General features: G+C 57.3%; 184 protein-coding genes, 3 tRNA genes, 2 other RNA genes and 2 pseudogenes (1 of these 191 only partly in view). 74 read left to right on the plus strand and 117 right to left on the minus strand.

Going from position 1 to position 215,423, the window contains the following annotated elements; all coding sequences use genetic code 11:
• The 3 genes from panC to E8M78_RS21975 form a co-directional block, all read right to left on the minus strand.
• A protein-coding gene (panC, locus tag E8M78_RS21965) for a pantoate--beta-alanine ligase (protein WP_137137067.1) crosses the window boundary here: on the minus strand, positions 1-818 show its 5' portion. It extends 58 nt beyond the left edge of the window; only the first 818 of its 876 coding nucleotides appear in the window; it begins with the start codon at positions 816-818; its stop codon lies off the left edge, out of view.
• Between the two features lie 113 nt (positions 819-931).
• Positions 932-2,293 (minus strand): extensin family protein, encoded by a 1,362-nt coding sequence (locus E8M78_RS21970; RefSeq protein WP_137137068.1) that lies wholly within the window; start codon positions 2,291-2,293, stop codon positions 932-934.
• A 276-nt stretch (positions 2,294-2,569) separates the two neighbouring features.
• Positions 2,570-4,381 (minus strand): methyl-accepting chemotaxis protein, encoded by a 1,812-nt coding sequence (locus E8M78_RS21975; RefSeq protein ID WP_137137069.1) that lies wholly within the window; start codon positions 4,379-4,381, stop codon positions 2,570-2,572.
• Between the two features lie 287 nt (positions 4,382-4,668).
• Between E8M78_RS21975 and E8M78_RS21980 the strand changes: the two genes are divergently transcribed.
• A complete protein-coding gene (locus tag E8M78_RS21980; RefSeq protein WP_246658451.1) occupies positions 4,669-5,001 on the plus strand; it encodes an acyl-CoA thioesterase in 333 nt (110 codons plus the stop codon).
• Positions 5,002-5,013: 12 nt separating this feature from the next.
• On the opposite strand, the gene E8M78_RS21985 is transcribed toward E8M78_RS21980, so the two are convergent.
• A complete protein-coding gene (locus tag E8M78_RS21985; protein WP_246658437.1) occupies positions 5,014-6,195 on the minus strand; it encodes a DUF1501 domain-containing protein in 1,182 nt (393 codons plus the stop codon).
• Positions 6,196-6,197: 2 nt separating this feature from the next.
• Positions 6,198-7,646 carry a DUF1800 domain-containing protein gene (locus E8M78_RS21990; RefSeq protein ID WP_137137072.1) on the minus strand — a complete coding sequence of 483 codons (1,449 nt, stop codon included), beginning with the start codon at positions 7,644-7,646 and terminating at the stop codon, positions 6,198-6,200.
• 276 nt (positions 7,647-7,922) lie between these two features.
• Here E8M78_RS21990 and E8M78_RS21995 point away from each other — a divergent pair, with 276 nt between their 5' ends.
• The gene (locus tag E8M78_RS21995) at positions 7,923-9,929 is read left to right on the plus strand and encodes an EAL domain-containing protein (protein ID WP_137137073.1); all 2,007 of its coding nucleotides are present in this window, start codon (positions 7,923-7,925) and stop codon (positions 9,927-9,929) included.
• Between the two features lie 13 nt (positions 9,930-9,942).
• On the opposite strand, the gene E8M78_RS22000 is transcribed toward E8M78_RS21995, so the two are convergent.
• On the minus strand, positions 9,943-10,548 hold the full coding sequence (locus E8M78_RS22000; RefSeq protein WP_137137074.1) for a class I SAM-dependent methyltransferase: 606 nt from the start codon (positions 10,546-10,548) through the stop codon (positions 9,943-9,945).
• A 197-nt stretch (positions 10,549-10,745) separates the two neighbouring features.
• On the opposite strand from E8M78_RS22000, the gene uvrB reads away from it, so the two are divergent.
• From uvrB to E8M78_RS22020, 4 genes are all read left to right on the plus strand, one after another.
• Positions 10,746-13,844 carry an excinuclease ABC subunit UvrB gene (gene uvrB, locus E8M78_RS22005; protein WP_137137075.1) on the plus strand — a complete coding sequence of 1,033 codons (3,099 nt, stop codon included), beginning with the start codon at positions 10,746-10,748 and terminating at the stop codon, positions 13,842-13,844.
• 119 nt (positions 13,845-13,963) lie between these two features.
• A complete protein-coding gene (locus E8M78_RS22010; RefSeq protein ID WP_137137076.1) occupies positions 13,964-14,476 on the plus strand; it encodes a hypothetical protein in 513 nt (170 codons plus the stop codon).
• On the plus strand, positions 14,473-14,955 hold the full coding sequence (locus tag E8M78_RS22015) for an ImmA/IrrE family metallo-endopeptidase (protein WP_137137077.1): 483 nt from the start codon (positions 14,473-14,475) through the stop codon (positions 14,953-14,955). The genes E8M78_RS22010 and E8M78_RS22015 overlap by 4 nt, the downstream gene beginning before the upstream one ends.
• Before the next feature lie 30 nt (positions 14,956-14,985).
• Entirely contained in the window at positions 14,986-16,035 is a 1,050-nt protein-coding gene (locus E8M78_RS22020) for a hypothetical protein (protein WP_281405092.1), read from the plus strand.
• Between the two features lie 189 nt (positions 16,036-16,224).
• On the opposite strand, the gene E8M78_RS22025 is transcribed toward E8M78_RS22020, so the two are convergent.
• Positions 16,225-16,515, minus strand: a complete 291-nt coding sequence (locus E8M78_RS22025; protein WP_137137079.1) for a hypothetical protein — start codon at positions 16,513-16,515, stop codon at positions 16,225-16,227.
• A 702-nt stretch (positions 16,516-17,217) separates the two neighbouring features.
• On the opposite strand from E8M78_RS22025, the gene E8M78_RS22030 reads away from it, so the two are divergent.
• On the plus strand, positions 17,218-17,421 hold the full coding sequence (locus tag E8M78_RS22030; protein ID WP_246658438.1) for a hypothetical protein: 204 nt from the start codon (positions 17,218-17,220) through the stop codon (positions 17,419-17,421).
• 5 nt (positions 17,422-17,426) lie between these two features.
• Here the strand turns inward: E8M78_RS22030 and dusA are convergent, their stop codons facing one another.
• Complete coding sequence (dusA, locus tag E8M78_RS22035) at positions 17,427-18,461, minus strand: tRNA dihydrouridine(20/20a) synthase DusA (RefSeq protein ID WP_137137081.1); 1,035 nt, start codon at positions 18,459-18,461, stop codon at positions 17,427-17,429.
• A 382-nt stretch (positions 18,462-18,843) separates the two neighbouring features.
• On the opposite strand from dusA, the gene E8M78_RS22040 reads away from it, so the two are divergent.
• Positions 18,844-20,628 (plus strand): PAS domain-containing methyl-accepting chemotaxis protein, encoded by a 1,785-nt coding sequence (locus E8M78_RS22040; RefSeq protein WP_137137082.1) that lies wholly within the window; start codon positions 18,844-18,846, stop codon positions 20,626-20,628.
• Between the two features lie 129 nt (positions 20,629-20,757).
• Here E8M78_RS22040 and E8M78_RS22045 read toward each other — a convergent pair whose 3' ends face one another.
• Positions 20,758-21,324 (minus strand): XRE family transcriptional regulator, encoded by a 567-nt coding sequence (locus tag E8M78_RS22045; RefSeq protein WP_205910286.1) that lies wholly within the window; start codon positions 21,322-21,324, stop codon positions 20,758-20,760.
• Positions 21,325-21,463: 139 nt separating this feature from the next.
• Here E8M78_RS22045 and E8M78_RS22050 point away from each other — a divergent pair, with 139 nt between their 5' ends.
• The 5 genes from E8M78_RS22050 to E8M78_RS22070 all read left to right on the plus strand — a co-directional run bounded on the left by E8M78_RS22050 (position 21,464) and on the right by E8M78_RS22070 (position 26,435).
• Entirely contained in the window at positions 21,464-22,666 is a 1,203-nt protein-coding gene (locus tag E8M78_RS22050; RefSeq protein WP_137137083.1) for a glycine C-acetyltransferase, read from the plus strand.
• A 21-nt stretch (positions 22,667-22,687) separates the two neighbouring features.
• On the plus strand, positions 22,688-23,716 hold the full coding sequence (gene tdh, locus E8M78_RS22055) for an L-threonine 3-dehydrogenase (protein WP_137137084.1): 1,029 nt from the start codon (positions 22,688-22,690) through the stop codon (positions 23,714-23,716).
• A gap of 172 nt (positions 23,717-23,888) precedes the next feature.
• Positions 23,889-24,584 (plus strand): fumarylacetoacetate hydrolase family protein, encoded by a 696-nt coding sequence (locus E8M78_RS22060; protein WP_137137085.1) that lies wholly within the window; start codon positions 23,889-23,891, stop codon positions 24,582-24,584.
• A 24-nt stretch (positions 24,585-24,608) separates the two neighbouring features.
• Positions 24,609-25,136, plus strand: a complete 528-nt coding sequence (locus E8M78_RS22065; RefSeq protein ID WP_137137086.1) for a gamma carbonic anhydrase family protein — start codon at positions 24,609-24,611, stop codon at positions 25,134-25,136.
• 99 nt (positions 25,137-25,235) lie between these two features.
• Entirely contained in the window at positions 25,236-26,435 is a 1,200-nt protein-coding gene (locus E8M78_RS22070; protein WP_137137087.1) for a sensor domain-containing diguanylate cyclase, read from the plus strand.
• Here E8M78_RS22070 and E8M78_RS22075 read toward each other — a convergent pair whose 3' ends face one another.
• Genes E8M78_RS22075 through E8M78_RS22085 form a run of 3 tightly spaced genes read right to left on the minus strand, consistent with a single transcriptional unit; the run spans position 26,436 to position 28,553 of the window.
• Positions 26,436-26,834, minus strand: coding sequence for a Fur family transcriptional regulator (locus E8M78_RS22075; RefSeq protein WP_137137088.1), 399 nt, complete (start codon positions 26,832-26,834; stop codon positions 26,436-26,438). It abuts the gene before it with no gap.
• Positions 26,831-27,655: an iron chelate uptake ABC transporter family permease subunit gene (locus E8M78_RS22080; RefSeq protein ID WP_137137089.1), complete on the minus strand. Its 825-nt coding sequence runs from the start codon at positions 27,653-27,655 to the stop codon at positions 26,831-26,833. The genes E8M78_RS22075 and E8M78_RS22080 overlap by 4 nt, the downstream gene beginning before the upstream one ends.
• Positions 27,648-28,553 carry a metal ABC transporter ATP-binding protein gene (locus E8M78_RS22085; RefSeq protein ID WP_246658439.1) on the minus strand — a complete coding sequence of 302 codons (906 nt, stop codon included), beginning with the start codon at positions 28,551-28,553 and terminating at the stop codon, positions 27,648-27,650. Before E8M78_RS22085 ends, E8M78_RS22080 begins: the two co-directional genes overlap by 8 nt.
• A gap of 98 nt (positions 28,554-28,651) precedes the next feature.
• Here E8M78_RS22085 and znuA point away from each other — a divergent pair, with 98 nt between their 5' ends.
• A complete protein-coding gene (gene znuA / locus E8M78_RS22090) occupies positions 28,652-29,653 on the plus strand; it encodes a zinc ABC transporter substrate-binding protein ZnuA (protein ID WP_137137091.1) in 1,002 nt (333 codons plus the stop codon).
• Positions 29,654-29,741: 88 nt separating this feature from the next.
• Complete coding sequence (gene zigA / locus E8M78_RS22095) at positions 29,742-30,947, plus strand: zinc metallochaperone GTPase ZigA (RefSeq protein WP_137137092.1); 1,206 nt, start codon at positions 29,742-29,744, stop codon at positions 30,945-30,947.
• 56 nt (positions 30,948-31,003) lie between these two features.
• Here zigA and mgrA read toward each other — a convergent pair whose 3' ends face one another.
• On the minus strand, positions 31,004-32,047 hold the full coding sequence (gene mgrA / locus E8M78_RS22100) for an L-glyceraldehyde 3-phosphate reductase (protein ID WP_137137093.1): 1,044 nt from the start codon (positions 32,045-32,047) through the stop codon (positions 31,004-31,006).
• A 109-nt stretch (positions 32,048-32,156) separates the two neighbouring features.
• Positions 32,157-33,587, minus strand: a complete 1,431-nt coding sequence (gene gndA, locus E8M78_RS22105; protein WP_137137094.1) for an NADP-dependent phosphogluconate dehydrogenase — start codon at positions 33,585-33,587, stop codon at positions 32,157-32,159.
• A gap of 194 nt (positions 33,588-33,781) precedes the next feature.
• On the opposite strand from gndA, the gene E8M78_RS22110 reads away from it, so the two are divergent.
• A complete protein-coding gene (locus E8M78_RS22110; protein WP_137137095.1) occupies positions 33,782-34,195 on the plus strand; it encodes an SRPBCC family protein in 414 nt (137 codons plus the stop codon).
• On the opposite strand, the gene E8M78_RS22115 is transcribed toward E8M78_RS22110, so the two are convergent.
• From E8M78_RS22115 to E8M78_RS22145, 7 genes are all read right to left on the minus strand, one after another.
• Positions 34,185-35,120, minus strand: coding sequence for a lipid A biosynthesis lauroyl acyltransferase (locus E8M78_RS22115; RefSeq protein WP_137137096.1), 936 nt, complete (start codon positions 35,118-35,120; stop codon positions 34,185-34,187). The genes E8M78_RS22110 and E8M78_RS22115 overlap by 11 nt on opposite strands.
• Before the next feature lie 4 nt (positions 35,121-35,124).
• The gene (locus E8M78_RS22120; protein ID WP_137137097.1) at positions 35,125-36,153 is read right to left on the minus strand and encodes a zinc-binding dehydrogenase; all 1,029 of its coding nucleotides are present in this window, start codon (positions 36,151-36,153) and stop codon (positions 35,125-35,127) included.
• A gap of 65 nt (positions 36,154-36,218) precedes the next feature.
• Entirely contained in the window at positions 36,219-37,508 is a 1,290-nt protein-coding gene (locus E8M78_RS22125; RefSeq protein WP_137137098.1) for a beta-ketoacyl-ACP synthase, read from the minus strand.
• Positions 37,509-37,518: 10 nt separating this feature from the next.
• Positions 37,519-38,724, minus strand: coding sequence for a beta-ketoacyl-ACP synthase (locus E8M78_RS22130; protein WP_137137099.1), 1,206 nt, complete (start codon positions 38,722-38,724; stop codon positions 37,519-37,521).
• A gap of 31 nt (positions 38,725-38,755) precedes the next feature.
• A complete protein-coding gene (locus tag E8M78_RS22135) occupies positions 38,756-39,226 on the minus strand; it encodes a 3-hydroxyacyl-ACP dehydratase FabZ family protein (protein ID WP_137137100.1) in 471 nt (156 codons plus the stop codon).
• Positions 39,227-39,248: 22 nt separating this feature from the next.
• The gene (locus E8M78_RS22140) at positions 39,249-39,533 is read right to left on the minus strand and encodes an acyl carrier protein (protein ID WP_137137101.1); all 285 of its coding nucleotides are present in this window, start codon (positions 39,531-39,533) and stop codon (positions 39,249-39,251) included.
• A gap of 137 nt (positions 39,534-39,670) precedes the next feature.
• Positions 39,671-40,630, minus strand: a complete 960-nt coding sequence (locus E8M78_RS22145; RefSeq protein ID WP_137137102.1) for a nucleoside hydrolase — start codon at positions 40,628-40,630, stop codon at positions 39,671-39,673.
• A 189-nt stretch (positions 40,631-40,819) separates the two neighbouring features.
• On the opposite strand from E8M78_RS22145, the gene E8M78_RS22150 reads away from it, so the two are divergent.
• On the plus strand, positions 40,820-41,605 hold the full coding sequence (locus E8M78_RS22150; protein ID WP_137137103.1) for a TSUP family transporter: 786 nt from the start codon (positions 40,820-40,822) through the stop codon (positions 41,603-41,605).
• Here E8M78_RS22150 and cobU read toward each other — a convergent pair.
• A complete protein-coding gene (gene cobU / locus E8M78_RS22155) occupies positions 41,602-42,129 on the minus strand; it encodes a bifunctional adenosylcobinamide kinase/adenosylcobinamide-phosphate guanylyltransferase (protein WP_137137104.1) in 528 nt (175 codons plus the stop codon). The two genes, E8M78_RS22150 and cobU, sit on opposite strands and share 4 nt — an antisense overlap.
• Before the next feature lie 503 nt (positions 42,130-42,632).
• On the opposite strand from cobU, the gene E8M78_RS22160 reads away from it, so the two are divergent.
• Positions 42,633-43,628 carry a glycine betaine ABC transporter substrate-binding protein gene (locus E8M78_RS22160; RefSeq protein WP_137137105.1) on the plus strand — a complete coding sequence of 332 codons (996 nt, stop codon included), beginning with the start codon at positions 42,633-42,635 and terminating at the stop codon, positions 43,626-43,628.
• 81 nt (positions 43,629-43,709) lie between these two features.
• A complete protein-coding gene (locus E8M78_RS22165) occupies positions 43,710-44,060 on the plus strand; it encodes a hypothetical protein (protein WP_137137106.1) in 351 nt (116 codons plus the stop codon).
• A gap of 55 nt (positions 44,061-44,115) precedes the next feature.
• Here E8M78_RS22165 and E8M78_RS22170 read toward each other — a convergent pair whose 3' ends face one another.
• Positions 44,116-44,238, minus strand: a complete 123-nt coding sequence (locus tag E8M78_RS22170) for an entericidin (RefSeq protein ID WP_137137243.1) — start codon at positions 44,236-44,238, stop codon at positions 44,116-44,118.
• A 252-nt stretch (positions 44,239-44,490) separates the two neighbouring features.
• Here E8M78_RS22170 and E8M78_RS22175 point away from each other — a divergent pair, with 252 nt between their 5' ends.
• Positions 44,491-45,267, plus strand: a complete 777-nt coding sequence (locus E8M78_RS22175; RefSeq protein ID WP_137137107.1) for a formyl transferase — start codon at positions 44,491-44,493, stop codon at positions 45,265-45,267.
• A gap of 386 nt (positions 45,268-45,653) precedes the next feature.
• Here the strand turns inward: E8M78_RS22175 and E8M78_RS22180 are convergent, their stop codons facing one another.
• The gene (locus E8M78_RS22180) at positions 45,654-46,541 is read right to left on the minus strand and encodes a LysR family transcriptional regulator (RefSeq protein WP_137137108.1); all 888 of its coding nucleotides are present in this window, start codon (positions 46,539-46,541) and stop codon (positions 45,654-45,656) included.
• A gap of 181 nt (positions 46,542-46,722) precedes the next feature.
• Here E8M78_RS22180 and E8M78_RS22185 point away from each other — a divergent pair, with 181 nt between their 5' ends.
• Both E8M78_RS22185 and E8M78_RS22190 read left to right on the plus strand, forming a co-directional pair.
• A complete protein-coding gene (locus E8M78_RS22185; RefSeq protein WP_137137109.1) occupies positions 46,723-46,914 on the plus strand; it encodes a hypothetical protein in 192 nt (63 codons plus the stop codon).
• A 162-nt stretch (positions 46,915-47,076) separates the two neighbouring features.
• On the plus strand, positions 47,077-48,099 hold the full coding sequence (locus tag E8M78_RS22190) for a GlxA family transcriptional regulator (protein WP_062554211.1): 1,023 nt from the start codon (positions 47,077-47,079) through the stop codon (positions 48,097-48,099).
• Positions 48,100-48,162: 63 nt separating this feature from the next.
• Here the strand turns inward: E8M78_RS22190 and E8M78_RS22195 are convergent, their stop codons facing one another.
• The 3 genes from E8M78_RS22195 to E8M78_RS22205 form a co-directional block, all read right to left on the minus strand.
• On the minus strand, positions 48,163-48,999 hold the full coding sequence (locus E8M78_RS22195; protein ID WP_137137110.1) for a response regulator: 837 nt from the start codon (positions 48,997-48,999) through the stop codon (positions 48,163-48,165).
• Between the two features lie 146 nt (positions 49,000-49,145).
• Complete coding sequence (locus E8M78_RS22200; protein ID WP_137137111.1) at positions 49,146-51,659, minus strand: FAD-dependent oxidoreductase; 2,514 nt, start codon at positions 51,657-51,659, stop codon at positions 49,146-49,148.
• 147 nt (positions 51,660-51,806) lie between these two features.
• Positions 51,807-54,254: a mechanosensitive ion channel family protein gene (locus E8M78_RS22205; RefSeq protein ID WP_137137112.1), complete on the minus strand. Its 2,448-nt coding sequence runs from the start codon at positions 54,252-54,254 to the stop codon at positions 51,807-51,809.
• Positions 54,255-54,513: 259 nt separating this feature from the next.
• Here E8M78_RS22205 and E8M78_RS22210 point away from each other — a divergent pair, with 259 nt between their 5' ends.
• On the plus strand, positions 54,514-54,765 hold the full coding sequence (locus tag E8M78_RS22210; protein WP_137137113.1) for a GlsB/YeaQ/YmgE family stress response membrane protein: 252 nt from the start codon (positions 54,514-54,516) through the stop codon (positions 54,763-54,765).
• A gap of 62 nt (positions 54,766-54,827) precedes the next feature.
• Here E8M78_RS22210 and E8M78_RS22215 read toward each other — a convergent pair whose 3' ends face one another.
• On the minus strand, positions 54,828-55,319 hold the full coding sequence (locus tag E8M78_RS22215) for a heme-degrading domain-containing protein (protein WP_137137244.1): 492 nt from the start codon (positions 55,317-55,319) through the stop codon (positions 54,828-54,830).
• Positions 55,320-55,558: 239 nt separating this feature from the next.
• Between E8M78_RS22215 and E8M78_RS22220 the strand changes: the two genes are divergently transcribed.
• Positions 55,559-55,634 (plus strand) — tRNA-Lys (locus E8M78_RS22220).
• A gap of 130 nt (positions 55,635-55,764) precedes the next feature.
• Here E8M78_RS22220 and E8M78_RS22225 read toward each other — a convergent pair.
• The 4 genes from E8M78_RS22225 to E8M78_RS22240 form a co-directional block, all read right to left on the minus strand.
• Positions 55,765-55,962, minus strand: a complete 198-nt coding sequence (locus E8M78_RS22225; RefSeq protein WP_137137114.1) for a hypothetical protein — start codon at positions 55,960-55,962, stop codon at positions 55,765-55,767.
• Between the two features lie 110 nt (positions 55,963-56,072).
• Entirely contained in the window at positions 56,073-56,771 is a 699-nt protein-coding gene (locus E8M78_RS22230; protein WP_137137115.1) for a LuxR family transcriptional regulator, read from the minus strand.
• A gap of 198 nt (positions 56,772-56,969) precedes the next feature.
• Complete coding sequence (locus E8M78_RS22235; protein ID WP_137137116.1) at positions 56,970-57,233, minus strand: DUF6074 family protein; 264 nt, start codon at positions 57,231-57,233, stop codon at positions 56,970-56,972.
• A gap of 150 nt (positions 57,234-57,383) precedes the next feature.
• Positions 57,384-58,043, minus strand: a complete 660-nt coding sequence (locus E8M78_RS22240) for a thermonuclease family protein (protein ID WP_137137117.1) — start codon at positions 58,041-58,043, stop codon at positions 57,384-57,386.
• A 297-nt stretch (positions 58,044-58,340) separates the two neighbouring features.
• Here E8M78_RS22240 and E8M78_RS22245 point away from each other — a divergent pair, with 297 nt between their 5' ends.
• The 3 genes from E8M78_RS22245 to glgB are packed head-to-tail and all read left to right on the plus strand — an operon-like array spanning position 58,341 to position 67,134.
• Entirely contained in the window at positions 58,341-61,601 is a 3,261-nt protein-coding gene (locus E8M78_RS22245; RefSeq protein ID WP_137137118.1) for an alpha-1,4-glucan--maltose-1-phosphate maltosyltransferase, read from the plus strand.
• A 26-nt stretch (positions 61,602-61,627) separates the two neighbouring features.
• Positions 61,628-64,912, plus strand: coding sequence for a maltose alpha-D-glucosyltransferase (gene treS / locus E8M78_RS22250; RefSeq protein ID WP_137137245.1), 3,285 nt, complete (start codon positions 61,628-61,630; stop codon positions 64,910-64,912).
• Positions 64,909-67,134, plus strand: a complete 2,226-nt coding sequence (gene glgB, locus E8M78_RS22255) for a 1,4-alpha-glucan branching protein GlgB (protein ID WP_137137119.1) — start codon at positions 64,909-64,911, stop codon at positions 67,132-67,134. The genes treS and glgB overlap by 4 nt, the downstream gene beginning before the upstream one ends.
• Before the next feature lie 849 nt (positions 67,135-67,983).
• On the opposite strand, the gene tig is transcribed toward glgB, so the two are convergent.
• Positions 67,984-69,471 carry a trigger factor gene (gene tig, locus E8M78_RS22260; RefSeq protein ID WP_137137246.1) on the minus strand — a complete coding sequence of 496 codons (1,488 nt, stop codon included), beginning with the start codon at positions 69,469-69,471 and terminating at the stop codon, positions 67,984-67,986.
• A gap of 159 nt (positions 69,472-69,630) precedes the next feature.
• A tRNA-Leu gene (locus E8M78_RS22265) sits at positions 69,631-69,715 on the minus strand.
• Positions 69,716-70,321: 606 nt separating this feature from the next.
• Here E8M78_RS22265 and E8M78_RS22270 point away from each other — a divergent pair.
• Positions 70,322-70,468, plus strand: a complete 147-nt coding sequence (locus E8M78_RS22270; RefSeq protein WP_082547150.1) for a DUF1127 domain-containing protein — start codon at positions 70,322-70,324, stop codon at positions 70,466-70,468.
• A 271-nt stretch (positions 70,469-70,739) separates the two neighbouring features.
• Complete coding sequence (locus tag E8M78_RS22275; RefSeq protein ID WP_082547149.1) at positions 70,740-70,883, plus strand: DUF1127 domain-containing protein; 144 nt, start codon at positions 70,740-70,742, stop codon at positions 70,881-70,883.
• Positions 70,884-71,025: 142 nt separating this feature from the next.
• On the opposite strand, the gene E8M78_RS22280 is transcribed toward E8M78_RS22275, so the two are convergent.
• The 7 genes from E8M78_RS22280 to E8M78_RS22310 all read right to left on the minus strand — a co-directional run bounded on the left by E8M78_RS22280 (position 71,026) and on the right by E8M78_RS22310 (position 76,810).
• A complete protein-coding gene (locus tag E8M78_RS22280; protein ID WP_137137120.1) occupies positions 71,026-71,253 on the minus strand; it encodes a hypothetical protein in 228 nt (75 codons plus the stop codon).
• A gap of 283 nt (positions 71,254-71,536) precedes the next feature.
• Complete coding sequence (locus E8M78_RS22285) at positions 71,537-72,481, minus strand: nitronate monooxygenase family protein (protein WP_137137121.1); 945 nt, start codon at positions 72,479-72,481, stop codon at positions 71,537-71,539.
• Between the two features lie 118 nt (positions 72,482-72,599).
• Entirely contained in the window at positions 72,600-72,965 is a 366-nt protein-coding gene (locus E8M78_RS22290) for a nuclear transport factor 2 family protein (protein ID WP_137137122.1), read from the minus strand.
• Positions 72,966-73,158: 193 nt separating this feature from the next.
• Positions 73,159-73,377, minus strand: a complete 219-nt coding sequence (locus E8M78_RS23675; RefSeq protein WP_137137123.1) for a hypothetical protein — start codon at positions 73,375-73,377, stop codon at positions 73,159-73,161.
• 373 nt (positions 73,378-73,750) lie between these two features.
• Positions 73,751-74,668 carry a PhzF family phenazine biosynthesis protein gene (locus tag E8M78_RS22300; RefSeq protein ID WP_137137124.1) on the minus strand — a complete coding sequence of 306 codons (918 nt, stop codon included), beginning with the start codon at positions 74,666-74,668 and terminating at the stop codon, positions 73,751-73,753.
• Positions 74,669-74,764: 96 nt separating this feature from the next.
• The gene (locus E8M78_RS22305; RefSeq protein WP_137137125.1) at positions 74,765-75,508 is read right to left on the minus strand and encodes a hypothetical protein; all 744 of its coding nucleotides are present in this window, start codon (positions 75,506-75,508) and stop codon (positions 74,765-74,767) included.
• 75 nt (positions 75,509-75,583) lie between these two features.
• Positions 75,584-76,810 carry a PLP-dependent aminotransferase family protein gene (locus E8M78_RS22310; protein ID WP_137137126.1) on the minus strand — a complete coding sequence of 409 codons (1,227 nt, stop codon included), beginning with the start codon at positions 76,808-76,810 and terminating at the stop codon, positions 75,584-75,586.
• Positions 76,811-77,093: 283 nt separating this feature from the next.
• Between E8M78_RS22310 and E8M78_RS22315 the strand changes: the two genes are divergently transcribed.
• Positions 77,094-78,323: a GGDEF domain-containing protein gene (locus E8M78_RS22315; protein WP_137137127.1), complete on the plus strand. Its 1,230-nt coding sequence runs from the start codon at positions 77,094-77,096 to the stop codon at positions 78,321-78,323.
• Between the two features lie 466 nt (positions 78,324-78,789).
• Here the strand turns inward: E8M78_RS22315 and ilvC are convergent.
• Positions 78,790-79,833, minus strand: a pseudogene (ilvC, locus tag E8M78_RS22320) (ketol-acid reductoisomerase); the annotation flags it as partial.
• Positions 79,834-79,850: 17 nt separating this feature from the next.
• The gene (locus tag E8M78_RS22325) at positions 79,851-80,489 is read right to left on the minus strand and encodes a TetR/AcrR family transcriptional regulator C-terminal domain-containing protein (RefSeq protein WP_137137247.1); all 639 of its coding nucleotides are present in this window, start codon (positions 80,487-80,489) and stop codon (positions 79,851-79,853) included.
• Between the two features lie 243 nt (positions 80,490-80,732).
• On the opposite strand from E8M78_RS22325, the gene E8M78_RS22330 reads away from it, so the two are divergent.
• Positions 80,733-81,101 carry a DUF4087 domain-containing protein gene (locus tag E8M78_RS22330; protein ID WP_137137129.1) on the plus strand — a complete coding sequence of 123 codons (369 nt, stop codon included), beginning with the start codon at positions 80,733-80,735 and terminating at the stop codon, positions 81,099-81,101.
• Here the strand turns inward: E8M78_RS22330 and E8M78_RS22335 are convergent, their stop codons facing one another.
• Entirely contained in the window at positions 81,102-81,497 is a 396-nt protein-coding gene (locus E8M78_RS22335) for a helix-turn-helix domain-containing protein (RefSeq protein WP_246658453.1), read from the minus strand.
• 151 nt (positions 81,498-81,648) lie between these two features.
• On the opposite strand from E8M78_RS22335, the gene E8M78_RS22340 reads away from it, so the two are divergent.
• Positions 81,649-82,530 (plus strand): SDR family oxidoreductase, encoded by an 882-nt coding sequence (locus E8M78_RS22340; RefSeq protein WP_137137130.1) that lies wholly within the window; start codon positions 81,649-81,651, stop codon positions 82,528-82,530.
• Between the two features lie 83 nt (positions 82,531-82,613).
• Here E8M78_RS22340 and E8M78_RS22345 read toward each other — a convergent pair whose 3' ends face one another.
• Positions 82,614-83,366 (minus strand): pyridoxine 5'-phosphate synthase, encoded by a 753-nt coding sequence (locus tag E8M78_RS22345; protein ID WP_137137131.1) that lies wholly within the window; start codon positions 83,364-83,366, stop codon positions 82,614-82,616.
• A gap of 247 nt (positions 83,367-83,613) precedes the next feature.
• Here E8M78_RS22345 and E8M78_RS22350 point away from each other — a divergent pair, with 247 nt between their 5' ends.
• On the plus strand, positions 83,614-84,294 hold the full coding sequence (locus E8M78_RS22350) for a MerR family transcriptional regulator (protein WP_137137132.1): 681 nt from the start codon (positions 83,614-83,616) through the stop codon (positions 84,292-84,294).
• A 110-nt stretch (positions 84,295-84,404) separates the two neighbouring features.
• Positions 84,405-84,911, plus strand: a complete 507-nt coding sequence (locus E8M78_RS22355; protein WP_137137133.1) for a DUF4405 domain-containing protein — start codon at positions 84,405-84,407, stop codon at positions 84,909-84,911.
• A gap of 35 nt (positions 84,912-84,946) precedes the next feature.
• Here the strand turns inward: E8M78_RS22355 and E8M78_RS22360 are convergent, their stop codons facing one another.
• From E8M78_RS22360 to nthA, 4 genes are read right to left on the minus strand one after another with little or no spacing between them, the layout of a single operon-like run.
• A complete protein-coding gene (locus E8M78_RS22360) occupies positions 84,947-86,071 on the minus strand; it encodes an ATP-dependent RecD-like DNA helicase (RefSeq protein ID WP_137137134.1) in 1,125 nt (374 codons plus the stop codon).
• Positions 86,072-86,115: 44 nt separating this feature from the next.
• Positions 86,116-86,505, minus strand: a complete 390-nt coding sequence (locus tag E8M78_RS22365; protein WP_137137135.1) for a nitrile hydratase accessory protein — start codon at positions 86,503-86,505, stop codon at positions 86,116-86,118.
• Positions 86,492-87,151, minus strand: a complete 660-nt coding sequence (nthB, locus tag E8M78_RS22370; RefSeq protein ID WP_137137136.1) for a nitrile hydratase subunit beta — start codon at positions 87,149-87,151, stop codon at positions 86,492-86,494. The genes E8M78_RS22365 and nthB overlap by 14 nt, the downstream gene beginning before the upstream one ends.
• Complete coding sequence (gene nthA / locus E8M78_RS22375; RefSeq protein ID WP_137137249.1) at positions 87,148-87,846, minus strand: nitrile hydratase subunit alpha; 699 nt, start codon at positions 87,844-87,846, stop codon at positions 87,148-87,150. Before nthA ends, nthB begins: the two co-directional genes overlap by 4 nt.
• 162 nt (positions 87,847-88,008) lie before the next feature.
• Between nthA and E8M78_RS22380 the strand changes: the two genes are divergently transcribed.
• The gene (locus E8M78_RS22380) at positions 88,009-88,854 is read left to right on the plus strand and encodes an aldo/keto reductase (protein WP_137137137.1); all 846 of its coding nucleotides are present in this window, start codon (positions 88,009-88,011) and stop codon (positions 88,852-88,854) included.
• Between the two features lie 59 nt (positions 88,855-88,913).
• On the opposite strand, the pseudogene E8M78_RS22385 reads toward E8M78_RS22380, so the two are convergent.
• The 3 genes and pseudogenes from E8M78_RS22385 to E8M78_RS22395 form a co-directional block, all read right to left on the minus strand.
• Positions 88,914-90,488: pseudogene (locus E8M78_RS22385) on the minus strand (methyl-accepting chemotaxis protein); the annotation flags it as partial.
• A 341-nt stretch (positions 90,489-90,829) separates the two neighbouring features.
• Complete coding sequence (ilvN, locus tag E8M78_RS22390) at positions 90,830-91,402, minus strand: acetolactate synthase small subunit (RefSeq protein ID WP_137137138.1); 573 nt, start codon at positions 91,400-91,402, stop codon at positions 90,830-90,832.
• Positions 91,403-91,435: 33 nt separating this feature from the next.
• A complete protein-coding gene (locus E8M78_RS22395; RefSeq protein ID WP_137137139.1) occupies positions 91,436-93,214 on the minus strand; it encodes an acetolactate synthase 3 large subunit in 1,779 nt (592 codons plus the stop codon).
• Between the two features lie 470 nt (positions 93,215-93,684).
• Between E8M78_RS22395 and E8M78_RS22400 the strand changes: the two genes are divergently transcribed.
• A complete protein-coding gene (locus E8M78_RS22400; RefSeq protein ID WP_137137140.1) occupies positions 93,685-95,787 on the plus strand; it encodes an ATP-binding protein in 2,103 nt (700 codons plus the stop codon).
• On the opposite strand, the gene miaA is transcribed toward E8M78_RS22400, so the two are convergent.
• On the minus strand, positions 95,772-96,692 hold the full coding sequence (miaA, locus tag E8M78_RS22405; RefSeq protein WP_170973521.1) for a tRNA (adenosine(37)-N6)-dimethylallyltransferase MiaA: 921 nt from the start codon (positions 96,690-96,692) through the stop codon (positions 95,772-95,774). The two genes, E8M78_RS22400 and miaA, sit on opposite strands and share 16 nt — an antisense overlap.
• Here miaA and serB point away from each other — a divergent pair.
• Both serB and E8M78_RS22415 read left to right on the plus strand, forming a co-directional pair.
• Positions 96,691-97,581: a phosphoserine phosphatase SerB gene (serB, locus tag E8M78_RS22410; protein ID WP_137137142.1), complete on the plus strand. Its 891-nt coding sequence runs from the start codon at positions 96,691-96,693 to the stop codon at positions 97,579-97,581. The two genes, miaA and serB, sit on opposite strands and share 2 nt — an antisense overlap.
• The gene (locus tag E8M78_RS22415) at positions 97,578-98,165 is read left to right on the plus strand and encodes a GNAT family N-acetyltransferase (RefSeq protein ID WP_137137143.1); all 588 of its coding nucleotides are present in this window, start codon (positions 97,578-97,580) and stop codon (positions 98,163-98,165) included. Before serB ends, E8M78_RS22415 begins: the two co-directional genes overlap by 4 nt.
• Positions 98,166-98,174: 9 nt before the next feature.
• On the opposite strand, the gene E8M78_RS22420 is transcribed toward E8M78_RS22415, so the two are convergent.
• The 5 genes from E8M78_RS22420 to E8M78_RS22440 form a co-directional block, all read right to left on the minus strand.
• Positions 98,175-99,638, minus strand: coding sequence for a DegQ family serine endoprotease (locus tag E8M78_RS22420; protein ID WP_137137250.1), 1,464 nt, complete (start codon positions 99,636-99,638; stop codon positions 98,175-98,177).
• Positions 99,639-99,894: 256 nt separating this feature from the next.
• A complete protein-coding gene (locus E8M78_RS22425; protein ID WP_137137144.1) occupies positions 99,895-100,827 on the minus strand; it encodes a protease modulator HflC in 933 nt (310 codons plus the stop codon).
• Positions 100,824-101,942 carry an FtsH protease activity modulator HflK gene (gene hflK, locus E8M78_RS22430; protein ID WP_137137145.1) on the minus strand — a complete coding sequence of 373 codons (1,119 nt, stop codon included), beginning with the start codon at positions 101,940-101,942 and terminating at the stop codon, positions 100,824-100,826. The genes E8M78_RS22425 and hflK overlap by 4 nt, the downstream gene beginning before the upstream one ends.
• Before the next feature lie 145 nt (positions 101,943-102,087).
• Positions 102,088-102,627 (minus strand): dihydrofolate reductase, encoded by a 540-nt coding sequence (locus E8M78_RS22435; RefSeq protein WP_137137146.1) that lies wholly within the window; start codon positions 102,625-102,627, stop codon positions 102,088-102,090.
• Positions 102,627-103,421, minus strand: coding sequence for a thymidylate synthase (locus E8M78_RS22440; protein WP_137137147.1), 795 nt, complete (start codon positions 103,419-103,421; stop codon positions 102,627-102,629). Before E8M78_RS22440 ends, E8M78_RS22435 begins: the two co-directional genes overlap by 1 nt.
• A 115-nt stretch (positions 103,422-103,536) precedes the next feature.
• Between E8M78_RS22440 and ssrA the strand changes: the two genes are divergently transcribed.
• The 4 genes from ssrA to E8M78_RS22460 all read left to right on the plus strand — a co-directional run bounded on the left by ssrA (position 103,537) and on the right by E8M78_RS22460 (position 105,046).
• Positions 103,537-103,914, plus strand: a transfer-messenger RNA (tmRNA) gene (gene ssrA / locus E8M78_RS22445).
• A gap of 132 nt (positions 103,915-104,046) precedes the next feature.
• Positions 104,047-104,559, plus strand: coding sequence for an SspB family protein (locus tag E8M78_RS22450; RefSeq protein WP_137137148.1), 513 nt, complete (start codon positions 104,047-104,049; stop codon positions 104,557-104,559).
• A gap of 19 nt (positions 104,560-104,578) precedes the next feature.
• Positions 104,579-104,773, plus strand: a complete 195-nt coding sequence (locus E8M78_RS22455; RefSeq protein ID WP_137137149.1) for a DUF4169 family protein — start codon at positions 104,579-104,581, stop codon at positions 104,771-104,773.
• 57 nt (positions 104,774-104,830) lie between these two features.
• A complete protein-coding gene (locus E8M78_RS22460; RefSeq protein WP_137137150.1) occupies positions 104,831-105,046 on the plus strand; it encodes a ribbon-helix-helix domain-containing protein in 216 nt (71 codons plus the stop codon).
• A 21-nt stretch (positions 105,047-105,067) separates the two neighbouring features.
• On the opposite strand, the gene E8M78_RS22465 is transcribed toward E8M78_RS22460, so the two are convergent.
• The 4 genes from E8M78_RS22465 to E8M78_RS22480 all read right to left on the minus strand — a co-directional run bounded on the left by E8M78_RS22465 (position 105,068) and on the right by E8M78_RS22480 (position 114,734).
• Positions 105,068-108,760: an AsmA-like C-terminal region-containing protein gene (locus tag E8M78_RS22465; protein WP_137137151.1), complete on the minus strand. Its 3,693-nt coding sequence runs from the start codon at positions 108,758-108,760 to the stop codon at positions 105,068-105,070.
• A gap of 73 nt (positions 108,761-108,833) precedes the next feature.
• On the minus strand, positions 108,834-110,249 hold the full coding sequence (locus E8M78_RS22470) for an FAD-linked oxidase C-terminal domain-containing protein (RefSeq protein WP_137137152.1): 1,416 nt from the start codon (positions 110,247-110,249) through the stop codon (positions 108,834-108,836).
• A gap of 118 nt (positions 110,250-110,367) precedes the next feature.
• Positions 110,368-113,529 (minus strand): efflux RND transporter permease subunit, encoded by a 3,162-nt coding sequence (locus E8M78_RS22475; protein ID WP_246658440.1) that lies wholly within the window; start codon positions 113,527-113,529, stop codon positions 110,368-110,370.
• A complete protein-coding gene (locus tag E8M78_RS22480) occupies positions 113,526-114,734 on the minus strand; it encodes an efflux RND transporter periplasmic adaptor subunit (protein ID WP_137137153.1) in 1,209 nt (402 codons plus the stop codon). The genes E8M78_RS22475 and E8M78_RS22480 overlap by 4 nt, the downstream gene beginning before the upstream one ends.
• A 237-nt stretch (positions 114,735-114,971) precedes the next feature.
• Between E8M78_RS22480 and E8M78_RS22485 the strand changes: the two genes are divergently transcribed.
• Together E8M78_RS22485 and E8M78_RS22490 are read left to right on the plus strand one after the other, a co-directional pair.
• The gene (locus E8M78_RS22485; protein ID WP_137137154.1) at positions 114,972-117,455 is read left to right on the plus strand and encodes a UvrD-helicase domain-containing protein; all 2,484 of its coding nucleotides are present in this window, start codon (positions 114,972-114,974) and stop codon (positions 117,453-117,455) included.
• Position 117,456: 1 nt separating this feature from the next.
• On the plus strand, positions 117,457-118,602 hold the full coding sequence (locus E8M78_RS22490) for an amidohydrolase (RefSeq protein ID WP_137137155.1): 1,146 nt from the start codon (positions 117,457-117,459) through the stop codon (positions 118,600-118,602).
• Positions 118,603-118,646: 44 nt separating this feature from the next.
• Here the strand turns inward: E8M78_RS22490 and E8M78_RS22495 are convergent, their stop codons facing one another.
• Positions 118,647-120,032 (minus strand): DUF2778 domain-containing protein, encoded by a 1,386-nt coding sequence (locus E8M78_RS22495; protein ID WP_246658441.1) that lies wholly within the window; start codon positions 120,030-120,032, stop codon positions 118,647-118,649.
• 472 nt (positions 120,033-120,504) lie between these two features.
• Here E8M78_RS22495 and E8M78_RS22500 point away from each other — a divergent pair, with 472 nt between their 5' ends.
• The 4 genes from E8M78_RS22500 to E8M78_RS22515 all read left to right on the plus strand — a co-directional run bounded on the left by E8M78_RS22500 (position 120,505) and on the right by E8M78_RS22515 (position 122,795).
• Positions 120,505-121,002 carry a hypothetical protein gene (locus tag E8M78_RS22500; protein ID WP_137137156.1) on the plus strand — a complete coding sequence of 166 codons (498 nt, stop codon included), beginning with the start codon at positions 120,505-120,507 and terminating at the stop codon, positions 121,000-121,002.
• A gap of 77 nt (positions 121,003-121,079) precedes the next feature.
• Positions 121,080-121,706, plus strand: coding sequence for a bifunctional nicotinamidase/pyrazinamidase (pncA, locus tag E8M78_RS22505; protein WP_137137157.1), 627 nt, complete (start codon positions 121,080-121,082; stop codon positions 121,704-121,706).
• 73 nt (positions 121,707-121,779) lie between these two features.
• A complete protein-coding gene (locus E8M78_RS22510; RefSeq protein WP_137137158.1) occupies positions 121,780-122,490 on the plus strand; it encodes an AzlC family ABC transporter permease in 711 nt (236 codons plus the stop codon).
• Entirely contained in the window at positions 122,487-122,795 is a 309-nt protein-coding gene (locus tag E8M78_RS22515; protein ID WP_137137159.1) for an AzlD family protein, read from the plus strand. The genes E8M78_RS22510 and E8M78_RS22515 overlap by 4 nt, the downstream gene beginning before the upstream one ends.
• Positions 122,796-122,801: 6 nt before the next feature.
• Here the strand turns inward: E8M78_RS22515 and E8M78_RS22520 are convergent, their stop codons facing one another.
• On the minus strand, positions 122,802-124,631 hold the full coding sequence (locus tag E8M78_RS22520) for an aminopeptidase P family protein (RefSeq protein ID WP_137137253.1): 1,830 nt from the start codon (positions 124,629-124,631) through the stop codon (positions 122,802-122,804).
• 252 nt (positions 124,632-124,883) lie between these two features.
• Here E8M78_RS22520 and E8M78_RS23495 point away from each other — a divergent pair, with 252 nt between their 5' ends.
• Positions 124,884-125,057, plus strand: coding sequence for a hypothetical protein (locus E8M78_RS23495; RefSeq protein ID WP_170973517.1), 174 nt, complete (start codon positions 124,884-124,886; stop codon positions 125,055-125,057).
• A gap of 21 nt (positions 125,058-125,078) precedes the next feature.
• Here E8M78_RS23495 and E8M78_RS22525 read toward each other — a convergent pair whose 3' ends face one another.
• Entirely contained in the window at positions 125,079-125,966 is an 888-nt protein-coding gene (locus E8M78_RS22525; RefSeq protein WP_137137160.1) for a 50S ribosomal protein L11 methyltransferase, read from the minus strand.
• A 95-nt stretch (positions 125,967-126,061) separates the two neighbouring features.
• Positions 126,062-126,661 carry an SCO family protein gene (locus E8M78_RS22530; RefSeq protein WP_137137161.1) on the minus strand — a complete coding sequence of 200 codons (600 nt, stop codon included), beginning with the start codon at positions 126,659-126,661 and terminating at the stop codon, positions 126,062-126,064.
• A 492-nt stretch (positions 126,662-127,153) separates the two neighbouring features.
• On the opposite strand from E8M78_RS22530, the gene E8M78_RS22535 reads away from it, so the two are divergent.
• Positions 127,154-129,097, plus strand: a complete 1,944-nt coding sequence (locus E8M78_RS22535; protein WP_246658442.1) for a methyl-accepting chemotaxis protein — start codon at positions 127,154-127,156, stop codon at positions 129,095-129,097.
• A gap of 3 nt (positions 129,098-129,100) precedes the next feature.
• Positions 129,101-129,565 carry a chemotaxis protein CheW gene (locus E8M78_RS22540; RefSeq protein ID WP_062554154.1) on the plus strand — a complete coding sequence of 155 codons (465 nt, stop codon included), beginning with the start codon at positions 129,101-129,103 and terminating at the stop codon, positions 129,563-129,565.
• A gap of 77 nt (positions 129,566-129,642) precedes the next feature.
• On the opposite strand, the gene E8M78_RS22545 is transcribed toward E8M78_RS22540, so the two are convergent.
• Positions 129,643-130,158 (minus strand): CreA family protein, encoded by a 516-nt coding sequence (locus E8M78_RS22545; RefSeq protein WP_137137163.1) that lies wholly within the window; start codon positions 130,156-130,158, stop codon positions 129,643-129,645.
• 291 nt (positions 130,159-130,449) lie between these two features.
• On the opposite strand from E8M78_RS22545, the gene E8M78_RS22550 reads away from it, so the two are divergent.
• The gene (locus E8M78_RS22550) at positions 130,450-130,986 is read left to right on the plus strand and encodes a GNAT family N-acetyltransferase (RefSeq protein ID WP_137137164.1); all 537 of its coding nucleotides are present in this window, start codon (positions 130,450-130,452) and stop codon (positions 130,984-130,986) included.
• A 50-nt stretch (positions 130,987-131,036) separates the two neighbouring features.
• On the opposite strand, the gene ligA is transcribed toward E8M78_RS22550, so the two are convergent.
• Positions 131,037-133,193, minus strand: coding sequence for an NAD-dependent DNA ligase LigA (gene ligA / locus E8M78_RS22555; RefSeq protein ID WP_137137165.1), 2,157 nt, complete (start codon positions 133,191-133,193; stop codon positions 131,037-131,039).
• A gap of 198 nt (positions 133,194-133,391) precedes the next feature.
• On the opposite strand from ligA, the gene E8M78_RS22560 reads away from it, so the two are divergent.
• The gene (locus E8M78_RS22560) at positions 133,392-133,955 is read left to right on the plus strand and encodes a cytochrome b (RefSeq protein ID WP_137137166.1); all 564 of its coding nucleotides are present in this window, start codon (positions 133,392-133,394) and stop codon (positions 133,953-133,955) included.
• Between the two features lie 9 nt (positions 133,956-133,964).
• Here the strand turns inward: E8M78_RS22560 and recN are convergent, their stop codons facing one another.
• The 23 genes from recN to E8M78_RS22675 form a co-directional block, all read right to left on the minus strand.
• The gene (recN, locus tag E8M78_RS22565; RefSeq protein ID WP_137137167.1) at positions 133,965-135,632 is read right to left on the minus strand and encodes a DNA repair protein RecN; all 1,668 of its coding nucleotides are present in this window, start codon (positions 135,630-135,632) and stop codon (positions 133,965-133,967) included.
• Positions 135,633-135,672: 40 nt separating this feature from the next.
• A complete protein-coding gene (locus E8M78_RS22570; RefSeq protein WP_137137168.1) occupies positions 135,673-136,539 on the minus strand; it encodes an outer membrane protein assembly factor BamD in 867 nt (288 codons plus the stop codon).
• A gap of 182 nt (positions 136,540-136,721) precedes the next feature.
• Entirely contained in the window at positions 136,722-137,675 is a 954-nt protein-coding gene (gene lpxC / locus E8M78_RS22575) for a UDP-3-O-acyl-N-acetylglucosamine deacetylase (protein ID WP_137137169.1), read from the minus strand.
• A 256-nt stretch (positions 137,676-137,931) separates the two neighbouring features.
• Positions 137,932-139,761 (minus strand): cell division protein FtsZ, encoded by a 1,830-nt coding sequence (gene ftsZ, locus E8M78_RS22580; protein ID WP_137137170.1) that lies wholly within the window; start codon positions 139,759-139,761, stop codon positions 137,932-137,934.
• 86 nt (positions 139,762-139,847) lie between these two features.
• Positions 139,848-141,179, minus strand: a complete 1,332-nt coding sequence (ftsA, locus tag E8M78_RS22585; protein WP_137137171.1) for a cell division protein FtsA — start codon at positions 141,177-141,179, stop codon at positions 139,848-139,850.
• Complete coding sequence (locus tag E8M78_RS22590) at positions 141,176-142,096, minus strand: cell division protein FtsQ/DivIB (protein WP_281405093.1); 921 nt, start codon at positions 142,094-142,096, stop codon at positions 141,176-141,178. The genes ftsA and E8M78_RS22590 overlap by 4 nt, the downstream gene beginning before the upstream one ends.
• The gene (locus E8M78_RS22595; RefSeq protein ID WP_137137173.1) at positions 142,093-143,019 is read right to left on the minus strand and encodes a D-alanine--D-alanine ligase; all 927 of its coding nucleotides are present in this window, start codon (positions 143,017-143,019) and stop codon (positions 142,093-142,095) included. Before E8M78_RS22595 ends, E8M78_RS22590 begins: the two co-directional genes overlap by 4 nt.
• A 366-nt stretch (positions 143,020-143,385) precedes the next feature.
• Positions 143,386-144,360 carry a UDP-N-acetylmuramate dehydrogenase gene (gene murB, locus E8M78_RS22600; protein ID WP_137137174.1) on the minus strand — a complete coding sequence of 325 codons (975 nt, stop codon included), beginning with the start codon at positions 144,358-144,360 and terminating at the stop codon, positions 143,386-143,388.
• A complete protein-coding gene (gene murC, locus E8M78_RS22605) occupies positions 144,360-145,772 on the minus strand; it encodes a UDP-N-acetylmuramate--L-alanine ligase (protein ID WP_137137175.1) in 1,413 nt (470 codons plus the stop codon). Before murC ends, murB begins: the two co-directional genes overlap by 1 nt.
• Complete coding sequence (gene murG, locus E8M78_RS22610) at positions 145,769-146,893, minus strand: undecaprenyldiphospho-muramoylpentapeptide beta-N-acetylglucosaminyltransferase (RefSeq protein ID WP_137137176.1); 1,125 nt, start codon at positions 146,891-146,893, stop codon at positions 145,769-145,771. The genes murC and murG overlap by 4 nt, the downstream gene beginning before the upstream one ends.
• Before the next feature lie 5 nt (positions 146,894-146,898).
• On the minus strand, positions 146,899-148,053 hold the full coding sequence (gene ftsW, locus E8M78_RS22615; protein WP_137137177.1) for a putative lipid II flippase FtsW: 1,155 nt from the start codon (positions 148,051-148,053) through the stop codon (positions 146,899-146,901).
• Position 148,054: 1 nt separating this feature from the next.
• Complete coding sequence (gene murD, locus E8M78_RS22620) at positions 148,055-149,461, minus strand: UDP-N-acetylmuramoyl-L-alanine--D-glutamate ligase (protein WP_137137178.1); 1,407 nt, start codon at positions 149,459-149,461, stop codon at positions 148,055-148,057.
• A gap of 5 nt (positions 149,462-149,466) precedes the next feature.
• Positions 149,467-150,567 carry a phospho-N-acetylmuramoyl-pentapeptide-transferase gene (mraY, locus tag E8M78_RS22625; RefSeq protein ID WP_062554138.1) on the minus strand — a complete coding sequence of 367 codons (1,101 nt, stop codon included), beginning with the start codon at positions 150,565-150,567 and terminating at the stop codon, positions 149,467-149,469.
• A 27-nt stretch (positions 150,568-150,594) separates the two neighbouring features.
• Positions 150,595-152,022 carry a UDP-N-acetylmuramoylalanyl-D-glutamyl-2,6-diaminopimelate--D-alanyl-D-alanine ligase gene (locus tag E8M78_RS22630; RefSeq protein WP_137137179.1) on the minus strand — a complete coding sequence of 476 codons (1,428 nt, stop codon included), beginning with the start codon at positions 152,020-152,022 and terminating at the stop codon, positions 150,595-150,597.
• On the minus strand, positions 152,019-153,473 hold the full coding sequence (locus E8M78_RS22635; RefSeq protein ID WP_246658443.1) for a UDP-N-acetylmuramoyl-L-alanyl-D-glutamate--2,6-diaminopimelate ligase: 1,455 nt from the start codon (positions 153,471-153,473) through the stop codon (positions 152,019-152,021). Before E8M78_RS22635 ends, E8M78_RS22630 begins: the two co-directional genes overlap by 4 nt.
• Positions 153,474-153,537: 64 nt before the next feature.
• Entirely contained in the window at positions 153,538-155,277 is a 1,740-nt protein-coding gene (locus E8M78_RS22640; protein ID WP_137137181.1) for a penicillin-binding protein 2, read from the minus strand.
• On the minus strand, positions 155,277-155,750 hold the full coding sequence (locus E8M78_RS22645) for a hypothetical protein (RefSeq protein ID WP_137137182.1): 474 nt from the start codon (positions 155,748-155,750) through the stop codon (positions 155,277-155,279). The genes E8M78_RS22640 and E8M78_RS22645 overlap by 1 nt, the downstream gene beginning before the upstream one ends.
• A gap of 2 nt (positions 155,751-155,752) precedes the next feature.
• Positions 155,753-156,778, minus strand: coding sequence for a 16S rRNA (cytosine(1402)-N(4))-methyltransferase RsmH (gene rsmH / locus E8M78_RS22650; RefSeq protein ID WP_137137183.1), 1,026 nt, complete (start codon positions 156,776-156,778; stop codon positions 155,753-155,755).
• 14 nt (positions 156,779-156,792) lie between these two features.
• Positions 156,793-157,233, minus strand: a complete 441-nt coding sequence (gene mraZ / locus E8M78_RS22655; RefSeq protein ID WP_246658444.1) for a division/cell wall cluster transcriptional repressor MraZ — start codon at positions 157,231-157,233, stop codon at positions 156,793-156,795.
• Between the two features lie 495 nt (positions 157,234-157,728).
• An RNA gene (rnpB, locus tag E8M78_RS22660) (RNase P RNA component class A) lies at positions 157,729-158,155 on the minus strand.
• A gap of 43 nt (positions 158,156-158,198) precedes the next feature.
• Positions 158,199-159,389: an FAD-dependent oxidoreductase gene (locus E8M78_RS22665; protein ID WP_137137185.1), complete on the minus strand. Its 1,191-nt coding sequence runs from the start codon at positions 159,387-159,389 to the stop codon at positions 158,199-158,201.
• Between the two features lie 17 nt (positions 159,390-159,406).
• The gene (locus tag E8M78_RS22670; RefSeq protein WP_137137186.1) at positions 159,407-160,180 is read right to left on the minus strand and encodes an N-acetylmuramoyl-L-alanine amidase; all 774 of its coding nucleotides are present in this window, start codon (positions 160,178-160,180) and stop codon (positions 159,407-159,409) included.
• A complete protein-coding gene (locus tag E8M78_RS22675; protein ID WP_170973519.1) occupies positions 160,177-160,917 on the minus strand; it encodes a DnaJ family molecular chaperone in 741 nt (246 codons plus the stop codon). The genes E8M78_RS22670 and E8M78_RS22675 overlap by 4 nt, the downstream gene beginning before the upstream one ends.
• Before the next feature lie 339 nt (positions 160,918-161,256).
• On the opposite strand from E8M78_RS22675, the gene E8M78_RS22680 reads away from it, so the two are divergent.
• From E8M78_RS22680 to E8M78_RS22690, 3 genes are all read left to right on the plus strand, one after another.
• Complete coding sequence (locus E8M78_RS22680; protein WP_137137187.1) at positions 161,257-162,468, plus strand: pyrophosphate--fructose-6-phosphate 1-phosphotransferase; 1,212 nt, start codon at positions 161,257-161,259, stop codon at positions 162,466-162,468.
• 66 nt (positions 162,469-162,534) lie between these two features.
• A complete protein-coding gene (locus E8M78_RS22685; RefSeq protein WP_137137188.1) occupies positions 162,535-163,164 on the plus strand; it encodes a hypothetical protein in 630 nt (209 codons plus the stop codon).
• Positions 163,165-163,341: 177 nt separating this feature from the next.
• Positions 163,342-164,394, plus strand: coding sequence for a transglycosylase SLT domain-containing protein (locus tag E8M78_RS22690; RefSeq protein ID WP_246658445.1), 1,053 nt, complete (start codon positions 163,342-163,344; stop codon positions 164,392-164,394).
• A 77-nt stretch (positions 164,395-164,471) separates the two neighbouring features.
• On the opposite strand, the gene E8M78_RS22695 is transcribed toward E8M78_RS22690, so the two are convergent.
• The gene (locus E8M78_RS22695; protein ID WP_246658446.1) at positions 164,472-165,785 is read right to left on the minus strand and encodes a serine hydrolase; all 1,314 of its coding nucleotides are present in this window, start codon (positions 165,783-165,785) and stop codon (positions 164,472-164,474) included.
• Positions 165,786-165,924: 139 nt separating this feature from the next.
• On the opposite strand from E8M78_RS22695, the gene E8M78_RS22700 reads away from it, so the two are divergent.
• The 4 genes from E8M78_RS22700 (at position 165,925) to E8M78_RS22715 (ending at position 170,071) form a co-directional block, all read left to right on the plus strand.
• Positions 165,925-167,172, plus strand: coding sequence for a DUF3419 family protein (locus E8M78_RS22700; RefSeq protein ID WP_137137190.1), 1,248 nt, complete (start codon positions 165,925-165,927; stop codon positions 167,170-167,172).
• Positions 167,173-167,177: 5 nt separating this feature from the next.
• Positions 167,178-167,855, plus strand: coding sequence for a class I SAM-dependent methyltransferase (locus tag E8M78_RS22705; protein ID WP_137137256.1), 678 nt, complete (start codon positions 167,178-167,180; stop codon positions 167,853-167,855).
• Between the two features lie 113 nt (positions 167,856-167,968).
• Positions 167,969-168,751, plus strand: a complete 783-nt coding sequence (locus tag E8M78_RS22710; protein ID WP_137137191.1) for a GH25 family lysozyme — start codon at positions 167,969-167,971, stop codon at positions 168,749-168,751.
• Positions 168,752-168,916: 165 nt separating this feature from the next.
• Positions 168,917-170,071 carry a lytic murein transglycosylase gene (locus tag E8M78_RS22715; protein WP_246658455.1) on the plus strand — a complete coding sequence of 385 codons (1,155 nt, stop codon included), beginning with the start codon at positions 168,917-168,919 and terminating at the stop codon, positions 170,069-170,071.
• Positions 170,072-170,588: 517 nt separating this feature from the next.
• On the opposite strand, the gene metF is transcribed toward E8M78_RS22715, so the two are convergent.
• From metF to E8M78_RS22735, 4 genes are all read right to left on the minus strand, one after another.
• Positions 170,589-171,488 (minus strand): methylenetetrahydrofolate reductase [NAD(P)H], encoded by a 900-nt coding sequence (metF, locus tag E8M78_RS22720; RefSeq protein WP_137137193.1) that lies wholly within the window; start codon positions 171,486-171,488, stop codon positions 170,589-170,591.
• The gene (locus E8M78_RS22725; RefSeq protein WP_137137194.1) at positions 171,485-172,504 is read right to left on the minus strand and encodes a metalloregulator ArsR/SmtB family transcription factor; all 1,020 of its coding nucleotides are present in this window, start codon (positions 172,502-172,504) and stop codon (positions 171,485-171,487) included. The genes metF and E8M78_RS22725 overlap by 4 nt, the downstream gene beginning before the upstream one ends.
• Before the next feature lie 175 nt (positions 172,505-172,679).
• Entirely contained in the window at positions 172,680-174,329 is a 1,650-nt protein-coding gene (gene ettA, locus E8M78_RS22730; protein ID WP_062554122.1) for an energy-dependent translational throttle protein EttA, read from the minus strand.
• 109 nt (positions 174,330-174,438) lie between these two features.
• Positions 174,439-176,016 carry a hypothetical protein gene (locus tag E8M78_RS22735; protein WP_137137195.1) on the minus strand — a complete coding sequence of 526 codons (1,578 nt, stop codon included), beginning with the start codon at positions 176,014-176,016 and terminating at the stop codon, positions 174,439-174,441.
• 357 nt (positions 176,017-176,373) lie between these two features.
• On the opposite strand from E8M78_RS22735, the gene E8M78_RS22740 reads away from it, so the two are divergent.
• From E8M78_RS22740 to E8M78_RS22750, 3 genes are all read left to right on the plus strand, one after another.
• Positions 176,374-177,348 carry an alpha/beta hydrolase gene (locus E8M78_RS22740; protein WP_137137196.1) on the plus strand — a complete coding sequence of 325 codons (975 nt, stop codon included), beginning with the start codon at positions 176,374-176,376 and terminating at the stop codon, positions 177,346-177,348.
• Between the two features lie 80 nt (positions 177,349-177,428).
• Positions 177,429-178,634: a CaiB/BaiF CoA-transferase family protein gene (locus E8M78_RS22745; RefSeq protein ID WP_137137197.1), complete on the plus strand. Its 1,206-nt coding sequence runs from the start codon at positions 177,429-177,431 to the stop codon at positions 178,632-178,634.
• Complete coding sequence (locus E8M78_RS22750) at positions 178,631-180,280, plus strand: thiamine pyrophosphate-binding protein (protein WP_137137198.1); 1,650 nt, start codon at positions 178,631-178,633, stop codon at positions 180,278-180,280. Before E8M78_RS22745 ends, E8M78_RS22750 begins: the two co-directional genes overlap by 4 nt.
• A 63-nt stretch (positions 180,281-180,343) precedes the next feature.
• On the opposite strand, the gene E8M78_RS22755 is transcribed toward E8M78_RS22750, so the two are convergent.
• The 3 genes from E8M78_RS22755 to E8M78_RS22765 form a co-directional block, all read right to left on the minus strand.
• On the minus strand, positions 180,344-180,685 hold the full coding sequence (locus tag E8M78_RS22755) for a RidA family protein (protein WP_062554116.1): 342 nt from the start codon (positions 180,683-180,685) through the stop codon (positions 180,344-180,346).
• Positions 180,686-180,731: 46 nt separating this feature from the next.
• On the minus strand, positions 180,732-181,070 hold the full coding sequence (locus E8M78_RS22760; protein ID WP_137137199.1) for a TIGR01244 family sulfur transferase: 339 nt from the start codon (positions 181,068-181,070) through the stop codon (positions 180,732-180,734).
• Between the two features lie 91 nt (positions 181,071-181,161).
• Positions 181,162-182,001: a DUF4432 family protein gene (locus tag E8M78_RS22765; RefSeq protein WP_137137200.1), complete on the minus strand. Its 840-nt coding sequence runs from the start codon at positions 181,999-182,001 to the stop codon at positions 181,162-181,164.
• A gap of 236 nt (positions 182,002-182,237) precedes the next feature.
• Here E8M78_RS22765 and E8M78_RS22770 point away from each other — a divergent pair, with 236 nt between their 5' ends.
• Positions 182,238-183,602: a L,D-transpeptidase gene (locus E8M78_RS22770; RefSeq protein ID WP_246658456.1), complete on the plus strand. Its 1,365-nt coding sequence runs from the start codon at positions 182,238-182,240 to the stop codon at positions 183,600-183,602.
• A gap of 43 nt (positions 183,603-183,645) precedes the next feature.
• Here E8M78_RS22770 and E8M78_RS22775 read toward each other — a convergent pair whose 3' ends face one another.
• The 7 genes from E8M78_RS22775 to E8M78_RS22805 form a co-directional block, all read right to left on the minus strand.
• Positions 183,646-184,248 carry a GNAT family N-acetyltransferase gene (locus E8M78_RS22775; RefSeq protein WP_137137201.1) on the minus strand — a complete coding sequence of 201 codons (603 nt, stop codon included), beginning with the start codon at positions 184,246-184,248 and terminating at the stop codon, positions 183,646-183,648.
• A gap of 138 nt (positions 184,249-184,386) precedes the next feature.
• Positions 184,387-185,103: a ParA family protein gene (locus tag E8M78_RS22780; RefSeq protein WP_137137202.1), complete on the minus strand. Its 717-nt coding sequence runs from the start codon at positions 185,101-185,103 to the stop codon at positions 184,387-184,389.
• A gap of 217 nt (positions 185,104-185,320) precedes the next feature.
• Positions 185,321-186,466: an iron-containing alcohol dehydrogenase gene (locus tag E8M78_RS22785; protein WP_137137203.1), complete on the minus strand. Its 1,146-nt coding sequence runs from the start codon at positions 186,464-186,466 to the stop codon at positions 185,321-185,323.
• Positions 186,467-186,472: 6 nt separating this feature from the next.
• Entirely contained in the window at positions 186,473-187,852 is a 1,380-nt protein-coding gene (locus E8M78_RS22790) for an aldehyde dehydrogenase family protein (protein WP_137137204.1), read from the minus strand.
• A 92-nt stretch (positions 187,853-187,944) separates the two neighbouring features.
• Positions 187,945-189,315 (minus strand): glutamine synthetase family protein, encoded by a 1,371-nt coding sequence (locus tag E8M78_RS22795; protein WP_137137205.1) that lies wholly within the window; start codon positions 189,313-189,315, stop codon positions 187,945-187,947.
• A gap of 68 nt (positions 189,316-189,383) precedes the next feature.
• Positions 189,384-190,958, minus strand: coding sequence for an amino acid permease (locus E8M78_RS22800; protein WP_137137206.1), 1,575 nt, complete (start codon positions 190,956-190,958; stop codon positions 189,384-189,386).
• A 101-nt stretch (positions 190,959-191,059) separates the two neighbouring features.
• Positions 191,060-191,833, minus strand: coding sequence for an N-formylglutamate amidohydrolase (locus E8M78_RS22805; RefSeq protein ID WP_137137207.1), 774 nt, complete (start codon positions 191,831-191,833; stop codon positions 191,060-191,062).
• A gap of 173 nt (positions 191,834-192,006) precedes the next feature.
• Here E8M78_RS22805 and E8M78_RS22810 point away from each other — a divergent pair, with 173 nt between their 5' ends.
• The 6 genes from E8M78_RS22810 (at position 192,007) to E8M78_RS22835 (ending at position 198,143) form a co-directional block, all read left to right on the plus strand.
• Positions 192,007-192,894 (plus strand): MurR/RpiR family transcriptional regulator, encoded by an 888-nt coding sequence (locus E8M78_RS22810; RefSeq protein ID WP_137137208.1) that lies wholly within the window; start codon positions 192,007-192,009, stop codon positions 192,892-192,894.
• Between the two features lie 135 nt (positions 192,895-193,029).
• Positions 193,030-194,136, plus strand: a complete 1,107-nt coding sequence (locus tag E8M78_RS22815; RefSeq protein ID WP_137137209.1) for an ABC transporter substrate-binding protein — start codon at positions 193,030-193,032, stop codon at positions 194,134-194,136.
• Between the two features lie 114 nt (positions 194,137-194,250).
• A complete protein-coding gene (locus tag E8M78_RS22820) occupies positions 194,251-195,141 on the plus strand; it encodes an ABC transporter permease subunit (RefSeq protein WP_137137210.1) in 891 nt (296 codons plus the stop codon).
• Positions 195,138-195,920: an ABC transporter permease gene (locus E8M78_RS22825; RefSeq protein WP_137137211.1), complete on the plus strand. Its 783-nt coding sequence runs from the start codon at positions 195,138-195,140 to the stop codon at positions 195,918-195,920. The genes E8M78_RS22820 and E8M78_RS22825 overlap by 4 nt, the downstream gene beginning before the upstream one ends.
• Before the next feature lie 13 nt (positions 195,921-195,933).
• A complete protein-coding gene (locus E8M78_RS22830; protein WP_137137212.1) occupies positions 195,934-196,992 on the plus strand; it encodes an ABC transporter ATP-binding protein in 1,059 nt (352 codons plus the stop codon).
• Positions 196,993-197,375: 383 nt separating this feature from the next.
• A complete protein-coding gene (locus tag E8M78_RS22835) occupies positions 197,376-198,143 on the plus strand; it encodes a hypothetical protein (protein WP_137137213.1) in 768 nt (255 codons plus the stop codon).
• 709 nt (positions 198,144-198,852) lie between these two features.
• Here the strand turns inward: E8M78_RS22835 and metH are convergent.
• On the minus strand, positions 198,853-202,620 hold the full coding sequence (gene metH, locus E8M78_RS22840) for a methionine synthase (RefSeq protein WP_137137214.1): 3,768 nt from the start codon (positions 202,618-202,620) through the stop codon (positions 198,853-198,855).
• Between the two features lie 159 nt (positions 202,621-202,779).
• Between metH and E8M78_RS22845 the strand changes: the two genes are divergently transcribed.
• Positions 202,780-204,027, plus strand: a complete 1,248-nt coding sequence (locus E8M78_RS22845) for an AGE family epimerase/isomerase (RefSeq protein WP_137137215.1) — start codon at positions 202,780-202,782, stop codon at positions 204,025-204,027.
• 45 nt (positions 204,028-204,072) lie between these two features.
• On the opposite strand, the gene E8M78_RS22850 is transcribed toward E8M78_RS22845, so the two are convergent.
• The 3 genes from E8M78_RS22850 to E8M78_RS22860 all read right to left on the minus strand — a co-directional run bounded on the left by E8M78_RS22850 (position 204,073) and on the right by E8M78_RS22860 (position 208,092).
• The gene (locus E8M78_RS22850) at positions 204,073-204,696 is read right to left on the minus strand and encodes a DUF2799 domain-containing protein (RefSeq protein WP_137137216.1); all 624 of its coding nucleotides are present in this window, start codon (positions 204,694-204,696) and stop codon (positions 204,073-204,075) included.
• Positions 204,697-204,829: 133 nt separating this feature from the next.
• Complete coding sequence (locus E8M78_RS22855) at positions 204,830-207,718, minus strand: response regulator (RefSeq protein WP_137137217.1); 2,889 nt, start codon at positions 207,716-207,718, stop codon at positions 204,830-204,832.
• Between the two features lie 161 nt (positions 207,719-207,879).
• Positions 207,880-208,092: a hypothetical protein gene (locus tag E8M78_RS22860; RefSeq protein ID WP_137137218.1), complete on the minus strand. Its 213-nt coding sequence runs from the start codon at positions 208,090-208,092 to the stop codon at positions 207,880-207,882.
• 415 nt (positions 208,093-208,507) lie between these two features.
• Between E8M78_RS22860 and E8M78_RS22865 the strand changes: the two genes are divergently transcribed.
• The gene (locus E8M78_RS22865) at positions 208,508-208,738 is read left to right on the plus strand and encodes a hypothetical protein (protein ID WP_137137219.1); all 231 of its coding nucleotides are present in this window, start codon (positions 208,508-208,510) and stop codon (positions 208,736-208,738) included.
• Between the two features lie 119 nt (positions 208,739-208,857).
• On the opposite strand, the gene E8M78_RS22870 is transcribed toward E8M78_RS22865, so the two are convergent.
• The gene (locus E8M78_RS22870; protein WP_137137220.1) at positions 208,858-209,652 is read right to left on the minus strand and encodes a polysaccharide deacetylase family protein; all 795 of its coding nucleotides are present in this window, start codon (positions 209,650-209,652) and stop codon (positions 208,858-208,860) included.
• Positions 209,653-210,010: 358 nt separating this feature from the next.
• On the opposite strand from E8M78_RS22870, the gene E8M78_RS22875 reads away from it, so the two are divergent.
• A complete protein-coding gene (locus E8M78_RS22875; protein ID WP_137137221.1) occupies positions 210,011-210,214 on the plus strand; it encodes a hypothetical protein in 204 nt (67 codons plus the stop codon).
• 112 nt (positions 210,215-210,326) lie between these two features.
• Here E8M78_RS22875 and E8M78_RS22880 read toward each other — a convergent pair whose 3' ends face one another.
• Entirely contained in the window at positions 210,327-211,082 is a 756-nt protein-coding gene (locus E8M78_RS22880; RefSeq protein ID WP_137137222.1) for an SIMPL domain-containing protein, read from the minus strand.
• A gap of 255 nt (positions 211,083-211,337) precedes the next feature.
• Between E8M78_RS22880 and E8M78_RS22890 the strand changes: the two genes are divergently transcribed.
• A tRNA-Ile gene (locus E8M78_RS22890) sits at positions 211,338-211,413 on the plus strand.
• Between the two features lie 180 nt (positions 211,414-211,593).
• Here E8M78_RS22890 and E8M78_RS22895 read toward each other — a convergent pair.
• The 5 genes from E8M78_RS22895 to E8M78_RS23680 all read right to left on the minus strand — a co-directional run.
• Positions 211,594-212,094, minus strand: coding sequence for a hypothetical protein (locus E8M78_RS22895; RefSeq protein WP_137137224.1), 501 nt, complete (start codon positions 212,092-212,094; stop codon positions 211,594-211,596).
• Positions 212,095-212,125: 31 nt separating this feature from the next.
• A complete protein-coding gene (gene tcmP, locus E8M78_RS22900; protein WP_137137225.1) occupies positions 212,126-212,998 on the minus strand; it encodes a three-Cys-motif partner protein TcmP in 873 nt (290 codons plus the stop codon).
• 39 nt (positions 212,999-213,037) lie between these two features.
• The gene (locus E8M78_RS22905) at positions 213,038-213,871 is read right to left on the minus strand and encodes a DUF5131 family protein (protein WP_137137226.1); all 834 of its coding nucleotides are present in this window, start codon (positions 213,869-213,871) and stop codon (positions 213,038-213,040) included.
• A gap of 311 nt (positions 213,872-214,182) precedes the next feature.
• Entirely contained in the window at positions 214,183-214,866 is a 684-nt protein-coding gene (locus E8M78_RS22910) for a hypothetical protein (RefSeq protein WP_137137227.1), read from the minus strand.
• Positions 214,867-214,995: 129 nt separating this feature from the next.
• The coding region (locus E8M78_RS23680) for a hypothetical protein (protein ID WP_205910287.1) at positions 214,996-215,423 on the minus strand (428 nt) is incomplete at its 5' end.

The raw sequence follows: 215,423 nt of genomic DNA on the forward strand, positions 1-215,423 counted from the left end.
CGCGTTGTACCGAAGCGAACGAACAGAGCAACGACCACCGCCTCATCGCTAAGATTGGCGACACGCTGGAGTGTGCTTGCGTGGCGCACGGCCACCACATCCGGTTCCGCCAACGGTTCGCGCTTCAGGAATGCCGTCAACTCCGCCTCCAGTGCGACCGGATCGTTCAGACCCTCACACACCAACCGCTCGGCAAGATCCAGCGCGCGCGGCACAATCACCGCAGCCTTCCGTTCATCGTCGCTGAGATAAACATTACGCGACGAGCAGGCCAGACCGTCAGCCTCGCGAACGGTGGCGACCGCAACCACCCGAACAGGCTGGGCCAGATCCTCGACCATGCGCCGAATGATCTGCACCTGCTGATAATCCTTCTCCCCGAAATAGGCGGCATCCGGCTGAACGAGATTGAACAGCTTCGTCACGACGGTCGCCACGCCTGCGAAATGACCTGGGCGAACCTCACCCTCCAGCTGACTGCCAATGGTCGGCACATCCACCACGGTCAACATCGGCTTCGGGTACATCTCGCTGACGTCCGGAGCGAAAAGCACCTCGACGCCAGCCTCTTCAAGCATCGCGCTATCGCGTGCCAGATCGCGCGGATACTTGTCCAGATCCTCGTTCTTGCCGAATTGCAGCGGGTTCACGAAAATGGAAACGACGGTGACATCGTTCTCAGCCTGCGAGCGTTGCACAAGCGCCATGTGACCTACATGCAGATACCCCATGGTCGGAACAAAGCCGATGCTTCTGCCGTCGGCACGCAGGGATCGGACAGCCGCCCGCAATTCCTCACGAGTCTTGATGATCTGCAAACTCCACTCCCGTCCTCACCCGTTGGCGGCCGGAACATGGCCGTCCGCCTTTGTTGCAGCGCATTTATCGCAGGTGCAGCCGGAGTGAAAGATATATCAGCCAGGAATTCAGATCAGTCGCAGTATCGATTGCCGGAAGCGCGGCTGCGCAAATCGAAATGAAAGTGGTTCCAGTGCTCGGCATTACTGCCTGGGCCAAGGACTGTGTTGAAGTATTTGCAGCTATCGTCACGAACGGCCTTGAGCAGGGCTCCTTCGCGGAAGGAGAACAGGCCCTTCTTGCGAACGTCAATTTCATGTCCGTTCTTCAACACGAACTTGCCGACATCGATGGCATTGCCACGCGCATGCTCAGACATCGGGTTGTAGCGTTGGCGGCTATTGTTCATCCGTCGGCAGGAATAGCCACCCATGGGTTCAATCTTGCCGATACCGCTCCAGTAGCGAATACGGGAGGAAGGTACGAGTTCGTTCTTCACCCATTGCGCAAAGGCAAGCGTCGTCTGGCAATTAAGCGTTACGGCCGGTTTGACCTGCACGCCTCCGGAGAGGCCATAGAGTTCAACCGGATAATCGATGCCGCAACTCGGACCATCAGAAATCTGCGGCTTGTCGCGGTACAGCACGCCCATCCGCTTCAGTTGGGCACGGCAACTTGCTTCGGATGCGGGCATGGGAGAGGCGTCGGTGCGGGAGGATTGCGATGCGATTGTCGGATTGCGTGGCATCAACATCGCCACCTGCTGCGGTTCCGGCTCAATCCTGCTTGGGGCTACGACAGGACGTGAATCGCTCCAGCGCGGTGGGGTTGCGGCGAGATCGCCGCGCACCGGCTGCTGGTTCCGCTTCGCCAGCGCCAAATTCTGCTGCGGCTGGTTTTGCAAATAGAGGTCTTGCGCAGGCTGCACCGGCGCGCTTGTCGCATAGGGCTGCGCGCTTCGCTGGGTCGGCCTGTTCCGCTGGACAGGCGCATCGGTGCCGATGCCGTCCACGACAGGCTGCGAGGCATTGCCTTCCGCGATGTCGTTGTTCTGCTCCTCTGCCAGGCCAACCACATGGGGCGCAGGCTGTTCTCCGCCCACGCCAAGCGCTGCATCCATGTTTACGCCATTGGCGTCATAGGTCAGCGTTCCAAGGGTCTTCGGAGGCTCACCCATCTGGCGGGGCTGTGTCATCGCCTCGTCACTGTCGATCATGGGAAGGCGCGCTTGGCGCGCCGTTGCTGCGGGTGGCATGGGCTGCCCGGCGGATTCGTAAGGGATGCCCACCTGCCCCATCGGCTGCTGGGCTGGGGCGGCGTGAGCGTCCATCGAGGATGCCTGCTGAACGGGAATCCGACCCGGTGGAATGGCGCTGACCCGCGTGCCACGATCAATCGGTGCAGGCGGCACCAGGCCGTCCGCGGTGCAACCCACCAGCATCGTGGAGATCAGAAGGAAGGCCACGGCCCTTCGGGTGTTCAACGCATACGCCATACAAGCTGCTCACATTGGGGAACCGGGCCGTCGTCCTGAACAGAAAACAATCATCCAGGGCTATCGAGTGTCACCCTTGCCGGAATGCCACACCCGAAAATTCTAGGCACACAGGGTAAACAAAGACTTTCAACATCGGGGTCTTTTCAGGGCAATATTGTAGCAACGACTGATGGAATCGCCTCAGACCTGAACGATCGTGTTTGAAAATCGCTCAGATGCAAAACGCCCGCTGCGGTCTCGCAACGGGCGTTCGTATGATCTTCGTGTGGGCTATCAGGCGGCGCGATGCATGCGCATGTCCTGTTGGCCAAGACGGAACCCGGACAGCAGGCTCTGCAACTGACGGCTCTGCTCTTCCAGCGTCTGGCTGGAGGCAGTGGTTTCTTCCACCATGGCGGCGTTCTGCTGGGTCATCTGGTCCATGTGGCTGACGGAGGTATTGATTTCCTGCAGACCCGTGGCCTGCTCGCGGGAAGCTGTCGCAATTCCCTCCACCTGGGCATTCACCTGCTCCACCAGCTTGACGATCTCGACGAGAGCATCGCCCGTGGTGCGAACCAGCGAGACGCCCGCCTCAACCTCATGGGCCGAATTCTGGATCAACTGCTTGATCTCCTTGGCAGCATTGGCAGAACGCTGGGCGAGTTCACGCACTTCCTGCGCCACGACGGCAAAGCCGCGCCCTGCCTCACCCGCACGGGCCGCCTCCACACCGGCATTAAGCGCCAGAAGGTTAGTCTGGAAAGCAATCTCGTCGATCACCCCGATGATCTGGCCGATACGATTTGACGAGTCCTCGATACGCCCCATGGCTGTGATCGCCTCGCTGACGATCTCGCCGGAGCGACCGGCGCTCTTCTTCGTCTCCGCGACCATCGCACGGGCTTCCAAGGCGCGCTCCGAGGCAGTCTTTACTGTCGAGGTAATCTCTTCGAGAGCTGCCGCCGTCTGTTCCAGCGCAGCAGCCTGCTGTTCGGTGCGTCGGGAAAGATTATTGGTCGCATCGGAGATATCGGCGGAACTGCTGTGCACCACATGTCCCGTTTCGGAAATCTGCTCGATGGTCGAGCGTAAGGAACTAACAGCAAGGTTGAAGTCGTTCCGCAGCTTGGTGTAATCGGCGCCGAGATCATCGAGCGCGATGGAAAGGTCACCACGCGCAAGGGCTTCAAGTGCGTATCCCAGCGCACCCATGGCCCGCTGCTGGCTTTCTGAAGCCGCTCGGATTTCGCGGGCGGACTGTTCGCGGTCCAGCGCGATGGCGCGCTGCTGTTCGGCATCGCGGGCCTGCAGTTCGGTGCGCTCATTGACTGCCGCGCGGAGAACTTCGATGGAATTCGCCATCTCGTTCAGTTCGCGAGAAGCGGTGCCAATCTCGACCGCCACATTGGCCTCACCCTGCGCCATACGACCGAGAACCTGACGCATCGCGTTGATGGGCTTTGTAATGCCGCGGACAATCAGATAGGCGGCACAGGCAAGAATCAGCATTCCAATCCCGCAGACAATGCTGAACCGGATCGCCTTTTGCGCAAACAGGGCCTGCAAATCGTCGATATAAACACCCGTGCCGACGATCCAGCCCCAGGGCTCGAAGCCGACCACATGCGAATACTTGCCCACCGGCTGGTCCGCTCCAGGCTTCGGCCAGTCGTAATCGACAAAGCCCTGGCCGCCCGCCTTGACTACCTTGACCATTTCCACGAACAGGAACTTGCCGTTCGGGTCCTTGTTCTGGGTCAGATCCGTGCCGTCGAGACTGGGCTTGATCGGATGCATGACCATGCGCGGCTGCATGTCGTTGATCCAGAAATATCCGCTGCCATTGTCATAGCGCATCGCGCCGATAACCCGCTTGGCCTCGGCCTGCGCCTGTTCGCGGGTCAGCTTGCCGCTCTTCTCCTGATCATAGGCGGCCTTAAGCAAGCTGATCGCATTCGCATTCATGGCGGCAAGGGCCGATTTGCGTTCGGCCTCGACTGCTGAGTAACTTTGCAGCAAACTGATGACCATAACAGCCACCAAGATGATCGCTGCAAGGCCCACCAGCAGGAACAACCGCGCCTGGAGACCAAAAGCCTTCATTCAAATACCCCAATCTAAAAAATCTTCCATGAAGATATGGCGGGAACATTACGGATCGGTAAATTCTAACTAAATATCTTGCCTTGCGTCATTTTCGTAAAGCTAAACCCCTAGAGAATATCAAGTCTTTCGAAATGTATATTGCGGCGCACAATGATCTGGTTGATATTAAGTCCATGCGCGACATTCAATTACAATACTATTCGTTATGCAGAGGGAGCCGCTACGTGAGTGACAGGATCGAAACGCTGAAACCGGATGGCGAACTGACCTTGCGCACGCTTGCAATGCCCGGAGACGCCAACCCGGCGGGTGATATTTTCGGTGGCTGGGTCATGGCACAGATGGACCTGGCAGCCGGCATCCGCGCCGGTGAGCGCGCCCGCGGCAGGGTTGTGACCGCTGCGGTGAAGGAGATGGCCTTCCAGCGACCAGTCAAGATCGGCGACACGCTGAGCATCTATACGTCGATTGAACGGATCGGACGAACGTCAATCACGCTGCATGTGGAAGCCTGGGCTATTCGATCACGGCACGGCATCACTGAAAAGGTGACGGAAGCAACCTTCATCATGGTCGCGATCGATGACGCTGGGCAACCGGTTGCCGTTCCCGCCTGACAGGCGACATTTTCAATTCGTCTTGACGAAAAGGCTGCTTGGCTCGAAGCCAAGACCAGGGAATACTTTCGCATTCAGGTTGGCAGCTGTAATCTCGAACTGCTGGAAAAGGAGTGCCGCCAGCAGTTCGCGAATGTCACGCGTCGGCGCCAGATCCCGCCCCTCGAACAATTGTCCTTCGGCCAGTCCTGGCCAATTACCAAGAATGCGTCCGCCGGCAATCGCGCCTCCTGCCAGAAGCGCAGCGCTCGCGGTGCCGTGATCGGTGCCGCCGGTTGAATTTAAACGCAGCGAGCGACCGAACTCGGTTATGGCTACCACTGCGGTTTGCTGCCAGGCAGCCTCACCCATACCGGCCTGAAGATTGAGAACCGCCTCGGAGAGGAGACGAGCGGATTCGGCCAGATCCCGTTTCTGTTCTTGATGTGTATCCCAGCCTGCAAGCGAAAAGCTGGCGACACGATAATCCTCCGCCAGAAGTGAGCCGGCCAGTCTGGCCAGGTCTGCAATGCCTGCAATGCGCGCCTGCGGGTTCACGATTGGCGGCAGCGGATCAAGATCGGACATGCCCGCACCAGCCTTGCCAAAAACGGGGTCGGTTTGAAACAGTGCCTGCAAACTGTGGATTTCGTCCTGAGCCATGGGGAAATCGCTTTGCGTCGCCCAGACGTCTGTCCTGTTGCCGCCGGTCATGATCAGTTCGACGCTGGTGGTTATGTCGACCGCTGCGCGCGAAGCCGTGCGAGGAAACAACGCAAGTGCCCGGTTCAACCAGCCGGTCCGCGATCCACTTCCAAGGGGATTTCCCGTTTCGAGCACATCTTGCGCCTCAAAATGGCTGAGGCGACCACGGTAAGGACTGGCAATGGCATGCGCGAAGGATAAATGGCCCGCCCTCCACAGCGGCATCAAACCAGAAGCTGCGGGGTGCAGACCGAAAAAGCCATCGAGATCGATCAATCCGCTCTCCGGCGTGAGGGTAAGTTCGGGGCGGAGGACGGCAAGGTTGGGATCGCCATAGGGCTGAACGAGGTCGATCCCATCCATGCCTCCTCGCAACAGTATGACGACCAGTCGACGGTCACCCGATGTCGCGGCAAGGCTGACATTCGGCAACACGGATAAAGCCGCAGCGGCACCGAGCGACGCAAGAAAGCCGCGGCGTTTGAGCCGGAATTGGATATGGGCGGCCATCGTCATCTCCGATTGAACTGCGGTGACGCCAGCACCATGGTCAGCCCGTGCACTTTGCTGGGGGCTGCTGAAATAAGTTCCCGCGTTTGCGCGTGGGCGAGATCGGCAAGCACCATGTCGAGAAGCGCCAGAGGCGTCACATCGGATGCCAGAAGTCGCACCGCTATACGTGCCCATGCAACGCGTTCAGCAAGATGCCCCGGCATCAGCCAGCTTGCGGCATCGTCGGGAAATCCCGCGGGACTCGGCGGCTCCCAGACGGGTTGTCCCATGCGACGCAGCGACTGAAGTGTCAGTAGTCTTGCCACGCCCGGTTTCCGCCGTGGCGGAACTTTGCCATCCGGCGGTGGCACATCGTCCCCGTCTCGATCATCATCGGCATTCACGAGTGCATCGAACTCTCCACCCTTCACATCGAACGCCCGCAGGGCCGAGACGACGAATTCGAAAGGCGCTATCACCTTGCTGGCCTCCGGCGCGAAAGCTGCCGGATGTTCGAGCATCGCGCGGTAGACCTCGGTCAAATTGCCGCCACTCGCCTGCCAACGTTGGATCATCCCGTTCAGCATGTCCGGATTGACCTCTTCGCTAATGAAGTGGCGAACGAGCTTGTTACAGATGTTGCGGGCAGTTGCCGGATGGTTGGCAAGGTCCGTCAGCATCTCCAGGTGATCAGAGCCGTTGCGTGCACGGTCACTGTAGGATTTGCCGAGCAGGACATGGGCACCGGGCTCCGCCCGGCCAGGACGGTTGCTGACTTCAAGGCTCCGGAGATCGAGGGACAGACCGGTCAGGATCAGCGCGGCGCCATTGACATCGGCGACCGTAACCTCCGCCTGATCTCCCAGCGAGTGTACTTCCAGAATCTCCTGCGCCAGGCTCTGGTTCAATGTGCCCCCGCTTCTCTCGGCGACCGGAGACTGCGGGCCGACAGAGGATGCCTGATCAAGATAGATAAGCATGGCCGGATGCAGCACCGCCGCCTTCAGCAGATTTCCAAAGTTGCCAGCCAGGTTGGGCCGTATTGCCTCCGCCTCGAACAGTGGCGCAAGAAGCCGCATCTCGTAGGTCTTCGTGGCATTGATGGCAAAATGGTTGACCCAGAAACTGGCCAGCCGTTCGAAGAACCCGTTTTCCGAATAAACCGCCTGTGCGACACGCGACAGGGCATCCCGGCGTAGCAGGCGTTCTGCCTCCCGCTGCGTCTCCTGCCTCAGACCCGGATTGGGTCTGCCATCCTGCGCGGCGCGCGCCTCCACCGTTCGCACGGATACAAGCCGCCCCAGCGTTTCCCGCCGCCCGAGGACGCCCTCCCGTGGAAAACGCGGTACCGCCTTGGGACCCTTCTGGAGCTGGAGCATCAGCGTATCGATGTCAGATGGAGGCGTCTCTCGCGGTTTCAGTCCATAGCAGAACCGTCTCGCGGCGATGGTCGTAAAAGAGGCGGCCATCCATAATCCTTGTGAAATATGTGATCCTGAATCAACTTGCACAATTCAACATGTAACGGTGTTTGGAGTTGGGCAATACGACCATTTTCGGACACTTCGAGCATTTGGATACCGTTCCGGTAAGGTTCGATTAGCTCTTATTCGAACTTGTACCGAAATCAGACATCCAAAATGGGCCACAGCCTCAGTCTGGCAAGGGTTTGCCGCCTGCTTTTAAGGATATCTTATTGAGCATCTTTTAGAAAACACGGTGATGTGAATATTCGGGTGTAGACGATGCCACGAAAGTCAGCAATCGAACAGAAGCCGTCCGACAGCCTGAATGCCGATGTGCGTCAGCTACAGGCGCAAACTGTGTGGGCCCGCAGTGTGTCGACCGTGCTGACGAATGCGGGTATTTCCGCGTCGGCTTATGCGCTCATCTTCTTTCGACAGGATACAGGGTCGGAAGGCATTTACTGGCTGGTCCTGATCTATCTCTCCCTGCTATTTCGGTTCGGGATCTCGCGCTACATCAAACGCTTCGATCTGAACCGGAAAAATCCGCAAGCAAGCCTCTCATTGATCACCCTAGGGTCTTGCTCGTCGGGGTTCGCCTGGGGCTCCCTCCCGTTTATTCTTCCCAATTTCAACGCCTTCAGTCTGGATGCGGGCCTGTATCTGATGATGCTCGGCATCTCGATCGGCTCCGTTCTGCTCGGCGTCGGCTATCGTTGGGTGTCCGTTGCCTTCTCCACACCGATCCACCTTGCTGTCATCGTGTCGGTGGTCTCCACCGGCGGCATTTCCGGCATCATCGTTGCCCTGAACGTCGTCGCTCTGACAATCATCCTGCACAGAAGCTGCCAGAACAGCGAAAGATCGTTTCTCGAAAGCATCACCAGGAAGTTGGAAGCGACCGCACTTGCGACATCGTTGACGGCAGCCCATTCTGAAATGCTGCAGGCAAATGCGCGACTAGAACTGCTCGCCAGCTGCGATCCGTTGACTGGACTTGCCAATCGCAGTGCCTTCAACTCGACGTTGGCAAACGCGATTCAGGAAGCCCGCGATACCGACGGCAAGATCGGATTGCTCGTCGTCGATCTTGACCGCTTCAAGCACGTCAACGATACGATGGGCCACAAGGCCGGAGATAGCTTGCTGACGGAATTCGCCCAGCGCCTGCGCAATTCGCTGCCGCCGGGCAACACATTCATTGCGCGGCTTGGCGGCGACGAATTCGCTGTGATCGTCACCGGCAACGATGCCGTTCTGGAAGCGACCCGCTCCGCAGACATCATTCTGCGACAGGTTCGCAAACCTTTCTTCCTCAGCGGTCAGAACTGCTCCGTCGGGACCTCTGTTGGCTTGGCGATCTATCCAGATCACGCGACGCAGGCGGACGAATTGTTCGTATCTGCGGATATGGCGCTCTACCGCTCCAAAGAGCAGGGGCGCGGACGCTGGCGCAAGTTTGATCCGAAGCTGCGCATCGCAGCGGAGCGGCAGCGGCAGATCGAAGCCGATATCCTGGAGGCAATCGAGCAGCACAAGATCGAAGCATGGTTCCAGCCGCAGGTCTGTCTGCAACGGGACATCATTCTCGGGTTTGAGGCGCTCGTGCGCTGGCATCACCCCACCCTCGGTTTCATTGCGCCACCGGAAATCGTGCAGGCAGCCTATTCGATACAGGTATCCGACCGACTTACCGGGGCCATTGCCGATGCGGCTTGCACCATGCTCAAGCGTCTGCCAGAGATCGGCCTGCCCGAAGCGACCGTTGCAATCAACGTTTCGCCGCGCGAATTCGCACTTTATTCTGTATCCGAGATGCTGGATGCCAAGGTCAAGCAGCACGGCATCAAGCCTAGCCTGCTCGAGATCGAAATTACCGAGGAGGCGCTGCTCGACACCGTTATCGCTGGAGAGCAGTTGAAGCAGTTGGAGCGATCCGGCTTTGCACTGGCGGTCGATGATTTCGGCGCCGGACATTCCTCGTTGACACGTCTCATCGACCTGAAGGTTGATCGCCTCAAGATCGATCGCGGCATCACCACCGGCATTGCCGCTTCACCGCGCAACCAAGCCATCATCTCGGCCCTGATCCGGCTTGGCGAGGCCCTGTCAATGACCATTCTTGCCGAGGGCGTGGAGACGGAAGAGGAATCGAGAACCCTTCGCTCGCTCGGCTGCCAGATCGGCCAGGGTTACCTCTTCTCGCGTCCGATGAACGCACGGGCGCTTGAGGATTGGCTGCGCCATCCACGCGCACGCAGCCTTTCCAAAGCAGCCGTCGCCTAAAAGAAACAGCGCTCTACAGCCGTTTCAGACAGTAGGAAAAATGTGCGTCCGGCTCGACGGTCAGATATTCAAACTGCCAGCCATAGTCGACGCAGAACTTGTTGACCGCCTGCACGACCCCATAGACCACCGGCTTGATGACATTGCCCGTGCAGAAATCATGGCCGCAGATCCGCCCGTCGCGCTTCACCTTGGCATCGCAGAGCACCAGCTCGTTCCAGGTGTTCGCGTAGGAATGGTCCGTATCGATATAGACCCAGTCAAAGACATGATCCGCAAAGGTCGGCAGCATGTCCGTTGATCCGCCCAGATGCAGAAGCACCTGCTGCTTCCTGATTTCACTTGCGAACATGCTGCTCACCCGCTCATAGCCCTCGTTATAGCGGGTCAAGTCCCATGGATCGACGAGATGAAGCTGGGCGGGCCGGTTGAACTCCATGATCTCTCGCGAGAAGTCGCCGAATGCCACGCCAATTTCAGCAACGATGCCGCCAGGAGGCAGGCGGTGAAGCAATTCCGTTCGATCTGGCAAGAGCCGGCAATTTTCGGTATGGTGTAGCGAGAGCATGGTGCGCGGCGTGCTGTTCTTCAGCTCGATGCGCTTTTCAAGGGAAAGCATGAGGTACTGGTACTCCGGGACGTCTGAGGTGCATAATCAGGTTATTCGCAACAAATAAACTTACCGGCGCGCACTTAGGGCAAAGCACCTGAAGATCAATGTCTGCAGCCTTGCTGCGGAGAACCATGCCGCGTTGTTCCTAATTTGTTTCGCCGCTACCCTTCCAATTTGGCGGGACTCTCGCCATATTCGCGGGCATGTCGAAAGCTCCGAAAAACACCTCATCCAAAAACGCCAACACCGGTTTCGAGGAAGCGCCGCAGGCTGCGTTTGAAGGCGCGCCGCTCAGCGGTTCGGTCTCGGATTGGGTGAAGCAGCTGGAGGCGGAGGCGGAAGCCTCCTCCATCGAGACGCAGCGCGAAATCGCCTCCAAGGCGGGCAAACACCGCAAGAAGATCGAGATTGCCGCGCGTGAGCAGGCCATCCGCGAGGCGAAGGAAGAAGAAGCCGCGAAGGCGAAGCCGGAAAAGTCGAAGACCGCCAAAAACACCACCGCGTCCAAAACCTCCCGTGGCGTCTCCATCGGCGCATCCTCCGATCCGAAAACGCGCGCGGCGGCGGGCCTCAATCCGGTCGCGGGCATGGATGTCAGCCTCGAGGAGGCACAGTCGCTCGCCCCCGGAGCCGTCACGGCCACGGTGGATGCGCTGGCGAAGCTGATCGAGAGCGGCAACCCTCTGTTCAAGGATGGCAAGCTGTGGACGCCGCACCGCCCCCACCGGCCGGAAAAGTCCGAAGGCGGCATCGCCATCCGCATGGCCTCCGAATACCAGCCGGCGGGCGATCAGCCCACGGCGATTGCCGATCTGGTAGATGGCTTGAACAATGGCGAGCGCAGTCAGGTCCTGCTCGGCGTTACCGGTTCGGGCAAGACCTTCACCATGGCGAAGGTCATCGAGGCCACGCAGCGCCCCGCCGTCATCCTCGCGCCGAACAAGACGCTGGCGGCGCAGCTTTATTCGGAGTTCAAGAACTTCTTCCCCGATAACGCGGTGGAGTATTTCGTTTCCTACTACGATTACTACCAGCCGGAAGCCTATGTGCCGCGCTCGGATACCTATATCGAGAAGGAAAGCTCCATCAACGAGCAGATCGACCGCATGCGCCACGCCGCCACGCGCGCAATTCTGGAACGTGATGATTGCATCATCGTCGCCTCGGTCTCCTGCATTTACGGTATCGGCTCGGTGGAAACCTACACCGCCATGACCTTCCAAATGCAGGTGGGCGACCGTATCGACCAGCGGCAGTTGCTGGCCGACCTCGTGGCACAGCAATACAAGCGGCAGGATATCAACTTCGTGCGCGGCTCCTTCCGGGTCCGCGGCGATACGATCGAGCTCTTCCCCGCCCACTTGGAAGATGCCGCATGGCGCATCTCGCTGTTCGGCGACGAGATCGATAGCATCACCGAATTCGATCCGCTGACGGGCCAAAAGACCGGCGACCTGAAGTCGGTGAAAATCTACGCCAATTCGCACTATGTCACGCCGCGCCCCACGTTGAATGGCGCGATCAAGTCGATCAAGGATGAGCTGAAGCACCGTCTCGCAGAACTGGAAAAGGCGGGCCGCCTGTTGGAAGCGCAGCGACTGGAGCAGCGCACGCGATACGATATCGAGATGATGGAAGCCACCGGCTCCTGCAACGGCATCGAAAACTATTCGCGCTATCTCACGGGCCGTAGACCGGGCGAGCCGCCGCCGACGCTGTTCGAGTATATTCCGGATAACGCCCTGATTTTCATCGACGAAAGCCACGTCACCATTCCGCAGATCGGCGGCATGTATCGCGGCGACTTCCGCCGCAAGGCAACGCTGGCGGAATATGGCTTCCGCCTGCCCTCCTGCATGGATAACCGCCCGCTTCGCTTCGAGGAATGGGATGCCATGCGCCCGCAAACGGTGGCCGTGTCGGCCACGCCGGGCAATTGGGAAATGGAAGCCGCAGGCGGTGTGTTTGCCGAACAGGTCATCCGTCCGACAGGCCTCATCGATCCGCCGGTCGAGGTGCGCAGCGCCCGCACACAGGTGGATGATGTGCTGGGCGAGATCAAGGAAACCTCGCTCAAAGGTTATCGCACCCTGGTTACGGTGCTGACCAAGCGCATGGCGGAAGATCTCACCGAATATCTGCACGAACAGGGCGTACGCGTGCGCTACATGCACTCGGATATCGATACGCTGGAACGCATCGAGATCATCCGCGATCTGCGCCTCGGTGCCTTTGATGTGCTGGTGGGCATCAACCTGCTGCGCGAGGGTCTGGATATTCCCGAATGCGGCTTTGTGGCGATCCTCGATGCGGATAAGGAAGGCTTCCTCCGTTCGGAAACTTCGCTGATCCAGACGATTGGCCGCGCCGCCCGTAACGTGGATGGCAAGGTCATCCTCTATGCGGATAACGTGACAGGCTCCATGAAGCGCGCGATGGAAGAAACCAGCCGCCGCCGCGAAAAGCAGATGGCCTATAACACCGAGCACGGCATCACGCCGGAATCGGTCAAGGCCCGCATTTCGGATATCCTCGATAGCGTCTACGAGCGCGATCACGTGCGGGCCGATATCTCCGGTGCCGCTGGCAAGGGCTTTGCCGATGGCGGGCATCTGGTGGGCAACAATCTGCAGGCTCACCTCAACGCGCTGGAAAAGAGCATGCGCGATGCCGCCGCAGACCTCGATTTCGAAAAGGCCGCCCGCCTGCGCGACGAAATCAAGCGCCTCAAGGCCGTCGAACTCGCCAGCATGGATGACCCTATCGCAAAGGACGAGGCCAAGGCTCAAGAGGCAGCAGGCAAGAGCAAGAAGAGTGGATCGAGCGCCAACCACGAGTCGATCTCCCCCCTTGAGGGGGAGATGCCTGGCAAGGCAGAGGGGGGTGCATCTACCCCTCAATCCGGCAGGACTGGAGGTTCCTCCTACTTCACCAAACCCACCCTCGACGACATGGGGCCGGGTACAGATACGGCCAAACCGCTGTTCCGCAAGAACACTCTGGACGAAATGACGGTTGGACGAACCGAAAAGCCTCTGCCCGGCAAGCTGCCGGAAAAGCCGAGGCACGACAGAAACCACGATTCGATCTCCCCCCTTGAGGCGGGGTCCGAAGGACGGGCAGAGACACGCGGCTCTGCCCAACAATCCGGCAAGGCAGAGGGGGGTGTTTCTCGTTCAAATTCCAACGACGACCCTCGCCCCCTCGTGCGCGGCAAAGTCGGCGTCGGCTCCTACGAAGATCCGGCAGAACAAAAGCGCAAGAGCCGCACCAAGGGCAAAACAGGCAGGCCGGGGCGGTGAGTTTCGGTCCCACCCTAGCCACACTGAGCCAGTGATATTCTTCGGCAAAAACAACAGTTGACATTTGCAATCAAAGCGTGCTGAAAAATCTAAATCTTTCAGTTTATTTGGGCATGTAAATGGCTCGTCCTTATTGGTTAATAATATCTATTGGCATAGCCCTCTCAGGAGTTGTGATTGGCGCAGTAATTGCTTGCCTTTTTCTTACAACAAATGGGAACTTGAAGCAGCTAGACGTCAATGCATTCTCAAGCTTGTTGCTCTCTGCTATTTCAGTAATATTCACATTCTTTGGTGTATTCGTAGCTGTCCTCGCTTTCTTTGGCTTCAACATCATAAAGGACGGTGTCGAAAACACTTCAAAAGCTGAGATCGAAAAGTCGGTTCAGGACGGCCTTCTTAAAGGTCACATGCATGAAATTGCCAAACAGGAAACGCGCACAGCGCTCCAGCCAGGTGGGTCGCTGCATGAGTTAGCGATTGACACTCTAAACAAAACATACAAGCTACAAACTCAACCAGGGGGAGATCTTTACAACTTAGCTGAACGGCTGTACCGAGAATCAGTCTTTCGAGGTATTGGAATAGATGAATCATCCGGGATCCTTGACCCCAAAGAGGAAGATCTATGACAATCCACCACAAAATCGATACTAAGACCGCCGAACTTATCGATGAGGCGATTGCCGAACTTCCGGTTAAGCTCGGTAACCTCGCAGCAAAACTGGGCGTGCAGGTCTTCCGAGCCACGCTTCCGGCAGGTATTTCGGGCGAAATAAAGAAGATTGGCGAAGACCAGTATACGATCCGGATAAATCGTCACGAAACGGTCGAGCGCCAACGATTTACGCTGGCCCATGAACTCGGGCACTTTTTGCTCCATCGTGATTTGATAGGTGACGGGCTTTCAGACGACGCTCTTTACAGATCAAAGCTTTCTAACTCTGTTGAATATGAGGCAAACAGATTTGCGGCTGATCTTTTGATGCCACGCAAAGAAGTTGAAAGGCTTCTGAAGATGATCTGGAACTCAGAAGACGAACTTATCGAGTATGCAAGTAAACATTTTGGCGTCTCCGCTCAGGCTGCGCAGATAAGACTAGGGATATAAATGCTCAAATCTATCTTCGAATGCACATATATGCCATCTCTCTGCGTTAGGCCGTCGGAGATGCGCGCATTAGAAGAATTACCGGAAAAAGATAAGGACGTAATTTTCCCTTACATTATGCTTTCTCCTTGGGTGGGGAGCTCAAACCTATTCGCTAGCATAAAACGAATTGAAAAATCATACGGATCTCGAACCTTTATCCTTGGGATTGATCGTTACTACCCGACAGATAAGGCAAAAAGTGATGCTCAGCGTGATTTTGCGCGAATTTCTGGCGGAGAAAACCATTATCGTGATTACTTGGATTTCGCAAAATCAGTAGAACAAGCCATTCCGTGTGCTTTTCTCGTTGGCGCAAACTATGAAAGCCTTCGTCATCAAATCGATGCCGCATTAAAATTGGGCAAGGGAGTAGTGGTAAGCGTTGACAGATACCGTTCTTATGTGACGGAAGAATTAGGATTTGCACTAGAGGGATTAGCTGCTGATCAGTTCGGCGTTCACGTTTGCGGAGGATGGTCTGAAAATCCGCTTTTTGACGAATTATGGTTCACTGACTGTTGCAAGTTTATATTTTCAGCCGTTGAAAAGGCACCGATAGTATTATCGACAACCAGCTTTCCGAAGCTGTTTGATCATATCAGCGGTGTAGAAGAAGTTCCCATAGGATCGAGAGATCTGTTTAGAGCCGTTTCTCAGCGTTTTAACAATGAGCGGCTAATCTATGGTGATTGGGGCAGCGCAAAACCGCGAAGCGATGAGACAGCTTCTGCACCTAAGCCGCGAATCGATTATGCACTTGGTGATAAATGGGTGATCGCGAGACGCTGGAAGAAGAATCAGGAAAATAACTGGGACTATGCAGATGCTGCTGCCAATCTCATGGCCAGCGCCTATTGGCCCCGGGAAATTTCAGTCTGGGGGGAAATGCGCATACAACAGACAGCGCACGGACTAGCGTTTCCAATTGATAGCGCGCCCTCAAATGTGGCGGCACGTATAAATATTCACTTGCACCAACAAGCGAATTTTGGCGTGACAATCAAAGATACAGACGATCCTTGGGATGATGATTTTTGACCTCAGCCAATAAGTTACCGCACATTATAAACAGTAAAATGCAATGCGTAAAATTCAGACATTGAATTGGAGGCAACGGCAAAATCTCACTCATCAGCAGTTGTACGCATAGAGCAAATAGATCTTTTGAATTAGCTATTGCTAACGAATTGGATTGTTTTCGGTTTGACATTACCCCCCTCTCCCCCCTCACTCCTCCCGTACCTCCCTCACCGCCAGCGTCACCACGTCCACCCGCTCGGCTCGAGCGTCCTCGATCACCCCACCTCGTCCCCCGTCAGCGGGCCAGATCCGACTCGTGCCATCGGGGCCGCGTCCGGCCACGCACCAAGGCCTTGTGCGTCTCTCGCGCCATCGAAGCCCCAGGTGCAGCAGGCCCAGCACGAAGCCGGGCGGCACGAGCAGCCATAGCGCCTTGATGACATCCGGCGAGGCGCGGAAGGTGGCGAGCAGGTCGGCAGCGAGATTGTAATTGTCCATGGCTCAGACGCCTCCCGGTCTACGCGTCGCTGATGTGCGGCAACAGATGCGCGAAACACGGGCAGCAAGGTGAGCGAACAAAAGCCCGCCCACCCGCACGCCGCATCATGTGACTCGCATCATTTCAAACGGGGGAAGGCGCGCCAAAGACCAGTTTGCACAGGAGTGCCTCGCCTTGCCGGATCGCAGATCAGACAGCGCGAAACACCAAACCGGCTGCATCCAACCCTCAATCGTTTCCGATTGGGGGCTGATGGAGCCGTGGCCTCTGGCGGCCGGGGAGTTAGAAAATCGCACACGTACGACCGCCCTGACCTTTGGGTGCAAGCACCTTGAACATGCGTCAGGGCCTCCCCAGCCATAGAAGGTGGAGAGCTTTATAGGGCAAGCTCAATCACTCAGCCACCAACCAGTGACTGAGAGGACATCTCGTTTAGCGGATGCCAGCCGAACGTGTGTGGGGTTTCTACGCCCCGGAACCGGCCCGTTACTTCCGGTTCCGCGGCCAGCCTATGCCCTCAAAGTTGTATCCGCAATTGCAAGATGTGGGGGATTTATTCCGTGGTTGCGCATGCAATCAAGCGCTTCTCGAGGGCCATTGGCCGGTTCGGGCATCGATCAGGAATTGCTGACCGTTAAACGGGCATCAACCGGTTTTGCGATACATCTTCCTAAGACAGCAGATACGCAGAAGGACTGAGAATGATCGGCTTCATCAACACGCATAACCAGCCCGTTTTCATCAATCCGGCGCAGGTGCTCTACGTGACCGTTTATGAAGCCGATGTGTCGATCATCGCTCTTGCCATGGCAGGTCAAAGCGGCAAACCGCTTTCGCTTTACGTTCGCGGCAGCGCCGATCATGTTCAGCGCCGCATTGCCGGACAATTTCACGAAGATGTCTGACCGGCTCAAGCGGTCAGACGCTCTCCCTCTGCCGTTGACCCTTTCGGTCCAGCGGAGAGATCGACAGCCGCAAAAGCAGTTGCGAGAAGCTCCGGATCAGCACCCGGCTTCGTCGCCTCCGAGGACAGGATCTGGCGGAAGCGTCGGACTCCTGCAAAGCCCTGGAATAGGCCCACCATATGCCGCGTGACATGGTGCAGACGCCCACCGGTGGCAATTACCTCGTCCGCATACGCCATCATGGTATCGCGCAGCGCCAGCCAGTCGAACTCCCGCTCCGGTTCGCCATAGATTGCCGCATCGACACCCGTCAGCAGTCCGGCATTCTGGTAGGCGGCCCGCCCCAGCATCACGCCATCCACGTGTTTAAGATGCTCGCCTGCCTGATTCAAATCCTGAATTCCGCCGTTTATGCCAATGAAAACATTCGGGTTTTCACGCATCATGGCATAAACGAGATCATAATCCAGCGGCGGGATCTCCCGGTTTTCCTTCGGGCTCAGGCCCTGCAGCCAGGCCTTGCGGGCGTGGATCCAGACGGCATCACTGCCCGCCGCAATCACCTTGGTGAGAAAATCCGGCAGCACTGCTTCCGGCTCCTGATCGTCAACCCCGATGCGGCATTTCACCGTCACCGGCAGGCTCGTCACCGCCTTCATCGCCGCCACGCAATCGGCCACGAGGTCCGGCGTCTTCATCAGGCAGGCGCCAAAGGTGCCACTCTGCACCCGGTCGGACGGACAGCCGACATTGAGATTGATCTCGTCGTAGGCAAAATCCGCCGCAATCTCCACCGCCTTCGCCAGCTTCGCCGGATCCGAACCGCCCAGTTGCAGCGTCACCGGGTGCTCCGCCACATGGTGCGACAGCAGCCGTTCCCGCGGCCCGTGAATGATCGCATCCGCGACCACCATCTCGGTAAACAACACCGCATGGCTCGACAATTGCCGGTGCAGATAACGGCAGTGCCGATCCGTCCAGTCGATCATCGGTGCAACGGCGAACAGCCTGTCGCGGTTCAGATACTTGTCTTTCAACATGGGAGAATTTTGGTTCCAGGTCTCTTGGGCGCGCTATCCTCTACCACAGGATGACGAGGGAATGAACCAGCTATTTCCGACACAATGTCACAGCAAAACAGAAGAGAATATTTGATAAGAATCAGTTTCATTTCGTCGTTACGTTGCATTAAATTCTGATACACTTGTAATAAAGCGGCTTTTCTACGCTCATTCGAAGTAACCGGATCACCCCATTGGCGTAAAAAAATGAGAGAAGCACGCGGGCCACCCTTATTTCAGCGATAATTCATACATTATTAAAATCTCTATCCGAGAATTGGCTCACTTGAGGGGGAATTGCTCACGTTTGGTCGGGGGACCGGAGTCACCTTCTTGGGACGAGCGAACACGGAGAAGGGTAATGTTCAATCTATATGGCACGGATGCAAAATCCGTCCTTGAAGCAGTTGGCAAATCGCAGGCAATCATCGAGTTCAAACTCGATGGCACAATCCTCACGGCAAACGAGAACTTCCTCAAAACCCTAGGCTATAACCTGAGTGAAATTGTTGGCCAGCATCACAGGATGTTTGTTGATCCGGCTGAAGTCAACACGCAAGAATACCGCGACTTCTGGGCGAAACTTGCACGAGGAGAATATGACCGCAGACAATACAAGCGGATAACCAAAAGCGGGCAGGAGATATGGATCGAAGCCTCCTACAACCCCGTCTTTCGCGGCGGCAAACCCTACAAAGTGGTCAAGTTCGCCACGGATATTACCGCTCAGAAGCTCAAGGTTGCCGAAGATTCCGGTAAGCTAGACGCAATTTCTCGCGCGCAGGCGGTTATTGAGTTTACTCCGACAGGCGAGATACTGACAGCCAACGAGAATTTCCTGAAGACACTTGGATACCAATCCTCCGAGCTGAACGGTCGCCATCACTCGATGTTTTGCGATCCCGGCTACACGCAAAGCGCTGAATACCAGCAGTTCTGGAAGAGGCTGGCGGGGGGTGAGTTCATAGCTGACGAATTCATGCGGCTTGGAAAGGGCGGAAAGAAGGTCTACATCCAAGCCTCCTACAACCCCATCTTCGATATGAATGGCAAGGTCTTCAAGGTGGTGAAGTTTGCCACGGACGTGACCGAGCGTGTCAATAACGTCGATCAACTGGCTGGCGCACTGCAGTCGCTCTCAGAAGGTGATCTGACGCGCACGATCGACAAACCCTTTCTGCAAGCTTTGGAACGTCTGCGGTCTGACTATAACGCGACCGCTTCGAAGCTTCGCCTTACTATGCAAACCATTCTGCAGAACGCAGGAGCCATCGCGGCCGCATCTCAGGAGATACAGACTGCTTCCAACGATCTGGCCAAGCGTACCGAACAGCAAGCCGCATCTGTCGAAGAGACCGCCGCGGCGCTGGAAGAGATCACCACAACGGTTGCGGATTCTAGTCATCGGGCTCAGGACGCCGGTCAACTCGTGCGGCGGACAAAGGAGAATGCAGAGTATTCCGGCAAGGTGGTCGGGCAAGCCGTCGAGGCTATGGGCAAAATTGAACAGTCCGCGGGCGAGATAGGCAACATCATCGGCGTGATTGACGAAATTGCCTTCCAGACCAATCTTCTCGCGTTGAACGCTGGCGTCGAGGCAGCAAGGGCCGGGGAAGCCGGCAAAGGTTTTGCCGTCGTGGCACAGGAAGTGCGCGAACTGGCACAACGCTCCGCAAAGGCTGCCAAGGAAATCAAGGCGCTCATCAACACGTCGAACGAACATGTCAAGAGCGGCGTTTCTCTCGTCGGCCATACTGGCAAGGCATTGCAGGAAATCGTCGGCCAGGTCGTCCAGGTCGATGATAATGTCGGCGCCATTGTCGAGGCCTCGCGCGAGCAGTCGACTGGCCTGAAGGAAATCAACATTGCTGTGAATACGATGGATCAGGGCACGCAGCAGAACGCGGCCATGGTGGAACAGACCTCTGCCGCCGCTCACAGCCTTGCACGGGAATCAGAACGCTTGTTTGAGCTGATTGGTCAGTTCAACATTGGAACGAGCGTGCCCGGCCAGCGGGCACAGGCACCGTCAAGCGGCTCCGTCGTCCGACCCATTGCTCCGGCGCCCCGGCAGGCCAGCGCAAGACCTAGTCCTGCGTTCCACGGCAATGCTGCCCTCAAGAACGATAGCTGGGAAGAATTCTGAGTGTATGAGTAACCTCGTTCATGGCGCCTTCATCAAAGTGGGCGCCATGAATTTTCGTTTTGCGGCCTCCCGACCTGAAGCATACAATCAGGCACCAACCACCGGCGCCAATGTTTTAGTCTGCATTGGTCATTTATACAGAACGACCAGCAGTCCGCGCACTGTTTCCGTACCTGCATTGGCGATGGCGTGCGCAACATCAGCTGGGTAGTGTGCGGTTTCGCCCGCCTTGATGACCACACTGACCTCGCCGCTTTGCACCTGGAAATCGCCATCCAGAGACGTGAAGTGCTCAAAGGTGCCAAGCGTATGCGGATCGCTTTCCAGCCTGCCTCCCGGCTGAATTTCCACTTCATACCATTCGGTCTGGCCCGCAAGTCTCGGTGGACCGAGTATCTTGAGCTGACAAAGCCCGTCAGCGCTTTGTATGCGCGGCGTGAGGGTTCCGGTGGTAATCTCAATTTGCACGGTTGATCGCTGAGAGGATGTCCCGCCGATCAGTTCGGCGACATCGATCTCCAGCGCCTGCGTGAGGCTCCAGACGACGGCGAAGGTGGGATTTGCCTCGCCCCGCTCTATCTGGCTGAGCATGGATTTAGAAACGCCCGAGCGCAGCGCGAGCTGCTCCAGCGTCAGCCCCTTTCGCTTGCGCTCCTTCTGTACGGCTGGGCCAATCTTGGGCGTTCGTTTCGACAAGGGCAATCCTCGCATATCTTGAACCAGAATTCCTTTATAACGGAATTCGTTCACGATCAAAAGCCTCGATGCACGTGGATAACTCTTGACGAACGATCCAATATAGTGAATTTTTCCGACATAACGGAATGGAGGATCCATGTCGCTCAAACTGGAAGATCACATCAGTCAGGTTCTCACGCAGATTGAAGCGGACGGCCTCTACAAGCGCGAACGCAACATCACCAGTCCGCAGAGCGGCTCAATCACCATTTCGGGCGCTGGTGGCGACCGTCGCGTGGTCAATCTCTGCGCCAACAACTATCTCGGGCTGGCTGACCACCCGGAAATCATTGCTGCGGCAAAGCAGGGGCTGGATGCATTCGGCTTTGGCATGGCGTCCGTCCGGTTCATCTGCGGCACGCAGACGCTCCACCGTGAGCTTGAGCAAACCATCGCCCGCTATCTGGGCAAGGACGATGCAATCCTGTTTGCCGCCTGTTTCGATGCCAATGGCGGTGTCTTCGAGCCGCTGCTCGAAGCCGAGGACGCGATCATTTCCGATAGCCTCAACCACGCCTCGATTATCGATGGCGTGCGTCTGTGCAAGGCCAAGCGCTTTCGCTTTACCAATGGCGACATGAACGAGCTGGAAGATCGCCTGAAAGAGGCGGATCTGGCAGGTTCACGTTTCAAGCTGATTGTCACCGACGGCGTGTTTTCCATGGATGGCTATATCGCCAACCTGCCCGCCATCTGCGAGCTTGCAGAACGCTACAACGCGCTTGTGATGGTGGATGATTGCCATGCCACCGGCCATCTGGGCGAAGCAGGACGTGGAACGCCTACCCTCACCGGCGTTGGTCAGAAAGTGGATATTCTGACCGGCACACTTGGCAAGAGCCTCGGCGGCGCCATGGGCGGCTATGTTGCCGCATCGCAACCTATCATCGATCTCTTGCGTCAGCGGGCCCGGCCCTATCTCTTCTCCAACAGCCTTGCGCCTGCCGTTGCCGCAGGTTCCATCAAGGCGATCGAGATTGCAGAGAAGGCCGATGATCGGCGGACAACGCTGGCAGCCCACACGAAGCGATTTCGCGAAGGGATGCAGGCCGCGGGCTTCGAGCTATTGCAGGGCGAAACCCCTATCATTCCCGTCATGCTGCATGAGGCACGACTGGCGCAGGACATGGCAAGGGCACTCGATGAACGGGGCGTCTTCGTGGCTGGCTTCTTCTTTCCCGTGGTGCCGAAAGGCAAGGCACGCATCCGCACGCAGATGTCTGCCGCTCTGACGACGGAAGACATCGATTTCGCCATCGCGGCCTTTAGCGATGCCGGCAAGACACTCGGCGTGATCTGACATTATCCGGGGAGATAGAACGTGAAAGCTCTTGTGAAAGCACAAGCTCAGCCAGGCCTCTGGATGGAAGACCGGCCGGTGCCAGAGATTGGACCTGACGATGTTCTGGTCAAGATCCGCAAGACCGGCATCTGCGGCACCGACATCCACATCTATGCTTGGGACGAGTGGGCACAGAGAACAGTGCCGGTGCCCATGGTGGTTGGACATGAATATGCCGGCGAGATTGCCGCGGTTGGCGCAAATGTCCGCAACCTCCAGATCGGGCAGCGCGTTTCGGGCGAAGGCCATGTCATCGGCATGAAAAGCCGTGCAGCACGCGGTGGACGTTATCACCTCGACCCGGAAACCAAGGGCATCGGCGTCAATATTCCCGGCGCTTTTGCCGAATATCTGGCACTGCCCGCCTTCAACGTCGTGCCGTTGCCCGACAGTGTGGATGATGAACTGGGTGCGATTCTCGATCCGCTCGGCAACGCCGTCCACACCGCCCTCTCCTTCGATCTCGTTGGCGAAGATGTGCTGATCACCGGCGCCGGACCGATCGGCATCATGGCCGCCGCCATTGCCCGCCATGTCGGCGCTCGCCACGTGGTAATCACCGATATCAACCCCACGCGCCTGGCACTCGCGGGTGAGGTGGCGGATGTGGTTCCGGTCGATGTGAGCAAGGAAGATCTGCACGACGTGAAAGCCCGCCTTGGCATGAAGGAAGGCTTTGATATCGGGCTGGAAATGAGCGGCGCTCCGCCCGCCTTCGCGCAGATGGTCGATCATCTCGTCATGGGTGGCAAGATTGCCATGCTGGGCATTCCGGCACGCCCTGCCCCCGTCGACTGGACCAACGTCGTCTTCAAGATGCTCACCATCAAGGGCATCTATGGCCGCGAAATGTTCGAAACCTGGCACAAGATGCTTGCAATGCTGGAAAGCGGGCTGGATGTACGCAAGGTCATCACGCACCGGATGTCTGCGAGCGAGTTCAAGACCGGCTTCGACATCATGCAGGGTGGAAACAGCGGCAAGATCGTTCTGGACTGGACGACCTGACGGCGAACCATCTCCTCTTTACTGATTGGTCGCGAAAGGTCAAACGCGTTCGCGACCGCATCCGGAGTTCGCCGGCGCAGGATTCTGCATGGATGCATGTAGAATCAATTTCAGATCTCTGAAAAATGTCCTAAGCAAAACAGCACTGTAAAAGGCATCGAGGAGAGAGACCATGACCAACGCGACCACAACCGTCATTCCGGCACCGCCGCTGACACTGCTACCGGTCAAGGGCTCCTCTGCCACCTTCCCAGTCCGCCGCGTTTATTGCGTTGGCCGCAACTATGCGGACCATGCTATCGAGATGGGCCACGATCCGTCCCGTGAGCCACCCTTCTTCTTCCAGAAGAACCCGCAAAACCTCGTGACGGACGGACATTTTCCCTATCCGTCCCTGTCGGAAGATGTTCACTTCGAAGTGGAACTCGTCATGGCGCTGAAGGCGGGCGGTGACAATATCGCGCTGTCGGACGCACTGGACTGCGTCTGGGGTTATGGAGTGGGAATCGACTTCACCCGTCGCGACCTGCAGGCTGCCATCAAGAAGGCGGGCCGCCCCTGGGAAGCGGCAAAGGCATTTGAAGCATCGGCTCCGGTGTCGGCGCTCGTTTCGGTCGAAACGACTGGTCACCCGCATACAGGTGCGATCTGGCTCGATGTGAATGGAGAGCGCAAACAGACCGGCGACATTGCACAGATGATCTGGAAGCTGCCGGAAATCATCGTTGAACTATCAAAGCTCTTTACGCTTGCACCCGGCGATATCATCATGACAGGAACCCCTGCAGGCGTCGGTCCGATCGTCAGGGGCGACCGCATCACCTGTGCCGCGGAAGGTGTGGCGGAACTTTCTCTGACCGTAATCTGATCGAAGTCTGGGAGGACGTTTGTCATGTCGATATATGCGCTGGGCGAATTCGAACCGAAGCTGCCTGTATCCGATCGTTACTGGATCGCTCCCGGCGCCCATGTCATGGGCAAAGTCAACCTCGCCGAAGATGTCGGCATCTGGTTCGGTGCCGTCCTGCGGGGCGATAATGAATGGATCACCATTGGCGCGCGCACCAACATTCAGGAAAACACCGTCATCCACACCGATTGGGGCTTTCCCACCACCATTGGTGATGACTGCACGATTGGGCATTCCGCCATCATCCACGGCTGCATCATCGGCAACAACTCGCTGGTCGGCATGGGTGCGACAATTCTGAACGGAGCGAAGATCGGCAACAATTGCCTGGTTGGTGCCAATGCCCTTGTGACCGAAGGCAAGGAATTTCCTGACAACTCGCTGATCGTCGGTTCACCGGCAAAAGCAATCCGCACTCTGGACGAGACTGCGGTTGAGAAGCTCAAACAATCTGCACTCAATTACAGTGAGAACTGGAAGCGTTTCGCAACCGAACTCAAGCAGATTTGAGCTGCCTATACCTTTAAATCATAAGAGAAAAATTTACTTTTCCCACGTAGTTTCGCAGCGAGCATAGGACCGCCGCTTGACGCGGACAGGTGGGAATCGATGATCGATACACGCTTTTTATCGGACGACAAACGTCCACTCAGAACGCTGGTGGATGAGGCCTTGGCCCATGCCCCGCGGAAAATGCTTTTTCCCAAAGAGCTCTCCGATTCCTACGGTGCCTATTCCGCTGAAATAAAGACGCGCAAGGCGCTTCCGGCCGCGGCGATATGCCTTGCGCTGTTCAATTTCGGGCTCATTCTGGACTACAAGTTTGCGCCTCACCTGATCTGGCAGTTCCTTGGGATACGCTTTCTGGCGAGCACGCTTCCCATTCTCTTCGTGGTCTGGATCAGCGGCCGCTTCCTCAGCCATACCGTGCGGGACTGGGTCATTGCAGCGGGCCTTGTTTGGGGCGCTGTCATGTTGAACGCGCTCGTTGCAATGCGCGGCGCAACGGCTGCCCATCTGGCCTTCAGCGTTGGTCTATATCTCATCGTCATCAACATCGTGTTCCATCTTGCGCCACGTGTGGCAACAACCCTGTCCTGCATTGTCTGCCTGACCACCGTTCTGTTGGCATGGAACCGGTTGGTGGTGATGGACGATCAGACCATTCTCGCCCTCACATTCCTGATCGCAGCGGCGATCATCACGCTGGTCGCCAACTTTCGCCATGACGCGACCATGCGTCACCTCTATCTGCTGATCCTGCGAGAGCAGATCCGGACACAGGATATGGAGCAAGCAAACCAGGAACTGAGTGCCATTTCCTACACGGATGCGCTGACCGGCGTTTCCAACCGTCGCCGCTTCGATATCGAGTTTGAACTTGCCTGCCAGAATGCGCGTGAACAGAAAGGCGTGCTGGGACTGCTGCTAATCGATGTGGACCACTTCAAACGCTACAACGACACCCATGGCCACCCGGCAGGAGACGCGTGCCTGAAGCAGGTGGCCGCCCGAATTTCAGATCAGATCCGCCGCGAACAGGATGTGATCGCCCGCATCGGCGGCGAGGAATTCGCAATTATCCTGCGGGAGACGAGTGTAGCGGGTGCGGATCGCGTGGCCTCGCGCATTCACACCGCACTGCGCGCCGAATGGCCACAAGGTCTGCCGCCGGTTACCGTCAGCATAGGTCTGGCCATCATGACCGGATCGTCCACCAGCACCATCATGCAAGCGGCGGACACCGCACTGTATGAGGCCAAGGAGCGCGGACGAAACCGGACGATAACCACCGCGCTTGCCGCCTGATCAACTGTTGCAGGCAGCGCAAAGCCCGCGGATTTCAATCGTGGTCTTCGAGGGCTTGAACCCCTTGCCGCGCGTCCAGGCGTTTAGCTGATCATCAACAACGTGATCATGGAACTCACTCACCTGTCCGCAACTCTCGCAGATCGCGAAGGCAACAGTCCCGTGTGAACAGCAGCTATGCTCCCGATGGGCGCAGGCCACGAAGGAGTTCAGGCTCTCAAGCCGATGTACCAGACCGAACTCCAGCAGCTTTTCCAGCGCACGGTACACCTGCAGCGGCGCCCGAAACCCATGATCCCGCAGCTTGTCGAGGATCGTATAGGCGCTGAGTGGTGCTTCTGATTTCGTGAGCACGTCCAGCACCAAAGTCTGGTTCTTGGTAAGATTGACCGCACTCATCGGCTTCCTCCGGAAATTGGATCACGAGATGTAGGCTGACCGGGACGCGGCAGCAGACTGACAACGAACAGGCACAGAGCTGCAACGACAATGGATGGCCCGGACGGCGTATCCTGATAAAGCGAACCGAACAGCCCAAGCACCACGGACACGGCACCAAAGAGCGACGCCAGAACAGCCATCCGCTCAGGGCTTCCCGCAAACTGGCGCGCTGTTGCAGCCGGTATGATCAGGAGCGCCGTGATCAGCATGATCCCGACGATCTTCATCGCAATTGCGATCACCAGAGCCATCAGAAGCATAAAACAAAGGCGCGCGCGTTCAGGCTTCAGCCCCTCCGCCTCAGCCAGTTCATGGCTCACGGTGGATGCAATCAAGGGCCGCCACAGAAAGACAAGGCTGAGGAGAACAAATATCCCGCCGCCCCATATCAAACCGATATCCAGCCAGCTGACGGCCAGAATATCGCCGAACAGGTAGCCCATCAGATCGATCCGCACCCAGCTCATGAAGGCGACAAGCACGAGGCCAATGGCGAGAGTCGAGTGTGATAGGATGCCAAGCAAAGAATCCGCTGAAAGCGCATGCACCCTCTGCAACAAAAGTAGCAGAAGAGAGACAGCAACAGCAACGGCGAATACGCTGATCAGTAGATTGGCTTCCAGCAACAGCGAGAGTGCCACGCCGAGAAGCGCCGAATGCGCCATCGTATCGCCGAAATATGCCATGCGCCGCCACACGACGAGGCACCCCAGAGGTCCAGTCGTCAGCGCGAGGCCCACTCCCGCAAGAAGCGCGCGAATGAAGAAATCATCAAGCATGGCGCTCCCCCGTCAGACCGGGCAGATGGACGTGATCGTGGTCGTGGCTATGGCTGCGTCTATGCTCATGACTGTGATGATGATCATGGCCATCGTGATGATGTCCATCCTCGGGATGGCAGTGGTCGGTGATGCTACCATCCCGGTGTTGTACGCGCCCATCGGGCAGATGTGTATGGTCATGTTGGTGATTATAGAATGCAATCCCAGGGCGCGACGCGCCAAACAGTCGACGATAGTCCTCGCTCTGGCTGACGGCAGCAGGCGTTCCGCGACAACAAACATGTCCATTCAAGCATACGACCGTATCCGTGGCTGCCATCACCACATGCAGATCATGCGAAATCATGAGGATACCGCAGCCGGTCTTGTCTCTTATCTCGCCAATCAGCTGGTAAAGTGCCGTCTCGCCGGCGAAATCCACACCCTGGACGGGCTCATCCAGAACCAGCAAGTCAGGATCTCGAGCAATCGCACGTGCAAGAAGCGCACGCTGGAATTCGCCGCCGGACAGGTGCTGCACTTCTGCCTTCATAAGATGCGGGATAGAAACCGCTTCAAGCGATGCCGCAAGCTTTTGGGCATCAAGGGGCCCCGTCAGGTTCATCAGTCGCTCGACGGTCAGAGGCATCGTTCGGTCAACAGCAAGTTTTTGCGGTACATAACCGACACGCAGTGCCGCACCGCGGGTCACCTGCCCTTCATCCGGCTTCAGCACGCCAATCGCCAGCTTGGCGGTCGTGGATTTGCCCGCTCCGTTGGGGCCGATCAATGTGACGATCTCGCCTATACGAAGCGTGAGATCGATGCCACGCACGAGCCACCGCCCTTGTCGGCGGATGCCCGCATTCGACATGGTCACAAGAATTCGATCAGCGGTGCCCGGCTCAGCCAGCATGAAAAATCCTGTTCTGGAGTTGCCCTCTGCTATCGCACACGTTATAGGGTAACACAATTCATGTAATAACATTACGTGATGTATTCAAGGAGCCCGACATGAAGACTTCCCACGCCGCCCTCTTCGCAACCGCTTCGGTGTTCGCAGCAGGTAGCGCTACAGCGGCACCGGAGGTCGTGGTTTCCGTCAAGCCAATCCATTCACTCGTCGCGGCGGTGATGGAGGGCGTGGCAGTGCCTAAACTGATCGTCGAAGGCGCAGCCTCTCCGCACACATTCACCATGAAGCCATCCCATGCGCGTTCGCTTGAAAAGGCGGACGTTATTTTCTGGGTCGGAGAAAATCTCGAAACCTTCCTGGAGAAACCGCTGGATGCACTCGGCAAGAAGGCAACGGTCGTCGCGCTGTCGGAAGCTCCAGGCATCGAAGCGTTGAAGCTACGCGAGGGCGGTACATTCGAAAGCCATGATCATTCAGACGAAGGTCACGATGATCATGCCGGTCATGATCACGCCAAGCACGACCATGGCAAACACGATCATGCGCAACAGGCCGGGCATGACGACCACGATCATGAAGGCTTCGACATGCATCTCTGGCTCGATCCCTCGAATGCGAAGGCTATGGTGAAAGAGATTCAAGCGCGCTTGATCAAGGCCGATCCCGAACATGTGGCCATTTACAATCGCAACGCTTCCGACCTTCAGAAAAAGATCGATGCGATGGACCAGGAGATTGCGTCCGCGCTTGCTCCTGTGAAATCCAGGCCGCTCGTCGTCTTCCACGACGCATATCAATATTTCGAGCACCACTACGGCATCAATGTCGTCGGCTCGATCACTGTCAGCCCCGAAACCGCACCTGGCGCGGAACGGCTGAGCGAGATTCATAAGAAACTCGCTTCATTGAATGCCGTGTGCGTGTTTGCCGAACCGCAGTTTCAGCCAAAGCTCATTGATGTTGTGACTGCCGGTACGAAGGCAAAGAGCGGTACGCTGGACCCCGAAGGCGCAACGCTGAAGGAAGGGCCGGAGCTCTATTTCACGCTGATGCGCAGCATCTCAAAATCCTTGACCGATTGCCTGGGTAAGGACGCCTGATCCAGCAATTGGCACATGTAGAGGGCGCAGGCAGATGCGCCCTTTCTTAGCTCTTTGTGTGTAATGTTATAACAAATGGGTGCCTGACATGGACCAGAGACTTCCTGTTACAGTGCTTTCCGGCTTTCTGGGCGCGGGCAAGACGACGCTGCTCAATCATATTCTTGCCAATCGAGATGGCCTGCGCGTTGCGCTGATCGTCAACGATATGAGCGAGGTCAATATCGACGCCAGTCTTGTGCGCGAAGGAGAAGCAAACCTTTCGCGTACAGAGGAACAACTGGTGGAAATGACCAATGGCTGCATCTGTTGCACGCTCCGCGACGACCTTCTGACGGAGGTGCGTCAGCTGGCTGAACAAAAGCGTTTTGACTACCTGCTGATTGAATCGACCGGTATTGCCGAGCCGCTTCCGGTCGCCGCCACATTTGAGTTCCGCGATGAAGAGGGCAACAGCCTTTCGGATGTCGCACGGCTGGACACCATGGTGACAGTGGTCGACGCGGCAAATCTGCTTAAAGATTATGGCTCATCAGATTTTCTCGCAGACCGCGGTGAAACGGCGGGCGATGGCGACAACCGCACGCTGGTGGACCTGCTGGTAGAGCAGATCGAGTTTGCCGATGTGGTGATCCTCAACAAGGTTTCGGCCGCGACGCCGGACGAGGTGGATGCAGCCCGCAAGATCATCAGCGGGCTAAACCCTGTTGCAAAAATCATCGAAACCGACTTCGGCAAGGTCGAGCCAAAGCAGATACTGGGGACGGGTCTGTTCGAATTCGGTAAGGCCGAGACCCATCCGCTCTGGTTCAAGGAGCTGCACGGTTTCAAGGATCATGTGCCGGAAACGGAAGAATATGGCATCCGCTCATTCGTCTACCGCCAGCGCCGCCCTTTTGATCCGGAAAAGCTGCACCGCTTCATCAGCAAGTCGTGGCCGGGGGTTATTCGCGCCAAGGGCTTCTTCTGGCTGGCGACAAGGCCTTACCATGTGGGTGAGCTTTCGCAGGCAGGTGCGATTATCAGAACGCAGAAACTTGGCCTGTGGTGGGATGCAGTGCCGCGGGAGCAATGGCCGCAGGACAATGGTTTCCGCGATGGCCTCGCCCGTTACCTCGATCCGGTCTGGGGTGATCGCCGGCAGGAACTGGTGTTCATTGGTGCCGACCCCATGGACGAAGCCTGGATCCGCGCCGAACTGGACGCCTGCCTGCTGAAGGACAAGAGCTTCCAGCCAGACCGCTGGCGTGATCTGCCAGACCCCTTTGCAAGCTGGTCTCCCAAAGCGGCCTGAAAACGAGCGAGCCCGGCAAAATAGCCGGGCTCGCTGCATGATACGATAGGTGAAACCTACCGCGACGGGCCTTCCCGTTCAGCGGAAGCTGCCCAGAGATTAATATCCGCATCCTTGGCGAAGACTTCGATTTCCTTCAGCTCCGCCTCGGTAAAATCAGCTTTTTCCAGCGCATTTACGCAATCTTCCACCTGCTCCGGTCGGCTGGCACCGATGAGCGCGGATGTTACCCTGCCCCCACGCAGCACCCATGCAATCGCCATCTGCGCCAGCGTCTGGCCGCGCTTTTCGGCAATGGCGTTCAATCCGCGCAGGTTGTCGATGTTGCGCTCATTGAGGAAGGCAGGGCGCAGAGACTTGCCCTGAGCGGCGCGGCTGTCTTCTGGAATGCCGCCGAGATATTTCGAGGTCAGCATGCCCTGCGCCAGCGGTGAGAAGACGATAGAACCTATGCCCAGATCGTCGAGCGTATCCAGCAGTCCGTCCTCTTCCACCCAGCGGTTGATGATGGAATAGCTCGGCTGATGAATGAGGCAAGGCGTGCCGAGATCCTTGAGGATTGCCGCCGCTTCCCGCGTGCGCTTGGAATTGTAGGACGAAATTCCAACGTAAAGCGCACGGCCAGAGCGAACGATATGATCCAGAGCGCCGCAGGTTTCCTCCAGCGGCGTATCCGGGTCGAAGCGATGCGAGTAGAAAATATCGACATAATCGAGACCCATGCGCTTCAGCGACCGGTCGCAGGAGGCGATGAGATATTTACGGCTGCCCCACTCGCCATAGGGCCCCGGCCACATGTTGTAGCCAGCCTTGGACGAGATGATGAGTTCATCGCGGTAGCCCGCAAAATCCGTGCGCAGGATCTCGCCAAAGGCGGTCTCGGCGCTACCGGGCAGAGGACCATAATTATTGGCGAGATCGAAATGCGTGATGCCGAGATCAAACGCCTTGCGGCAGATATCCCGCTTGCGTTGATGGGGCGTATCGTCTCCGAAATTATGCCAGAGACCAAGCGAAAGCGCCGGAAGCTTGAGGCCCGATCGGCCACAGCGATTGTACTTCATACGGGAATAGCGATCTTCAGCCGGTTGCCAGGCCATGGTGTTTCCTCCGAATTGCGGTTGGAATTGCCCGTGAAAGGCAGTTGGCGTTAACGCCAGAAAGGAAAAAGGCAGGGCGCATCCTCTCCGCACCCTGCCGTTCGTAAGCTCAGGAGTTAAGGCCGCTGCCCCAAGGGCCGTGATGCTTGTCCACGCCGTCGACACGGTCGAAGCCGTGGGCGCCGAAGAAATCACGCTGCGCCTGAATGAGGTTTGCCGTGCCGCGACCGCGACGGTAGCTATCGAAATAGGCGAGAGCCGAAGACAACGCCGGAACCGGAAGGCCGGACATTACCGCTGTCGAAACGACGCGGCGAAGAGCACCATCGGTTTCCTGCACCAGCTTGGAGAAGGCAGGTGTTACGATGAGATTTGCCGTGTCCGGATCCTTCGTGAAGGCGGAGGTGATTTCATCGAGGAACTGCGAGCGAATAATGCAGCCCGCGCGCCAGATGCGGGCAATGGTTGGCATCGGCAGGTTCCAGCCATATTCCTTGGAGGCTGCTGCCATCACCGCGAAGCCCTGCGCATAGGCACCGATTTTGGCGGCCAGCAAAGCGTTTTCAAGATCATCCAGGAACGAAAGACCATCCGTGCCTGGCATTGGAACGGTCTGCGGCAGACCCAGGATCTTTTCCGCTGCTTCACGCTCAGCCTTCTGGCTGGAAAGAATACGGCCAGCGACGGCAGCCTCGATGCCCGTTGCCGCAACGCCCAGATTTTGCGCCTCGATCACGGACCACTTGCCCGTGCCCTTCTGGCCCGCCGCATCGAGGATCATATCGACCATCGGCTTGCCCGTAACCGGATCACTCGCGGCCAGAACCTTTTCTGTGATCTCGATCAGATAGGAGTTCAGGCGGCCTTCATTCCAGCGTCCAAAGACCTGACCGATTTCGCTGGCAGAAAGCTTCAGGCCATCACGCAGGATACCGTAGATTTCGGCAATCATCTGCATGTCGGCATATTCGATACCGTTATGGATCGTTTTGACGAAATGCCCTGCCCCGTCATTGCCAAGCCATGCCACGCATGGATCGCCGTTGAACTTGGCGGAGATGGAGGTCAGCACCTTTTCAACGCGCTTCCAGCTTTCTTCGGTGCCGCCCACCATAATGGAAGGACCGTGGCGGGCACCCTCTTCACCACCGGAAACGCCCATGCCGATGAAGGTGAGCGGGCTATCCTTTAGCGAATCGAAGCGGCGAATCGTATCCCGGAAATTGGCATTGCCAGCGTCAATCATGATGTCGCCGGCATCAAGATAGGGCTTCAGAAGCTCCATCTGCTGGTCAACCGGCTCGCCAGCCTTGATCATGATGATGATCGGGCGCGGCGGGCGGATGGCAGCAACGAATTCTTCCAATGTCTCGCAAGGAATGATCTGCCCCTGCAGGGCGCCGGCCTCGGCAAAGAACTTCTTCGTGGCTTCTGGCGACCGGTTGAAAACGGCAATTTTGTTGCCCTTCTCTGCGATGTTCAAAGCCAGGTTTGAACCCATGACGCCAAGACCAATGAGGCCGATTTCTGCCTGTTCCACGGACGTACCTCCATAAAGATTGGATGGTTGTTGTGGCACTCAGTTAGGGTCTCGGCAAGGCAAAAGCCATGGCAAATCGATTAAATTTTCAGATGCGAATAGACCAGTTTAAAATCGTCTTTGGTGATGCAGCCGCCCTCTTGCCTTCATAAGTGGCGGCTACATAAATCATCCCAGAGGAAGGAGAGTTCACCATGCCGGTGCTGGAAACGAAGGTTGTCAACGCATCCATTCAGCGGGACTGGAGGCAGGTCTATGCCTTTGCATCACAGCCGGAGAAGATGGCGCAATGGGCTTCCGGTCTGGGAAATGGTCTCGAAGATGCTGGTGATCATTGGCTGGTCGATGGTGGGCCGCTGGGCAAGGTGAAGGTGCGCTTTTCGCCTCAGAACGATCATGGAATCGTTGACCACTGGGTGGAGATGCCTTCCGGCATGACCGTCTACAATGCCTTCCGCATCGTAAAGAACGGCGACGGGGCCGAAGCTCTCTTTCTCGTGACACGACTTCCCGGCATGTCGGAAGAACAGTTCGAACAGGATGCCCGCCACGTTGCGACGGATCTCGACAATCTGAAGCGGATCATGGAATCAGAGATCAGCGTTTGATGCTGTGCTTGATGTTCCAGCGATCATGATACCAAAGCCACTGTTCGGGATGCTGGCGAACCCAGCTTTCCACCTTGTCGTTCAGCAACTGGCCGGTGGCCTGTACATCAATTGCACCTGTTGACGTGCGCGGAATGTCGATCCGCGGCTCGATTTCCAGACGGTAGCGATTGTTCGGCAGACGGATGCAGCGGGCGGGATAAACCTCGCAATCGAACTGGCGAACGAGCTTCGCCAACAGCGGATTGGTCTGGACCGGATTACCGAAGAAGTTCGTCATCAGCCCCTTCTGGAACTTCTGATCGACCAGAACACCAATGCCCTTGCCCGCTTCAAGCTGACGCGCCAGGGCGAAAGACGAACCGGCATGCGACGGCACGAGCTTGCCCATGCGTGCGGAGCGGAAGTTAAACACTTTCTCCGCAATATAGGGATTGTTCGGCGGACGGAACATGACCGTGACGTTCAGCCCGAAGGCCGAGCCCGCGACCGGCAGCAGTTCGAAATTGCCGGTATGTGCCGTAAAAACGATGAAGGGACGCGGATTGTCGCGCAGATCAAGGAAGATCGGGATGCCTGAGACTTCGATGCGTCCAGCCGTCTTTGCCTCGGGATCGAAGTCGAACAGGCGATCGAGAAACACATATTCAGCGGCCAAGCGCCCCATATGCCCCCAGCTCGCCAGCGCGATATCAAGACGCTCTTCCTCGGTTTTCTCCGGGAATGCATTGGCGAGGTTCACCAGCATGAGCTTGTGCCGACCGGTAATCGGACCAATCTTGCGAACAAGCCAATCGGCAAAGCGAATGGCCGGGTCCGCAGGCAGAAGCTTCAACAGATTGAGAAAGCCGAACGTGATCTGCGCCAGAAACCACTGACGAAACTTGCGCGCGGCCAGCACAATCCGGGTGATGAACATCTTCACCGGATCAGTCCATCCTCAGAACGATTTTGCCGAAGATCTGGCGGCCTTCCATGCGTTCCAGTGCTTTGTCGATCTCGTCGAAGGTCACTTCAGTATCGATCACCGGATGCACGATACCGCGCGCCATCTTCTGCATGGCATTCGCCATGTTTTCCATGCGGCAACCGAAGGAGCCGAGCAGCTTCAACTGCTGCTGGAACAGCATCATGAGGTTGATGTCTGTCGAGACGCCCGAGGTCGAACCACAGGTCACGAGACGACCGCCGCGCTTCAGGCACAGCATGGAACCGGCCCAGGTATCCTTGCCCACATGCTCGAACACCACATCGACGCCCTTCTTCTTGGTGAGCTTGCGCACCACACCTTCGAAGCGATCCGTGCGGTAGTTGATGACGTGATCCGCACCGAGCGCCTTGGCCTTCTCGATCTTGTCGTCAGAGCCGACAGTGGTGATGACCGTGCAGCCCATTTTCTTCGCGAGCTGAATGGCGGCACTGCCGATACCAGACCCACCGGCGTGAACAAGAATGGTTTCACCGGGCTCCAGCTTGGCATTGTCGAACAGCATATGTTCAACGGTTCCGAACGTCACGGGCGCCAGCGCTGCAGCAACAGCATCAACACCCGGAGGCGCAGGTACGAGCTGGCGAGCCGGAATGTTGATCTTCTCTTGGGCGAAGCCATCCAGATGGAAACCGTGAACGCCCTGAACATGCTCGCAAAGATTATCGCGGCCTTCGCGACATGGCTTGCAGAGCCCGCAGGTGCGCGCACCATAAACCGAAACCAGCTGGCCAGGCAGCACGTTGGAGACGCCCGGACCGATGGCCTCGACCACGCCAGAGGCTTCCGCGCCGATGGTCAGCGGCATCTTACGCTTGGCAAAGGCCATGCCGCGCCAGCCCCATACGTCGATGTGATTCAGCGCGACGGCCTTTACCCGAAGTGTCACCTCGCCCGGTGCCGGAGCTTCCGGTTCGGGAATATCGGTGGCTTCAAGACGGCGATCATCGATCAGTTGCAAAGCGCGCATGAGTGCTTCCTTCGCCAGAAGGCGTCAAAAAGATTAGGGCAAAATAGCCAGAGTTGAACCGGCTTTTAGGCTGGCTCCGCCGTCATGACAAGACTTGCATTCTGGCCACCGAATCCGAACGAATTGGAGAGCACAGCAGAAACCTGCTGATCGCGCTTCGTGTTCGGCACCACATCCAGCACAATCGCCGGGTCAGGATTGACGTGGTTGATGGTCGGCGGCAGCGTTCCCGTCAGCATGGTCTGGATCGAGAACACGGCTTCCACTGCACCGGCTGCCGTCAGCGTATGGCCGATCATCGACTTGTTGGACGAGCACGGAATGCCATCCTTCAGGCGATCACCGAACACGGCCAGCATCGCGCCATATTCCATCTTGTCGTTTTCCGGCGTCGACGTACCGTGCGCATTGATATAGCCAATGCCGCTTTCATCCATGCCCGCATCTTCCAGCGCCGCGCGGATTGTCGCAATAGCAGGGCCGCCATCCGGCGAGGAGCGCGTGCGGTGGAAATGATCGGCCTTTTCGCCACAGCCCTTCAGGATACCAAGAACCTTCGCGCCACGTGCGACAGCTGATTCCAGCGACTCCAGCACCAGAGTTGCAGCACCTTCCGCGATGACGAAACCATCACGATCCTTGCTGAACGGCTTGGATGCCTTTTCCGGCGGATCGTTCTGCGTGGACAAGGCAGAGAGCAGCGAAAAGCGAATGAGAGCTTCGGCGCTCACCGAACCATCGGTCGCAACCGTCAGCGCACGATCCGTGCGGCCCTGACGAATGGCTTCGACGCCGAGCTGGATAGCTGTTGCGCCCGAGGCGCAAGCCGTCGAAAGCGTTACCGGCAGGCCACGCGTACCGAACATATCGGACAGGCGCTCTGAGATCGAACCGAACTGCACGGCCTCCAGGAAAGCCGGATCAGGCCGCTCGCGCATGGCAGCAAGGAAACGATCATAGGCATCGGCTTCCGCCTGCGGCGGCGGCGCACGATCGGCAAGCTCGAAACGCGCATTCCATTCCGGCTCGACGGGGGGCGCTGCCAGAAACAGCGGGCCGTTGAAATCGCCGGACAGACCGGCCTGCGCCAGGGCCTCACGCGTTGTTTCACGCGCGAAGGCGAAGGACCGCTCCACAGCGTTTTCGCGCGGGATCTGGATGAAATCCACCGTACCGCTGATGCGCGTAGAGAGCCCCTCCGTCGGGAATCGCTCGATCTTGTGGATGCCGGATTTACCGGAAGTCAGTGCCGCCCAGTTATCCTGCAGTCCCTGCCCCAACGACGTAATGACGCCCATGCCGGTGACGGCGATGATAGGACGACCCAGGTGATCCTTGAATGCGTTCGTGCTCATCATCGATTCCTCAACCGTTCGCCGAAAGGACGGCAAGTCCTTCGCCACGGATATAACCGACCGTGGTCACCACAGCCTTTGCAGCAGCGCTCTGCATCTTTGCTTCGTGATCCGGATCGAAGGCCGGAACGGTCGCCTTGCCATCCAGCGTCAGCGCCGCAAGCGCCAGACCGAGCGGGAACTGCGCTTCCATGGCATGACCGGTTACGCCACCGAAGCCACGAATGACCGCACCCTTGAAAGCGGATTCCAGAACCGACCTTTCACGCTGGGCAAGATCGCTCATACCAGTTGAACCGGAGAAAACGACTACGTCATCGCCGAGCTTAGGCGCGAGCTGCGCCGCAAGCCGTTGCAGCCGCTTCTCGAGACGACCATCGTCTCGCGATCCGCGATCGGCTTCAATCGCATCGACAACCGCATAGATATGCGCGCCACGCGCCTCAGCATACTGGCGGGATTCCAGCACGAGGAAGGCACCAACAGAGCCCATGATCATGCCGCCGCCTTCGCTGCCGTCACGGGTCCAGAGGGGCTTCCAATCACCCGTCTGATGGGCGCGAATGCCCTCGACAAGCAGAATGATGTCCGCCCGCTCGGCCACAAAAGCACCGCCCACCAGCGAGTGGGTGGACTGGCCGGACTTGATGCGGTGGTAGGCCGTTTCGACGGCGGAAATACCAGCAGCCTCCTCACCCATGAAGGTGCGCGACGAGCCGGTTACCTTATGGACGATGGAAATATTGCCTGCGAGAAGGTTGGAGAGCTGCGCCAGAAACAGCGTCGGGCGAAGTTCGGTCGTCAGCTTCTCGTTCAGAAGACGTTCGCGGTCGTTGCGTTTCAACGCCTCGTCCACGATCAGGCTGTCCACCTTGATGTCACGCTCGCCACCGCCAGCGGCGACGATCATGTCCATGGTACCGCAGGCTTCCGCATTGTCCTTCAGACCTGCATCTTCAAGCGCAAGACCTGCTGCGAAGACGCCGAGACGCTGCCAGTTTTCCATCTGACGCTGATCGCCGCGCTTGGGGATCTGCTGCGACCAGTCGATTTCCGGCATCGGGTGAACAGGATAAGGCTTGAAGCGCTCGCTATCCACCCGAGGCGGAAGAATTTCCGCACCGGTCAAGAGGGCCACATGCGGCTCCTTGCCGACACCACGGCAGGTGACGATACCGACGCCGGTAATCACAACGTCATTGGCTGACTTGCTCATCTCAGGTTCAACCTTTCAGATGCGCATGCCCTTAATGGGCGGCAAGCGCACTCAACAGCCCAACTTCAGCGGCGCGCTTACGCACGATGTCCGCAAGAGGCACTTCCTCGAATGGCATGGTGCGCAGCTTCAGCTGCGCATCGCAGACCTTCTTGCCAGCAGACGAAATCTTCGCCTTGGTCACGGCATAGCCAGACCCTTCATGCTCAAGAAACGCCTCGATATCCAGAATCGCTTCCGGCTCCACGAAGGTGCGCATCTTCGCACCGTCAACGGACATCAGAAACGGCATCGCGGCAAAATTGGAAGCAGCAAGAATCATGAAGCCGCTGGCCTGCGCCATGGTTTCAATCAGAAGAACGCCGGGCACAAGCGGCATTCCGGGAAAATGCCCCTCGAATACGGGGCTCTTTGCCGGAACGACGGACCGTGCCTTCAGCATTTTGGATGACAAATCGACCGCTTCGATGCGGTCGATCATCTGGAAATATTCAAGAAGCATACGCTCCCTCAGCCAGGGCTTTTCAGCCCTTCGCTGCCCTCAGTTCGTCAATCTTGGCGCAGAGGTTCTTCAGCACGAAATACTCTTCCGTGGAAACCTTGCCTTCGTTGACTTCCTGCGTCCACTGCTCAAGCGGGATCTTGATGCCGAATTCCTTATCGATCGCAAAAACGATATCAAGGAAGTCGAGACTGTCGATGCCCAGATCGTCGATCGTGTGGCTCTCCGGCGTAATGGTCTCGCGGTCGATCTCGCTGGTTTCAGCGATGATGTCAGCGACTTTATCGAATGTAGCGGTCACGCTCATATCCTCTGAATTCTGTCAGTCAGGGTTCCACATAGGGAAATCCAACTGCAATGCCAATGGCCTGCTGAGTGCGGAGCAATATTTTGCACCGCCACTGTTGCCTAAACATCAAATTGCACGGGCAATGAGGCCGCACCTCAGCCCGCAATACCTTCCACCAAAGCCGCGCGAATGACCTCCAGCACGGAATCCGGCTTGATACCTGTCGCAACTGTCTGGCTCGGCAGGTTATCCCACGCACTCGGCGGAAAACCGCGGCCATCCGGCTTCTGGATCGTCTGGCCGTCGGCGATTCCACCGCAGACGACACGAATCGCACCGGTGCGTGTTTCGAACAGATCGGGGCGAACGAGGTAGACCGCGGCGCAGCTGTCATGCACCACCATGCCGTCGCCAACGCGCTGCTTGTAGAATTCGATATAGAGCTGAGAAATATCCGACAAAAGCTTGACGTCGGACCGGCCGCTTTCCACCATGTTTGCTAGGAAAGCACTGGTCATCACGGTTTTCATCGTTACGTCGAGCCCGATAACAACCACTGGCCACGCAGCGGTCATCACCACATCTGCCGCTTCCGGATCGCCATGAATATTGGCTTCCGCGGCCGGCGAAACATTGCCGTTCACGTCAAACGCGCCGCCCATGATGATGACCTGTTTGACCAGCCCAGCAATGTCCGGGTCGGCTTTCAAGGCCAAAGCCAGATTGGTCATGCGTCCAACGGCAATGAGAGTGACCTCGTTTGGATTGGCGCGGACCGTATCGATGATGAACTGATAGGCAGGGCGCGGATCGGCCTGGCGCGCAACGGCTTGCGGGACCGCAACGTCGCCGATTCCGTTATGCCCGTGAATGGCCGTCGGCCAATAACTGCCGCCGCGTGCTGGATCGAATGTCTCGCCAGCCCCTCTGGCAACCGGGGCCGGAATATCCCAGGCTTCTGTCAGATAGAGCGCGTTACGTGTCGTCAGTTCGATCGGCGCATTGCCAAAAACGGTCGTGACGCCAATCAGATCGATCTGCGGATGACGCGCCAGAAAAAGCAGCGCCATCGCATCGTCAATACCGGGATCCGTGTCGAAGATGACCTTGTTCATGTGATAATTCCTGAATTCGAATTTGCCAGCACAATAGCGTCGGCTGGTATCGGCGCAAGCATGTCATCTTGCAGACCCTCTCCTTTTGCCGGCACTGTCCTGCGCAATTCCGTGAATGGACGATCTTGCGCCGTTGCTGATTGAATGACAGAAAGCGGCAACGCCTGCCTCCATCACCGAGCCATCCCCGTGCACGACATCGCCACTCACCTGCTGCTGTTCCTGTTTCTCGCCGCCATCGTTGCAGGATTCGTTGATTCTATTGCAGGGGGCGGCGGGCTGATTACCGTTCCCTGCCTGCTTCTTGCGGGGCTCCCGCCATTGGAAGCACTGGCAACGAACAAGGTACAAGGTCCATTCGGTGCGGCATCAGCTACGATTGCTTATGCACGAAAGGGACATGTGAAGCTTTCAACACAGTTGCCGATGGCGCTGATTGCCTTTGCGGCCGGCGGTACCGGTGCATTGATCGCCTCGCATGTGCCGGGCAGGTTTCTCGGCGCAGCCATTCCGTTTCTTCTCGTCGGGATCGCGCTGTTCTTCGCATTCAAGCCAAATCTCTCCGATCAGGATAGCACCCGCCGCATCTCACCTGCTGTGTTCGCAGTCACGGCGGTGCCGGTCGTCGCACTGTATGACGGCGTATTCGGCCCCGGCGCCGGTTCTTTTTACATGTTGGGCTTTGTGTTGCTGGCAGGTTTCGGCATGCTGAAGGCGACCGCACATACGAAGCTGCTGAACCTGGGTTCTAACCTTGGCTCTCTCGCCGTCTTTGCCGTCAATGGTGCGATTCTCTGGAAGGTAGGATTGCTGATGGGCGTCGGGCAATTGATCGGAGCACAGATCGGTTCCAGTCTGGCGATGCGAAGCGGCGCAAAAATCATCAAGCCGCTGCTCGTCATCTCCTGCGTCGCACTCGCTACCAAACTGCTGGCAGATCCAGCCCATCCGATCCGTATCTGGCTGGGCATTTAACCCTTCATTTTCAGTGGCAATCCGGCAGCAATGAAGAAAACATCATCGGCCTTGGCAGCCAGCGTTTGATGCAGGCGACCGGCATGATCACGAAATTGTCGCGCCATGCGGTTGTCCGGTACAATGCCAAGACCCACCTCGTTCGAGACGAAAACGAAATGGCCTGCTCCAGCCGCGAGACTATCGATCAGGCGCGCACTTTCGAGTGAAACATCACGCTCGGCCATCATCAGATTAGTCACCCATAGCGTCAGGCAATCAACGAGAATCACTCGATCCGCAGACTGTATGCCAGCGAGCGTTTCGACGAGGGCCATCGGCTCTTCATGCGTCGTCCAGTGCGCGCCCCGTTGCTCGCGATGCAGCGCCACTCTCTCGCGCATTTCATCATCGAAGATCTGCGACGTTGCCAGATAGTGCCGCTCGAGGCCCGTTTGAAATGCAAGTCCTTCAGCAAACCGCGATTTGCCAGAACGCGCCCCGCCGAGAACAAAGGTCACGTACGGTCGGGGTGAATCGCTCATTTTCCTGACACCTGAAACAAAAACACCTGCGAAGGCTTACGAAAGCGGCACATTCGTAGCGAAAGAGGTTGCCGCCGGGCTCATCGTAGCCGAATTCGCAGGTGCATATCTTTATGATGCAAAACCATCACCGATGTCCTGATTGTATCAGGACAATCGGGCGTTTCAAGAGGATACCCTGTCTCGAAGGGTGAAACTGATTGGCCCCGGTACGCACTACCTGCCGGAGCCATGGCGTTGTTCGCCGTGCGAGATGGATAACGCAAAAATCCTTACCGGCTGGTTAGCGGATCGTCTGATTTCATGTTCATGCATAGGTCAGCCTGGTTTGTGAAGAGCGACCAATGTCATGGCGACCGGTCATCACTTCAGAGTGACATTTCGCTTTAATCTGTTGGGTTATTTCATGAATCGGGTCATTTTGTACGGAGTGACCTAATTCCTTTACAAACCTGTACCTATAACCGAAGCAATAAGTTGGATGGCAGTGGGAGGCTGGGACGATGAAACTTCTGGCGATGACTGGATTAGCGGCATTTGCCTGCCTCGGCAGCTTCGACTTTGCGAAGGCAAATGAGTGCGGAGACGTCACGATCGCCAGGATGAACTGGAACTCGGCAGCAATCGCAGCCAATGTCGACAAAATTATTCTGGAGGCCGGTTATGGCTGCAGGGTCACACTGGTAGAAGGGGACGCGATCTCGACCGTCACCTCGATGATTGAGACTGGTACGCCGGATGTTGCGCCAGAATATTGGGTGAACGATCACAGTGAAGGCCTTACCGCAGCTTATGCTTCGGGTAAAATTGTTCAAGGCGCAGAGATCTTGGCTGATGGCGCGGTCGAAGGCTGGTGGATGCCAAAATATCTCGCAGATGCTCATCCCGAGATGAGGACCGTTGCCGATGCATTAAAGAAGCCGGAGCTATTTGCGGACGCAGAAAGCGGTGAACCTATCGTTCACAGCTGTCCTGCCGACTGGAACTGCAGCGTTTCAACCGGCCATCTTTTCAAAGCTATCGGAGCAGCGGCCAAGGGCTTCAAGCTGCAACCAGCCAGGTCTGCGGCCGATCTGGACGCTGGCCTGTCAAAGGCTCTCAAGGAGAAGAAGGGCTGGATTGGATATTATTGGGCGCCCACGACAATTCTTGCCCAACACCCTATGGTGAAACTCTCCTTCGATGTGCCCTTTGATCAAACCGAGTGGGATACCTGCACTTCAAAAGCTGATTGTGCCAACCCCAAGATAAACTCCTATCCAATATCACAGACCTTCACGATCATGACCAGTTCCTTCGCAGGGCGCGATCCAGCTGTGACCGAATACCTGAAGCAACGGAAATGGGGCAACGCAACGATAAGCTCGCTCATGGCGTGGCAAGCTGAGAACAAGGCCAGCGATGAGGAAGCGGCAAAGTATTTTCTGCAAAATAACCTTGATGTCTGGACCCGCTGGCTTCCAGTTTTCGTTGCCGACAAGATCAAGCCTGTTTTGTAGTAGACTGACGTGGTTGAGCCGCAACAACTCTGCGCCTATCCTGCAGCGCGATTCGACAATCGATGCGAGCGGAATAGGATAATGAGTACTGTGGCACCAATTGGTAATCGCGAAAGCGTGGCAGATGCACTGGCATCCATGTCACCTGAAAATGAAAGCTGGCTCAAGTTGATGATGGATAACCCGTCCTCGGACGACGTGCTACTCGACGGCTTGCATCTCTATCTGGACCGAGCGGCTGCCGGGCGTTTTCTCAACACTCTCAAGCTTCAGAAAGTAGGGGAATGGATTGGAAGTGCAGCTCCGGCGCGGATCCAGATCCGGTTGAGCGAGGCGGCCAAGTCCAGTCAACATCCGGCCTTCATCGCCTTCCGCGAGGGCTATAACAGGTCCGGCGGGCTGCAACGCGCCTATCCGGCAGCAAAGATCTGATCTCCGGAAGACTATGCGCGGGAGAAGTTTTTCTGCCTCTCCCGCAGCTAAATTTTTAGCGAGCAGCGCGCTCTACCTTGCGACCGGCGTCCTGCGTAGCGTTCACGGTATTGGCGGCATCCTGGCCAACGCCGCGGATCGTGTTGCCGCAGGATGCGAGCGAAGCGGCGGTTGCCATGAGAGCAGCGATAACCGTAACTGTCTTGAGCGTCATTTTGAAAGTCTCCGAATTGAACGACACAGAACCGGAAATTATGTTTTCCGGCGCAGTAACGCGCGGGATGTGAAAAGGTTCACAGTGAAGTGACACAGTTTTTGAGACGCCGTCCGGTTTTCGGGAAACCATGCTTGCAGCGTTAACGATATGTTTTTCGGATAACACCATCGTCGATCACACATGCCTTCAACATTCATATGAGCGGAAAATCCGATGACGGCGCCGAACCCTGCAAGACTCGTTGTGTTGACTGCGGGCGGCCTTAATCCGCAGGTCATGATCAACGCTCTCCAAGCCCATTTTCCCAACCTGACAGTAATTCAGGAGAACTACGAGAGCAAAACCGATGTACTGAAGCGCCGTGCGCGACGGCTGGGCTGGCTGCAAGCGGTTGGGCAAATGGGCACCATGATCGTATCCCGCCTCGGCAAGCGCATCACGCAGCAACGGTCAGAAGAAATCATTACACAGTACGGGCTGATATCGCAGCCGCTACCGACCGTGCCTGTGACGCGTGTCGCATCCCTCAACGACCCGGATGCGCACGCAGCTATCCTGCTGGCAAAGCCTGATATCCTCTTTTCGATCTCTTGTCGGATCCTGTCTCGCAGCACACTGGCGATCATTCCCTGCCCAATCGTCAATTTCCACGCCGGGATAAATCCGAACTATCGAGGGCAAATGGGAGGTTACTGGGCACGCGTGGAGGATGACGAAGACAATTTCGGAGCGACCCTCCACTATGTGGATGCCGGCACGGATACCGGCGATACACTCGCCGAGGTTAGGGTGAAGCCGACAACGAGTGATACGATCTCGACCTATCCCTTGCTGCTCACCGCAGCCAGCGTCGATCCTACGGTTCAAACATTGACCTCAGTCCTTCATGGCACCGCGAAGCCTTATACACCATCCGGGCCCTCCCGCCTGCGCTTTCCGCCGCCCCTGTGGACATATCTTTTCAATGGCGTGACCAAATCAATCTGGTAAGACTCTCCAACTCGCAAAATTTTGCAGCCGGTTGTCAAACTTGATCCAGGTCAGTCTCACGCAGGTTGCAGAGAGTATAGGGATAGTTAGGCAGAACGCCTATCCACGCTGTCGAAAACCGCATGATGTGGGGTGACGACATATATTTGAGGCTTTTAGAAATGCATTATGACTGGACTGGAAATGACCATCGTCGGCGTGTGCTGTTTCGCCTCGGCTGGGCCTTCGTATCCGTAACCGCCGTACTTTCCCTGGCGATTTTTCACTACACGTGACGGACAGGTCCGGAGCATAGTCAAGCTCACGTAATTGAATACCGACGTCCGGAGCATTTTCAGTCGCTCAAGTCGAGAATGCTCCGAAATGTCATGCGCATTCAGAGAGCGTCAGGCGTTCAGTTGGGCATAGGACTCGCGGATTGAATCTGCCACCGCTTTAGCGGGAATGGAGAGGTCCGGCGCAACGACCATTCTGACATCAAAGGACATCAATTCTGGAAGCCCCTCCTTTGGTCCCAGGATAGCCATCTCATCCGAGACATAGGACCGAGCCATCGGAGCAATCGCAAGATCAGATACGATGGCAGCACGTTGCGCCATAGTATTCGCACTGAGATAGGCAATCCGGTAGGGACGCCTCATATCTTCCAGTCTGTTCAGCGCCTCCTGCCGCCACAAGCAGCCATCTTCCCAGATCGATAGCGGCAACGGGTCACGCATGTGTGCCGTTCCGCACTTTGCCCCGACCCAGACAAGCTTGTCCTCGAAAACCACTTCACCTTCCGTCGGTAGCGGACGCCAGACGCTATTCATCAAAACGAGATCGAAGCGCTGCTCTTCCATCTGGCGACGCAGTCGCACGCTCCCATCGACCGTGACATCGACCATGATACCAGGAAATTTTGAGGCAAAGTTCTTCAAAATGCCCGGTAGTAAACGCTCCGCAATGTCATCCGGCGCGCCAAGTCTGACCACGCCGGAAAGCTCTGGCATGATGAAGCGAGATACGGCCTCATTCGAAAGAGCGATCAGCCGTCGTGCATAGGTCAACAAGACCTCGCCCTGAGGCGTCAGCGCAACAGACCGCGCATCCCTGAGAAAAAGCGTGGTCCCCAATTGGTCTTCCAGCTTCTTGATCTGCATTGAGACTGCGGAAGGCGTTCGTAGGACAACTTCAGCGGCAGTCGAAAAATTGCCGGTATCCGCAATCGCGACAAACGTTCTCATCACGTCGTTATCGAGAAGCGGCAGGGTTGCGCGGAACGGCCCGTTCATTATGATAACTTTCAGAAATTCTGATATTTATAATGATATCATTTCAAGCGGCTTATAGTCAATTCAGACATTCCTCAAGAAAACATCACGAAAAATGATGACTTAGATGAAAACAATCAAATTGTAGAAAGCGTTCAATGAGCGCATCCTTCCATGGCATAAGCCGGAAAGGAGCATGATCATGGCTTTCGCAGGTTCACACTCAGCATCATCATTGATAACCGCAAGCCGCGTAAGGGACAGTTTTTTGTCGGCTATCATCGGTAAGGCTTCAGAATTGATTTCGGCCCACAGAAAGCGCAAGGCGCTTGCCATTCTTGAAGCGCTTCCAATGGAAGTCCGCAAGGATATCGGCTGGCAAACGGGCAACTGAAACAGAGTTTAATCGGAATGCCTTTCAAATACGCAGGAGGATGAGGCTGCCTATCTTGCGACATCTTGCATGTCGCAAATGAATGTATCAATGTCGGATTGAGCACATTCAAGGCAGCCTCTTTCACGCGAGGAATAGACGCCTTGCCACGGAGCCCCTGCAATGACCATAAAGCCACCGGTCAAAAAACGTACGCTGGTTTTTTTCCTGATCCCGGAGTTTACACTTCTTCCTTTTTCAGCGGCTGTCGAAACTCTTCGTATTGCCAACAGAATGTTGGGATACAAGGCCTATGACTGGCGACTGACCTCCGCCGATGGGCAAAAGGTCTACTCCTCGAGCGGAATCGCATTGGAAGTCGATTCCTCGCTGGCCGACGAGCGACGCAACCTGAGCGGCGAGCAGCGACCGAGCATGGTGCTCATCTGTTCCGGCATCAATGTCGAGAGCTTTAACAACAAGTCCGTTTTTGCTTTCCTGCGAGAAACCTACAATCGGGGCGTTTCCGTTGGTAGCCTCTGTACGGGCGCGCATGTGCTAGCGCAGGCCGGCCTGCTGAACGGCAAGCGCTGTGCCATCCATTGGGAAAATCTGCCCGGCTTTGCCGAAGCCTTTCCACAGGCCGAGGTCTATGCCGATCTCTACGAGGTCGATGGCAATCTCTACACCTGCGCGGGCGGAACGGCCTCGCTGGATATGATGCTGAACCTGATCGGTCAGGACTTCGGCGAGACGCTGGTCAACCGGGTCTGCGAACAACAACTGACGGATCGCGTCAGAAACCCGCATGACCGTCAGCGGCTTCCTTTGCGCGCGCGATTGGGTGTGCAAAACAACAAAGTTCTGCAAATCATTGAACTGATGGAGAGCAATCTCTCGGAACCGCTGTCGCTCATTGATATTGCCGACAGCGTTGACCTTTCACGCCGCCAGATCGAGCGCCTGTTCAGCCAGGAAATGGGGCGATCCCCTGCCCGCTACTATCTGGAAATCCGTCTCGACCGCGCAAGGCATCTTCTGGTTCAATCTTCGATGCCAATCGTAGAAGTGGCCGTGGCCTGCGGTTTCGTGTCGGCATCGCATTTTTCGAAATGTTACCGGGAAGTCTATAACCGTTCACCGCAGCAGGAACGCGCTGAACGCAAACTGGTCTCAAATACGCCGCGAACACTGGTTCCGGCATGAGACGGCATGATATTGCCGCACGTGCCGGCACGGCCGTCTCATGGCCCTTAAACTGCCGAGATATCAGGCGGCGCTGCGGCGCGCAGCAGCCTGATGGGACTTGATCTGCAAAAGCGTGTCGAGGTTCTGGTTCACGCGGCAATAGAATTCTTCGTCGATGAACGGTCTCAACATGAAGTCGTTGCCGCCAGCTTTCAGGAAGCGGGCCGACAGCAGGCGGTCTGTCGAAGACGACACGCCAATGATGCGCAACTCATGAGACCCGCGAACGGAGCGAATCCGCCTTGCCAGTTCGAACCCATCGATATCCGGCATGTTGTAGTCTGTCACGACCAGACCGATATCCGGGTTCTTCTTCAGAATATCGATGGCCTTGGCGCCGCTTTCGGCAACGCTGACACGGAAATTGTAACGCTTGAGGCGGGTCGAGAGGAGCGCGCGCGCTGTCGGACTGTCATCAACGATCAGCACATGGTGACGATGGTTCGTCAGGAAGCGGCAGACGGATTCGACAAGCATTTCGACTGCGAAGACATTGTCCTTCAAAATATAGTCGACGATGTCTTTCGCGAGCAGTTTTTCCCGTGTGTGCTCCTGAAAGGTACCTGTGAAGACAATGGTCGGAATGTTGAGATCGACGAGATAGTTCAGTGCCTCGCCATTCTCTGCGCCTGGCAGGTTAATGTTGGAAATCGCAAGGGTGACAGGCACATCAGACAACTCGTTTGCCATCATGAGGTCTTCATAGGTCCGGCAGATTTCCGCATCAATCCCGAAGATTTCCTTCAAACGTTGACGGATCATGGACGTGAAGACGTTGGAGTCTTCGGCAACGATGATCCGAGCATCCGGAAACTGCTCGCCTGTATACTGCATCCCGGATACGCCCAGATAAGTCATCGTTTGCCCCCTAGCTCCTTGACTTCCAGTAGGCTAAAGCACCGGGACTTGAAGAAACATTAAGCGCGCAAGACCAGCGGCGATGAATTCAACAAAAAAGCGGCCTTCTAGAGCCGCTTTCCCGAATATGGTCAATCAATTCTTGATCAGGCGCGCAAGACGGCATTATCCGGATCAAACGGGCTTTCGTCGACGACTTCCGCCTCATAGACTGTGCCAAGAATCTTCACTTTCAGTTGGGTACCCAGTCCAGAGTGAGACGGCTTCAGCATCGCAAGTGCGAGCGATTTCCCGCAGCGCCAGCCGTAGCCACCACTCGTGACTCGGCCTACCAGTTCGCCGGCCTGATCGTAGATTGCCTCAGAGCCGCGCGCATCGACATCCGTCGTACCCTTCACCTCCAGAGTGCTGAACACCCACTTCACGCCGTTTTCCTTGTAGGCGACAAGAGCGTCACGGCCAATGAAGTTCTTTTCAGGTTTGATGAAGCGATCGAGCCCGGATTCATAAGCATTGTATTCGATGGAAAGCTCGCGCCCCATGTTGCGATAGGACTTCTCCACCGCCATGGAGACCATGGCGCGAATACCGAACGGCTTGATGCCGAACTCGGCACCGGCTTCCATGAGCTTGTCAAAAATATAGGCTTGCATCTCGATGGGATGATGCAATTCCCAGCCCAATTCGCCAACGAAGTTAACGCGGAGCGCATGTGCGGTCGCGACGCCAACAGAGATCTGCTTGCCTGTAAGCCAGGGGAAATCCTTGTTCTCTAGGCTGGTGCGCGTCAGCTTCTTCAACAACTGCCGGGACTTCGGCCCTGCCAGAACCAGAACGCCGTATTTCTGCGTGATCGGCTGAAGAACAACAGAGCCATCCTGGGGAGCTAAACGGTGCAAGAGATCGTGGTCATGCGCTTCCAGACCACCAGCAGACACCATGTAGAAGCGTCCTGGCGCCCATTCATAGATCGTGAACTCCGCGCGCACCCCGCCCGCAGGCGTCAGGATATGGGCAAGCGTGATGCGACCGCGCTTCTTGGGGATGGCATTGGCAAAGATGCTCTCTAGCCACGCGCGCGCGCCAGAACCGGACACTTCAATTTTGGCGAAAGGCGACATGTCGAGGACGCCGACATTGTTCGTGACGTTCTTGACCTCGTTGCCGACATGCTCCCAGTAATTGGAGCGACGGAACGACCACTTCTCAACATAACGACCATCCTCAAGCGGCGGCGCATAATTGTGGTTGGTGATGACGTCCGCACCGACACCCTTTTCGCTTTCCGGCAGTTCATAGCCCTCCGGCGCATACCAGTTGGCACGCTCCCAGCCATAGAGAGAGCCGAAGACACCGCCCAGCTTCTTCAGGCGATCATAGATCGGCGTCGTCTTCAGCGGACGGGCGGCAGCACGCTCTTCATCCGGATAGTGCATGGTGAAGACGTTGGCATAGGCTTCCTCGTTCTTGGCGATCAGATAGCCTTCCGTCGCATAGGGACCGAAACGGCGCGGATCTACGCCCATGAGATCGACGGTCGGCTCACCATCCACGATCCACTCGGCCAACTGCCAGCCCGCGCCGCCTGCCGCAGTGATGCCGAAGGAGTGGCCCTCGTTCAGCCAGAAATTCTTGAGGCCCGGAGCAGGTCCGACAATCGGATTACCATCCGGCGTATAGGCAATCGCACCGTTATAGACCTTCTTGATGCCAACTTCGCCAAAGGCCGGCACACGGGCGATAGCCGTTTCGATGTGCGGCATCAGGCGGTCGAGATCTTCCTGGAATAGTTCATATTCGCTCTGGTCGGAAGGACCGTCGACATAACAGACCGGTGCGCCAACCTCGTAAGGTCCGAGGATGAGACCACCCGCCTCCTCGCGCATGTACCACGCAGAGTCAGACTCGCGCAGAACACCCATTTCCGGCAGGCCCTGTTTGCGACGCTCCTGGATTGCCGGGTGCGGCTCGGTCACGATGTACTGGTGCTCGACAGGGATGACCGGAATATTGATACCCACCATCTCTCCCGTCTTGCGGGCAAACGAACCGGTGCAGGAGATGATGTGCTCGGCGGTGATTTCACCCTTGTCGGTCGTCACCTTCCACAGGCCGTCCACCTGCTGTTCTATGCCCGTGACGGTCGTATTTCGGTAGATTGTGGCGCCGCGATCACGCGCACCCTTGGCAAGCGCCTGAGTCAGGTCGGCTGGCTGAATATAGCCGTCGTCCGGATGCTGGATCGCACCAAGAAGCCCCTCGGTCTCACAGAGCGGCCAGACCTCCTTGACCTGCTCCGGTGTGAGGATGTTGACCTTGACACCGATGGTTTCGGCGATGCCGGCATAATACATGTATTCGTCCCAACGGTCCTTGGTCCGCGCGAGACGAATATTGGAGACTTTCGCAAAACCGACATTCATGCCGGTCTCTTCCTGCAGCTCTTCGTAGAAGCGGACCGAATACTTGTGCAGCTGGCCGACCGAGTAGGACAGGTTGAACAGGGGCAGCAGACCGGCGGCATGCCAGGTAGAACCGGAGGTCAGCTCCTTGCGTTCGATGAGAACAACGTCGCTCCAACCCTTCTTCGCCAGGTGATAGAGCGTCGAAACGCCGACAACGCCGCCACCGACGACGACTGCCCTCGCATGTGTTTTCATCGAAAAACCCCTCTGATGAGACCCGGACACGAAGCGCGTTCTCCGGGCCTGATTGCATGGCCCGACTATGCAATTACACGCGCGCTGCCAAACGCCTGTTTACGACATGCTTACGGCTTGCCGCGACGCCTCCGAACTTTCCATTTGTCAGCTTGCAGGCGCCTCCCCGGCTTCTCGATCGTGCACATCCTTGGGTTCGTACTGCTTTTCTTTTTCCGAGGCTGGCGCACGCATGGTGTAAAGCGTGCCATGAACGTTGATGTCCTGCTTGGTGTAGGGAATTTCGATCCCTTCTTCCTCGAAGCGTCGCAGGATTTCAGCCCGCAACGCGTTCCTGATATTCATACCATCGCTGATGTCGGCAACATGGAAACGCAATTCGAAGTCAAGCGACGAAGCTCCGAAGCGCAGGAACTCCACATGTGGCTCAGGATTGCGCAGGATCTGCGGCACGGCCCCGGCAAGTTCCAGAAGCAGCTCGATGACGCGTCGCGGATCCGTTCCATAGGCAACGCCAACGGGGATTTCGGAACGCTGCATGCGGTTGCGGTGCGTCCAGTTGCCCACGGCCGCGTTGATGAGGTCAGAGTTCGGCACGATGATCGATTGCTTGCGGAACGTCTCGATCTCCGTTGCGCGAACCGATATGCGCTTCACGATACCTTCGGTCGTGCCGGTAATGATGTGGTCGCCCACCTTGAACGGGCGTTCGACCAAGAGAATGAGGCCCGACACGAAGTTCGAGACGATGTTCTGGAGACCGAAACCGATACCGACAGACAGAGCGGAGGCAACAAGCGCAAGGCTCGACAGATCAATACCCGCGGCGGACACGCCGATCACGACAGCAAGGCCCATGCCGAGATAACCAATACCCGTCTTGACGGAGTTGCGGACTCCTGCATCGACCTGGCTACGCGCCATCACGTTCCGATCGATCCAGCGTTGCGCAAACCGCGTCACCAGATAGCCAACCATGAAGAGCAGGACGCCGACGAGAATTCCGATCAGCGAGATATTGATGTTGCCGATCGAAATCTGCGTCAAAAGACGGATGGCAGCGGCCTTGATGTCCTGTGTCTGGAACCCCCAGGTCAACAGAATGACGGGAACAACGATGATGACCGAAAAGGCATAGATGCTGAGTCCCGCCACCAGGCCGATCTGGTCGAGGATAATCTCATTGCTCTTGAAACGCACGGCGACATATTTGCCGACCGAGGTGCTGGCAAATGCGCCCTGTTTGCCAACAGCCTTGCCCGACAGGATGCCGATGTATCCGGTAGCAACCAATGCGCCGGTGAGCACGATCTGTGTGGAGAAAAAACGCGCCAGCCCGACATAGCCGGAAAGCGCCGCCAGAAGAAGCGCGATGCCGAGCGCCCTGAGAGCGAGCGGAAACCCTCTGGGCCACGAGCGACCGGGAGCATCGGGGTCCCTGTCCTCGGCCAACACCGGCTTGAGGAATGACATGGCCAGCAGGATGACGCCGATGAGGACCGACGCAATCAGGCTCTTGGCGATGGAAAGAACGACCGGCGAATTCAACGCTTCGCTGACTTCGGTCAATGCGAAATCAAGCCCATTGATCAAAGCCATCGCGAGGATCAGCCAGAACAGGACTTTGGCACCTCTGTTTGATAGGCGAATGAGCCGCCAGTGCGGATGTTCTGGACCCAGCACGAGATAGCTCAGACGGGCAACGAAGACGACCACCCAGATGAAGCCGAGGAAGGTGCCAACGAGGGGGCGAATGTCAGGCCGCAGGACACCGAAACTATCCATGAAGAAAAACGTCGCCAGCATAAAGGCGGACAGCGAAAAAGTCTGGAGTACGAGCGACCAGAAAGCAAAGGACAGGCGCGTGATATAGGGCGGATTGTCGATTGCCGGATCGCGTTTGACCATCTTTCCCAGCATGCGATAGCCGCCTGCAAGGAAGAAGAGGGCAGCGCCGATCGACAGGAAGACGGCACCCACAAGTTGCAGTTTCTTGAACTTCCAGGCAAAGCTCAACCAGCTCGCCATCGTCTCTTGGAACGTATCTACCTCATGCCAGAATGTCGAGCCCGCATCGGCCAGCATACCCCAAGAGAGATCCGTATGCTTGAGCAGAACATCAGAGAACAACCTTCGGCGCTGCTCGGTAATCTTGGCAGAGAGTTCCTTCGCGCCATTCGAGATCTGCCCGAGTTCGCTGGAGAAAGCGGTCAGTTCCCCCCTCTCCGCCGCAAGCCGGCTTCGCTCTTCGGTGACAACCGCCGCTTCCGGTGGCTGCCCGTCCTGCGGCGGCTCTCCAAGCTCTTTCACGCGCGCATTGATTTGATCAAGCCGCTGCTTGAGGCTGCCCAGATGCTCGCTGAGCCGCGTGACAAGATCATCCGCCTGCGCCTTGAGCTCGGCAAGCTGCATGTCATCGACGCCCTGCGCGTTCGAACGCGCCGTAATCGATCCCAGCGCCTTCTTCGCTTCGGTGATCGTTGTTTGGGTCTTGGATTTAGGTGCAGCACTCGCGCCAGCCGCGGCGGCCGGTGCAGCTTCGGGCGCGCTTTGTGCCAGGGAGCCGGACGGGCTGCCGACAAGCACCAGGGTCATCAACACCCCGGCAACAATGCGCCGGAAAGCGTTTCTGCAAGATCTCTCATTCAGCCGCAATGGTGCAAACCTCGAAAAACAGGATGGCGGAAGCGTTACTTCTCATCGGTAGGAACAGGAACTCGTCTGATTCGCAATGGACCGCTCACAAAGCCAAAGCAACCGGCAGAACTAAGGCACAGGCAAACCACGGAACAAAATCGATCACAAGCCGTTGTCCAGCCATCGAACATCGAACATCGAAATGAGGGTAAGGTCCATGGAAAACGCAGGTATCGGCTGGCTCGCAGCAATCATCATCGGCGGCATCGCCGGTTGGTTGGCCGAACAGTTCATGAAGAGCAATATGGGCGTTCTGATGAACATCCTGCTCGGTATCGTCGGCGCAATCGTTGCAAATGCCATCCTTGGCTTACTCGGCGTCGGGCTTGGCGGCTGGATCGGCTATCTGATCGCCGGATTCATCGGCGCCTGCATTCTAATTGCCATCGGTCGCGCCATCAGGCGATAGGGCACTGCTCAGTTCTGATTTGTAAGAAGGCCGGGCGAATGTCCGGCCTCTTTCATTGGTGGTCAGGGCAATTTCGGAATATCGTTCCAAACGCCCTGTTCCAAAGCCAGTCCCTCGATCGCGAGATTATGGTCTTCCCGTTGCGGCAATCCCGAAATGGTCAATGCGCCAATACAACCTACGCCCGACACTCTGATGGGAACGCAGCCACCATGAGGCGCAAAATCTGCAACGGGCAGGCCCCATTTGCTCTCAAGCGTCGTTTGCTGCTGAGCAAGATCGAGACCGATCGCATAGCTTGAACGGTGGAACCTCAAAACGAGATTACGCTTGCGGCGGATCCAGTGTTCGAAATCCGGCTTACCTCCCGGCAGACTGGTAAAGAAGGCCTGCATGCCGTTGATGTAAACGTCGATGGCCAGAATATGAGACCGCGCCGACGCGATATCTCGCAACCGCGATCCCAGCGACCATGCGCGCGCGAGATCGAAGTGGTCAAACTCCAGCAGTTTCTCCTGACTGGCGATAATCTCGAGATCGTTTTGTGTCGTCATATGCATGCTCTCCTGTTGCATCGAACAGTAAGGCAGCCACAGACAATTTTCGATGGGATGAAATTGCATTTTTTCTTGAAGCCAAGAATCCCGGATTTTCAGGTGTTTTGGCGATCTCTCTCCATTTTTCTGCAAGCTGCATCCAACTTTTTTCAAAAGGCCGCTAGACAAGGTCAAAAGACCTCTTTATACGCCCCCTCACACCAGCGGCGCACACAACACCAAGCGCTGACGGGGATGGGTGATTAGCTCAGTTGGTAGAGCAGCTGACTCTTAATCAGCGGGTCGTAGGTTCGAGCCCTACATCACCCACCAAACCTTTAAACAGGTTGAATATTACTTTGGACGGTTATGGCTTTTTGTCTATCTGTCGCCTTTCACCTCCTCTTGTTGCTTGAGATATCTATCAGGTGAATTCGTTTGCGATTGCATCGGATACCGCTCGTCATTTCTTCACCGCATCCGCGTCTATCTGATCCGGGTCATAGCCGTAGCGAACTGGTTTCGGCTTCTCGTCAGCTGCCACAGTTGTTTTATGCATCCTTTTCCATTGTTCGATCAGGGGACCAATAGAACTGCGATAAGGTGTATGGCGATCCGCCGTGGAGCCTTGTTCTTCTGGTCTCTTTGTATTCCTCGGCATAGGCGTCAGACTTCCTCACCACGGATGGCTTTTGGCGGTTTTGGAACTGACTGATACAGGAGAGACGAGGGGCGGCCTATTCCATCGAATGGCTACCCAAATTGAGGGTATCACGGCTCGATCAACTGGTAACGGATGGCAGATGCAACAGCCTGGGATATGGTTGTACAATCCAGCTTTTGCCGGACAGCCTTCAGATAGGCGCGCGCTGTGTGATGAGAGATCTCAAGAATCGCCGCTATCTCTTTCGCCGCTTTTCCACGCGCAGCCCATTCAAGACATTGTAGCTCGCGTTGACTGAGACGCGGCCGTGGAGACTGGTGACCGAAAGCCTCGATCACCGCCCGCTCATGAACGGCTGACGCCAAAGCGACCCAGTCCTCGAAATGCCGCTCCGCCATGGCTTGCCAATCGCAATCGTTCGCCATGGAACTAATGCTCAGCATTGCGCGCGGCGTGTCGGTGTCCGATATGGGTATGGAAAAACCGTTGCTGCCAATCCCGTAGTCTAGAGCAGCGCCGAAGACTTCATCGTAGCCAGCCTCACCCTTGAGATCGGACCACTGGAACGGAGTGTCGCGCAGTTTTCCAAAACGGACGACCGGATCAATCGATACATACCCGCGCGTGATATAGGAACCGACCCATGACGCGGGATAGGTTGTCTTTACCCACGGATTATCCAACCCGCCGATTGAAAAACGAAAGAAGTTATACGTAACATGAGATACTTCGTAATGATCGCGGATCTGGAGCAAGCATTGTTCAACAGTGACCGAGGGATCAAGATAATATAGAATATGCCTCAATTGAAAATATCCGCATTAAATCGCTGAACACCACTGAGATGATAAGGGCATTCCCGAATTTATAAAGGATAAAATCTATCGAGTAATCTATCCGAAGCAAGCACGAAAGAGCGCAGCATGTCGTCTAATCAGGCCACGCGCTCCGAATTGAAGTTACAGATCACGGCTGGTATGGACGAACAGATGACTGCCCGTCGATTAAGCCCTTGCGTCAAGCGCAGCTTGGTCGACTTCTTCCAGAAACAGGCGCTGCAACTCCATCTGTACAGCATTCATGAAAAGGCCCGCCTGATGGGACACCTCTTCCGCAGAGGTGCCGAGCCGCGAGAGACGGGCAGAGAAATCGGCCATCTGGCTGCGCCAGTAACGGTTGGCTTCCTCTCCGTGAAGGTTCAGAAGAACCTGAGCACAACGCCGTATATCCGCCATCCGCCGGTCGGCGGGAAAATGTGCAAGCGTCATGACCTCTCCTGTACGCGAAACGCCCGAATCAACTGAACTACCTGCACACAATCGCCTGAAGTGGTTCTCAAATTCTAAACACGGTCGCCTCATTTGAAGTGATGTACCGCTGCGGCACGCGTCCCTGCACCGAATTGACCTCACGTAACGTCAACACCAGGGCTTGGAGGTTTCCGTTACGCGATGCACAACCCCTTCCCTCACGAGTTGTTGACCGATTGATGAGCCGTTGCGCATGACGACACGCAATTGTCGTCCGGCGCCATCTTCATTTTTGTTAGGCCAGTCCGTCAGTTCGAAAGGTCCGGCGTTCAGCAGGTCACGCAGGCGAACCTTGGCGGCAAACCCTTTGGAGCGCTCCTGCGGGCAAGCCGCATCTTCCGTGCGTGGCGCCGACACATCGGCCAGGCGGATCTGCTGCTTGCGGAACCAGAAGGTGGCACCATCAACGACGCAGTTGTCGAGGCCGGAGGTGCCACAAAAATAGAAGGTGCCGCTGAAGCTTTTGCCGACCAGATCGGCGGGTACGACCTTTGCCAGTTCGCCCGCTGGCTTTGTGGTCGGCGCCGGAATGTTGGCGGGCGGAATTGGTGCGCTTGTATCCTTGCCAGAACTCGCAGGCGCACTCGCTGGCTTCAGATTCCAGGATGCCGGAAGCCAGCGCCGGACGGTCTGCATGTTTTCGGAGATGGCGATCCCGCCGCCCACCACCGCCAGCGCTGCGACCCATGGCCACAAGGCACCACGGGCTTTGGAGCCGGTACTGGATTTGCGACGCTTGCGGCGTGCCTTGCCTGATGCAGCGGCCATGGTTTGCACCTCACATCTTGAATCATGTGCCTCGGACCATAGCGAAACAGGTCTCACGGTTTCGTTAAGGGCGTCTTTACCCTGTTCGCCACCGTGGCCGAAACCGCAATCGCCCCCGTCCCCATCCACAGCTTGTTCAGCAGCCCGTGACGGATCGATGGACGGGCCGCGCCCAAGCAACCCGCCATCCAGTGATGCCTAGGGCGGGTACTAATGTTGCCGATAGTTGCCAAAAATCCGAAGGAACAAGCCCCAAGCCGCAACGTTAGGCCCCCAGTCATTACGGTAGGCGGCACCATGCAATTCAACACGGCATCCTATTCTCAGCATACCAACGCTCACAAAGACACCTCATCAAGCACCGGCTTTACAAGGATTTATTACGTTCACCCCCTGGCGCTCTACGGTCTGGATCAATGGCAGGAGATATTCAGTCATGCCGCTGAACTGGGATTCGATACCGTGCTTTCGGCACCGCTCTCGCAACGAGCCCAGGGTGGCAGTGTTTTCGTATCCAGTGACTTGGACGCCACCGACAACCGCCTGGGGCTACCGAGCGATCTGAAGCAGGCGACGAGCGAACTGACAAGCATGGCGCGCGCGGAAGGTTTGCGTTTCATGATGGATATTGTGCCGGACCGCATTGCTGTTCCGTTCAACGAGGCCGCCCCCGTTGCAGATCCGCGCCAGTCTCCGCTGACTGCAGGCGGACAATCGATCTCCTCATTGGCGGCAGACGCACAGCAACAGCACATTCGCAACTGGGAGGAACGGGTGCGCAGCCTTGTGGAAAGCGGTATCTCTGGCTTTCGCTGCCTCGGCCTGAACCGACTCCCTGTATCCACATGGAGCCGGATCGCGGCGGCTGGCAGCAACATAGATTTTCTTGCCTGGACGCCGGGAACAGACTTTGCCTTGCGTAAGCAGCTTGCAACCGAGAAGTTTGCCGGCTGCTTTTCGTCGTTCGCATGGTGGGATCTTCAAGAGCGCTGGTTTCTTCAGGAATACGTCCTTCAGCGGCCTTTTGGAGCTCAGATTGCCTTTCCCGAAGCGCCCTACGGCAAACGTGTAGCGCATGGCATCGATAGCGTCGAAATTCGCCTGCGACGCGCGAGGCTTCGTCTTTCGCTTGCCCAACAGATCGGCCAAGGACTGATGATCCCCATGGGTTTCGAGTTTGGCGACCCCGTGCCTCTGGATCCGACATACGGGTCGGGACAAGGTTTGCGACGATTGAAGGCGGCCTCCACTTATGACCTGCGAAGTGAAATTCGTCAGGCCAATCACATGCTTGAACAGCGGAAACCGGAGGCAGCACCCAATCTTCATCTCGTTTCGACCGGAAAAAGCCAGGCGTTGGTCCTCCTCCGGTCGAATCAGGAAGATCTTCGCGTCTCCAGCCACATCAGCGTCTTGTTGGCGAACACTGATTTTCGCCGCCCGGTAAAAGCACCGCTAAGCGCCGTGCAGGAAGCAGCTTCAGGCTTCCTCCCGCTCCGAGACGCAAGCAATTCAACCGTTAATTCGACGCAGCTGAATATCCTGAAGCCCGCCGAGCTTCGCATCCTCGAAGGGATACAATCGCAATCGATAACCGGTGTCCTGAACGTTGCAGAGGCTGCTGAGGCAGCGCAAAGTCCACGTCTTGCGATCGAAAACATCACACCCACGGTGGATGGCGGCCGGTTCCCCATCAAGCGTATTGCGGGCGAGACGATCACTGTCGAAGCCGATCTCTTTGGCGATGGGCATGACCCGATCTCTGCGGCACTTTTCTGGCGTGCTGCCGACGAAGACGGCTGGACAGAGGTTCCCATGCGCCTCGTCCTCAACGACCGCTGGCAGGCAGAGTTCATCCCGCAGCGTATGGGGCGTCACGAATTCACGGTTGAAACCTGGCGAAACCCGTTTCAGATCTTTCGATATGAGTTCGGCAAGAAACACGACGCGCGACTGGATCTGAAGCTCGAGATTCGGGAGGGAATACTGCTTGTGCAGGCGGCCCGTGATCGCGCGGAGGGCAGCCTGCGGCAAGAACTTGAGGGTCTGGCGGCCAAGCTGAACGAAGGGACTGAGCAGGCCCACACTGCCAACCTGCTGGCACCTGAAACTGCTGAACTGATGGCAAAGGCAGATAGTCGGCCTCATCGTATTCGCTCCACTCCGATGCCTGTGGAGGTGGAGCGGAAAGGCGCAGCGTTCGCAAGCTGGTATCAGATCTTCCCCCGCTCACAGAGTGGGGATCCCAATCGCCACGGCACCTTCGATGACGTGATCAAGCGTTTACCCGCCATTCGGGACATGGGGTTTGATGTTCTGTACTTTCCACCCATCCACCCGATCGGAAAGACCAATCGCAAAGGGCGGAATAACTCGCTGATCGCGGGGCCTAATGACCCTGGCAGCCCTTACGGCATCGGTTCTGAGGCGGGTGGTCATGATGCAATACACCCGGAACTTGGAACCTTCGAGGACTTCCGCTGCCTGATAGAGGAGGCCAAGCGTCACGGTTTGGAAATTGCGCTTGATCTGGCAATTCAGGCGTCTCCCGACCACCCTTGGCTGAAGCAGCATCCCGGCTGGTTCGACTGGCGACCCGACGGCACCGTGCGCTACGCGGAAAATCCGCCAAAGAAATACGAAGACATCGTTAATGTCGATTTCTACGCCAAGGACGCAGTGCCGGGCCTGTGGATCGAACTGCGCGATGTGGTGCAAAAATGGGTTGATCAAGGCGTCAAGCTTTTCCGCGTCGACAACCCGCACACAAAGCCCTTGCCCTTCTGGGAATGGCTCATCGCCGATATTCGCAACCGGCACCCAGACGTCATTTTCCTGTCGGAAGCCTTTACGCGCCCCAAGGTCATGTACCGGCTGGCGAAGGTCGGCTTCTCACAGTCCTACACCTACTTCACCTGGCGGAATACGAAGTGGGAGCTGGAAACCTACATGCGCGAAATCACGATAGAAGCGCCGAAGGATTTCTTCCGGCCGCACTTTTTCGTCAACACGCATGATATCAATCCGGACTTTCTGCAGAACGCCCCGCGTCCCGCCTATCTCATCCGCGCGGCACTGGCTGCAACACTCTCTGGTCTCTGGGGCGTCTATAACGGATTCGAGCTGTGCGAGGGCCGACCCGATGTAAAACGCAAGGAGTATGCAGACTCGGAGAAATACGAAATTCGCGCTTGGGATTACGACCGCCCCGGCAACATCCAGGGTGAGATCGCAATGCTGAACCGCATCCGGCGCGAAAACCCGGCTCTGCATTCCCATCTTGGACTGCGCCAGCTGATCGCCTTCAACGACAACATCATCTTCTATGAGAAGTCGAATCCGTCGCGAGACAATGTCCTGCTGATTGGCGTGAGCCTCGATCCGTATCATGCGCAGGAGGCAGATGTAGAGATACCGCTTTGGGCATGGAACCTACCGGACCATGGCACGCTTAACCTGGAAGACCTGATCGGCGGTCAGAAATTTTCGCTGACCGGCAAGTGGCAGCATCTGCGGCTGGAGCCGCAGATGCCCTTCTCGATCTGGCGCGTGCGATAGGAACAGGGAGCGTAACCGTGGACATGATGCAGACACCCCATGGACAGCAGTCCGACCAGAACCTGCTCTGGTACAAGGATTCCATCATCTATCAGTTGCACGTCAAATCCTTCTACGACAGCAATGGCGACGGGATTGGTGATTTTCGGGGCCTGACAGAAAAGATCGATCATATCGCATCGCTTGGGGCGACAGCCATCTGGCTGCTACCCTTCTTTCCCTCGCCGCGCCGGGACGACGGCTATGATATCGCCGACTACGGCGAGGTGAGCCCAGACTATGGGACTATGGATGACTTCCGGGAATTCGTGGCGGCTGCCCACAGCCGTAACATCCGGGTCATCATCGAGCTTGTCATCAACCACACCTCCGATCAGCATCCATGGTTTCAGCGTGCGCGCAACGCACCGGAAGGATCGCCGGAGCGCGATTTCTACGTCTGGTCAGATACGGATCAGAAGTTCCCGGAAACCCGCATTATCTTTCTTGACACGGAAAAATCGAATTGGACATGGGACCCGGTCGCTGGGGCCTATTACTGGCACCGCTTTTATTCGCACCAGCCGGACCTCAATTTCGACAATCCGCAGGTTCTGGAAGAGCTGCTGAATGTCATGCGCTTCTGGCTGGAAACAGGAATAGACGGCTTCCGTCTTGATGCCATTCCCTACCTCGTGGAGCGTGAGGGCACAATCAACGAGAATCTGCCAGAGACGCACGATATCCTGAAGAAGATCCGCGCCGCACTCGATGCCACCCATCCCGGCAAGATGCTGCTAGCGGAAGCAAACCAGTGGCCGGAGGACACAAGCGAGTATTTCGGTGGAGGTGACGAATGCCACATGGCGTTTCACTTCCCGCTGATGCCGCGCATGTACATGGCCATTGCCAAGGAAGACCGCTTCCCGATCACCGACATCATGCGGCAAACCCCGGAAATTCCGGAAAACTGCCAATGGGCCATCTTCCTGCGCAACCATGATGAGCTGACGCTCGAAATGGTGACCGATGAGGAGCGTGATTACCTCTGGAATACCTATGCGGCAGACCGCCGTGCCCGCATCAATCTCGGCATTCGCCGCCGCCTTGCTCCCTTGATGGAACGGGACCGGCGGCGCGTGGAACTCATGAACGGGTTGCTGCTCTCCATGCCGGGAACGCCCGTGCTCTACTATGGCGATGAGATCGGCATGGGCGACAATATCTATCTCGGTGATCGTGATGGCGTGCGCACACCGATGCAATGGTCACCGGATCGAAATGGTGGCTTTTCGCGCGCAGATCCGGCACGGCTTGTTCTGCCGCAGGTCATGGACCCGCTTTACGGCTACGAAGCGCTCAACGTAGAAGCGCAGAGCGTGGACCAGCATTCGCTGCTGAACTGGACCCGCCGCATGTTGGCACTGCGCGGTCGCCATCCAGCCTTCGGTCGCGGCTCATTGCGTTTTCTCACCCCCGGTAACCGTAAGATCCTTGCCTATCTCCGCGAATATACCGGCGAGACAATTCTCTGCGTTGCCAATCTTTCCCGCCTGCCGCAGGCCGTGGAGCTGGATTTGGCCGAATTCGAAGATCGCGTCCCAATCGAACTTACGGGCATGTCGCCCTTCCCGCCCATCGGGCAACTCACTTACCTTCTGACGCTCCCGCCTTTTTCTTTCTATTGGTTCCAGCTGGTGGCGGAGGCGGATGGTCCGGCCTGGAGGACAGAGCCGCCGCAGCAGATGCCAGACCTTCAGACGCTGGTCATCCGCCGCGACCTGACGGAACTGGTTGACGAACCACGTCTCGCGGAGAGCCTGTCACGCTCCATTCTGCCGGAATACCTATCCAAGCGCCGCTGGTTCGGCTCGAAAGGCGAGAGGCTGAAAGAGGCGCGTCTGGTCGCTGCGACCCCTATGGGCACCATGCACAATATTCTGTTGGGTGAGTTGGAAGCCGAACTGGAAGGTCACACTGAGACCTATCTGGTGCCACTGACGCCTGTCTGGGATGATCTGCAGCCATCGGCACTTTCACAGCAGCTTGCTTTAGCGCGTATACGCCAAGGCAGGCGCGTCGGCTTCTTGACGGATGGCTTCAGCGTCGAAGCCATGGCGCGGGGCGTAATTCGCGGCTTGTGCGAACGCTCCACCATTTCGGGAAGAACCGGCACGCTGGAATTCATCGGCACCGATCAACTCGATTGCTTGAGCATCTTGGATGATCTGCCTGTGCGATGGCTGTCGGCAGAGCAATCCAACAGCAGCCTCATCATCGCAGACATGGCCATGCTGAAGCTTATCCGCCACATATCCCCCGGCATCCACCCGGAAGCGGAGATGACACGCTACCTGACGCAAGTCGGTTATAAGAACACTGCGCCGCTGCTGGGAGAGGTCGTTCGCACCTCACCGGATGGCGAACGCTTCACGCTGATGATCGTGCAAGGCGCGATCCGCAATCAGGGCGACGCCTGGACCTGGATGTTGACCAACCTTCGCCGCGTGCTGGACGACATTGCCATAAGCCAGCCAGATGCGGATGCGGAGGCGGATCTTACGCGTCCATTGATCAATTATACCGCGACACTTGGCCAGCGTCTGGGGGAACTTCATGCAGCTCTGGCGCAGGACACAGATGACGAAAACTTCGTTCCTCTGCCCGCGCTTGAGGAAAACTGCAACATCTGGCGCGATAGCGCCGTCGTCCAGATCGATAAGGCGCTGGGCATTCTCGAAGAGGACATAGAGCAGTTGGAGCCCGATGTCGCTGCCATGGTGCGCCCTCTCCTACGCCAGCGGCAGCATTTGCTGGATCTGGCAACCGAACTTTCGCGCTCTGCCCAAGGCGCCATGATGATCCGCAATCACGGGGACTTTCACCTCGGTCAGGTTCTCGTTGCCGAGGATGATGCCTACATCATCGACTTTGAAGGTGAACCGGCGCGAAGCCTTGCGCATCGCCGTGCAAAGACGATTCCCTTGCGTGACGTAGCAGGTCTGCTGCGCTCCCTCAGCTACCTCGCAGCAACGGCAGAACTGGAAACCGAAGCCGTGGCCGAGACCCACACGCCAGAGCGAAGCGAGGCCATCCTCCGCTTTGTGGAAGAGGCAGAACAGCGTTTCTTGGAGCGGTATCTTCAGGCGATCGGCAATTCGAAGAATCTTCAGTTCGATCCGGTGAAGCGCCAGCAGATGCTCGATCTCTACCTTCTGGAAAAGGCGGCTTACGAGATCGCCTACGAGGCCCGCAACCGCCCCAAATGGTTGCCCATCCCGCTCCGCGGCTTCGCGGCCATCGTTGAAAGACTTTCAGAAAGATCAGCATGAACATCGAACGCTCCGAATTGACAGCCGGTCTTGATCCCTATGCCATCGAGGCCCTGATAGCCGGACAGCATGGCGACCCCTTTTCCATCCTCGGGCCGCATGATGGGTCTGGTGCACGGATCGTCCGTGCCTTTTTTCCGGGTGCCGAGGGCGTGGATCTGGTGGAAACGGCAAGCGGTTCTGTGCAGGCCCGGATGCACCTCATCCACCCTGCGGGTCTCTTCGCAGGTTCGGTTCCGAACGGTGCCGCCTATGCGCTCAGCGTCCATTGGCCGGAAGCTGATCAGACAACCGAAGATCCATACGCCTTTCCCTTGCTGCTGGGTGAACTCGATCTTCACCTCATATCTCAAGGGACGCACTATGCCTTGGGACGCACCCTTGGGGCAGTCGCCATGGAGGTGGACGGCATACACGGCGTTCGCTTCTCGGTCTGGGCGCCCACTGCGAAACGGGTGTCCGTTGTCGGCGACTTCAATTCTTGGGATGGTCGACGTAATCCCATGCGCCTGCGTCGAGAGGCAGGCATCTGGGAGCTTTTCATACCCAGAATTGGCCCCGGTGATCGCTACAAGTTCGAGATTGTCGATCAAAACGGCAACCTACTCTCACAGAAGGCCGACCCGGTTGCGCGCGCCAGCGAAGCAGCCCCCGCAACCGCATCTATCGTCGCCTCCAGCACCCCGTTCCAATGGTCGGACGACGACTGGATGCGAACCGCCTCAAAGCGCAGTGCTGGCGAAGGGGCAATGTCTGTCTACGAAGTCCATCTTGGTTCATGGGTACGTATCCCGGAAGAAGGTAACCGCTGGCTCGACTGGATAGAACTCAGCCAGAGACTGGTTCCCTATGTGGCAGACCTCGGCTTCACGCATATTGAATTGCTACCAATCATGGAACATCCCTTCGGCGGATCATGGGGTTACCAACCACTCGGTCTTTTCGCTCCGACCGGTAGATACGGCACGCCGGAAGATCTCGCCTATTTTGTCGACCGCTGCCACGCTCACGGTATCGGAGTCATTCTGGACTGGGTGCCTGCGCATTTCCCCACCGACGTCTGGGGTCTCGCACGCTTTGACGGAACAGCCCTCTACGAGCATCAAGACCCTCGAGAAGGCTTCCACAAGGACTGGAACACGCTGATCTACAATCTCGGACGCAATGAGGTGAAGGGCTTCCTGATTGCAAGCGCCATGGAGTGGCTGGAGCACTTCCACATCGATGCCCTGCGTGTCGATGCCGTCGCTTCGATGCTGTATCGGGATTACTCGCGAGACGCCGGGGAATGGATCCCGAACAAATATGGTGGGCGGGAGAACCTTGAATCTGTCGAGTTCTTCAAACACCTCAACAGCATCATCCATCAACGATGCCCGCATGCGTTCACAGTGGCTGAGGAATCAACAGCTTGGCCCGGCGTGACCCGCCCGGTGGAAGAAGGCGGCCTTGGCTTTGATTTCAAATGGAACATGGGCTGGATGCACGACACGCTGCATTACATACAGAACGAGCCGATCTACCGGAAGTATCACCACGGCATGATGACCTTCGGCATGGTCTACGCCTACTCGGAACGTTTCATGCTGCCGATCTCTCACGATGAGGTCGTGCATGGAAAAGGCTCTCTGCTCGGCAAAATGCCGGGCGATGACTGGCAAAAACTGGCCAATCTGCGTGCCTATCTCGGCTTCATGTGGGCGCACCCCGGCAAAAAACTGCTATTCATGGGTAGCGAAATCGGCCAGACAACCGAGTGGAACCACGACGGCTCTATAGTCTGGGATCTTCTGGACGATCCTCGGCATGCTGGACTTCAACGTCTCGTCAGGGATCTGAACAAGATCTATCGCGAAAACGAGGCCCTTCAATTCAGCGATCTGCATCCAGAAGGATTTGACTGGATCGTCGCAGATGATGCTGAAAACTCGATTTTCGCGATGCTGCGGAAAAACAGAAGCGGCAATGGGCAGGTGCTGGCTGTCTCCAACTTTACGCCCGTTCCGCGAACCGGCTACCGCATTGGCGTGCCCGCTTCAGGATGTTGGAGAGAGATTCTCAATAGCGACGCTGCCGTCTACGGCGGCAGCAATCATGGCAATGTAGAGGTCTGCAGCGAACCTGTGCCCAGCCATGGAAAACAGCAATCGCTGCTTTTGACCATCCCACCACTCGCAACGATATTCCTGCGATGCAGCCAGGATGAAGTGCCCACTGCCTAGCGTCCGGAGGCATGCAACTATCATAACGACGAAGGCAGCAGGAACATGAACTCATTGATTCGCCTACCCTTTGTCCACGGAAGGACCAAAGTCTTATCTTGATAAATCACACTTGTGATTGATTAACAGGTTCCATAGAAGCACGCACTGCGGCGCGGATGTGCCCGCCCGATTCGGTTTTGGAGAGGGCAGCGGGCGTCTGGAAGGAATGGGAGAGCCTGTGGGAATCCATACGGATGCGCGGCACTCTGTAGGATACGCAAATGAATCTCGAATCAATCCTCGACTGTCAGGAACGCGGGTCAAGGGCTCGCATCCTCGGGTCTCACCAGTCAGAAAACCCCTAAAAATCCAATCGGAATCCCGGCGAACAGAGCGAAGAGACTACTCTTCTTCATGAAGCCTGGGAGTTCGGCTGGGTGATCGAGGACTGTATGCGCCGGATTGGAACAGGCTTTTACCTTTCCTTAAGAAACCAGTCAGCTTTGGCTGCGGGAAAGTTAATCGATACTTGAGAAGCGTCAAACCGAGACGCTATCAAGGCAAAGCCGACATGACGTCGGTCAGGGGCTCGCGGACCCCCTACTCATCATGAGTTGGTGAGCCCCGTTTACGGTCCGACTTTCTTCTAATTCGTTCAGATGAGATCAGCGTGCACATCTCTTGAATGGGCAGAGCTGCCCGCTTGCGTCCGCAATGAGATTACCGAATGCCTTCTCGGTTGAGGGCAGATCAAGCTCCAGGCTCCTGCGTGAAGCACTGCACATCTATCATGAACTTAAAGCCAAAAAGAAAATCCCCGGCGTTGCCACCGGGGACTGTTCAAGTTCAAAGCTCTTGAGGCGCGGATTACTCAGCGTCGCCTTCAGCAGTCTTCTTCTTGGCAGCAGCCTTCTTCTTCGGAGCCGGAGCTTCTTCGCCCTCAGCGCCTTCAGAAGCCTCAGCCTTGGCAGCCTTCTTCTTCGGAGCAGCCTTCTTCTTGTCGGCCTTGGAAGCGCCTTCTTCGTCGTCAGCCAGAAGCTCTTCCTTGGAAACGGTCTTGTCGGTTACGTCGATCTCGCTCAGGAGCTGGTCGATGACCTTTTCTTCGAAGATCGGAGCGCGCAGCGAAGCGGCTGCACCCGGCGTGTTACGGAAGTAATCAAGGATCTCGCGCTGCTGACCCGGGAACTGCTGAAGCTGTGCGTAAAGCGCGCGCTGCATTTCCTCTTCAGTCACTTCAACGCCAGCCTTTTCGCCCAGTTCGGAGAGAACAAGACCCAGACGGACGCGACGCTCGGCAAGCTTGCGATACTCCTCGCGCGCTTCTTCTTCCGTCGTGTCTTCGTCGGCAAAGGTCTTGCCCGACTGAGCCAGATCCGTGTTGATCTGACGCCAGATGTTTTCAAACTCGGCATCAACGAGCGAAGAAGGCGTTTCGAACTTGTACTGTTCGTCCAGCTGGTCGAGGATCTGACGCTTGACCTTCTGGCGCGTCACGTTGCCGTACTGGCCTTCGATCTGGCCACGAACAATTTCCTTGAGCTTTTCGAGGGATTCAACGCCCAGCTTGGAAGCCAGTTCATCGTTGAGTTCGATAGCGGACGGAGCAGCAACTTCCTTCACGGTGATGTCGAAGGTTGCTTCCTTGCCAGCAAGGTTAGCAGCCGGATATTCCGACGGGAAAGTGACTGTGATGGTCTTTTCGTCGCCAGCCTTGACACCAACGAGCTGGTCTTCGAAGCCCGGGATGAAGCGGTTCGAACCGAGGACCAGATCTGCGTCTTCGGCAGCGCCGCCGTCGAATGCGACGCCGTCGACCTTGCCGAGGTAATTCATGGTAACGCGATCGCCGTTTTCAGCAGCACCGTCCTTCTTTTCGAAGGAGCGAGCGCTTTCGGCAATCTTCTCGATCTGTTCGTTGACTTCGTCTTCCGAAACTTCGACCACTTCGCGCGTGACCTTGATGCCCTTGGTCGGCTGAAGTTCGATCGGCGGAATGACTTCGTAGGAGAGCGTGAATTCCAGGTCTGCCTGAGCGGAGAGGATCTTTTCGGCTTCCGCCTCGTCCTCGGTCATCTTGATGCTAGGCTGGGTCGCAGACTTTTCGCCGCGCTCGGAAAGAATCGCGCTAGGGCGGTCACGAACGATCTCGTTGACCAGCTCGGCCATGATCGACTTGCCGTACATCTTCTTCAGGTGAGCAACCGGCACCTTGCCCGGACGGAAGCCGTTGATACGAACCTTGTCCTTGGCGTCAGCCAGGCGCTCGTTCATCTGCTGTTCCATGTCCTTGGCCGGGATCACGACCTTGATTTCGCGCTTCAGCCCTTCAGCGAGCGTTTCGATAACCTGCATTGTCATACCTTCATATTCATGCGGCGGTGCTCACACTGCCGTGGTTTCATGAGCACGACGCCGGTCTCGCCGGTCGTGGCTTTTATGCAATCTCGTTGCGCTGGGGTCTCATGCGCCGATAAACCAACAGGCTTTCGGCGACAGACTGCGCGATCTTTTTGGTGCGGGTAGAGAGACTTGAACTCCCACGCCTTGCGGCACCAGAACCTAAATCTGGCGTGTCTACCAATTTCACCATACCCGCGCCCCAAAACCGCGTCGAAAATCCTCGCAGAGGCCTTCCGGAGCGCGCGTCTCTATAACAACCGTTTTTCTGCCACGCAAAGGAAAAATGACATCCATAACGGCGATCACGCCAAACCCCCAGATTTTAAGGGCTCCCCGGCGCAACATCCCAAAAAACTCATCTTCCTGAAATTACCTTGTCATGCATCTAAGGCATGCCTTCTATACGCATATCGCACTGCACAATGGATCAGCTTCGGCGTATAGGATTGTCCAATAACGGGCCTCGAGCCCAAGTGCTTCGACTGATCGCTTCTCCTCCTCCCATGCGATCGTCGAAATGGCCTGGCGATCTCCCTCCTCCCATTCGCCGGCCAACCCCAATGACGCCCGCCGGTCCTCCTCCCCCGGCGGGCGTTATGCGTTTAAGACCATTCAAATTGTATCCGCTCAGGCAACTTGCCCACCTTTTCGCCATAAATCTTAACAAGTCTGGCAAAGGTATGCGCTTTGCGCATGGGTGACATACGCAGCGAGCGCTGTTCTTATTTGCACTGCAACATATACTGCACTTAATCGATTGAGACGCGGTGATGCGCCTCCCCCAAGCACGAAGGATAAGACCATGAACATCGCACGTTCGCTGAACAACTGGCGCAAGTATCGTCAGACAGTAACGGAACTCGGCCGCATGTCGGACCGCGAACTGACAGATCTCGGCATTGGCCGCTCGGACATCCGTCGAGTTGCTCGTAACGCTGTCGGTATCTGAGACTTCTGGCCGATCCAGCCACAGCGTTTCGGCAATCGCCACGCTACAAATAGCCTCCCGGAAGGGGGGCTTTTTTTATGGGCGGATCGCAGTGCCGAGCGTTATTTCACCGCCCATTAAAACAGCGTAGATGCAAAATTCAGCATCGCAATGCACAAATGCATAGCAGTCGCCTGCTTTTTGCACTGCAATGTACGAATGAGAGAATGTATAAGGGATCCATAGCCAAGGCGAACAGCGCCTGGCCAAACCAACGCTAAGGATCACGACAATGAACCCGATTCGCCTCGCAAAGAGCTGGATCAGCTACCGCCGCACAATGAACGAACTGAGCGGCCTTTCTTCTCAGGCTCTCTCAGACATTGGCCTGACACGCTACGATATCCGCAACGTCGCTTCGCGCTCTTTCCGTTGATCGGAATGCGCCCTTCGGCATGATGCCGATGGAGCTTGATATTGCTGATGATGCATGGCCCCCTGGCGTACGCTGTGGGGGCTTTTTGCTGCCTGAATAATGGGCTTGAGAGGCGATGAGGAGCCCTCACCGCCTTCGGACATTATTGAGCGGCAATTTCCGTTCGATCGACCAGTTTCAGGGTATGATCCGGCTGAACAACAAATGTTTCGGCATACCGCTCTGCACCTTCGCGTACGGTCTGGGAGACCGTCGTGCCGACCATATTGATGCTGAGGCGTCCTTCGCTCGCATGGCTGAGATCTGCGGCGAAGGCCAGCGTGCTGACGCCTAGTATGAATGCGAAGCTGGCGGCGATTATCTTTTTCATGATCCGTTACTCCTTTCGAAGTCGGGGCACCCGCAGGCCCCCGGCAGGCAGCGCAAATGCATATGCCTGCATCTGATCTGGTTCGGTCACGACGGCAAAACAACGGCAGTATCGTTCACCTTTGCGTGCTTTGCGACCTGCGCCTTGGCTCGGGACTATCCGCCCTTAAAGCGCGGCGCACTTTATTGGATTCAGTAGAGCCGCGCTTTCGATCTTTTCTTGCCGCATGTACGTTATCGTTCAATCGAGGACGATTGAACGCGACATGCTGTAGTACATTCGTCTATCGCCGCCGCAAAAACGGATCATCACAAGCGCTGGCCATTGATGCCTCGTATTCGGAAATCAGACGGCTGCACAGTTCTGCCACGGACGGAATATCGTCGATCGATGCAACGCCCTGCCCTGCAGACCAGACATTCTTCCACGCTTTTGCTTCGTTCGCCATGTCCATGGGACCATGCGACACGAGATTGTTTGGATCGAGACCGGCAGCAACAATGCTCTGGCGAAGGAAATTGGCATTCACGCCGGAAATCGCATCCGTGTAGATGATATCGCCAGCCGCGGCGTTCTGGGTCATGACCTTCTGGTCGTCGCTGACCATTGATTCTCTGGTCACCAGGAAGCGTGTTCCGAGATAAGCGAGATCCGCGCCCATAAGGCGAGCAGCAGCTATTTGCGCACCAGTACTCATGGCACCGGAAAGCAGAATGGTTCCGGAAAAGAACGAGCGAATCTCGGGAATCAACGCAAATGGGCTCATCGTGCCGGCATGTCCGCCCGCCCCTGCACAGACGGCGATGATGCCATCGACACCGGCTTCCGCCGCCTTTTCCGCATGCCTGCGATTGATCACGTCATGAAAAACAAGCCCGCCATAGGAGTGGACGGCGTTAACGACATCCGGCACCGCGCCAAGCGAGGTGATGACGACGGGAACCTTGTGTTCCACCACGGCACGCAGATCAGCCTCGATCCTGGGATTTGAGCGATGCACAATGAGGTTGACACCAAATGGAGCGGCATGCGGCGCATCTGCCAGTCTGCTCCGGATCTCGTCGAGCCAGGCGACGAATCCTTCGGTGGTGCGCTGGTTCAGCGCGGGAAACGTTCCCAGCAGTCCTGCCTTGCAGGTTTCGACAACGAGATCAGGACCCGAAGCCAGAAACATGGGTGCGGCGACGGCGGGCAGACGCAGGTCGCGAAGTTGCGCAGGAATTGGCATCGGTCCTCCCAAGATCGATTTTTTCAATGCGCATGTTATAAACCGCAGTTTACGTAAACGGCAATAGGGATGCGACACTGCATATCGTCGCGGGCGTGTCGCGAACGGCAAGGTCTGATCAGAACAGTCGACGCTCACCCATCTTGAACCAGGCTTTGGCAATCTTGCCGTCATGAACTTCGTAGATGCAAATGACCTCGACCTGCCCTTTGCCCTCGGGGAAATTGCGGGTCACCAATTCATGATCGACGACAGTATTTCCCATCACCATACGCGACAGGAGTTCACCGTGCAGGTCCGGCTCCAGGAAACGCTCGATATGCCGATTGCGGATATCTGCTATCCCCACACATAGAGTGTCATTGGGAAACGCAAGATAGTGGCAGTCGTCTGCCCACCATCGCATGAACTCGTCTATGTCTTTGCGGTTATAGGCATTGAGTTGCGACGAAATAACCTCTTCTGCACCCGGAATAGATTGCATGCCTGCTCCTCAATCTTATGAAACGAAGGCTCATATTCGTTTCAAATTCCAGGTCAGGAATAGTTTGGGATTGGGGTGAGGTCCAGACTATTGCCATGCAGAGCGGCCAAGGATGGACGGAACGGCAAATTTTCCAGGCAAAAAAGAAATAGCTCGCTGCTGGTGCAGCGAGCCAATATTTGACACGGGCTCCTTAGTGGCCGCGCGCGGCAGCCACCATTTCACGAAGCTGGTCTTCAGTGCGAACACCCTGCCGATAAAGCTCGATGGTTATTGCTGCGAGACGATTTGTCTCCTCCTGATCATCGAGAGGGCAGATCTCGGCTTTCAAGCGCTCGAAAACTTGCTGGCACTTGGCCAGATCCTCCGAGTTCAAAGGCTCCTGATTCCGCCTCGTTTCACTCCTGATCATAACTTCTCCTGCACTGCATGTGATAAGACCACTGTGGCGGCACGCATGGGCACGCCTACAACATTCCTGTTCAGTAATCTTTGATATGGATCGCTTTCAGCGAACAAACCCGCAGCAAAATGCGGGCACGGCGACTCGTGACGCAAAACCGGCTAAATGATCGAAATCATTGACGAGATCGCCCTTGCACGTACTCCGACAGGTCTGCGTGGCTGAAAACAGCACAAGAGCGGGCGAACGCGCTGCGCATTGGACCTGTGGCTGTACTCTTCATTAACCTTCTCCCGCTCGGTTCGCCATAACGGTCGTCACGAGATTAGGTTCCGAAAAAGTTTGGCCTTATCGGATTTGGCAACGCATCCTTGCCATCGCGCTACAGGTAAAGTTCACCCGCAGCAATCTTGACCGCCTGTCCGCCTATTCTTGCACGGAAAATACCGGCGTCTTTGATATCGATATGCAGATGGATATAGGATGGACGGCCCATCTCGACGCCCTGCTCAATCAGGATCGGGTGGTTTCCATCAGGCAATGCATCAAAATGGTGGATCGCGCCGGCCATGGCAGCGACAGCGCCGCCAGTGGCAGGATCTTCGGGAATGCCCATGTCTGGGGAAAACATACGTGCGTGGAATTTGGCAGCATGGTGCACGCCGGCCCGGCAATAAACATAGGCAGAGGTTAAGCGCCCTTCCACAAAAGGTGCGGCGCGTTCCCAGAGACCCGCATCGAATTCCAGCGACTGAACCGCAGCGAGATTATGGACGGGCAGCATGAGGAACGGAACGCCCGCGCTCCAGATCGACGGAACATGATTCTCAAAGCCAAGGTCGGAAAGCTTCAGTCCAATTGCGTCCGCCAGCCCCTGGCGATCAAGATTAAGATCGATCGGCGCGGGCTTTCTCGGCAGGTCGAACTCCGCAAATCCCGCCTGGCCTTCGGAAAGGCTGACGGCACAACGAACCGGCCCGACTGCCTCTTCCAGCATGAACACGGTATCGAGCGTGGGCGCAGAATCAGAGCGGTTCAGCTCTGTCAGCGCAATCGCAGTGCCCACTGTTGGATGTCCAGCGAAAGGCAACTCACGCCCTGGCGTGAAGATTCTCAGCTTTGCAGCATGGGCGGGATTCTCGGCCTTGTGGACGAAAACTGTCTCCGACAGGTTCATTTCTCCCGCAACCGCCTGCATCTTTTCGGTCGACCAATCATCGCCCCCGAAAACGACCGCCAGAGGATTTCCAGCCAGACGCTGGTCGGTGAAGACATCGTACACTACGTAACGCAAAACCAAGATGAAGCCTCCTGACATCCGCAAACCAAACGGGCTGCTCGCTGCAAGTTGGTCGACAAACTGTCCGAAACCTCTGCCGTGTTCAACCCGTGAACGTTATCTTCCAGAGAAAACAGATTTAACCGCGACACGCGTAAGATCGTCCATGGAATTGGCGAGCGAAGACCAGGAATCCGGTTTGACGGCATAGACCGCATCAATCTCAGACAAGGTTTCGCCATTCATATGGACTGTCACACGATCCAGGATCTCAGCATCGCTCCACGGCAAGTAAACCGCCCGGAAGACAATGCAACGCCCGTTCGAATACGCCGCAGACAATTGGCCTAGATCCGTCGCGTTCGATACATCAAGGCCCGTTTCTTCCTTGAGCTCGCGGTTCATGCTGCCAATGACATTGCAATACCCCTCGACTACATCCGAGGGATCAAGCGACCCGGCGGCAAAACAGATGCGCCCGGCATTCGCTGTGTGGGGCGCCATGCGGATGACGATCGCGGAGCCATCTGTGGATACTGGAATTGCCGCGCCGAACAGCAACCGGATCCTTGCGCGGTCTTGCTGCCGACGCCACCAGAGCAGCGTCGAAAAGCGCGTCATCCTGGCTGTCGCCAGAAGCCGGTCACCATGCTGGATGATGCTCTCCTGCAGCAGGATGGGACCATCGAACAGGTGGTGGTTGGCGCGGCTTTCAACCGCCCACTGCGCCTCTATCTCGGCACGGTGTGCCTGCCAAAGAGAATGCGGGCCATCCTCAACGATGACATCAACTGCTGAAATCGAGAAGGCCTGAAGAGGCGGCGAAGAGAGATCAGTCAAGCTCGGAGTTAAATCAGTCATCCGCAACAGATAGCAGCATAAAAAGCGGCCCCGCAATCGCTCGCGAGGCCGTGAAAACCGATAATCACGAAACGTTCAAGCGGCCTTGACTTCCGCATTCCGGATCAGGCGACCCAGACGCTGGATACCTTCTTCGATCATCTGCTCATTGGCGCATGAGAAGGACAGGCGAAGCGTATTTTCGCCGGAACGATCCGCGAAGAATGCCTGTCCCGGAACGAACGCCACCTTTTCGGTTTCGATCGACCGTGCCAGCAGTTGAGCACCATCGAGGCTCTTCGGAAGGGTTACCCAGATGAACATTCCACCCTCAGGCTTGGTCCAGCTTGTGCCCGCTGGCATATACTTCTCCAGCGCGGCCAGCATGGCATCGCGACGTGCACTATAGGCAGCACCGATTTTCGCGACCTGATCGTCAAAGATGCGTTCCGCAACAGTCGCAATCGCAATCTGGTTGATGGTCGACGAATGGAGATCGGCGGCCTGCTTCATCAGGACGAGCTTGCGAATAACGCTCATGTTCGCCACGACGAAACCGACGCGAAGTCCTGGAGCCAAGGTCTTGGAGAAGCTGCCGGAATAGATCGTCCGCGTGTTTTCGATACTTCCCTTGCGCGCGATCTCGATGGCAAGCAGCGGAGAAACCGGCTCACCATTATAGCGCAGCGACTGGTAGGCACCGTCCTCGATCACGGCAATATCCAGTTCTTCCGCCAGATCGAGAACCTTTTCACGTCCCTGGCGGTCTACGGTTTCGCCAGTGGGATTTGCAAAATCAGCCGAGAGATAGGCGAACTTGACCGCGCCCCCATTTTTGGCAGCCTGTTCCCGATAGGTATCGGGCGTACGGTTGCCATTCGGGTTCAACTGATCGTAATACGGCTCATAGGCGTTGAATGCCTGCAACGCGCCCAGATAGGTCGGCCAGGTGACGAGAGCCGTATCCTTTGGTGACAGAAAGAGCTTGCCGAGATAGTCGAGCGCCTGCTGCGAACCGGAGGTAATGAAAACGTTATCGACCGTGCATTCGATGCCGATCTTTTTCATCTGGCCAACAAGCCATTCCCGCAGCGGCTTATAGCCTTCGCTGACGGAATACTGAAGCGCAGCATTCACCTGCGCGCTGGAAAAGATTTCAGCATAAGCATCCTTAAAGGCTGCATCGGGAAAGAGCGCGGGATCGGGAATGCCCCCGGCGAACGAGATAATGTCCGGTCGCTCGAGCAGCTTGAGCAGTTCACGGATTTCGGAAGCGCGCATACGTGTAGAGCGTGTCGCAAAAATATGATCCCAATCGAGCACCGATGTTTCCTCTTATTTCGTTTCGTTGTCGAATTTTGTACAACATATTCGATAGGTCAGCAACACTGACCTATCGAATATTCGTCAACCCTTGAACATCCTGCATAAGGTATTGTTTACTCGTCCTTTTCTCCTCATTGGACGAGCTCCTGACCTCCGCATTCACCGTGTTCCCTAGCAGATAATCTTGGGTGGTGTGAAGATCCTCGTCGGCGACAGGCGCTAATCCTTTCTTGAGAGAAGACGCATAAGAATCATAAGCAATCAATCATATGCGGTGCACATGAAACCAATCTGGCCGAACCTTTTCCAGATCACACTTTATAGCGGACCGGGAGCCCAGCAGCTTATCCGGCATATGTTGGATGATTTGTTCCTGCCTTGGCCCCATCTCATTGCGGGACTGGCGATCATCATCTGCCCCGTCTATTCGGCGTGGCTGGGTGGAGACCGTTTCGCGACGGAAGCGGTAGCGATCATGATCGTGCATATGAGCTACCGGATCGCAATTCACAGGCACTATATCCGTTCCGGCTATGCTGACAGGGAGCGTTACTGGACGCGGCTTTTCTTTGCATCCGCTCTGATCTCCGGCTTTGCCTGGGGCACCTCGCTCTCCCTGCTCATCGTCTCAGCACCGGATGAGGTCAAATATCTGACATTGACGGTCGCATGCGTGATTATACAGTCGGCGACCGCGCGTGCATTCATGGCGCCTTTACCGCTCATCCTGCAGACGCTCCTGCTGATGATGATGGTGGTGTCCACGTCCGTTTGGAATGGAGACTGGATCGTTGCACCAGCAGCGGTTCTTTTCATTGCATTTCAGGCCGGTCATATGCGCCATCTGATAGCAATGCGGTTCCGCGAATGGCAGGCACAGAAAGACAAAGATCATCTCCTGGCGCGGCTGGCAAAGGCCAATGACGACCTGTCCGAAGCGAATGAAGCACTGCGGAAAGCAGCGCTGACAGACGGGCTGACGGGTTTGGCGAACCGTCGCGCCTTTGACCTGCATCTGGAACTTCATTGCTCGCCCGATGCTGGCACTTCAGAACCTGTCTCGCTGATTTTTTTCGATGTCGATCGCTTCAAATCGTTCAACGATACGCACGGCCACCAGGCAGGCGATCAATGTCTGGAGCTGATTAGTCGCTGCGCACGATCCGTGCTGACAAGCACCTGGCAAATGGCGGCCCGCTATGGCGGTGAAGAATTTGCACTTATCTTGCCAATGACGGGAGCGGACGAGGCCCGCCGAATTGCCGACGTGTTGCGCGAGAAAGTCTCACGCATACCGATCCCAGTGCGCGCAGAAGAAACCCATGTCACAATCAGCCTTGGCGTCGCGACCGCAGACAATTTAACCGCCTCGACCCCTTCAGCCCTTCTCGCGCGTGCAGACCTGGCTCTTTACCGCGCAAAACAGCGCGGACGCAATCGCGTGGAGGTGGTCGAAACCGCCTCGGAAACAGAAATACATGACGCTTTGCAATATCTGAGAACGACCTGAAATCTGTCCCGCGATCCTGCGTCTGGCAGCAAAAAACCGGGCGAATAAACCGCCCGGTTCAGACTGCTTACAATCCTGCCTTCTAACCGCAACGTCATTCTCGGCCTCGTGCCGAAGATCTACTGACGTCTGAAAACAGTCGGCTGCAGACGCTCGAGACAAGCCCGAGCATGACAGAAGTTTAGTTGACAGACTTGTCGATCAGCTTGTTCTTGCCGATCCCCGCACCGCCGCAAGGCGCGCAAACAAAGGATGCCGGGGATAGGCAATTCACTCTTAGTTGACGGCCTTGTCGACCAGCTTGTTCTTGCCGATCCCCGCACCGCCGCAAGGCGTGCAAACAAAGGATGCCGGGGATAGGCAATTTTCAGTTAGTTGACAGACTTGTCGACCAGCTTGTTCTTGCCGATCCCCGCACCGCCGCAAGGCGTGCAAACAAAGGATGCCGGGGATAGGCAATTTTCAGTTAGTTGACAGACTTGTCGACCAGCTTGTTCTTGCCGATCCATGGCATCATGGCGCGCAGCTTGGTGCCGACTTCTTCAATCTGGTGGCTGTCGTTCATGCGGCGGATGCCCTTGAAGCGAGCAGCACCCGAACGGTATTCCTGCATCCAGTCGGAGGTGAACTTGCCGGTCTGGATGTCGTGCAGAACGCGCTTCATTTCAGCCTTGGTTTCAGCCGTGATGATGCGCGGGCCTGTGACGTACTCGCCCCACTCCGCCGTGTTGGAGATGGAGTAGTTCATGTTGGCAATGCCGCCTTCGTAGATCAGGTCCACGATCAGCTTCACTTCGTGCAGGCACTCGAAATAGGCCATTTCCGGTGCATAACCGGCTTCAACCAGCGTTTCGAAACCAGCGCGGATCAATTCGACGAGACCGCCGCACAGAACGACCTGTTCGCCGAAGAGGTCGGTTTCGCACTCTTCCTTGAAGTTGGTCTCGATGATGCCCGAACGACCGCCGCCAACGCCGCAAGCGTAGGAGAGAGCGAGTTCAAGCGCATTGCCGGAAGCGTTCTGGTGAACGGCAACCAGGCACGGCACGCCGCCGCCCTTCTGGTATTCGCCACGAACCGTATGGCCCGGGCCCTTTGGAGCGATCATGACGACGTCAACCGAGCTCTTCGGCTCGATGAGACCGAAGTGAACGTTCAGGCCGTGCGCAAAAGCGATTGCAGCACCGTCACGAATGTTGCCAGCAATGTCAGCCTTGTAGATGTCGGCCTGCAGTTCGTCCGGCGTCGCCATCATCAGAAGGTCGGCCCAAGCGGCAGCTTCTGCAACGGTCATGACCTTGAAACCGTCGGCTTCTGCCTTCTTGATGGTCGGCGAACCTGCCTTCAGGGCGATGACGACGTTCTTGGCGCCGGAATCCTTGAGGTTCAGCGCGTGTGCGCGACCCTGCGAACCGTAGCCGACGATAACAACATTCTTCGACTTGATGAGGTTAAGATCAGCATCCCGATCGTAATAAACGCGCATCTTTTGGTCCTTCCCTGTGCGGTTTGTGTTCTGACTATTGTTTAAGCGTCCGAATGCGCGCGACCGGCGCCCTCGGTATTCTGTGACGCGCCATGTAATGACAGGAAGGCATGAACAGCCCTCTCTGCCTGGCGCGCATTGTCTTTCAGACCATTTTCGCCCAGCAGCATGCGCACATGCAGATCCGAAACGATGAGGCCATAGAGTGTGTGGTAGGCACTATCTGCGTCCGGAAAGCGCAACAGACCGGCACGACGGCCTGCTTCCATGAGGCCGATGGCACGGCGGTCGATCTGTCGACGGCCATGCTCGATCAGGAGGCGGCCCAGTTTCGAACCCTCGCGGCTGGCCTGTCCGATAGCAAGTCGATTGAGCGCAAGCGAAACCTCGCCGGAAAGAACCTCCAGCAGATCCCTGCCAAACGTCTCCAGATGTTCGCGGAGCAGATCGGCAGTCAGGCGACCGCCACTGCGTTCGAATGTGCGAACTTTGCTTGCCTGATAGGCGATCATCGCCGCCAGAAGACCGTCTCGATCACCGAACCATTTGTAGAGGCTTTCCTTCGAGCAGTTAGCGGCACGGGCAAGGCCCGATGTCGTCAGCGCTTTCTCACCGCCATCGACCAAAAGTTTGAGCGCCTGTTCCAGAACGGCGTTCTGGCGCGGCGAAAACTCCGGCATGTCAGACAGTTCAGCGGTCACGGCTAGCTCACTCCTCGTAGTACCGTACGGTACGGTTCCGTCGTTTAATGTGGATCCCCTTTGCGGTCAAGAGGGCTCCTTATCGAAGCCGAGTTTTTTGTTTGATCAGCAGTGGCGGATGCATTGCGTGGCAATATCAATAGGCAGTTATGTGGCGGAATACATATGCTGCGGATACCGGCCTTGTTGTATTGTGAAGGACGAATCCACGAGGAGATCATCATGAAAATACGCGCTTCAATTGCGCTCGCAATTACGTTTTTGGTGGCTACAGCATCCCAGGCGGCGGAAAACCGCTGCGGCTGGATCGTCAACCCAACGCCTGGCAATTACTGGCTCGACGACAAGGAAGGCTCCTGGACCATCATGACGCAGGGCTCGGATGTGGAGGCGAAAGGCGCTGAAAAGATGCCCGATTTCTCCGCTGGTCAGTTCGTGCGCACCAACGGCTATTATGGTTACGCCTGCACCTGCATGTCGGTAGATGTTGACCGGTCCGAAAAGCGCATCACGCAGATTCACTCGGTCAAGCAGCTTGCATTGGCGAAGTGCAAAGGCGACAAGTCCCTGCCGAAACCAAACGTCGAGTAATCAGACACCGCCTTCTGTAGCATCGAAACGGGCGCGCGCATCGCGCACTTCGCCGTGGTTGCGCTCTGCCCACATCAACACCTGTGAAAGCGCGTTGAAAAGGGAGTAGCCAAGCGGGGTCATGCTATACTCTACGCTCGGCGGCTTCGTGGGGAAGACCGTCCTGTCAATGTAGCCGTCCCGCTGAAGATCGCGCAGCGTCTGAGTGAGCATGCGTTGAGAGATATCCGGCACCAGACGACGAAGCGCCCCGAAGCGATAGGGTCGCTCCGAAAGCGCATGGAGAATAAGCGTGGACCACTTGCCGCTGATCTGGTTCATGACATCGCGGATGGGACAGTTGTTTGCGTCCCATTCAATGCTCTCGCCTGTTGTAAGGCTGTAGCCGAAGCCGATGACCCGCTGATCCACCGTGGTTCCCTTTTGGTAACTTGCTCCCGAGAAACTGCCTTCTTTACAGCGTCTCGTCAATTCCTATTTTAGCGCAACTCTCAAATTGAGAGCTTCACCCGGGCTGCAGATACGGCCCCAAGCGGAAGGAATTCCCATGACGAAAGTTCTCGTAACCGGCGCCTCGGGCCAACTCGGCAGGGCTGTGATCATCGAACTGCTGCAGCAGGCCAAGTTGGCACCGTCGCAGATCATCGCGGGTAGCCGTGAGTTGGCAAATCTGGCGGATCTGCCTGCCAAGGGTATCGAGACGCGCCGCGTCGACTTCAATGACCCAGCCAGCATGGAAGCGGCATTCTCAGGCGTCGATCGTGTCCTGATCATTTCAAGCGGGGAGTTGTCCACGCCAAGCATACGTGCGCAGCAGCATACGGCAGCAGTCAAGGCCGCAGTCAAAGCAGGTGTCGGCCATGTCCTCTATACATCCATGCCAAATCCGGACAAATCGTTGATCAGCTTTGCACCGGATCATCTGGACACAGAGGCAGCAATCAAGGCCAGCGGCCTACGCTACACCATCCTGCGCAATTCCTGGTATATTGAAAACTACTTCATGAGCCTGCCGCAAAACCTGGCGGTCGGCACCTGGTACACCTCGCAAGGTGGCGGCAAACTGGCCAATATCTCACGACAGGACTGCGCAGCAGGCGCAGCGGCTGCGCTTGCCTCACCGCCGGAAGGCAACGCGATACTGACCTTGACAGGCCCAGAATCCCTCACGGTCGAACAAATCGCCGAGATTGTTTCAAACACTACGGGCAAGCCGCTTGCAGTCGTGCAGATCAATGATGAGCAATTGGCAGGTGGTATGGCTGAAGCCGGGCTGCCGGGCTTTCTGGTGGAGATGCTCGTATCGACAGAAGCCAACATCCGCGCCGGAAACTTTGATCTGGTGAGCAACGATTTCGAAAGGCTTACCGGCCGCAAGCCGGAAACTGTTGCCGACTTCTTTGAGAAGAACAAGGCAGCACTTGGCTGACCCTGCAACCGGTGAGCACATGGTACCGGCGGCGGATGCCCACCGCCCGCCGGTCCATTGCCGGAACTTGATAGTGCTGCGCTTCAGACCGACTCGCCGCAGGCCCTGCGGAAACGACGCACCGTTTCCGCCATGCCAAACTCCAGAGCATCCGCGGTGAGACCATGACCGATTGAGACTTCCGCCAGATGCGGAATGCTTCGTACAAGCGGCGGCAAGTTGGCAACCGTCAGATCGTGGCCAGCGTTGACACCCAAGCCCTCAGCCAATGCCGCATTTGCCGTCTGCGCAAGAAGCATCAATTGCTGCTCTCCCGCCTGCGGATCATCAAAGCAACCGCCGTATGGACCGGTATAAAGCTCAATGCGATCGGCGCCGGTTGCTTTCGCAAGTTTCACCGCTTCTACATCCCCGTCACCATCAGCGAACACCGAAACGCGCATACCTCCGGCTTTCAAACGGGCGATAACTGGCTTCAACAACTCGCCCTGTGTACGGAAGTTGAAGCCGTGGTCAGATGTTGCCTGCGTTGGATCATCCGGCACCAGCGTGACCTGCTCCGGCTGCGTTTTCTCACAAAGCTGCAGAAAATCCTCGCTGGGGTAACCTTCAATATTGAACTCAGCCTGCGGGAACTCATCGTCAATCAAAGCCCGCAGAACAGGAAGATCACTGAAACGAATATGCCGCTGGTCTGGCCGCGGATGCACCGTCACCCCATAGGCGCCAGCCTGAAGCGCGATCCTGCCGAGATGCGCTACATTCGGCCATGGGAGATCCCGGCGATTGCGAAGCATGGCGACGGCATTGAGATTGACTGAAAGCTTGGCGGGCATCGTTTTTTTTCCCTGAAATGAACAGGATTTTTCTAGCCCAAACCCCCGATCGCCTGCAATGACGAACAGACCCCGGGCATACGCTAAAAACTGAACATCCTATCATTTCTTGTGATGATAGATTGGTAGTATCGCAATTTGTCGAAAATGCTAAGTTGTATTCATAGTAACAGTAAAGTGGGTAAAAGGAGTATTGTTTATAATTATCTCGCAACTGCGAGATCATTCGCATGAGGAGGCGGAATTCGTGCGAAATACTATCTTTGATACACGAACAGGAACAGCATCACTGGGAGGAAATGGTAATTACGACTTTCTGCCGACGCTGACGGATGCAGCAATAGCGGCAGATGCACCATTGGCGATTGCCGAAATGGCCGATCTGTTCGGCGTAACGCACAGGACTCTGCACTTCTACGAGGAGAAGGGCCTGATTAGCCCTCACCGGCTTGGTGCCATGCGGGTCTACGGCGCGGATTGCATCCGGCGAATGTCGATCATCTCTGCATGCCGTGAAATGGGACTGTCCCTGGCATCAATTCAGGAGCTTATGTTGCAGATTGCCGAGGCACAGACTCAGCAGGAAGCGGACCTCCTGTTCAAGACGGCTCTTGAAACGCGAAAACGCGAACTGGCAAGCGAACTGTCCACCCTCCACCGACAACTCCAGCAGATCAGAACATTCACTGACGGCGTGTCTAACAGTTTGCCCTGTAAGCATGAAAGCCTGCCTGCGCTCACGGATGGAGAGCGAGACTGCCTTCTGCTTTTGACGGAAGGTTACAAAGGCGGTCGCTTGGCTGAGAAGCTGGGGATTTCGTCATCTGAACTGACCGATCTGGAGGAGCAACTGATATCCAAGCTTGGCGTGGCAAACCGGTATCAGGCGGCAGCAAAAGCGCTGATACTCGGCATACTGCCCCATTGAGCGGAGCGAAGGGAGCAACCTGGCACTCTTTAGAATCTTTCGAAAATGTAACGTGACGAATCCGCGATGTGAATCTACCGATGAAATGATTTTAATCGGGGGTACACTGCATGGTTTCTTATTTGATGCGTTACGCGACGCCTTTTATCACGGGACTGTTCCTCGTTTCGTTGATCTCGGGTGTAGCTCTCTTTTTCCACTGGGGACCGACAGGCTTTCACGGAATCCATGAATGGCTCAGCATGGTGCTGATTGTGCCGTTCGTGCTGCACATCTGGAAGAACTGGCGCCCAATGATGGCCTACTTCAAACGAACCCCGATGGCGATTGCTCTGGCGGTTTCGGTGATTGCCTGCGTTCCGTTCCTTATACCCATGGGCGGGGGCGGCGAATCTGGTGGTAATCCAATCCTGGGAATCGTCAGGTTGCTGAACGCTGCAAAACCCGCGCATATTTCTGCCATGGCTGGGAGATCCGAAGAGGAAGTCATCGCCATGCTCAAGCAGGCTGGCTTCACTGCCGCCGTGACAGACCTTCCTCTTTCCACAATTGCACAGCAGTCCGGCAAGAGCGATCGCGACATGATAACCGCGCTTTCAAAGATGAAGGCGAAGTAGCCGCCTTTTGCTCAGACATCGTCCGTTGACACGAATCAGCGGACGATCGTGATGGTCTCGGCAGCTCGCGTGATCGCAGTATACAGCCAGCGCTCACGTGTATCGCGGAAAGCCCAGCTCTCGTCGAACAGTACGACATTATTCCACTGCGAGCCTTGCGCCTTGTGGACCGTCAGCGCATAACCGAAATCGAAATCGTCATAACGCTTCTTGGTGGTCCAGGGGATTTCCCCTTCTTCTTCGAAGGCCTGCTTCAGCAATTTGATCTTGGCGGCACCGCGATTCATATCGTCGTCTTCCGGCCGGATCATCAGGTTGATGCCCGGCTTCACGGTCTCGCGCGACGAACTCATCACCTGCCACAATGAACCATTCAGCAGCCCCTTGGCCGGATCATTGCGCAGGCAAACCAGCTTATCGCCGGATTGCGGATAGGGAAGATTGAAGCCCTTCAGCTCACGCAGACGCTGGTTGTAACGTCGGCGCGTCTTGTTGGTGCCGACAAGAACCTGATCGGCCTCCAGCACCAGTGTCTGGTTCACGTCGTGGCGTGAGATCACCTGTGCTGTACCGTAATCGCCGTGCATGATCTCACGGCCTTCACGTACCTGCATGGCAAGCTGGATGATTGGATTGTCTCGCGCCTGACGGTGGATCTCGGTCAGAAGGTAATCCGGCTCCTGCTCAGTGAAGAAACCACCACCCGTTACAGGCGGCAACTGACCGGGATCTCCGAGAACGAGAATAGGCGTCCCGAAGCTCATCAGATCGCGGCCAAGCTGCTCATCCACCATCGAGCACTCATCGATGATGATGAGCGCGGCTTTCGCCACCGGGCTCTGCCGGTTGATGGAGAACATCGGCGCGATGGAGGTCTTGCCGGTTTCCTCGTCTTCGACGGCCTCTTCGCCGCGCGGACGATAGATCAGCGAATGGATCGTCTTGGCATTGGACGCACCACGCGAACGCAGCACCTGCGCCGCCTTGCCCGTGAAGGCAGCGAACAGAACATCGCCATCGACGTTTTCAGCGAAGTGCTTGGCAAGCGTGGTCTTACCCGTTCCGGCATAACCGAACAGACGAAAGACCTGGCTGCGGCCTTCTTTCAACCATTTGGAGACCGCCTTGAGGGCCTCATCCTGCTGGGGTGCGAATTGCATGCCTCTCTTTCCGGGATTCGGAACAGAATAGCAACCTCAATTCCTCACGAGGCAGATGTCGACCCGCGAATTGGATCGTTTGCAAGGTCTATGGACATGCCGTGCGGCGTGGCTTCGGCAGCTCTCTGCCAGCTGCGCTGAAGGGCGAGAAGCGTTTCCGGCGTAGCCACCCCCTTATCAGCCAACAAATGACAAAGTGCAGCAACCCAGGCGTCGAAATAATCGCGGCCATCCGAGGATCGATCAGGGCGATGCACTTCACGGGACAGGCATTTCGCCCACTCCGGCCAGGTAAAGAGCCCTTTTTCATGCAGATGAACGGTCATGGCGAAAGCCTGCGCCTGCCAGGGCTCCGCAAAAACCGGATCGCCTTCAAGCGACCGCGGCAGACCTTCGGATTGGGTCAAAATACTTGGCGTCTCACACTGGCTCAAGATAGCTCTCCCAGGCATCGATAGAGACTTGAAGTCCGGGCGCGCTGCCCCTGCCCCAGATATCCCGCCCCTCGAACACCACTGTGTAGACCCATTGCGGATTCTCCCCACGCCCGTGGGCATTATAATCGGGGAAGACGAAAGAACCTTGCACAGCTTCAACAACGCCGATCTTGTCTCGGGCGTAGCGCGGCAGGCGCGTATGATGCAGCGGGTGCTCATTGATGGTGCGCACCTTTTGACCAACCACGAAGAATGGTGGCGTCTCGACCGGCCGGTCGCAAGGGCCACCCTTCGCCAGCACTGCGTCAACCTTGTCTGCGGTCAGGATTCGCTTTGGCTTTACCGGCTCCACGCGGGCTCGCCCTTCATCGATTTCGGTCGGACTTGCAAAACCGTGACGCTCCAGCAAGGCTTCCAGCGCCCGGATCCAGATTTCGTAGTAGCTGGCAGAAAGATAGGCCGCGGGTGGAATGCACTCCCGCGTATGGCGGCTTTCATCAATGGACCATGCGCCAAATGCGCCGCAGGAAAGCGTGATGCCCAGAGCACGCTTTTCCCATTCGGCATGAAAATATGGCTCATCCATTTCCGGAGCTACAGGGCCAAAACCCATCTGGCCACCCAGATCGTGCGGGCCGTTCATTGCGAACTTCCTTCGGGCGCACACGATGTTGCTTGAGGCGAAAGAGCAAGCCCTGTCCCGATCATCGAGTCTCTCGTGACCAGATCTGCCAGCTGCTCGACATCCATGCCTTCGCTACCCACTGGCTGCATGGGAATGACAAGATAACGCAGTTCCGCAGTCGAATCCCAGATCCGGATCTTCGTAGCTTCAGGAAGAACCACATCGAATTCGGCAAGCACGCCACGTGGATCCATAACGGCACGGGAACGATAGGCTGGCGCCTTGTACCATACGGGAGGCAGCCCAAGGACTGACCAGGGATAACAGGAGCAGAGCGTACAGACGACGAGATTGTGCGTATCAGGCGTGTTGAAGACAGCTCGCATATGTTCGCCCTGCCGGCCCGTGAAACCAAGGCTGGCAATAGCTGCCGTTGCATCACGCTTCAGCCAATCGGCAAATTCGGCATCGACCCAAGCCCGCGCCACCACCTGCGCGCCATTGCGTGGCCCGACCTTTGTCTCGTAAGTCTCGACAATCGCATCGATCGCCGCAGGATCGATCAGCCCCTTTTCAGTGAGCACTGTTTCTAGCGCCCGAACGCGGGCTTCCATGTCGGAGTAGCGATTGTCGTGGTGATGCTCATGCTCATGCTCATGCTCATGCTCATGCTCATGCTCATGCTCATGATGGTGGTCGTCGATTATGTGCATGGTCACCTGCGAATTTTCCAGCCGCCGCTTCTCGGCGGAATCAATCATAAGCAAGTTCTTGAAGAGATACCAATTTGTACAATTGATCGAATCGCGCTTGATTTTGATGGGTGAAGTAACACCATACTGACGCATGTCTTTGCCTAGCCTTCAGGATTCCCCATGCGTGATGATCTGCCAACCGTCAGCTTTCCGAGTTCCATCACGGTTCCCGCCTTGGGCATCGGCACCTGGAAAATGGGGGAAGATCCCGAGACTGTACCAAACGAGGTCGAGAGCATTCGCGCCGCTCTTGAAGCCGGCTGGAGCGTCGTCGATACCGCCGAAATGTATGGCGAAGGCGGAGCCGAACTGGTGGTGGGTGCGGCCTTGCGCGGCTGCCGCGACAAGGCATTCGTGGTGAGTAAGGTCTATCCCTGGAACGCCAGCACACAAGGGGTACAGGATGCCTGCGCCCGCAGCCTAGAACGGTTGGCCATCGACAAGATAGACCTCTATCTCCTCCACTGGCGGGGTGACGTGCCTCTGACAGAAACGGTCGCGGGCATGGAAATCCTGCGCCAGCAGGGACTGATCGGCGCTTGGGGCGTATCGAACTTCGATGTTGACGACATGGAAGAGCTGTTTTCCATTCCGGGAGCGGAAAACTGCGCCGCCAATCAGGTGCTCTATAACGCGGCTCGTCGTGGCATAGAATTCGATCTCCTGCCATGGTGCCAAGAACGCGGACTACCCGTCATGGCCTATTCGCCGCTCGGACAGGGTGATCTGCTGCACCACAAGGAAATCATCCGGCTATCGAAAGCCTACCAGGCGACTCCAGCGCAGATTGCCTTGGCCTTCGTTCTCGAACGCGATGGCGTGCTGGCAATCCCGAAAACCAGCAGGCCGGATCGTATTCGGGAACTGAACGAAGCCGTGGATCTGGAGATCTCGGACGAGGACTGGGCGGAACTGGATCGGGCATTGCCCCCGCCTGCCAGCAAGAAGCCTTTGGAAATGAAATGACGGCTCAATGACGAACGGCGGGCATCAAGCCCGCCGTCGCTTTGAGTCTTCCGGTGCTATCAAAACTCTTCCCAGCTCTCGGCTGCAGCTGATCGGCCCGAGAAGGCGGCCGCCACCTTTCGACCTAGGCTGCGCGCGGGGGAAGACACGACCAGCGCCGGTCGGGCAACTGCAGCCACAACCGCTTGAGCGGGAACAGAGCTGCGTCCTGCCTCAGAGAGGCGGAACTGAGCCAGCAACTGCGCCAGCGCCGTCAACTCGCGAGCCAGCGAGTGGCTTGCAGCATTGGTTTCCTCCACCATGGCAGCATTCTTCTGGGTGTCCTGATCCATCTGGTTCACAGCTGTATTGATCTGCTGAAGACCGGAGGACTGCTCCTGCGCCGCCTCGACAATGGCACTGACATGACCATTGATCTCGACAACTTCCGTTGAAATCTTGGTGAGTGCTTCACCCGTTTGTCCTACAAGAGCAACCCCTGACTGAACATGCTCGTTCGACGCTGTGATAAGCCCCTTGATATCCTTTGCAGCACTGGCCGAACGCTGCGCAAGTTCGCGCACCTCCTGCGCCACGACGGCAAAGCCTTTGCCTGCTTCGCCCGCCCGTGCCGCTTCAACGCCCGCATTCAACGCCAGCAAATTAGTCTGGAATGCGATTTCATCAATGACGCTGATGATGCTCGAAATCTCGGATGAGGACTTCTCGATCTGCTGCATGGCAACAACCGCCCGCCGAACAACCTCGCCGGATCGTTCTGCCTCTGCCTTGGTATGTGCCACCAATGAACCGGCCTCCTGAGCGCGGCGCGTTGAATCCTTGACGGCAGTGGTGATCTGCTCCAGCGCAGCTGCAGTCTCTTCCACCGAGGCCGCCTGCTGCTCCGTTCGCTTTGCCAGATCATCAGCAGATGCGCGGATCTCGTTGGCACCGCCATCGATCACGCGCGCATTCTACGCCACGCGCATCAGCGCATCCTCAAGCTTGGCGGCTGAATCATTATAGCTGCGGCGAATACCATCGAGGCTTGGCACGAAGGCGTGGTCGATCCGGTGCGAAACATCGCCTTCCGACAGGCGGGTTAGGGCTGCGGCAAGATGGTCGACCGCAAACTGGATGTCTGCCGCCTCCTGTGCCTTCTGAGCCTCACGCGCCAGTCGCTCCTGCTCGGAAAGACTGCGATTGGCCGCGGCTTCCGTTTCCAGTCGCAGGCGCTCAACGGCATTGTCACGGAACACGGACACCGCCTTGGCCATGGCGCCGATCTCATCCTTGCGATCAATGCCATCGACCGGTTCGGAAACCTCACCGCCAGCCAGGCTGACCATGCGGCGTTGAAGCCCTGCAATCGGTCTGTTGATGCCACGCGCCGCAACGATTTGCGCGCCCACAAGCCCCAGGCCGAAAAGAAGCGCCAAACCGGCCAGCGTCATCAGGATTGTGCTGTCTGCCTGCTGCTTCAGCCTGTTACTTTCATTGCGCAGCGCTACAAGATTGGCATTGTTCCACGTCCGCAGATCATCCCGCCACTGCTTCACCTTTGCATCCGACTGGGCGAGCAAAGCCATGGCCGACGGACGCTGACCCCTATCGAGCGCGGCAAATGCCTTGTCGAGAATTGCGAATATCTCAACGGCACGCTGATTGAAGGCGTTGATGTCCGAAGCGTCCTCCGGCGTCAGCAGCGCTGCTGCATCCAGTCGCTCATAGAGCGTTATCTTGGCGTCTTCTTAGGTCGCGCGAAATTCCGCCCGATCGGCGGCATGAGCATCATGATCGAGCGCGCACCAAGGATGCTGCGGGATATCATTCCCACAGGTAACGATGGAGATTTTCCAAGCACCAATCATCTTCATAAGCAAAACCTAAAAAGATGATTATGTGTCGCATTGGAAGACCCGACGCTTTACCTAGGCGCGATTCTCGACCCGGCAAGCAATAAGCCTGACGGGTCGAAAACATATTTAGCGAAACCTTACATTCCCTGAGGACCGCGATTCATTGCGGCAATACCGGTACGGCAGACTTCGGTCAGGCCGAGCGGTTTCATGATGGCAACGAACTGGTCGATCTTGGAAGACTTGCCGGTGATCTCGAAGATGAAATGCGAAACCGTGGCGTCCACCACCTTGGCATGGAATGCGTCAGCAAGGCGCAAAGTCTCGGCACGCTGTTCGCCTTCACCTGCAACCTTTACCAGCGCCACTTCGCGTTCAATCGGACGCTCCTGACCCAGCTGCGTTGCACGCACTGTCAGATCAACGACGCGGTGAACCGGCACGATCCGATCCAGCTGCGACTTGATCTGTTCGAGAACGCTCGGCGTACCGCTGGTTACGATCGTGATGCGCGACAGATGCGCCTCATGCTCTGTCTCCGAAACGGTGAGACTTTCGATGTTATAGCCCCGCCCGGAGAAAAGGCCGATCACGCGGGCCAGAACCCCCGGCTCGTTGCTGACGAGAACCGAAAGCGTATGCCGCTCCTGCTTCGCCGTTTCCTGTTGAATGAAGTAGGCCGAACCGGTGGGTTGAAGATGTGCGTTCATGAGTATGTTCCCTGATCCTGTTCCTGGCAGCTCTTAAACGAGCTGCCGCCCCTTCGCGTCAATGGCGGTCGCAACGGCTTCGTCGGTTGCCTCGTCCGGCAGCAACATCTCGTTATGAGCCTTGCCCGATGGAATCATCGGGAAGCAGTTTGCGAGATTAGCAACGCGGCAATCGAAGATGACTGGCCGCTTGACTTCGATCATTTCGGCAATCTTGTCATCCAGCTCGGCCGGATTGTCGCAATACATGCCCACGGCCCCATAGGCTTCGGCCAGCTTCACGAAGTCCGGCATGGCTTCCGTATAGGAGTTGGACAGACGGTTACCATGCAGAAGCTGCTGCCACTGGCGCACCATGCCCATATACTGATTGTTCAAGATGAAGATCTTGACCGGCAGATTGTACTGAATGGCGCAGGACATTTCCTGAATGCACATTTGGATCGAGGCATCGCCTGCAATATCGATGACAAGCGCTTCCGGATGGGCAACCTGCGCACCAATCGCCGCCGGCAAACCATAGCCCATCGTTCCCAGGCCGCCCGAGGTCAGCCAGCGGTTCGGCGCTTCGAAACCGAAGAACTGGGCCGCCCACATCTGATGCTGACCAACTTCCGTGGTGATGAAGGTCTCGCGCCCCTTGGATGCCTCATAGAGCCGCTGGATAGCGTATTGCGGCATGATGACATCGTTGGAATTCTTGTAGGCAAAGGACTTACGGGCGCGCCAGCGATTGATCTGGTCCCACCAGTCTGCCGTCTGCGCCTTCTCCGGCTTGTTTGCCAGTGCCCGCCAGACACGAACCATATCTTCCAGAACACGACCGACATCGCCGACGATCGGAACATCAACCCGAACATTCTTGTTGATCGAGGACGGATCGATATCGATGTGAACCTTGCGCGAGTTCGGCGAGAAGGCATTCAAACGGCCCGTGATACGGTCGTCGAAGCGCGCGCCGATGCAGACCATGACGTCACAATCATGCATGGCCATGTTGGCTTCATAGGAACCGTGCATGCCCAGCATTCCGAGCCAGTTTGGGCCAGATGCCGGATAGGCACCGAGACCCATCAGTGTGGATGTGATCGGGAAGCCGCTCAGCTCAACCAGTTCCCGCAGCAACCGGGTCGCTTCCGGACCAGAATTGATGACGCCGCCGCCAGTGTAGAGGATCGGACGACGGGCGGTTGCCATCAATTCAACAGCGGCGCGAATGGCATTGAGATCACCCTGAACTTTCGGCTGGTAGCTCTTCTCGACAGCATCGTTCGTCTTCGGCGTATAGGTGCCGGTGGCGAACTGGATGTCCTTCGGAATATCGACAACGACCGGACCGGGGCGACCCGACTGCGCGATCCGGAATGCTTCATGAATGATACCGGCCAGCTCGTTCACATCCTTGACCAGCCAATTGTGCTTGGTGCAAGGGCGCGTGATACCAACCGTATCGCATTCCTGAAACGCATCGGAGCCGATCAGCGTGGTAGGGACCTGGCCAGTCAGGCAGACCAACGGGATCGAATCCATCAGGGCGTCCTGCAGCGGCGTTACCGCATTGGTGGCGCCGGGACCGGAGGTGACCAGCATGACGCCGACCTTGCCGGTGGAACGCGCATAGCCTTCGGCAGCATGTCCGGCACCCTGCTCGTGACGGACGAGAATGTGCTGAATGTCGTCCTGCTGAAAGATCTCGTCATAGATCGGAAGCACGGCGCCGCCGGGATAGCCGAAAATATGCTCGACGCCATTATCTTTCAGGGCCTTCAGAACGATCTCCGCCCCTGTCATTCTATTCTCTGTACCCGTCATGTCCAAATCCGTTTCTGCTGTTTTCGAAGCGGCCGCAGGGCCTGATTGAAGGCATAAAAAAAGGCCCCTTGAGGAGCCTTCGGTAGCGCATGGGTGCTTTCGCCGGATGGTTACACCATCCTGCCCATGCGCCTTCCCACCACGATAAGTGCGTTTGATACGATCATGGGCGAAACTGTTAGCCATAAAATTTCGCAACGTCAATGCAATTGAGCAAGAAATGGCCGCTTGGCCAGCCGTTTTCGCCGCATTTCTCGCCAACTTGACCAGCGCTCTTGAACCATGCGGATGAGGCCCGTCCACCTCAGCTGTCTGCAAGCGTACGGTCCATTATGATGTTCAAAAACGAAGCGTGTGTCACAGAGCGGAAAGGACTTGTTAAGGCCGGATCACTATGGTCATGGAAATTAAGCATTATTCCATCCGAGGATGATGATATCCGGTCATAGCCTGATGACAGAGGCCACTCCTTGCGCAATAACGACCTTCAAAAATCGGCATCGGCTGGAGAGCAGGAACGGCGAGACGGGATGCACCCCGGCAACCGCTTGCTCGGTCGCGTCGTTGCCTGCACGGGATCACGCGCGACAATCTCGGCAGTGACCGAAGGTGGCTCGACCGAGCTCTCCGAACTGTGGTCAGTCGGCCGGTTGATTTCCATCAGCGTCGGAACGAACCGCGTCGTTGCCCTCACCTGCTCCATGGCAACAGCCGGGAACCAATGGGGCGAAACGCGCGACAACGAATTCCACGTCGAGGTCGAACTGCTCGGAGAAGTGCGCGTCGGACCGGACGGGCGCGAAGAGTTCAGCGGCGGCATTTCCGCCTATCCCTATCTCGGCGCCATCGCCCATCGAATTCGCTCCGCCGACCTCGTTCGCATCTATGATACCGGCAAGGCGGATACCTGTGTGGTCGGAAAGCTGACGCAGGACGAAAGCATCGACGCAGCGATACACATCCCTTCGATGCTTTCCAAGCATTTCGCCATCGTTGGCTCCACCGGCGTTGGCAAGTCCACCGCCGTCTCGCTGCTTCTGCACAAGGCGATTGAAATCGACCCCAAGCTGCGTGTTCTCATTCTGGATCCGCACAACGAGTTCGCCGCCGCATTTCCAGACCATGCCGTGGTCATAGACACGGACAATCTGGACCTGCCCTTCTGGCTGATGCGTCTGGACGAATTCTCCGAAATTGTATTTCGCGGACGCCCGGCCGTAGCCGAAGAACTGGACATCCTGCGAGACCTGATTCCGGAAGCCAAGAAAGCCTTTCGTGGCAGCGAATCCTCGCTGATGCGCAGGCAGACCGAACGAAGCTCGGTCACAGCAGACACGCCTGTTCCCTACCGCATGGCCGATCTTCTGGCACTGATCGACGAGCGTATAGGCCGCCTGGAGGGTCGCAGCGAAAAGCCCGCACTCCGTTCGCTGAAGATGCGCATCATGGCGGCGATCAACGATCCCCGCTATCACTTCATGTTCTCCAACAACACGATCAATGACACGATCATGGAGACCATTGCCCATATCTTCCGAATTCCAGGAGACGATCGCCCTATTTCCACCTTCCAGCTGTCTGGTATCCCTTCAGAAGTCGTGAATTCGGTCGCCTCCATCCTGTGCCGCATGGCCTTTGAGTTGGCGCTGTGGAGCGACGGTGCCATCCACATGTTGGTGGTTTGCGAAGAGGCACATCGCTACGTTCCGGCAGACCGTGACCTGGGCTTCTTCCCGACCCGCCAGGCGATTGCCCGCATCGCCAAGGAAGGTCGCAAATATGGCGTTTCACTGGGAGTCATCACCCAGCGCCCTGGAGAGCTGGATCAGACGATCCTCTCCCAGTGCTCGACCGTGTTTGCAATGCGGCTGGCCAATGATCGCGACCAGGACATCATCCGTTCGGCGATCCCCAACTCGTCTGTCTCCAATACGAGTTTCATTTCCTCCATCGGCAACGGTGAAGCGATCGCCTTTGGCGAGGCCATCACGGTTCCCATGCGCATGCGTTTCACCCGCCTGAGCGAAGATATGCTGCCAAAAGCGAACGGCGTATCCGACAAGGGAAGCGAGATCACACCGGACAATGTCGACCTGCGGACGATTGTGACGCGCATGCGTGCAATCAGCGGCCCCGATATTTCTGCTTTCCAGAAAAGTGTCAGCGCTTCCGATCAGAGGGATGGCATGCGCCTGGATGCTCCGGCTAGCGAGCCGGAAGTGGAAAGCTGGGAGCGGGAACTGAAGGCACAGGTCGAGCGCCGTTATTCAAGCCCGGCTCCGGCACCTCCCTATTCTCCCGGTGCAGCACGTCTGACGCCCGTCGAGCCTCGGCTGGAATCCTATCGGCCGGATATGCTTCCCGGCGCACGCAATGAGCAGCCTGCCCCGGCCGAATCTCGCATCGTGCGGCGCGAGACTACACCAGAGCCCCCGCCGACCTACCCAGCGCAGACACGCTCCAATGGAAACGAAGATGTGCAGGCCGTTCGCAACACGCTTCTGCGCCGCGAAGGTTCTCTGCGGGACTCGCTTCTCAGAAAGCCGCTGAGCAGCCTCTACGATAAGGATTGAACCGGGCCGTAGGGGTCAAATCTCTCCCAGCTTTCATCCATCTGATTGCGGAACCACGTCATTTGGCGCTTGGCATATTGCCTCGTCAAAGCCGAGCCTCGCTCGACAACCATTTCGCGCGTCATGTCTCCACGCAGATGCGCGGCGATTTCCGCAACGCCAATCGCTTTCATTGCCGTCGCATCCGAAGGAGGATCGAGCGCAAGAAGTCGCTCGACTTCCTCGACCGCGCCTGTCGCCAGCATGATGTCGAAACGCCGGTTGATACGATCATGCAAAAGACCACGGTCCGGAAGAACGACGAGCTTGCGGCTTCGAGCGGGATCGACGATGATCGGCCCTGATTGCTGCTGGAAATAGGCAATGGACTTGCCCGTAGCACTGAACACCTCCAGCCCTCGCACAATCCGGTGTCCGTCGGTCGGGTTGAGGCGCTCGGCAAGCTGGGGATCGCAGCCGCGAAGCACGTTATGGAGAGCTTCAGGCCCATCATCGAGCAGACGCTGACGCAAACCATCCCGGATCTCAACTGGGATCTCCGGCATATCGGAGAGGCCGCCAGTCAGGGCCTTGAAGTAGAGACCGGTGCCACCCACAAACACAGGCAAACGGCATTCTTTTCTGAGTTTGGGAAGAAGCGCCTGCACATCTCTCAGCCAGTCCCCGGTCGAATAGCTGCAAACAGCCGACACATGACCGTAGAGATGGTGCGGAATTCCGTCCATCTCCTCTTCGGAAGGGCGCGCAGTCAGCACCCGCAACGTGTCGTAGACTTGCATGCTGTCTGCATTGATCACGACACCGTTGTGTTGACGGGCAAGCGATAGCGCAAGCGCCGACTTGCCGCCCGCCGTTGGCCCGGTTATCAGGATGGCCTCGAAATCTTGCCGAAGGTTATTCATCATGGCTCTCGTTGCCACGCTCATTGCCCATCCGTCAAATCCTGTTCTTGATGCCAAGGCGGGAGAACGCGCAGCCGAAGCCGTCAACGCCGCTGGTCTTTATTGGCTGGCCGATGGCATTGCCTGCGATGTGGCGCTTCGCAACGAAGCCGATGCGGCGGTAAGCGAGCAGCAGTTGCGCCACGCCCTTTCCGACCTTCCGATCGATGTCGTCGTTCAGCATGTAGAAACGCGCCGGAAGAAGATCCTGATCGCCGACATGGATTCCACCATGATTGGTCAGGAATGTATTGATGAGCTTGCGGATGTCGTTGGGCTGAAGGAGCAGGTATCCGCCATCACTGCCCGTGCCATGAACGGCGAAATCGCGTTTGAACCGGCACTGCGAGAACGGGTGGCGCTTCTGAAGGGTCTCCCGATCACGGTCGTGGATGATGTCATTGCCAAGCGCATCACGCTCACCTCCGGTGGGCCGGAACTCATCGCCACCATGCGCGCCAAAGGCTTCTACACCGCGCTCGTATCGGGCGGTTTCACCGTTTTCACCAGCAGAATCGCAGACATGCTAGGCTTCCATGAAAACCGTGCGAACATTCTGCTGGAGAAAGACGGCATCCTCACTGGAGAAGTGGCCGAACCTATTCTCGGCAAGCAGGCCAAGGTCGACGCGCTGAACGATATCGCTGAAAAGCTTGGGATCTCCCCGGATGAGGCAATGGCAGTCGGCGATGGCGCGAATGATCTCGGCATGCTCGGCCTTGCCGGCTCCGGCGTTGCGCTCCATGCAAAGCCCACAGTATCGGCGCAGGCGAAGATGCGCATAGACCATTCGGATCTGACAGCGCTTCTCTACATTCAAGGCTATCGCAGAAGCGATTTCGTCACACCATGATCGGAGGTGGGGCACCGCGGATCATTCTGGAAACGGAGCGGCTGGTTCTGCGAAGCTGGCTTGAGCAGGACCGCGATCTTTTTCGGGAGATCAATGCAGATCCGAAGGTGATGGAGTTCTTCCCATTCCGCCGCAATCATGCGGAAGCCGATGCGCTGTTTGATCGCGTCAACGCGATGATCAAGGAAGATGGCCTCGGCTTCTACGCTGTGGAATTGAAGGAGACGGGCGAAGCCATGGGCTTCTGCGGTCTGGCTCCGGCCAACATGCCGGGCATCTTTCCCCAAGAGACGATCGAGATCGGCTGGCGCCTCGCCACCCGTTTCTGGGGGAACGGTTATATCACAGAATCCGCAAGCGCACTGATCGGCCACGGCTTCCGCGCGATGCATCTGGCGGCAATCGTTTCCTTCGCGGTAGAGAATAATCACCGGTCAACAGCGGTAATGAAGCGCATTGGCATGCGGCGCTGCCCGGAAATGGATTTTGACCACCCGCGCGTGCCGGATACACACCCGCATCTCAAACGGCATGTCACCTACGCAATCGTGAACGAAGCAGTGATGCCCGACTTCAGGGACTGAAGGCCCGCTCTATTCGAGAGGGATTGCAACGAAACGCAACTGTCCGTCCGGTCCGGCAATCATCATATGCGCGTTGCGGCGCCCCTCACCCTTCAGCTCGTTGATCCGGTTGATGACATCTTCCGGCGATGACGTGAAGCTCTGGCCGACTTCCACGATGACTTCACCCACCTTCAGACCCTTTTCCGCCGCAGGAGAACCCGCCTGCACGGCGGTGATAACAACCCCTTCGACGCTATCGGCAATGCCGAAGTTTTTTTGACGTTCATCTGTCAGGTCGGAAAGAGTGAGGCCCAGAACGGAGACCGTATCCTGTGGCGGCTGGGGCACCTGATTCTGGCCATCCTTTTTCTGATCCTTCTCGGCAAGGGCCGGCGCATCGTCACCCGTCTCGGGCTCGGCCCCATCCTCAAGACGGCCGAGAGTAACCTTGACGGTCTGTTGCTTGCCATCACGCATGATGATGACATCTACTGCCTTGCCGACAGGGCTTTCGGCGACTGCGAGCGGAAGATCGCGCATTTCCTTGACCTGCTTGCCGTCGAAGGTGATGATCACATCACCAGCCTTGATCGTGCCGTTGTCGACGGGACCACCCTTGATCACGCCGGAAACGAGAGCGCCACGCGCTTCCTTCAGGCCCAGGCTCTCGGAAACCTCATCCGTCACGGGTTGGATGCGCACGCCGAGCCAGCCGCGACGGGTTTCACCAAACTCGATAAGCTGCTGCACGATGTTCTGCGCAAGCTCTGTCGGCACCGCAAAACCGATCCCGATCGAGCCGCCACTTGGGGAAATGATCGCGGTGTTGATGCCGATCACCTCGCCATACATGTTGAACAGCGGGCCACCGGAATTGCCCTTGTTGATGGCGGCATCGGTCTGGATGAAGTTGTCATAGGGTCCGGCATTGATGTTACGGCCACGCGCCGAGATAATGCCGATCGTCACCGAACCGCCAAGCCCGAACGGGTTGCCGATGGCCATGACCCAGTCGCCGATCCGCATTTTCTTGGAATCGCCGAACTTCACCGCCTTGAGGGGCGCCTTTGGCTCGACCTTCAGGACCGACAGGTCGGTCTTGGTATCCGTGCCGACGAGCTTTGCCTTCAGCTTGGAACCATTGGGAAAAATGACTTCGATATCATCCGCGCCTTCGATGACATGGTTGTTGGTGACAACATAGCCGGAAGGATCGATGACGAAACCAGAGCCCAGCGAGTTGACCTTGCGGTTTCCCTGACCTTTTTCCTGACCATCGAAAAAGTCGTCGAAGAATTCCTGGAACGGTGAGCCCTTCGGCGATTGCGGGCTGGCGCCCTCACCCTTGACACTCTGTGAAGTGGAAATGTTGACGACGGCATCCAGCAGGCCCTCCGCAAGATCGGCGACAGAGCCCGGTCCAGGCTGGGTCACCGCCATCTTTGGCGGGCTTGGGGCCACGTTGGGTGTCAGGGCAAATGCCGGGACCATCGGGCTTGTTGTCAGCGCAACGGCCAGAACGGATGCCAACGAATACCTCAAGGATAATTGGAAGGTGTTCACAGTCAGGCTCCTCGTTCCGGAATGCATTAGCTATACGCCATCTAAGCGAGACGCTTCGTGAAAGATAAGGCGGAATAGCGACAGGGGAAATTATCTTTTCGTGAGCCCACAGCGAAGTTACTGAACATGCGTGAGCGACCACAAAAATGCAGAGGGCGGCTCGAAAGCCGCCCTCGCCGTTTGATTACTGCCGTGCAGGCTGCGTCGGTGCAGCTGGCGGCACGGCTCCTGCGGTCGAGCCGGAACTCTGGTTGAAGTACTTGAAGAACTGCGAATCCGGGCTGAGAACCATCGTCGTTCCCTTGTCGCTCAAAGCGGCCGTATAGGCACGCATGGAGCGATAGAACTCGAAGAAGCCAGGATCGCGAGCGAAGGCTTCCCCAAAGATCCGGTTACGCTGCGCATCACCCTCACCGCGGATGATTTCCGCATCGCGCTGGGCTTCCGAAACCAGTTCGACAACCTGACGATCCGCGATCGCACGACGGCGCTGGCCCTGTTCGTTACCACGAGCACGGATCAGCTCCGCTTCGGCAAGACGTTCTGCCTTCATGCGCTGATAGGTCTGCTGCGAGACTTCACGCGTCAGATCCGTACGACGGATGCGAACATCGCGAATGTTCAAGCCGAGGCTTTCCGCAGCCGCTTGAAGATCAGCGCGAACTTCCTGCATCATCGCGGAACGTTCGTCCGAAAGCGCGGCGCTGAAGTTCCGCAGACCGTAGACACGGCGCAGAGCGGCATCGAGACGCGTGCGCAGACGCGATTCGGCAGCGTTACGATCACCCGAAACGGTACCGCGGAAGCGGCCGGCATCGGAGATCTGGTAGACTACGAAGGCATCGACTTCGTAGAAGGCGCCGCCGCGAACCTGAACGCGGATGTTGTCGATATCGAAGCGCAGAGCGCGGTTTTCGATATACTGAACGCGATCTGCATCCATGAAGGCGAAGGGCAGCTTGAAGTACAGGCCGGGCTGCGACTTCACCGACTGGATCTGACCGAAGCGCACGACGATTGCCTGCTCGCGCTCGTTCACGACAAAAACCGATGAATAGGCAAGGAACAGCACGAGGCCAAGGCCGATCAGGACGGCCGGGAGACGACTGGAGTTCATGGACGGCCTCCCTGGTTCGTGTTGGTAGTACCCGCATTCGGACGGATCATATCATTGAGCGGCAGGTAGGGAACAACACCCTGCTTGTCGTCCAGAATGATCTTGTTCGAGTTCTTAAGTACACCTTCCATGGTTTCCAGGAAGATACGCTCACGCGTCACATCCGGAGCGACCTTATAGGCATCGTAGATGGACACAAAACGCTGTGCTTCACCGGTCGCCTCATTCACGACGCGATCCTTGTAGGCGGATGCCTCTTCGCGAACCTGTGCCGCCTGACCGCGTGCCTGACCAAGCTTCTGGTTGGCATACTGGTTGGCTTCTTCAACGAAACGATCTTCGTCCTGCTCGGCGCGCTGCACTTCTTCGAAAGCATCGGCAACCTCACGCGGTGGCGCTGCATCCTCGATCGGCACCGCATTGATCGCAATACCGGAACCATAGGTATCCATGGTGCCCTGAATGATATCGCGAACCTCAGTAGAGATCTGTTCGCGCGCATTACGGAACACATCCTGCGCCGGACGACGGCCAACGACTTCACGCATGGCGCTTTCGGCAACCTGCTGCAGCGTTGCGTTCGGGCTTTCGAGATTGAAGAGATAGGCGCGCGGATCGGTAACCGTAAACAGTACCGAGAACTGCACATTCACAATGTTCTGGTCGCCGGAAAGCATCAGGCCTTCGGTGGAATTCGCATTGCCGCGCCCACCAATATTCTGCTGCTGCTCGGTAACCTTCACGATCTCGACAGTTTCCACGGGCCAGAAATGCCAGTGAAGGCCCGGACCTGCAACCTCGTCCTTCGGCTTTCCGAAGCGAAGCTCTACGCCGCGCTCGTCCGGCTGAACCGTGTAGACCGACTGGAATGCTACAAATGCCAGAATGACGAGGAGAACGATTCCCAGCGCCCCACCATTGAACCCACCGGGAACTGCGCCGCGCAACCGGTCCTGGCTGCGACGAATAATGTCCTCCAGGTCCGGCGGTCCGCCGTTACCCCCTCCATTGCCGCCGCCGCCGCCTCGGGGGCGATTGGGGCCTTGCCCCCAAGGCCCCTGATTATTGCCGCCGCCCCCCCAGGGACCGCCGCCATTCTGATTGCTCCAAGGCATCAAAACCTCTTTGTTCGTGAAACTCCCACCCTCGATCAACCGCGCCGGAACTTGCGGCAGCCGGGTCTTGCCCCGTTATAGGTATGCGCAACACCGCTTTCAACGCGCCAAGGGGTCACTTCGCAGTGTTTGGTAACGAAATGTTTCAAATGGCCGCAGGGCGACGCCGATAAACGGCAAAAACGGTCGAAAAATTATCTTTTTCGCCCGCCGGCACGGTTTCTCTTTCCACGCATTCAAACAGCTGCTCATCAACGACTGGAAAGTACGTGTCGCCGTCTTCGATTACCGCATCCACATGCGTGAGATACAGCGTATCGGCGAGCGGCAAGGCCTGAGTATAGATCTCGCCACCACCGATGACCGCAATCTCGCGGGCATTTGTCTCCACCGCAATCTCTTGGGCCCTCTCCAAAGCCCTTGCGAGCGAATCAGCCGTTTCGACACCCTCAGCCGAACAGGATGGATCCCGTGTCACAACCACATGCGGACGCCCAGGGAGCGGGCGGCCGCCGAAACTCTCGAAGGTCTTGCGGCCGACGACAACCGGATTTCCCAGCGTCATCGCCTTGAAGCGCTTGAGATCGGTCGACAGCTTCCACGGCATGTCACCGTTGCGACCGATCACTCTGTTGGTGGAAACCGCCGCAATGAGGACGACTGGCCTTTTTGCGTCATCACCCATCACACGGCCACCTTGGCCTTGATATGCGGATGCGCCTCATAGCCCACCAGATTGAAATCCTCGAACGTGAAGCCGAAGAGATCGGTCACGTCGGGATTGATCTCCATGCGCGGCAACGGCTTCGGCTCGCGCTGGATCTGGATCTCGGCCTGCTCGAAGTGGTTTGAATAGATATGGGCATCGCCGAGCGTATGGATGAACTCACCCGGCTTGTAGCCCGTAACCTGTGCAACCATCATCGTCAGCAGCGCATAGGAGGCAATATTGAACGGAACGCCGAGAAAGATATCCGCAGAGCGCTGGTAGAGCTGACAGGAGAGCCGGTCCCCGGATACGTAGAACTGAAAAAGGCAATGGCAGGGCGGAAGCGCCATGTCATCAACCTGGGCAGGATTCCAGGCAGAAACGATATGGCGGCGTGAGTTCGGGTTCTTCCTGATCGCATCCACAAGATTGGCGATCTGGTCCACATGGCCACCATCCGGCTTTGGCCAGGAACGCCACTGATAGCCATAGACCGGGCCGAGATTGCCCTGCTCATCCGCCCATTCGTCCCAGATCGAAACACCGTTTTCCTTGAGGTAGGCGATGTTCGTGTCGCCCTTCAGAAACCAGAGTAGTTCGTGAATAATCGAGCGCAGATGAAGCTTCTTGGTGGTGACGATCGGGAAACCATCGGCCAGGTCGAAACGCATCTGATAGCCGAAGACCGACCGCGTACCCGTCCCGGTCCGGTCTCCCCGGTCCATTCCGGTTTCCATAACGTGACGAAGAAGATCGAGATATTGTTTCATGACAGGCCTGTAGATTCTGCTGGAGCGCAATTATAGGCTCGAAGCCCGCAAACGATAGTGCTCCTGGGTCTTATCCACGCTGCTTTGCCAATTGCATGAAGGGAATGCACAATCTCCCCTTTTCATCGCGCAGAGAAACACCTATATCAACCTTGCCGGGGCTTGCTTCGGCTATGGCGATAAATGGTCGGTGTAATAAACCTATTGGACCCGGGGGCGGTACCCGGCGCCTCCACCAAAAACCGGTCGGTAAGCGAGTGTGTCTCGGACCGGCTTTTGATGGGGGCGAAATAGGATCGACAAGGGCGTAAAGATCGTACTTTTGCTCGGCATGATACCGCCGTTATCGGGTCACAAGTGTAGTTGCAAACGACAACAACGCTAAGGGTTACGCTCTCGCTGCCTAATGGCGGTGCGGGAAACCCGCTCCAAGTCCTCTAGGTTAGCCCCTTGAGGCGGGGTCCGAAGGCACCTGGCAACAGAAGCCTTCACCTTCCCGCTTCACGTGTTTTTCGCTATCTTCGTCATGACTCGTCTCACCGGGGCTTCCGCAGGGAAACTTGCTGGCTTATAACGGGCAGACAAATCGCAAGAAAAACATCGAACTGATTGGAAGACAATGACGATGGGTCAGGATCATATCCGTTACGACATTCTGGCACAGGACGCCCTTCGCGGCGTTATTCGCAAGGTTTTGTCGGAAGTGGCTGCCACCAGCCGTCTGCCGGGCGACCATCATTTTTTCATCACGTTCCTCACCGGTGCTCCGGGTGTTCGGATCTCTACCCACTTGAAGGACAAGTATCCGGAACAGATGACAATCGTCATCCAGCATCAGTTCTGGGATCTGAAAGTGTCCGATACGCATTTCGAAATCGGTCTTTCGTTCTCGGATACGCCCGAGCGGCTCTACATTCCATTCAACGCAATTCGCGGTTTCTACGATCCATCCGTCAACTTCGAACTCGAATTCGAGGTTCCGCTGGCGGACGAGGAAGAGGCTTCCGCAGAGATTACAGCCTATCCGGCGGATGCTGTGGCGAAGCCTGGTTCCGAGGAAGAAGCCAAGTCCGATGATGACAAGAAGCCCGGCTCGGGTTCTGTTGTCTCGTTGGATTCCTTCCGCAAAAAGCACTGATTTCTGCGCGGGTTCTGCCATGTGTGCTGATATCATCAACCTGAAATTGGCCCGAAAGGCCAAGGCCCGCTCTGAAAAGGAGCGGCAGGCAGAGCAGAATCGCATCACATTCGGCAGAACCAAACAGGAAAAATCCCTGACCAAAGCCCTGAACGAGAAAGCATCGAAGCAACTCGATCAAGGCAAGCTGGAAAAGAACGACGAGGCTGACTGAGTGTCGGCCTCTTTTAATATCTCCAGGCAACCCGTGTGAAGGCTGGAGAGCGCCCGGATGATTCGCAAGCATTCCACAACCCTCCATGGACACCGTACAAGCTTCACGCTGGAGGATGTGTTCTGGGACGAACTGAAGCTGATTGCGGGAAAGCGCCAGATCAGCCTTGCGGGTCTGATTGCTGAAATCGATGACAATCGCGAGGCGGAGAGTAACCTGTCATCCGCATTGAGAATTTACGTACTCCAGTGGATCAAGACCCAGCATAGGTAGCAATTCCCGTCGTCGGCAGTGTCAGTAGGGCGCGACCCCCGGCAAACCGTTGTTCGGGCGGAATTGATCTCCGGTCGGAGGAATAGTCAGCGCTGGCGTCGCATCCTGAGCAGAAGGCTGACGTTGCTCAATCGCCTTCTCCTGCTCACGCTGCCTCTGCGCTTCCGCTGCCCGCTCTTTCGCCTCCTGTTCGGCACGAGCACGAGCCTCGGCCTCCGCCTTTTCGCGTTGCGCTTTGCGCTCCACCTCAAGCGATTGGTAAAGGGACACTTCCCTGCGCAGCCGCTGCTTTTCAAGAACACTGGCCTGAAGCGTCTCAACCCGCCTGCGCTCACGCTCGAAAGCACGCAGCGAAAGATAGTTTGTTAGCCCACCCACTTCCAACTCACGCGTGGGCGCGTCCCACGGACCGGAAAACTGAAGTCCAACACTCGCCTCGCCACCGGCAATGGCATTCTCGCCAAGCGCATAGGTGACCACGAGCTTTCCATCCAAAGTCTGGTCTGGAAGATTGAACCGCGCCTCGCCGGACAAAGCGGCCGGTCCCGCCTGTGCGGTAATGCTTTGAAAGCGCAGCTGGCCGGAACTCACCGTGAAAGGCAGCGTCACGGCTCCGATTCGGGTTGGCCCTGCATAAAGAACTGCCTCCGCGATTGGGCGAACCTTGCTTTCGGTCACATCGCCCTGAATGCGGTCGGCAGCACTGAGGAGAGAACTCACCGGATCCTGTGCCAGATCCGGCAAGACAACATCAGCAAGGCGCAACGAGCCGGATCCGTTGAGTGCGGTCACCAGGCCTGCCGGTGTCTTTGCGGTTGCTTCCGCGGCGAGCTCGAAACTAAGCTTGCCTGTCGCAACGGGATGGTTGGCCCGCAACCACATCAGCGGCGCCAGATCGGCGTCCTTGAGCGCCAGACGCGATTGCAGCAAACCGATGCCATCGCTATTCGACAGCGCCAGACGACCGGAGATCGTGCCGCCAAGCCATTTGCCGCGCAGTTCCTCCAGCGTCATGCCGCCACTGCGATTGACGAAACGCATCGCAACGTTTTGCGCAGGCTGGGTGCCCGGCGATACGAGAACCTGATCGACAGACACATCCAGATTAAGGTCAGCCTGCCGGAACATCGGAGCAGCCAATTGCTTGGCAGACAGTTCACCGGTTTCAGCATCCTGCAGCGGTCCGTAAACCGCTTCGGCGAGCCACAATAGGTCCATGGCGCCGAGGTTGAGCTTGCCGCTGATCGTGGGGATTGGGGCTGCACGATCGAAAACAAGATCGCCACCCAGCGTATTGCCAGCGACATTACCGGACACCTCGCCGAGACGAACGGCCTTCGTTTCCAATATCATCTTCGATCTGAGATCGACGGGCAGACCGGTACCGAGTTGCGGCAGGCCGAAACCGCCGGCAAGCAGGGTCGGCTCGAGATCAGAACTCTTGAGGCTCACCGAATAGCTGCCATTGCCGAAACTGTCCGGCGCAAGGCTCATCCCGCCTTCAGCCACCAATTCGGTCAGATCGGTCCGGTAACCGAACCGAACCTGTATCGGCTGGGAAAGCCGACCACTGGCGCTGACATCGATGACGCCGTTATAATCGCCATCGAAGGGAAATGTGGAAATGCCAATCTGGTCGAGAAGGGTGAGCGATTCGGTATTGGCCAGCCTGGCCGAGGCCTGAAATTCAGTTTCCTGCGTCAGGTCAAAGAGATGCAGTGCCTTTATGTCGGAGGAGATCAGCGTGCCGTTCGAACTGCCGCTGACTTTAATGACCGCTGCATCACCCAGTGTAACATCCACAGTCAGCTTCGTATCCGCATACCGGTCAGCACTACGCGCCATGCGTTCCAGAACCGGATGCCTTGGCAGGCGCTCTCTCAGCATCGCCAGAAAACCTGCCGCATCCGGTGCCGTGAGACTGACAGTGCCTTGACCGGAATAATCGAAAATCGAGCCTTCGCCACTCCCTTTTGCCAGAATACTGGCGCCCGCCAGATTGGCAATATTCAGCTGCGGCACGGTCAATTTCCCGTCGCCGAACTCGAACCGCGTTTCAAAGCCCTGCGCGCCGACGCCGAAAGCCGTCAGCCGGTCGGCCTTCAAATGCGCTGACAGCTTGTGATCGAGCACATCGTCACCGGCGTCATTACCGGTCATCAGCGAGGCAAGTGCCCGCAAGGCATCGAGATCGATCTCATTGCCTGCAAGATCTACCGCAAGCTGCGGCACCGCTGCCGCCTCCGTGGCGGAGGTCCGACGCACTTGCCCCTTCAGCGTTGCGCTGCCAACAGCCACCTCAAGATTGTTAAAGACCTGCACACCGGTTGTCAGATCGACGTCGGCGGAGAAACCCGCCGCCTTGAGACGCCGGATTGCAGGGTCGACCTTGCCGGTCAACCAGTCGGAAAGGCCAGAAGGCTGGTTGGAAGCCAACACCATCTTGCCCTTGAAACCGGCGCTACCCTTGAGGCTCAGCCGACCATCAAGTTCCACCTGCGTCCTGCCGGGAAGCGTGGCGACCGCATTTTCGATCTGCCATCCGGTTTGAGCCGGACGAATGTCCAGCCGGATATCACGCAGGGTCGTTCCCTCCGTCACGATCGCCGGAAGGCTAATTGTTGCCCGCCCCGGCACCTGCGGCACGGGAATATTGGCAGCCATGTCGATCAGGGCATGAAGGCGTCTTTGGGCGGAGACATGCGGATCACGGGCCGTCTTGCCCTTGGCCAACATGTCGCCTGCCAGCTTCTCGACATCCACCTGCTGGCCGTCCGCCGTCAGCAGAAATTCCGGCCTGTCACCGGTATCCAGCGTCGCCTCACCGGTAATGACATAGGGATTATCAGCGGCACCGGCTTCAACACGATATTCAGGAATCCGGATGCGCTCGTTCGTCAACTCGAACTTGCCCTTGGTGCGCGGCGGCGGAACACGTTTCTCCGCGACGGCCACCCCATTGGCAACTGGCTGATCTTGAAAGACGAGGTTAAAGGCGCCCTTATAGGCGGGCTTGGCATCGGCCACGCCGAGCATACCGTCGAGCTGAACCTCGACCGGCTGGATATCCGGCCAAAGGCGAAGTTTCAAAGGCACCTGACCGGCCTGTGCGTCCGGCTCTCCACTGCTCAGCGAGAACTTCGCCTCGTAACCGTCCAGCGTTCCATTGCCTTCGGCCCGCCACGGCCCTGCTAGCGAGCTTGCAGACAGATCGGCGGTGAGCTTGCTAAGAGTTCTGTTGCGACCAGTCGCCTCGTCAATGAACTGGATCTCGGCGCCCGTAATGTGCACATCTTCCAGCACGACGTTACGTGCGGGAATAGCCGGCCGGCTGCCGCGCATCCAATCCAGCTTGCCGTCCTTCAGAAGGCGGATACGGGCCTTGGGGTTTACCAGCCGCATGTCGAAAACGCGCGCCTCGCCGGAGAGGAAGGGCGCCAGTTCCAAATCCATGGAAAACTCTGCCACCTGGATCAGCGGCGTTCCATCAAGATCCTGCCCCACGCGAACATCGCGCATCGTAACCGAAGGGAAAGGCAAAAGTCGGGCATCGACGCTGCCATGCACGGTCACCTTCTTGCCAAGGATTCGGCTGGCCTGTTCTTCGAAGCTGAGCCGGAAACTGCTCCAGTCCACGAACAGCGGAGCAAACAGCGCTGCGAACAACGCAATCACCACCAGACCGCCAAACAGCAGGAAAAGACGTCCCAACAACCGGACCACTCCTTGATTTCGGAGGTCTATTTAAAATTCTACAGGCTCCCGCACAAGCCGTGCAAGGATCGTATCAGGTTGTTTCCCGCAGGATCTTGCCTGGATTAAAGATATTCTTCGGATCCACCGCCCGCTTGATCGTCCGCATCAGGCCAAGCGCAGGCCCGGCCTCCTCTTCGAGAAAACTCATCTTGCCCTGCCCGATGCCGTGCTCGCCCGTACACGTTCCGCCGCAAGCAAGAGCGCGTCGGTTCAAGCGCTCAACGAAGGCTTCGATCCGTGCGACATCAGCCGGATCCTTGTCGTTGAACAAAATGGACAGATGGAAGTTGCCATCTCCGGCATGACCGACGATCGGTGCAAGAAAGTCATTCTCGACGATATCTGCATGGGTCGCGGCCACGCAGTCGGCTAATTGCGAAATCGGCACGCAAACATCCGTTGCCAGTATCGTGAGGTCAGGGCGCAGGGCACGGGCCGCCCAATAGGCATCATGCCTCGCCTTCCACAGCTTGGCGCGCTCTTGCGCATCGGCCGTCCAGCGGAAACTTTCGCCGCCGCATTCCTCGGCAATCATGGAAAACTGTTCGGATTGCAGGGTCACTGTCTGATCCGTGCCATGGAACTCAAGGAAAAGCGTCGGCTTTTCTTCATAGGACAGCCCGGAATAGGCATTGCAGGCGCGGATCTGTACCTCGTCCAGAAGCTCGATACGCGCAACGGGAATGCCCATCTGAATGGTCATGATCACCGCATCGCAGGCCGCCTTGACGCTTGGGAAAGCACAGACACCGCCACCGATCTTTTCCGGTATTCCCTGCAGGCGAAGCGTAATGGAGGTGAAGACGCCGAGCGTCCCCTCCGAACCAACGAAGAGCCGGGTCAGATCGTAGCCTGCGGAAGACTTCTTGGCACGGCTTCCGGTGCCAATCTCCTCGCCGTCTGCTGTCACGACAGTCATGGCGAGCACATTGTCCTTCATGGTGCCATAACGCACGGCGTTGGTGCCGGAAGCGCGCGTTGCCGTCATGCCACCGATCGAGGCGTTCGCACCAGGATCAATCGGGAAGAAAAGGCCCGTATCGCGGAGATAGACATTCAACTGCTCACGCGTTACGCCCGGTTCGACGGTCACATCCAGATCCTCCCGCGAAACGCGCAAGATCCGGTTCATGCGCGAAAAATCGATAGAAATTCCGCCCGAAGGTGCGTTGACCTGCCCCTCCAGCGACGAACCGGTGCCGAACGGAATGATCGGCACACCGTGCTCAGAGCAGGCTCTAACGACCGCTTTGACGTCGTCAGCAGTCTCGACGAACACCACGGCATCCGGCAGCTGTCGGGTCAGATAGGTCGTCGTATGGGTATGCTGCTCACGAAAGGCCTGCCCGGTCTGAAGCTTGTCGCCAAGCGTCCCCCGCAACGCCTCGATCACAGCCACGACTGCGGCCTCGTTTCGCACACCGGGGCGCACATCCCTCAAGACCATGATCTTCTCCATTGAATGCCGAGCAGTAGAACCCGGCATCTTTGGTAGGAGAGGATCATTGTTTTGTCTATCAGTTTCGGCTCACGGATAGGCTTCTCCGTGTAACATTTGGATCTGCTCACTCCGCTGCCAGCAGAGGCCGCTCTTTCTCCTCGTTCGCCGCCGGACGAGAAGCCGTGACCAGTTCCTCATGCAGCCTTTGCTCTTCATGCGCGTGCGGCTTGGCAAAGCGTGCGATCAGGAGATAGGCAAGCGGCGTAATGAACAACGTAACGATTGTTGCCAGACCCAACCCACCAACGATGACCCAGCCAAGCGCAATGCGTGCTTCTGCACCCGCACCCTGCGCGAATACCAGCGGCACACCACCAAGGATCGTCGCGATCATGGTCATCATCACCGGACGAAGGCGCAGAGCGCATGCCTTTTCGATTGCCTCGCGAACGGCCATTCCCTGATCTCGAAGCTGGTTGGCGAACTCCACGATCAGAATGCCGTTTTTGGCCATGACCCCGACAAGGAGAACAAGTCCGATCTGGCTGTAGACGTTGAGCGTCGAGCCCGTCAGCACCAGAGCGAAGACCGCACAGGCCAATCCGAGCGGCACCGTGGTCATAATGATGACGGCGGACAACACGCTTTCGAACTGTGCCGCCAGAACGAGGAAGATGATGGCAATCGCAAAGCCGAAGGTAATGGCCATGCCGCTTGAATTCTCACCCAGCGTCTTGGCTTCAGCCAACGGCATCAGCCGCGCGCCAGGAGGCAGAAGCGGCTGCGCCAGCGCCTGTGCTTCCTGAAGCGCCTGACCCAGCGAAACGCCCTCGCCGAGACCAGCCGAAATCGAAACCGCGGCCAGTTGCTGCTCGCGGTTCAGGCGCGGCGCGACTGCCCCTTCCTTGAGGGCGACGACCGTGGCCATTGGCACGACCTTGCCATCATTGGTGCGCAGGAAGATGTTCTGCAAATCGGTCGGATCGTCGATCGGCTGCATCGTGGAGGTCAACTTGACCGGATAGGCCTCTCCGTTCACGAAGACATCAACGATGGAACGCCCTTCCAGCAATGCCTGCATGGCGGTGGACAGGCCGGTGATATCGATGCCCAGATCGGACGCACGCTCACGGTCGATGGAGACCGAAAGCTGCGCCTGCGTCGGTTCGTTGTCCAGACGCGGCGTCTGGAAATCCGGGTTCTTTTCCATGGCCTGAACGAGCTTGATGGCGGCGGCGGTCAGCTTTGTATGCTCGTTGCCCACCAGCGCAAACTGCAAGCCATTCCCCGCCCCGCGAATACGCAGGCTGTTGGACTGAATCGCGAAACCGCGCACCGCTGGAACCTTCGCCGCAGCCGCATTGACATCTGCAACGATCTGGTTCTGGGTGCGCGTGCGTTCGCCCCAGGGCGCCAACGTCATCACCATGAAACCGCTATTTGTTGAGTTGCCCATGCCGGAAATGGAGAAGATGTTTCGGATCTCACCCGAGTCGACCAGCGGCTGAAGATTTTCCTCGACGCGACGTATCTGGTCCTGCGTGTATTCAAGGCTCACACCCTGCGGTGTGGTCAACCGCATCGATACCAGGGATCGATCTTCCAGCGGCGTCAGCTCGTTCTTGACCAGACCGAATGCGACGAAGGCCGCCGCGCCGAACATGACCGCCACTGCAATGATGACAATCGGCGCATTCAGAGTGAACTTCAGCGACTTCTCATAGGTGCTGGCAAAGAGATTGCCGAAGCTCGCGAGAAACCCCTTCGGCTCGCTCATCGGCTTGGTCAGCATGCGCGATGCCAGCATGGGACACAGCGTGAGAGCGGTAATAGACGATAGCCCTACGGCAAAGGCCAGCACGAAACCGAACTCGCGGAACAGACCACCCAATTGTCCGGGCAGGAAGGAAAGCGGAATGAAGACAGCCGCCAGCGTTGCCGTGGTGGCAAGAACCGCAAAGAAAACTTCCTGCGTGCCCAGCACCGCCGCCGCGCGTGGCCCCATGCCTTCAGAACGCCTGCGGACGATGTTCTCGAGCACGACAATCGCATCATCGACGACGAGACCGGTCGCCAGAACAATGGCCAGCAGGGTGAGAATGTTGATGGAAAAGCCGACCAGATAGATAGCCGTCAGCGTTCCGATCAGCGCAACAGGCATGGTCAGCGCCGGAATAAGCGTCGCACGCCAGTCGCGCAGGAAGAGATAGAGGACGACGACCACGATCAGCGCGGAAAGCGCGAGCGCCAACTCGACTTCGTGCAAGGCACCGCGAATGAACACGGCGTCATCCGATGTGATGATGATGCGCGTTCCTTCCGGAAGCACCTTCTGCAATTCAGCAACAGCCGCTGCAACACCGGTCGAAATGTTGAGCGTATTGGATTGCGCCTGACGGATGATGCCGAGACCGACGCCCTGCACGCCGTTGGACCGAAGAGTCGTGGTTCCATCGTCAGCACCAAGATTGACGCTTGCGACATCGCGAAGGCGGATATTGTCCTTGATCAGAACATTCTCGAAGTCGCGCGGTGTCTCCAGGTTTGCCGTTGCGCGCACCACGATATCCTGCGTGCGGCTTGTGAGAGAACCGGCGGGAACGTCAAGCGCCGCACTGGAAAGCGCAGTGGAGACATCGGCAACCGTCAGGCCACGGCTGGCGAGAGCCGCCTGATTGAGATCGACACGGAAGATCTTTTCCTGATCGCCGTAAAGCTCGACATCCGCCACGCCCTCCACCGCTGCCAGCCGGTCAACCACCTGCTTGTCGACAAGTAGGGTCAGGTCTTCCATCGAAAGCTTTGAAGACGTTACGGCAAGCCGCATGATTGGCTGCGAATCGGAATCCGCCTTGACAATGCGGGGCTCGTCCACGGTATCGGGCAACTGATAGGAGACGCGGCCAATCGCATCGCGCACGTCGCTTGCGGCGACGGCAAGATCAACGGTGTCGTTGAATTCCATGGTCACGCGGCTGGCACCGAATTGCGATTCTGACGAAAGTGCCTTCAGCCCGCTGACGCGGGCGACAGCGCCCTCGATGACCTGAGTCAATTCCTGATCGACTGTCTGGGGAGATGCGCCTTCATAGTCGGTTCGCACCGTGATGACCGGTTGATCGACATCGGGAAGCTCGCGCACTTCGACACCGACAAAGGCGGCAAGACCTGCCACGACCAGAAGCGTATTGATAACCGCTGCCAGAATGGGGCGACGGACGAACAGAGCCGTGAAGGTGGATTTTGCATCCTCTGCCTTCATGTCGTGCTGATCCTTGCTGCTCATCGGGTCGCTGCCTCCGCCACACGCTGCGGCTCACCCTGAATGCGAACCGGCTGGCCTTCACGAACACGCTGCAAACCTTCCGTCACGATCCGGTCGTCAGGCTTCAAGGCTGCCTGCACCAGAACAGTGTCCGGGTTGCGCTGGATGACGCTGACCCGAACCTTCTGTGCCTTGCTGTCCGTCACCTTCCAGACGAAGGCACCTTCAGCGTCCCACTGAACCGACAAGGGGTCGACGGCCGGATAGCTTTCACCGGCAAACCGCATCGCCACCTGGAACGACATGCCCGCACGCAAGAGGTCTGTCGGATTATCGATGCGGCCGCGAATGCGGACGGTACGGCTTGCGGCGTCCACGCGATTGTCGACCGAGTCGATCACGCCCTTGAACACCTGCCCCGGACGACTGACGGAGGTCGCTTCGAAGGAGGCTCCCGTTTCGATCTGGGTGATGAAGCGTTCCGGAGCATAGAAATCAACGAGGATTTCGGAGCGATCGTCCAGCGTCACGATACTTGTCTGCGTCGTGACATTGTCGCCGACATTTGCCGGGACGATCCCCGCCACACCATCAATCGGGGCAACAATATCGCGACGCTTGAGGTTCAACTGCGCCGTGCTCAACGCCAGTTTGGCGGCCTCTTCGGCAATCTGCGCATCGAGCGCATCAAGACGGGTCACGCTCTGCAGGTTCTTGTAGGACGCGGCCTTTTCAACGGCACTCCTCAGCGCCACCTGCGCCTTGTCCCGCTCGATCAACTGCTCGTCATCATCAAGACGGGCGAGAACCTGACCCTTGGTGACCTTCTGGCCTGCCTTGACGAGGATTTCGTCTATCGTTCCGGTTGCCTGCGGCATCACCACGACGGACTGGATGGCAACGCCGCTACCAATGGCCGTCAGCCGATCGTTGACCGTGGCTGTCACAACTGGGCGAACGGCAACAAGCGTGGCCCTTTGACCTCCCGCCTGGCCGCCAGCCTGACCCTGACCTGCACCCTGGTTGCCCTGGCCGTTTCGTGCCGGGTTGTCAGATTGAGCCGTTTTCTGCCCGTCTATCGCTGCCGGCTGAATGAGACCAACCAGACGCGCGGGAACACCCATTCCAACGAGACTTCTTGCCGCATCGGCGCTGACAAAGATCCACAGACAGAGCCCCGCAAACAGCACGACAATACTGAGGAGCAATTGCTTCCAGATGCGCATTCAGTCACTCCGGTTGAATTGAAGACGTTACCAAGTATCGCGTTCTACGCTTTGTTAGACAACGCTGGATTACCAATCTTGCGAAATTGTAACCTGACGGAAACTCACGGAATCGTGAGTTGGAAGCAGGCCTCGAGAAATACTCAAACTAGCGCGATTTCTCATCTGGCGCACCACTGGAATAAAACCAGAACATAGACTATGGCCTTGTGCTTCCGGAATCATTAGATTGCGCTGATGACGAACAGTTTCGATGACATTCCGTTCTTCGATGAAGAACCGGATCACGGCTCCCGCCGTTCCAAGCCCCCTGCTCCCTCTACGGCTGCGCCTGCCAGCGGCCTGGGTATTGCGGCGCGTGCCATGGCGGCGCGCGACCAAAGCAGGCCTGCGCCCGATTACCTGGGTGGCCTGAACCCCGAACAGCGGGAAGCGGTTGAATCGCTCGATGGTCCCGTTCTGGTGCTGGCCGGTGCAGGCACGGGCAAGACGCGCGTCCTCACTACGCGCATTGCCCATATCCTTGCGACCAATCGCGCCTTCCCAAGCCAGATCCTGGCCGTGACCTTTACGAACAAGGCTGCGCGCGAAATGAAGGAGCGCATCGGCGTTCTCGTTGGTGGCGCAGTGGAAGGCATGCCCTGGCTTGGCACATTCCACTCCATTGGCGTGAAGCTTCTGCGGCGTCATGCAGAGCTTGTCGGCCTTCGTAGTGACTTTACCATTCTGGATACGGATGACGTTATCCGTCTGATAAAGCAGTTGATTCAGGCCGAAGGTCTGGATGACAAGCGCTGGCCTGCGCGCCAGTTCGCAGGCATGATCGACGGCTGGAAAAACAAGGGCCTGACGCCGAAGGATATTCCCGAAGGCGATGCACGCGCTTTCGCAAACGGCAAGGGTCGCGAACTCTATGCCGCCTATCAGGCGCGGTTGAAGACGCTGAACGCCTGCGATTTCGGCGATCTACTGCTACACCCGATTGATCTCTTCCGCCGCAATCCGGATGTGCTGAAGGACTATCATCAGCGTTTCCGCTACATTCTAGTGGACGAGTATCAGGACACCAACACAGCGCAATATATGTGGCTTCGGCTTCTGGCCCAGCGTCCGAAGGACGTGCCGCAAAACGTCTGCTGCGTCGGCGACGACGACCAGTCGATCTACGGTTGGCGCGGCGCCGAAGTGGATAACATCCTTCGTTTCGAGAAGGATTTTCCCGGCGCGAAGGTTATCCGGCTGGAACGCAACTACCGCTCAACGGAGCACATTCTCGGCGCGGCAGGTCACCTGATCGCAAACAACGAAGGCCGACTTGGCAAGACGCTTTTCACGGAACGCACCAATCCCGATGACGAAAAGGTGATCGTCCACGCCGCTTGGGACTCCGAAGAAGAGGCCCGCGCGATAGGGGAAGAGATCGAGCAGCTTCAGCGCAACAAGCATAAGCTGAACGATATGGCCATTCTCGTCCGCGCTTCCTTCCAGATGCGTGAGTTCGAAGATCGATTCGTTACCCTCGGGCTGAACTACCGGGTCATCGGCGGCCCGCGCTTCTATGAGCGCCTCGAAATCCGGGATGCGATGGCTTATTTCCGCCTCACCTGCCAACCGGCGGACGATCTGGCCTTCGAGCGGATCGTCAACACGCCGAAGCGTGGGCTGGGAGATACCACCGTCCGCACCTTGCATGATTATGCCCGCGCCCGTGACATCCCCATGCTGGCCGCTGCAGCAGACCTGATCGAGACCGATGAGTTGAAGCCAAAGGCGCGCAAGGCGCTTTTCGATGTGATTCAAAGTTTCAGGAGATGGTCGGAACTGCTTGAAACGACTCCGCATACGGAACTTGCGGAGCAGATTCTGGAAGAATCCGGCTACACCGACATGTGGAAGAACGACAAGTCGGCGGAAGCGCCGGGTCGTCTGGAAAACCTCAAGGAACTCGTGCGCTCTATGGAAGCTTTTGAGAGCATGCGAGGTTTCATGGAGCATGTCTCTCTCGTCATGGATGCCGAGCAGAACGAGGATATGGACGCCGTTTCCATCATGACGCTCCACTCAGCCAAAGGTCTGGAGTTCGAAACGATTTTCCTGCCCGGCTGGGAAGAAGGCTTGTTTCCGCACCAGCGGGCGTTGGATGAAGGCGGTCGCGCAGGCCTGGAGGAAGAACGACGCCTTGCCTATGTCGGCATCACCCGTGCCAAGCGGCGCTGCCACATCTGGTTCGTTTCGAACAGGCGTATCCACGGCCTCTGGCAATCCACCATGCCGTCGCGCTTCCTCGATGAATTGCCGCCCATGCATGTGGATGTGGCTGAATCGGACTCCAGCTATGGCGGCTATGGTCGCGGCGGCTACGGACAATCGCGCTTCGACAAGGTAGATCCTTTTGCCAATTCCTATTCCACCCCCGGCTGGAAGCGCGCTCAAGCCAACAAGAGCGAAGCCACCCGCGATAACTGGGGCAGTCGTTCCGGCCATGCTGTCGAGCGGATCGGCTATGGCGAAAGCGGACCGCGCGGCAGAACCATCGACGGCGAATTGGTCGCCAAATCGGTAGCCGATACACCGTCGAAGTTCCGGGTGGGCGACCGCGTGTTCCACATCAAGTTCGGTAATGGCAGTATCGCCTCGATCGAGGGCAACAAGTTGACCATCGATTTCGACAAGGCTGGTCAGAAGCGCGTGCTGGATGGGTTTGTGGAGAAGGCTTCCTAGCGTGAGCACTTCCGATACCGATCTGACAGACCTGATCCTATGGCGACGTCACCTCCACACAATGCCGGAAGTTTCTGGTGATGAGCACCAGACTGCGGCAGAGGTGGTGCGCTTTCTGCAGGCTTCGTCGCCGGATCAAATCGTGACAGGTCTCGGCGGCACAGGCGTTGCGGCGGTGTTCAAGGGTCGAGAGCCGGGCCAGACAGTCCTGTTTCGTGCGGAACTCGATGCCCTGCCGATTGCTGAAGCGACGCAGGTCGTACACAGGTCGAAGATCGATGGCAAAGCCCATATGTGCGGCCACGACGGGCATATGGCAATGGTTGCCGGTTTGTCACGGGCCTTCAGGCGCCAGCGTCCAGCGTCAGGCCGCGTCGTGCTCCTGTTCCAGCCTGCTGAAGAAACCGGTGCGGGCGCCGCGGCCGTGATAGCCGATCCCGCATTTGAGGCAATCAGACCCGATTATGCGTTTTCGCTGCACAATATTCCCGGTCTTACCCTTGGTCACAGCTGGGTCAAACCAGGCCTAGTCAATTGTGCATCCTGCGGACTACGGATCACGCTGACCGGCAAGACCGCGCATGCCTCTTCGCCAGAGAGTGGCACGTCTCCGGCTCCGGTCATCGCAGAACTCATTCCTGCCCTGACAGCTCTGCGAAGGGGACATATTGAAACCGAGGATCTGGTGCTGACGACCATAACCCATGTCTGCGTAGGTGAACCGACATTTGGCGTGGCACCGGGTGACGCTGAACTCTGGGTGACGCTGCGCACCGTCAGCGATGACGGTATGTCCGAATTACGCGAGGCAGCGGAAGGTCTGGCTCGCAACGTGGCTGAGAAACATGGGCTGAGCGTCTGTTTCAGCTATCACGATGAGTTTCGTCATTGCCGCAATGATGAAGAGGCGGTGGACATCATTAGGCGAGCCATGGACAGGGAGGATCTGCCCCACTCAACCGGTCAGATGTTCAAGTTTTCCGAGGACTTTGGCCGTTTCGGAGACGTTGCGAAATCGGCCATGTTCTTCATCGGCTCCGGAGAAAATCAGCCTGCCCTTCACAACCCGGACTATGATTTTCCAGACGCCCTGATCCCCATCGGCGGGCGGGTATTCCTGCGCATCGCGAGAGAATTGCTTCGATAGAGAGATGCGTGTCGGCGCTTAGGCACCGACACAAGGCGTATCAATCAGCCGTCGCCCCTCAGGTAATCCACCAGTGTGCGGCGGTTGCTTTCAGGCGCGTTATCGGATGCGGAGGCGGTGCTGGCAGGCGCAGAGCCACCGCCGCGCAGGTTCAGCTTCCGCAGCGCCGCAGCCGGGATCGTACCATTGTGGCGCTCTACGATGATCATGTGCGTGACTTCGCCACGCTGGAAGGCGCGCAGGAACTTGTCGTAATTCGCAAACGCCACGCAGCCATGCGAGTCACCCCGCGTACGCAGCAGGTAGCTGTGCGCCAGCAGGCCGGTGCGACCGAGCGGGTTGATGCCATCGGTTGGCGTCAGACGAATGGCCGCCACACCGTGGAAAAGCTTTTCGCGCATCGACAGCCGATAGGTACCAGGCGGGGTTGGGCCACGCATCTTCACATGCGCGTACTTCGGGTTATCCCGCATTTCTCCGATACCGGAATGGGCTTCCAGACGCTCGCCGCTCGGCATGTGCACGACGCCATTGGTAATGTCGTAGACGGCGACCTTCATGCTGTTGCCGCCGCGATCCGGCCACGGTACGCTCTTGGCAGGCGTTTCCTTCATCGGGTTTTCGGGACGCGCAAAGGCAAGCGCCTTCGGAGCTTCCTCTTCCTCCTCTTCAACCGCGGCAATGGCGGGCTTCTGTGCTGGCTTTGGCTGCGCGGATGGCGCAATTGCCATGGCCAGCGCATTGGCTGCCGGACGGCGGATCGGAAGTGGACCGGCCATTGGCAGACCATCATCCACGGATGGCGCCATGGCTTCTGCTACAGCAAGTTCGGCAGGGCTTTGCAGATCGGCAACCTCGACCTGCCCCTCGTCTACATTGCCCTTTGGCAGTGCATCCCAGGCAGTTTCGGTCGGCGGCGCGATGATGACGGTCTCGTCCAACGCAGCCACGAGAGCAGTCTTTACGTCGCCGCTCTTCGGTCGCTTGGAGGCAAGGCTGGCGAACTGCTTGTCCATCTCGGCCTGCGCAAGAGCCGCCGCAACACCGGATTTGACAGTGTGATCGGCGGGAACCTGCGCATTGAGATAGGCCAGATGCGCACCTTCAAGCCGCGCCGTTTTCTCCGTCGCTCCACCGTTCAGGCGGGAGAACTTCGCGATCTTCAGAACCCGCTCCGCTTCGGAGATGGGAGCCGAGAGAATCGGCTTCAAATTCAGAGACGCCTTGAGCTGATGCGAATAATCGGAAGGCTTGATGCTGCCCATGCTGTGAACGGTCGCAAGCGCGCCCATCATCCAGCCGCCAATGGCAAGGCCGAAACCGAGCGCAACAGTACCCTTTATGAGGCCGTAAGCGGGGGACGCCTGCTTGGTCTGGCGGCGTCGCGAAGATGTTTTGACGGTCCGAGCCGTCTCGAAAGCCACTGCCATGATACGCATCACCCCTTACTCAGTCGAACAGCCGGAGCGAACAAACCTGCTCCGGACAGAAGAGCCCGCCTGCAATCGACGTGAGCTTGGGAGTACCCACGAACATGAGACGTTCGCGGATAAGAATGACAAAGTATGGTAACCAATGTGTTTACAAGGCCCCCTGAAAGTTCAGCAAGCCATTATAAACCGATACCGCCAGAAGTTTAACCGAAATGCGACAAACCGACGGCAGGCCGTCAAAATGACGCATATCAGCAATTTTTAGGTGTATCAATGGGACTAACGGTCCGATTTTCCCGATATGGATCGTCAGAACCGCAGAGATAAGTGAATGCGCCGCGCAATTCTCCTATGTACTTTCGCCAGCCTGTCAGTTGCAGCAGGTTGGCACAGCCTCACCCGACGCTCCACAGCGGTCGAGCTTAGGCCGGACCTTACGCTCACTTATACCGTTTCCTGGGGCTTCGGCATGAGCCAACGTTTCACATTGGGTGAACGCTGGAAACCGTGGGCATCGATTTCCACTGAATGGATTAAAATATGGGATAAACCATACAATTCGGGAGCTGCCGTCTACGCCAGCGAGGATGGCAAAACGTACTACATCGGGACCAGTTACATTCTCATTGTGATAGACGCGAGCCAGAAATCCTTTGAGATGCACTGCGATAGCTCACTGGCTCTGTCGCGAACAGGGCTTGCTCAACAATTGCTTGTCTATGGTTTCCGCGGCCACGAACAGATCGATCCGGGCGCACCGCCCCTATTCGGATATCTCGATAAGAGCGCGCATACTGGAACACTTCCCTATGAGCTGCCTCAATCAAGATACTATAGGGTCGTTCGCTACCTGGGTAAGTTCGGCATCGTTGCCGACGGAAGCCAAGGCCGAGGAAGCGGAGTAGCATTTGTTTCAGCACAAGATTCCCCGGAACCAAGGTTGGGGTTAGAGGCCAACTGCGGCTGAAATCGCACAACCAACAAACTTGATCGAGCCTCGGCAAATTGGCATCCTGCGGCAAAGCAAATCACGGGAGACACATCATGCGGGCCTTGTTGCTGATCGATATTCAGAACGGTTTCTGCCCCGGTGGAAATCTCCCCGTCCCGAACGGCGACGCGATCGTGCCGATCGCAAATCGCCTGATCGACGAAGGGCCCTATGATGTTATCGTCGCCTCGCAAGACTGGCATCCGGAGAATCACGGCAGTTTCGCATCCCAACATCCGGGCAAGAAGCCGTTCGACATGGGAGAGCTTTCCGGACAACCACAGGTCATGTGGCCGGATCACTGCGTGCAGGGAACGCCGGATGCGGAATTCCATCCCGATCTCGATCTGGAGCATGTCGATTACATCCAGCAGAAGGGCGAGAACCCGGCAGTCGATAGCTATTCGGCATTTCGTGACAATGATCAGGCCGCAATCACCGGCCTTGCGGGCTACCTGCGGGCGCAACAGGTCACAGAGCTTGATCTGTGCGGATTGGCGACGGATTACTGCGTAAAGTTTTCTGCGCTGGACGCCAGAGAGATGCTGCCGGAGATCAAGGTTCGTTTCATCGAAGATGCGAGCCGCGGTATCGATCCGCAAGGCGTGAAAGCCGCTATCGAAGAAATGCGCGCCGCAGGCGTATCCATATGCACAAGTACTGATATTCTATCGGACTGAACCGCATTTCGGGATCCAGAGGCTTGCCGGCCTATCGCAATAGGCTTAATTGCCTCGCGCATAGAGGTATTCCATGCGCACCCTTCCCTTCTGGCACGGCATCCAAGCCGGCCTCACCGTTGCACTATCAACGACCCCCTTCGGATTGCTGTTTGGCGCAATTGCGGTAGACGGCGGCGTGAGCCCACTTGAAGCGACATTGATGAGCGGCATCATATTCGGCGGCGCCAGCCAGTTGGTCGGCGTGCAGATGTTTGGCAGCCATGTGCCCGCATGGCTGATCGTGCTCTCCGTCTTCGCAGTCAATTTCCGTCACATCCTGTATTCGGCGGCCATGACACCGATGGTCAAGGACTTTGGTCCCGTGCAGAAAGCTGCGGCATTCTTCTTCCTCACGGACCCGCAATTTGCGGAAGCCGCCAAGCGTGTGGATCGCGTCGGCAAGCTGGAAGCCACTTGGTACTTCGGGGCAGCCTTCATCATCTACGTCGTCTGGGTGGGAAGTTCAGCGCTCGGCGCAGTGTTCGGGCAACTGATCGGCAACCCGAAAGCCTGGGCCTTCGATGCACTGTTGCCCATCTATTTCCTTGGACTGGTAATGGGGTTTAGCAAACGCCCGCTCTTCGGCGCTGTCGTTCCTGTCAGTGCCGCAGCCTCGATCATCGGAATGCACACGGTCGGCTCCCCGTGGCATGTCAGCATCGGAGCCGTGGCTGGCATCATCGCCGCGCTGATGCTGCACAAACCGCAGTCGTCTAACCCAGATGAAGGCGCGAAGCCATGAGCCTCGATCTCAGAACCGCCCTCATCATCCTCGCCGCAGGTCTCGCGACCTATCTTACACGGATCGGTGGTTTCTGGCTGCTGAGCAATGTCAAAAACCTGCCTCCGCGGCTGGAGACAGCACTGAATGCCGTACCGGCTGCAGTTCTGACAACGCTTGTTGCGCCCGCCTTCTTCGACGGCGGGATTGAACTCAAGATCGCAATGATCGTTGCGCTGCTGGTCGGCCTGCGCCATAACGGCATCCCCCTCATCCTGGCCGGATGGGGAGCTGCCATGGTGTTGCGGCATTTCGTGATGACCTGAGAAGTCTCAGATTGGTTGAGTTGCCTGCTTCAACCAATCGAGCACATCCGCCTGAGAGATCAGCGGAGACAGCTTATCGAAGACTGTAGCGTGATAGGCGTTGAGCCAATCGCGCTCCTCGGATGTCAGGAGATCCGGCAGAACCAGACGCCGATCAATGGGGCACCAGGTCAGGGTCTCGAAACCCATCATCGGACTATCCCCGCCCTCGATCGCCTGCGGTTCACTCACATAGATCAGGTTTTCAATACGGATACCGAACGAACCCGGACGATAGTATCCAGGTTCGTTGGACAGGATCATACCCGGCAGGAATTCCTGCGTTGAAAGTCGAGCAATGCGCTGTGGCCCTTCATGCACGGAAAGATAGGAGCCGACACCGTGGCCGGTTCCATGGCCATAATCCGCGCCAGCTTTCCAGAGAGCAATACGTGCCAGCGGATCCAGATCACAGCCGCGCGTGCCCTTCGGGAAGCGTGCAGTCGAAATGCCGATCATGCCCTTCAGCACCAGTGTGAAGAAGCGTTTCTGTTCCTCCGGCACCGCGCCAATCGCAACCGTGCGGGTAATATCGGTCGTGCCGTTGATATACTGCGCGCCTGAATCGATCAGGAAAAGCTCACCGGACGAAAGCTTGCGGTTTGTCTCTTTCGTCACCCGATAGTGAATGATCGCGCCGTTTGGTCCCGCCCCGGAAATCGTATCGAACGAAATATCCTTCAGCGGGTTCTGGAAATCCTGCCCGACGGTGGCGCGGAACCCTTCCAGCCGCGTCACGACATCGATCTCCGTGATGCTTTCCGGCTGCTGGCTATCGAGCCAATGCAGGAAGCGCACCATGGCGGCGCCATCCTGAACATGCGCTTCCGCCGATCCGCGCAGTTCGACCGCGTTCTTGACCGCGCGCGGCAGACGCGCCGGATCGATCGCTTCGAGTGCGATACCGCCTGCCGCCTCGATGGCCCGCTTCAACGCAAACGGCGTTGCTTCCGGGTCGATCAGTATCTTAGCGCCATTGGCGCCAAAGGATGTCACGCGCTCGACAACCGATGCCGGAGCATGGACTGACGCCAAGGTTTCGACATGGCTTTTTGCTTCACCGACGAGCTTTGATGCATCGATAAAGATCTCGGCCTTGCCGTCTGCCGTGATGATCGCCCGCGCCAGCGGATGCGGCGTGTGCGGCACATCCTGACCGCGCACATTGAAAATCCAGGCCACGGACGAAGGATCGCCGATCAAAACAGCAGAGGCTCCCTTTTCCTTCACCCAGGCAGCAATCTCTGAAATCTTATCGGCTGCAGGCTTACCGGCATGACTTTCCTGCTGAACGCTGACAGCACCTCGAGGCTCTGTCGGGCGATCAGCCCAGATTGTATCGACAGGATTGGTATCCAAAAGGATCAGCGAGCCGCCGCAGTCGTCCAGCGCCTTTTCCAGCCGCTTCACGTCGCTGCCGCCATGCAGCCATGGGTCGATACCCAGCCGCAGTCCTTTTGAGCCATGCTCTGCGAGCCAGAGATGCGGCGGCTTCGCTACAAGATCACCAGCCGTAAATGTATCGGGGTGCACCTGCTGAGCGAGCTGTGTCGTGTAGCGACCATCAACAAAGACGACTGCCTTGTCGCGAAGAATGAGCGCGACACCAGCGGATCCCGTAAAGCCAGTCAGCCAGGCAAGCCGCTCGGCACAGGCTGGAACATATTCACCCTGAAACTCGTCGGCGCGCGGCACCAGAAAGCCATCGATACCAAGAGCATCGAAACACTCACGAAGCGCGGCAACGCGCGCCGGACCTGTTTGCGGGGAGGACGTGGTTTCAAAGGACTGGAACATGGGCATGTCTTTCATCTGATCGCCTGCGATTGGGCGCCCGCCAGAGGCGCGATTCCAAACCGATGGGATGTTATTCGAATTTAGCTCATCTACCAGTACGATCTCTTGTCTCAGCACTTTCGGAAGAACATGCACATATGCAACAGGCGCAATCCACTCATGCTGCAGTGCACCTAACACTCAGCGCTTCGATCGCCTACATTAGTGTCATCGAAGGGCGCAGCGGCGCCTAAAAGCCTAGGAGGCTAGAACATGGCAAATTCATTCCTGCACAATGCTTTCAACCGGATCGTGGAAGCCCGCGAGCGGCAAGCACGCCGCTATGTCAACGGCGCCCTCTTGCGGCTGGACGACACGAGCCTTGCGGCACTGGGCAAGTCACGCGAAGAGCTTCGCCGCGAAGCTGCTTCCAACTTCCCGCTCTGAAGGCCAAAAACGAATAAACTGCTAGCTGCGCGCCTCGTGGCGCAGATGGATGGTCACCCAACCATTTCGCCAGATCGTCTTCACATGGGCGAGACCGGCACCGCTATAGGCTGCAATGACCTTCCAGCGCTGTGATGCAAGGATTCCGGAGAGGATGACATCTCCGCCCGGCGAAAGGTGCGTTACCATCTGCGGTGCCATCTTGATCAACGGTCTGGCGAGAATATTCGCGATGATGAGGTCGAACGGTCCGTGCTTACGGAACGCTGCGGAGTAAAAGCCCGGCGCCGTCTCGAAACTCATGCCCGTCGAAATCCCGTTGAGCTTGGCGTTCTCGCGCGCGACACGCGTTGCAATTGGATCGATATCAGTTGCGAGAACCGGGATCTTGCGCAGCTTGTATACGGCAATTGCCAGCACGCCACTTCCCGTCCCCAGATCAAGCGCATTGCGCGGCGGATGCGCGCGAACCACGCTTTCAATAACCTCAAGGCAGCCAGCAGTCGTGCCGTGATGGCCGGTGCCGAAAGCCTGGCCCGCATCGATTTCGATTGCCAGATCGCCAAATCGCACCTTGTCACGATCATGCGACCCATGAACGAGAAAGCGCCCTGCCCGCACCGGCTTCAGACCCTCGAGCGACTTGGCAATCCAGTCAATGTCCGGCAGCACTTCGCGCTCGATTTCAAGCGTGGGATAGGCCTCCGCGATCGTGTCAGCAAAACGTGCGCGAACCTCGTCCTCATCAGCCAGCATCATATAGATAGATGCTTCCCAGCGGTCGGCCTTTTCGTCGATCTCGGTGGTGCCGATGGCATAATCCTCTTCGCCGAAACACAGCGAAAGCAGTTCAAGGATATCCTCGGATTCCCGCTCGGTGACGGTAACGAAAAGACGGAGTTCACTCACGGAAAGCTCTTTCTGACCCGGACAAATCAAGCGAAACCAATGGCACAAAAGCCCCCGCAGCAGCAAGCCGCAGTTCGCTGACAGCGCAAGCGCGCTCAGCCCTTGATGAGATTTTCCAGCTTTTTTATCGCTATGTCGGGGCTCTCTCCGTAAGCAATCGTCCCGGAGAAGCGCCCGCCATTATTCAGCAGGAAAACAGACGCCGTGTGATCCATCGTATAGTCGCCGTCTGGCTTATTCTCGTCTACCGGAACCTTGCGCGCGTAAACACGGAAACCCTTGATAACCTCGGCAACCTTGCTGGGGTCACCTGAAATACCGACCACCCGATCGGTGACATTGGAAATATAGTCTTTCAACAGCGTAGGCGGATCGCGCTCGGGATCGACCGTGACGAAATAGGCGTTGATCTTGTCACCCTTCGGATCAACCTTGTGCAGCCAGCCGTTAAGCTCGAACAAGGTGGTGGGACAGACCTCCGGACAATGGGTAAAACCGAAGAAGAGCGCTGTCGGCTTTTGCTGGAATGCCTTTTCGGTGATCGGCTGGCCATTCTGCGCCACCAACTGAAACGGCACGCCAAAAGGCCCCTCGGTGATCTGCTGTTTGGAACGGGTCACGTCATAGGTGAGCCAGCCGAGAATGCCCGCCATGACAGCGACAGCAACCCAAAGGACGATCCGCACAGTTCTCAACGATTGATCCTCGCATTCCAGACCCAGATATGGGTTTAGAACCTTGTGCGGGGAACTGCAATTGTTTCAGGCTTTTTCCGCTCTGGCGCGCGCATATGCCTCACGCAGAAGTGCTTACATGCACCAGGCCGCGAGATTCTCCGACATCGCCAGAAACAGCACGGAGCCGTTGGCAATCCAGCCCGCAAAGCCCAAGCCCAGCGCAGCCGTCACAACAAGCAAAATCAATGCAGTCAAACTGCGACGATACATCGAACTTGAGTATATCTCAGGTCTGGTTGGCCACATACCGCAGTCTTTGCCACTCATTTTCAGTGGAACGTGATTAGCGAATGCTTAACGGATTATTGTCCATTCTCTAACTCGCGGAGAGGTAGTCACAGAACTGCCACACGCGTCAAAGTTAGCATTCGTTAGTTATACCAGATTTGTCCTTCAAAGCCACCTTGGCTCTCAAACAAAATGCGGTCCCCTATGGCGAAGAATGCAGGCATGTTCTCGATGACTGTCAATCAGCGGCTGCTGACCCTTGGCTTTGCCGCTCTTGTGGGCATGGCATCCATGCTCGCGGCCGGATGGCATCAAAAGTACCAGGTTGAGCAGAATTTGCACAGTGCGGCCGAGGTCCGCAAGGTTGTGGCCACGATTGTGGATCTTCGCTCCGCATCGCTGGAACTTGCCCTGACGGCGATGGACTCTATCATCGACCGTGAGGAAGGCAAGATGCAGCCGGAACGCACGGAAACAATCAGGAAGACGACTGCGGAGCTTGCCGCAGCAACGTCCGTTGTCACCGGTTTTGCTGCGACAGTCTCCAAGCAGGACATTGCGCGCGATTACGCCGCTGATGTCGCCAAGCTTTCCAGCCTGATCGGTCGCGACTTGCCAGCCTTGATAGAGACACGCGCCGACGCAGATGCGTTCGGAAAGATTGATGATCTCATCGACGAGACCGGCGACCATGTCACCAAAATTCTGGATACGCTTTCCACCGAAGGTGATCAGTTGGCCACCGCCCGCATGGCCGAAGTGCAGACCCTGTCGGATAACATCTTCTATTTCCAGTTGATGGTGGCCGCTCTCGCATTCGTCACGGTCGCGGTCCTGCAGCTGTTGCACACCGGGGCAATTCGCAGAAGCCTGGCAAGCCTATCGTCCAGTATGCAGCGCATTGCCGATGGCGACTGCTCGACGCCCGTCTCCGGCACCGAGGGGCAGGATGAAATCGCCTCCATGGCGCGCAGTACGGAGCGCTTCAGACGCGCGGCTCTTGAGAAACGCACACTCGAGCAGGAGGCCGCCGAAACGAGCGCTCGTACCGATCGGGAAACCCGCGAGCGAATTGCCGTACAACAGGCTGATGCAGAAACCATTCGGGAGGCGACGATGGCGATTGCCTCCGCCCTTTCCCGCCTTACGGCTGGCGACCTGCAGGTATCGCTGGAGAAGCCATTCCGACCGGATCTGGAGCCTATCCGGGAAGACCTGAACCGACTGAGTGAAAAGCTTCGTGTGGTGATGCAGGAGATCAACCACAGCTCCTCCTCTATCCAGGCCAATGCTCAACAGATGCGCTCCGCCGCGGACGATCTGGCAAAGCGCACCGAACAGCAGGCAGCATCCCTCGAGCAAACCTCTGCGGCGCTCGAGCAGATCACCCGCACGGTTCGGATCGCAACCGATCGCGCAGAAGGCGCAAGCCAGATGGTTAGCAACTCGAAGGATTTTGCCGAAAGCTCTTCCAAGGTCGTAAGTGACGCGATGGCAGCCATGGAGCGTATCGAGGCGGCGACTGGCGAAATCGGCAAGATCATCAACGTGGTCGAAGAGATCGCCTTCCAGACGAATTTGCTGGCCTTGAACGCTGGTGTCGAGGCCGCGCGCGCCGGCGAAGCCGGCAAAGGCTTTGCCGTCGTGGCACAGGAAGTGCGTGAATTGGCAGGACGCGCCTCCGGTGCCGCCAAGGACATCAAGGCACTCGTAACGCGATCCAATACCGAAGTACAAACTGGAGTTGATCTCGTCAGAGCAACTGGTGAGGCTTTGCATAGAATCGGTGACGATGTTCTGCAAATTAATGAGCACGTTAGTGCAATCGTAACCTCGGCGCGCGAACAATTCGTCGGACTTTCGGAAATCAATTCCGCAATCGGCCAGATGGACCAGACGACGCAGCAGAACGCGGCCATGGTGGAGGAAACCAACGCATCAAGCCACACCCTGGCCAACGATGCGGAAACCCTCGCCAGGCTTATGCGACAGTTCCGCGTCAATGGTAGTGGCCCCGTTGCCGTCCAGGATCATCCAGCGGCAGCGGTTCATCGTCCGTCTCCTGCCCGCAACCTGATGAACAGGGTTGCGAGCGCCATCACCAGCAACAGTTCTGCCGCGAAAAAAATCGCGACCGAATCCAACGAGAAATGGGAAGAGTTCTAAACCATGTCGAACGCCATCAAGCAGTCCGGAGCCTATCTCGAAATCGTCTCCTTCCATCTGGGCGATCAGGAATTCTGCATCGACATCATGGCAATTCGCGAAATTCGCGGCTGGGCGCCGGTAACTCCGATGCCGCACACGCCACCTTATGTTCTCGGCCTCATCAACTTGCGCGGTGCGGTGATCCCCGTCATCGACATGGCATGCCGCCTTGGCATGAAGATGACGGAGCCTTCGGAGCGCGCGGCCATCATCGTTACCGATATCGCCGGCAAGCTGGTCGGCCTGCTGGTCGAGCAGGTTTCCGACATGATGACCATCAAGAGCGAAGATCTGCAGCCGGCGCCGGAAATCATTCCGGAAGCACAGCGCGCCTTCTGCCGTGGCATCGTGGCGCTGGAAAAGACCATGGTCTGCTTCCTGAACCTCGACACCGTGATCGCGGACGAGCTCGCTCAGGCTGCCTGAGTCAGTTCACAACCCGCTGCGTGATGGCACCGATGCCCTGGTCGAAAGACCGGGGTTTTCGGCGTTTCACCGGCTTTCTACTTCGGCGCGCCGTTCTTCCAGACGACATTCTGGTTGAACAGCGGCACTGTGGAAATCGCCATCTTGGCGGAACCATCAACGATCTGGCGCGAGTGAATGAGATAGACGAGCGTATTGTTCGCCTTGTCATAGATGCGGTTGACGACGAGCTTCTTCCAGATCAGCGACATGCCCTGCTTGAAGACCTCCTCGCCCTCCTTGGAAAGCTCGATATCATCGATCTCGATCGGCCCCGTCTGGCGGCAGGCTATGGAGTTATTTGAGGGATCCTCGAACCAGTTGCCGTTCTTCAACCGATCCAGCACGCCACGATCAAAATAGGTCACGTGGCACGTCACGCCTCTGACCTTGGGATCGGTCATCGCGTCGACGATGATGTCATTTCCCATCCAGTCGACGCCAACCTTGCCGACCACTTCGGCACGTGCGGCAACGAAACCAGCAGAGAGCAAGCAAGCGGACAGAGCCGTGACGCGCGCAACCTGCCTCAGAATTTTTCGATAGGACAACATGCAATGAGCACCCTCAAGTAAATGTGAAATGGTTGCCTTCGTGCAAAGACATAAGAACTGCCCCACACCTTACAAGAGAAAAACAGAACTCGTATTGACCCGGGTCAACCTTATGGGCATTCTGCAGTCATGACTAACTCCGCGCACCCTGTGATCACAATGCTTACCCTCAGCCCTGCAGGGCGTGTGGACGGCGTGGTGCGTTAAGAACCAGTCATCCTCGCAATCCCTGCCACTTATGAGGCAGGGAGGAGGAATGCTCTCTGCTTCGACACATCGAAGAGAGAAATCATGAGCGACAGCCAATCCATCCCGATCAATGCGAATGCAAGCTGGCCTCACGGCCTCAATATTCGCGCCCGCTGCGCTGCCGACGCAACTGATATGGCAGCACTGCACAACCTGCCCGGCTACCGCTTTGGGACCTTACGTACCCCCTACCATACGCAGGAGCAGATCCGAAAAGGCATTGAGAGCCAACCAGCAAACTTTATCTCTCTTGTTGCCGTGATCGACGAACGCATCGTTGGCGACATAGGAATGACCCATTTTTCTGGCCGACGCAGTCATACAGCGAACTTCGGCATGGGCGTGCATGATGGCTATCGAGAGCGCGGCATTGGATCAGCCCTGATCGGCGAAATCCTTGCTATTGCGGATAACTGGTACAACATCAAACGCTTGGAACTGACGGTCTATACCGACAACGAAGCAGCGATCAGGCTTTACAGAAAGGTCGGGTTCGAGGTGGAGGGGACACACAGAGACTTTGCGTTTCGCGATGGTCGATATGTGGATGCCTACACAATGGCACGAATCAGGAACTGAATAACTGGACGGCGAGAGGTATAAACTCTCGCCGTCCAGTCAAACTGCCCCTACCCGCCAATCAGCGCCAGCCACTCGTCCTCATCCATAACGGTCACGCCCAGTTCGCGGGCTTTGTCGAGCTTTGAGCCAGCACCCGGTCCTGCAACAAGGTAATCCGTCTTCTTGGACACTGAGCCTGCAACCTTCGCGCCAAGGCTTTCAGCGCGGGCCTTGGCCTCGTCCCGGGTGAACTTCTCAAGAGAACCGGTAAAGACAACCGTCTTGCCTGCAACGGGGCTGTCAGTCACAGCCACTGCCTCCATTGCCTGCGGCTTCACCTCCTGAAGAAGCCGCGAGATGACCTCGACATTTCGCGGCTCCTTGAAGAACTCCACAATCGCGCGCGCCATGACCTCGCCAATACCCTCGATAGCGTTCAGGTCGTTCCAGGCCTCGCCGGTCAGGCTGGCTGCCTCCTTCATGGCCGCCTCAAAAGCTTCATAACTGCCAAAGGAGCGCGCCAGAAGCTTCGCGGTCGTCTCACCCACATGACGAATGCCGAGGGCGAAAATGAATCGGTTGAGTGCAATCTCCCGGCGGTTATCAATGGCCTCGTAGAGCTTGCGCACACTGACCTTGCCAAAACCTTCAATATTCTCGAGCTTGGTGAGTGATGCTTCCTGACGCTGCTTCAGAGTGAAGATGTCGGGCGCGGTCCGAATCTGCAGCGAGGGGTCTTCCGCTTCGAAGAAGAAATCGATCTGCTTCGAGCCCAGCCCCTCGATGTCGTAGGCATTGCGTGAAACAAAGTGCTTGAGATGCTCCACCGCCTGCGCACGACAGACAAAGCCGCCGGTGCAGCGTGTCACCGAATCAAGCCTGCCCGTCTTTTCATTCCGCTCGCGCACCGCGTGACTACCGCAGACGGGGCACTTCTTCGGAAACTCGTAAGATACGGCGTCGGAGGGACGCTTCTCCAATACAACGTCCAGCACCTGCGGGATAACATCCCCTGCCCGCTGCACGATGACCGTATCGCCGATGCGGATATCGTGCCCTTCAGGACGAATGCGATCACCCGCATTTCCGATGCCCTTGATGTAGTCCTCGTTATGCAGGGTCGCGTTCGTCACCACCACGCCACCGACAGTGATCGGCGTCAGGCGGGCAACCGGCGTCAACGCACCTGTGCGGCCCACCTGAATGTCGATGTTCTCAACCGTCGTAAAAGCCTGCTCCGCCGGGAATTTGTGGGCTGTCGCCCAACGAGGTGAACGGGAACGGAAGCCCAGCCGCTCCTGCAGCGCAAGTTCATCCACCTTGTAGACGACACCATCGATATCGTAATCCAGATCCGGACGCTGAAGCCCGATATCGCGGTAGTGCTCCAGAATATCCGATACGCTGCTCAGCCGCTTCATCAACGGATTGACGGGAAAGCCCCATTCCCGGAAGGTCTCGACCATGCCCATCTGCGTATTGGTCGGCATCTCGGACATCTCACCCCAGGCATAGGCAAAGAAACGCAGCTTTCGGCTCGCAGTAACTTTCGGGTCGAGCTGACGAAGTGAACCAGAAGCCGTGTTACGCGGGTTGACATAAGTCTGCTTACCCTCTGCCTCCATCTGCTGGTTCAGCGCGAAGAAATCGCTCTTGGCCATGTAGACCTCGCCGCGCACTTCCACGACAGCAGGCACTCCAGGCGGCAATTGCTGCGGGATCTCCTTGATGGTTCGAATATTGGCAGTCACATTCTCGCCGGTCGTGCCATCGCCACGGGTGGCTGCACTCACCATGCGGCCATTCTCATAGCGGATGGACATCGACAGCCCATCGATCTTTGGCTCTGCTGCGAAGGCAATCGAATTGTCCGGCAGACGCCCGAGGAAGCGATAAACCGAGCCAATAAAGTCCTGCACATCCTCATCGGAAAACGTATTGTCCAGAGATAGCATCGGCCGGGAATGCGTGATTTGCGCGAAAGTCGGAAGCGGCGCAGAACCCACGCGTTTCGATGGGCTGTCTGAACGTATGAGCTTTGGAAAGCGTGCCTCGATCGCGTCATTGCGGCGCTTGAGCGCATCATAATCGGCGTCAGAAATTTCAGGCGCATCTCCACCGTGATAGAGAAGGTCGTGCCGCGCGATTTCCGCAGCCAGAAAGGCCAGTTCGGCAGCGGCCTGCTCTTCATCCAAGCTTTCGACAGATGTCTGTTCCGCAGCCATATCAAACTCCCTGCAAACCGCTGATGCGTACTTAGCGCAATCGGCGGGAATGAAAAATGCCGAAGACGATTTCCTCTCGGCGGACTCACAGCCTTTGCCGCGCAGGCATTCACGCAACTGTGGCCTGAACCATCTGGACAATTGTGCATCGCAGCAGCAATAGAAGATTAATAAAGTCAACTTTATTGGAGATAGGATATGGCGCTTGGCTGGCGTGACACAGGCTTGCACTACGGAAAAATGACGCGCGCGCTGCACTGGGTCATGGCGCTGCTGTTTCTGTGGCAATTCCTCGGCATGAGCTTGCGGCTTATCCTGGGTCGAACACCGCTCGTCAGCTTCTTCGTCGGAACTCATGCTTCAATCGGCACGCTCCTGATGACGCTCGCCCTGATCCGCGCTTTCTGGGGCCTGTTCAATCTGCGAAATCGTCCGGCCCATGAGGGTGGGCTGGTCGGAACCGCGGCGCGCCTTGGTCATCTTGGGCTGTATACCTTGATGCTGGTAGTTCCACTTCTTGCTTTGCTGCGCGCCTATGGCTCGCAACGCGGTGCGGCCTTTTTCGGCGTGCCTGTTATTCCGGGAGCGCCAGAAAAGATCGACTGGATGGTGAATGCAGGCAATGCCGCACATGGGCTTCTGGCATGGTGTCTTCTGGCCATGGTCGCCGGCCACATTGGAATGGTCATCATCCACCGAACCGTTTGGAAAGATAACGTGCTAAACCGTATGGCAGGCCGTCCGTTGATCGCGGCGGAATAGTCTGAACGATCAGCCGCTGGCAAGCAAACGGGCAGCGGCAGCCCTCGCCTCATCCGTCACTGTGGCGCCAGATAACATGCGCGCAATTTCTTCGGCACGGTGTTCCGGCGTCATGGTTGCCACGCGCGTCGCGATTTTGTCAGATCCTTCGACCGGCCCCTTGGAGATCAAAAGATGCGTTGCCGCTCTTGCAGCAACCTGCGGCGCATGCGTAACGGAAAGCACCTGCACCTTGTCCGAAAGCCGTTTCAGCCTCTGGCCAATCGCATCCGCAACAGCGCCACCCACGCCGGTATCGATCTCATCGAACACCAGCGTCGGGGCAGAACCACGATCCGCCAGCGCAACCTTTAGCGCCAGCAGGAAGCGAGAAAGCTCACCTCCGGAGGCAACCTTCATGATCGGCCCTGGGCGGGTGCCAGGGTTGGTCTGCACATGGAACTCGACGGTATCGATGCCCTCGGCACTGGCATTGTCCGCATCCGGCGTAACATTGACCATGAAGCGCGCCCGCTCCAATTTGAGCGCTGGCAACTCGGCCATCACCGCCTCGGCCAATGCATTGGCGCCATTGACCCGCTTTGCGGACAGCGAATGGGCGGCACGATCATAATCGGCCTTGGCGATGGTTGCCGCCTTTTCCAAGGAGCCAAGCCTCTCCTCGCCAGCGTCCAGCTCGGCAAGATCGGCCACCATCTTGGCCGCAAGAGCAGGAAGCTCCGCCACCGCAACCGAATATTTGCGGCTTGCCGCACGGAGGGAAAATAACCGTTCCTCCACCCGCTCCAGCTCCCGCGGATCAAACTCCGTGCGGCGAAGGGCGGCTTCGGCTTCCATTTGCGCGTTGGAGAGATTGTCGAGTGCCGCATCTAGCAACTGAACGGTATCTTCCAGCAGGCCGGGCGCCTCGTGACTCTTACGCTCCAGACGCCGGACCAGCGAAGCAATCAACGGAACCGGCGAGGCATTGCCGTTCAGAAATTCACAGGCTTCGGCGATATCCCCGGCGATACGCTCGGATTTTTGCATGCGCGCCCGATGCTCGGCCAAGTCGTCTTCTTCGCCATCACGCGGGCTTAGAGCTTCGAGCTCTTCCACAGATGCACGAAGATAGTCCGCTTCACGCGCAGCCGCTTCCACACGTGCGCGGTGGGTTTTAAGAGCCCGCTCCGCATCGCGCCATTGCTTGTAAAGCCCACCCAGTTGCGCCACTTCGTCGGTCAGGCCGGTAAAGGCATCCAGCAGGGTCCGGTGGGCATTGATATCGACAAGCGCACGATCATCATGCTGGCCGTGAATCTCGACGAGATACTGGCCGAGCTGCCGCATCAACTGCACGCTGACCGGCTGGTCATTGACGGAGGCCTTGGTGCGACCATCCGCAGACTGGACGCGCCGGAAAATCAAATCGCCATCATCGTCCAGACCATTCTCGCGCAGAAGAACCCGCACGGGATGATGGCCGGGAACATCAAAAACAGCCGTCACCTGCCCCTTGTCCAGCCCGTGCCGCACAAGGCCGCCATCGCCCCTGCCACCGAGCGCCAGGGAAAGGCTGTCGAGTAGAATGGATTTGCCCGCGCCCGTTTCGCCCGTCAGAACCGAAAGCCCCTTTTCGAAGGACAGGTCAAGCCGCTCGATCAAGACGATATCGCGGATCGACAACTGGATGAGCATGACGTTCCTATTTCACTGGATGAGCAGGGACGCTGGGCAATCAGACGCCAATCAGCTTGGCGCCAGCGCGAGAGATCCATGAACCGCGGTTTTCGCGAGGCTCCAGACCACCACCCTTCAACAACTTGAAGGAGTCCGCGTACCAGTGACTGTCAGGATAGTTCTGCCCAAGAACGGCAGCAGCCGTCTGCGCCTCTTCCTGAACGCCCATGGCATAATAGGCCTCGACAAGACGAGCGAGTGCTTCTTCGACCTGATTGGTGCGCCCGTAGTTTTCAACCACATTGCGGAAGCGCTGGATGGCGGCGAGATATTCCTTCCGCTCCAGATAGTAGCGACCGACCTGCATTTCCTTGCCCGCCAACTGGTCGCGCGCATAACGCATCTTGGCCTGCGCATCCTCGACATATTCCGACTTTGGATAGTTACCGACGACCTTCTGCATGGCATCGATGGTGTTGCGCGCCGCCTTCTGGTCCTGCGTCACGTCAGCAATCTGTTTCGAATAGGACAAGCCGACGAGGTATTGAACATAGGCGCTGTCAGTGGAGCTCGGATACTGGCGCAGGTAACGATTACCCGTTGCCACCGCCTCGTCGTATTGCGCCAGGCGGTACTTGGAGAAGGTGCTCATCACCAGCGCCTTGCGGCCCCATTCTGTGAATGGGTTCTGACGATCGATCGAATCGAACTTTCGGCTGGCCTCGGCAATGTTGCCAGCCTTCATGTTCGCGAGACCCTGATTATAAAGCTGCTCTGGAGGATCCGTCGCCAGACCCAGCTTGGTGATATCGATGTCAGGATCTGACTGGCATGACGTGACCAGCGAAGATGTGCCGACCAACAATAGAGACACCAGCGCTACTCGTGCAGTGTTTCTCATTCCAACAGACATAGACTCAGTCATTCGACAGTTCCCGATTGCCACGCGATATTACAGCGACCGCCTCAATTGGCGTTCTAGCCATATAAGAAGCAAGAGAGCAACGCAATGATGTGGCTTTGACGCAATTTTGTGGCACTCTTGCCAAAGATACAAAAAGAAAAGCCGCCTTACGCGGGCGGCCCTTCAAATTCATCAATGTTCATTCAACCTACAGAGGGCGCAAGCTCCTGCACCTTCACCGGAACAAATTCCCGGGCACGCACGCGCTGACTGCGGCTCGGAGCTTCAACCACCTCATAGGCGGTAGGATCGCTCATCAGCGCCTTGAGGGCATTGGCATTCATTTTGTGTCCGCCACGATAGGAACGATAGCAGCCGATGAACTGCGCACCGGCAAGCGCCAGATCACCAACAGCATCCAGCGTCTTGTGGCGAACGAACTCGTCGACGAATCGCAGACCCTCTACGTTCACCACGGTATTGTCATCGGAAATCACCACCGAATTCTCCAGCGAAGAACCGAGTGCGAAACCGGCAGCCCAGAGGCGCTCGACATCACGCATGAAGCCGAAGGTCCGGGCGCGCGAGAGTTCATCACGAAATACGTTGGCGGTCAGATCACCCTTCCAGGACTGGCGACCGATCAGCGGCGCTTCGAAATCGATTTCAACCTCGAAACGTGTGCCATCATAGGGACGAAACTCAGACCATGAAGCCCCTGATTCGATGCGCACCGGCTTCAGAACGCGAATATAACGGCGCTTCTCGCCGAGATTGACCATTCCGGCGCTTTCAATCGCTTCGATGAAGGGGAAAGAAGAGCCATCCATGATCGGCATTTCAGCGCCCTCGACTTCGACGATGACGTTGTCGAGCCCAAGCGCATAAAAAGCCGCCATCACATGTTCGATCGTCGCAACCGACCGTGGCAGCGAGGTGCCGAGCACCGTGCATAGATCCGTATTCCCGACGTTGGAAGACACCGCCTTGTATTCCACACTGGAACCATCGGCAAAACTGCGGCTGAAGATGATGCCCGTCCCCGGATCTGCGGGCTGGAACGTGATCGAAACCGGGCTTCCGGAATGAACACCGATTCCCGAAAGCGTTACCGGCGATGCGATCGTTGTTTGAAAACCCAAAAATCCAACAGTCATTCGTTTTGCCTTTATGTCTCCCGTCATGGCGGGAGTTATGCTCTTGGGGGCTAGACTCAAATCCACCTGACTCAGAACCCATTTATGATCCTGTAGATACGGCGGTCTCTTCCACAATCCAAATCACTGTTCATTTCGGATTGTAACGAAAACCCCCGCTCGAAAACGTCTCAACCGATTCTCACAACCCTTTAGATCGCAAAGAAAAACCCGGACTTGCGATCCGGGTTCCCATTGCTTTGCGATTCTCTGTGTTTCAGGTGGATTGACGGCGCAGGAAGGCCGGAATTTCCAGCTGGTCGTCATCTTGATGATGTGATGACGGAACGGCGCGACCGTGATCGTCCAGGTTGCCTCGGCGCGGCGCATAGAGGCTTGCTTCTGGCGAAAGCGCACGACGCTGCTGCGAAGCGGCGGATGGTGCTGCTGTCATGTCTGAAGCAACCTGCTCCTCCTCATCACGGCGACCAAGCGAGTTGGTGATGCGCTTGAGAAGGCCCATCGGTCCACGCTCTTCCTGTGGGGCGGCCACGGGCTGTGCGCGCTGTTCCATTTCAGCCTTAACCACCGGTGGGAAATCTTCCACCTTTGGCATACGAACCTGATCAACGCTCTGGCGAACGATCGGAGCGATTGGCTCGATCGGGGGAGGCGCCATGCGCGGTGCAGGTGCTGCGGCCATCGGCTGCGGAGCGGGCTGTGCCGAGAAGCTTGGAGCTTGCGGTGCTGCCGTGAAGGATGGAGCGGGAGCAGACGGCTGCATCGGAAGCGGAGCCGGACGCTGGGCAACAGGCTCGACCGGAGCAGCAGCCTGGAACAGGCGGCTTTGCGGACGGAACTCGTCGGCGGCTGGCGCAGCAGCAACAGGTGCTGGCTGAGGTGCCGGAGCGGACTGCTGGACAGGTGCTGCAGCCATTGGCGCCGGGATCGAAAGCTCGCGTTCCATCTGGGCTTCTGCCTGACGGATCGTTTCCGCAACCGGATCAACCGGAGCAGGACGGGGGGCCTGCATCATCGCAGGCTGAACTGCGGCCGGAGCCGAAGCAACGGCCGCGGAAGGACGGATAATCGGCTTCTGCGCAGCGCGCATGTCGGCTCCGCGAAGATCGTTTGCATTGTGCGCACGATCGATGCCTGTTGCCACAACAGAGACGCGGATGACGCCTTCCAGAGCCTCGTCGAAGGTCGCACCCAGAATGATGTTGGCATCCGGATCGACTTCTTCGCGAATGCGGCTTGCCGCTTCGTCGACTTCGAACAGCGTCAGGTCGCGACCACCGGTAATGGAGATCAATAGGCCTTGTGCGCCCTTCATCGAGGTTTCATCCAGCAGCGGGTTGGCAATGGCGGCCTCGGCAGCCTGCATTGCACGGCCTTCGCCAGAAGCCTCGCCAGTGCCCATCATTGCGCGGCCCATCTCGCGCATCACGGAGCGAACATCCGCGAAGTCGAGGTTGATGAGGCCTTCCTTCACCATCAGGTCGGTGATGCAGGCAACGCCGGAGTAGAGAACCTGGTCCGCCATGGCAAATGCATCGGCAAACGTGGTCTTGTCATTAGCGATGCGGAAGAGGTTCTGGTTCGGGATGATGATCAGCGTATCGACGGACTTCTGAAGCTCCTGGATACCCTGCTCTGCCAACCGCATGCGGCGGCCACCTTCGAAGTGGAACGGCTTGGTGACGACGCCAACGGTCAGGATACCCTTGCTGCGGGCAGCCTGCGCAACCACCGGAGCAGCGCCCGTACCCGTACCGCCGCCCATGCCGGCAGTCACGAAGCACATATGCGTGCTGGACAGGTGATCCATAATTTCGTCGAGGCATTCCTCAGCGGCGGCGCGACCGACTTCCGGCTGCGAACCCGCGCCAAGACCTTCGGTGACCTGAACGCCCATCTGGATGATTCGCTCGGCCTTCGACATCATGAGGGCCTGCGCATCCGTGTTGGCAACGACGAAATCGACGCCTTCCAGGCCTGCGGTGATCATGTTGTTGACGGCGTTACCGCCGCCTCCGCCAACGCCGAAGACGGTGATCCGAGGCTTCAGCTCGGTAATGTCCGGCTTTTGCAGCTTGATGGTCATATGAACCGTTCCTTTTTTCTCTGGCCGCCTCGCCAAGCGCGCCGATCTCTTTCATTACGCTGACACCCTTGCCTGAAACTAGAGCGTCAAAAACTCTCCTTGAGCCACTGCCCCATGCGGGCAAAACGGCCACCACCGCCGCCGAGCGTGGACAGAAGCCCGCTCTGCTCGGAATGCGTTTCCATGTCTGCGACCTGCGGATAGATCAGAAGACCGACCGCAGTCGAAAAGGCCGGACCCTTGGCGGCCGTCGGCAAACCGGAGACCCCCATAGGGCGACCAATGCGGACATTACGGGCAAGAATACGGCGAGCCGTATCTGGCAGACCGGTCAGTTGGCTGGCACCGCCTGTCAGAACCACACGCTTCCCGACGATCGGGCTGAAACCCGATTTCTGAATACGATCGCGAATCAGTTCCAGCGTCTCCTCAAGGCGAGCCCGGACGATTCGAGTCACCAGAGCGCGCGGAACCTGTGTCGGCTGATCGCGATCATCTTCGCCAATCGGCGGAACGGAGATCAAGTCACGCTCATCGGCTGCCGTGGCAATGGCGGAGCCATGAAGCACCTTCAGGCGTTCTGCATCTTCGATTCGGGTGGAAAGCCCTCGGGCCAGATCGGTGGTCACATGGTGACCGCCAATGCTGATGGCATCGGTATGCACCAGCTTGCCCTCGGCGAAGACGGAGATGGTCGTCGTTCCACCGCCCATGTCGATGGCGGCGCAACCAAGCTCGACCTCATCATCCACCAGAGCCGCAAGACCGCTGGCATAGGGCGTGGCAACAATGCCTTCGACCGACAGATGGGCGCGGTTGACGCACAGCTCGATGTTCTTGAGCGCGGCCCGCTCAGCGGTCACCACATGCATGTCGACGCCGAGAAGATCCCCATACATGGAAAGCGGGTCGCGAATCCCCTGCTCTCCGTCAAGAGAAAAGCCTGTCGGCAGCGAATGCAGAACCGCACGATCCTGTCTACGAGACTGTTGGCTCGCAGCAACCAGCACCTTGCGAAGGTCGGAAGCCTCAACCTCCTGCCCGCCCAGATCGATGCTGGCCGTGTAGACATCGCTGGTCAGGCGACCGGCAGAAACGTTGACGATCAGGCTATCGACAGTCAGCCCCGCCATGCGCTCGGCAGCATCGACAGCGAGGCGGACGACGCTTTCGACGGCATCGATATCGGCAATGACACCGGACTTGACGCCGCGCGAACGCTGGTGACCGATCCCGATGATTTCGACATTGTGCGTGCGGTTCGGCAGAATCTGGCTCTCCTTGCGGGGTGTCAGACGGCCAATCATGCATACGATCTTGCTGGAGCCGATATCGAGAATCGAAACGACATGCGACCGCTTGGAAGACAAAGGCTTCAAGCGGGGCAATCCAAAACCGGAAGAACCGAACAAACTCACGTCTGACCTCCAGCTTTCTTCAGTGCCTTCGCCCGCGCGGCCAGAGCCTGCTCACGTCGTTCCTGTGCGCCTTCAGTCAGGCGAATTGTCGTACGGTCCGGGAGGCGAAGGTCAATGGCCGCGATATCCCGCTCAAGTACGCCTTCGGCAGCTTCGTATTTGGCGAGGGACGCAAGCGCTTCTTCGACGCCCTCTTCCGGCAACTTGATGATGACGCCATTGTTGAGATGCAGATCCCAGCGGCGACCGGCAACGCGCACATAAGCGCGAACGCGGGAGCGAAGATCCTGCCAGCCTGCCATTTCGGTCTGGAACGAAGCGGCAGCCTTCTCAGCGCCACGACCGACGAAAAGCGGAAGGGAAGCAAACTTGCTGTCGCGCAGAGGTGCGATCACGCTGCCGTTCTTCTCGATAAGCGAAAGCTCGGAACCGTTCTGCCAAATGCCGAATGCCTCGCGCTCCTTGAGCGTCACCTCAATGGTCTTCGGATAGACTTTACGCACTTCGGCATACTGAACCCAAGGCAGCTTGCTCAGCTTCTGGCGTGCACCTTCAACGTCGAGCGCAACGAGCGAGGTCGTGCCATCCAGCCCGAGCAGTTGCAGGATGTCGATTTCCGAAGTTTCGCTATTGCCCGAGACGCGAACATTCTCGATGGCAAAGCCCACCGCCGCCGTCGTGCTCTGTGCGAAATCGTCGGTGTGCCCGCCGAGCGACATGCCGTAGAGACCGACCATACCGAAGAAGGCGAAAACGGACACTGTACCGGTATGGCGAGGAATATGAACACGACCGGTTGCAAGGCTCACGCAGAAGCGCACGACGCGCCGGAGCGGGCGCGGCAACACAAGACGCTCGTCACTGGGCTTGCCAGCACCGTAACGCAGATCTTTACCGGTATTGGATTTACCGTTCAGCGAGAACACGAAGCATCCTCCACCATCCAACGGACGAGTTCACCAAAGCTGCGACCGCCGTGAGCGGCCATTTCAGGCACCAGGGAGGTGGGCGTCATGCCGGGCTGGGTATTGATTTCCAGCCAGATGAGCTCACCATCTTCAGTCTTGGTATCGTCGAAACGGAAATCGGAGCGACTCACGCCGCGGCATCCCATCGCCTGATGCGCCTTGACCGCCAGTGTTTGAACCTTTTGGTAAATATTTGGTGAAATTTGTGCGGGAATGACATGCTTTGATCCGCCATCCGCATATTTCGAGTCGTAATCGTAAAAGGCGCCCGAAACAGGCACGATTTCGGTGACCCCAAGCGCCACGCCATCCATGACACCGCAGGTCAGTTCGCGCCCCGCAATGTAGCGTTCGACCATCACACGGTCGCCATAGCGCCAGTCCGAAGACCCGATTACCTGCGGCGGATGCGACTGACCTTCCTTGACGATCACAACGCCAAAGGACGAACCTTCGCAAACCGGCTTCACCACGTAAGGCGGCTCCATCGGATGCTCGTTGCCGATGTCGAAACGGTTCAGATCCAGTCCGGCAGCAACAGGAATGCCAGCCGCCGCCGCAACGGTTTTGGCACGCGCCTTATCCATGGCAAGCGCCGATGCAAGCACGCCGGAATGGGTGTAGGGAATTTGCAGGTATTCAAGCACACCCTGAATGGAGCCATCCTCGCCATAGGGACCATGCAGCGCGTTAAAGGCAACATCCGGGCGCAACTCGGCAAGCACAGCAGCAATGTCGCGCCCGACATCCACGCGCGTCACGCGATAGTCTTCGCCTTCCAGAGCAGTCGCACAGGCATTTCCGGAGGACAAGCTGACCGGGCGCTCGGCGGACAATCCACCCATAAGAACAGCCACATGCTTGCCACTCATCGAACACTCCTTGAAGACCGGGCCTGTTAGACCCCATTCCTTGCGCCAAACTGGTGCGCGAACCTGATTCCCGCGCGTCTTCATTTGTGCCGCAACATGGTTAATGAATCGTTTACTTTCGTTAACTGGATGAGGCGGATGCTTGTGAGATCAAGCGCATAGCGCAGAAGATTCGAACATTGGAACGCCACGGATCACCGCAGAAGCCAATGTTGGACCAAGCTGCTTGCTCGGAAAGCTCCCAGCACAACGGCTGCTGAATCAGAATCTCAACAACAAAAAAGCCCACTAAGTTCATGACTCAGTGGGCTTTTTAGGTATCCTGACGCAAAGACCGTTGAGAAGATGGTCAGCTGCGGTCTCGAATTATTCGGTGGTCACGCCCTGGAATGGTCGAACCTCGCGACCCGGCATGAAGATACCAAGCCGCTTGATTTCCCACTCAAGCTTGACACCCGAAGTCTCGTAAACGCGCTGACGTACCAGTTCGCCGAGATATTCGAGATCGTAGCCGGATGCATGGCCGATATTGATCATGAAATTGCAGTGAAGCGACGACATCTGCGCGCCACCGTTCATCAAACCGCGGCAGCCCGCCTCATCGATCAGCTCCCAGGCAGAATGTCCGGCTGGATTCTTGAACGTCGAACCGCCGGTCTTTTCCTTGACAGGTTGAACCGTCTCGCGGTGATGACGAACCGCATCCATCTCGGAACGGATCTTGGCGCGATCGTCGGCATAGCCTTCGAAAAGCGCATGGGTGAAAATGAGGCCATCTCCGGCAGAAGAATGACGATAGCTGTAACCCATGTCGGCATTGGTCAGGACATGCTTGTTGCCCTTGCGATCAACCGCATGAACTTCAACGACACGTGCAGAGGTCTCCCCGCCGTTGGCACCGGCATTCATGCGCAGCGCACCGCCGATGGAACCGGGAATCCCGTAGTAGAATGCAAAGCCGCCGATACCATTATCCATGGCCATGGCAGCGATGTATTTGTCGGGGCAGATGGCGCCGGCAAGAATGCGGTTCTCGCCCGCAAGCTCCAGCTGACCGAACCCTTTTGCAGAAAGACGCAGGACAACACCCGGAATTCCACCGTCGCGCACGAGAAGGTTGGACCCCACGCCCATGACCGTCAACGGCACCTCTTCTGGCAGAAGCTTCAGGAAGGTGATGAGATCTTCCTCGTCATGTGGCTGGAACATGAGTTCGGCCAGACCACCGGCCTGAAACCAGGTGACCCGGTCCATCGGTGCATCGGGCGTCAGCCTGCCTCTCAATTCATTGACCCCGGACCCCAGCGAGGCCAGCAGCTTTTCCCCATTCACCTGCTTCATCAAGATTGTCCCGAAATGCTTTCCAGTTCCCTGGGCAGCGAGGCTGCCCATTGCGTAATGTTCCCAGCCCCCAGAAGAACCACGAAATCACCTGGTTTTGCAATGCTGGAAATGATGCCCGGCAATGCGCTGGGCGCAGACATATAGCGCGCATCACGATGACCGCCCGCCTTGATGCGGGAAACAAGGGCTTCTGAGTTAATACCCTCGATTTCGTCTTCGCCAGCCGCATAGACCGGAGCGAGGATGATACTGTCTGCATCGTTGAAGCAGGTGACGAAATCTTCGAACAGGCTGGAGAGCCGCGAGTATCGATGCGGTTGATGAACCGCGATGATTCGGCCCTGGCAGCTTTCGCGTGCGGCACGCAGCACAGCCTTGATCTCCACTGGATGGTGGCCGTAGTCGTCGAATACGGAAACTCCGTTCCAGGTGCCTGTCAGCGTGAAGCGACGCTTGACACCACCGAAGGAGGCGAGACCCTTGCGAATGTCTTCTTCCGAAATGCCAAGCCGGTTGGCGACCGCAATCGCCGCAGTGGCATTCGAAATATTGTGACGCCCAGGCATAGGCAGGCTGAGGTCCTTGAACTGGAAGACGCGGCCAGTGCGACGGCGACGGATCTCCACATCGAAGATTGCCCGTGTTCCATCCATGCGGATATTGGAGAAGCGTGCATCGGCCTGCGGGTTTTCACCGTAGGTCACGATTTTTCGATCTTCGATCTTGCCGACCAGTTGCTGCACTTCCGGATGGTCGATGCACAACACGCCGAAACCGTAGAAGGGAACATTCTCCACGAACTGACGGAACGCTGCGCGCACGGCATCAAAATTGCCGTAATGGTCCAGATGTTCCGGGTCGATATTCGTGACCACCGCCACATCGGCAGGCAGTTTGAGGAAGGTTCCGTCCGACTCGTCGGCCTCGACCACCATCCACTCGCCCTCGCCCATGCGGGCATTGGTTCCGTAGGCGTTGATGATCCCGCCGTTGATGACGGTCGGATCCAGCCCACCCGCTTCCAGAAGCGTTGCAACCATCGAGGTTGTGGTCGTTTTCCCATGCGTGCCGCCGATGGCGATTGCATTGCGGAAGCGCATCAACTCGGCAAGCATTTCGGCACGGCGCACGATGGGCAGCGACTTCTCGCGCGCGGCGATCAATTCCGGATTGTTCTTCTTGATCGCAGTCGAAACAACGACAACTTCCGCATCGCCGAGGTTCTCCGGCTGATGGCCGACGAACACCGGAATGCCCTTTTCGCGCAGACGTTGGACATTGGCGCTATCCGACTGGTCGGATCCCTGAACGCGATGGCCAAGGTTATGCAGCACCTCGGCAATGCCGCTCATGCCGATACCGCCAATGCCGATGAAGTGGACGAGGCCGATCGCCTTCGGCATCTTCATGCTTGGACTCCTTTGAATGATGAAACTTGCTGTTTCGCGGCAATAGCGACCACAAGATCAGCAAGCAAGGCCGCGGCATTCGGATGCCCTACCTTTCTTGCCGCTGCGGCCATTTCCGCCAAACGTTCCGGCTCGTTCATGGCGCCGGAAATGATCTTGCAAAGCCTTTCAGGCGAAAGCTCGGATTGCGGCACCACTTTCGCACCGCCCGCCTTTACCAGCGCCGCGGCATTGGCTGCCTGATCGTGGTCGAGTGCGTAAGGGTATGGAACGAGGAGAGCGGGCCTGCCGATGACGGCAAGCTCAGACACCGTCGACGCACCAGATCGACTGATGACCAGATGGGCTGCAGCAATGCGTTCCGCCATGTCGCCGAAAAATGGTGAGACGTCCGCATTCATCTGCAGCTTGGCAAGGCAGCTATCCACCTGTGAGCGATCGTCTGGGCGCGCCTGCTGCGTCAACCGCACGCGAGCCCGCTCGCTTTCGGTGAGCAATGCGAGCGCGGTTGGAATAGCGCCAGAGAAGAATTGCGCACCCTGGCTCCCGCCAAACACAACGAGGTTGAACGGGTCGTTGCCAGTAGATGGCTGGTAAGGTTTGTTCGCTGCCGCAAGCACAGCGGGGCGCACCGGATTGCCCGTTATCACCGTCTTGGCGGCATGCCTTCCGCCGTCATCAGGCAAGAAGCCCCCGGCGATAGCCTGTACCCGATTGGCCAGCGCCTTGTTGGCGCGACCCATCACCGCATTCTGCTCATGGATCAGCGAGGGTATGCCCATGCCTGTGGAAGCCAGTAGCGGCGGGATCGTTGGATAGCCACCGAAACCGACCACGGCGGATGGACGGACCCGCGCCATCAGCTTGCGCGCCGTCCGCAGCCCCTTCCACAAGGTCAACATGGATTTTGCGATTGAGACCGGGTTCTTCGAACCCAGGGTCGCGGACGGCACAACATGGATCTCGTCGGCCGGAAAGGAGCCAGCAAAGCGCTCGGCGCGCTTGTCCGTCACCAGATGAACCGACCACCCGCGTGACTTCAATTCATGACCCAGCGCCTCTGCCGGAAACAAATGGCCGCCGGTACCACCGGCGGCAAGAAGAATAACGCCTTTGCTCATTCGTCTCATTCCGCAGGCACGCCGTTGGAAACCCTGAAGAGGCTTCGCTCCTGTGCCCGCTTTTCCGGACGATGACGGGTCAGCGCCAGAATGAAGCCAGCCGTGATACAGATCGCGATCATAGAGGAACCACCATAGGAAATCAGCGGCAGCGTCATGCCTTTCGCAGGCATAAGCTCCAGATTGACGCCGATGTTGATCATCGACTGGATACCGATCTGGAGAACGAGACCCGCGACTGCAAAGCGGTTGAAATCGTTCTTTTCACGATAGGCATGGCTCAAGCCACGAATGACGATGAAGGCAAAAATCGCCACCATTGCCATGCAGAACACGATACCGAATTCTTCTGCCGCCACGGAGAAAATGAAGTCCGTGTGGCTATCGGGCAGGATGCGCTTCACGATACCTTCGCCGGGACCCTGACCGAACCAGTCGCCGCGAATGATCGCCTCGCGTGCGGTATCCACCTGGAATGTATCGCCCTCGCCCGTCATGAAGCGATCAATACGCCCCGCGACGTGCGGGAAGATATAATAGGCGCCCACAATGCCCCCGGCACCCAGACCGCCAAGGAGGATGATCCACAGCCACGGCATACCCGCCATGAAGAACATGCCACCCCAGACTGCGCTGACGAGGATCGTTTGACCAAGATCAGGCTGCGCGACAAGCAACGCACCGACAATGCCAAAGAGAATGATCGCGAAGAAGTTGCCGGGCACTTCCGGCTGGCGCGCATGCTCGGCAAACAGCCAGGCACAGACCACGACGAAGGCTGGCTTCAGGAATTCCGATGGCTGGATCGAAAGGCTACCGATGGCGAACCAGCGGCGCGAGCCTTTGATTTCCGTCCCGAAGAACAGCGCAAGAACCATCATGGCAATCGACATGATCAGAAGAATGATGGCGACTCGGCGTACCTGTCTCGGCGCCAGGAAGGAAAGCCCGATCATCACCAGAATGGAGGGGGCGAGGAAGATGGCGTGACGCTCCACAAAGTGGAAGCTCGGCAGTCCGATACGCTCCGCCACGGGCGGCGACGCCGCAAAGGACAGCATGAAGCCTATGCCCATCAACAGAATGAAAGTCGCCAGAAAAAAGCGATCGATCGTCCAGAACCAGTCTGCCAGTGCCCCTCGATCGGCGCGACTTACCATCTTACTGTCCTTTTTCCGGCTCGATGAGCATTGTCACGCCATCGAGTGCTGCCACCAGAGATACGAACCGGTCGCCTCTGACTTCGAAATTCCTGAACTGGTCGAAGCTCGCGCAGGCCGGAGACAGCATCACGACACTCGTCCCGCCATCTGCCTGGGCATCCTTTGCTGCATGCTCAACCGCGCGTTCCAGCGTCCCGGAGATCTCGTAAGGGACCGCTTCACCCAGCGTTGACGCAAACTCGGGAGCCGCTTCTCCAATCAGATAGGCTTTCACAATACGTGGGAAGAGTGGCGCGAGGCTTGCGATGCCGCCGGATTTGGGAAGTCCGCCAGCAATCCAGAAGATTCGGTCGTAGCTGGAAAGGGCTGGCGCTGCCGCATCGGCATTCGTTGCTTTGGAATCGTTCACGAAGGTCACGCCCCCCTTGCGGCCCACAGGCTGCATGCGGTGCTTCAGGCCGGGGAAACTGCGAAGCCCTGAGCGGATTTCCTCAATCGACACACCAACGGCAAGGCAGGCTGCAATTGCGGCCGCCGCATTCTGTGCGTTGTGGGAGCCCTTCAGGGTATCGATGCCCTGAAGATCCGTGATCGGCTCCGATTTGCCGGCTTGCGCCTGAATGATCCCGCCATCGGCGAAATAGAACCCGTTGGCCAGCACCGTGCGGCGGGAAATGCGATTGACCCGGACACCTGCCCGCTCGATGCGATCCGCAATCAGCGTGCAGTAACTGTCATCGACACCGACGATGGCGGTCTGGCTTCCGGCAACCAGTCGCTCCTTCACATCGGCGTAATGCTGCATGGTTCCATGGCGATCCAGATGATCCGGTGTCAGGTTGAGCAGAATGCCCGCACTGGGGTTGATCGTCGGTGCAAGATCGATCTGATAGGACGAGCACTCGACCACATAGAAGCGCCCAGCCTTGGGCGGATCGAGCGTCAGCACAGCCGTACCAATGTTGCCGCCGAGTTGCGTGTCGCGCCCGCTGGACTTCAGAATATGCGCAATCAGCGCCGTTGTCGTGGATTTGCCATTGGTGCCTGTAATGGCAATGAACGGGCAGTCCGGCGCATGAGCGCGGCGCTCCCGCACGAACAGCTCGACATCACCAATGATCTCAACACCTGCCGAGCGGGCCAGATCCACGCTCCAGTGGGGCTTGGGATGCGTCAACGGCACGCCGGGGGACAGAACGAAAGCCGCTTGCGCCGCCCAATCGATCTCTCGAAGATCGCCGGTCGTGACACCTGCCTGCTGCGCCTTCGCAACGCTGTCGGGATTATCATCCCAGGCAATCACATTCGCACCACCGGCAATCAGTGCCTGCGCCGTTGCCAGACCCGAACCGCCAAGGCCGAAAAGCGCGACCTTGCGTCCGGCAAATGTCGTGACAGCGATCATGGCGATTACCGCAGCTTGAGTGTGGAGAGGCCAAGCATGGCGAGACCCACGGCAATGATCCAGAACCGGATGACGACTTGGCTTTCCGTCCAGCCAAGCTTTTCGAAGTGATGATGGATGGGCGCCATGAGGAAGACGCGGCGTCCCGTCAGCTTGAAGAAGCCGACCTGGATGATGACGGACAGCGTCTCCATGACGAACAGGCCACCGATGATCGCCATGACGATCTCATGCTTGGTGGCAACCGCCACGGAACCGATGAGGCCGCCCAGCGCGAGTGAGCCGGTATCACCCATGAAGATGGCGGCGGGCGGAGCGTTGAACCAGAGGAACCCTAGTCCCGCCCCGATGACAGCGCCCAGGATCACCGCCAGCTCTCCCGTTCCAGGCACGAAGTTGATCTGCAGGTAATCCGCGAAAACGGCATTACCGGCCAGATAGGCGATGATGCCGAAAGAGGCGGCGGCAATCATGACAGGCACGATGGCAAGACCATCGAGACCATCCGTCAGGTTCACGGCATTTCCAGCCGCTACAATCACGAAACCGCCGAACACCACGAAGAAAACACCGAGGTTCAGGAGCACGTTCTTGAAGAACGGAAATGTGACCGAGGTGCCGAGCACGGAGCCGTTCGGCGCATTGGCGATAGAGACACGCATCATGAAATAGACCGCAATACCTGCGATCAAGAATTCGATGCCCAGACGCGCCTTGCCGGAGAAGCCTTTATCCGTCTGCTTCGTGACCTTGAGATAGTCATCGTAAAAGCCGATGGCGCCAAAACCCAACGTGACCAGCAGGGTGGCGACGACGTAGATGTTCGAAAGATCTGCCCAAAGCAAAGAGCCGCCGACAATGCCGGTCAGGATCATCAGGCCGCCCATGGTGGGCGTCCCGGCCTTTTTGAAATGCGTTTGCGGGCCATCGGCGCGGATGGGCTGCCCCTTCCCCTGCCGGATGCGGAGCGACGCAATCATGCGCGGCCCAAACAGGAAGACGATGAGCGCTGACGTGAAGAGCGCGGCCCCTGTCCGGAACGTGATGTAGCGAAACAGGTTGAAGATCTGAAAGCTGCTCGCAAGCTCTACAAGCCAAATCAGCATAGGAAGTCTTTCTTCTGGAAGGTCAAATCAGCGCCCCGTGTCAGACAAGGGCGGATAGTTGTCAATAAGCGCCGCAACGATCTTGCCGAAGCCGATGCCGAGAGAGGATTTCACCATTAGCACGTCGCCCGGTATCACATTGCGAACGGCAAACTCCACCAGTTCCGGCGTCGTCGCGCGATATTCCACCTGAACGCTGTCCGGAAGCGCATCACGCAGCGCCGCCATTTCGGCACCTGCCAGCCACACATGTTCTATGCCGGCGGTCAGAAGTGGTCCGGCAAGTTCCTCATGCACCTTCTGCGAGAAGGCGCCCATTTCCAGCATATCGCCCAGAACAGCAATGCGGCGACCCGCGCCCTGCGGCGGCGTTGCAGCCAGAAGCGCGATTGCCGCCCGCATGGAGGCCGGATTGGCGTTGTAGCTTTCGTCGATCAAGGTAAGATGCCCGCCGGTGATCGACAGGCGATGCCGCTCGCCCCTGCCCTTGACCGGACGAAGATCTGCCAGCGCCGCACGCGCTGACTCGACGTCAGCCCCCAATAGAGACACAGTCGCCAATGCAGCAAGAGCATTTTCCGCAATGTGGCGACCGGGAGCCCCGATATGCACCTCCACCGTTTCGCCGTCGAGCACCGCCCAGATGGTTGAACCTTCGGCGGAGCCTTCGAAATCGGCAAGCCGATAATCGGCCTTGGCGTGTTGTCCGAAGGACAGGATGTTCGGAAGCGCCAGTTCCTGGGCAATTCGCTCCAGATAGGCGAACTGCTTGTTATCCCGGTTGAGGAGAACAGCGCCGCCAGGCTCCACACCCTCGAAGATCTCGGCCTTTGCGGATGCAATCTCTTCCAGACTGTTGAAATGCCCAAGATGGGCCGCCCCAATCGTCGTGATGATCGCAATATGCGGGCGCACCATCTTCACAAGCGGACGAATTTCATTCGGGTGGTTCATACCGATTTCGAAGACACCGTAATCGGTATCGGCAGGCATGCGCGCCAGCGTCAGCGGTACGCCCCAATGATTGTTGAAGGAGGCGACGGCAGTATGCACTTTGCCAGACGGTGCAAGCAGTGTGCGCAGCATTTCCTTGGTCGTGGTCTTGCCCACGGAGCCGGTGACACCAACGATCTTGGCGTCAGTACGGGCGCGCGCTGCGACAGCCAGACGGCCAAGTGCTGCAAGCACATCATCCACCACGATCATCGGCGTCGTAATCCGGCCCATCGCCGGAAGCTTGGCTTCGGCAACGACGAGAAGTGCCGCGCCATTCGCCATGGCCGTCGTTGCATAATCGTGTCCGTCGACGCGGTCGCCCTTGATCGCGAAGAATGCCTCACCCGGAGTAATGGTCCGGCTATCGATGGAAATGCCGGTTATCCCGGCAGGAAGCGAGCCGATCGGTCGTCCCCCCATCGCAGCAATCATATCTGCCGTTGTCCATAGCCAGCTCACTGCGTCAACTCCTCCAGAGCTTTGCGAACTTCAACATGGTCGGAGAACGGCAGCACGGTGGTGCCAACCGTCTGGCCTTCCTCATGGCCCTTACCCGCTACGATCAGCGTATCGCCCGCATCCATCAGCGAGACAGCATGACGAATGGCCTGCGCCCGATCACCGATCTCGGTAGCAGACGGCGCAGCAGCCATGATTTCGGAACGGATCGTCGCCGGATCTTCCGACCGGGGATTATCGTCGGTCACGATCACGATATCCGCCAGACGCGCTGCAATTTCGCCCATGATCGGGCGCTTTCCCTTGTCGCGATCCCCGCCACATCCGAAAACGACGATCACGCGTCCGGTCGTGAAAGGACGAACGGAGCTCAGAACGTTTTCAAGAGCTTCCGGCTTGTGCGCATAATCGACATAGGCCGGAGAACCCTGTCGTGTCTGACCTACCAGCTCCAACCGTCCGGAGGCCCCAACGAGACGCTCCAGAGCCGCCATGGCAACCTTTGGCGCGACACCTGTCGCAATGGCCAATCCAGCCGAAACCAGAGCGTTCGCGATCTGGAAGTCACCGGCCAACGGAATGTGCACTTCGTGGATCTGACCATCGACATGCACTTCCGCCAACTGCTTGTGCCGGAAGTGTTCGACCCGCTTAAGGCTGAGGAAATTGCCACCACGCCCGACGGTCAGCACTTCGTGACCTGCGGCCTTTGCCACCTCAATGGCCTTGGCCGACCATGGATCATCCGCGAAAATAACTGCAGGACTACCCTTCGGAAGCAAGGTATCGAACAGCCGCATCTTGGCGGCCATGTAGTCTTCCATCGTCGGATGATAATCCATGTGGTCGCGACCCAGGTTCGTGAAGGCCGCAGCCGATAGGCGCACACCGTCGAGCCTGCTCTGGTCCAGCCCGTGACTGGATGCCTCCATGGCCGTGTGGGTCACACCTTCCCGCGCCAGTTCCGCAAGCAAGGCATGCAGCGCAACAGGATCAGGCGTCGTCAAGGAACCATATTCATTGCGCGTCGGGGAAATCACGCCGGTGGTACCGATCTGCGCCGCCGCCAGACCTGCATGCGCCCAGATTTGACGGGTGAACGACGCCACAGAGGTTTTTCCTGCCGTTCCGGTTACGGCAACAATCGTTCCCGGCTGCGCATCATGAAACCGGGCAGCAGCCAGCGCCAGAACCTTTCGGACATTCCCGACACGAATGACCGGTATGCTGGCATTGAGCTCTTCGGACGAGATGATTGCAGACGCACCCCGTGTCACGGCGTCCGCGGCGAATGCCGCACCATTTGCTTTGTTGCCGGGGATGGCGACAAACAACATGCCCGGTTCGATCTTGCGGCTATCGGCAGAGATGCCGGTAATTGCGAGATCGCGAACGCCTTCCGACTGTGCGGCAATCTCCGGAATGACCCCGGAGAAGTAATCAAGTTTCATCGGTACCCTCTCTGCGAAGCGGCCTGTCCCGTAGCCGCGAATCGACGGGCCCATTCATTATGGCCTAATAGGACACAAGCATGGCGGAACCGTTTTCTCCAAATCTTGGTTTCACACCGAGAACAGCGGCGGAGCGGCTGATGATTTCCTTCACCATGGGCGCGGCACTGTTACCAGCCAGAACGGCGCGGTCCGTTTCGCTGCGCGGATCGTCGATGAAGGTCAAAACCACATATTGCGGCTTGTAGATGGGGAACGCGGCGAGGAAGGCGTTGAAGTTATGGTCGTGGTTATATCGACCGTTGATGACCTTGTCGGCCGTCCCCGTCTTGCCACCCACATCAAAGCCTTCCACCAGGGCGTTCTTGCCAGAGCCCTGCGTGCCATTCCAGCCGAACAACCAGCGCATGTTGTCGCTCGTCGTTTTCTTGATGACGGGGGAAGCCACTTCGTTTGCCTGCTCCACGGAACGCGGCAGGAATGTCGGCTGAATAAGACGGCCACCGTTTACCAGCACGGCTCCAGCAACAGCCGTCTGAAGTGGCGTTGTCGAGACACCGTGACCGAAGGAAATCGTAATCGAGTTGATCTTCTTCCATGCCTTGGGTTGCGACGGCGTCGCAACTTCAGGAAGCTCCGTCTGCATGCGGGACAACAGGCCAAGCCGTGTCAGGAATTCCTTGTGTCCATCGATGCCGACGGCATCCGCCATTTTCGCGGTACCGATGTTGGACGAATACTGGAACACTTCCGGCATGGTGAGGAAACGTCCCTTGCCGTGGAAATCCTTGATGGTGAAGCCACCAATGCGGATTGGATATCGCGCATCGAAACTGTCGTTCATCGAGAACTTGCCTGAATCGAGCGCCATGGCCAGCGAGAAGGATTTGAACGTAGAGCCCATTTCGAACGTGCCGTTGGACATGCGGTTCAGCCAGCCTTCCTCACCTCCTGCCGCCGGATCGTTCGGATCGAAATCGGGTGCGGACGCCATGGCGAGAATCTCGCCTGTATTGGCATCCAGCACAACGCCGCCAGCCCCCTTGGCGCGGAACTTCTGAATGGCAGACATCAGCACTTCGCGCAGGATCGCCTGGACGCGAACATCGATCGAAAGCTTGACGGGTTCCAGCGGCTGATCGCTCGTCATGCCGACGGCTGCGAGATCGGCAAGACCCTGACTGTCGATATATCGTTCCATGCCTGCAACGCCGCGGTTGTCGATGTTGACGTAACCGACGATGTGGGCAGCAGTGGCGCCTCCCGGATAGAACCGGCGCTTCTCGGGCCGGAAACCGATGCCGGGAATACCAAGTGCCAGAATTTCGCTCTGCTGCTTGGGTGTGAGCTGGCGACGAAGCCACTGAAAGCGGGATTTGGAGGAGAGCTTATGGTAGATCTGCTTGGCATCGATGTCCGGCAGAACCGTGCGCAGCTTCTCGATGACTTCATCCGGATCGACAATCTTGTGCGGCTCCGCAAACAGCGAAACCGTGCGAATGTCGGTGGCCAGCACTTCTCCGTTCCGGTCGAGAATATCCGGGCGTGATGCCATCAGCCGGTCGGCAGGCATGATGCTCGACGTCGCTTCCGGCTCCTTCATGGCATAGAAGACCAACCTTCCGCCAATCACGCAGTAGAAGCCGAGGAAACAGGCGATGATGATGCCGACACGGTTGCGCGCCTGCGCCGACTTGCGCTTGCGGCTACCCTCGAAACTGGCGCCGCCAAAAGCGGGTCTCTTGGCGCCCGCAGAAAAATGAGCCCGGCTCTTCAGAACCATTACGCGCGAAAGGAAAGCCATCAGCGGTTCACCGATCCGGTTGCAATAGAGTCAACGCTTGGGGTTTTGCCACGCGCAAGCGGCACGGGGATCTTCGATTTCGGCGGCTTGGCCTTGGCTGCGTCAACACCCTTCAAGGCGGCTGCAACTTCGGGATCAACCTGCGCGATCAGTTCTTCGATCGTCGTCTCGGGCTGCGGCAACTGCGATTTTGGCATCGGCAGTTCCTTCGGCATGGCGAGTTGGGTCGGTTGGGTCGGCTCCAGTTCCAGTTCCGTCTGATACTGACCGATCAGGCGATGAAGCCGGTTGGGCTGTGTCAGCAAGGCCCAGTCTGCCTTCAGCAGATCAATCGTATCGTGTTCCAGCCGGATTTCCGTCTCCAGCCGACGCACTTCTTCCAGTTTGAGATCTGCCCTGTGCTTGATGCTGTAGGTCACGACGGCGGTAGCCGTCATGACGCCGATCAGCACGAGATCGAAGCTCCTCAACATATTCAGGCTCCCATCTTTTCCAGGCTGGTCAGTTCAGGCAGATCGAAAATAGAGAAATCCACAGCCCGCGCCGGACTTGCGGTTCTAAACGCTGCACGTAGCTTGGCGGACCTTGCGCGAGGATTGTCAGATGCTTCCGCCTCGGTCGCAGACAGCATTCCCTTGCCAACCGGCTCGAAAATGGATGGCTTTTCTTCAACCATCGGCAAATGGCGCGACCCGCTCGCCTTGCCGGAGCGATCCGTCAGAAAGCGCTTCACCAAACGGTCTTCCAGCGAATGGAAACTGACGACCACCAGTCGGCCGCCGGGTTTCAAAACCTGCTCCGCCGCAAACAGGGCCTGCGCAAGCTCACCCAGTTCGTCGTTCACGAAGATACGCAGTGCCTGAAACACCCGCGTTGCTGGATGGATCTTGTCCTTGGCCTTGCGTGGGTTGACGCTCTCGATGAGGTTGGCCAGATCGCGCGTCGTTGCAAAAGGTTCGCTCGCACGGCGCTTTTCGATGGCACGCGCGATGCGTCCCGCCTGCTTTTCCTCACCCAGAAACCCGAAAATTCGCGCCATGTCGCCAGCCTTGGCGCGGTTCACCACATCAGCAGCAGAAACGCCGGAAGCGGACATGCGCATGTCCAGAGGGCCGTTTCGCTGAAACGAAAAGCCGCGATCCGCCTCATCAATCTGCATCGAGGACACGCCGATATCAAGAACGATGCCGTCCAGACCGCCTTGGGGTGCGTGGGATGCAAGTTCCGAAAAACGCGATGGAATGAGTTTCAGGCGACCGCCAAATTCGGCAACCATCGGCTGACCGCCTGCGATCGCATTGGGGTCGCGATCAAGCGCAATGACATTGGCACCAGTGGAGAGAATGGCGCGGGTGTAGCCACCCGCGCCGAACGTACCGTCAAGGATCACCTTGCCCGGAGCCGGAGCCAACGTCTCCAGCACCTCGTTCAGCATAACCGGAATGTGACGTACCAGTCCGCCATCGGCCTCGGAGCTACCCTCGCCAAGATTCGCCGCCATTCCAATCCCCTGTTCTAGGCAGGCCGCACCGGAAGACGAGCGCGACCCTCTCTGGCCGCCACCTGCGCCTCGTGAAACGCTTGGGGCTGCCATAGCTGAAAATGATCCGAGCGACCCACAAAGGTGACTTCCGTCGTGATTCCGGTGAAGTCGCGAATGAAATCCGTGACCGCCAACCGACCCTCCGCATCGAGCCGCATGTAGACGCCGCCGCCGTGCACCAGCAGCGACATCATGTTGGCTTCCGGCGAGAATGGATCCGCCTGGGCGATCTGCCGCTCGTACCGCTCGAGCAGGTCCGGACCACCCACGCTGATCGCCGGAAAAACCAGGTCCTGGAGACAATAAAGCTCCTGGACATTCCGCTGCGTCAAAACGGCGCGAAACATCGCAGGGACGGAAACACGCCCCTTCGAGTCGATCCGGTTCGTCGCATTGGACAAGAAGCGGTTCATAACGCCAAACATCCGCCTCCAAGAGATGCGGGCGGCCATAGCCACCCGCGTCAAACCCACAAAGGTACACAATCCGGCCGCTCAGACGGAACGCGTTCCGCCCGTTTCTTCCCGTAGGAAGCGATCCGAGCCTGTCCGATTGAGCGGGGGTAAAGTGCCCCTTCGCAGTGTGGATTTGGGATACCATGGGACCATATGGGCGTCAATGGGAAGCGACCCCACCGAGGGATCGCGGCATTAATAATTTATAACCCGTTAAGTTTAACAAAGGGTTAGCAAAGGCACTTTCCGAGTTCGCGACAGAACACGGGAAATCACACCCTTGTGAGCAAACAAGCATCTGGAATCGCTCGCTTTTGCGAGGCAAAATCATGTCTATAGATCCGGCTGGCAGCAACCATAAAGGGAGGTCGCTCCAGCCATCCTTCGTTAACGGCACAGTCAAAATCCGGCGGAACCGAAACCGCCTAGAGGTCGCATTCCGCAAAGGAGGAAATCGCCAGTTGGCCTGTAAGCCGGGTTCTGTATGGCCCCGGTTTCCCGGAACGTGGCAGCCATTCATCTGGGACAGCGTTTGCACGCTGCCTCACGCAACCCACCCGGATGACTGGCCCGGAAACAGGCTGTAGCACCGCAAGCGGCACCCGCGTCATCCCTATTCGGTCTTGCTCCCGGTGGGGTTTACCTTGCCGGTCCTGTTGCCAGTCCCGCGGTGGGCTCTTACCCCACCCTTTCACCCTTACCCCGCCGCCTCTGACGCTCGTTCGAGCATAAGAGAAAGCGGGGCGGTTTGCTTTCTGTGGCACTATCCCTAGGGTCGCCCCCGCCGGACGTTATCCGGCACCGTATTTCCGTGGAGCCCGGACTTTCCTCACCCTACCGCCTTTCGGCATTGGTAAAGCGCGGCTGCCCGGCCAACTGGCAGCGCCTGCTTAAACGGTTTCCACCCGCAGGGCTACAGCAAATCATGCGAAATGCGCCGCAAACGAAACGGGATAGCCCTCGCCCTCCAGCGAGCCATTCATGATCAAGTGCGCGCCGAGCCGCCCAATCTCATCGGAACTTTTGGCTGCCGAACCACAACCGCCTGTAACGACCGCGATTGCAGGATCGTCTGCAAAGTCGATGAAGGGATAGGCCGTCGCCGTCTTCGCCACCACGCAGGCGCCGGTGGAGATACGACCAACATCGACCTGGGGCACCAGCGACCGCATGATCCGCGCGTGGTGGTCACGCACGCTCTCGCGCCCGCCGCTGCGGAACCACTGCTGTAGTTCCTGAAGCGATCCTAGCCTCAGATCATCGGGATCGCCACCGATCTTCAGATAGGTTTTTCCATCGGGATAACGCACCGGCGGCAGCATGTATATGTGGTCAGCCGTATCGCGCGGCTCATAGATCAGGGACGGCATGCCGGCAAAGACAGATAATTCACTTTCGGGAATCTCGAAAAAGGTAACCGTACGACCATAAACCGACATATCAACAGATCGCGGCAACAGACTCTCGACAATGGAGAAACCACCGGCTGCGAGAAGAACCCGGTCCGCATGGTAGCGTTCGCCCTCACGCGTCTGCACGACAATGGCGTCGCCTTCCCGACGAATGGAAACAACAGTTTCGCCGATCAGGGTGACACCCTGCTTTCGACAAATTGCTGACTGCGCAGCCACCAGCGCTCGCGGATTGACGTAGCCTGCGTTGCGGGCTTCGAACACACCTTCACAATGTGGCTCGAAGCCGAAGTAGCTAAACCGGCCTTCAAGGGCCGCATCGTTCAGCAGTTCCGGCTGCACATGCAGTTTTTCAGCAGCGTTCAGAATTCCATCAATATAAGGATGGCCACTGGTTCGCTCGGGACCGACCATCAGGCAACCAGTTTCGTGATAGAACTGTATGCCGCTCTCTCTCTCGATGTCGGCGTAACGGGCAATGGAGCAGTTTGCCAAGCGTGCCCAGACCTCATTGGGGTCTATGGTTCGCGTAATGCGCGCTTCGTCATAATGGCTGCCGAAAACACCGTTATGGTTTGCGGCATCCTTTGGCTCATCCGGCCCAATCAAGGCCACGCCATCACTCACCCTGGAGAGATGGCGCGCGGCAGCCGACCCCATCATTCCACGACCCACAACAATGTACTTGAATATATTCTGCATAAGACCGCGGATGAAATTCAGACCTCATCCGTCCCTTGAAAGCGCGGAAGTTCGGTCAACAACCGATGCAATGTTTCGATGGTCGACATATCGGCGATACCATCCACGCAGGCAGGTCGAAAATGTCGCTGAAAGGCTTCAACGACACCCTCCGTTTTCTCGCAGAACTCACCGGTTATGTCCACGCCATAGCCATAGAGCGCAAGCATGCCCTGCAGCGCCTCAATGGGTTGACCGCTTTCGCCCTTCTGGAAAAAACGTCCGCTGCGGATCGGGGAAGGCTCGATCCAGTGACCCACTCCTGCCTGATGCAATCTCTGCCACGGGAACCGTTCGCCCGGATCAACCTTGCGCCGAGGCGCAACATCGGAATGGGCAAGAACCCTTTCCGGCCTGATCTGCCAGCGCGCCATGCAGTCCCGGCACAAACCGATGACAGCCTCGATCTGCTCGTCAGGATAATCGGGCAATCCGCCGGGATGACCTGCATTGGCAATCTCGATCCCGATGGACCGGGAATTGATATCGATTTCACCCGCCCAGAAGCTTTTGCCCGCATGCCAGGCCCGCCTGCTCTCAGGAACCATTTGGACGATGCGGCCATCCGGCCAGACGAAATAATGGCTAGAGACTTCGCTCTGGATATTCTTCAACCACGAAAGCGCCTGCCCGTGATCAGGCATGCCAGTGTAATGAAGAATGATCATGTCCGGCGCATCGCAGCCTTTGCGTTCGCCATGGTTCGGCGACGGCTCCACGCGCGCGCCGACGAAATCAGCTTCGAGTTTCATGCTGCCTTGCGTTCTTTCGCAATGGCCGCATAGGCCGCGTTCAATGCCGCCATGCGCTCGTTCGCCGCCGCATGCAGTTCTGCGGGCACGCCGCGTGCAATCAGCTTGTCTGGGTGATGTTCGGCAACAAGCCTGCGATATTGCTTGCGGATTTCGGAAAAATCCTGATCCGGCGACACGCCGAGGATGAGGTATGGGTTGCCGCCATCCATGGTGATATGCCGCGCCATGATGCGCCGGAAGTGATCTTCGTCAATCTGGAAAATTTCGGCGATCCGAGCGAGAAATGCCAGCTCGGCCTCATGCACCATACCATCCGCCTTGGCGATGTGGAAAAGGCCGTCGATAACGTTTTCCAGCATGGGGCAGTTGCAATCGCCGGAACCGCAGAGATTTGCCAGCTTCTCGGCATAGGCCTCATAACCGGCGACATCTTGGCGGGCCAGATTGTAAAGCCGGGCGACGTTCTTGGCCTCTTCCTCCGGAAAATCGAAGATCTGTTTGAAGGCCTCAACTTCGGAGGCAACGACCGCACCATCAGCCTTGGCCATCTTGGCAGAGAGCGCGATGATTGCGATGGAAAACGACACACGCCTACGCGTTTCCGGATCGCCTTCGAACAAGGTGCGGACAGCCTCCACCACGCGCGAAAGCGTATTCGTGGCGGCATCTCCCACGGCGTTCAGCAGTCGGTCCCAAAGCGAGGTCAGCTGGAGGCATGCAAAATCAAAAATCATGACTCACCAGACCAAATTTAATCTGCGATGGCAAGCGCAGACGCGTTTAACAGGATTAATCTTTCGTCATCTTACGTTCTGAACAAGAGAGTGGATTTTCCAAGGCATGCAGCCGCCCTGCAGTCAGAACAAGCAACCGCTTTTTTCCACAGGCGCAACTTGGCACAGACGGAATGAGTCTGCAAAGCGCGATCGATTGAACCGATTGAATTGGAAGAGACATTTGAATTTGCCGCGAAATGCCGGATTTTCTTGAGAAATTCACTTTACAGCAGCATTGACCTATCGCATCCATTCGCCAGATTTTGAGACAGGCGCTTGATGCGCGAAGGAGGATCGATGGCCAAACAGAAAGTAGCAATGCTGACGGCAGGCGGACTGGCACCGTGCCTTTCATCGGCGGTCGGGGGCCTCATCGAGCGCTATACGGACATCGCGCCAGAGATCGAGTTGATCGCCTACCGCTCGGGCTATCAGGGATTGCTGCTTGGCGATCGAGTCGAAATCAACAAGGACATGCGCGAGCGGGCGCACCTGCTTCATCGCTACGGAGGCTCCCCCATCGGCAACAGCCGCGTCAAGCTGACCAACGCGGCGGACTGCGTGAAGCGGGGCCTCGTGAAGGAAGGCGAGAACCCGCTGAAGGTTGCGGCTGACAGACTTGCAGCCGATGGCGTGACGATCCTGCATACGATCGGCGGCGACGATACCAACACCACCGCGGCCGATCTTGCCGCCTATCTTGGCGCACACGGTTACAATCTCACAGTTGTCGGCCTGCCGAAGACGGTCGATAACGATGTCGTCCCCATCAAGCAGTCGCTTGGCGCCTGGACCGCGGCAGAAGTCGGCGCGCATTTCTTCGACCATGTCAGCAATGAACAAAGTGCTGCGCCGCGCACACTGGTCATTCACGAGGTGATGGGCCGCCACTGTGGCTGGCTGACCGCAGCCACCGCCCGCGCCTATATTCAAGACACCAAGAACAATGAATATGTCGAAGGCTTCATGATGAACACCCAGATGAAGAACATCGACGGGCTCTACCTGCCCGAGATGGCCTTCGATCTGGAAGCGGAAGCGGCTCGCCTTCGCGCCATCATGGACCGCTGCGGCTTTGTGACGCTTTTCGTGTCAGAGGGCGCAGGCCTCGACACCATCGTCGCCGAGAGAGAAGCGGCAGGCGAAACCGTCAAGCGCGACGCCTTCGGGCACGTCAAGATCGATACCATTAATGTCGGAAACTGGTTCCAGAAGCATTTCGCAACCCTTCTGGGCGCGGAACGTTCGATGGTTCAGAAATCGGGCTACTATGCGCGCTCCGCACCGGCCAATTACGAAGATCTGCGATTGATTCAGAGCATGGTCGATCTTGGCGTGGAAAGTGCGCTAAACGGCGTGTCCGGCGTGACCGGTCATGATGAAGATCAGAATGGGAAATTGCGTACAATCGAATTCCCGCGTATCAAGGGTGGCAAGCATTTCGATCTGTCTGCCGGATGGTTCAAGGACGTCATGGACTTCATTGGACAGCCCTACCGGTCAGCCTGATCCTGACCATGATTCAGCAGCGATGATCTCAGGCATGGGAAGCCATGAGGTCGGGGAGGACTTGAGATGAGTTTAGAGACGACGCTGATGACAGCAGCATTGGCCCTGCTCGCTTTCCTGCTACCATCCGTCGCGGCTAACCTTCTGAGAGATCAATGCATTGCGCGCGGGAAACTGCGCGCAATGCTGTTTTTGCCGGGTCTTTGGGTCGGCTATCTGCTGGCGGCTGCGGTGGCAATTGGGGCGTTCAGCCTATGCCGCATTTATCTGCCTGCAATGCAGGGTTCATTCGCGTGGATCGGCATTGCCTTCCTGATGCTCCTTGTCTTCCGGTCGCAGATAAATCGGTTCCGCATCAGGATTGCTGACAACGATAACCTCCCGAACCAGAACACGGCTTCGGCGTCCTTCCGGCTCGGCTGGCAGGCATTTCGCCCATCCCTGATCTTTGCCCTTTGGGCAGTTCTGCTTCAACTCAGTGATTCTTTAACCAATTCAGCAATATTGAGCCAGGAAATTGCTCTGCCTCTGGCCGCCGCGGCCCTTGTTGCCCCCCTCATCCAGCTTGCTCTGGCGGAGCGATCGGCACGCAAGCTGCGGGCATTTCGCAAGGTTTATCAAGCCTCGCACAAGCCTCGCACCCGATTTATTGCAAGCCGCGCAGTCACTGCCGGCTATCGCAAGATTGCCGCTTGAGCGCTTGGAGCTTGCCGCAATTGTGAACATGCGTTAATGGATTGCGTGGCGGTCACAGACCGGCGGGCTGGAAACAATCATCTTCATGAAAGTGAGACGATGGCGATAACCCGATTGATCGGTAAGAAAGCGGTTGTTGCGGCAGCGGTTTGCGGAGCAGTTTCTGGTTGCTCCAGTGTGCAGACAGCATCCAATGCTCCGGCCAAGACGGAAGTTGCCGCGGCACAGCCGCAAGTGGCTCAGGTCTCAGCATCCCCGGTGAATGGTCAGGCCTCTCCTTCCGGCGCACACACCAGTGTCACGGCCATGACAACCAATTCAGGCGCTGCGCAAAAGGGCGGCCGCGTTGGCACAGATCAGATGGCAGCATTGCAGCAGCAGGGACCGGTCGCCGTTCCAGTTGGCATGACCACTCAGGTTGCGGAAAAGGGTGGCCGGGTTCACCAGATCGCTCTGCCAACCGGTGCATCCGCCATCAAGGCTCAGAACGACTCTGTCATCGCATCCCTCGCGGAAAAGCAGCAGCCCTTCCCGGCTGCAGCACATCCGCAGGCTCTTGCGGTTGCGCCAACATCGATCGACAAGAATGGCGGTCTCCAGGCCATCAACATGGCAACGGCTGAGCGGAGCGCATCTGCACCCGTCTCATCGCCCGCGGCTCTCACAGCCTCCGCACAAATGGCCCAGGTTGTTCCTGCCGCACTTCCGCCTGAAATGACGGCAGCCTATACGGCGATCCCGACACCTCGTCCGCGCCTCACGACGTCTACACCGTCGAACATGGTGGCATTCGCCGGTCCTGTTCGTCCAGGTGCCGGAATGGCAGGCGACTTCTTCCCGCCAGCGCCCGGTGCACCGATCCCGCCAACGGCAGAAGCGAGCACGCCAACGCTCAATGCTCTCATTCGTCGCTATGCCGGCCTGTACGGCGTGCCGGAATCACTTGTTCACCGCGTTGTTCACCGTGAAAGCAAGTATGACCCGCGCGCCTACAACAAGCGCGGCTATTGGGGTCTGATGCAGATCAAGTATTCTACGGCAAAGTCGATGGGCTATGCCGGGACGCCGGATGGTTTGCTTGATGCGGAAACCAACCTGAAATACGCGATCAAATATCTTCGCGGCGCCTGGTTGGTTTCTGAAAACGATTCCGACGACGCGATCAAGATGTATGCGCGCGGCTATTACTACGATGCCAAGCGCAAGGACATGCTGGACGTTATCCAGTAAGCTTTGGCCAAGTCATATTTTACAGTTTCATCCGGCAACCGCTCAATCGAACGGTTGCCGAATTGCTTTTATGGGCCTCAACGCAGAGCCAGAACGGCCGCCACCAGCGCATTGGGGCTATAGTCGAGCTTTCTGGGCGTCAGCCCCATGCGCAGGATCACGGTGCGCGTAGCGGGAATGACGGTGATCGTCTGTCCATCATGTCCCTGAAGCCGGAACCAGCCTGCAGGAATAGAGGTTCCATCCGGCGCCTTCGGAAGCCAGGTCTGCGCTTGTGAATACCGCCCGTCCGAAGCCTTGTTGGGTTTTGCCATCAGCGCGGTGAAACCCTCCGGCAGGATCCGGCTGCCGTTCCAGACACCGTCCTGCGCCAGCAGTAGGCCAAACCGTGCCCAGTCACGCGCCGTGGCATAGAGATAGGATCCGCCTACGAATGTTCCTGCGGCATCCACCTCCATAACCGCGCTGCTCATGCCAATTGGGTCAAACAGCGCCTTCTGGGGAAAGCGCAGTGCCTTCGCCATATCGCCCAGATGATCCATCCAAAGACGCGACAACAGCACGGGAGAGCCGGTCGAATAAGTGAACACCGTGCCCGGCGGCGCTGCTGCTGGACGCTGCGTCATAAACGACACCATATCCGGCTCTAGATACAGCATGCGCGTCACATCAGATACGTTGCCGTAATTCTCGTTGAAGGCCAGGCCATCTTCCATGGAAAGAAGGTCGGCAACACGAATGCTTGCGCGGGAATCATTCTTCCACTGAGCAAAGAGACCGGCATCATCGAGCTTCATCGCGTCCTGCCCCATGGCGATGCCCACAAGTGCCGCATTGACAGTCTTGGTCATGGACCATCCGAGAAGCGGGGTCTGGACACTGAACCCCTTCGCATAGCGCTCTCCGACCAGACGGCCATCACGGATCACGACGATCGCCCGCGCGCCGGGACCGGCAAGATCATCGCGAGCAAGAACATCCTGTACCGCGGGGTCCAATTGCACCGCGCCACCTTGCGGCCACAGGAGAGACGGGTCTGGAGCGGGTTTCGGCGCTTCCGCAATCACCGGCAGTGGAACAACCTTCGCGCCTGCGGGAAGAACGCGGCAACCAAGCCCGGCATGATATTCTGCAGTCGTTTCGGCAATGCCGCCTGTGAGCGCGGTCGTCACCGTCTGGCGCTCCCGGTCGACAGTCGCGCTCATCAGTTTGAGAAGTGGGTGGCCGGGCGCTTGAACATCATCGGCAAGCACCAGATCCGCATCCCGATTGGCGATAAAGACGTTCGAGCAGATGATCTTGGCTGCGTATCCGGCACCGACGCGCAAAAGTTCCGGCGGGCGGGCATAAAGCCCGGCATATCCGCCCACCAACAGCAAGACTACAGCCAAAAAGGTCCACTTCAGTAATCGCTTTAAAAATGTCACAACAAACTCCCAATCGTCTTTTGGTGGCCTTTTAGCACCGTCATGAAACTGTAGCAGCCCCCGTCTACAGCCATGTGAATTCCACATGAGGCGGGATTCGCAAATGGCAGAACTGGTACCGGATGCCGGCTTCCTGAAAAACGGGAAGCTGAAGAACGCATTGCTTCAACACAAGGCGCTTTCCCGAAACGGATTGTCGGAACGCCTCTTTGGTCTGCTATTTTCCGGGCTCGTTTACCCGCAGATCTGGGAAGACCCGGATGTGGATATGGCCGGAATGGAACTGGCGCCAGGCCACTCCATCGTCTGCATCGGCTCCGGTGGCTGCAACATGCTCGCCTACCTGTCACGCCACCCGAATTCGATCGATGTCGTCGATCTCAACCCGCACCATATTGCTCTGAACCGGCTGAAACTGGCCGCCTTTCGCTCTCTTCCTGGACACGCCGACGTCGTTCGCTTTCTCGCAACCGAAAATGTTTCCGGCAATATCGAAGGTTTCGACAGGGTGATCGCACAAACTCTCGACGCGACCAGCCGCAGCTACTGGCAAAAACGCCGGTGGAACGGCCAGCGTCGGATCGAAGTGTTCGAGCGCAATATCTACAGGACCGGGCTTCTCGGTCGCTTCATCGCCGTTGGTCATCTATTGGCACGGCTGCACGGCGTGCAATTGACGGAACTTGCAAATGCCAAATCGCTACGCGAGCAACGCCATATCTTCGATACTCAAATCGCCCCTCTCTTTGACAAGCCGCTGATCAAATGGCTCACCAGCCGCAAGAGTTCACTCTTCGGCCTTGGCATTCCGCCGCAGCAATATGATGAACTTGCAAGCATTGCGACGGATGGTTCCATTGCGCCGGTGCTGCGCCAGCGGCTTGAAAAGCTCGCCTGTCATTTCCCTCTGAAAGACAATTATTTCGCCTGGCAGGCTTTCATGCGGCGCTATCCGTCTGGCGACGAAGGCTCATTGCCGACCTATCTGAAAGCGGAGAACCATGCCGCGATCCGCGAGAATGTGGACCGCGTGCAGGTGCACCATGCCACCTTTACGGAACTTCTGGCGTCGAAGCCTGCGGACTCGGTAGACCGCTATGTTCTTCTCGATGCACAGGACTGGATGAGTGATCACCAGTTGAACGATCTGTGGACAGAGATCTCGCGCACAGCCACTGGCGGCGCACGAGTGATTTTCCGCACAGCGGCTGAAAAAAGCATCATCGAAGGCCGTCTTTCCCCGGCGCTGCGCGCGCAGTGGACTTACCTGGAAGAGAGATCTCACGCGTTGAACCTTCAGGATCGTTCAGCGATCTATGGTGGCTTCCATATCTATGTGAGGTCGGCGTGACACCCATGGAAACCGTCTCGCAGCCGCTTGGCGACCATGCGCAACGCATGGACCGCATGTACCGCTATCAGCGGCACATCTATGACCTGACACGGAAGTACTATCTGCTCGGTCGCGACAGGGCGATCGAACAGCTTCAGGTTCCGGCACACGGCAGTCTTTTGGAGGTTGGTTGCGGCACGGGCCGCAATCTGGTTCTTGCAAACCGTCACTATCCGCAGGCGCGGCTCTTTGGTCTGGATATATCGACGGAAATGCTGGCCTCGACCACGAAGGCTTTCACGCATCTGGCAAACAAACCACAGCTACGCATCGCCGATGCGGCACGGTTTTCCGCGGTAGAATTCGGCGAAGATTCAGGCTTTGATCGGATCCTGATTTCCTATGCGCTTTCGATGATTCCGGAATGGGAAGCTTCACTCGAGGCGTCTCTCGCCGCACTCAAGCCGGGCGGATCGCTTCACATCATCGATTTCGGCCAGCAGGAGCATCTTCCGGTCTGGTTCCGCAAAGCGCTTCAGGCATGGTTGAGACGTTTCCACGTCACGCCACGTGCGAACCTGGCGGAAGCGGTCGAGAAAAGATTGGGCCGCTTCAACGCGGACATGATGATAGAAGGCCTTTATCGAGGCTATGCGTGGCATATCATCATCCGCCGCCGCACCTGTGATGAACCCGGCTGAGCGACCTCTTGCGCTCATGAAAAATTTACGACGTTATGGTTAATTAGGAGTGACTGTTCTGTCTTGCTGAGCAAGCCGGAAACGCAACCCTGAGCGCGAACCAGACGGAACCCATGTCTCGAATTTTGCTTGCCCTTGCGGCCACAGCCCTCGCTCTTTCCGGCTGCACATCCGCCAGCTTCGATCTGATGGAGACGACGGCAATCCGCAAGCCGAAGTTTCAGGATCTGGATCCGCAGGATTTCGGCAGCAACCATCCGGACCGCCATCAGGTGCATGGTATCGACGTCTCCAAGTGGAACGGCAATGTGGATTGGCAGGCTGCGAAACGGTCGGGCGTATCCTTCGTGTTTATAAAGGCGACAGAAGGCAAGGACATGATTGATCCGGCCTTCGAGGCAAGTTGGAAGGGCGCGTCCGCAGCCGGAATTCCGCACGCGCCCTATCACTTCTATTACTTCTGCTCCACGCCGGATGAGCAGGCGGACTGGTTCATCCAGAATGTGCCGCAGCGCGCCTCGCGTCTCCCACCCGTCATTGACGTGGAATGGAACCCTGCCTCCCCCACATGCAAGACGCGCCCCGATCCGGAGACCGTCCGCAAGGTCATGCAGCGTTTCATGGATCGGCTGGAAGCGCATTACGGCAAGAAACCCATTATCTACACATCGGTCGATTTCCATCGCGACAATCTGGTCGGGCACTTCCAGGACTATCCTTTCTGGGTCCGCTCCGTTGCTGCCCATCCGCAGAAGATCTACGATTCACGTCGCTGGTCTTTCTGGCAGTACACGTCGACAGGTGTTGTGCCGGGCGTTCCGGGCAAGACCGACATCAATGTCTTTTCGGGCTCCGAGAAGAACTGGCATGCATGGGTGGCCTCCGTTTCAAAATAAGGGCTTGAACTGCAACCGGTGACCTGTTGTAACGCGGTCAAATTGCGCTCTGCCCTTGTTTGGTCACAAATATTACCGACATGGCGGGGACTGTCCGTACGAGGTTTACCGATGTCCTTTCTCCTGCTTCGCCGTGCTGCATTCGCTGCTTCACTCACCGCTTTCATGGGCACCGCTGCGCTGGCGCAGGAGGCAAAGCCTGCGGTTGCCTGCGGCGGCGATCTGGCGGCCTTCCTGAAGGACGTAAAGGCTGAGGCGATCGCCAAGGGCGTACCCGCAGAAGCCGCAGACAAGGCTCTTGCCGGCGCTCAGATCGACCCCAAGGTTCTTGCGCGCGATCGTGCTCAGGGCGTCTTTCGTCAGACCTTTCTTGAATTCTCGCAGCGGACCGTCAGCCAGGCACGCCTTGATATCGGACGCCAGAAACTCAAGCAGATGGCGCCAGTGTTTGATCGCGTCGAGAAGGAATTTGGCGTAGCGCCGGGCGTCGTTACTGCCTTCTGGGCCATGGAGACGGATTTTGGCGCCGTTCAGGGCGACTTCAATACGCGCAATGCTCTCGTTACCCTCTCTCACGACTGCCGCCGCCCCGAAATCTTCCGCAAGCAGCTGATTGCCCTCATCGAGATGGTGCAGCATGGCGATCTGGACCCGGCGACCAACACAGGGGCTTGGGCAGGCGAGATCGGTCAGGTACAGATGCTGCCGGACGACATCATCCACTACGGGGTCGACGGGGATGGCGATGGTCATATCAACGTCAAGACCAGTTCCGCCGACGCCGTGCTGACTGCGGCAGCCTTCATTAAAGACATGGGCTTCAAGGCTGGCGAACCCTGGCTCCAGGAAGTCGAACTGCCCGAAAATCTGCCCTGGGAAAAGTCCGGCCTGGGGAATGAAATTCCTGCCTCGGAATGGTTCGCGCTCGGCGTCAAGCCACGTGATGGAGATACGAAGTTTGGCAATCTCCCGACAGCACTTGTCCTGCCGCAGGGGCGCAAAGGACCGGCTTTCCTTGCCTATCCCAATTTCGGCATCTACCTGAAATGGAACCAGTCGTTCATCTACACGACGTCAGCTGCCTATTTCGCCACACGCCTCTCGGGCGCCCCGACCTACATCAAGGGCAATCCGGAGCCCGGGATGGATGATGCAACGATGAAGGCACTGCAGACGAAGCTCCAGGCCCGTGGTCACGACGTCGGGAAGATCGACGGCATCCTCGGATCCGGCACGCGCGTGGCAGTTCAAAAGGAGCAACAGCGTCTTGGTCTGTCGGCCGATGGCTGGCCGACTCAATCTTTGCTCGACGCACTCTGAAAACGAAACGGGCCGCTGAATGTTCTGTCTTCAGCGGCCCTGATTTTTACCGACCTCTTGATCTTGCAGCGCAACCAGAGTCACGAAATGTGACGATTTTTAACAGTGCAGACGCGATCATTAACGCTTTGCACACCAAAATCGCTAACAAATTTTATAGAGCAAAATCAAACTGCTGATACGTTTAATCAGCACCTTAACCTGTCGTTCACGCCGCATTGCAGCACATTATTTACTTTGAAACTCAACGCAAATGCCCCATCTTTGACTCGTTAAACCAAGGAGGCAGACATGGGACGCACCTATTCCTTCAATGTCCTTCTCGTCGGTGCAGCGTTCGTATTTGTGGCGTCGATGCTATTTATGTGAACTGTCGGCAGGCCGTTGCGGTTCTGCCTAATTGGATATCGAAACGGGCCTGCGGGCCTATGACTACCTGGAATTGGCTCCTGCATTCAAAGCGCATTCAACGAAAGTGAAACGCTCGGCCCCCGCCGCGCCTCGCACGTAACAAGGCTCAGGCCGCCGCCCCGGCCTGGGCCTTTTCCTTTGGCAATCGTCCAAGACTCGTCAGAACTGCAGAAACCAGTGGTGCGCGGTTCATCGTATAGAGGTGAAACTCATCCAGACCGCGGCGCATCAGATCCTGGATCTGCTCGGCCGCAACTTCGGCGGCTACCTTGGCGCGCTCTTCCGGCTTGTCGTCCAAGCCCTCAAAACGAGCATCAAGGAAAGAAGGAATGCCCGCACCGCATCGGCTGGCAAAACGCTTGAGCTGCGTCAGGTTCTGGATTGGCATGATGCCGGGCACGACCGGGATCGAGATTCCGGCTTTGCGCACCTGCTCCAGATAGCGCTCGAAAACATCATTATCGAAGAAGAACTGCGTCAGTGCGCGATCTGCACCCGCATCCGCCTTGCGCTTCAACATCTCGATATCGGCATGAACGTCCCGGCTTTCAGGGTGCTTTTCCGGATAGGCAGAGACGGAGATTTCGAACCCACCTTCCGCCTTCAGGGCCGCAACAAGCGCCGCAGCATTTTCATAGCCATGCGGATGAGGCACATAGGCCGTGCCCACGCCGCTAGACGGATCGCCGCGCAGGGCGACGATATGCTGCACACCCATCGCCCGAAGCTCATTGATAACGTCATGCGTCTCATCACGGTCGGCATCGACACAGGTCAGATGCGAGGCTGTTGGCAGATTCGTTTTCGAGATGAGGCGTTCGACCGTCGCAAAGGTAGGCCTTTTGGTCGTTCCACCTGCGCCATAGGTGACCGATACGAATTCCGGCTCGAAGAGCGCCAGTTGATCCACAGTCTGCCAAAGCTGCTCTTCCATTTCCGGCGATTTCGGCGGAAAGAATTCATAAGACAGGCGAAAATCATGCGCGGGGCGGACCGGATGTGTCATTGGGCGGCTTCCGATTTCAGTATGTCATGGGTGTTTGAAGATGCGGTCAGGTCTGCGCCGCGCCGGGCACGGGCGAGCCAGATCGTCACCGTCAGTGCAGGCGCGCCTTTGGTCGCGACAGGCTTGAGGTCCAGGATGTCTTCGACGACCAGACCCGCTTTTTCCAGCCATTCCTGAACCGTCTGGTGCGAGAAACCGAGCCGAGCATGCGCATGATCCTCACGCAGATAATCCAGCGTATGAGGTGCCAGATCCACGATCAGCAGACGACCGTCGCTTCGTAGAACGCGCGCTGCCTCCGTCACGGCCTTTTCGGGTTGATCCAGGAAGTGCAGAACCTGATGGACGGTAACAAGGTCGAAATCACCCGCTTCCGCAGGCAGATTGCAAATATCGCCGTGGCGAACCGATGCCTTCAGAATACCCGCCCGATCGAGATTGGCGCGGGCAACAGCCAGCATGTCTCGGCTGGCATCGATTCCGACGGCACGCCGATAATGTGCATGAAGCTGCTGAAGAACCCAGCCGGTGCCCGTACCCAGATCGAGAAGAGAATCGATCTGCGCGTCACCAATCAAATTCGCCAGCGCCTTTTCCACCTGCTCGTCACTCACGTGCAGACGGCGCAGTTCATCCCACTCGGCAGCGTTACGGCTGAAATAGGCCTGTGCTTTCGCAGCTCTTTCCCGCTTCACATCCGAAAGCCGCTCGCCATCCCGCACGAGAACCGGATCCGACAGATCGACGGCCCCCAGCAGTTGACGGACCACTGCTGCCGCCTCCCCTTCGTGGCTTAACCGGAAAAACGCCCATGCGCCTTCCTGGTAGCGCTCGATAAGCCCCTCTTCCGACAGCAGCTTCAAATGGCGCGAGATACGCGGTTGCGACTGCCCAAGTATATCGGTCATATCGCTGACTGTCAGATCCCCTGCCGAAAGCAGAACGAGAAGACGGAAACGAGTCGTCTCACCCGTCGTCTTCAACACGTCCACCAGCTTTTCGAGACCCAAGGTCATTACGCATCCACCACAATCAAGATATAAAGATATCTTTATGTGACATCGCCGCGCATGACAAGCTAAAATTTACCGAGGCGCAACGCATCACAACACCGCCCTCAAAAAATAACAGCCGCCGTTCGGTCTGGAACGGCGGCCTGCTGGATAATTTTTAACCCGGTCAACGTGGAAATCAGCGCGTCAAGCGCTTGTAGGTTACGCGCTTCGGATTGACCGAGTCCGCGCCAAGGCGACGGATCTTATCCTGCTCGTAATCTTCAAAGTTACCTTCGAACCACTCGACATGGCTGTCGCCTTCGAAGGCCAGGATATGCGTTGCCAGACGGTCGAGGAACATGCGATCGTGGCTGATGATAACAGCGCAGCCAGCGAAGTTTTCAAGCGCGTCTTCCAGCGCACCCAGCGTTTCAGTGTCGAGGTCGTTGGTCGGTTCGTCGAGCAGAAGAACGTTACCGCCAGCCTTCAGCATCTTGGCGAGGTGAACGCGGTTGCGCTGACCACCGGAAAGATTACCAACCTTCTGCTGCTGATCGCCACCCTTGAAGTTGAAGGCACCGCAATAGGCGCGGCTGTTCATCTCGTACTTGCCGAGCTTGATGATATCGTTGCCGCCGGAAATTTCTTCCCAGACATTCTTCGAACCATCAAGCGAGTCACGGCTCTGGTCGACATAGCCCAGATGCACCGTCTCACCGATACGGATATCGCCGGAATCCGGAGTTTCCTGGCCGGTGATGATGCGGAAGAGCGTCGACTTACCTGCGCCGTTGGGACCAATTACGCCGACGATGCCGCCCGGCGGCAGCTTGAACGACAGGTTCTCGAACAACACGCGGCCATCATAGGATTTCGAAATGTTTTCCGCCTCGATAACTACCTGACCCAGGCGCTCGCCGACCGGAATGATGATCTGCGCTTCACCAGGACGACGGTTCTCTGCCGCTGCAACCAGTTCGTCGTAAGCCCGGATACGAGCCTTCGATTTTGCCTGACGCGCCTTCGGAGACGATGCAATCCACTCCTGCTCGCGGGAAAGTGCCTTCTGGCGACTGCCTTCCTCGCGCTCTTCCTGCGCAAGGCGCTTCGCCTTGGCATTGAGGTAGGCGGAGTAGTTGCCTTCGTAGGGGATGCCGCGGCCACGGTCGAGTTCGAGAATCCAGCCCGTCACGTTATCGAGGAAGTAACGGTCGTGGGTAACCATCAGGATGGCGCCCGGATATTCGCGCAGGTGCTTTTCGAGCCAGGCGATCGTCTCGGCGTCCAGGTGGTTGGTCGGTTCGTCAAGCAGCAGCAGATCGGGTTTGCGCAGCAGGAGCTGGCAGAGCGCGACGCGGCGCTTTTCACCACCGGAGAGGTTATCGACCGATGCATCACCCGGAGGGCAACGCAGGGCATCCATGGCCATTTCGACCTGGCTTTCGAGATCCCAGAGGTTCTGGCTGTCGATGATGTCCTGAAGCTTCGCGCCCTCTTCCGCCGTCTCGTCGGAATAGTTCATCATCAGTTCGTTGTAACGGTTGAGGATCGCCGTCTTGTCGGCAACGCCTTCCATTACGTTCTCGAAAACGGTCTTGGTCGGGTCGAGCTGCGGCTCCTGCGGCAGGTAGCCAAGTGTTGCGCCGTCGGCCAGCCATGCTTCGCCCGTCCACTCCTTGTCGAGCCCGGCCATGATCTTTAGAACCGTGGACTTACCCGCGCCGTTGGGGCCGAGGATACCGATCTTGGCGTCCGGGTAGAAAGACAGATGAATGTTTTCAAGTATCTTCTTGTTGCCGTAGGCCTTGTTAAGGCCAGCCATGTGATAGATGAATTGACGTGCCATAGGGACAATCGCTCCGGCGCCAGTGTGGGAAAAGTGCCCGCTATGTAAGCGAAACGAGCAGAAGGGGCAACAGCCAAAGCCGCCAGAGCAAGTTTGTCCAGAACTGGTATCACCGCAACTCGGCGTGATTGATGCGAAACAGCATGAACCCGGTTACAGGATTGGCGAGAACGGTCTGAAGCCCCGCCCATGCCTCACCAGCCTGTATCGTTTCCATCAGAGAACCTGCAGGAAAATCGATGGCTGCCTGCACATCACAAACTGCTAGATACTGGAATTGCTCCGCTGCAGTGCGTCGTTCCTGCGCGTTATCTGAAAGAAATACATCGTAGAAGCGTCGCATGCCGGGACTGCCTCGGTGGAAGGACAGAGCACCCACAGACATGCCGTCGGGAAGTTGATCAAGCAGTGCAAGCCCTAGTGCGGGCGGCAGGAGAATCCGGCCCGGTGGCAGCGCAGCCAGTACATTGACTTCTTGGGCGCAATCGTCGTGGGCAAGGAAATGGATCAGCGCAGGCGCTGGTGCGATTTTAGGGATCGAATGCGCCAAAGCTGCGGAACCACTGACACAAATGAAAGAGGCGAGCCCAATCGTCGCTGCTTCGGTTTTGCCACCAATTCGAATTCGCTCCCAAATCATGGCAAGAAACATCGCAAGGGCAACAGGTGGGAAGCGGCTAAACCGCGTCTGCAGCAGGTAAAGCGCCAGCAGCATGGCTGCAACAGCATAGATGGTGGCAAGCGCAGCATCGCCTGAACGGAGACGAGAGATCACCAATTGCAGGGAAGCCGCTAGGATGATCAGATAAACGCTCAGAAGGCCAATTGATGGCCAATCCCGCCGCTCGAAATATTGCAGAAAGCTTCGCTCCTGCGGGATCTGCGAAATCCATATCTCCCAGATGACCGGGTCCACCATTGGGTAGGGTCCACCGAGGCAGAGCGGATGGCTTTTCCCCACCCATACCAGTAAGGCAAGCGAAGGAATTGCAAGGCTCGCAAAGCGAACAAGCCGGGATGAAGTCCGGATCAAACCTGTCGCAGCCAAGACAATCCCACCATACCCGACCAGGAGCTTCAGATAGGGTGCGGAAAAGGCATCGCACTCCGTTGCCCATAGCCGGGTCGGCCCAACGAATGCGAGCCCCGCCAAAGGCGCGATAGCGGCAACCGTCGCAGCAAACGTCAGCAACCTTTCGCGAGAATTTTCGAAGCCGGACACCCACGCAAGACAGGGGGACACGGCAATGACAAACACGACTGGTGCGAGTTCGAGTCCGACGACGATCGAAAGCACACAAGCTGTACCGCTCAAAATCATCCCGGCTTGCGAACGCCTGGACACACCAAGCAAGGCTGCCACCAGCATGATCAACTGAATATTATGATGGTCGATCCGGCCGGGCGAGAACTCCAACAATGTTGGCATTAACAGGAGAAAGCTGGCGATGACGGGAATATGTCGGTCCGTTGATCGGTCGAAGTCCAGGTTCTGCAGCGTCCTGAACCACAAAATGCAGAACACGCAAAGCATCACAATCGGCCATATAAGAAAGGCAAGCCCCATTGCTTGCTCTTCCGCAATGAAGAACCTCATCCCGGATACAAGCAGAATGTAGGGAAGATCAACGACCCGCGACCAGGGCGAAATATAGGCTTGCGGCATCTCGACGCCATAAAGCTGCAAGTCAAACCATCCCCCGCGTTCCAAGAACTGCGCTATCTGCAACGAGCGCAATTTATCATCGACATCGATCACGCTTCCCGCGGTGCCGGCTAAATGGTGGCCGATGAAAAGCAACATCATCCCCACCAAGACGACAAAGAGAACTCCGCACCTTTCCCGCGAATTTGTGCATACCCATTGCTTTATAAAGGAGAAAAATGCAGCCATTAGAAAATTTTCATACGTTATTGCAACTAAAGGTACGCTTTACTACGGTTTCAAAAGTTACGTTTGTGTTAATGCCGCGAAACGGTTGCCTTCTGCAGTTCGGCCATTCACAACTATCCGCGCCAGCCACTGAACAGCGGGAGTGAGATCATGTTCGAGGCCATTGAACAGCTGAAAAGCGAGACAGGAGCAACACTCGCCGCGCGGCATCAGCCAGCAATCGGCCAGACGCGAGGCATCCTGCAAATCAGCCACGGGCTTGCGGAACATTGCGGCCGCTATGCGCCCTTTGCGCAGGCCATGGCCGCGAAGGGTTTTGCCGTCTACGCCCATGATCATCGCGGGCATGGGCATACCAAGGCGGCCGATGCTCCTATTGGCCGTTTCGCGAAGGAGGATGGCGTTGGGAAGGTCATCGCCGATGTGACCGCCGTCACCGATCACGCGAAGGCCGCCTATCCGGGTCTGCCCGTCTTTCTGTTCGGTCACTCCATGGGCGGGTTGATCGCCCTCAACACGGCATTGAGCAAACCGCGCGCCTATAGCGGGGTGGCCATCTGGAACTCCAACTTTGCCGCTGGCGGCATGGGACGGCTGGCACAGGTCGTGCTGAAGACCGAACGTGCCCTGAAGGGCTCGGATGTACCCAGCATGATCCTGCCCAAGCTTACCTTTGAGACCTGGGGCAAATCCATGCCGGATTACAAGAGCCAGGCAGATTGGTTGAGTCGCGACAGGGCAGAAGTCGAAGCCTATGAGGCCGATCCGCTCTGCGGTTTCGATATCAGTATTTCCATGTGGCTCGACGTGTTCGAGATGACCTTCCGCGGCACCGAGCAGAACCTGCTTGTGAAGCTGCCAAAGAGCCTTCCCTTCCACCTTGTCGGGGGTGGTCAGGACCCGGCAACGGAAAAGGCAAAAGCCATCGACTGGCTGTCACACCGCCTCGTCAAGGCGGGTTTCACGAAAGTTCATAAGCGCATCTATCCACTGATGCGCCACGAAACGCTCAATGAACTGGGCCGCGAGGAGGCTATGCAGGAGTTTGCGGACTGGCTGCAAACGAATGTGCTGGCTTCATCGAACAGTGATACTCAAGAAACGGCTATCGGAATGATGCCATGATTTTAAATCAAGTGCCGTTCGCGCTTGTCGCCGCTATGAATAGGTGAAATTTCAGCCAAGGCGGAGCTTGTCGTCCCATCATGATTGCCTCACCCTCCAACGCCGCCCCTTTACACGGCATACGCGTTATCGAGCTCGCTCGCGTTCTCGCCGGTCCATGGGCTGGCCAGATGCTGGCCGATCTCGGTGCCGATGTCATCAAGGTCGAGAACCCGAACGGCGGGGATGACACCCGCGCCTGGGGTCCTCCTTTCGTAGAGGGCGTGCAAGGAGACAATCTCTCTGCCGCCTACTATCACTCCACCAATCGCGGCAAACGATCTGTGGCGGTTGACTTCAGTACGCCTGAAGGTCAGGAAACCGTTCGCGAACTGGTGCAAGATGCCGATGTCATCATCGAGAACTTCAAGCTGGGTGGCTTGAAGAAATACGGTCTTGATTATGAGAGCCTCAAGGCCATCAACCCGAAGCTGGTCTATTGCTCCATCACCGGCTTTGGCCAGAACGGTCCCTATGCTGCATTGGCTGGTTACGATTACATCGTGCAGGGCATGTCCGGCTTCATGTCAATCACCGGCGCACCGGATGGCGAACCGATGAAGGCGGGCGTTGCCATTGCCGATATATTCACGGGCATTTACGCCGTCACCGCTATTCAGGCAGCCCTCATTCATGCGCTGAAAACAGGGCAAGGCCAGCATGTGGATATGGCACTTCTGGATGTCATGTCTGCAGTTCTTGCCAACCAGAATATGAACTACCTGATTTCGGGCAAGGCACCGGTGCGGCTCGGCAATGCCCACCCCAATATCAGCCCCTATGAAGTGGTTCCGACGGCAGACGGCCATCTCATTCTCGCCGTCGGCAATGACGGCCAATTCGCGCGGCTCTGCAAGATCTTGGGGCTTGAAGAAATGAGTGCAGACGAGCGCTTCGCCACCAACAAGGCGCGTGTGGCAAACCGCGATGCAGTCCGCGCCGCTGTGATCGCGAAAACCCAGACATGGACCAAGGCGGACCTGCTGGCCGCCTGCGGCGAGAATGCGGTGCCCGCCGGCCCGATCAACTCGATCGACGAGATGTTCGAAGATCCGCAAATCAAGGCGCGCGAATTGAAGATCGATCTCGCCGCACAGGATGGCACGGTCATTCCGGGCGTACGCACGCCGATCATTCTGTCCGAAACACCATTGACCTATCACAGACCAAGCCCTGCACTTGGCGAACATACAGATGAAGTCCTCGCAGAACTTGAGGCAAAAAAACAGGAGAGGAAACAGGCATGAAGACCGGCGGCCAACTTATTGTCGATGCATTGAAGGCCAACGGCGTTAAACGCGTTTCCTGTGTTCCTGGCGAAAGCTATCTCGCCGTTCTCGATGCGCTTTATGACAGCGGCGTCGAGGTGATGATTTGCCGTCAGGAAGGCGGCGCTGCCATGATGGCCGATAGCTGGGGTCGCCTGACAGGTGAACCGGGTATCTGCATGGTGACTCGTGGTCCGGGCGCAACCAACGCTTCTGCCGGCCTGCACGTCGCCATGCAGGACTCGATCCCGATGATCCTCTTCATTGGACAGGTTCAGCGCGATGCGCGCGAACGCGAGGCGTTTCAGGAAGTGGAATATCGCCGCGCCTTTACCGAATTTGCCAAATGGGTTGGCGAGATCGATGATGCCCGTCGTATTCCGGAATTCGTGACCCGCGCCTTTGCCGTCGCCACCTCCGGCCGCCCCGGCCCCGTCGTGCTCACCCTGCCGGAAGATATGTTGCGCGATACGGTGGAAGCACCGGAAGCCAAGCCCTATACCCGCGTCGAAAGCCACCCCGGCGCATCGCAGGTCAAAGCGTTCGGACAGATGCTGAGCGAAGCCAAGCGGCCCATGTTCATCATCGGCGGTACGCGGTGGAATGAAGAGGCCGTTGCCGACTTCCAGAGCTTTGCCGAAAAGTTCCGTATTCCCGTCGGTTGCTCCTTCCGCCGCCAGATGCTGTTCAACCACACGCATGCTTCTTACGCAGGCGATGTCGGCATCGGCATCAACCCTGCACTTGCAAAAGAAATCAAGGAGTCGGATCTCATCGTGCTGCTTGGCAGCCGCATGTCGGAAATGCCTTCCTCCGGCTATACGCTGCTGGATATCCCCTACCCGTCGCAGAAAATCGTCCACATCTTCCCGGACCCGGAGGAGCTTGGCCGCATCTATCGCCCCGATCTCGCAATTGTTGCTGCACCGGCGGAATTCGTAGAAGCGATCAAGGATCTGGAAGCACCGGCGCAACCTGTCTGGGCAGAGCGTACCACCTCCATGCATGAGGCCTATCTGCGCTGGTCCACGCCGCCGGAAACCGGACCGGGCGATGTGCAGATGGGCCCGATCATGAACTGGATTGAGGCCAATGTGCCGAAGACCGCCGTCTTCACCAATGGCGCTGGCAACTACGCCACCTGGCTGCATCGCTTCCACCGCTTCCAGGCCTATAACACCCAGTCCGCACCGACTTCGGGGTCCATGGGCTATGGCCTGCCTGCCGCCGTTGCGGCCAAGGCGCTGTTCCCGGAACGGGAGGTCATATGCTTTGCAGGCGATGGCTGCTTCATGATGCATGGCCAGGAATTCATCACCGCCGTGCGCTATGGCCTGCCGATCATCACTGTGCTGGTCAACAACGGAACCTATGGCACGATCCGCATGCATCAGGAACGCGATTACCCGGGCCGTGTCAGCGGCACCGATCTGGTCAATCCGGACTTCGTGGCGTTCGCGCAAGCCTATGGCGGCCATGGCGAGCGGGTGTCTAAGACCGATGAGTTCGGTCCGGCCTTCGAGCGGGCACGCGCCAGCGGCAAACCAGCCATCATCGAGGTCATGCTGTCGCCGGAAGCCATCACGCCGACGCGAACCCTGACGCAGATCAGAAACAAGACTTGAACAAAAAAGCCCGGCGGATCAAACCGATCCACCGGGCTTTTGAATCAATATGTCAGGCGCTGATTACAGCGCAGCCGTAACGATGAACTCAACCTTGTAATCCGGCGTGGCAAGAGCAGCTTCGCTCGTCGCGCGGGCTGGCGGGTTCGCCGGATCGATCCAGCTTTCCCAGACGGCGTTCATTTCGCCGAAGGTCGACATATCCGACAGATAGATGATCGTCTGAAGAATCTTGGACTTGTCCGAACCGGCAGCAGCCAGCAGGCGGTCAACTTCAGCCAGAGCCGACTTGGACTGTTCGGTGACGCTTGCGCCTTCACCAACCTGACCAGCCAGATATACCGTGTTGCCGTGAACGACGGCGCCGCTCATGCGCTTGCCGGGTTCGATACGCTTGATGCTCATGGAATGCTCCCAATGAATTGAGCTTACAGAAAGTCTTGAACAGAATTCAGCCGCGCAGATGCAGGCTCTTCTCGTAAATGGCGGTCGAGCGCGCGCCGGAGCGGCAGTAGCCCAGCATGGGGCGCGGAAATTCATCCAGCGCATCCACCATGCCCTTTACGGCATCCGCATCGACGCCCATCCGACCAACCGGCACATGCGCGATGTCGAGGCCAAGTTCCTTGGCGCGCGCCGCAATCTCGGCAAAGGAAGGCTGCCCCGGCTCTTCTTCATCCGGGCGATTGCAGACGATGGACTTGAAACCCAGAGCCTTGATCTGGTCGAGATCGCTGGGAAGAATCTGCCCTGTGACGGAATACTCGTCGTTGATCTGGCGGATATCCATGGTTCAGCCTCCGGCTAGGAAAATGTTGGGCTTTCAATTACGACGCAGGCTCGTCCCCGTCAATCGCGGTGCCGTCAATCGCTGGGCTTGCTCAAACAAAGCTGAAGCGAAGCGCGTAGTCTGCGCTTTCACCCGGCTTCAACATCTCCAGCTCTCCTGACCGGGCCAGTTCTTCGCGGCTTGCCAGGCGGTGCGACACGGGCTCGATGCCCAGCACATGTGCCGGTTGCTTCTGGTTTCGCCACACCTGCAGATAGGGGAGCGTGCTCGTCAGAAACTTCACACGCAGCGTCACGCCGCCAAGGCTGGCAATCGGGCCAAGCGACACCTCTGCCCAATCCTCGCCGCCAACACGGGCCCGGACACAGAAGACGCTGCCCGGCTCTTCGCCAAAGTTCCAGGCAAAACCACCGCCTTCCAGCATGGCGCCACCAAGCCGCACATTCTCGTCAAACAGCCATGCACCAATGTTCATGTGGTACATGTGGACCTTCGCGACAGGCTTATCCCCAACATTGGTCACTTTGTCGGAGAGGCAAACTTCGCCGGTTTCGCCATTCATCCGCCAATGGCGGTCAAGCAGGACGGAACCGCCATCGGCAGTCTCGACCTTGATCCGCGCAGTACATTCCGCATCGTCGCCCAGCGTATCCCAGAACAGGATTTCCGCCGGATGGGAGGAGTAGGATCCATGCAACGGATAGCGCTTACCTGAGGCATCGCCATCGATCGGAACAGGATGACGGATATGATCAGGCCCGCAGGTGAAGAGGAAGCCTTCCAGCGAATGATCGATCCGCGGATCGCCATCATCGGGAATGGCACGACCGGGGGCGATGTCGGTTCCACCCACGATACAGCTGCCGATATCCATGACGCTCGTTGGATCCAGATGGATGATCGGCCCACGGCCTGCAGAAAACTGTTTCACAATCGCCTCCCAGAGCTGTGACTGGCGCACAGCCTTATAAAATGTTCACGTTAAGCTCGCATTCACCCTAATTTTTTATCTTTTCCACACTTGCGTCAAAATCGGGCTGTCTGACACAAGGCGGCAAGGTGGGGTGGAACGCGACGGCGGATTCGCCGTTTCCATTCGTGTTCTCTAACGGTGATATCGTGAAGCGCTTATTTGTGACAAGCCTCGGCATTGCAGCCCTCGTCAGTGTGCAGGTGGCATCCCCTGCCCTTGCGCAAACACGCTATGTGCGTTCGCCTTCTAACGTCGTGCTGGTCGCTCCCGACGGCGCCATCCTGGATTACACACCAGATAGCCGCGACGTCGTGATCAGCAGGGACAATATGGGCCGCCGTGTCTATCTTGATCACTGGGGCAATCTGGTTGCCACGGAGATGCGCAATGATTCCTACGGCGGAGGCAATCGCTACGACCCATCCGCTGGCGGTTATGGCCGTCAGGACCCATACGCTCCCCGCTACAATGATCGTTACGGCCAGAGCGCGCGCGGTGGCGGCTATCAGGATTACCGCCAGTACCGACCCGGTGAGCCCGGAGAGGTGACGGGTTCCATTCCGCGTGATGCATCCATTGATCGCCTGCCTTTGGATGCCGATGGCGCCATACTGGATGACGGGCAGGAAGACGCCAGCATAGAGCCGCAGCGCGCGCTTCCGCAGCCCAACATCGCGCCTTCGACCAACAAGCCCATCATCGCCGTTACCAAGAAGCCGCAGGCGGAGATTGCTGCCCTTCAAGTGTTCCTTGACCGGCAGGGCATTTCTCCCGGTGTGATCGACGGCCATCTGGGCGATAACGTTAACAAGGCTGTCGCTGCCTGGCAGGAAATGACCGGCGAGACGCTGGATCCGAACAATTCCGAAGACATCATGCAGCGCCTGACCTATGAGGGCGGCTTGCCAATCGTGGATTACACGATCACCGCAGCTGATGCCGCGGGCCCCTATGTGGCTTCCATTCCAGACGATTACGCTCACAAGGCGCAACTTCCGGCTATGTCCTTCACGTCAGTGACCGAAGCATTGGCCGAGCGTTTTCACATGGATGAGGAATATCTGAAGTCGCTCAATCCCGGTGTCGATTTTTCAGTCCCCGGCTCGATCATCAAGGTCATCAATCCGGGCCAACCGAAGACCGGCGAAGTGGTTCGCGTTGTTGCAAACAAGGCCAAAAAGCAGGTTTTCGCCTATGGCGCGGACGGTCGCCTGATCGCTGCCTATCCTGCAACCATCGGCTCATCGGACACGCCTTCGCCCAGTGGGACGCACACGGTTGAGCGTATCGCCCTCAATCCGGGCTATACATATAATCCGAAAATCAACTTCAAGCAGGGCAATAACGACAAGATCCTTCAGATCCCGCCAGGGCCTAACGGTCCGGTCGGTTCTGTGTGGATCGCGCTCTCCAAGCCCACCTACGGCATTCACGGCACACCGGAACCCTCAAAGATTGGCAAGACGAATAGCCATGGCTGCATTCGCCTGACGAACTGGGACGCGACGGAGCTTGCCAAGATGGTGAAGCGGGGAACGGTGGTGGAGTTCGTGGATTGATCAGGCGAGATTGATGGGACCTGATGACAGCCACGATCAATGCTCAGACCAAATCCTTCGCCATCAAAACCCACTCTCCCTGCTCATCTGAACCGGGGAAGGGAAGAAACTGCCTTCGATCAAGCTCAGCAAAGCCGGCTTTCTTATACAGCGCGTAGGCAGTGGAATTAAAACTACCGACGAGAAGAGAAAGTTGCGTTGCGTATTTTATTCTGGCTAGACGCTCGGCTTCGGCCAGCAGAACGCTACCCAGCCCCTTGCGCTGATGCTCAGGATAAATCGCGAGCGCCGAAATGTACCAGCTTCCGACCACCATTGCCTTCAACTCATTCAGCGGAACAAGATGCTCCGGTCCGGCCTGAGGTGACTTGGCACTCACAGGAATGATGTATCCGTTGAAGCCGCCAACAATCTCGGCATTAATGTCCGCAAGCAGCCAATTTTGAAAATGGGTAAAATGGTTGCTGTCGTTGCGAATGATATTCCGGCCCACTTCGAATGCTGATTGCCCCGGCCAAGCCGATAACGCCCACAGGAATGATGTGAGGCGGCGGGTCGCCATGTCAGCGAAAAGCACAAGATGAGCACAATCGTTTACGGATGCCGGACGAAGGTTTACTGGCGCGATATGAGGGGAGGAGGACAATGGATTTCTCCAATTCTTGATATAATAAACAGCCCGCCAACCGCACGGCTGGCAGGCTAACAGGTTGAAAAAATGCAACCTTTTGATCAGCTAAGCTACTGGCGTTCCACTTAAGACAGAGAGCCGTGTCTTCTCCGTTCAAGCCGCTGAACGATTGAAGTTCAACACGCGCCCTACGCCGGAGCGCACGATGCGCATGGGCATCAGGCGCTTCACCTCATCCGCCAGCGCACGAATGTTTTCGCGGGCCTTCTCGAGGTTGGAAACCTTTGCCGCATCCAGCGTATAGAGCGTACCGCCCACTTCGAACAATTCGCGGAAGGCCGTGCGTTCGCCAATCGGCGTATTCAGCACGTTCACACCGCGCTGAGCCAGCAGGCCCTTGATCGCGAGAAGCGAGCGGGTCGTGACCATGGGCGTGACGCGGGTCAGCACCACGGAGTGAGCCACCGCATGGCCTGCCTTCTCCTTCATCAGCGCCAGAAGGTCGAGGATCTGTGCCGCTCCCTTCGCATCCATGGCTGATCCCTGCACCGGGATGAACACATGGTCGGAGAGGCCAAGCGCCGTCGTCACCAAGGCGTCGCGCGCGCCAGCAAGGTCGATAACAAAGTAATCCGTCTGTCCCGCCATCTCGCGCAGATGACACTGCAGAGACGCGACAGATACTTCTGTAATAATGGAGATGTTGCGCACGGCACCGGACATCTCGTGCCATTGGCTGATCCAACGTTGGGGATCCGCATCAATCAGCGTGACCCGATAGCCTTGGTGAGCGAGTTCGGTGGCAAGTAGCAGTGCTGCGGTGGTTTTGCCTGCCCCACCCTTGGCATTCGCGAAAGAAATCACGGGCATAAATCGGCATCCTCGTCTGTAATCGAGCCGCATCGCTCAAACGAGCACCGGAACATGTGCTCTTGAAGTAAAGTTTCTCCAAACAGGGTTAACGATGTGTAAATTCATAATACGTTAATTTACCTAACAGAACTTAGGATTGGGCGCGCACAAAGATGCTCGCAAAAAGAGGTCCGGCAGCTTACCGGACCTCCCTTTTCTTGGTAATCGTCGGCTTTCAGAAGCAGTCGCGGAAAAGCTGCTTGGTATTTTCCAACGTCAGCGTCACCGGATTACCGCCGCAGGACGGGTCTTCAATCGCCATGGCGGAAAGTTCGTCGATTCGGTCCGGCTGAATACCCATCGCCGTCAGGTTGTCAGGCACATGCAGTTCCGCACGAAGCTTCAGTACATAGTCGTAGAAGCCGTCGAAGCCGCCCGCGATTCCGAGATAGGCGGCAGCACGCTCGATTTTGTACTCGATCTTCGAACGATTGAACTTCAGCACAGGCGGCATCACGACGGCATTCGTCATGCCATGATGCGTGTTGTAGACGGCACCGATGGGGTGGGACAGCGCGTGGATGGCCCCCAAACCCTTCTGGAACGCGACGGCACCCATGGCAGCGGCCGCCATCATGTTGGTGCGGGCCTCGATATCCGTGCCTTCGTGGTAGGCGCGTGGCAGGAATTCCTTCACCAGTCGCATGCCTTCCAGCGCAATGCCCTGGCTCATTGGGTGATAGAAGGGCGAGCAATAGGCTTCAAGGCAATGGGCGAAGGCGTCCATCCCCGTTCCAGCCGTGATTGCCTTCGGCATGCCGACCGTCAGTTCCGGATCGCTGATCACGACACCCGGCAGGAACTTCGGGTGGAAGATGATCTTCTTTACATGGGTCACCGAATTGGTGATGACGGAAGCGCGGCCCACTTCCGAACCGGTGCCTGCCGTTGTCGGAACCGCAACGATCGGAGCGATTCCTTCCACCTTCGCACGCGTCCACCAGTCGCCAATATCCTCGAAGTCCCAGACCGGACGATCCTGGCCGACCATGAAAGCAACGCACTTGCCAAGATCGAGGCCGGAGCCACCACCGAAAGCAACGACGCCATCATGCCCACCCGCGCGGAATGCCTTGATGCCCGCTTCGAGGTTCTTCTCATTCGGGTTGGGATCGACATCCGCGAAGATGGCGCGGCCAAGGCCCGCCTCTTCCAGCACGTCCAGCGCCCCTTGCGTGATCGCCATATTGGCGAGTCCGCGGTCGGTGATCAGCAGCGGCTTCTTCATACCCAGCGATTTGCAGGCGTCCGCCAGTTCCTTGATGCGGCCGCGGCCAAGCTTGACGGCGGTCGGGTAGCTCCAGTTTGCGGTGATGTTCATGGCGTCTCAGGCTTTCTTGAGGTGATAGGACTTCGGACGGGTCAGGTTGTGGAAGCCGAGGACGGAGAGCGAGCCACCGCGTCCGGTTTCCTTCACACCCGTCCAGACCAGTGCCGGATCGAGATAATCACAACGGTTCATGAAGACCGTGCCAGTTTCGAGTTCGGTGCCGATGCGGGAAGCGCGTTCCTCATCCTTGGTCCAGAGCGAAACGGTGAGCCCGTATTTGCAATCATTCATCAGGTCGAGCGCCTCAGCATCGCTCTTCACCTTCATGATGCCTACGGCAGGACCGAATGTCTCCTCGCGCATGAACTCCATGGAGTGGTCCACGTCCACCAGGATCTGCGGCATCAGATAGGCGCCGCCATCGTCCTGCGGGAACAGTTTCGGATCGACCAGCGCCTTTGCACCCTTGGCAACCGCATCCGCCACCTGTTGGCGCACCGTCTTGGCGAAACGCACATTGGCCATCGGTCCGAGGGAGGTTTCTTTGTCCAGCGGATTACCGAGCTTGTAGTTGGAAACCCAGGCAACTGATTTCTCGACGAAGGCATCATAGAGGCTCTCATGCACATAGATGCGCTCGATGCCGCAGCAGCACTGGCCGGAATTGAACGTCGCGCCATCCATCAGCGTGTCGACGGCGGCATCCAGATCCGCGTCTTCCATCACATAGCCCGGATCCTTTCCGCCCAGCTCCAGCCCCATGCCGGTAAAGGTTCCGGCAGCGGCTTTCTCCACCGCACGGCCACCTGCGACAGACCCGGTGAAATTGATGAAGTTGAACGAACCGGCGGCAATCAGCTTCTCGCTGGTGGCGTGGTCGAGGAACAGGTTCTGGAACACGTCTTCCGGCACGCCGGCTTCCACGAAGGCGCGCACCATGCGTTCACCGACCAGCAGTGTCTGTGCAGCATGCTTGATGATGACCGTATTGCCAGCCATCAATGCAGGAGCGACCGTGTTGATTGCCGTCATGTAGGGGTAGTTCCACGGTGCGATGACGAAGACGACGCCATGCGGCTCGCGCTCGATGCGGCGCGTAAAGGCGGCGCTGCTCTCGATCTGGATTGGCGCCAGCGCCTCGGCAGCCACGCTTGCCACATAGTTGGAGCGCTCGTTGAAACCCTTGAACTCACCGCCATAGCGAACGGGGCGCCCCATCTGCCATGCCAGTTCCGGCACGACCTCGTCCACCATCTCGTTCAGGCGTGCGACGCCCTTCATCACCAGTTGAACGCGGTCCTCCAGCGGGCGCTTGGCCCAGTCCTTCTGCGCCCGACGCAAGCGGGCGACCACTTCGCTGGCAGCTTCCAGAGAACTGGCAGGCCGTTCGGCATAGACCGAACCATCTACCGGCGAGATACATTGGATCATTGTCATGATCGTTTTCCTGTTACCCTTCAAAAAATGACAGCGGCACCGCCGCTGCCATGATGACATAGCTGCTTAACCGGCCAGACAGACCGTGGGCTTTAGGCCCGCTCGAAACCGCGCGCCACTTCCCAATCGGTGATGCGGCGGTCATATTCTTCCTGCTCCCATTCAGCTGCTCGCACATAATGGTCGATGACATCGTCACCGAATGCCTCCCGCAGCATGGCAGAATTGCGCAACAGCTCAGTTGCATGGCGCAATGTGCGCGGAATTTCCCGCACACCCTTGCCGCCATAGGCATCTCCGACGAAAGCAGGCTCAAGCTCCATTCCGTTCTTGATACCCTCGATGCCTGCCGCGAGCAAAGCCGCCATGGCTAGATAGGGGTTCAGATCCGAGCCGCCGACGCGGCATTCGATGCGAATACCCTTGGTGTCTTCCCCGCACAACCGGAAGCCTGCCGTGCGGTTATCCTTGCTCCACACGATCTTGGTCGGCGCAAATGTTCCAGCCACGAAGCGCTTGTAGGAATTGATGTAGGGCGCGAGGAAATAGGTAATCTCTGAGGCGTGGGCCAGCAGACCAGCAATGTAGTTCTTCATCAGCGGCGAAATGCCGTGTTCGGCGTCCTTGTCGTAGAAGAGTGGCGTCTTGCCGTCGGCGCTCCAGAGCGACTGGTGGATGTGCGAGGAAGAGCCTGCCGCCGTATAGTTCCACTTGGCAAGGAAGGTTGCTGCCTTGCCTTTGGTCCAGGCGATCTCCTTGACACCGTTCTTGATGATGACGTGGCGGTCGGCCATCGTCAGCGCTTGCGCATAGCGCACATTGATCTCTTCCTGACCGGCAGAGGCCTCCCCCTTGGAATTTTCCACCGGCACACCGGCCCCTTGCAGACCGGTACGGATGGCGCGCATGACCTCTTCTTCCTTGGTCGTCTGGAAGATGTGATAATCCTCGTTATAGCCGCTGGCGAGCTTCAGGTTGCGATAGCCGCTTTCGCGCGCCGACTCAAAGCTCTGATCAAACAGGAAGAATTCCAGCTCGGTCGCCATGAAGGCCGTGAAGCCCATGTCTTCCAGCCGCTTGACCTGTTTTTTCAAAATGGCGCGCGGCGAGTGCGGCACTTCCTCATGGGTGTGGTGGTCAAGAACATCGCAGAGCACCAGCGCCGTTCCTTCGAGCCAGGGAATCTTGCGCAGCGTCGAAAGGTCCGGCTTCATGGTATAATCGCCATAGCCCTTCTCCCAACTGGTTGATTTGTAGCCAGAGACGGTCTCCATCTCCATGTCGGTCGCCAGCAGATAGTTGCAGCTATGCGTTTCCTTCCAGGCGCTTTCGACGAAATATTCTGCCTGGAAGCGCTTGCCCATCAGGCGGCCCTGCATGTCCACCTGCGCAGCGACAACGGTGTCGATCCGTCCGGCGGCAACATCGATCTTCAGGTCGTCGAAAGTATAGGTCGAGCTCATTTTTCTTTATCCGTTCTCGAATGGAAAACCGCCGCACCTCCCGTGCGGCGGTGATTGGTATTCAAATTTCACGCTTCGCCGACGGCCGCCTCCGCAGCGGCGATCTGCTCCTTGCGCTTGGCAATGGCATCGCCGATCGGCGGGCCCTGGAAGCGGCGGTTCTCGAAGCCGAACCAGACGATGGCGGTCAGAACCAGGAAGCCGAGCGTGATTTCAAGCGCCCAGTCATTTGGCGGCTGGACCCCGATGTAGAAGATGATGGCCATCGAAACCACAGCGAGAATGGCAACAAGCTTGTAGGCGCCGACCCCCATGTTCCAGGGGCCCATCACCGGCCATTTCGACGTGCCGATAGCCGCAAATCCAAGGGCGATTGGCAGTACGAAGGACAGGAAGATGAAGATGACCGTGCAGGATACGACGATGGAATAGGCAGGCGTCCCCGCAATCGTGATGGCAGACGTGAACCAGACGAACAGAACGGCCAGGATTGCACCTGTCCAGATCGCTGCCACGGGGCTCCGGTACTTGCTGCTGACCTTTGCAAGGGTAGATGAGGCCGGAAGTCCCTTGTCACGCGAGAACGCATAGATCATGCGCGACAGAGAAGTGACGGTCGCCAGTCCGCAAAGAAGCTGTGCAAGGAAGATCAACACGTAAAGGATGGTCTTAACGCTACCGTTTACCTGGGCATCCATGGCCCAGAAGAACACGTTCCAGCCTTGCTTGGCGGCGTCATCCATGTTCGGCAGCATCAGCACAAACGAGCACAGCATGATATAACCGAACACAGTCGACCAGATGACGGAGGAAACCATGCCCTTTGGAACCGAAACGGCAGCCTTCACCGTTTCTTCGGACGTATGGGCCGAAGCATCATAGCCTGTGATGGTGTAGATCGGCAGCAGAAGACCCAGCAGAAACGCCATGCCGCCAGACACAGCCGTTGGCCAGACGGCAGCGCCCGTCATGCTGCCATCGGCTGCCATCGTCGGCTGGCCGGTGTAATTTCCGAACGTAAAGAGTCGCGCGAACTCATAGGATGGCGCACTGGCAAGGCAAACCACAGTGAGGATCACGGCAGTGGCCAGGATCAGATAGCCGGAAAAATCCGTCAGCTTTGCCGTGAGACCGATACCGAAATGGTTGATCAGGGCCTGAAGCGCGGTGATGACGGCCACGAACAGCACACGGTGCGTCAGCGTGTCTTCAATTCCGAACGTGGAGCCGAAGGCCCCGAAGAAGAAGTAGAAAGTACCGACGTTGATCGCGCCGAGAACGGTCACAAGACCAAGCAGGTTCAGCCAAGCCGAAAGCCAGCCGGTGAAGCGGTTACCCAGAATGGAGCCCCAGTGATAGAGGCCGCCTGCGGTGGGATAGGCCGAGCTGATCTGGGCAAGACCCAGCGCGAAGATGCCAGAGATCAGGCAGCCCAGCGGCCAGCCTATGCCGATGGAGGCGCCACCGGCGCCCGCTGTTGCCTGCCCCAGCGAATTGATACCACCGGACAGAATGCAGATGATTGAAAAGGAAATCGCGAAATTGGAAAAGGAACTCATGCGCCGTTCCAGTTCCTGCGCATAGCCCATGGAGTGCAGGATCTGCACGTCCTCTTTCTTGTCATTCTCCGTATAATTTGACATGACGTTCCCCTGTTATCGAATGGCCGCCTGAACGGCCTCGAATTCTCTCCCGCCCCCTTCTGGTTGCGGGCACGCCAACAACTGTCTCCCAGGGTCTTCTTTTAGTCCGGCTGCTTCAGGCTTTCCCGCAACAGGCCGGTCAGAAAATCAGCCACGACCCCTTGGCCAACTTCGTCTTCTATCAAATCGTTGCGCATCTCGATCATCACATTCAAAAGCCCGTTCGGCAGGGCATGAAGCTCAAGCGTATGAGTAACGCCATCCGCCGGACCATATGGTTCATTGCGCTCAATACGATAGAGTGAGGTGTCTGCAGCGGCCGCCAGCATTCGATCGGCAAGACGGCTGTCGGTATCGTGCAGTATCCCGATTTCAACCTCACGCGGCTTGCCGAAATAGACCGGCGTGAACGAATGCACAGTCACCAGTACGGCAGGTTGGCCGCGGGTGGCACGCGCCTCGATCTCATCACGAATGCGGTTCTGAAAAGGAAAATAGAGGGCCTGCGCCCTCGCCACCTTCTCCTGCTCGCTCAGGTTCTCGTTTCCGGGAATACAAAAGACCTCACTGACCTCGCGCATGGCGGCTGGCGATTCCGGAGGACGATTGCAATCATAGACCAGCCGGGAAAAACGCTGGTAAATCAGCGTAGCATCAAGGCTTTTGGACATAAGCCTCGAGACTGCCAGCGCGCCTGGATCCCACGCGATGTGCGATGACAACGCATCGTCTGAAAGCCCCAACGTGCCAACGGCCTCCGGCAGGCGCAGGGAAGCATGCTCGCAAACCAGCACAACGGCGCTTCGCCCATCGGCATTTTCCACAGCGACCGGTTGCCCGTCGCGTTCAGTCAGGAAGTCCGTTTGCGCCAACATTGCCTTGATCCAGCATCATGCCTTGAGGGTGTGGCGAAGAGAATTCTTCATCATCTTGTCATCGTCAACGATTTTTTGAAAATTTCTTTTCAGTCGCCGGATTGACTCTTGGGCTGTCACAAATGTTAACTGGAGCTAAACCGGCATCAGACCGGAAGGGGAATTGAAGACCAGTGACATCTCCATCGCACACCGTGCTGGAGGTAATCCGTCAGCGCTATGACGGGTTGACCCCGGCTGAAAAGCGTCTCGCAGACAGCCTGCTGGAGAACTATCCCGTTTCCGGGCTGGGCAGCATCACTGCGACTGCCGACAATGCGGGCGTCTCGACCCCGACTGTTGCGCGCATGGTGCAGAAACTGGGCTACAAGGGCTATCCGGAATTTCAGGCCCACCTGCATGTCGAACTTGAAGCCACCATTTCAAATCCGATCACAAAGCATGATCGCTGGGCATCCGGTGCGCCGACGGCACATATCCTGAACCGGTTCGCGGACGCCATCACCGACAATCTGCGCGAAACCTTGTCGACCATGGATGTCGCGACTTTCGATGCCGCGGCAGACTTGTTAAAGGATGACAGACGTGCGGTCTACTTTGTCGGTGGCCGCATCACCGGCGCTCTGGCCGAATACTTCTTCACGCATATGCAGGTCATCCGACCTCGCGCCACCCTCATCTCCACCAATCGCAGTTCCTGGCCGCAATATCTGCTCAACATGAGCGAAGGCGACGTTGTCGTTATTTTCGACATACGTCGCTATGAGCAGGAGTTGGCGACGCTGGCAGAAACGGCTGCGGCGAATGGTGTGGTTATTATCCTTTTCACAGACGTCTGGGCATCGCCGGTGGCTCGCCATGCGCAACATGTTTTCAAAGTGCGCATCGAGGCACCATCGGCCTGGGATTCGTCTGTGGTGACACTCTTCACTGTCGAGGCTCTGATCGAAGCCGTTCAAAGCGCGACGTGGGAAAAAACGAGAGAACGCATGAACGCTCTCGAAACGCTTTTTGAACGCAGTCGGCTGTTTCGGCGGACTGCTCCTGACAGGGAGCGTTAGTACAAGAAAAACAAGGGGAAAGCTGCCGAATGACAATAAGCATTTCACGGCGGCCTAGATGTTTAAAGTGTCACATTGCATTCATGAAGTGGCACTACGAGTTGCGCCCACACGAACCAGACAACGGAGGACATCGTGATGACCAAGACCAAAAGACTGCTGTCACTGACCACGGCAATCATGGTTGCATCAAGCAGCCTGGCACTCGCAGAACCAAGCGCAGAACTGATCGCAGCCGCCAAGAAGGAAGGCATGCTGACCACCATCGCCCTGCCCCATGACTGGTGCGGCTATGGCGAAGTCATCGCTGCCTTCAAGAAGAAGTATCCGGAAATCAAGGTCAACGAACTGAACCCGGATGCCGGTTCGGCCGATGAAGTCGAAGCCATCAAGGCAAACAAGGACAACAAGGGCCCGCAGGCACCTGACGTTGTCGACGTCGGCCTGGCCTTCGGTCCGCAGATGAAGGCGGAAGGCCTGCTGCAGCCTTACAAGGTATCGACCTGGAACGAGATCCCGGACAACGTCAAGGACGCCGACGGTTACTGGTACGGCGACTATTACGGCGTCATGTCCTTGCTGGTGAACAAGGATCTGGTCAAGAACACTCCGAAGGACTGGTCTGACCTTCTGAAGAAGGAATATACGGGTCAAGTCGCTCTCGCCGGTGATCCGCGCGCCTCCAACCAGGCTATTCTGGGTGTGCTGGCAGCAGGCCTGGCTACGGGCGCAAAGGCTGGCAAGGAAGCAGGTGAAGCTGGCCTGAAGTACTTTGCCGAGATGAACAAAGCCGGAAACTTCGTACCTGTCATCGGCAAGGCTGGCACGCTGGCACAGGGCGCGACTCCGATCGTCGTCATGTGGGATTACAACGCACTGTCTGCCAAGGACAAACTGGCCGGAAACCCGCCGGTTGAAGTTATCGTGCCTGAAAAGGGCGTTCTGGCTGGCGTCTACGTGCAGGGTATCTCTGCCTACGCCCCGCACCCGAATGCTGCGAAGCTGTGGATGGAGCATCTCTATTCCGACGAAGGTCAGCTCGGCTGGCTGAAGGGCTATTGCCACCCGATCCGCTTCAACGCCATGGCGAAGGCCAACAAGATTCCGAAGGATCTGCTGGACAAGCTGCCGCCTGCTGCCGCCTATGAGAAGGCCTACTTCCCGACGCTGAAGGAAGTTGATGACAACAAGGCAGCCGTTACCGCGGGCTGGGACAAGGTTGTCGGCGCAAACGTAAAGTAAGTTTGGATCATGATGCTGCCCTGGTTGCAAAGACCAGGGCAGCATCGCAAAACTGTCATAATCACAAATGTCACGAACAATAACGTTGAACCACAACGAGCGGGAAACAGGGGAATGACCACACAGTTACGACCGGCGGCCTCTGCTCCGGTAAAGCGCTTTCGACTGCCCCTGCACTGGCTTGGCGTCCTGCCTTTCGCGACATTCGTCGTGCTTTTCATGGTACTGCCGACGCTGAGAATCGTTGTCGGTGCCTTTCAGCGGCCCGATGGCAGCTTTACGATCAACAATATCGTCAATCTTTTCACGCCATCGATCATGGCGGCCTATGAAATTTCGATCCGCATCAGCGTTGCATCGGCCTTTTTCGGCTGTCTGATCGGCTTTGCGGTTGCCGCAGCCGTCGTCCTGGGCGGCCTGCCGCGCTGGATTCGTGGCCCATTGCTGACCTTTTCCGGAGTTGCCTCGAATTTCGCTGGCGTGCCCCTTGCCTTCGCCTTTCTTGCCACCCTTGGTCCCTTGGGCATTGTCACCGTTTTCCTGCAGCAGCAGCTTGGCATCAATCTGCGCGCGCTCGGCTTCAATCTCCTCTCGTTCTGGGGTCTGACGCTCACCTACCTCTTCTTTCAGATCCCACTGATGATCCTGATCATCACACCGGCACTGGACGGTTTGAAGAAGGAATGGCGGGAAGCGGCCTCCATCCTGGGCGCAACGAATGCGCAATACTGGCGTATGGTCGCCCTACCCATTCTGACGCCTGCCATTCTCGGAACTTTCGCGCTTTTGTTTGCCAATTCCTTCGGAGCCGTGGCAACTGCCATCGCCTTGACCGGCTCGTCGCTGAGCATCGTGCCGATCCTCTTGTTCGCACAGATCCGCGGCGATGTTCTGGGCGATCCGCATCTCGGCTATGCGCTCGCCTTCGGCATGATCGTTGTCACCGGCGTTGCCAACACAATCTACATCGTGTTGCGTGCACGCAGCGAAAGGTGGATGAAATGAAGCGTCTCTGGGCCTGGGTCGCGCTCGCTGTCGGCCTTCTGTATTTCATTTTGCCGCTGGTCGGCATGACCAACTTTTCGCTCAAGATGCGGCGCGGCGAATATTCGTTCGACGCCTATATGAAGGTCTTCGCTGACGACCGATTCCGCGAAACCTTCACCTATTCGGTCACGCTGGCGCTCTTCACCATTCTGGTCGGCGTATTGCTGGTTGTGCCAACTGCCTATTGGGTGCGGCTGAAGCTGCCTTTTCTACGGCCTTATATCGAGTTCATCACGCTGCTGCCGCTGGTTATCCCCGCCATTGTCATCGTTTTCGGTTACATCCGTCTCTACAATACGTCTAGTTGGCTACCGCTGACGGGTAGCGCCTTCGGCACAGATCTGCTGCTGGTCTTCGGCTATACGACGCTCGCCCTGCCCTATATGTACCGCGCGGTCGACACCGGTCTGCGAACTATCGACGTCACCACTTTGACGGAAGCAGCGCAGAGCCTGGGTGCCGGTTGGATTACAATCATCGGCCGGATCATTCTGCCGAACGTGCTAGTCGCAGTGCTTTCCGGTGCCTTCCTGACCTTCGCCATTGTCATCGGCGAGTTTACCATGGCGGCGCTTCTGAACCGTCCCGCCTTCGGTCCATACATGCAGTTGCTCGGTGCGAACCGTGCCTATGAGCCCGCAGCGCTCGCTGTCATCGCCTTCGTCATCACCTGGGGCTGCCTTGGCCTGATCCAGTTGGTCTCCCGCCTGCAGAAATTCGCGCAGCGCCCGGTTTGAGGAATTTTAGTTCATGAGCTTTTTGACACTCTCCCATCTCAAGAAGGCCTTCGGTCCGGTTCAGGTGGTCCATGATTTCAACATGTCGATTAACAAGGGCGAGTTTATCTCGTTCCTCGGCCCCTCCGGCTGCGGCAAGACCACCATCCTGCGGATGATCGCTGGCTTCGAAACGCCTTCGGACGGCTCTATCGCTATCAACGGCAAGGACCAGACAAGTCTGAAGCCAAACCAGCGCAATATCGGCATGGTGTTTCAGGCCTATGCCCTGTTTCCAAACATGAATGTGTTCGACAATGTTGCCTTCGGTCTCAAGGTCGCTGGCAAACCGAAGGCCGAGATCAAAGCCCGCGTTGAAGAAATGCTGAAGCTCATTCACCTGGAACACCTGGCTGACCGCTATCCCTACCAGATGTCCGGCGGCCAACAGCAACGCGTGGCGCTTGCTCGCGCCCTTGCCCCTGCGCCGCAGGTTCTGCTGCTCGATGAGCCGCTCTCGGCGCTCGACGCCAAGATCCGAGTTTCCCTGCGGGAGGAAATCCGCCAGATCCAGCGCCAACTGGGTATCACAACCGTTTTCGTCACGCACGATCAGGAAGAGGCACTTTCGATCTCGGACCGGATCGTGGTCATGAATGCCGGGAAGGCGGATCAGATCGGCACACCATCCGAGATCTACAGCAAGCCAACCACCCGCTTCGTGGCCAATTTTGTGGGCACCTTGAACATTGTAAATGCACAGGTCCGGGAGCCATCGGCGGGCGTTGTTTCCGTGGCGGACCATGTTCTTGTGCTGCCCAAACCACTTGAAGGCAAGCAAGCGGGAGACACAATCTCTCTTGCCTTTCGCCCGGAAGCGGCAAGCCCTGCCCCGCAGACTTCGTCAGGGGCACTTAAAGGCAACGTGGTTTCCTCACATTTCCTGGGATCCGTCGTCCGCACAAAAGTGGACATCCAGGGCAATATGATCTCGTTTGATGCCTTCAACGATCCCAATAATCCAACACCGCTTCCAGGCCAGTCTTTAGCGCTTCAGCTGAATCCCGAAGGTTTGATGGTGCTCGACGATTAAAAGCGAGGGCAAGACCCGCTTGAACATCGGCGGCAATGAATTTTCCTGATGATCAAGGGCTTCGTCGAAGAAACCTATCTGAATAGGTTCGAGGCGGGCTTGCTATCGTCCGGAAAATACGTGCTGCCGATCTGCCACGTCCTGAGCTTCGGCGGCGTAAGGCCCATGCTCCTCAATGCATTGAGGCCTCATGTCAAGCAACAGGTGCGAATAGAATAAATTATCAAATGCTGTTTTTATAGTAAAATTTCGGGATTTGACGATAAGTCTTCCTGAGAATAATTAAAATTTGAATAAATTTAAATTGTCTGCTTCAGTTTAAATTAAATGCCCCGTTACAGCAGAATTGCTAGCGCTGCGCGACTGTCCAAGGGAGATCAGACATGAAGGTTGGTGATAAACCTGGCAATCCATTCGAAAATCCCCCTGGATTTGGCGGAGGCTCGCAAGGCACCGGAAAAGGTACGGGGGGAGATTCGGGCACCACGTCTTTTCGTAAACTGCCGCCTCCGCCTGGCTTCCTGCCGCCGAACGGTTCCATGCCCTCACCCAATGGCAATACCATCTTTATCACGATCCCTCCGTATGGTGGGAATGGGGGGTCTGGATCCGGGTCCGGTACTGGCGGCGGCAGGGGCACCGGCGGCGGTGGCGGCACCGGCGGTGGTACAGGTAGTGGCGGCAGTGGCGGCAGTGGCGGTTCAAGCGGCAGTGGCGGCAGTGGCGGCAGTGGCGGCAGTGGCGGTTCAAGCGGCAGTGGTGCTGGAGGTGGTAGTGGTACCGGAAGCGGTTTTGGTGCCTATTACAAGCTAGCTGAGGGAACCCCTCAATTTGGTGGCGGGTCCGGTACTGGTATGGGCGGCAGTGGCGGCTCCGGCGGCAGTGGCGGTTCAAGCGGCAGTGGCGGTTCAAGCGGAGCCGGACAAGGAAAAGATCAGTGGGGCAATCCGGCAGGCGGCACTCCCATTCCCGGCCAAGAAGGCGCGGTAATCATAGATGGGCCAAACGGAAAAGAGATCTGGTACAAAGGCAACTTCATTATGTACGCGCCCGCACCAATGAACTTCCCATCTCCTCCAGCAGCTACTGGTCCTAACTCAAAGGCAATAGCAACGGATGCCGGTATGGGCGGTGGTGACGAGGGCGAATAGCCCGCACTCTGCCTTATGGCAGCGCACGCACAACCGGGATCGCCTCATGCTGGGATCAGGCCCGGACAGATAGAATGATAGTGTTCGAGCGTATCGTCAGATGCGCTCGAACATTGAGAGCCGACATTATCTGGCTTCACTTAACAATGTCAGAATCAGATATTTCAGATCGGCCAGTGCTTAACTGCGCACGAGAACTGTCGCCAAAGGACAAGGTCCGCAGCCGCGTCATTCGAAGCGCAAAGGATGGACTTGATGGCAGGGTTTGGAACCATATCCAACTCCTGGTACGAACGTCCTCGTTGAAACGTCGATATCAATCTGGATACGCTATCTTCAGACGAATTTGGATACGCTTTCTGCGGCCGAATGCACATGGAACCGGCGGCACGATCGGTCATCGACAACTAAGCCCACTCTAAAGCGCGGCGCACTTTAGAGTGCATCGCTCATTTTGCGTCCAGACTGCCAACACGATGCAACCCAGACAGTCAAATGGAGCATTTCAGGTAAGCCTGTCTTTTTTCGCAAACGCTCATCTTGCGCATCTCTGATGCGCCTTGGGACGGGTCAGGAATCCCTTTGCTTCTGCTCCAAGCATTTTTCTATAGCATGTCGCGCAAAAGTGTGTAGCGGTTTTGCGGCGACTACATGCAATAAAACAAAGACTTAATGCGTCAGGTGCGGATCTGAAAGATGGCGACCCGCTTTAGGCAGCCGCCTCGGTTTCGGTATTGCCTGGTACATAATTCAGCACCGGCCCCAGCCAACGCTCGACCTCCGAAATCTCCATGCCCTTCCGGCGAGCATAGTCCTCCACCTGATCACGCTCGACCTTCGCCACACCAAAGTAGTAGCTATCCGGATGGCCGATATACAGGCCTGAGACCGAAGACCCGGGCCACATGGCATAGCTTTCCGTGAGTGTCACGCCTGTCGTCTTCTCCGCATCGAGAAGAGCGAACAGGGTCCGCTTCTCCGTGTGGTCTGGCTGCGCCGGATAGCCGGGAGCCGGACGAATGCCCGCATAGGCTTCAGCCACAAGTTCCTCGTTGGAGAAGTGCTCGTCCTTGGCATAACCCCAGTATTCACGACGCACCTGCTCATGCATGCGCTCGGCAAAGGCCTCTGCAAAGCGATCGGCCAGAGCCTTGACCATGATGGAGGAATAATCGTCATTGGCGCGCTCGAAGCGCTCCGCAATCGCCACTTCCTCGATGCCGGCGGTCACGACAAAGCCGCCAACGTAATCCGCCTTGCCGCTCTCTGCCGGTGCCACGAAGTCTGAAAGAGCCACGTTCGGACGGCCATCGCGTTTGGAAAGCTGCTGGCGAAGCGTATAGAACGTGGCAAGTTCCTCGCTGCGCGCATCGTCCTTGAACAGCCGGATATCATCGCCCACGGCATTGGCCGGCCAGAAGCCGATGACAGCACGCGGACGGAACCACTTCTCATCCACGATCTTCTGGAGCATGGCTTGGGCATCCGCATAGAGTTGCCGCGCCGCCTCGCCCTGCTTTTCATCTTCCAGGATTGCCGGAAAGCGCCCCTTCAGCTCCCAAGTCTGGAAGAAAGGTGTCCAGTCGATATAAGGCACAAGATCTTCCAGCGAATAATCATCGAACACCTTCGTGCCAAGGAAGCCAGGTTTGACGGGCTGATAGGCCGCCCAATCCACCTGCTGCGCATTGGCGCGCGCGCGCGCAATCGGCAACCGCGTCTTTTCGGCTTCGGCACGCGCATGGGCCGCGGCCACCTTGGCATATTCGGCGCGAATGTTGTCGACATAGTCCTCGCGCCCGCCTTCTGCCAACAGATTGGAGACGACGCCGACAGCGCGGCTGGCATCAGTGACATAGACCGCCTGCCCTGCCTGATAATTGGGATGGATTTTAACCGCCGTGTGCACGCGGCTGGTCGTTGCGCCACCAATCAGAAGCGGAATGTCAAAGCCCTGCTTCTGCATCTCGGAAGCGACATGCACCATCTCGTCGAGCGAAGGCGTGATGAGGCCGGAGAGGCCGATGATATCCACCTTCTCCTCACGCGCAACTTCCAGAATCTTCGTCGCAGGCACCATGACGCCAAGATCGATGATCTCGTAATTGTTGCAGGCAAGTACGACGCCGACGATGTTCTTGCCGATGTCGTGAACATCACCTTTGACGGTCGCCATCAGCACCTTGCCGGCCGCCTGACGCTGGTCACCACCATTCTGGCGTTTCTCTTCTTCCATATACGGCAGAAGCACGGCAACCGCCTGCTTCATAACACGGGCGGATTTCACCACCTGCGGCAGGAACATCTTGCCCGCACCGAACAGATCGCCCACCACGTTCATGCCCGCCATCAGCGGGCCTTCGATGACATGCAGCGGACGCTCTGCCTGCAGGCGAGCCTCTTCTGTATCCGCTTCGATATACTCGGTAATCCCGTTGACCAAGGCATGCTCAAGACGCTTAGCAACCGGCCATTCGCGCCAAGCAAGATCCTGAGTCTTCGCCTCCTTCGCTCCGGTGCCACGGAAGCGCTCGGCAATTTCCAGCAGGCGCTCGGTGGAATCCGGGCGGCGGTTCAGCACCACGTCTTCGCAGGCTTCGCGCAGTTCGGGATCAATGTTTTCATAGATCGCAAGCTGGCCCGCATTGACGATGCCCATGTCCATGCCCGCCTGAATGGCGTGATACAGGAACACCGCATGCATGGCTTCGCGCACCGGCTCATTGCCGCGGAAGGAGAAGGACAGGTTGGATACCCCGCCTGAAATATGCACCAAGGGCATTTCCTTGCGGATCGTGCGCGTCGCTTCAATGAAATCGACACCGTAATTATTGTGCTCTTCGATCCCGGTCGCGACAGCAAAAACGTTCGGATCGAAAATGATATCTTCCGGCGGGAAGCCAACCTCTTCCGTCAGGATCTTATAGGCGCGGCGGCAAATCTCCACCTTGCGATCGTAGGTATCCGCCTGCCCTGTCTCGTCAAAGGCCATCACCACAACCGCAGCACCGAAGGCGCGAATGAGCTTTGCCTGCCGAACGAAGTTCTCTTCGCCTTCCTTGAGCGAGATGGAGTTGACGATTGCCTTGCCCTGAACGCACTTCAGGCCACCCTCGATGATTTCGAACTTGGATGAATCGATCATCACCGGCACGCGGGCAATATCCGGCTCGGCGGCAATGAGGTTCAGGAACTCCACCATGGCGCGGCCGGAATCGATCAAGCCTTCGTCCATGTTGATGTCGATGATCTGCGCACCGTTTTCCACCTGATCGCGCGCGACGGCCAGAGCAGCCGTGTAATCCGCATTGGTGATCAGTTTGCGGAACTTCGCCGAGCCGGTCACGTTCGTGCGCTCGCCCACGTTAACGAAGGGAATGTCCTTGGTCAGCGTGAAAGGCTCAAGGCCGGACAGCGACATGAACGGTCGGTGCTCCGGCACCTGGCGCGGCTTGAATTCGCTGACCGCTTCGGCAATCGCCCGGATGTGCTCCGGTGTGGAACCGCAGCAACCGCCAACCACGTTGACGAGGCCTTCCTTGGCGAATTCGCGAACCTGCTTCGCCATGGCCTCCGGCGACTGGTCGTACTGGCCAAACTCGTTGGGCAGACCAGCATTCGGATAGGCGCAGATGAAGGTGTCCGCGACAACGGATACCTCTTGCAAATGCGGACGCATGGCATCTGCACCAAGCGCACAGTTGAAACCGACGGTGAACGGACGCGCATGGCTGACGGAATTCCAGAACGCCGTCGGCGTCTGGCCGGACAGCGTACGCCCCGAAAGGTCGGTAATCGTGCCGGAAATCATCACTGGCAGGCGTATACCCTTGGCGATGAAGCGCTCTTCGCAAGCGAAAATCGCCGCCTTGGCGTTCAGCGTATCGAAGATGGTCTCAATCAGAATGATATCGGCACCGCCGTCAATAAGGCCATCGATCTGCTCGGCATAGGCCACTCGCAGATCATCGAAGGTTACGGCACGGTAGCCCGGATTGTTGACATCCGGCGAGATGGAGGCAGTGCGGTTCGTTGGTCCAATGGCACCAGCCACGAAGCGGCGCTTGCCGTCTTCGCGCATGGCACGTTCAATGGCGCGGCGAACGACCTGCGCGCCTTCCTTGTTCAAGTCGTAAACCGCGCCTTCCATCTGGTAATCGGCCTGAGCGATGCGGGTCGAGGAAAATGTATTTGTCTCGATGATGTCCGCGCCAGCCTTGGCGTAGCGGTAGTGAATATCCTCAATGGCTTGTGGCTGGGTGAGGATCAGAAGGTCGTTATTGCCCTGCTGGTGACAGGCACACCCGATAAAGCGATCGCCGCGAAAATGGTCCTCGTCAAAACCCAGTCCCTGGATCTGCGTTCCCATGGCCCCGTCGAGAATGAGGATGCGTTCGCGCGCAGCCTTCGCCAGCGCCTCGAAAATCTCCTTGCCATCGCGCGCCGCGCCTTCCGGACCAAACAGCTGATCAAACACGGGCATCTCCTCAAACTACATCTTCGCACTGCGCTTGATCACATAAAGATATCTTTATGTCAATCTAACTGCCTGATATCCCTGCAACGGCATGACAGTATCGAATGAACAAGATATACGCATCTTCTATTCAAAGTTCCAAATCCCTGGAGACCGTTCATGAGCGCCACCGGCCAGAACCCACTGAACTGGGCTGATCGTCCCTATCATCGTCAATGGCTGCTGTCGCAGGCGGAAGGATTGATGGATTTCTTCCAATATCGGGCCATAAATCCGAAGGGCGGCTTCTTTGATCTGGATCGCAGCGGAGCGCCTCTTAACACCAACAATCCGGTACGTGGCATTCATGCGAGCGCCCGCATGGTGCATTGCTTTGCCATTGGCGATCTTTTGGGGCGACCAGGCGCTGCAGACGTGGTGGATCACGGCATGCGCTATCTCTGGGAAAAGCATCGCGATCAGAGATATGGCGGTTATTTCTGGCAGGCTAATGATGAAGGCGCAGCAGATGCCTCCAAGCAGGGCTACGGCCACGCCTTTGTTCTCTTAGCCGCTTCTTCGGCGAAAGCGATAGGCCATCCGCTGGCTGATAAAATGCTGACGGACATTACCGAGGTTCTCGAAACAAAGTTCTGGGAAGAACGTCATGGCGCCATCGCTGAGGAGTTTTCCGAGGACTGGCAGGCGGTTCCGGGATATCGCGGCCAGAACTCCAACATGCATCTTACGGAAAGCCTGATGGCGGCGTTCGAAGCAACCGGCGAGCGGCACTACCTCCAGCAGGCAGAGCGCATAGCAGATCTTCTGATCAACCGCCGCGCACGTGAAGAAGGCTTTCGCGTCGCGGAACATTTCTCGGAAGACTGGGTTGTCGACCGCAATTACTATCACCCCAACGAAATGTTCCGCCCAGCCGGCACCACGCCCGGCCACTGGCTGGAATGGGCGCGGTTGCTGCTGCAGCTCTACGCGCTGGGCGGCAAGGCGCAAAGCTGGATGCCGCAGGCGGCTGAAGCCTTGTTTGAACGGTCCATGACACTGGGTTGGGACAATGAAAAAGGCGGCTTCTTCTACACGCTGGACTGGCAGGATAATCCAGACAAGCGGTCCAAGCTCTGGTGGCCCATGTGCGAAGCGGCGGGCGCCGCGCACTTTCTCAACCATCATGTGCCGAACCGCTTCCACGAGGAAAGCTATCGCAAAATCTGGTCAACGATCGCCGCGCATTTTCTCGATCGTGAAAACGGCGGCTGGTTCGAAGAGACGACGGAAGACCTCAAGCCCTCCAATACGCTGTTCCCCGGCAAGGGCGATATCTATCACGCATTCCAGGCTTGCCTTATTCCGCTGTTCCCGGCGACAGGCAGCCTGACGAAGGTTATTGCCGAGAACGGAGCCGCTCTTTGAAATAGAAAAGCCTCCGCTATTTCCCAGCGGAGGCTCCGTTCAGGATCAGTAGCGCCGGACGGGCGGCCGCATGTCGCCTTGCGGGTTCATGCGGAAAGCAGCAAGATCCCGCTCGGCGTTGGAAAGGTCGTAGCTCAGATCATCCGCCTCGCGACGCAGACGGCGGATTTCGAAATCGTTATCGTCGATGCGCATCTGAATTGCACGACGATCCTGATCCTTCGCATTCTTGAGTTCGCGGTAGCGCTGGTCGGTATCCTGCTCGCGCGAACTGATGCTGGACCGTATGGAATTCATGCGCTCACGGACTTCGTGAACCCGCTTGCCCAACGTGTAGCCGCGCATAAAACCCTGCTCCAGATCAGGGGGGCAAACATTGTTGTAGCCATCACCTGCTTCTCCACGCTGAGCACCGCTCAGCGGCGTGCAGTAGCGCTTGATCCCTTCCTGGAAGCCCTGATACCAGGTCGTCTGGTCTGGAACGACCTTGACGCGTTCGCATGATTTGACGTGGTCCGCAAAGCGGCTTTGCGGATTATAGCCAGCGGCACCATCCGTATCGCCAATGACTTTCCAATTGGCCGCGACGCATTCTTCCTTCGACAAGGAATAACATGACGGCAAAAGGCACATTGCCCCCAAAGCGCTGAGCACCAGCAGTTTACGCATTCCCCTCCACCCCCAAGGTGTAATGTTGTAGAGGAAGAATAAGCAAATAAATCGTTAATGCGCTAGCCTGTGAGCCTGCCGATTATGAGCCTTCGTTGATTTTCCACCATCGAGGAAAGTGGCGATGGACGATCTATCGGTTGCGCCCGACCATATCCCGAATGCGTGCAGCCAGGAAATCGTAATCATAGGGCTTGGTGATCAGGCTCGCCTGGTCCAGACCTTCTGAGCCGGGCACATGCAGATCTCCTGTTGCAAAGATGACGGGCAAGTTTGGATGCCCTTCCCTCAGTTTACGAATAAGTTGCAACCCATTTATGTCCGGCAGATGCACGTCGGTGACCAGAATGTCGATCGCGGCACCATCAATGGCTTCCATTGCTTCCTTGCCGTTCCCAGCCTCGACGACGACCATGCCGAAATCCTGCAAATAGTCCGCCGTGGAAATGCGGATCAGCGCTTCGTCTTCACAAAGCAGTACGCGGATGGATGATGTACCAGCGGGTGTTTGCTGAGGCAATTTGGGGCCCTCGGCGCCTGCCTGACGTTCCTTGGCCTTGTCCAGCAGCATCCGGATCTTGCGGGCCAGTGTCTCGCGTCCATAGGGCTTGCTGAGCAGGTTGACGCCGGGATCAAGCCGTCCCCCATGGACAATCGAATTTTCTGTGTAGCCCGAGGTAAACAGAACCTCGATGTCCAGACGGCGCTCCTTTGCCTTCCGCGCAAGCTCGCTGCTTTTCAGACGGCCTGGCATGACCACATCGGTGAACAGGAGATCGATTGAAACTCCGCTTTCGATGATAGCAAGTCCGCTGTCTGCATCACGCGCCTTCAGCACAGTATACCCCAGGTCAGCAAGCATCGAAACGGTAATGTCCCTCACCGCGTCATCGTCCTCGACAACCAGGACCGTCTCGCTGCCGCCTGCAATGTCACCTGCCGTCTCTTCGACAAGCATATCCTCTGCCTGCATGGAACGTGGCAGATAGATGCGCACCGTCGTTCCGCTGCCTTCCTCGCTATAGATGTTGATATGCCCGCCGGACTGTTTCACAAAGCCGTAGACCATGGAAAGGCCAAGCCCCGTGCCCTTGCCTTCAGGCTTGGTGGTAAAGAACGGGTCGAATGCGCGTGCTAGCACATCAGGCGGCATGCCGCAGCCCGTGTCGCTGACAGCCAGCATGACATACTGCCCCGCCTCGACATCGAACGCGTTCTGAGCGTAGCGATCATCCAGATAGGCATTGCCGAGTTCAATGGTCAGCCGACCGCGTCCGTCCATGGCATCACGCGCATTGATGGCCAGATTGAGCAGCGCGTTTTCGACATTGGATGGATCGACCAGCGTATTCCACAAACCGCCGCTGACAATCGTGTCGATCTCGATCGCCTCGCCCAGACTGCGGCGCACGAGGTGGTCCATTTCCCGCACAAGCCGTCCGAGATTAACGACCTTCGGTGCAAGCGGCTGCCGACGACCGAAGGAGAGAAGCTGCGATGCGAGCCTTGCGCCGCGCGAGGCGGCCGCGAGAGCATTGTTGAGCCGACGTTCCGTCTGGTCGCTTTCGGGGAGCTCACGGCCCAGAAGCTGCAGATTGCCGGTGATCACCTGAAGCAGGTTGTTGAAATCGTGCGCGATCCCGCCCGCCAGGTTCCCGATCGCCTCCATCTTCTGGCTTTGACGCAGAACCTCCTGCGTCTTCAGCAGTTCGGCGGTGCGTTCCTCAACACGACCTTCCAAGGCCGACGCAAGTGTTTCAAGGCGCGTCTCCGTCTTTTTCTGATCTTCGATATCTGTGCTCGTGCCAACCCAGCGCACGATGACGCCATCGGCATTGCGAATAGCGACAGCGCGGGAGAGGAACCAACGGTAGTTCCCTTCATGGCACCGAAGACGGACTTCAGCCTGGAACTGCTCGCCGCTGGCAACTGACGCAGACCAGCCATCGCTGACCCGCTGCAAATCCTCCGCATGCAAGGCCCCTGCCAGCAGGTCCGATGGCGGAGGATCGGTAGACTCTATCCCGATATAATGCGCCATCTGCAAATTGCACCAGTCGAGTATACCCGCCGGTATGGCTGTCCAGACATGGTTCGGCACGGCTTCAGCCAGCGTGCGAAAACGCTCTTCACTTTCTCTCGCGGCATCTTGTGCGCGGCGTACTTCGGTGACCTCGTGCCCTTGCACGAAGATGCCGGTGACAGCCCCCGAATCGTCCCGTAGCGGCTCGTAGATAAAATCGAGGAAAATCTCGTCGGCAGAAGATTCGGCACTGCGCTGCAGCAGAACGCGCGCGCCAGAGGCACTGTATCCCTGCCCCGTCGAGTAAACCTGATCCAGAAGCTCGTAAAACCCCTGACCATCGATATCCGGCAGAGCGTCCCGAACACTCTTGCCGATCAGATCATCACGCCCCACCAGTGTCGTGTAGGCTGCATTGGCTATTTCGAAGATATGTTGCGGGCCTCGCAGAACGGCCATGAAGCCCGGCGCCTGCTCGAACAGGCTTCGCAGATATTCGCGTTCCCTGCCCAGCGCCAGGTTCTCACCGGACACGGCATCGGCACGGCGCATCACGCCCGTTTGCACGTCAAAACCGGTCGTCGATTGGCGCAACAAATGTAGTTCGGTCACGTCGACCGTATGCTGAAGAATAAACCGGACGCTTCCGTCTTCACCGAGAATTGGGGTGTGCGTCGCGCTCCAGAACAGCTCAACCATCGAGCCATCGGGTCCCGCGATCGGATAGGGAATAAGCGGAAGATGATCAACCTGGCGTGTTTTCAGCACTTTGGCGAAGGATTGCCGAAGCATTCGTCCGCTGGCGCTCTCGGGGTCGCTGGGAAACGCGTCGAACATGTTCCGACCAAGCAACTTCTCCCGTGATTGCATGGTCGTCGTCAGGTAAGAATCGTTCATGCCGACGATGACAATATCGGGATCGACGATGACATAGGGGTTGGGAGAGTGATTGAAGAGCTCTTCGATATCCTCTCCGGACAGCCCGGCCCGTCGAAACATGTAATACCCCTGCGCCCCGCAATTCTGATTTCTCAGTTTATAGAGCGCTCAGGCAATTATACAAGAATATTGATATAGATGGTGGAGAGTGGGTCACAGTACTCGGGCTTAAGCATGGTCCGCGCAGCCAATCCACCAACCACCGCGACGGCAGCTCCAGATTAGCTGAAGATCGGAGAATTATCTGCCAGGTGCGATGCAGCAGATGTGTCTCGCTGATAAGAGTGACGCATTCTATCGGCCCGCGTCTCTGGTGCCTCTTCCCGTGTCAGGGGAAACAATCCGTCTGCGTAGGTTCCCGTTGCAGTCTGGTGATCCTCCAACTCCAGCGCGTCCGCCTGCCTCATCAAAACCTGCAGGAACTTCTTCATCATGTCGCCCTCCCGTCTTCTTCCTCTCGAAAACGGCCAATGCGCACTTCAGTTCCAACCGGATTGGCCACCAGTCGTCACCGGACCTGCACCATTCCTGCCCCAAAATCGACCGCGCCGAATTCGCAAAACTACGTTCGGCAACGATGACGGAACATCTGTGAACATTTTGGCAACCCTCAATCGCCCGGCACAAGTCCTCCACAGGATGTCCACAATAGTTGCCGAGAGTAAAAGTCTCGTGAAGGCTCTGGAATCAAATTGCTTTACCGGCGAAATTCACCTGACCTGTAGACAAGCGCCACTGGAGGTGGCTGTGAACAGTTTAAAATACAGGCAAGTGTTGAATTGCAGACCTCTGATTCATTTTTGTCGCAATCGTGCTTCATCGTCGATTCGACTAAAGGAGGACGCAGACATGGAACACGAACTGACCCTGAAAGAACTGGCGGCGGATCCTTTGATCCTGATGGTCATGCGTGCAGATGGCGTGGCGGAAGATTCGCTTCAGGATCTGATGCGGCAGGTCGCAGAAAGTGAAATCAGCCGACTGCAGCTCCAGATGCACAAGACGCGCGCCGATGAGTTCTACGCCCGGCTTGATGAAAGCCTCGCACACAACGCGAAATCGCCGCGACCAAAAGCTTGACGCAGCACTTGGGGCCCATCGTTGAAGCGCAAAATTCCCGGTTTGATACACTCCGCCTTACTGGCGCGAGCTGTCGCGTGCGACACTGTAAACCGGACGTAGCAATGACAGGATCGATCTTACCGGGTTGTCCCGGCATCGCCCTCGCCGTCAACCTCGGATAATCTCACGAAGACTACTCCCTTTCGCTTTAGCGCCATAAGCCCCCGAACCACCCCTGCCCCGGCCTCATGCGTCGGCTGATTGATATGGGCGATCACGACATCGCCATCCTTTGCGCCGGCGATTTTGCGCTCCGTCATTACCGCTCCAAGCAGGGAGCCGCCATCGCCGTTCAGGGAGTAGCCAGCAATCTTGTATCCCATCCGTCGGATCTGCCGGATCGCGCTCTCGTCATATTTGGCAGTCGCGCCGCGAAACCAGCGTGGCGGTGAAAATCCCGCAGCTTTTACCGCTGCGGCACCAGCGGCCACCTCGCGTTCCACAGCGGCGCTGCTGCCGGCAGCGGGAATGCCGTAGATCTTAACCGGCACGTCTACCGCCGGAATATGATTTTCCCCGTGGTTCTCAACATCGAACAGGTCGGGATGCGCGCGCAGGATCGCAATGGCTTCTGGATTGCTGCGAAGCCACCGCGCCGTGACAAATAGCGTAGCCGGAATGCGTTCGTCGACGAGCGTGGAGAGAATGCGGCTGTCGGCCTGTCCCATGCACGCGTCAAACGTCAATGCCACCCGAGGTGCGGTGCCGGACTGCGCACCGCCGAGCTTTAGCTTCGGTTCCAGCAACGCACGAGTTGTTGCGGAATGTGGTGCTACCTTGGCCGCGGGCAGATTGACAGTAACCTGTGGCTCCCCGGCAGCGAAAGCGGGCGCAGCAAGACACATCAAACCAAGCAGAGCAAACTTGCGCATATCCGATTTCCAACCAGTTCCATTTGGGCAAGATCGTCCGCCATAAGACAGTGGCGAAATTTGGTTGTCATCCCAATTTTCTATGTATCACTTCGGAACAAATATGATAAATCGAGAAGTCTTCGTATACCAAAATCAAGGACAGGAAGACCAATTGGACAATCCTTGCTTTGATAGACACATCATCTCGGACTAATCTATCGCAACATGTTTCATTTTGGACCATGTTGATAATTTCCAGATATAAGGTTGAAAATTTGCGATGTGCACGGCAGGGAACTTGGAAGATCAACGCACATTGAACTATGCTGAATCACAAGCATCGGTACCAGGCGGTACATGTTGTGGAGTTGTTGCAATGAAATTCGATTATCCGGCGCCCGAGAGTGTCCTGATGCCCTATGAGCTAGCGATGTTGCAGCGTTTGTTCAACCGCGCGGTGCGAAAGCAGGGTTACGCCAAGACTGGCGTTGAGGCAAAGATGCTTGCCACGACGATGATGGATCTCTACCGCCGCGGCCTCAGGGATGAACGAAAACTCCGCATCATGTTTGCAATTTAGCTTATCACCCAACGATCCAGCTGGCGTTGCGCAGCAATTGGGTCGTTCTCCACTGCGATGAACTGCATTCTTCAAGCAATCCCGGTTTCAGCCGGGATCGCTTGGCGCCTCATCAGGGTCTGATATCGAACCGCATTTCGACGGTTACAGTATAAGTAGTTTCGCCTCCCGCCACAGGCACGGAATCAGCCTCCTTCGCCATCGCCATTCGCATCATTGGAGCGGGCGCAACCGGCTGCAGATTTGTTTCGGAAATATTGACGACAGGCCCTAGCGTCACTCCAGCGGCCTCGGCCAAAGTTTTCGCCTTTTCCATTGCATCTTCGACGGCCTTGCGGCGCGCATTCTGATAGGCAGCTTTCGGCTCATGATTGGTGAAGGTGATCTGCCCGCCCTGATTGACACCTAGTTTCACGGATTGATCGATCAGCTCGCCGAGCTTTGGCAATTCGCGCACACGGACAGTCAGGGAATTCGTGACCTGATATCCAATAATGACCGGTTGTTGATTGATGTTTTGTGGCGTGGACTGCCGGTCACTGTAACGCGGAAAAATCGAGAAATCGCCGGTCTGGATATCCCGATCCGCTACCCCGTTCGCCTTCAGCGCGTCGAGCACCGAACGCACTGCCTCATTGTTCTGGGTAAGCGCTGCCTGAGCCGTTTCCGCCATGCGCGTCACTGAGAGATTGACGATTGCCATGTCCGGCGCGATGCTGGCCGTTCCCTCGCCCGAAACGGTGATCGCCCTTGGTTGCGTCGGTGGAGGCGGCGCCTGCGCAAACGAAACGGCAGGCAGCACAAGGCTCGCCATCAGCGCAAGGGTAGTTGCTTTTGCAGGAACAGATGGACGAAGACGGAAGGACATGATTTTCTCCGTTTATGAATTATGTCTGCACAAACATTGTCATGCCTGGCTCGAACATGGATGCGGCCTAGCCTCTGCCTTACAACAGAGGATGGTCTCCTTGCCCCAAAAGCTGTGGAACAGGCATGATAGCTGCGCCTCGATTGTGTAGCCATTACGGCAACGCTTGCTGCCAACCAGTTTTTGCGTTACAGCCCAACCCAAGCGACGGAGCGAACCATTGCGCTCTTCGCTGTGCCTTCTGATACAAGGCGCGGGCCTGTAGCTCAATGGTTAGAGCCGGCGGCTCATAACCGCTTGGTTGGGGGTTCGAGTCCCTCCGGGCCCACCATTATTTCTAGTTCGTCAGACTCGATGATTTTTTCGTCAGCTCGATTGCTCTCACGGTGTAGCTTGACGCCAAGTTCCGGAATTTTGACGGCAGGTTCCGGAAAAACCGAATTCTTAAAAAGATGCCGGATCAGTTGGGACGTAGCCTTCGAAGGCTTAGACCAGAAGACGACTCAGCGCTTCAGGCGTATGTGTTAAATGCAGTACACAGTTCATCATCACTCGAAATTATAGCCTCAAGGATACGGAGGCCATCGCCAAGTAAGCGCCTTTCGCGGGCTGGATCTGTGCCGCTCTGCCATCCCTTTCCCCCATGAAAGAGATTGTTGCGCATCTGTGCTAGAGAAAGCAGTAGACACACTAGCTCGGACCCACTGTACTGCGCAGTCTCCCACGCAACTTTGCCACCATCCCAGACCTGTTTTAGTGGGGGATTAGCAATGTAAAACAGCACCGCAGCGTTCAACAGGGAATCCTGGGTCCGCCGTTCTGCAAATCTAAGCGTTATATGCTGCGCTACGGCTTCAGGATCTACAGCAAGTTTCCTGCGCTTTTCCCCCTTATGAATATAGCCACATTCTTTCGCAGCATATTCAAATCGCGCGTAGAGCACGAAAAAGCGAATTGCTTCCTCACGGTCGATATGCAGATTTTCAACAGCCGCCTCAAATAGATCTCTCATAGATTCACTTCCGTTGGCGAGAGATCTGCCCTCAATTCCAATCAAGTTGGCCCAGTTCCATTTCAAGCTGCTCTTCCGGCTCCAGAGGCTTCATGATCCCGCGATATGCTCTCTGCATCAGTTTCGGCGCTTCTTGATGATCGGAAGCGTGTATCATCGTAAACATCTGCCTCCCACCCTGCTCTCTCTCGAAAATGGGATACGAATAGACGTGTCGATAACCCAGATCCGTCCGAAAGCGATCTTCGAACCTCATTGAGAGCTTAGTAGGGCCAAGCTTTGCTAATTCGCGCCAATCAGAGCGACCCCACCATGCTTCAGGGATGTGATCATTACGGGTAAATGCTTGAAGCGTTCTATTCAGCCAGCCAACTCCAAGGAAATAGAACAACTCAATTTTGTTGCTGCCGCTATTTTTGTGGGTAGCAAGGCGAACCAGCGTTTTCCATTCACATTCACACGCAAACTGGTCAAGGAGGCAAAAAGTAGCGGTTTTGTCCGTTATGAAGCCGCTAGCGAGAACCTTTTCAACTTCTGTATTAAAGTCTCCGATGTGAACACTGATATGACGTTTAGGACGGATCTCTGGCTGTCTTGCCTTGAGTTCCTCCAGATACTTTGCCCTCTCAGGATCCAATTCGCACCAAAAGAACTGTCGAAGGAATTTAGGTTCACTGTCGACGACTAGACTTGCAGCCCAACTGTCCGGCTTGTCAGGCTCTTTGGGGGCGGCAAACCCATCGATATAAGCGCCATGTTTTGTGATGAAGACGAAATAACGGAGATACCGCGCAATTAGTTGGGCTTTATTTTCAGTCCAAACTTTATGCTCGGCGTTCCGTCGCATCTTAAGCGGGGAAAGATGAAAAGGAGAATCTGGAAATAGTTCAGTTTGTTTTGCCATACACTATGGCAAAGCCATGATCGCCGATTCGTCAAGACATCATGCAGCATCTACGGTTGCAATTTTCGCCCTAGGAAACTCTCTGATAATTTCACCATCGAGAAGTCCGCCACCTTTCCCAAATTGGTCCTGTTCCTTTACTTCCAAACGCGATGCCCCGTGTTCCTTGAACAAAGGATTGTTCGTCACGGCACCCCACTGTTTGAAGAATGGCGCGATGCCAAATGCCCTGCAATCAGCGACGACATCCCGTACCCATTTTGGATCAAGCGGTCGTGCGCCATGCCCGCTTTCACCACCACTAATCAGCCAGTCAGGCTTTGGATCACTCTCGGCAATACGAAGAGGCCCAATCGCAGGTTCGTAGGAAACAAACCAAACAGCCGCAGGGATTTCGTCGATGAACCGTTTACGCTGATCAAAGCGTGTCTGATCTTCCGCCGTGAAGCCTAGCCATACGTTCTGATATCCGTGCGAACCCCAGTCCTCTGGGAGCATCTTCTTGATATTCTGAGGGCGCTTTGTCAGAAGCTGCCAGTCCAACGCCGGTGTCGCCTTGATCACTTTGAATAGATCCGCCCGCCATTCCGGATCGGCCTGGTTATCAAAGACATCAGCCAAAGAAGCGCAAAACACGCGTTGACGGCGTCCATTCTGAGCCGCGAACTGTGCAGCTTTCTGCTGCCAGATATGCGGTGCCTTCCAATAGGCTTCAGTCGTCCGCTTTCTGGGAGAATTACCCCATTTAACGTGACCAGATCTCTTGGACCAAGCCTCTGCATAGCAGTTGTCGCAGCCTGGGCTGATATTGGTGCAGCCAGTCCAAGGGTTGAAGGTGTGGTCAGTCCACTCAATCGCTGAATTCATGGCCATTGCACATCTCCTGGAAACAAATCAGTCACATTGTACCTTCAACTTTTACGGTCGACAAAAAGTTAACATCGCTTCTCAGGCCTAAAATTCGATCCGACTGATGATAGGTTCAATTTCGCTAAAAGCCTCCTCAAACCCTCTTTGAAACCTCTTCAAACCCGCTCCTGCTCGTCCGCAGGAATGACCCTATAGACTGCTAAATGGTTGGCCGCTTGAAGCAGAAAGTCTAACGGAGCCGAACACTCAATCTCAATGTTGACGATACGCTCTCGACAGTTGCATCTTCGGTACATCGCTCCGATCACGCTAAATCAAATTTCTGATCTACGGTGCTGCTTAGTCCGTTCGTAAAATCTGTAATCCTCAAGAGCCTCACGAACTTCATCGGTTAATCGCTGATGGGATCGGAACATCTCTTCTAATTCATCAGGCCCCGCTTCGTTGCCTATTCCTTTATGCGTTGCGGAGTGTGCTTTCAAAGCCTCATTCCACGCGGCATCTGAATGGGAAGGGCCTGCGGCAAATACCGCGTGGGCGTAGTCAAAGTGATCGTACTTGTAGCGTACCTTCGAGACGACATCATCCGCATTAACACCGACCGTCTCTAGTGTTTTGCTGATCTGTGCTATGAGCTCCCTCTTGGTCCCGCGTGACATCCCTCCCCATCTACCCGATCCGTATATCAACTCGGCTGACAGTGAGGCCCACGTAGTAGCGAGGGCTTGCAACTCAGTTATGGTCGCTTGAGCTTCTTGGATCTTCCTTTCTAGCTCTGTACTCACTCCTTGAGCGCCGAACTGCAGCGAAACGATATCATCAACTCGACTACCAAGTAGCGCCACCAGCGCTGCCAGCAACATCAGGAATTGCCCGTCCTTTCCGGCCAAGACCAGATAAACAAATATGCCTATAAGCAAGAGCGACATTCCGGCAAAGATCTTCGGTAAAAGCGATTTCTTTCCGGATGCAGACGTTGTCGCAGGGCGTTCCGACATAGGAGAATCCTCTAAGCAATTTTCAACCAATAGAGGTTTCCCGCCATCATTATGTCAATTAACTCTGCGCATATTTTAGCTCTTCAAAGGGGTCGCCCCATTTGAAGAGCGTATTTTATTCCGTTGCGTTTAAATGGGCAGCTTTGAGAGTTCGCCACGCATACGCTGCAGCCAGACTGACCACCCCGTTACCGGCCGCATTGGATCGGTCCACCCAATCGGCCACCCCATGACCCAATCCGAAAAGTTCGGGTTGAAGCTCAGGGTACCTTGCGAGGATCGGGGCCCAGCGCTCAAACTCAGATGGAGCGGGTGGGAAGATGGGAAGCTGAAGGCTTGGCTCGGCGTTGCTCCGCAGGCCCTGATCAGCAGCCAGATCTGTGTCCAGATCCTTGCCGCCTTCCCGATCCCGAACTGAGATCCGCCCGCGTCCGCATCGTCCCGAAACCTCAGCCGGTTGTTCACCAGCTCCAGTTCGATCTTCGTGCAGTAGAGGGACTTTGTCGGCGTGGGCCACAATGAAGAGCCGCCGACGCTGGTGGGATGCGCCAACTTCT

The sequence above is a fragment of the Rhizobium sp. FKY42 genome (assembly GCF_005222835.1).
GTDB lineage: Bacteria > Pseudomonadota > Alphaproteobacteria > Rhizobiales > Rhizobiaceae > Neorhizobium.

Coding starts and splice junctions, on each gene's coding strand:
- E8M78_RS22715 (WP_246658455.1), top strand. CDS start 168,917: ATGGGCACCGCTGCGCTGGCGCAGGAGGCAAAGCCTGCGGTTGCCTGC.
- E8M78_RS22395 (WP_137137139.1), bottom strand. CDS start 93,214: ATGACGGGTACAGAGAATAGAATGACAGGGGCGGAGATCGTTCTGAAG.
- E8M78_RS22190 (WP_062554211.1), top strand. CDS start 47,077: ATGACCATAAAGCCACCGGTCAAAAAACGTACGCTGGTTTTTTTCCTG.
- uvrB (WP_137137075.1), top strand. CDS start 10,746: ATGTCGAAAGCTCCGAAAAACACCTCATCCAAAAACGCCAACACCGGT.
- treS (WP_137137245.1), top strand. CDS start 61,628: ATGCAGACACCCCATGGACAGCAGTCCGACCAGAACCTGCTCTGGTAC.
- E8M78_RS22205 (WP_137137112.1), bottom strand. CDS start 54,254: ATGACCCTGGTGCTTGTCGGCAGCCCGTCCGGCTCCCTGGCACAAAGC.
- E8M78_RS22640 (WP_137137181.1), bottom strand. CDS start 155,277: ATGGCTTTCCTTTCGCGCGTAATGGTTCTGAAGAGCCGGGCTCATTTT.
- E8M78_RS22700 (WP_137137190.1), top strand. CDS start 165,925: ATGGCAGAACTGGTACCGGATGCCGGCTTCCTGAAAAACGGGAAGCTG.
- E8M78_RS22680 (WP_137137187.1), top strand. CDS start 161,257: ATGGCCAAACAGAAAGTAGCAATGCTGACGGCAGGCGGACTGGCACCG.
- mraY (WP_062554138.1), bottom strand. CDS start 150,567: ATGCTGATTTGGCTTGTAGAGCTTGCGAGCAGCTTTCAGATCTTCAAC.
- E8M78_RS22050 (WP_137137083.1), top strand. CDS start 21,464: ATGTCGCTCAAACTGGAAGATCACATCAGTCAGGTTCTCACGCAGATT.
- E8M78_RS22495 (WP_246658441.1), bottom strand. CDS start 120,032: ATGGCAGTGGCTTTCGAGACGGCTCGGACCGTCAAAACATCTTCGCGA.
- E8M78_RS22440 (WP_137137147.1), bottom strand. CDS start 103,421: ATGAAACAATATCTCGATCTTCTTCGTCACGTTATGGAAACCGGAATG.
- murG (WP_137137176.1), bottom strand. CDS start 146,893: ATGAGCAAAGGCGTTATTCTTCTTGCCGCCGGTGGTACCGGCGGCCAT.
- E8M78_RS22210 (WP_137137113.1), top strand. CDS start 54,514: ATGGAAAACGCAGGTATCGGCTGGCTCGCAGCAATCATCATCGGCGGC.
- E8M78_RS22060 (WP_137137085.1), top strand. CDS start 23,889: ATGACCAACGCGACCACAACCGTCATTCCGGCACCGCCGCTGACACTG.
- E8M78_RS22305 (WP_137137125.1), bottom strand. CDS start 75,508: ATGACTGATTTAACTCCGAGCTTGACTGATCTCTCTTCGCCGCCTCTT.
- E8M78_RS22535 (WP_246658442.1), top strand. CDS start 127,154: ATGTTCTCGATGACTGTCAATCAGCGGCTGCTGACCCTTGGCTTTGCC.
- E8M78_RS22845 (WP_137137215.1), top strand. CDS start 202,780: ATGAGCGCCACCGGCCAGAACCCACTGAACTGGGCTGATCGTCCCTAT.
- E8M78_RS22195 (WP_137137110.1), bottom strand. CDS start 48,999: ATGACTTATCTGGGCGTATCCGGGATGCAGTATACAGGCGAGCAGTTT.
- E8M78_RS22080 (WP_137137089.1), bottom strand. CDS start 27,655: ATGCTTGATGATTTCTTCATTCGCGCGCTTCTTGCGGGAGTGGGCCTC.
- E8M78_RS22795 (WP_137137205.1), bottom strand. CDS start 189,315: ATGAGCTCGACCTATACTTTCGACGACCTGAAGATCGATGTTGCCGCC.
- E8M78_RS22545 (WP_137137163.1), bottom strand. CDS start 130,158: ATGTTGTCCTATCGAAAAATTCTGAGGCAGGTTGCGCGCGTCACGGCT.
- murC (WP_137137175.1), bottom strand. CDS start 145,772: ATGAAGATGCCGAAGGCGATCGGCCTCGTCCACTTCATCGGCATTGGC.
- E8M78_RS22010 (WP_137137076.1), top strand. CDS start 13,964: ATGGCTCGTCCTTATTGGTTAATAATATCTATTGGCATAGCCCTCTCA.
- E8M78_RS21995 (WP_137137073.1), top strand. CDS start 7,923: ATGCCACGAAAGTCAGCAATCGAACAGAAGCCGTCCGACAGCCTGAAT.
- E8M78_RS22435 (WP_137137146.1), bottom strand. CDS start 102,627: ATGGGTGATGACGCAAAAAGGCCAGTCGTCCTCATTGCGGCGGTTTCC.
- E8M78_RS22340 (WP_137137130.1), top strand. CDS start 81,649: ATGACGAAAGTTCTCGTAACCGGCGCCTCGGGCCAACTCGGCAGGGCT.
- E8M78_RS22570 (WP_137137168.1), bottom strand. CDS start 136,539: ATGACTGAGTCTATGTCTGTTGGAATGAGAAACACTGCACGAGTAGCG.
- E8M78_RS22275 (WP_082547149.1), top strand. CDS start 70,740: ATGAACCCGATTCGCCTCGCAAAGAGCTGGATCAGCTACCGCCGCACA.
- E8M78_RS22000 (WP_137137074.1), bottom strand. CDS start 10,548: ATGCTTTCCCTTGAAAAGCGCATCGAGCTGAAGAACAGCACGCCGCGC.
- E8M78_RS22070 (WP_137137087.1), top strand. CDS start 25,236: ATGATCGATACACGCTTTTTATCGGACGACAAACGTCCACTCAGAACG.
- E8M78_RS22325 (WP_137137247.1), bottom strand. CDS start 80,489: ATGCCGGAGTTTTCGCCGCGCCAGAACGCCGTTCTGGAACAGGCGCTC.
- metF (WP_137137193.1), bottom strand. CDS start 171,488: ATGACACATCCGGTCCGCCCCGCGCATGATTTTCGCCTGTCTTATGAA.
- E8M78_RS22500 (WP_137137156.1), top strand. CDS start 120,505: ATGAGCCAACGTTTCACATTGGGTGAACGCTGGAAACCGTGGGCATCG.
- E8M78_RS22760 (WP_137137199.1), bottom strand. CDS start 181,070: ATGGATATCCGCCAGATCAACGACGAGTATTCCGTCACAGGGCAGATT.
- E8M78_RS22645 (WP_137137182.1), bottom strand. CDS start 155,750: ATGTTGAGGAGCTTCGATCTCGTGCTGATCGGCGTCATGACGGCTACC.
- E8M78_RS22905 (WP_137137226.1), bottom strand. CDS start 213,871: ATGGCCATGAATTCAGCGATTGAGTGGACTGACCACACCTTCAACCCT.
- E8M78_RS22510 (WP_137137158.1), top strand. CDS start 121,780: ATGCGCACCCTTCCCTTCTGGCACGGCATCCAAGCCGGCCTCACCGTT.
- E8M78_RS22870 (WP_137137220.1), bottom strand. CDS start 209,652: ATGCGCAAGTTTGCTCTGCTTGGTTTGATGTGTCTTGCTGCGCCCGCT.
- zigA (WP_137137092.1), top strand. CDS start 29,742: ATGGACCAGAGACTTCCTGTTACAGTGCTTTCCGGCTTTCTGGGCGCG.
- E8M78_RS22520 (WP_137137253.1), bottom strand. CDS start 124,631: ATGTTCCAGTCCTTTGAAACCACGTCCTCCCCGCAAACAGGTCCGGCG.
- E8M78_RS22635 (WP_246658443.1), bottom strand. CDS start 153,473: ATGAAACTTGATTACTTCTCCGGGGTCATTCCGGAGATTGCCGCACAG.
- E8M78_RS22020 (WP_281405092.1), top strand. CDS start 14,986: ATGCCATCTCTCTGCGTTAGGCCGTCGGAGATGCGCGCATTAGAAGAA.
- murB (WP_137137174.1), bottom strand. CDS start 144,360: ATGAAGCAGGTGAATGGGGAAAAGCTGCTGGCCTCGCTGGGGTCCGGG.
- E8M78_RS22450 (WP_137137148.1), top strand. CDS start 104,047: ATGGGTCAGGATCATATCCGTTACGACATTCTGGCACAGGACGCCCTT.
- E8M78_RS22185 (WP_137137109.1), top strand. CDS start 46,723: ATGGCTTTCGCAGGTTCACACTCAGCATCATCATTGATAACCGCAAGC.
- E8M78_RS22315 (WP_137137127.1), top strand. CDS start 77,094: ATGAAACCAATCTGGCCGAACCTTTTCCAGATCACACTTTATAGCGGA.
- E8M78_RS22685 (WP_137137188.1), top strand. CDS start 162,535: ATGAGTTTAGAGACGACGCTGATGACAGCAGCATTGGCCCTGCTCGCT.
- rsmH (WP_137137183.1), bottom strand. CDS start 156,778: ATGGCGGCGAATCTTGGCGAGGGTAGCTCCGAGGCCGATGGCGGACTG.
- E8M78_RS22225 (WP_137137114.1), bottom strand. CDS start 55,962: ATGCCGAGGAATACAAAGAGACCAGAAGAACAAGGCTCCACGGCGGAT.
- E8M78_RS22245 (WP_137137118.1), top strand. CDS start 58,341: ATGCAATTCAACACGGCATCCTATTCTCAGCATACCAACGCTCACAAA.
- E8M78_RS22285 (WP_137137121.1), bottom strand. CDS start 72,481: ATGCCAATTCCTGCGCAACTTCGCGACCTGCGTCTGCCCGCCGTCGCC.
- E8M78_RS22850 (WP_137137216.1), bottom strand. CDS start 204,696: ATGCGTAAACTGCTGGTGCTCAGCGCTTTGGGGGCAATGTGCCTTTTG.
- E8M78_RS22460 (WP_137137150.1), top strand. CDS start 104,831: ATGATTCGCAAGCATTCCACAACCCTCCATGGACACCGTACAAGCTTC.
- E8M78_RS22125 (WP_137137098.1), bottom strand. CDS start 37,508: ATGAGCACGAACGCATTCAAGGATCACCTGGGTCGTCCTATCATCGCC.
- E8M78_RS22670 (WP_137137186.1), bottom strand. CDS start 160,180: ATGAAACTCGAAGCTGATTTCGTCGGCGCGCGCGTGGAGCCGTCGCCG.
- E8M78_RS22075 (WP_137137088.1), bottom strand. CDS start 26,834: ATGAGTGCGGTCAATCTTACCAAGAACCAGACTTTGGTGCTGGACGTG.
- ilvN (WP_137137138.1), bottom strand. CDS start 91,402: ATGAACGCACATCTTCAACCCACCGGTTCGGCCTACTTCATTCAACAG.
- ettA (WP_062554122.1), bottom strand. CDS start 174,329: ATGGCACGTCAATTCATCTATCACATGGCTGGCCTTAACAAGGCCTAC.
- E8M78_RS23495 (WP_170973517.1), top strand. CDS start 124,884: ATGGCAAATTCATTCCTGCACAATGCTTTCAACCGGATCGTGGAAGCC.
- pncA (WP_137137157.1), top strand. CDS start 121,080: ATGCGGGCCTTGTTGCTGATCGATATTCAGAACGGTTTCTGCCCCGGT.
- E8M78_RS21985 (WP_246658437.1), bottom strand. CDS start 6,195: ATGGCCGCCCATATCCAATTCCGGCTCAAACGCCGCGGCTTTCTTGCG.
- E8M78_RS22140 (WP_137137101.1), bottom strand. CDS start 39,533: ATGAGCGTGACCGCTACATTCGATAAAGTCGCTGACATCATCGCTGAA.
- tig (WP_137137246.1), bottom strand. CDS start 69,471: ATGCAGGTTATCGAAACGCTCGCTGAAGGGCTGAAGCGCGAAATCAAG.
- E8M78_RS22790 (WP_137137204.1), bottom strand. CDS start 187,852: ATGACAATGATCCAATGTATCTCGCCGGTAGATGGTTCGGTCTATGCC.
- E8M78_RS22030 (WP_246658438.1), top strand. CDS start 17,218: ATGATCGGCTTCATCAACACGCATAACCAGCCCGTTTTCATCAATCCG.
- E8M78_RS22560 (WP_137137166.1), top strand. CDS start 133,392: ATGGCGCTTGGCTGGCGTGACACAGGCTTGCACTACGGAAAAATGACG.
- E8M78_RS22360 (WP_137137134.1), bottom strand. CDS start 86,071: ATGCAATTCGCACCCCAGCAGGATGAGGCCCTCAAGGCGGTCTCCAAA.
- E8M78_RS22710 (WP_137137191.1), top strand. CDS start 167,969: ATGTCTCGAATTTTGCTTGCCCTTGCGGCCACAGCCCTCGCTCTTTCC.
- mgrA (WP_137137093.1), bottom strand. CDS start 32,047: ATGGCCTGGCAACCGGCTGAAGATCGCTATTCCCGTATGAAGTACAAT.
- E8M78_RS22665 (WP_137137185.1), bottom strand. CDS start 159,389: ATGCAGAATATATTCAAGTACATTGTTGTGGGTCGTGGAATGATGGGG.
- E8M78_RS22330 (WP_137137129.1), top strand. CDS start 80,733: ATGAAAATACGCGCTTCAATTGCGCTCGCAATTACGTTTTTGGTGGCT.
- E8M78_RS22415 (WP_137137143.1), top strand. CDS start 97,578: ATGATCGGAGGTGGGGCACCGCGGATCATTCTGGAAACGGAGCGGCTG.
- E8M78_RS22130 (WP_137137099.1), bottom strand. CDS start 38,724: ATGAGCAAGTCAGCCAATGACGTTGTGATTACCGGCGTCGGTATCGTC.
- E8M78_RS22455 (WP_137137149.1), top strand. CDS start 104,579: ATGTGTGCTGATATCATCAACCTGAAATTGGCCCGAAAGGCCAAGGCC.
- E8M78_RS22290 (WP_137137122.1), bottom strand. CDS start 72,965: ATGCAATCTATTCCGGGTGCAGAAGAGGTTATTTCGTCGCAACTCAAT.
- E8M78_RS22855 (WP_137137217.1), bottom strand. CDS start 207,718: ATGTTTCGACGGGCCGGGCTGTCCGGAGAGGATATCGAAGAGCTCTTC.
- E8M78_RS22200 (WP_137137111.1), bottom strand. CDS start 51,659: ATGAAAACACATGCGAGGGCAGTCGTCGTCGGTGGCGGCGTTGTCGGC.
- E8M78_RS22880 (WP_137137222.1), bottom strand. CDS start 211,082: ATGTCCTTCCGTCTTCGTCCATCTGTTCCTGCAAAAGCAACTACCCTT.
- E8M78_RS22135 (WP_137137100.1), bottom strand. CDS start 39,226: ATGCTTCTTGAATATTTCCAGATGATCGACCGCATCGAAGCGGTCGAT.
- E8M78_RS22015 (WP_137137077.1), top strand. CDS start 14,473: ATGACAATCCACCACAAAATCGATACTAAGACCGCCGAACTTATCGAT.
- E8M78_RS21980 (WP_246658451.1), top strand. CDS start 4,669: ATGCCCGGAGACGCCAACCCGGCGGGTGATATTTTCGGTGGCTGGGTC.
- E8M78_RS22540 (WP_062554154.1), top strand. CDS start 129,101: ATGTCGAACGCCATCAAGCAGTCCGGAGCCTATCTCGAAATCGTCTCC.
- glgB (WP_137137119.1), top strand. CDS start 64,909: ATGAACATCGAACGCTCCGAATTGACAGCCGGTCTTGATCCCTATGCC.
- cobU (WP_137137104.1), bottom strand. CDS start 42,129: ATGAGCGATTCACCCCGACCGTACGTGACCTTTGTTCTCGGCGGGGCG.
- E8M78_RS22065 (WP_137137086.1), top strand. CDS start 24,609: ATGTCGATATATGCGCTGGGCGAATTCGAACCGAAGCTGCCTGTATCC.
- E8M78_RS22875 (WP_137137221.1), top strand. CDS start 210,011: ATGAAATTCGATTATCCGGCGCCCGAGAGTGTCCTGATGCCCTATGAG.
- E8M78_RS22470 (WP_137137152.1), bottom strand. CDS start 110,249: ATGGTCTTGAGGGATGTGCGCCCCGGTGTGCGAAACGAGGCCGCAGTC.
- E8M78_RS22180 (WP_137137108.1), bottom strand. CDS start 46,541: ATGAACGGGCCGTTCCGCGCAACCCTGCCGCTTCTCGATAACGACGTG.
- E8M78_RS22235 (WP_137137116.1), bottom strand. CDS start 57,233: ATGACGCTTGCACATTTTCCCGCCGACCGGCGGATGGCGGATATACGG.
- E8M78_RS22740 (WP_137137196.1), top strand. CDS start 176,374: ATGTTCGAGGCCATTGAACAGCTGAAAAGCGAGACAGGAGCAACACTC.
- E8M78_RS22550 (WP_137137164.1), top strand. CDS start 130,450: ATGAGCGACAGCCAATCCATCCCGATCAATGCGAATGCAAGCTGGCCT.
- E8M78_RS22825 (WP_137137211.1), top strand. CDS start 195,138: ATGAAGCGTCTCTGGGCCTGGGTCGCGCTCGCTGTCGGCCTTCTGTAT.
- E8M78_RS22380 (WP_137137137.1), top strand. CDS start 88,009: ATGCGTGATGATCTGCCAACCGTCAGCTTTCCGAGTTCCATCACGGTT.
- E8M78_RS22175 (WP_137137107.1), top strand. CDS start 44,491: ATGACGGCGCCGAACCCTGCAAGACTCGTTGTGTTGACTGCGGGCGGC.
- E8M78_RS22595 (WP_137137173.1), bottom strand. CDS start 143,019: ATGAGTGGCAAGCATGTGGCTGTTCTTATGGGTGGATTGTCCGCCGAG.
- nthA (WP_137137249.1), bottom strand. CDS start 87,846: ATGCACATAATCGACGACCACCATCATGAGCATGAGCATGAGCATGAG.
- E8M78_RS22820 (WP_137137210.1), top strand. CDS start 194,251: ATGACCACACAGTTACGACCGGCGGCCTCTGCTCCGGTAAAGCGCTTT.
- E8M78_RS22120 (WP_137137097.1), bottom strand. CDS start 36,153: ATGCGCGCTTTGCAACTGATCGATGATCGCCGTCTTGAAGCCACCGAT.
- E8M78_RS22025 (WP_137137079.1), bottom strand. CDS start 16,515: ATGGACAATTACAATCTCGCTGCCGACCTGCTCGCCACCTTCCGCGCC.
- E8M78_RS22110 (WP_137137095.1), top strand. CDS start 33,782: ATGCCGGTGCTGGAAACGAAGGTTGTCAACGCATCCATTCAGCGGGAC.
- E8M78_RS23675 (WP_137137123.1), bottom strand. CDS start 73,377: ATGATCAGGAGTGAAACGAGGCGGAATCAGGAGCCTTTGAACTCGGAG.
- E8M78_RS22170 (WP_137137243.1), bottom strand. CDS start 44,238: ATGGCAACCGCCGCTTCGCTCGCATCCTGCGGCAACACGATCCGCGGC.
- ftsZ (WP_137137170.1), bottom strand. CDS start 139,761: ATGACCATCAAGCTGCAAAAGCCGGACATTACCGAGCTGAAGCCTCGG.
- E8M78_RS22895 (WP_137137224.1), bottom strand. CDS start 212,094: ATGAGAGATCTATTTGAGGCGGCTGTTGAAAATCTGCATATCGACCGT.
- E8M78_RS22800 (WP_137137206.1), bottom strand. CDS start 190,958: ATGTCAAATTATACGGAGAATGACAAGAAAGAGGACGTGCAGATCCTG.
- E8M78_RS22480 (WP_137137153.1), bottom strand. CDS start 114,734: ATGCGCATCTGGAAGCAATTGCTCCTCAGTATTGTCGTGCTGTTTGCG.
- E8M78_RS22345 (WP_137137131.1), bottom strand. CDS start 83,366: ATGCCCGCCAAGCTTTCAGTCAATCTCAATGCCGTCGCCATGCTTCGC.
- E8M78_RS22270 (WP_082547150.1), top strand. CDS start 70,322: ATGAACATCGCACGTTCGCTGAACAACTGGCGCAAGTATCGTCAGACA.
- E8M78_RS22705 (WP_137137256.1), top strand. CDS start 167,178: ATGGAAACCGTCTCGCAGCCGCTTGGCGACCATGCGCAACGCATGGAC.
- E8M78_RS22750 (WP_137137198.1), top strand. CDS start 178,631: ATGAAGACCGGCGGCCAACTTATTGTCGATGCATTGAAGGCCAACGGC.
- E8M78_RS22835 (WP_137137213.1), top strand. CDS start 197,376: ATGAAGGTTGGTGATAAACCTGGCAATCCATTCGAAAATCCCCCTGGA.
- recN (WP_137137167.1), bottom strand. CDS start 135,632: ATGCTCATCCAGTTGTCGATCCGCGATATCGTCTTGATCGAGCGGCTT.
- hflK (WP_137137145.1), bottom strand. CDS start 101,942: ATGCCTTGGAGCAATCAGAATGGCGGCGGTCCCTGGGGGGGCGGCGGC.
- E8M78_RS22805 (WP_137137207.1), bottom strand. CDS start 191,833: ATGTTGGCGCAAACGGACTTCCTGACTGAACGCGACGGGCAACCGGTC.
- E8M78_RS22145 (WP_137137102.1), bottom strand. CDS start 40,630: ATGAACAAGGTCATCTTCGACACGGATCCCGGTATTGACGATGCGATG.
- E8M78_RS22830 (WP_137137212.1), top strand. CDS start 195,934: ATGAGCTTTTTGACACTCTCCCATCTCAAGAAGGCCTTCGGTCCGGTT.
- E8M78_RS22865 (WP_137137219.1), top strand. CDS start 208,508: ATGGAACACGAACTGACCCTGAAAGAACTGGCGGCGGATCCTTTGATC.
- E8M78_RS22725 (WP_137137194.1), bottom strand. CDS start 172,504: ATGACCTTGGGTCTCGAAAAGCTGGTGGACGTGTTGAAGACGACGGGT.
- E8M78_RS22910 (WP_137137227.1), bottom strand. CDS start 214,866: ATGTCGGAACGCCCTGCGACAACGTCTGCATCCGGAAAGAAATCGCTT.
- znuA (WP_137137091.1), top strand. CDS start 28,652: ATGAAGACTTCCCACGCCGCCCTCTTCGCAACCGCTTCGGTGTTCGCA.
- E8M78_RS22040 (WP_137137082.1), top strand. CDS start 18,844: ATGTTCAATCTATATGGCACGGATGCAAAATCCGTCCTTGAAGCAGTT.
- dusA (WP_137137081.1), bottom strand. CDS start 18,461: ATGTTGAAAGACAAGTATCTGAACCGCGACAGGCTGTTCGCCGTTGCA.
- E8M78_RS22745 (WP_137137197.1), top strand. CDS start 177,429: ATGATTGCCTCACCCTCCAACGCCGCCCCTTTACACGGCATACGCGTT.
- ftsW (WP_137137177.1), bottom strand. CDS start 148,053: ATGGTAAGTCGCGCCGATCGAGGGGCACTGGCAGACTGGTTCTGGACG.
- E8M78_RS22215 (WP_137137244.1), bottom strand. CDS start 55,319: ATGACGACACAAAACGATCTCGAGATTATCGCCAGTCAGGAGAAACTG.
- E8M78_RS22240 (WP_137137117.1), bottom strand. CDS start 58,043: ATGGCCGCTGCATCAGGCAAGGCACGCCGCAAGCGTCGCAAATCCAGT.
- E8M78_RS22785 (WP_137137203.1), bottom strand. CDS start 186,466: ATGAACATCACCGCAAACTGGAGCTACCCGACCGCCGTCAAGCTTGGC.
- E8M78_RS21970 (WP_137137068.1), bottom strand. CDS start 2,293: ATGGCGTATGCGTTGAACACCCGAAGGGCCGTGGCCTTCCTTCTGATC.
- E8M78_RS22160 (WP_137137105.1), top strand. CDS start 42,633: ATGAAACTTCTGGCGATGACTGGATTAGCGGCATTTGCCTGCCTCGGC.
- E8M78_RS22860 (WP_137137218.1), bottom strand. CDS start 208,092: ATGATGAAGAAGTTCCTGCAGGTTTTGATGAGGCAGGCGGACGCGCTG.
- ligA (WP_137137165.1), bottom strand. CDS start 133,193: ATGGCTGCGGAACAGACATCTGTCGAAAGCTTGGATGAAGAGCAGGCC.
- E8M78_RS22780 (WP_137137202.1), bottom strand. CDS start 185,103: ATGCCCGTGATTTCTTTCGCGAATGCCAAGGGTGGGGCAGGCAAAACC.
- E8M78_RS22425 (WP_137137144.1), bottom strand. CDS start 100,827: ATGAACTCCAGTCGTCTCCCGGCCGTCCTGATCGGCCTTGGCCTCGTG.
- murD (WP_137137178.1), bottom strand. CDS start 149,461: ATGATCGCTGTCACGACATTTGCCGGACGCAAGGTCGCGCTTTTCGGC.
- E8M78_RS22485 (WP_137137154.1), top strand. CDS start 114,972: ATGACGAACAGTTTCGATGACATTCCGTTCTTCGATGAAGAACCGGAT.
- serB (WP_137137142.1), top strand. CDS start 96,691: ATGGCTCTCGTTGCCACGCTCATTGCCCATCCGTCAAATCCTGTTCTT.
- E8M78_RS21975 (WP_137137069.1), bottom strand. CDS start 4,381: ATGAAGGCTTTTGGTCTCCAGGCGCGGTTGTTCCTGCTGGTGGGCCTT.
- tcmP (WP_137137225.1), bottom strand. CDS start 212,998: ATGGCAAAACAAACTGAACTATTTCCAGATTCTCCTTTTCATCTTTCC.
- E8M78_RS22755 (WP_062554116.1), bottom strand. CDS start 180,685: ATGAGCATCAAGCGTATCGAACCCGGCAAGCGCATGAGCGGCGCCGTC.
- nthB (WP_137137136.1), bottom strand. CDS start 87,151: ATGAACGGCCCGCACGATCTGGGTGGCCAGATGGGTTTTGGCCCTGTA.
- lpxC (WP_137137169.1), bottom strand. CDS start 137,675: ATGACTGTTGGATTTTTGGGTTTTCAAACAACGATCGCATCGCCGGTA.
- E8M78_RS22475 (WP_246658440.1), bottom strand. CDS start 113,529: ATGAGCAGCAAGGATCAGCACGACATGAAGGCAGAGGATGCAAAATCC.
- E8M78_RS22675 (WP_170973519.1), bottom strand. CDS start 160,917: ATGATTTTTGATTTTGCATGCCTCCAGCTGACCTCGCTTTGGGACCGA.
- E8M78_RS22085 (WP_246658439.1), bottom strand. CDS start 28,553: ATGCTGGCTGAGCCGGGCACCGCTGATCGAATTCTTGTGACCATGTCG.
- miaA (WP_170973521.1), bottom strand. CDS start 96,692: ATGATGAATAACCTTCGGCAAGATTTCGAGGCCATCCTGATAACCGGG.
- E8M78_RS22355 (WP_137137133.1), top strand. CDS start 84,405: ATGGTTTCTTATTTGATGCGTTACGCGACGCCTTTTATCACGGGACTG.
- E8M78_RS22280 (WP_137137120.1), bottom strand. CDS start 71,253: ATGAAAAAGATAATCGCCGCCAGCTTCGCATTCATACTAGGCGTCAGC.
- mraZ (WP_246658444.1), bottom strand. CDS start 157,233: ATGAACCGCTTCTTGTCCAATGCGACGAACCGGATCGACTCGAAGGGG.
- E8M78_RS22165 (WP_137137106.1), top strand. CDS start 43,710: ATGAGTACTGTGGCACCAATTGGTAATCGCGAAAGCGTGGCAGATGCA.
- E8M78_RS22515 (WP_137137159.1), top strand. CDS start 122,487: ATGAGCCTCGATCTCAGAACCGCCCTCATCATCCTCGCCGCAGGTCTC.
- E8M78_RS21990 (WP_137137072.1), bottom strand. CDS start 7,646: ATGGCCGCCTCTTTTACGACCATCGCCGCGAGACGGTTCTGCTATGGA.
- E8M78_RS22420 (WP_137137250.1), bottom strand. CDS start 99,638: ATGGTCCCGGCATTTGCCCTGACACCCAACGTGGCCCCAAGCCCGCCA.